Annotated in this window: 211 protein-coding genes and 6 pseudogenes (2 of these 217 running past the window's edge); 100 read left to right on the top strand and 117 right to left on the bottom strand. The window is 68.4% G+C overall.

The features are described 5' to 3' along the window. The 3 genes in view from OG241_RS06725 to OG241_RS06715 are tightly spaced (at most 28 nt apart) and all read right to left on the bottom strand, a layout consistent with a single transcriptional unit that may run on beyond the window. Positions 1-697: the 5' portion of an amidohydrolase family protein gene (locus OG241_RS06725; protein ID WP_405814264.1), read on the bottom strand. Its footprint begins 503 nt before the window's first position; the window shows 697 of its 1,200 coding nt (coding positions 1-697); its start codon is at positions 695-697; the stop codon falls past the left edge of the window. Positions 698-725: 28 nt separating this feature from the next. Beyond that, positions 726-1,841: an MAB_1171c family putative transporter gene (locus tag OG241_RS06720; RefSeq protein ID WP_405814263.1), complete on the bottom strand. Its 1,116-nt coding sequence runs from the start codon at positions 1,839-1,841 to the stop codon at positions 726-728. 2 nt (positions 1,842-1,843) lie between these two features. Next, a complete protein-coding gene (locus OG241_RS06715) occupies positions 1,844-2,383 on the bottom strand; it encodes a hypothetical protein (protein ID WP_405814262.1) in 540 nt (179 codons plus the stop codon). A gap of 693 nt (positions 2,384-3,076) precedes the next feature. Here OG241_RS06715 and OG241_RS06710 point away from each other — a divergent pair. After that, the gene (locus OG241_RS06710) at positions 3,077-3,505 is read left to right on the top strand and encodes a pyridoxamine 5'-phosphate oxidase family protein (RefSeq protein WP_405814261.1); all 429 of its coding nucleotides are present in this window, start codon (positions 3,077-3,079) and stop codon (positions 3,503-3,505) included. Positions 3,506-3,804: 299 nt separating this feature from the next. On the opposite strand, the gene OG241_RS06705 is transcribed toward OG241_RS06710, so the two are convergent. Both OG241_RS06705 and OG241_RS06700 read right to left on the bottom strand, forming a co-directional pair. Next, positions 3,805-4,476, bottom strand: a complete 672-nt coding sequence (locus OG241_RS06705) for a TSUP family transporter (RefSeq protein ID WP_405826080.1) — start codon at positions 4,474-4,476, stop codon at positions 3,805-3,807. 52 nt (positions 4,477-4,528) lie between these two features. Next, positions 4,529-4,675, bottom strand: a complete 147-nt coding sequence (locus OG241_RS06700; protein ID WP_405814260.1) for a hypothetical protein — start codon at positions 4,673-4,675, stop codon at positions 4,529-4,531. Between the two features lie 44 nt (positions 4,676-4,719). On the opposite strand from OG241_RS06700, the gene OG241_RS06695 reads away from it, so the two are divergent. The 3 genes from OG241_RS06695 to OG241_RS06685 all read left to right on the top strand — a co-directional run bounded on the left by OG241_RS06695 (position 4,720) and on the right by OG241_RS06685 (position 5,993). Continuing rightward, positions 4,720-4,989: a hypothetical protein gene (locus tag OG241_RS06695; protein WP_405814259.1), complete on the top strand. Its 270-nt coding sequence runs from the start codon at positions 4,720-4,722 to the stop codon at positions 4,987-4,989. Between the two features lie 213 nt (positions 4,990-5,202). Continuing rightward, positions 5,203-5,664, top strand: a complete 462-nt coding sequence (locus OG241_RS06690) for an NUDIX domain-containing protein (protein ID WP_405814258.1) — start codon at positions 5,203-5,205, stop codon at positions 5,662-5,664. 5 nt (positions 5,665-5,669) lie between these two features. Continuing rightward, the gene (locus tag OG241_RS06685; RefSeq protein ID WP_405814257.1) at positions 5,670-5,993 is read left to right on the top strand and encodes a hypothetical protein; all 324 of its coding nucleotides are present in this window, start codon (positions 5,670-5,672) and stop codon (positions 5,991-5,993) included. Between the two features lie 226 nt (positions 5,994-6,219). Here OG241_RS06685 and OG241_RS06680 read toward each other — a convergent pair whose 3' ends face one another. After that, on the bottom strand, positions 6,220-6,411 hold the full coding sequence (locus OG241_RS06680) for a hypothetical protein (RefSeq protein WP_405814256.1): 192 nt from the start codon (positions 6,409-6,411) through the stop codon (positions 6,220-6,222). A gap of 129 nt (positions 6,412-6,540) precedes the next feature. Between OG241_RS06680 and OG241_RS06675 the strand changes: the two genes are divergently transcribed. The 5 genes from OG241_RS06675 (at position 6,541) to OG241_RS06655 (ending at position 9,268) form a co-directional block, all read left to right on the top strand. Then, positions 6,541-6,879 carry a helix-turn-helix transcriptional regulator gene (locus tag OG241_RS06675; protein ID WP_405814255.1) on the top strand — a complete coding sequence of 113 codons (339 nt, stop codon included), beginning with the start codon at positions 6,541-6,543 and terminating at the stop codon, positions 6,877-6,879. A 103-nt stretch (positions 6,880-6,982) separates the two neighbouring features. Next, positions 6,983-7,342 carry a hypothetical protein gene (locus tag OG241_RS06670; protein ID WP_405814253.1) on the top strand — a complete coding sequence of 120 codons (360 nt, stop codon included), beginning with the start codon at positions 6,983-6,985 and terminating at the stop codon, positions 7,340-7,342. Between the two features lie 17 nt (positions 7,343-7,359). Next, the gene (locus OG241_RS06665; protein WP_405814251.1) at positions 7,360-7,809 is read left to right on the top strand and encodes a hypothetical protein; all 450 of its coding nucleotides are present in this window, start codon (positions 7,360-7,362) and stop codon (positions 7,807-7,809) included. Positions 7,810-7,814: 5 nt separating this feature from the next. After that, the gene (locus OG241_RS06660; protein ID WP_405814250.1) at positions 7,815-8,003 is read left to right on the top strand and encodes a transposase; all 189 of its coding nucleotides are present in this window, start codon (positions 7,815-7,817) and stop codon (positions 8,001-8,003) included. An 80-nt stretch (positions 8,004-8,083) separates the two neighbouring features. Continuing rightward, positions 8,084-9,268: a hypothetical protein gene (locus OG241_RS06655; protein WP_405814249.1), complete on the top strand. Its 1,185-nt coding sequence runs from the start codon at positions 8,084-8,086 to the stop codon at positions 9,266-9,268. Between the two features lie 618 nt (positions 9,269-9,886). Here the strand turns inward: OG241_RS06655 and OG241_RS06650 are convergent. After that, on the bottom strand, positions 9,887-11,065 hold the full coding sequence (locus OG241_RS06650; protein ID WP_405814248.1) for a hypothetical protein: 1,179 nt from the start codon (positions 11,063-11,065) through the stop codon (positions 9,887-9,889). A gap of 322 nt (positions 11,066-11,387) precedes the next feature. On the opposite strand from OG241_RS06650, the gene OG241_RS06645 reads away from it, so the two are divergent. Together OG241_RS06645 and OG241_RS06640 are read left to right on the top strand one after the other, a co-directional pair. Further along, complete coding sequence (locus OG241_RS06645) at positions 11,388-13,103, top strand: hypothetical protein (protein WP_405814247.1); 1,716 nt, start codon at positions 11,388-11,390, stop codon at positions 13,101-13,103. A gap of 324 nt (positions 13,104-13,427) precedes the next feature. Beyond that, positions 13,428-14,063, top strand: coding sequence for a DUF6417 family protein (locus tag OG241_RS06640; protein ID WP_405814246.1), 636 nt, complete (start codon positions 13,428-13,430; stop codon positions 14,061-14,063). A gap of 97 nt (positions 14,064-14,160) precedes the next feature. Here OG241_RS06640 and OG241_RS06635 read toward each other — a convergent pair whose 3' ends face one another. Next, the gene (locus tag OG241_RS06635; protein ID WP_405814245.1) at positions 14,161-15,039 is read right to left on the bottom strand and encodes a 6-carboxytetrahydropterin synthase; all 879 of its coding nucleotides are present in this window, start codon (positions 15,037-15,039) and stop codon (positions 14,161-14,163) included. 359 nt (positions 15,040-15,398) lie between these two features. Between OG241_RS06635 and OG241_RS06630 the strand changes: the two genes are divergently transcribed. From OG241_RS06630 to OG241_RS06615, 4 genes are all read left to right on the top strand, one after another. Continuing rightward, the gene (locus tag OG241_RS06630) at positions 15,399-15,812 is read left to right on the top strand and encodes a hypothetical protein (protein ID WP_405814244.1); all 414 of its coding nucleotides are present in this window, start codon (positions 15,399-15,401) and stop codon (positions 15,810-15,812) included. Positions 15,813-16,064: 252 nt separating this feature from the next. Continuing rightward, positions 16,065-16,616 (top strand): HNH endonuclease, encoded by a 552-nt coding sequence (locus OG241_RS06625; protein ID WP_405814243.1) that lies wholly within the window; start codon positions 16,065-16,067, stop codon positions 16,614-16,616. A gap of 71 nt (positions 16,617-16,687) precedes the next feature. Continuing rightward, entirely contained in the window at positions 16,688-17,398 is a 711-nt protein-coding gene (locus OG241_RS06620; RefSeq protein ID WP_405814242.1) for a hypothetical protein, read from the top strand. A gap of 832 nt (positions 17,399-18,230) precedes the next feature. Continuing rightward, positions 18,231-19,061 (top strand): hypothetical protein, encoded by an 831-nt coding sequence (locus OG241_RS06615; RefSeq protein WP_405814241.1) that lies wholly within the window; start codon positions 18,231-18,233, stop codon positions 19,059-19,061. 283 nt (positions 19,062-19,344) lie between these two features. On the opposite strand, the gene OG241_RS06610 is transcribed toward OG241_RS06615, so the two are convergent. Then, complete coding sequence (locus OG241_RS06610) at positions 19,345-20,217, bottom strand: hypothetical protein (RefSeq protein WP_405814240.1); 873 nt, start codon at positions 20,215-20,217, stop codon at positions 19,345-19,347. A gap of 212 nt (positions 20,218-20,429) precedes the next feature. Then, positions 20,430-21,830 carry a restriction endonuclease gene (locus tag OG241_RS06605; protein WP_405814239.1) on the bottom strand — a complete coding sequence of 467 codons (1,401 nt, stop codon included), beginning with the start codon at positions 21,828-21,830 and terminating at the stop codon, positions 20,430-20,432. A 229-nt stretch (positions 21,831-22,059) separates the two neighbouring features. Between OG241_RS06605 and OG241_RS06600 the strand changes: the two genes are divergently transcribed. Beyond that, the gene (locus OG241_RS06600; protein WP_405814238.1) at positions 22,060-22,542 is read left to right on the top strand and encodes a hypothetical protein; all 483 of its coding nucleotides are present in this window, start codon (positions 22,060-22,062) and stop codon (positions 22,540-22,542) included. A gap of 42 nt (positions 22,543-22,584) precedes the next feature. Here OG241_RS06600 and OG241_RS06595 read toward each other — a convergent pair whose 3' ends face one another. Next, positions 22,585-23,214 carry a hypothetical protein gene (locus OG241_RS06595; RefSeq protein ID WP_405814237.1) on the bottom strand — a complete coding sequence of 210 codons (630 nt, stop codon included), beginning with the start codon at positions 23,212-23,214 and terminating at the stop codon, positions 22,585-22,587. A gap of 348 nt (positions 23,215-23,562) precedes the next feature. Here OG241_RS06595 and OG241_RS06590 point away from each other — a divergent pair, with 348 nt between their 5' ends. Beyond that, positions 23,563-24,195: a hypothetical protein gene (locus tag OG241_RS06590; protein WP_405814236.1), complete on the top strand. Its 633-nt coding sequence runs from the start codon at positions 23,563-23,565 to the stop codon at positions 24,193-24,195. 301 nt (positions 24,196-24,496) lie between these two features. Here OG241_RS06590 and OG241_RS06585 read toward each other — a convergent pair whose 3' ends face one another. The 5 genes from OG241_RS06585 to OG241_RS06565 form a co-directional block, all read right to left on the bottom strand. Then, positions 24,497-25,510, bottom strand: a complete 1,014-nt coding sequence (locus tag OG241_RS06585) for an EcsC family protein (RefSeq protein ID WP_405814235.1) — start codon at positions 25,508-25,510, stop codon at positions 24,497-24,499. 192 nt (positions 25,511-25,702) lie between these two features. Further along, positions 25,703-26,665 carry an HAD family hydrolase gene (locus tag OG241_RS06580; protein WP_405814234.1) on the bottom strand — a complete coding sequence of 321 codons (963 nt, stop codon included), beginning with the start codon at positions 26,663-26,665 and terminating at the stop codon, positions 25,703-25,705. A 303-nt stretch (positions 26,666-26,968) separates the two neighbouring features. Continuing rightward, positions 26,969-27,508, bottom strand: a complete 540-nt coding sequence (locus OG241_RS06575) for a 2'-5' RNA ligase family protein (RefSeq protein ID WP_405814233.1) — start codon at positions 27,506-27,508, stop codon at positions 26,969-26,971. Positions 27,509-27,730: 222 nt separating this feature from the next. Beyond that, a complete protein-coding gene (locus tag OG241_RS06570; protein ID WP_405814232.1) occupies positions 27,731-28,420 on the bottom strand; it encodes a haloacid dehalogenase type II in 690 nt (229 codons plus the stop codon). A gap of 227 nt (positions 28,421-28,647) precedes the next feature. Next, positions 28,648-30,099, bottom strand: coding sequence for an NB-ARC domain-containing protein (locus OG241_RS06565; protein WP_405814231.1), 1,452 nt, complete (start codon positions 30,097-30,099; stop codon positions 28,648-28,650). Positions 30,100-30,401: 302 nt separating this feature from the next. Between OG241_RS06565 and OG241_RS06560 the strand changes: the two genes are divergently transcribed. The 5 genes from OG241_RS06560 to mctP all read left to right on the top strand — a co-directional run bounded on the left by OG241_RS06560 (position 30,402) and on the right by mctP (position 37,669). Beyond that, positions 30,402-30,812 (top strand): OsmC family protein, encoded by a 411-nt coding sequence (locus OG241_RS06560; protein WP_405814230.1) that lies wholly within the window; start codon positions 30,402-30,404, stop codon positions 30,810-30,812. Positions 30,813-30,839: 27 nt separating this feature from the next. After that, positions 30,840-32,909, top strand: a complete 2,070-nt coding sequence (locus OG241_RS06555) for an FAD/NAD(P)-binding protein (protein ID WP_405814229.1) — start codon at positions 30,840-30,842, stop codon at positions 32,907-32,909. Continuing rightward, positions 32,909-34,576 carry a histidine phosphatase family protein gene (locus OG241_RS06550; protein WP_405814227.1) on the top strand — a complete coding sequence of 556 codons (1,668 nt, stop codon included), beginning with the start codon at positions 32,909-32,911 and terminating at the stop codon, positions 34,574-34,576. Before OG241_RS06555 ends, OG241_RS06550 begins: the two co-directional genes overlap by 1 nt. A gap of 17 nt (positions 34,577-34,593) precedes the next feature. Next, positions 34,594-35,943: a cation:proton antiporter gene (locus OG241_RS06545; protein WP_405814226.1), complete on the top strand. Its 1,350-nt coding sequence runs from the start codon at positions 34,594-34,596 to the stop codon at positions 35,941-35,943. 88 nt (positions 35,944-36,031) lie between these two features. Next, entirely contained in the window at positions 36,032-37,669 is a 1,638-nt protein-coding gene (gene mctP, locus OG241_RS06540) for a monocarboxylate uptake permease MctP (RefSeq protein WP_405814225.1), read from the top strand. Positions 37,670-37,744: 75 nt separating this feature from the next. On the opposite strand, the gene OG241_RS06535 is transcribed toward mctP, so the two are convergent. Next, positions 37,745-38,344 (bottom strand): TetR/AcrR family transcriptional regulator, encoded by a 600-nt coding sequence (locus OG241_RS06535; RefSeq protein WP_405814223.1) that lies wholly within the window; start codon positions 38,342-38,344, stop codon positions 37,745-37,747. Positions 38,345-38,509: 165 nt separating this feature from the next. Between OG241_RS06535 and OG241_RS06530 the strand changes: the two genes are divergently transcribed. Both OG241_RS06530 and OG241_RS06525 read left to right on the top strand, forming a co-directional pair. Beyond that, positions 38,510-38,656 (top strand): hypothetical protein, encoded by a 147-nt coding sequence (locus OG241_RS06530; protein ID WP_405814221.1) that lies wholly within the window; start codon positions 38,510-38,512, stop codon positions 38,654-38,656. A 143-nt stretch (positions 38,657-38,799) separates the two neighbouring features. Then, entirely contained in the window at positions 38,800-39,450 is a 651-nt protein-coding gene (locus OG241_RS06525; RefSeq protein WP_405814220.1) for a peroxiredoxin-like family protein, read from the top strand. Between the two features lie 4 nt (positions 39,451-39,454). Here the strand turns inward: OG241_RS06525 and OG241_RS06520 are convergent, their stop codons facing one another. The 8 genes from OG241_RS06520 to OG241_RS06485 all read right to left on the bottom strand — a co-directional run bounded on the left by OG241_RS06520 (position 39,455) and on the right by OG241_RS06485 (position 50,763). Next, complete coding sequence (locus OG241_RS06520) at positions 39,455-40,027, bottom strand: DM13 domain-containing protein (RefSeq protein ID WP_405814219.1); 573 nt, start codon at positions 40,025-40,027, stop codon at positions 39,455-39,457. 133 nt (positions 40,028-40,160) lie between these two features. Continuing rightward, positions 40,161-40,379: a LysR family transcriptional regulator gene (locus OG241_RS06515; RefSeq protein WP_405814218.1), complete on the bottom strand. Its 219-nt coding sequence runs from the start codon at positions 40,377-40,379 to the stop codon at positions 40,161-40,163. Between the two features lie 155 nt (positions 40,380-40,534). Beyond that, on the bottom strand, positions 40,535-43,657 hold the full coding sequence (locus tag OG241_RS06510) for a TniQ family protein (protein ID WP_405814217.1): 3,123 nt from the start codon (positions 43,655-43,657) through the stop codon (positions 40,535-40,537). Next, a complete protein-coding gene (locus OG241_RS06505) occupies positions 43,654-44,781 on the bottom strand; it encodes a TniB family NTP-binding protein (RefSeq protein ID WP_405814216.1) in 1,128 nt (375 codons plus the stop codon). Before OG241_RS06505 ends, OG241_RS06510 begins: the two co-directional genes overlap by 4 nt. Then, complete coding sequence (locus OG241_RS06500; RefSeq protein ID WP_405814215.1) at positions 44,778-47,837, bottom strand: TnsA-like heteromeric transposase endonuclease subunit; 3,060 nt, start codon at positions 47,835-47,837, stop codon at positions 44,778-44,780. The genes OG241_RS06505 and OG241_RS06500 overlap by 4 nt, the downstream gene beginning before the upstream one ends. 714 nt (positions 47,838-48,551) lie before the next feature. Beyond that, positions 48,552-49,394: a tetratricopeptide repeat protein gene (locus tag OG241_RS06495; RefSeq protein WP_405814214.1), complete on the bottom strand. Its 843-nt coding sequence runs from the start codon at positions 49,392-49,394 to the stop codon at positions 48,552-48,554. Between the two features lie 56 nt (positions 49,395-49,450). Next, complete coding sequence (locus OG241_RS06490; RefSeq protein WP_405814212.1) at positions 49,451-50,287, bottom strand: hypothetical protein; 837 nt, start codon at positions 50,285-50,287, stop codon at positions 49,451-49,453. Between the two features lie 143 nt (positions 50,288-50,430). After that, positions 50,431-50,763 (bottom strand): hypothetical protein, encoded by a 333-nt coding sequence (locus tag OG241_RS06485; protein WP_405814211.1) that lies wholly within the window; start codon positions 50,761-50,763, stop codon positions 50,431-50,433. A 102-nt stretch (positions 50,764-50,865) separates the two neighbouring features. Between OG241_RS06485 and OG241_RS06480 the strand changes: the two genes are divergently transcribed. From OG241_RS06480 to OG241_RS06470, 3 genes are all read left to right on the top strand, one after another. After that, the gene (locus tag OG241_RS06480; RefSeq protein ID WP_405814210.1) at positions 50,866-52,821 is read left to right on the top strand and encodes an ATP-dependent nuclease; all 1,956 of its coding nucleotides are present in this window, start codon (positions 50,866-50,868) and stop codon (positions 52,819-52,821) included. After that, positions 52,818-54,476, top strand: a complete 1,659-nt coding sequence (locus OG241_RS06475; protein WP_405814209.1) for a UvrD-helicase domain-containing protein — start codon at positions 52,818-52,820, stop codon at positions 54,474-54,476. The genes OG241_RS06480 and OG241_RS06475 overlap by 4 nt, the downstream gene beginning before the upstream one ends. Before the next feature lie 111 nt (positions 54,477-54,587). Then, complete coding sequence (locus OG241_RS06470; protein WP_405814208.1) at positions 54,588-55,052, top strand: hypothetical protein; 465 nt, start codon at positions 54,588-54,590, stop codon at positions 55,050-55,052. Between the two features lie 308 nt (positions 55,053-55,360). On the opposite strand, the gene OG241_RS06465 is transcribed toward OG241_RS06470, so the two are convergent. Together OG241_RS06465 and OG241_RS06460 are read right to left on the bottom strand one after the other, a co-directional pair. Continuing rightward, positions 55,361-55,486, bottom strand: coding sequence for a PEP-CTERM sorting domain-containing protein (locus tag OG241_RS06465; RefSeq protein ID WP_405826078.1), 126 nt, complete (start codon positions 55,484-55,486; stop codon positions 55,361-55,363). Positions 55,487-55,510: 24 nt separating this feature from the next. Beyond that, positions 55,511-55,639, bottom strand: coding sequence for a hypothetical protein (locus OG241_RS06460; protein ID WP_405814206.1), 129 nt, complete (start codon positions 55,637-55,639; stop codon positions 55,511-55,513). Positions 55,640-56,335: 696 nt separating this feature from the next. Between OG241_RS06460 and OG241_RS06455 the strand changes: the two genes are divergently transcribed. Then, a complete protein-coding gene (locus tag OG241_RS06455; protein ID WP_405814205.1) occupies positions 56,336-58,156 on the top strand; it encodes an NACHT domain-containing protein in 1,821 nt (606 codons plus the stop codon). Positions 58,157-58,287: 131 nt separating this feature from the next. Here OG241_RS06455 and OG241_RS06450 read toward each other — a convergent pair whose 3' ends face one another. The 3 genes from OG241_RS06450 to OG241_RS06440 all read right to left on the bottom strand — a co-directional run bounded on the left by OG241_RS06450 (position 58,288) and on the right by OG241_RS06440 (position 61,776). Beyond that, a complete protein-coding gene (locus OG241_RS06450) occupies positions 58,288-58,416 on the bottom strand; it encodes a hypothetical protein (protein ID WP_405814204.1) in 129 nt (42 codons plus the stop codon). Between the two features lie 664 nt (positions 58,417-59,080). Next, positions 59,081-61,378 (bottom strand): hypothetical protein, encoded by a 2,298-nt coding sequence (locus tag OG241_RS06445; protein WP_405814203.1) that lies wholly within the window; start codon positions 61,376-61,378, stop codon positions 59,081-59,083. Beyond that, positions 61,375-61,776 (bottom strand): hypothetical protein, encoded by a 402-nt coding sequence (locus tag OG241_RS06440; protein ID WP_405814202.1) that lies wholly within the window; start codon positions 61,774-61,776, stop codon positions 61,375-61,377. Before OG241_RS06440 ends, OG241_RS06445 begins: the two co-directional genes overlap by 4 nt. A gap of 294 nt (positions 61,777-62,070) precedes the next feature. On the opposite strand from OG241_RS06440, the gene OG241_RS06435 reads away from it, so the two are divergent. Beyond that, positions 62,071-62,676: a 2'-5' RNA ligase family protein gene (locus OG241_RS06435; protein ID WP_405814201.1), complete on the top strand. Its 606-nt coding sequence runs from the start codon at positions 62,071-62,073 to the stop codon at positions 62,674-62,676. Here the strand turns inward: OG241_RS06435 and OG241_RS06430 are convergent. From OG241_RS06430 to OG241_RS06330, 21 genes are all read right to left on the bottom strand, one after another. Next, positions 62,673-65,129 (bottom strand): site-specific integrase, encoded by a 2,457-nt coding sequence (locus tag OG241_RS06430; protein WP_405814199.1) that lies wholly within the window; start codon positions 65,127-65,129, stop codon positions 62,673-62,675. The genes OG241_RS06435 and OG241_RS06430 overlap by 4 nt on opposite strands. Then, positions 65,126-65,479, bottom strand: coding sequence for a helix-turn-helix domain-containing protein (locus OG241_RS06425; RefSeq protein WP_405814198.1), 354 nt, complete (start codon positions 65,477-65,479; stop codon positions 65,126-65,128). The genes OG241_RS06430 and OG241_RS06425 overlap by 4 nt, the downstream gene beginning before the upstream one ends. A gap of 22 nt (positions 65,480-65,501) precedes the next feature. Next, positions 65,502-66,602, bottom strand: a complete 1,101-nt coding sequence (locus tag OG241_RS06420) for a tyrosine-type recombinase/integrase (RefSeq protein WP_405826076.1) — start codon at positions 66,600-66,602, stop codon at positions 65,502-65,504. Between the two features lie 116 nt (positions 66,603-66,718). Continuing rightward, positions 66,719-67,243: a hypothetical protein gene (locus OG241_RS06415; RefSeq protein ID WP_405814197.1), complete on the bottom strand. Its 525-nt coding sequence runs from the start codon at positions 67,241-67,243 to the stop codon at positions 66,719-66,721. After that, positions 67,240-67,680 (bottom strand): hypothetical protein, encoded by a 441-nt coding sequence (locus OG241_RS06410; RefSeq protein WP_405814195.1) that lies wholly within the window; start codon positions 67,678-67,680, stop codon positions 67,240-67,242. The genes OG241_RS06415 and OG241_RS06410 overlap by 4 nt, the downstream gene beginning before the upstream one ends. Further along, positions 67,677-68,933: a protein-L-isoaspartate O-methyltransferase family protein gene (locus tag OG241_RS06405; RefSeq protein ID WP_405814194.1), complete on the bottom strand. Its 1,257-nt coding sequence runs from the start codon at positions 68,931-68,933 to the stop codon at positions 67,677-67,679. Before OG241_RS06405 ends, OG241_RS06410 begins: the two co-directional genes overlap by 4 nt. Before the next feature lie 362 nt (positions 68,934-69,295). Further along, complete coding sequence (locus OG241_RS06400; protein WP_405814193.1) at positions 69,296-70,537, bottom strand: hypothetical protein; 1,242 nt, start codon at positions 70,535-70,537, stop codon at positions 69,296-69,298. Further along, positions 70,534-71,394, bottom strand: coding sequence for a methyltransferase (locus OG241_RS06395; RefSeq protein WP_405814192.1), 861 nt, complete (start codon positions 71,392-71,394; stop codon positions 70,534-70,536). The genes OG241_RS06400 and OG241_RS06395 overlap by 4 nt, the downstream gene beginning before the upstream one ends. A gap of 209 nt (positions 71,395-71,603) precedes the next feature. Then, positions 71,604-72,689 (bottom strand): hypothetical protein, encoded by a 1,086-nt coding sequence (locus tag OG241_RS06390; protein WP_405814191.1) that lies wholly within the window; start codon positions 72,687-72,689, stop codon positions 71,604-71,606. 81 nt (positions 72,690-72,770) lie between these two features. Next, complete coding sequence (locus OG241_RS06385) at positions 72,771-73,238, bottom strand: DUF6082 family protein (protein ID WP_405814189.1); 468 nt, start codon at positions 73,236-73,238, stop codon at positions 72,771-72,773. Between the two features lie 30 nt (positions 73,239-73,268). Then, on the bottom strand, positions 73,269-73,820 hold the full coding sequence (locus OG241_RS06380; RefSeq protein WP_405814188.1) for a Scr1 family TA system antitoxin-like transcriptional regulator: 552 nt from the start codon (positions 73,818-73,820) through the stop codon (positions 73,269-73,271). 274 nt (positions 73,821-74,094) lie between these two features. Further along, entirely contained in the window at positions 74,095-75,141 is a 1,047-nt protein-coding gene (locus OG241_RS06375; protein WP_405814187.1) for a phosphotransferase enzyme family protein, read from the bottom strand. Between the two features lie 5 nt (positions 75,142-75,146). Continuing rightward, positions 75,147-75,803, bottom strand: coding sequence for a LuxR C-terminal-related transcriptional regulator (locus tag OG241_RS06370; protein ID WP_405814186.1), 657 nt, complete (start codon positions 75,801-75,803; stop codon positions 75,147-75,149). Between the two features lie 45 nt (positions 75,804-75,848). Beyond that, positions 75,849-77,087, bottom strand: coding sequence for a cytochrome P450 (locus tag OG241_RS06365; RefSeq protein ID WP_405814185.1), 1,239 nt, complete (start codon positions 77,085-77,087; stop codon positions 75,849-75,851). Beyond that, on the bottom strand, positions 77,018-78,304 hold the full coding sequence (locus OG241_RS06360; protein WP_405814183.1) for a cytochrome P450: 1,287 nt from the start codon (positions 78,302-78,304) through the stop codon (positions 77,018-77,020). Before OG241_RS06360 ends, OG241_RS06365 begins: the two co-directional genes overlap by 70 nt. Next, positions 78,301-78,879, bottom strand: coding sequence for a GTP-binding protein (locus OG241_RS06355; protein WP_405814182.1), 579 nt, complete (start codon positions 78,877-78,879; stop codon positions 78,301-78,303). Before OG241_RS06355 ends, OG241_RS06360 begins: the two co-directional genes overlap by 4 nt. Positions 78,880-78,883: 4 nt before the next feature. Further along, entirely contained in the window at positions 78,884-79,237 is a 354-nt protein-coding gene (locus OG241_RS06350) for a DUF742 domain-containing protein (RefSeq protein WP_405814181.1), read from the bottom strand. Further along, the gene (locus OG241_RS06345) at positions 79,234-79,659 is read right to left on the bottom strand and encodes a roadblock/LC7 domain-containing protein (RefSeq protein ID WP_405814179.1); all 426 of its coding nucleotides are present in this window, start codon (positions 79,657-79,659) and stop codon (positions 79,234-79,236) included. The genes OG241_RS06350 and OG241_RS06345 overlap by 4 nt, the downstream gene beginning before the upstream one ends. Beyond that, positions 79,656-80,963 (bottom strand): ATP-binding protein, encoded by a 1,308-nt coding sequence (locus OG241_RS06340; RefSeq protein ID WP_405814178.1) that lies wholly within the window; start codon positions 80,961-80,963, stop codon positions 79,656-79,658. The genes OG241_RS06345 and OG241_RS06340 overlap by 4 nt, the downstream gene beginning before the upstream one ends. A gap of 99 nt (positions 80,964-81,062) precedes the next feature. Further along, positions 81,063-81,257 (bottom strand): hypothetical protein, encoded by a 195-nt coding sequence (locus tag OG241_RS06335; RefSeq protein WP_405814177.1) that lies wholly within the window; start codon positions 81,255-81,257, stop codon positions 81,063-81,065. After that, positions 81,247-81,672, bottom strand: a complete 426-nt coding sequence (locus OG241_RS06330) for a hypothetical protein (RefSeq protein WP_405814176.1) — start codon at positions 81,670-81,672, stop codon at positions 81,247-81,249. Before OG241_RS06330 ends, OG241_RS06335 begins: the two co-directional genes overlap by 11 nt. A 321-nt stretch (positions 81,673-81,993) precedes the next feature. Between OG241_RS06330 and OG241_RS06325 the strand changes: the two are divergent. From OG241_RS06325 to OG241_RS06305, 5 genes and pseudogenes are all read left to right on the top strand, one after another. Beyond that, positions 81,994-82,341: pseudogene (locus OG241_RS06325) on the top strand (helix-turn-helix domain-containing protein); the annotation flags it as partial. A 147-nt stretch (positions 82,342-82,488) separates the two neighbouring features. Next, entirely contained in the window at positions 82,489-83,505 is a 1,017-nt protein-coding gene (locus tag OG241_RS06320; protein ID WP_405826891.1) for an XRE family transcriptional regulator, read from the top strand. Positions 83,506-83,507: 2 nt separating this feature from the next. Next, entirely contained in the window at positions 83,508-84,236 is a 729-nt protein-coding gene (locus tag OG241_RS06315) for an HAD family hydrolase (protein WP_405814174.1), read from the top strand. 337 nt (positions 84,237-84,573) lie between these two features. After that, positions 84,574-85,824 (top strand): XRE family transcriptional regulator, encoded by a 1,251-nt coding sequence (locus tag OG241_RS06310; protein WP_405814173.1) that lies wholly within the window; start codon positions 84,574-84,576, stop codon positions 85,822-85,824. Continuing rightward, complete coding sequence (locus tag OG241_RS06305; RefSeq protein WP_405814172.1) at positions 85,821-86,696, top strand: phosphotransferase; 876 nt, start codon at positions 85,821-85,823, stop codon at positions 86,694-86,696. The genes OG241_RS06310 and OG241_RS06305 overlap by 4 nt, the downstream gene beginning before the upstream one ends. A gap of 28 nt (positions 86,697-86,724) precedes the next feature. Here the strand turns inward: OG241_RS06305 and OG241_RS06300 are convergent, their stop codons facing one another. Next, complete coding sequence (locus tag OG241_RS06300) at positions 86,725-87,390, bottom strand: YdcF family protein (RefSeq protein WP_405814170.1); 666 nt, start codon at positions 87,388-87,390, stop codon at positions 86,725-86,727. A gap of 161 nt (positions 87,391-87,551) precedes the next feature. Here OG241_RS06300 and OG241_RS06295 point away from each other — a divergent pair, with 161 nt between their 5' ends. The 3 genes from OG241_RS06295 (at position 87,552) to OG241_RS06285 (ending at position 89,904) form a co-directional block, all read left to right on the top strand. Beyond that, on the top strand, positions 87,552-88,763 hold the full coding sequence (locus OG241_RS06295) for a helix-turn-helix domain-containing protein (protein WP_405814169.1): 1,212 nt from the start codon (positions 87,552-87,554) through the stop codon (positions 88,761-88,763). A gap of 111 nt (positions 88,764-88,874) precedes the next feature. Beyond that, positions 88,875-89,333 carry an ATP-binding protein gene (locus tag OG241_RS06290; protein WP_405814168.1) on the top strand — a complete coding sequence of 153 codons (459 nt, stop codon included), beginning with the start codon at positions 88,875-88,877 and terminating at the stop codon, positions 89,331-89,333. Then, entirely contained in the window at positions 89,323-89,904 is a 582-nt protein-coding gene (locus OG241_RS06285; RefSeq protein WP_405814167.1) for a helix-turn-helix domain-containing protein, read from the top strand. Before OG241_RS06290 ends, OG241_RS06285 begins: the two co-directional genes overlap by 11 nt. Before the next feature lie 189 nt (positions 89,905-90,093). Here OG241_RS06285 and add read toward each other — a convergent pair whose 3' ends face one another. The 7 genes from add to OG241_RS06250 all read right to left on the bottom strand — a co-directional run bounded on the left by add (position 90,094) and on the right by OG241_RS06250 (position 98,156). After that, on the bottom strand, positions 90,094-91,056 hold the full coding sequence (add, locus tag OG241_RS06280; RefSeq protein ID WP_405814166.1) for an adenosine deaminase: 963 nt from the start codon (positions 91,054-91,056) through the stop codon (positions 90,094-90,096). A 305-nt stretch (positions 91,057-91,361) separates the two neighbouring features. Beyond that, entirely contained in the window at positions 91,362-91,826 is a 465-nt protein-coding gene (locus OG241_RS06275) for an NUDIX pyrophosphatase (protein WP_405814165.1), read from the bottom strand. A 25-nt stretch (positions 91,827-91,851) separates the two neighbouring features. After that, the gene (locus OG241_RS06270) at positions 91,852-93,126 is read right to left on the bottom strand and encodes a DegT/DnrJ/EryC1/StrS family aminotransferase (protein ID WP_405814164.1); all 1,275 of its coding nucleotides are present in this window, start codon (positions 93,124-93,126) and stop codon (positions 91,852-91,854) included. Beyond that, on the bottom strand, positions 93,123-94,076 hold the full coding sequence (locus OG241_RS06265; RefSeq protein WP_405814162.1) for a phosphotransferase: 954 nt from the start codon (positions 94,074-94,076) through the stop codon (positions 93,123-93,125). The genes OG241_RS06270 and OG241_RS06265 overlap by 4 nt, the downstream gene beginning before the upstream one ends. A gap of 8 nt (positions 94,077-94,084) precedes the next feature. Further along, positions 94,085-95,779: a carbamoyltransferase gene (locus OG241_RS06260; RefSeq protein ID WP_405814161.1), complete on the bottom strand. Its 1,695-nt coding sequence runs from the start codon at positions 95,777-95,779 to the stop codon at positions 94,085-94,087. A 5-nt stretch (positions 95,780-95,784) separates the two neighbouring features. Further along, the gene (locus OG241_RS06255) at positions 95,785-96,861 is read right to left on the bottom strand and encodes a hypothetical protein (protein WP_405814160.1); all 1,077 of its coding nucleotides are present in this window, start codon (positions 96,859-96,861) and stop codon (positions 95,785-95,787) included. Between the two features lie 5 nt (positions 96,862-96,866). Continuing rightward, positions 96,867-98,156: an SPASM domain-containing protein gene (locus OG241_RS06250; protein WP_405814159.1), complete on the bottom strand. Its 1,290-nt coding sequence runs from the start codon at positions 98,154-98,156 to the stop codon at positions 96,867-96,869. Between the two features lie 699 nt (positions 98,157-98,855). On the opposite strand from OG241_RS06250, the gene OG241_RS06245 reads away from it, so the two are divergent. From OG241_RS06245 to OG241_RS06230, 4 genes are read left to right on the top strand one after another with little or no spacing between them, the layout of a single operon-like run. Further along, the gene (locus tag OG241_RS06245) at positions 98,856-99,047 is read left to right on the top strand and encodes a hypothetical protein (RefSeq protein WP_405814158.1); all 192 of its coding nucleotides are present in this window, start codon (positions 98,856-98,858) and stop codon (positions 99,045-99,047) included. An 8-nt stretch (positions 99,048-99,055) separates the two neighbouring features. Then, positions 99,056-100,246, top strand: a complete 1,191-nt coding sequence (locus tag OG241_RS06240; protein WP_405814157.1) for a JmjC domain-containing protein — start codon at positions 99,056-99,058, stop codon at positions 100,244-100,246. Then, entirely contained in the window at positions 100,180-101,013 is an 834-nt protein-coding gene (locus OG241_RS06235; RefSeq protein ID WP_405814156.1) for an aldo/keto reductase, read from the top strand. The genes OG241_RS06240 and OG241_RS06235 overlap by 67 nt, the downstream gene beginning before the upstream one ends. Continuing rightward, positions 101,013-101,846 (top strand): aminoglycoside phosphotransferase, encoded by an 834-nt coding sequence (locus OG241_RS06230; protein ID WP_405814155.1) that lies wholly within the window; start codon positions 101,013-101,015, stop codon positions 101,844-101,846. The genes OG241_RS06235 and OG241_RS06230 overlap by 1 nt, the downstream gene beginning before the upstream one ends. Before the next feature lie 158 nt (positions 101,847-102,004). On the opposite strand, the gene OG241_RS06225 is transcribed toward OG241_RS06230, so the two are convergent. Both OG241_RS06225 and OG241_RS06220 read right to left on the bottom strand, forming a co-directional pair. Next, entirely contained in the window at positions 102,005-102,322 is a 318-nt protein-coding gene (locus OG241_RS06225) for a helix-turn-helix domain-containing protein (RefSeq protein WP_405814154.1), read from the bottom strand. A gap of 303 nt (positions 102,323-102,625) precedes the next feature. Continuing rightward, positions 102,626-103,228, bottom strand: coding sequence for a DUF6415 family natural product biosynthesis protein (locus OG241_RS06220; RefSeq protein ID WP_405814153.1), 603 nt, complete (start codon positions 103,226-103,228; stop codon positions 102,626-102,628). 1,009 nt (positions 103,229-104,237) lie between these two features. Here OG241_RS06220 and OG241_RS06215 point away from each other — a divergent pair. Together OG241_RS06215 and OG241_RS06210 are read left to right on the top strand one after the other, a co-directional pair. Next, positions 104,238-105,632 (top strand): B12-binding domain-containing radical SAM protein, encoded by a 1,395-nt coding sequence (locus OG241_RS06215; protein ID WP_405814152.1) that lies wholly within the window; start codon positions 104,238-104,240, stop codon positions 105,630-105,632. A 205-nt stretch (positions 105,633-105,837) separates the two neighbouring features. Continuing rightward, on the top strand, positions 105,838-106,365 hold the full coding sequence (locus OG241_RS06210) for a ribonucleoside-diphosphate reductase (RefSeq protein ID WP_199791709.1): 528 nt from the start codon (positions 105,838-105,840) through the stop codon (positions 106,363-106,365). 83 nt (positions 106,366-106,448) lie between these two features. Here OG241_RS06210 and OG241_RS06205 read toward each other — a convergent pair whose 3' ends face one another. From OG241_RS06205 to OG241_RS06185, 5 genes are read right to left on the bottom strand one after another with little or no spacing between them, the layout of a single operon-like run. Then, positions 106,449-109,199, bottom strand: coding sequence for an AMP-binding protein (locus OG241_RS06205; protein WP_405814151.1), 2,751 nt, complete (start codon positions 109,197-109,199; stop codon positions 106,449-106,451). Further along, entirely contained in the window at positions 109,196-109,876 is a 681-nt protein-coding gene (locus OG241_RS06200; RefSeq protein WP_405814150.1) for an HIT family protein, read from the bottom strand. The genes OG241_RS06205 and OG241_RS06200 overlap by 4 nt, the downstream gene beginning before the upstream one ends. Beyond that, complete coding sequence (locus OG241_RS06195) at positions 109,863-111,203, bottom strand: AMP-binding protein (RefSeq protein WP_405814149.1); 1,341 nt, start codon at positions 111,201-111,203, stop codon at positions 109,863-109,865. The genes OG241_RS06200 and OG241_RS06195 overlap by 14 nt, the downstream gene beginning before the upstream one ends. After that, entirely contained in the window at positions 111,200-112,288 is a 1,089-nt protein-coding gene (locus OG241_RS06190; protein WP_405814147.1) for a TauD/TfdA family dioxygenase, read from the bottom strand. Before OG241_RS06190 ends, OG241_RS06195 begins: the two co-directional genes overlap by 4 nt. Positions 112,289-112,314: 26 nt before the next feature. Further along, positions 112,315-113,739 carry an FAD-dependent protein gene (locus tag OG241_RS06185; RefSeq protein WP_405814146.1) on the bottom strand — a complete coding sequence of 475 codons (1,425 nt, stop codon included), beginning with the start codon at positions 113,737-113,739 and terminating at the stop codon, positions 112,315-112,317. Between the two features lie 396 nt (positions 113,740-114,135). On the opposite strand from OG241_RS06185, the gene OG241_RS06180 reads away from it, so the two are divergent. Genes OG241_RS06180 through OG241_RS06160 form a run of 5 tightly spaced genes read left to right on the top strand, consistent with a single transcriptional unit; the run spans position 114,136 to position 117,903 of the window. Next, the gene (locus OG241_RS06180; RefSeq protein ID WP_405814145.1) at positions 114,136-114,591 is read left to right on the top strand and encodes an ATP-binding protein; all 456 of its coding nucleotides are present in this window, start codon (positions 114,136-114,138) and stop codon (positions 114,589-114,591) included. After that, a complete protein-coding gene (locus OG241_RS06175) occupies positions 114,588-115,670 on the top strand; it encodes an aldo/keto reductase (protein WP_405814143.1) in 1,083 nt (360 codons plus the stop codon). Before OG241_RS06180 ends, OG241_RS06175 begins: the two co-directional genes overlap by 4 nt. Continuing rightward, on the top strand, positions 115,667-115,819 hold the full coding sequence (locus OG241_RS06170; protein WP_405814142.1) for a hypothetical protein: 153 nt from the start codon (positions 115,667-115,669) through the stop codon (positions 115,817-115,819). Before OG241_RS06175 ends, OG241_RS06170 begins: the two co-directional genes overlap by 4 nt. A 40-nt stretch (positions 115,820-115,859) precedes the next feature. Beyond that, on the top strand, positions 115,860-116,696 hold the full coding sequence (locus OG241_RS06165; protein WP_405814141.1) for a hypothetical protein: 837 nt from the start codon (positions 115,860-115,862) through the stop codon (positions 116,694-116,696). Continuing rightward, positions 116,686-117,903, top strand: coding sequence for a chorismate-binding protein (locus OG241_RS06160; protein WP_405814139.1), 1,218 nt, complete (start codon positions 116,686-116,688; stop codon positions 117,901-117,903). Before OG241_RS06165 ends, OG241_RS06160 begins: the two co-directional genes overlap by 11 nt. 65 nt (positions 117,904-117,968) lie before the next feature. Here OG241_RS06160 and OG241_RS06155 read toward each other — a convergent pair whose 3' ends face one another. The 4 genes from OG241_RS06155 to OG241_RS06140 form a co-directional block, all read right to left on the bottom strand. Further along, the gene (locus tag OG241_RS06155; RefSeq protein WP_405814138.1) at positions 117,969-118,691 is read right to left on the bottom strand and encodes a 2'-5' RNA ligase family protein; all 723 of its coding nucleotides are present in this window, start codon (positions 118,689-118,691) and stop codon (positions 117,969-117,971) included. Positions 118,692-118,725: 34 nt separating this feature from the next. Then, positions 118,726-120,051 carry a hypothetical protein gene (locus tag OG241_RS06150; RefSeq protein WP_405814137.1) on the bottom strand — a complete coding sequence of 442 codons (1,326 nt, stop codon included), beginning with the start codon at positions 120,049-120,051 and terminating at the stop codon, positions 118,726-118,728. Positions 120,052-120,169: 118 nt separating this feature from the next. Beyond that, positions 120,170-120,640, bottom strand: a complete 471-nt coding sequence (locus OG241_RS06145; RefSeq protein ID WP_405814136.1) for a GNAT family N-acetyltransferase — start codon at positions 120,638-120,640, stop codon at positions 120,170-120,172. After that, on the bottom strand, positions 120,637-121,932 hold the full coding sequence (locus tag OG241_RS06140; protein ID WP_405814134.1) for an XRE family transcriptional regulator: 1,296 nt from the start codon (positions 121,930-121,932) through the stop codon (positions 120,637-120,639). Before OG241_RS06140 ends, OG241_RS06145 begins: the two co-directional genes overlap by 4 nt. A gap of 393 nt (positions 121,933-122,325) precedes the next feature. Between OG241_RS06140 and OG241_RS06135 the strand changes: the two genes are divergently transcribed. Further along, positions 122,326-123,567 carry a helix-turn-helix transcriptional regulator gene (locus OG241_RS06135; RefSeq protein ID WP_405814133.1) on the top strand — a complete coding sequence of 414 codons (1,242 nt, stop codon included), beginning with the start codon at positions 122,326-122,328 and terminating at the stop codon, positions 123,565-123,567. Positions 123,568-123,612: 45 nt separating this feature from the next. Here OG241_RS06135 and cutA read toward each other — a convergent pair whose 3' ends face one another. Then, positions 123,613-123,936, bottom strand: coding sequence for a divalent-cation tolerance protein CutA (gene cutA, locus OG241_RS06130; protein ID WP_405814132.1), 324 nt, complete (start codon positions 123,934-123,936; stop codon positions 123,613-123,615). Positions 123,937-124,444: 508 nt separating this feature from the next. Here cutA and OG241_RS06125 point away from each other — a divergent pair. From OG241_RS06125 to OG241_RS06090, 8 genes are all read left to right on the top strand, one after another. Continuing rightward, positions 124,445-125,026: an NUDIX domain-containing protein gene (locus tag OG241_RS06125; RefSeq protein ID WP_405826075.1), complete on the top strand. Its 582-nt coding sequence runs from the start codon at positions 124,445-124,447 to the stop codon at positions 125,024-125,026. Next, a complete protein-coding gene (locus OG241_RS06120) occupies positions 125,016-126,146 on the top strand; it encodes an NUDIX domain-containing protein (protein ID WP_405814130.1) in 1,131 nt (376 codons plus the stop codon). Before OG241_RS06125 ends, OG241_RS06120 begins: the two co-directional genes overlap by 11 nt. An 86-nt stretch (positions 126,147-126,232) precedes the next feature. Continuing rightward, on the top strand, positions 126,233-126,802 hold the full coding sequence (locus OG241_RS06115; RefSeq protein ID WP_405814128.1) for an NUDIX domain-containing protein: 570 nt from the start codon (positions 126,233-126,235) through the stop codon (positions 126,800-126,802). Beyond that, positions 126,799-128,793, top strand: a complete 1,995-nt coding sequence (locus OG241_RS06110) for an ATP-binding cassette domain-containing protein (protein ID WP_405814127.1) — start codon at positions 126,799-126,801, stop codon at positions 128,791-128,793. The genes OG241_RS06115 and OG241_RS06110 overlap by 4 nt, the downstream gene beginning before the upstream one ends. Next, the gene (locus OG241_RS06105; protein ID WP_166663474.1) at positions 128,771-128,980 is read left to right on the top strand and encodes a hypothetical protein; all 210 of its coding nucleotides are present in this window, start codon (positions 128,771-128,773) and stop codon (positions 128,978-128,980) included. The genes OG241_RS06110 and OG241_RS06105 overlap by 23 nt, the downstream gene beginning before the upstream one ends. Next, entirely contained in the window at positions 128,977-129,930 is a 954-nt protein-coding gene (gene hemC / locus OG241_RS06100; RefSeq protein WP_405814126.1) for a hydroxymethylbilane synthase, read from the top strand. Before OG241_RS06105 ends, hemC begins: the two co-directional genes overlap by 4 nt. A 97-nt stretch (positions 129,931-130,027) precedes the next feature. Beyond that, the gene (locus OG241_RS06095; protein WP_405814125.1) at positions 130,028-131,317 is read left to right on the top strand and encodes an MFS transporter; all 1,290 of its coding nucleotides are present in this window, start codon (positions 130,028-130,030) and stop codon (positions 131,315-131,317) included. After that, positions 131,314-131,883, top strand: coding sequence for a class I SAM-dependent methyltransferase (locus OG241_RS06090; RefSeq protein WP_405814124.1), 570 nt, complete (start codon positions 131,314-131,316; stop codon positions 131,881-131,883). Before OG241_RS06095 ends, OG241_RS06090 begins: the two co-directional genes overlap by 4 nt. Positions 131,884-131,942: 59 nt before the next feature. Here OG241_RS06090 and OG241_RS06085 read toward each other — a convergent pair whose 3' ends face one another. Continuing rightward, positions 131,943-132,632, bottom strand: a complete 690-nt coding sequence (locus OG241_RS06085; protein WP_405814123.1) for an HAD family hydrolase — start codon at positions 132,630-132,632, stop codon at positions 131,943-131,945. A gap of 108 nt (positions 132,633-132,740) precedes the next feature. Here OG241_RS06085 and OG241_RS06080 point away from each other — a divergent pair, with 108 nt between their 5' ends. Next, complete coding sequence (locus OG241_RS06080) at positions 132,741-133,490, top strand: XRE family transcriptional regulator (RefSeq protein WP_405814122.1); 750 nt, start codon at positions 132,741-132,743, stop codon at positions 133,488-133,490. Positions 133,491-133,505: 15 nt separating this feature from the next. Further along, the gene (locus OG241_RS06075) at positions 133,506-133,976 is read left to right on the top strand and encodes an NUDIX hydrolase (protein WP_405814121.1); all 471 of its coding nucleotides are present in this window, start codon (positions 133,506-133,508) and stop codon (positions 133,974-133,976) included. Positions 133,977-133,990: 14 nt separating this feature from the next. On the opposite strand, the gene OG241_RS06070 is transcribed toward OG241_RS06075, so the two are convergent. Beyond that, positions 133,991-134,548, bottom strand: a complete 558-nt coding sequence (locus tag OG241_RS06070) for an HD domain-containing protein (protein ID WP_405814120.1) — start codon at positions 134,546-134,548, stop codon at positions 133,991-133,993. Positions 134,549-135,344: 796 nt separating this feature from the next. Here OG241_RS06070 and OG241_RS06065 point away from each other — a divergent pair. Further along, complete coding sequence (locus OG241_RS06065) at positions 135,345-136,097, top strand: hypothetical protein (protein ID WP_405814119.1); 753 nt, start codon at positions 135,345-135,347, stop codon at positions 136,095-136,097. 261 nt (positions 136,098-136,358) lie between these two features. Here the strand turns inward: OG241_RS06065 and OG241_RS06060 are convergent, their stop codons facing one another. From OG241_RS06060 to OG241_RS06050, 3 genes and pseudogenes are all read right to left on the bottom strand, one after another. Beyond that, positions 136,359-138,071 carry a recombinase family protein gene (locus OG241_RS06060; protein WP_405814117.1) on the bottom strand — a complete coding sequence of 571 codons (1,713 nt, stop codon included), beginning with the start codon at positions 138,069-138,071 and terminating at the stop codon, positions 136,359-136,361. A 65-nt stretch (positions 138,072-138,136) separates the two neighbouring features. Further along, a pseudogene (locus tag OG241_RS06055) lies at positions 138,137-138,337 on the bottom strand (GNAT family N-acetyltransferase); the annotation flags it as partial. A 93-nt stretch (positions 138,338-138,430) separates the two neighbouring features. Further along, positions 138,431-140,092: an FAD-dependent oxidoreductase gene (locus OG241_RS06050; RefSeq protein WP_405814115.1), complete on the bottom strand. Its 1,662-nt coding sequence runs from the start codon at positions 140,090-140,092 to the stop codon at positions 138,431-138,433. Positions 140,093-140,364: 272 nt separating this feature from the next. Between OG241_RS06050 and OG241_RS06045 the strand changes: the two genes are divergently transcribed. The 7 genes from OG241_RS06045 to OG241_RS06015 all read left to right on the top strand — a co-directional run bounded on the left by OG241_RS06045 (position 140,365) and on the right by OG241_RS06015 (position 145,716). Beyond that, positions 140,365-141,489 (top strand): SchA/CurD-like domain-containing protein, encoded by a 1,125-nt coding sequence (locus tag OG241_RS06045; protein ID WP_405814113.1) that lies wholly within the window; start codon positions 140,365-140,367, stop codon positions 141,487-141,489. Between the two features lie 76 nt (positions 141,490-141,565). Beyond that, positions 141,566-142,048: a cupin domain-containing protein gene (locus OG241_RS06040; RefSeq protein WP_405814111.1), complete on the top strand. Its 483-nt coding sequence runs from the start codon at positions 141,566-141,568 to the stop codon at positions 142,046-142,048. Beyond that, positions 142,045-143,313, top strand: coding sequence for a beta-ketoacyl-[acyl-carrier-protein] synthase family protein (locus OG241_RS06035; RefSeq protein ID WP_405814109.1), 1,269 nt, complete (start codon positions 142,045-142,047; stop codon positions 143,311-143,313). Before OG241_RS06040 ends, OG241_RS06035 begins: the two co-directional genes overlap by 4 nt. Next, positions 143,310-144,593: a ketosynthase chain-length factor gene (locus OG241_RS06030; protein WP_405814107.1), complete on the top strand. Its 1,284-nt coding sequence runs from the start codon at positions 143,310-143,312 to the stop codon at positions 144,591-144,593. The genes OG241_RS06035 and OG241_RS06030 overlap by 4 nt, the downstream gene beginning before the upstream one ends. 25 nt (positions 144,594-144,618) lie before the next feature. Beyond that, a complete protein-coding gene (locus OG241_RS06025) occupies positions 144,619-144,879 on the top strand; it encodes a phosphopantetheine-binding protein (RefSeq protein ID WP_405814106.1) in 261 nt (86 codons plus the stop codon). Between the two features lies 1 nt (position 144,880). Continuing rightward, a complete protein-coding gene (locus tag OG241_RS06020; protein ID WP_006380470.1) occupies positions 144,881-145,357 on the top strand; it encodes an SRPBCC family protein in 477 nt (158 codons plus the stop codon). Between the two features lie 26 nt (positions 145,358-145,383). Then, positions 145,384-145,716: a TcmI family type II polyketide cyclase gene (locus OG241_RS06015; protein WP_405814105.1), complete on the top strand. Its 333-nt coding sequence runs from the start codon at positions 145,384-145,386 to the stop codon at positions 145,714-145,716. An 82-nt stretch (positions 145,717-145,798) separates the two neighbouring features. On the opposite strand, the gene OG241_RS06010 is transcribed toward OG241_RS06015, so the two are convergent. The 6 genes from OG241_RS06010 to OG241_RS05985 form a co-directional block, all read right to left on the bottom strand. Beyond that, complete coding sequence (locus OG241_RS06010; protein ID WP_405814104.1) at positions 145,799-146,854, bottom strand: methyltransferase; 1,056 nt, start codon at positions 146,852-146,854, stop codon at positions 145,799-145,801. Between the two features lie 78 nt (positions 146,855-146,932). Then, positions 146,933-148,012: a nitrous oxide reductase family maturation protein NosD gene (locus tag OG241_RS06005; protein ID WP_405814103.1), complete on the bottom strand. Its 1,080-nt coding sequence runs from the start codon at positions 148,010-148,012 to the stop codon at positions 146,933-146,935. A 76-nt stretch (positions 148,013-148,088) separates the two neighbouring features. After that, positions 148,089-148,772 carry a class F sortase gene (locus tag OG241_RS06000; protein WP_405814101.1) on the bottom strand — a complete coding sequence of 228 codons (684 nt, stop codon included), beginning with the start codon at positions 148,770-148,772 and terminating at the stop codon, positions 148,089-148,091. 182 nt (positions 148,773-148,954) lie between these two features. After that, positions 148,955-149,449, bottom strand: coding sequence for a hypothetical protein (locus OG241_RS05995; RefSeq protein ID WP_405814099.1), 495 nt, complete (start codon positions 149,447-149,449; stop codon positions 148,955-148,957). 388 nt (positions 149,450-149,837) lie between these two features. Then, a complete protein-coding gene (locus OG241_RS05990) occupies positions 149,838-152,405 on the bottom strand; it encodes an ABC transporter permease (protein WP_405814098.1) in 2,568 nt (855 codons plus the stop codon). 6 nt (positions 152,406-152,411) lie between these two features. Continuing rightward, a complete protein-coding gene (locus OG241_RS05985) occupies positions 152,412-153,269 on the bottom strand; it encodes an ABC transporter ATP-binding protein (RefSeq protein ID WP_405814097.1) in 858 nt (285 codons plus the stop codon). A gap of 166 nt (positions 153,270-153,435) precedes the next feature. On the opposite strand from OG241_RS05985, the gene OG241_RS05980 reads away from it, so the two are divergent. Next, on the top strand, positions 153,436-153,675 hold the full coding sequence (locus OG241_RS05980) for a toxin-antitoxin system HicB family antitoxin (RefSeq protein WP_405814095.1): 240 nt from the start codon (positions 153,436-153,438) through the stop codon (positions 153,673-153,675). 49 nt (positions 153,676-153,724) lie between these two features. Beyond that, on the top strand, positions 153,725-154,063 hold the full coding sequence (locus tag OG241_RS05975; RefSeq protein ID WP_319098392.1) for a fic family toxin-antitoxin system, toxin component: 339 nt from the start codon (positions 153,725-153,727) through the stop codon (positions 154,061-154,063). A gap of 10 nt (positions 154,064-154,073) precedes the next feature. Here OG241_RS05975 and OG241_RS05970 read toward each other — a convergent pair whose 3' ends face one another. Together OG241_RS05970 and OG241_RS05965 are read right to left on the bottom strand one after the other, a co-directional pair. Continuing rightward, positions 154,074-154,793, bottom strand: a complete 720-nt coding sequence (locus OG241_RS05970; RefSeq protein ID WP_405814094.1) for a class I SAM-dependent methyltransferase — start codon at positions 154,791-154,793, stop codon at positions 154,074-154,076. Positions 154,794-154,891: 98 nt separating this feature from the next. Continuing rightward, positions 154,892-155,578, bottom strand: a complete 687-nt coding sequence (locus OG241_RS05965; protein ID WP_405814092.1) for an esterase/lipase family protein — start codon at positions 155,576-155,578, stop codon at positions 154,892-154,894. 115 nt (positions 155,579-155,693) lie between these two features. Here OG241_RS05965 and OG241_RS05960 point away from each other — a divergent pair, with 115 nt between their 5' ends. Further along, complete coding sequence (locus OG241_RS05960; RefSeq protein WP_405814091.1) at positions 155,694-158,063, top strand: LuxR C-terminal-related transcriptional regulator; 2,370 nt, start codon at positions 155,694-155,696, stop codon at positions 158,061-158,063. A 46-nt stretch (positions 158,064-158,109) separates the two neighbouring features. Here OG241_RS05960 and bioD read toward each other — a convergent pair whose 3' ends face one another. The 3 genes from bioD to bioB are packed head-to-tail and all read right to left on the bottom strand — an operon-like array spanning position 158,110 to position 161,312. After that, positions 158,110-158,829 (bottom strand): dethiobiotin synthase, encoded by a 720-nt coding sequence (bioD, locus tag OG241_RS05955; RefSeq protein WP_405814089.1) that lies wholly within the window; start codon positions 158,827-158,829, stop codon positions 158,110-158,112. Between the two features lie 16 nt (positions 158,830-158,845). Continuing rightward, positions 158,846-160,135 carry an adenosylmethionine--8-amino-7-oxononanoate transaminase gene (locus OG241_RS05950; RefSeq protein WP_405814087.1) on the bottom strand — a complete coding sequence of 430 codons (1,290 nt, stop codon included), beginning with the start codon at positions 160,133-160,135 and terminating at the stop codon, positions 158,846-158,848. Continuing rightward, entirely contained in the window at positions 160,128-161,312 is a 1,185-nt protein-coding gene (bioB, locus tag OG241_RS05945; protein ID WP_405814086.1) for a biotin synthase BioB, read from the bottom strand. Before bioB ends, OG241_RS05950 begins: the two co-directional genes overlap by 8 nt. A 788-nt stretch (positions 161,313-162,100) precedes the next feature. Here bioB and OG241_RS05940 point away from each other — a divergent pair. Then, positions 162,101-162,778 (top strand): transposase, encoded by a 678-nt coding sequence (locus OG241_RS05940; protein ID WP_405814085.1) that lies wholly within the window; start codon positions 162,101-162,103, stop codon positions 162,776-162,778. Then, a complete protein-coding gene (locus OG241_RS05935) occupies positions 162,685-163,440 on the top strand; it encodes a hypothetical protein (protein ID WP_405814084.1) in 756 nt (251 codons plus the stop codon). Before OG241_RS05940 ends, OG241_RS05935 begins: the two co-directional genes overlap by 94 nt. A gap of 87 nt (positions 163,441-163,527) precedes the next feature. Here the strand turns inward: OG241_RS05935 and OG241_RS05930 are convergent, their stop codons facing one another. From OG241_RS05930 to OG241_RS05920, 3 genes are all read right to left on the bottom strand, one after another. Continuing rightward, a complete protein-coding gene (locus tag OG241_RS05930) occupies positions 163,528-166,095 on the bottom strand; it encodes a hypothetical protein (protein WP_405814083.1) in 2,568 nt (855 codons plus the stop codon). A 375-nt stretch (positions 166,096-166,470) separates the two neighbouring features. Continuing rightward, positions 166,471-168,369, bottom strand: coding sequence for a diguanylate cyclase domain-containing protein (locus OG241_RS05925; RefSeq protein ID WP_405814081.1), 1,899 nt, complete (start codon positions 168,367-168,369; stop codon positions 166,471-166,473). Then, complete coding sequence (locus OG241_RS05920) at positions 168,366-168,923, bottom strand: RNA polymerase sigma factor (protein WP_405814080.1); 558 nt, start codon at positions 168,921-168,923, stop codon at positions 168,366-168,368. The genes OG241_RS05925 and OG241_RS05920 overlap by 4 nt, the downstream gene beginning before the upstream one ends. 648 nt (positions 168,924-169,571) lie before the next feature. Here OG241_RS05920 and OG241_RS05915 point away from each other — a divergent pair. After that, positions 169,572-169,877, top strand: a complete 306-nt coding sequence (locus tag OG241_RS05915; protein ID WP_405814079.1) for a putative quinol monooxygenase — start codon at positions 169,572-169,574, stop codon at positions 169,875-169,877. Positions 169,878-169,964: 87 nt separating this feature from the next. Here the strand turns inward: OG241_RS05915 and OG241_RS05910 are convergent, their stop codons facing one another. Further along, positions 169,965-170,189, bottom strand: coding sequence for an integrase (locus OG241_RS05910; RefSeq protein WP_405814077.1), 225 nt, complete (start codon positions 170,187-170,189; stop codon positions 169,965-169,967). A gap of 870 nt (positions 170,190-171,059) precedes the next feature. On the opposite strand from OG241_RS05910, the gene OG241_RS05905 reads away from it, so the two are divergent. The 6 genes from OG241_RS05905 (at position 171,060) to OG241_RS05880 (ending at position 178,166) form a co-directional block, all read left to right on the top strand. Further along, positions 171,060-172,868, top strand: a complete 1,809-nt coding sequence (locus OG241_RS05905; RefSeq protein ID WP_405814076.1) for an alpha/beta hydrolase family protein — start codon at positions 171,060-171,062, stop codon at positions 172,866-172,868. Beyond that, complete coding sequence (locus OG241_RS05900; protein WP_405814075.1) at positions 172,865-173,011, top strand: hypothetical protein; 147 nt, start codon at positions 172,865-172,867, stop codon at positions 173,009-173,011. The genes OG241_RS05905 and OG241_RS05900 overlap by 4 nt, the downstream gene beginning before the upstream one ends. A gap of 110 nt (positions 173,012-173,121) precedes the next feature. Further along, complete coding sequence (locus OG241_RS05895) at positions 173,122-175,065, top strand: RiPP maturation radical SAM C-methyltransferase (RefSeq protein WP_405814074.1); 1,944 nt, start codon at positions 173,122-173,124, stop codon at positions 175,063-175,065. Then, the gene (locus OG241_RS05890) at positions 175,046-175,714 is read left to right on the top strand and encodes a DUF5825 family protein (RefSeq protein WP_405814073.1); all 669 of its coding nucleotides are present in this window, start codon (positions 175,046-175,048) and stop codon (positions 175,712-175,714) included. Before OG241_RS05895 ends, OG241_RS05890 begins: the two co-directional genes overlap by 20 nt. Before the next feature lie 9 nt (positions 175,715-175,723). Next, complete coding sequence (locus OG241_RS05885; RefSeq protein ID WP_405814072.1) at positions 175,724-176,923, top strand: cytochrome P450; 1,200 nt, start codon at positions 175,724-175,726, stop codon at positions 176,921-176,923. Next, positions 176,916-178,166 carry an MFS transporter gene (locus OG241_RS05880; RefSeq protein ID WP_405814071.1) on the top strand — a complete coding sequence of 417 codons (1,251 nt, stop codon included), beginning with the start codon at positions 176,916-176,918 and terminating at the stop codon, positions 178,164-178,166. Before OG241_RS05885 ends, OG241_RS05880 begins: the two co-directional genes overlap by 8 nt. A gap of 410 nt (positions 178,167-178,576) precedes the next feature. Here OG241_RS05880 and OG241_RS05875 read toward each other — a convergent pair. Continuing rightward, a pseudogene (locus OG241_RS05875) lies at positions 178,577-178,714 on the bottom strand (IS481 family transposase); the annotation flags it as partial. A 141-nt stretch (positions 178,715-178,855) separates the two neighbouring features. Between OG241_RS05875 and OG241_RS05870 the strand changes: the two are divergent. Together OG241_RS05870 and OG241_RS05865 are read left to right on the top strand one after the other, a co-directional pair. Beyond that, the gene (locus tag OG241_RS05870; protein ID WP_405814070.1) at positions 178,856-179,254 is read left to right on the top strand and encodes an integrase core domain-containing protein; all 399 of its coding nucleotides are present in this window, start codon (positions 178,856-178,858) and stop codon (positions 179,252-179,254) included. 98 nt (positions 179,255-179,352) lie between these two features. Next, the gene (locus OG241_RS05865; protein WP_405812607.1) at positions 179,353-180,642 is read left to right on the top strand and encodes an IS256 family transposase; all 1,290 of its coding nucleotides are present in this window, start codon (positions 179,353-179,355) and stop codon (positions 180,640-180,642) included. 42 nt (positions 180,643-180,684) lie between these two features. On the opposite strand, the gene OG241_RS05860 is transcribed toward OG241_RS05865, so the two are convergent. The 4 genes from OG241_RS05860 to OG241_RS05845 are packed head-to-tail and all read right to left on the bottom strand — an operon-like array spanning position 180,685 to position 187,171. Continuing rightward, positions 180,685-182,259, bottom strand: a complete 1,575-nt coding sequence (locus OG241_RS05860; protein ID WP_405814069.1) for a hypothetical protein — start codon at positions 182,257-182,259, stop codon at positions 180,685-180,687. A gap of 1 nt (position 182,260) precedes the next feature. After that, positions 182,261-183,889, bottom strand: coding sequence for a hypothetical protein (locus OG241_RS05855; protein ID WP_405814068.1), 1,629 nt, complete (start codon positions 183,887-183,889; stop codon positions 182,261-182,263). A gap of 49 nt (positions 183,890-183,938) precedes the next feature. Continuing rightward, on the bottom strand, positions 183,939-184,514 hold the full coding sequence (locus tag OG241_RS05850) for a hypothetical protein (RefSeq protein ID WP_405814067.1): 576 nt from the start codon (positions 184,512-184,514) through the stop codon (positions 183,939-183,941). Further along, entirely contained in the window at positions 184,511-187,171 is a 2,661-nt protein-coding gene (locus OG241_RS05845) for a TIR domain-containing protein (RefSeq protein WP_405814065.1), read from the bottom strand. The genes OG241_RS05850 and OG241_RS05845 overlap by 4 nt, the downstream gene beginning before the upstream one ends. A gap of 158 nt (positions 187,172-187,329) precedes the next feature. On the opposite strand from OG241_RS05845, the gene OG241_RS05840 reads away from it, so the two are divergent. The 5 genes and pseudogenes from OG241_RS05840 to OG241_RS05820 form a co-directional block, all read left to right on the top strand. After that, positions 187,330-187,512, top strand: a complete 183-nt coding sequence (locus OG241_RS05840; protein WP_405814064.1) for a hypothetical protein — start codon at positions 187,330-187,332, stop codon at positions 187,510-187,512. Between the two features lie 140 nt (positions 187,513-187,652). Then, positions 187,653-189,026 carry a helix-turn-helix domain-containing protein gene (locus OG241_RS05835; protein WP_405814062.1) on the top strand — a complete coding sequence of 458 codons (1,374 nt, stop codon included), beginning with the start codon at positions 187,653-187,655 and terminating at the stop codon, positions 189,024-189,026. Beyond that, a complete protein-coding gene (locus OG241_RS05830) occupies positions 189,023-190,729 on the top strand; it encodes a hypothetical protein (protein WP_405814060.1) in 1,707 nt (568 codons plus the stop codon). The genes OG241_RS05835 and OG241_RS05830 overlap by 4 nt, the downstream gene beginning before the upstream one ends. Before the next feature lie 135 nt (positions 190,730-190,864). After that, a complete protein-coding gene (locus OG241_RS05825) occupies positions 190,865-190,999 on the top strand; it encodes a hypothetical protein (protein ID WP_405814059.1) in 135 nt (44 codons plus the stop codon). 27 nt (positions 191,000-191,026) lie between these two features. Next, positions 191,027-191,209 (top strand): annotated as a pseudogene (locus OG241_RS05820) (transposase); the annotation flags it as partial. 186 nt (positions 191,210-191,395) lie between these two features. Here OG241_RS05820 and OG241_RS05815 read toward each other — a convergent pair. Then, positions 191,396-191,677: a hypothetical protein gene (locus OG241_RS05815; protein WP_405826889.1), complete on the bottom strand. Its 282-nt coding sequence runs from the start codon at positions 191,675-191,677 to the stop codon at positions 191,396-191,398. Positions 191,678-192,031: 354 nt separating this feature from the next. Between OG241_RS05815 and OG241_RS05810 the strand changes: the two genes are divergently transcribed. After that, positions 192,032-193,447, top strand: coding sequence for a non-reducing end alpha-L-arabinofuranosidase family hydrolase (locus tag OG241_RS05810; RefSeq protein WP_405814058.1), 1,416 nt, complete (start codon positions 192,032-192,034; stop codon positions 193,445-193,447). Positions 193,448-193,698: 251 nt separating this feature from the next. Here the strand turns inward: OG241_RS05810 and OG241_RS05805 are convergent. From OG241_RS05805 to OG241_RS05795, 3 genes and pseudogenes are all read right to left on the bottom strand, one after another. After that, a pseudogene (locus OG241_RS05805) lies at positions 193,699-194,059 on the bottom strand (DDE-type integrase/transposase/recombinase); the annotation flags it as partial. Between the two features lie 11 nt (positions 194,060-194,070). Continuing rightward, the gene (locus tag OG241_RS05800; protein ID WP_405826887.1) at positions 194,071-194,226 is read right to left on the bottom strand and encodes a hypothetical protein; all 156 of its coding nucleotides are present in this window, start codon (positions 194,224-194,226) and stop codon (positions 194,071-194,073) included. A 45-nt stretch (positions 194,227-194,271) separates the two neighbouring features. After that, positions 194,272-195,101, bottom strand: a protein-coding gene (locus tag OG241_RS05795; protein WP_405814057.1) for an IS5 family transposase whose coding sequence is annotated in 2 segments (ribosomal slippage) — positions 194,272-194,726 and positions 194,726-195,101 — 831 coding nt in all. Because the reading frame shifts where the segments join, the coding sequence is not laid out codon by codon here. 37 nt (positions 195,102-195,138) lie between these two features. Between OG241_RS05795 and OG241_RS05790 the strand changes: the two are divergent. Next, positions 195,139-195,363 (top strand): annotated as a pseudogene (locus OG241_RS05790) (sugar ABC transporter ATP-binding protein); the annotation flags it as partial. A 194-nt stretch (positions 195,364-195,557) separates the two neighbouring features. Here OG241_RS05790 and OG241_RS05785 read toward each other — a convergent pair. Then, a complete protein-coding gene (locus tag OG241_RS05785; RefSeq protein ID WP_405826073.1) occupies positions 195,558-196,559 on the bottom strand; it encodes a LacI family DNA-binding transcriptional regulator in 1,002 nt (333 codons plus the stop codon). Positions 196,560-196,768: 209 nt separating this feature from the next. Here OG241_RS05785 and iolC point away from each other — a divergent pair, with 209 nt between their 5' ends. From iolC to OG241_RS05740, 9 genes are all read left to right on the top strand, one after another. Then, complete coding sequence (gene iolC / locus OG241_RS05780; protein WP_405826071.1) at positions 196,769-197,761, top strand: 5-dehydro-2-deoxygluconokinase; 993 nt, start codon at positions 196,769-196,771, stop codon at positions 197,759-197,761. A gap of 4 nt (positions 197,762-197,765) precedes the next feature. Then, positions 197,766-198,638 carry an aldolase gene (locus OG241_RS05775; protein WP_405814056.1) on the top strand — a complete coding sequence of 291 codons (873 nt, stop codon included), beginning with the start codon at positions 197,766-197,768 and terminating at the stop codon, positions 198,636-198,638. A gap of 53 nt (positions 198,639-198,691) precedes the next feature. Further along, positions 198,692-199,303, top strand: coding sequence for a 5-deoxy-glucuronate isomerase (locus OG241_RS05770; protein ID WP_405826069.1), 612 nt, complete (start codon positions 198,692-198,694; stop codon positions 199,301-199,303). Further along, a complete protein-coding gene (gene iolD / locus OG241_RS05765; RefSeq protein ID WP_405814055.1) occupies positions 199,303-201,180 on the top strand; it encodes a 3D-(3,5/4)-trihydroxycyclohexane-1,2-dione acylhydrolase (decyclizing) in 1,878 nt (625 codons plus the stop codon). Before OG241_RS05770 ends, iolD begins: the two co-directional genes overlap by 1 nt. Before the next feature lie 29 nt (positions 201,181-201,209). Beyond that, on the top strand, positions 201,210-202,706 hold the full coding sequence (locus OG241_RS05760) for a CoA-acylating methylmalonate-semialdehyde dehydrogenase (protein ID WP_405814054.1): 1,497 nt from the start codon (positions 201,210-201,212) through the stop codon (positions 202,704-202,706). Between the two features lie 30 nt (positions 202,707-202,736). Continuing rightward, the gene (locus OG241_RS05755; RefSeq protein ID WP_405814052.1) at positions 202,737-203,687 is read left to right on the top strand and encodes a TIM barrel protein; all 951 of its coding nucleotides are present in this window, start codon (positions 202,737-202,739) and stop codon (positions 203,685-203,687) included. A 106-nt stretch (positions 203,688-203,793) separates the two neighbouring features. Then, the gene (locus tag OG241_RS05750; RefSeq protein WP_405814050.1) at positions 203,794-204,810 is read left to right on the top strand and encodes a Gfo/Idh/MocA family protein; all 1,017 of its coding nucleotides are present in this window, start codon (positions 203,794-203,796) and stop codon (positions 204,808-204,810) included. Next, positions 204,807-205,673, top strand: coding sequence for a sugar phosphate isomerase/epimerase family protein (locus OG241_RS05745; protein ID WP_405814049.1), 867 nt, complete (start codon positions 204,807-204,809; stop codon positions 205,671-205,673). Before OG241_RS05750 ends, OG241_RS05745 begins: the two co-directional genes overlap by 4 nt. A 416-nt stretch (positions 205,674-206,089) precedes the next feature. Then, a complete protein-coding gene (locus tag OG241_RS05740) occupies positions 206,090-206,407 on the top strand; it encodes a substrate-binding domain-containing protein (RefSeq protein WP_405814048.1) in 318 nt (105 codons plus the stop codon). Between the two features lie 115 nt (positions 206,408-206,522). On the opposite strand, the gene OG241_RS05735 is transcribed toward OG241_RS05740, so the two are convergent. Genes OG241_RS05735 through OG241_RS05715 form a run of 5 tightly spaced genes read right to left on the bottom strand, consistent with a single transcriptional unit; the run spans position 206,523 to position 211,617 of the window. Further along, the gene (locus OG241_RS05735) at positions 206,523-207,593 is read right to left on the bottom strand and encodes a Gfo/Idh/MocA family protein (RefSeq protein ID WP_405814047.1); all 1,071 of its coding nucleotides are present in this window, start codon (positions 207,591-207,593) and stop codon (positions 206,523-206,525) included. A gap of 2 nt (positions 207,594-207,595) precedes the next feature. Further along, positions 207,596-208,594 (bottom strand): Gfo/Idh/MocA family oxidoreductase, encoded by a 999-nt coding sequence (locus tag OG241_RS05730; RefSeq protein WP_405814046.1) that lies wholly within the window; start codon positions 208,592-208,594, stop codon positions 207,596-207,598. Continuing rightward, positions 208,591-209,529 (bottom strand): ATP-binding cassette domain-containing protein, encoded by a 939-nt coding sequence (locus tag OG241_RS05725; protein ID WP_405814045.1) that lies wholly within the window; start codon positions 209,527-209,529, stop codon positions 208,591-208,593. Before OG241_RS05725 ends, OG241_RS05730 begins: the two co-directional genes overlap by 4 nt. A 4-nt stretch (positions 209,530-209,533) precedes the next feature. Further along, on the bottom strand, positions 209,534-210,607 hold the full coding sequence (locus tag OG241_RS05720; RefSeq protein ID WP_405814043.1) for an ABC transporter permease: 1,074 nt from the start codon (positions 210,605-210,607) through the stop codon (positions 209,534-209,536). 5 nt (positions 210,608-210,612) lie between these two features. Then, positions 210,613-211,617, bottom strand: coding sequence for a sugar ABC transporter substrate-binding protein (locus OG241_RS05715; protein ID WP_405814042.1), 1,005 nt, complete (start codon positions 211,615-211,617; stop codon positions 210,613-210,615). Positions 211,618-212,476: 859 nt separating this feature from the next. Here OG241_RS05715 and OG241_RS05710 point away from each other — a divergent pair. Continuing rightward, the gene (locus tag OG241_RS05710; RefSeq protein ID WP_405814041.1) at positions 212,477-213,049 is read left to right on the top strand and encodes a dihydrofolate reductase family protein; all 573 of its coding nucleotides are present in this window, start codon (positions 212,477-212,479) and stop codon (positions 213,047-213,049) included. Positions 213,050-213,335: 286 nt separating this feature from the next. Here OG241_RS05710 and OG241_RS05705 read toward each other — a convergent pair whose 3' ends face one another. Genes OG241_RS05705 through OG241_RS05690 form a run of 4 tightly spaced genes read right to left on the bottom strand, consistent with a single transcriptional unit; the run spans position 213,336 to position 218,458 of the window. Then, a complete protein-coding gene (locus tag OG241_RS05705) occupies positions 213,336-214,157 on the bottom strand; it encodes an ATP-binding cassette domain-containing protein (protein ID WP_405814040.1) in 822 nt (273 codons plus the stop codon). Continuing rightward, the gene (locus OG241_RS05700) at positions 214,154-215,914 is read right to left on the bottom strand and encodes an ATP-binding cassette domain-containing protein (protein WP_405814039.1); all 1,761 of its coding nucleotides are present in this window, start codon (positions 215,912-215,914) and stop codon (positions 214,154-214,156) included. The genes OG241_RS05705 and OG241_RS05700 overlap by 4 nt, the downstream gene beginning before the upstream one ends. Next, positions 215,911-216,855, bottom strand: coding sequence for an ABC transporter permease (locus OG241_RS05695; RefSeq protein ID WP_405814038.1), 945 nt, complete (start codon positions 216,853-216,855; stop codon positions 215,911-215,913). The genes OG241_RS05700 and OG241_RS05695 overlap by 4 nt, the downstream gene beginning before the upstream one ends. A 10-nt stretch (positions 216,856-216,865) precedes the next feature. Next, positions 216,866-218,458: an ABC transporter substrate-binding protein gene (locus tag OG241_RS05690; RefSeq protein ID WP_405814037.1), complete on the bottom strand. Its 1,593-nt coding sequence runs from the start codon at positions 218,456-218,458 to the stop codon at positions 216,866-216,868. A gap of 426 nt (positions 218,459-218,884) precedes the next feature. On the opposite strand from OG241_RS05690, the gene OG241_RS05685 reads away from it, so the two are divergent. Both OG241_RS05685 and OG241_RS05680 read left to right on the top strand, forming a co-directional pair. Then, positions 218,885-219,511, top strand: coding sequence for a TetR/AcrR family transcriptional regulator (locus OG241_RS05685; RefSeq protein ID WP_405814036.1), 627 nt, complete (start codon positions 218,885-218,887; stop codon positions 219,509-219,511). After that, positions 219,508-220,305, top strand: coding sequence for a sugar phosphate isomerase/epimerase family protein (locus OG241_RS05680; RefSeq protein WP_405814035.1), 798 nt, complete (start codon positions 219,508-219,510; stop codon positions 220,303-220,305). The genes OG241_RS05685 and OG241_RS05680 overlap by 4 nt, the downstream gene beginning before the upstream one ends. A gap of 441 nt (positions 220,306-220,746) precedes the next feature. Here OG241_RS05680 and OG241_RS05675 read toward each other — a convergent pair whose 3' ends face one another. From OG241_RS05675 to OG241_RS05645, 7 genes are all read right to left on the bottom strand, one after another. After that, positions 220,747-223,410 (bottom strand): family 78 glycoside hydrolase catalytic domain, encoded by a 2,664-nt coding sequence (locus OG241_RS05675; RefSeq protein WP_405814034.1) that lies wholly within the window; start codon positions 223,408-223,410, stop codon positions 220,747-220,749. A 54-nt stretch (positions 223,411-223,464) separates the two neighbouring features. Then, a complete protein-coding gene (locus OG241_RS05670) occupies positions 223,465-224,805 on the bottom strand; it encodes an MFS transporter (protein ID WP_405814033.1) in 1,341 nt (446 codons plus the stop codon). A gap of 646 nt (positions 224,806-225,451) precedes the next feature. Continuing rightward, positions 225,452-227,263 (bottom strand): beta-glucuronidase, encoded by a 1,812-nt coding sequence (gene uidA, locus OG241_RS05665; protein WP_405814031.1) that lies wholly within the window; start codon positions 227,261-227,263, stop codon positions 225,452-225,454. Between the two features lie 53 nt (positions 227,264-227,316). Then, positions 227,317-228,132 (bottom strand): SDR family NAD(P)-dependent oxidoreductase, encoded by an 816-nt coding sequence (locus OG241_RS05660; RefSeq protein WP_405814029.1) that lies wholly within the window; start codon positions 228,130-228,132, stop codon positions 227,317-227,319. Between the two features lie 26 nt (positions 228,133-228,158). Continuing rightward, positions 228,159-229,361, bottom strand: coding sequence for a family 1 glycosylhydrolase (locus tag OG241_RS05655; RefSeq protein WP_405814028.1), 1,203 nt, complete (start codon positions 229,359-229,361; stop codon positions 228,159-228,161). A 403-nt stretch (positions 229,362-229,764) separates the two neighbouring features. Then, positions 229,765-230,379, bottom strand: a complete 615-nt coding sequence (locus OG241_RS05650) for a TetR/AcrR family transcriptional regulator (RefSeq protein ID WP_405814027.1) — start codon at positions 230,377-230,379, stop codon at positions 229,765-229,767. 71 nt (positions 230,380-230,450) lie between these two features. Beyond that, a protein-coding gene (locus OG241_RS05645; RefSeq protein ID WP_405814026.1) for a TetR/AcrR family transcriptional regulator crosses the window boundary here: on the bottom strand, positions 230,451-230,686 show its end. The gene runs 358 nt beyond the window's last position; the window shows 236 of its 594 coding nt (coding positions 359-594); the start codon falls outside the window, past its right edge; the stop codon is at positions 230,451-230,453.

Genomic DNA, 230,686 nt, shown 5'->3' with positions numbered 1-230,686 from the left:
CCACACCGGCGTCCACGACCGCAGCGATGCCGTCCGCCCCGTGCGCGTGCGCGGCCACCGGCACGCCGGCCTGATGTGCCTCGTCCACCAGGGCACGCAGCTCGTCCGCGGAGAACTGACTCTGCCAGCTCTTCGGTCCGTCCTTGGTCAGGCCACCTCCGGACGCCATGACCTTGATCACGCCAGCGCCCTGCGCCAGGTTGCGTCGTACCAGGTCACGGACCTGGGCCTCGCCGGACACCTCACCGCCCAGGAAATGGCAGTGGCCTCCGGGCGAGGTCAACGGAATGCCCGCCGACACGATCCGGGGCCCGGGCGCGCCGCCCTGTCCGATATCCGCGCCCAGGCGCAGCGCCAGGTGGTCGCGGTCGCCCAGGTCCCGGACGGTCGTCACACCGCTGGAGACGAGCTGGTCCGCGCGTCGGCGCATGTCCGCCAGCAGTTGCTCGTCGTCCGAAGCACGCAGCGAGGCCACGGGATCGCTGCCGCCGTCGAACACCAGGTGGACGTGGGCGTCGATGAGCCCGGGCATGACCGTCGCATCGGGGAAAGCGAGATGTGTTTGGTCCCGGCCCGCAGGGTCGGCGAGCTGCGCGCGGGGTCCGACGGCGGTGATCGTGTCGCCTTCGACGAGGACGGCGCCGTCCTCCAGGTATGTCCCGGATGCGGTCAGGATCCGGCCGGCAGTGATCAGCATGGTGTCTCGTCTCCTCGTTTGTGCCCGGTCACGCGGTCAGCCGGAGTGCTTCCGACACTGCGATCAGCTGACGGACATCCTCGTCCCGGTCGTCCCCCTCCGGCACTGCCAGGGCGACCGCCTGCCGCGGCGCTGGAACATGGTTCTTGATCATGTCGGCGGCGGCGTGCAGACGCTGGGCCAACTGGGCCGGCTCAAGATCCAGCAGGGTCATGCGGTCCTCCTTGCCCACCAGGTAGGGGCTGATGTCGACCAGTCCGTCCCGGCATTCCACTATCCGCCGGTGGTAGCGGCGATGGACACCACGAGCCCGCCACCGGTCCCAGAACCCCAACGAAGCGGGACGCAGTTCGTTCTGCGGGTAGACCTCGATCAGAAGGTGCCACAGCGGGGCCAGTCGGCGGTGGTCCCGGCGTCGGCGCAGCCACAGCCGGGTGGCGGTGATCCGGGCACGGGCCACCGAGTAGGAGATGCCTGCGGCGAAGAGCAGACTCGACGCTGTCAGCAGGAGCGACACGGAGGTATTGACCGGCCGCGGCACAGCGCCGCCGCTCCACCGGACGGCGACGAACACCGCGCGGATCGCGCAGGCCACAGCCATCGCGCCCAGGCTGATCGCGGTCATCCACAAGCCCGTCGCGTAGGGCCGGCGGGACATGCGCGCATAGCGTGCGGACCACCATCCCGCGGCGGCGATTGCGTACATCAGGTACAGGCCCGCGACGGTGTAGAAGAGGAAGACCTGGGGAAGCGTCATGTCCACCGTGACATACGGTTTGCCGAGCTCTTGCCCCGGCACGGTCACGGCCGCCACGGTGATTGCCGCCGAGACCAGGGCCATGACGGCGGCCTCGCGACGGGCACGGCGCCGTGCGGTCGGCCCGTCGGCCGAGTACAGGTAGAAGCACATCAGGAAGTAGACCGCCAGCAGCAGCAACAGGTTCTGAACGAGCCGTGCCATGCCGTGTCCGGCCAGGGTCTCGATGCCGTGGGCGCCGCCCGGCATGGCTGCCGGATACGACAGCCCCACGCTCAGCAGGGCGAGGGCCACCGAACGGGTGGGTGCGTCGTGCGGGGCGCGCGACCACAGGTAGAGCCGCCACACGACGACGGCCGCAATGACCATCAACAGGTACGTGCCCATGTCTACACCCACCCTCGCCGGTCGCCCAGCGCGGATTGAACCCGACGTACCTCCGGGTCGTCCGACAGCGGCGGGAGCTCGTCGAGCACCGAGGACCACTCCAGGATGATGGTCGCCGCGAGTTCGACTGAGCATTCCTCCGCTTCCTCGTACGAGCAGCGCTGGGCGACCCGCCGGATCAGCTTGGGATCCAGGACCGGAAGGAGAGCCGACCAGCCCTCCACGAAGTCGTCCGGGGACACCTCCGCGGTCTCCTCCTGGTCGTCCTCCCACTCGGCGACGAGGATGTGGAGGACCTCGTGGAGGATGATCTGCCGCTGGTGCAGCCGGGTCGTCTCCTGCTGGTAGAGGATCACGTCCATCTGCGGCGTATCGACCCACAGACCCGACGGCCCTGGCTTCTCCAGCGGAAAGGGACGCAGGACGATCGGGCGTCCGCGCCTCTCGCTGAGCGCCCCGACCAGATCCTCCACGTCCAGGGGACGGCGGACGCCGAGGTCGCGCAGCTCCTGCCGCAGACGACGGCGGAGGTCGCGCTCCACTGTCCGCCCCCCAGCACCACGCCACCGCCCCAACCTCCGGCGGCCCACCTGTTCCCGCGCGGGCACCGGAGCGCCGCGTCTTTCTCCCGGAGACATTGAGCAATCCCTTCGTACCGGCCGGCCGGTAGCTCTCATCTCGGAGCCGGGCGACAGCCACCACGTGTCAACGATGTTCGAGTCCCCGGACGGCGCGCATGAAGGTGACCACGGACGCCGAGACCAGCACCGACCGAAGAGCACACGCCGATCCAGCGATCGAGCCGCGAGAACGTGCTCAATCCCTGCGAACGTATGTGGTCGCTAGCGCGAACGAACGGTCGGGCCCGGTTGAAGCTCGTCGGTGAGACTCACGGGAACAGTCTGGGACCTTACGTGAGACCCGTATGTGATCAAGGCCGGAAAGTGACACATCGAAGATCAGTAATAGATGTCGATGAGTGCCAATAAAACCTACCAAATCACCTATTTCTTATTTTTGATCATGGCCCTGAGCTGCTGATTCACTTGTGGTCGTTTTGGTCGCACCTCACGAGAGGCGGGTGCTTCTGTTATCGTTTTGAGATCTTTGGCGGGAAGTTAATCCGGGCATTTAGTTGCTAAGGTCACATAAATTCGAACCTGTTGGGTGGATGCTTGTGTGGAAGTGGTCACTTCCGTTTCGATCCACTCGGTGCTTCGGATTACGATCCGGGCATGCCTAGCGATAAATTCAGCCAGACGCCTGACAACTCAGCGTTCTGGAATGAATACCATTTGTGCACGCTGACTACTCTGCGCCCCGATGGACGCCCGCACGTCGTGCCGGTCGGGGTCACCGTTGATGCCGACGCTGGAGTCGCACGGGTTATCACACGCAAATCAAGCAAGAAGGTTGCCAACATCCTGGCGGTCCGGCCGGGCAAGGCCCGCGTGGCCGTCTGCCAGGTCGACGGAGGACGCTGGGCCACCCTGGAAGGAACGGCCGAGGTGCTCACCGACGCGGCAGCGGTCGACGATGCCGTGGCTCGCTACGCCGACCGGTACAAACGGAGGCCGGCCCCGGACCCCGAGCGTGTGGTGATCGAAATACGCATCGAGCGAACCATGGGACTGGCCGCAACTCCCCGCCCTGCCGCCGACTGAACCGTGCAGCGCGAGCTGAAAACCGGGCTCCAGCCGAGGCTGTCCGCTCTCGCTGACGCGCCGCACCCTCACTGCCTGGTCAGACGGCGGCACGGTTGCCCAGCGATTGGACGCCGGCGAGCATGCCGCAAGAACAGCCTCGGACGTTCTTGGTGCGACGGCATACGGGACGACCGCCGTCGGCCAGGACGAGGACAGGGCCGCGGCTGCCCAGCCTGCCGGGGTCGTTCGGTGGGTACGCAGACGCAGGTCACCTGCCTGCTCGCGCCCAGCGACCGCTGCCGGCGTGAGGGGTGCCCTTACCCACCAGTGGCGACGAGCAGGATGCCGGAGACGGCCAAGCCTGTCTCCACCAGGGCAACGAAGATAGCGACGGGGAGCCGGTCAACGATCTTCTTGCCCGCCCAGGCGCCCGCAGTGGAGGCCGGGGCCAGTGCCAGACCGGTGGCAAGATTGCTGACGGTCAGGACGGCGGCGGCGCCGAAGACGACGAGTTTGACCAGGTGCATCACCACCGCGGCGGCGGCCTCGGTACCGATGTAGGCGCCACGGAAAAGGCCACGGGCTAGGAAGAACGGGGCGACCATCGGCCCGACCGAGCCGACGAGGGCCGAGCCGAACCCCGAGGCGGCTCCGACGGCGACGAAGGAGAGGGCATCCACGCGGGCGGCCTGCGGCTTCCACCGCCGCCAGACGACCATGGCCAGCAGGAAGACGCCGATGACGCGGGTCAGGGCGGGCAGAGGCGCAGTGGCGAACAGCAGGGCGCCGGCCGCGGCGGCCGGGACGGCGCCGAGAGCGAAGACGCCCACCAGGCTCCGGTCGACCTCCGTGCGGTTGAACCACACGCGGCTGCCGTTGCTTGCCAACTGGGCAACGGTCAGGATCGCGACCGCATCCCGGGCGCTGAAGACGGAGATGAACACCGGCAGCAGCAGCACCCCGCCGCCGAACCCGGCGACGGCGGACAGCGCGCGGTGCCGAACGCGGCCACGATCATCAGCGCGATCACGCCTATCTCACTCAGCCCCACACCGCCTCCGACACGGCCACCCTGACGAACACCATGCCCAGGCCAGCCACCGCGCCGGCGACGACGTTGGCCTCGGCGGAAGGACCGTGCCCCGGATTCCGCCAGGCGCAGTAGTGCCCAGGAGACCGCAAAGTCATCCGCCGTCCGGGCTCTTCCGACGTGTTAGTTCAGAGAAGCCTGCGTGCGATGCTCGCTCCTGCGGCCGGATCCGGCCCAACATGCACGGCTGGTCGAGATCCGCGACAACCTCCACGCCCGCATCGCAGAGGCCGAACGCGAAGGCTGGCTCGGTGAAGTCGAGGGCCTGCAGGTCAGTCTCGCCGGGGCGCGGGACAAGCTCGCCCAGCTCGGTGCAGACCAGACACGCACCCGCCTGGCCCTCGACCTGGGCATACCCACCTTCCGCCACGTCGCCGGCCGCGAGGGCACCTCACCAAGTAGCCTCGGCTGACTGCCGCCCGTCGTCGGCAGGTTCGGCGGACCACGTGGTGCGGAGTCCGACCAGAGCGCCCAGGGGGTAGCTCCTCTTGAGGACCTGGGACGATTCAGCTGGCACAGCGATCACCGGACGAGGGCCTCGGGAGGGGCGGCGATCATGGGATGGCAAGAGATATCAAGCGAGGTGGTCCATCGGGGGCCGTATATCTCCTTGCTCCGTGATTCGGTGCTCCGCCCGGATGGGAGCCTCGGCACATACGAGCACGTCGCAGCCGATGACGGAGTCCGCATCGTCGCTCTCGATGAGCAAGGACGCGTCATTCTGGTGGAGGACGACTTCTACCTCCAGCGACGCCGCGTCCTTCACGTGCCCGGCGGCGGCTGCGGCGGCCAACGCCCGCGTGACGCCGCGTTGCGGGAGCTAGAGGAGGAAACAGGGCTCGTCGCGGGCAACGTTCATCCGCTCGGGGTCATCGACCCGCTGCCAGCGGTCACCGCCGCGCGCACGCACTTGTTCCTCGCCACCGATCTGCGCACCGGCACACAGCGCCGGGACGGCACGGAGGCCGGGATGACCGTGCAGCGGCGGACGCTGCAGGAGGCGATCAAGGCGGTACGCGCGGGCGCGATCACAGAGGCCGGAAGCGTGGCCGCGCTCCTCCTGGTCGGGCACCCACGGATAGGGTGACAGCCATGGACGAGGAAACTCGGCGCGCGGCGTGGGCTGTCTACGTCTCGCTGCACAACCTCGCTGCCAGTCACGTCCTCGGCCCGGTCCCCACCATCGCACGCGACGACGGCGCGGACCTGGGCGACATCGATGACGCACTCCACCAACTGAACCGGCACGAAGAAGTGCTGTTCCGCGCCGATCCCGGAATCGTCGAGCAGATTCGGGACGCCGTCGCCGGCTGGGACAGCCGTCCCGCCACCCGACTCGTCACACTCTTGCCCCTGTTGGACAGCCTGGCAGAGATCGCAGGGGCAGCCCTGCCACCCGTCTTGCCCCCCACGTGACACCTTCGTAGCGCAGAGAGACGCGCTGTTCGTTCGAAGCCTGTCCTCAAGCCGATCAACGAGTTCCTCCGGCCCGGCCAGCACGTGTCCATCCCGAACGCTGCTTCAACCGACACAAAGGCTTCCGCGCCATCGCCACCCGATACGAGAAGACCGCCACCTCCTACGAAGCAACGGTCACCCTCGCATCATTCCTGCTCTGGGCAAGATCTGTTTGAAGACGGACCTAGAGCACGATCGGCCCCCAGTACGGGCTCGACACCACCCCGGCCATGGTCAGTAGCCACCAGATCATCGCCAGAGACACGGACAGCTGTAGATGCCGACCCGCCCTCACTACCAGTCCTGCGCGGTCCAACCGCAGGTCCCAGTCCCGCTTGTCACCCATGCCGCCACTCTTCGTCTCGTGCCCGTCCATGCATCCGTCCTCTCCGATGCCTTCCACGGAGAGTACACCAGAGAACAACCTAGGTAGAGAAAGAGTGATGCTGCTGAGAGGTGTCAAGTTAGGTAGAGCTCTAATGTCGAACCCAGGTACAGTGCAGGTATGAGCGGACTTCGGATGACACTGCAGACGCAGTTGGTGATGCGAGAGCTGCTCCAGCACCCGACACGAGCCCAGTACGGACTCGAAGTAGGGCAGGCGGTGGGCCTGCCGAGCGGCACGATCCACCCGATCCTGGCGCGGCTGGAGCGCGCGGGCATCGTGGAGAGCTTCTGGGAGGCAGCCGACGAGCACGCCGAGGCGGACCCGCCTCGGCCGCGTCGGCGCTACTACCGGTTCACCGAGGATGGTGCGGAGGCAGCTCGGCTAGCTCTGGCGGCCGCGTACAAGGGCGGCCAGACTTCTGCTCGCCTGACCGGGAAACCGGCTACCGACTCCTGAAAGATCGACAGGTCTTCTCCATGGACGTTGTATTCACAGCTGCTGCCGCCACGCTAGCCGGGGCTACGGTGACGGCTTGCGTAGCGGAAGGGCCCTCAAGCGAGTGACTAAGAGCCGCCAGCTCGACGAGAAGCGTCAGGACGCATCTTCCCTGTGGCAGGAGTTTCGCACGCTGCTGTCCATGCTCCGGGGCACCCCTCCTCCGAGTTTCCAGGAAGTATCTGAACAGCTGGCGGCCTTGCGCAAGAACCCCGAATCCCGGGTTGGCGTGAAGCTGAGAGTGATCGGTCTGGTGCTGCCGGCTGGGGAGCGGGAGCGGTACGTGGAGCAGTGGATGGACGAGCGGAATGCCATCCGCCGCGGTGAGTTTCCCAAGCAACGCTTCCACGGCTTCCGTCTCCTGTGCGGGGCCGTGGTGCAGTCGTACGAGACTCGCGTCCACGCCCGCCGAAGCGTCGACTGAACTTGGACGGGGACGGCATGATCGAACGGCAGTGGACAGGTTGGACGGAGGACGAACGTCGTCGGAAGACGATCGAAGCCACGAGGAACCAGCTGTTGGCGGGCCTCCCCCTTAATGCAGCCCTCGAAAAGGCCAGAGCGATCGTAGATCGTGAAGAAGTTGGGGAGCTCGTAGACCGTGGACTGGACATCCCCGATGCAGTAACGATGACTCTGAGGCTACGCCCGCAACGGATCCTGCCGCTGAGTAGGCAAGCTGAGTCCCGGGTTGGCGTGAAGCTGAGAGTGATCGGTCTGGTGCTGCCGGCTGGGGAGCGGGAGCGGTACGTGGAGCAGTGGATGGACGAGCGGAATGCCATCCGCCGCGGTGAGTTTCCCAAGCAACGCTTCCACGGCTTCCGTCTCTTGTGCGGGGCCGTGGTGCAGTCGTTCGAGACTCGCGTCCACGCCCGCCGAAGCGTCGAATAAGGCAGATGGCGACAGCATCTGTGCCCGACCTCTTGTTCGACCGGCAGATCTACCGTCAACGCAACATCGTCGAACGCTGCTTCACCCGGCTCAAAGGCTTCCGCGGCATCGCCACCCGATACGAGAAGACCGCCACCTCCTACGAAGCAACGGTCACCCTCGCATCATTTCTGCTCTGGGCAAGATCCGTTTGAAGACGGACTCTAGAGATCTTTAACGGTGCGGGTGACGAAATGCTATCCCCAGGTTCGGGAGAGTCACTACAGTATGAGCCGTGACCGATCTCACCGGCGGGCGTGCCCTGTCCAGAACCTTTAAAACTGCCAAGTGGGGCCTGAGAACTTGGACTCAGCGCCAATGGTTTAAGTATCTGATTCAGAAGTCTGTCCTCTGGGCTCTTCTGATGGCGAATTCCGAAGCGCATCCTCAGCAGGTAAGGGAGGCCGCCTCGATAATGCGCAGGGTCTTAATGAAGACCCCGATATCACGGGATCCTGAGGGGTTCAGTAAGAAATTAGGCCAGCTGGCGCGACGATGGATCACGCGTGGCGTAAGGTATCCCGATTTCCGAGGACCGGAACGAGACTCCTTCCAAGATCGCTTGCGGGAGTGGGCACTTGATGCCGCTAAAACCGAGCGAGGAAAAGTGGCGCTCGATTATGCGCAATTTCCTGCGAGCGAGAATCGCGCGGAAGCCTTCGCAAGGAATTTCCAATTGGCCACGGGTCACATATTGAACGACCCGACGGGGCCTCCAACTGATGCACAAAATTATGCCCGCGATGCAATGCTGCGAGAAATTGAAATCGGCCTCACTGCACAGCAAATTCAAGGGAAGTCGCATAATAGAAATGCCGTCCTGAGGAGTATTGCCGCTGGCGCCACAGGCGCTGCTTTCAGCGGCATCGGTCTGCATGGCGAGTGGTATGAAACTGCGAGTTTTGCAATAATTGGCGCTACCGCCTCAGCTACTGTGGACTATACGCTCGTCGGGACCCGGAATGTCACCCAGAGGATGGTGGCAGCTCGCAGGAAGGCTCTGGCGTGGCTCCTATTCCTGATGAAGACTCTACTGAATTGGCGAGAATCTGAGCTACCCTCTTGGGGCATCGAGGAAGGCTGGAGGGAATACCTTCCTCGCGCTCTCGAATTCATGGTCACTGAAGAAAATGAGACCCTTCAGGGCATGCTTCAAGAAATGGAAACGACGGGGCGCCTAAATAAACTAATCGAGACGGCAGAGAGAGCCGCTGATGAAGACTTGAGTAGGCTTCTGACTGAAGTCGAGACGGCGCTAGAATATAACGACCTCCATGATTTTCCAGATGCTGTCGGAAATCTTATCTACCTACTCAAGGGGGTTTCTCCGAAGAGCGGCGGATATTCACGCCCTGAGATTGCTCCTGGGGAACGACCTCCTCAGCTCCCCCGCATTCCGGATGAGCTGGAAGGGAGTTAGAGATCTTCAATGCATGGGTTTATGGCGGTTCGAGGTCGAGTCCGGTCTTGGCGACGAGCCCTTCGAAGAGGTGAGGTCGGTACTGCATTCGTTTCAGTCGGGTCTTCACCAGTGCGGTGAGCTGGTCGAGACTGTGTTCGGCGAGGTTCGCCAGGGACCGTTTCAGGTGTGACCAGACGCCCCCGCCTCGATCAAGTCAGCCGCCGCAAGCCGGACCCGCTCACCCCGATCCCGCTCCTCGGCCGTCAGCCCACCGCCATCCGGGTACCTCATCCCTCCGGCATAGCGCAGCCCACATCAACCGTCACGGCCCCACGTAACCCACGCCGTTAAAGATCTCTAGTTCAGAGAAGTCCGGGGGCGGCGACATGCGGATAATCCACCGTGGCACCGTGGCACCGTGGCACCGTGGCACCGTGGCACCGTGGCACCGTCGGGCCGTACGGCCTCATCCACGGTCAGGCGGATGCGATCCTGCGGGCCGCCCGCGTGTAGGACCCGGCTGCCGTGTTTGTGCCATCGTCCGTCACCGCTCATCCGATGGACTCTACGTGCGGCCGGTGATCACTGTGTCGCTCGGTGCGCAGTTCGTGGTGCGGGGAGCGTCGCCTAGCGGTGTCACAGCTTCAGTCCGGTGTGATGCTCGGCGAGCGCCTTCGCCGCCTGTTCGTTCGTGGCCAGGAGGCGGGTCGGTGCTTCGTCCCGCAGATGTTCCGTCAGCACCACTTCCCACAACTCCGCACGGCCGTCCGGACCGTCTACGTAGCGGTCGGTCAACTGGTACCAGTGGAGGAGGAGTTGGGCGGTAGCGCGGTGGGGGCGCGGTCTGGCGAGGCGCCGTATGTCGAGGTGGTGGTGGCTGTGCGCGTCTCGGATGCTCTGCCGGAGTTCCTCCGGTACGGCGTCGGGGTTGCCGGCCCGGCCCAGGAGTTCCTCCAGGTCCTCGCCGCATGAGGGGCTCGGGGGCAGCGGAGTGCCCCAGCCTGGGAGTGACCCGTCCTTGAGGGTGCCCGCAGGGCGCCGTGCCCATCGGTCGTCGCGTATTGCCTTCAGGTCCTCGGCGTCGATCGGCGTGGTGCCTTCGGTGCCGTCCAGGTCGACGATGTATCCCGCCGGGCCGGTCAGCTGCTGTTCTTCGTCGTCGATGATCCAGCCGAGGTCCTGGACGTAGCCGCGCCGGCCGGCGAAGTCGCCGGCCATGACGTGGACGCGCTGGTAGATGGCGAAGCCATTGCACTCCGCGCTGAGGACGGAGGCGACCGCGCCCGCGGCCCAGTGTGTGCAGACTTCGAGTGCGGGGTCCGGGACGCCGCCCGCGATTGCTCGGCTCAAACCGTCCCAACGGGGCTCCGCCACGGCCACGGGGCTGCCGAACCGGTCGTGCCCGGTCTGCCGGAGCGTGCCCCCGGTGGAGGACGGCCGGTTGAGGCGCCGGACGGGTGCGTCGGGATCCCAGGTGCGGTTCAACCACCGCCACCGGTCCAGTACCGCTTCCTCTGTTCCTGCCGTGGTCTCGGCCAGGGCCTGGGCGGCGCCGGGCACGGTGTCCTCGACCAGGGAGACGACGCGTTCGTCATCGTGCAGCCACCACAGCACCGATGACCATGGCACCGTGTCGGCCTCGGTGCCGGTGCGCAGGTGCAGGGCGTAGAGAACCGTGGCGATGATGTCGCGGATGGCGACGTCATCCCAGCAGTCCTCGTCCATCCCGCCGGGCCGTTCGCTGTTGGCCACGGCCGTGGCGCGGCGCACGGCGTCGTCCCAGGCCCTGGTCGCCGTCGTGGTCTGCGCGGTCACCGTCAACTCCGTTCTCGGGATGTCGTCCTGTTCGCGTGCCGAGCTGGTGGTTGGCGCGGCAGAGTTCCTCGGTCAGCAACTTTGCCATCGCTGTGGGCGGGGTGTCACCGCGAGCGGTGAAGCGGGAGTGCTTCTGCCTGCGACTCCCATCGCGGTTGTCTTCCCGACCGGCCCAACGAGTTGGTGGCGCGCTGGTATGTGCCGTCGTCAGTCGTAGGCCGCGGGTGAGAGAGGTCGCCCCACCCGAGGCAACTGCGACTCAACTCGACGGGCCCGGGAACGAATTGTCTGACCGCGCGGGGTGGAGCTCTACAGTTCGTTCATGCCTGTGCATCCGCTTGCCGACCAGGCCGCAACTCTGCGGCGCGAGACGCTGACCTTCCTGCGCGCCCCGTTCGGCCAGGAGGTCTGGAGCTGGCTCATGGCCCAGGGGCACAGCTTCACCATGCCTGCCTCCTGGTCGGCGCGCGCCCGCTCGCACCAGGCAGAGTCCCTGGTCGCGGCGGAGAGCAAGCGGGTCGCCGACGGCGTGACGTTCGCGATGGACAGTGACCTGATACAGGCGGCCCGCACCGTCGGGCAGGACCAGTCGATTCCCCTGCCGTTCACCGCGGACGTGCTGCCCGCCCCCTCCGGCATGCTGGCCTTCTCCCGGCAGGATCCGCTGATGACGATCGGGCCGCATCCCGTGATCGCGGCCACCTGGGGGCCGCCGATGGACGGCTTCGGCCCCGGAGTACATCTGACCTGGTGGACGGCGCTGCCGGACGAAGCCCAGGAGCCGGACGCCGCGGCCCGGGGCCGGCTGATCCCGATGAACCCCGACTTCGACCTGCACCTGTCCTTCCTGCCCCGCCTCGACACGCGCCTGCTCCAGCCGAAGGAGGAACTGTCGTCCGGCCTGCTCTACTCGGCCGTCCCACTGCGCACCGTGGTCGCCGCCTGGTACGCCCTGACCGCGGACACCACGACGCTGTCCGAACAGCGGCCCCAAGCCGCCGTCACCCAGGCATTGAAGGAACTCAAGGCGAAGAAGCGCGGGGTCCAGGTTGCCACCACGCCTGACGCCGACACCACACGCCGCGACATCACCGAGCGCGCCGCCCAGAAGATGAGCGCGGTGGGCGCGCCCGACGACTGGTCCAAGCCGTCACCAGAGTTCGCCGCTACCTCCAAGAAGGTCTCGCACGGTGTCTTCGACCCTGCGCTCGACCACCAGCTCGACGCCGGCCAACGGCGCATCGCCCACATCTACCGGGAGGCGGCAGCACACTGGCACCGGCTGGAGACCCAGGCCAACCAGAAGTATCCCGGCATCTTCGCGCACCTGGAGGAACTACGTGCCCGGGAACACAAGGACTGGCAGCCGTGGTGCTGGGTACCGAGGCGGCTCGTCTCCGCCTATCTGAAAGCGAAGTACGACACCCCGCCGCGGACGGCCCTGTGGGACGGCGCCCGCATCGCCGCTCTGGGAGCCTGGCGCAACGGCGGTCGCCACAGCATCCTGACCACGATGCCGCTCCAGGAAACCGCCGGCGACCGCGCCCCCGTCAACCTCCCCACGACGATGCCCGCCCCCGGCCTCGGCATGGTCATCGACGACAACGGCACCATCCACCTGCTCCTGGCCTGCCTCGACGATGTCAGCGACCACGGCCCCGCGGACGCCGAGCTGCTGCTCACCTCCAACTACGGCGATCCCGCCGGCATGCTGGAGGACATCACCAAGCTCACCCTGTTCCTCACCGGGGACGACCTGCTCGACGCGGTGAAGACAACCCAGGCGTACTACGACGACGCTGCCGCTGTGAACAGCGGTAAGCGGCCCCGCTCCGCCACCGACGCCGAGACGGCTCAACACACCTACAGCATGCAACTGTTCACCGGACTGCTCGCTGCCATCTGCGCTCCCGGTGCCGACCTGCTGGATGCAGGCGCCCCGACCGGACGCAAACTGCCGGCGACCTGGCCTCCCCAGCCGAACATTCTGTCCGAGATGACACTCTGGCTCCTGGCCACTCCGCCCGAGACTCCCTGACAGCATGGAGACGAAGCGCGAGCCGAGGACGACGCCGATCCAGCGAAGAGCCCCGGCCCAGGCTGCGTGAAAACGAGCGGTGAGGACGAACGGGCTGCCGTGACCCTCCGCGCGTCCCGCTCGACGGGGACGACAGGGATCCGCGATCGGTATCGGAGCAGTGCCGGCCAGTCGTGGTCAACCGCCGTGGCCAAGGTGGCCGTGCCGACGACACCCGTCCCTCACAGGTATGAAGGCGAAGGGGACACGGCGCACTTCGGTCTGCGATCAAGGACGATGGGTTCCCGGCGGCGAGGTATCGAGGCTCGAGGAGGCGAGGCGGGGATGAGGGGCTCGGAGAAGAAGATCGCAGTGCTGGACGCGCTGCGTGAGCACGCGCGAAGCGCGCAGGATGCGTGGGTGCTGGACGATGCAGTGCCCGTGTCCCTCCAGCGGAGTGCGGAGGCGGCGATGCGCGAAGGACTGGTCGAATTGGCGGACAGGGGGATCCGCGCCGAACTCTCCGTCCTCACCTCCCGGCCGGTGCGCTGGGCGGCGCGATTAACCCCTCATGGCCGCGACGCTCTCGCGTACGCTCACGCCTGCCCGCTGGAAGTGTCCGATGGGCCTCAACCCGGCCCGGGTGAACGGCTGGTGGAACTGCGCCCGGCCCAGATGCGTGCGGTGCGCGTCTTCGTCGGCCTCGCCCGCGCACTGGCTACCGCTTCGGCCGACGGGCTCGTCGAGCGCGTGCACGCCGCGTCCTTCAGCCGGGCGGACAACCGCTGGCGGCTGTACCTGAACGACACGCAGATCGCCTCGGTCGCCTACGGGCTCTACCTGCACCGGCTCAGCGGTTCCGAGGCCGAGGCCAACCGCTTCGCCCGCGACTACGGCGTCGCCTACCGGCCCTCCCCGGACGGCGGCACGCCGGTTCTGGTCGTCCTCGGGCAACGCACCAGCCGCTCGGAGGACGCGTAAGCCGAGGCCAGAGCTTGACGACTGAAACCCTGTCAATTGCCGGGCTCGCGTACGCTGGGCCGTTGCTCGGAATCGTCCCTGACGATGCACACCGTGTTCAGGAGCGAGCAGCCGAGGGCGGCGGAGGTGGCACCTCCTCTGCTGCGGGGCGGTGGGCCCGCTCCAGCGACCGCACCCACCCGGGAACCCCCTCGCCCATGCCCATGGTGGCCAGTGATCGCTCGCGACGGGGCTCGATGACCTGGCCGCTCTCGTTGGCGTACAGAGTCTCCGCGTCTGCGATACCGGACCACCACACCGGCGCGGGCCACGTCGTGTGCCGGTACTCGAAAGAGACCGACTCCACGCGCAGCAACTGGGCGTCGGGGGCGGCGAAGTCGGTCAGGACGTTCCCGCCGTGCCAACGGGCGTAAGGCTGGTGGCCTTCGACGAAGCGCACCGTGACGTTTCTGACCGTCTCCACCGTGCGGGCTCCTTCGGGGCCCATCCACACCTCACCCCAGGACGCCACGACCTCGGCGACCTCGATGGCGTCGTTGTGCAGCGGGTACCGCCCGTAGCGAGGGTCGTCCTCAGGGCGGTAGGTGACCTCGTACCGCTCGCCGCCCGGGACTGATCCGCGCGACCGACCGTCCTTGAGCGGGCCCTGTACGTGCACCGCGGCAAGGTGAGGCACGCGATCGGACCAGGTGGCGAAGACCCACCGGCCCAGCTCCCAAGGGCCGCAGTTTCCCGTCAGGGAGTCGTCCAGCTCGTTCAGGTACTGGTGGGCCAGCTCAGTGTCGACCCAGGTGTCGAACTCGGCCAGAGCGGTGTGCACCGCGACCGATTCGTCCTCGGTGAGGTCGTCCTTCGCCACGACCTCCAGCCGTACCGTCCACAGGTGCCCGTGGGGATGGCGGCATTCGTGCCAGGACGGCAGGACCTGCTGGCTGTGAACCGCGGTGAACTCGCCTTCGCGGGTCAACGTCATCATCGGCTTCTCCCAAGGGACTTCAACCAGGCACGGCCCGAACGAGTCTGTAGGACTGGCGCGTTGTGGGCCTCTCGGAGCAGTTCGTCGGCACCCCTCTCACAGACGGTAGACGATCAGCACGCCGCCGCGGGGACCAAGTGGCGAACGTGGCCGGAAGGCGGAGCGCCGCCTGGGGCCCTGTACCTGCAAGCTCTCATGAGGTGGAGGACTGCTGGTCCCTGCCTGCGGCTGCCGTGGTGTCGCTCAGCAGGCCAACGGCTGACGACCGTGGACGGCGGCGAGGGCCGAGAAGCGGGAGGGCAGGCTTTTGCGGATCAGGCGCCGGCCAACCGGCAGGAATGCGCTTCGCAGACTGAAGCGTGAGCACCGCGGCGATCCAGCCTCTGAGCTTCGCCTTCGGGCTGAACGCCTCGGCAAGGGCCCGCGCCGGCGGGATCGGGCAGACTGTCCCCATGGGGGCTCTCATCCAGCAGCTGGAGACGGCAGCACACATCTTGGGATCGGCCGGCAACCTCGTTCAGGTTCATGTCGTGTGTGAACTCGGCGAGCAGCCCTTCGTCCGTCTGCACACCCCGCATCAGCTGACCGTGGCCGATCAGCGTTCCGCCGTCGACCGCGTTGCCGCCGTGCTGGGTGAGGTCCCCTTGCTCCAGCCGGTCTTCACCGGCCGTCACGGCACTTCGGTGCGCGGTGTCCGCGACGGTGTGGAGATCGTGGCGGTGACGAATGCCGCGATCCCCGACGGGTGTAGTTCCTTTCGAGGGACAGGCTGAGCTGGGCATTTGCCAGGTTGGCCCGGCTGGCGGCCACGGAGATGGTTTCGGAACCAGCAGGTCACGCGCGAGTGCTGGTCGTGATCGACACGACGGGTGCTGCGGGTCCCGGCGATGCCCTTCCCGGCACCCAAGCTGATCTTTTGGGTACGCGCCAATCCGCAGTTCGCACAGGTGAGGCCGTCCCTCGAAAGGAGCCACACTCTTCGAGATTCCGCACGAGAGCCTGAACTCCCCCGATAGGGTGCCTGGATGGCCGAGGACCGCACCAAGATCCCTACCCCTCTGCGGCGCGAGGTGCTGGAGGAAGCCGGATACGCGTGCGCCATTCCGGTCTGCCGGATAGCCACGGTGGAGATTGCCCACATCGAGCCCTGGTCGAAGGTGAAGGAACACACCTTCGACAACCTGATCGCCCTCTGCCCGAACCACCACACGCTGTACGACGTGGAGAAGAAGATCCCGAAGGCGTCGGTCCTGCGCTACAAGGCCAACCTCGCCGTACTCAACGGTCGTTACAGCGACCTGGAGCGCCGGGTGCTGGAGGACGCGGTGGCCCAGCGGTACGGCATGGCCAACGGCATGCCCGTCCCGCCGGACCCTGGCATGCGGCAATGGACGGTCCACAGGGGGATGGGCCTGCTCCTCTCTCATCTACTCAAGGATGGTCTCATTCGCAAGGGTCTCGGACCGAGCGGTGGCCTCAGGGTCGGTCACCAAGAGATGGAGCACACGTACGTCCTGACGCCGAAGGGCATCGAGTTCGTGCGGCAGTGGCAGGATGCGGAGCCACTGTTGGAGTGAGAGTCCGCTGATCCGAGCAGAGATTGTCCAACTGGAGCCCCGGAGCCCCTGTTCGGTGGCAGCATCGGGCTGTGCTGAACACCCAGATCGCGGCTGACGCTGTCCTCGGCTTCCCGCGCGAGCAGATCGACCACGCCTTCTACGAGGCAGTGGTCCGCACGCCCTCTCGCGTCGTCGATGACGCCCGGTGGGAAGCGACTTCCGCCCTGTACGCAGCGGTGTACCGGCACCGGAACGCACGCGAGGCAGCCGAGGCCCTCGTTCCTCTCACGGGCCGCTCAGCGCAGGGGAAGCCGCTGTGGCGGTACCAGATACAGACGCTGCTGTTCGATCTCGTCGTCGGCCTGAACTCGGCCGTGGAGAGTTCGGCCTACGGCCTGTACTTCATCGGGTCGGCTATCGCTCCCGCTGGTCATGAGTTCACGCTAGCCGCCTCTGACAAGCGCAAGAAGATCACGCTGGAGTCCACAGCCAAGGCGTACGCGAGCGCATGGCCTGCTGAGGACCTGGCGAAGGCCCTCACCGAGTTGCCGCTGGATCCGGGCTACAAGGTGCTGCTGGAACGCCGGAACATCCTCGCCCACCGGGTCGCTCCGGGCCTTGAATTCCGGCAGACCCTGACGGTCGGCAGTCCCGGCGACGAGTACATCGTGGCCGTGTTCGGCGAACCCTTGACGGAACTCGTGGACCAGATGCTCGCTCATGCCGAGCGGCTGCTGGACGGCCTGTGGACCGCCGCTGAGGACTTCGCGGTGCTGCATTCCTCGGAATTCCGTCTTTAGGCCGGCGCTCTGCACCGGTCGAGGCGCTCTGGCGTGATTCTCGGAAGGGTGTAGTTCCTTTCGAGGGACAGGCTGAGCTGGGCATTTGCCAGGTTGGCCCGGCTGGCGGCCACGGAGATGGTTTCGGAACCAGCAGGTCACGCGCGAGTGCTGGTCGTGATCGACACGACGCGTGCTGCGGGTCCCGGCGATGCCCTTCCCGGCACCCAAGCTGATCTTCTGGGTACGCGCCAATCCGCAGTTCGCACAGGTGAGGCCATCCCTCGAAAGGAGCCACACCCATCCCCGACAGCGTTCTTCCACAGCGGACCACCACCACGCGCGGGACCATCGCTGTCCTGAGGGCCGTTGTCCCATGGGCCCGCAACGTCGAAGCGCATGTGCACACGCTGGCCGTCCATGACCTGTCCACCCGGTACAGCGTTGCCGTCGACGTGACGGACGGCGAGGCGGCGGAGGCGGTCTTGGCCGGGCTGGTGCGGGACGAGCCCCGGGGGCGTGCCCGAAGGGCACTGCTTCCGACCGGCCACTCCCTCACGGTGAGGGTGATCAGCCTATGACGGCCCTGGACAGACGGACCGCGCACGGCCTCAGCACCGGTGCCGACTGCACGGGCCGGCCGGTCCGGCAAGGGGTAACTGCTGTGACCGGCTCTTGTGATGGTCCTCCGTGGGGGCCGGGTGTCAGGGAGGTGTCGCAGGGCATCGTGCTGGGCACGAGTCTGGCCATGGAACGCAGTGCGGGCGCGAGTGCGCGCTGTAACCTGAGCCGGTTGAACTCGCCGAGCTCGGCGCCTCGTTGACATTTCATCCGACCCGCTTGGAGTCACCGTATGACGGTTGTCCTGCCCCATCGGACGCTGCCGGACGAGATGGCCTACCTGCTGCCCACCACGGCGCCGGACGTGTGGCGGGCCGCCGTGGCGCGCGCCGCCCAACTTCTCGCACCGAGCTGGGATGAGCGCCCCAACGGCCTCAAGGCGCTCGCCTTCATCCTGCTCACGCTGTCGGTCGAGCGTGAGCAGCCCCCGGAGTCCATCCCTCCGGCGGCCGTGGCCGAGGCCCTGAGCGACCAGGGCGAAGAACCGCACGAGCTGAGCCGGCGGATCGAAGCGGCCGGAACGACCGCCGGCGTCCTGGGCAACGGCTACGGTCCCGACACGCTGGACACCTTGTGGACGGACCTGAAGAGCTGGCAGGAGGCGCCGGGCGACCCGATGGGCGACGCAGAGGGATGGCCCCCAGCGTTGTGGGCGGCCGTGGGCCGGCTGCACGAAAGGATCAGCGGTCTGGATGAGGCCGTCATCCGGCGAACGCCGGTACCGGTTCCTTCCCCCGGAGCGCTGACCATCTCGGTTGGCCGCTACGTCAGTGTGGTCTCCACCGACGCCATCAGGCCGATCAAGTGCGACACCTGCGATGGTTGCGAAGGTGGGTCGCTGCGCGTGGACGGCCCGGCGGTCACCTTCGTGTGCGCCGAGGGGCACACCACGGCCAACCCCCGGCTGGACGTCTGGCGCGTACGCAACGCGCTCGCGTACGCCGGCCTGCCCATCGGCGCTGATGTAGCAGTCGAGCGCGACTTCCTCGTCACCAGCAGGCCCTACGGCGCACAGTCCGATCCCCGGTACCTGTCCCGCTTCACCGCCGCTCTGCTTGCGTAACCCCTCCCGAGCGACGATCGGAGGCGCTGGCGTTACTGCCGGTGACGCCGACTGGGCTGAGCCCCCGTCCGGCGGCAGGGCGCTGCACGACTTCAACTGAACGGTGAAGCCAGGGTGTTGGATGACGTACATGCGCCTTCGGGGTGCTGGCCTGGCGAGTTGCGATCCGACCGGCCCACAGGCGAATCCCGATTGTTCGCGTCAGGCCGCACCGGGCAGCGAACGTGCGCGTCCTGACGTGGGGGAGAAGCCGTTGGCGCCAGCGGTGGTTCTGCCCCTTCGGCTACGAGGCACGGTCGATCGAGGCTGCGACACCGGTCACGTCGTGGATTCTCCACCCGTTCTCGCGGTCCCACTGGTACACGGTGTCGACGGAGGTGAAGCCTGACAGCCACACCACCCGAATTTCCGTCGGGACGCCGGGGTCTCTCGGCGGAATGAACCTGTTGTCCAGTGCGACGCTGATGTTCAGGTGCGTGCTGTCGGCCCACAGGAACAGGTGCGGCTCCCTGTCCTTGATCCCACCCAGTTTCTTGATCTTGTTGGCTCCGGCCTTTCCCGCAAGGAACTCCTCAACGTAGGGCGGCACATCCTCCGCTGAGGCTCGCCCCACGCCGGCCGCGAGACTCCCGTAGAAGATCCGCCCGGCCACGTCGGGGCTCTCCCCGATCTGTGCGACGGCGTTGATGCCAAGGCTCCTGATGGCCGTGACGTCGCTGACAGGCTGGACGCCCGGTGTTCCTGAAGACCAGTCGTGCGGGCTCTCCCATTCCCGGACGCTCACTCGGTCGACGCCCCGGGCTTCGAAATCCGCCAGGAGATCGGCGAGCCGACGCGCCGCCTCGCCTTTCACACGAGAGTCGGCGGTGAACTCGACGAACCAGCCCTTGGACAGATTCGGGAGCACCTGCCCGCGGTACTGCTTGTCCAGGCTGCTCCAGACCGCCAGCAGCTTGCTGTCGCGGTGCGAGGAGACCTCCAGCGCGATGGTCGCCGCTCCTTTGCCTCGCGGGGCGAGGTCGAAGTCGACCTTCCCATCTTCGGTGTTGTCGTCGCAGCCGACGGTGTGCGTGTCGAGCACTGTGTTCACTATGACGGCGGCGAGGAGTTCGTCAGGGCGGGAAGCTACCGGATTTCTGACCTTCTTCGGCTGCATCCGCTCAACCTACGAGACCGCGCGCTTTGCCCGTACTCCCCTGGCGTGTGGAGGCGTTGGCCGTCAACGAACCACCCCATGCCGCAGCCCCTGTACCGACGGACTCCTCCCGGACTCCGCGAGTGGGAGAGAACGAGAGACCGTGTGTACCCTGCGGCACACCGGCCGGCTGGATCTTGGGGGTGCTCCCTCGGGTTGGTCTGTGCAATCGATCACCAGTCGGCTTCGGGGCGGAGGACGCGCGCGTCCGTCGTACGGGCCTGCTCCCATGCGTACAGGTGGTAGCCGTTGGGCAGGTCGTGCAGCGGGTGGTGACTGCGCAGGCTGCACACGATGATGCCGCTGGACTGGAGCTGGCCCGGCCAGCCGTTCGGGGCGGTCGCCGCGTCCGTGTCCCGGAAGGGGTTCTTGGCCAGGATTCCGATCACCCATTCGTCGGGAGGCTTGGGCAGGTCGGCGCCTTCGTCGTCGGCCGGGTCCGGCTCGTCGAAGGGGAACGGGTCGTGGGAGACGAGATAGCCGACGACTTCCAGCGGCAGCGGCTCCTGGAGCCAGTCGCGCGTGACCGCCTTCGCTGTCATAGGGCGGAAGTAGCCGGTGCCGACGGCGTCGAACTGCTCGAAGACGTGACGGAGCGGCTGGGTGTCCAGCGGGATGCTGGTGAGCTGGAACGACACGTTGCAGTGCTGGACCACGCGGGAGGGGTGGCTGGAGACGTCGGCGGCCAGTGTGTAGAAACCTCCGTCCGGGAAGGTGTCGACGTAGGTCACCTTCTCCGTGTGGTGCACATCGTCCTCGTCCAGGCTGTCGTAGCGCTCCTTCCAGGCGCGCAGCGTGTCGAGGAATTCACGGGCGCCCACGCCGTGCCAGTTGCGGGTGGCCTGCTGGATCGCCCACTGGGGCCGGGAGGTGGTCCAGCCCAGCGAGGCCAGGGCGTACAGGAGGTCGGCGAGCCCGTTCTCGTCGAAAGCGCCGATCGGCAGATCGAGACACACTCCGCTCCCGCCGGCCGGCACCCAGTCCACGTCCGGCAGCTCCTGGACGAACACCAGGTCGGTGAATCCTCCGTCGCCCGCCACGAACGGGAGCGGTGCGAGGTCGGTGCCCAGCAGCCTGAGATCGGAAGCGGCCAGGTCGGTGGAGGGGCGCCGTCTGCGCCGTCGGGGTTTGGCGCCGGCGGCCAGGTGTACGCGGCCGTGGGTGACGAGGTGCTCCCGTTTACGGTGCAGCAGACCCGCCACGGACGCGGGCGCGGCAAGCACCTCGGCCAGCTCCTCCTCACCGAGAAGGAGTACCAGCTCCTGCCCGCGGCACTTCACTGCCTCCTCGATCACCGTGCCGGTGAACCCCGACATGCTCACGATCACACCGACGACCTGGGACGATGCGGCCCGCTGCAACCGCCGCAGGACGGCGTCGAAAACCTCCACGTCGGCTGGAGCGTTCTGCCACTTCGCCTCGATCAAGTACCACACGTCGCCGTAGCGGGCCACGAGGTCTGTCTGCCGTGGCGCCGCGATGCCCGCATCGCGGTCGACACGGAAGTGCGCCTGTTGGAAGAGCCGCTCCAGCAACTGCTCCAACTTCAGGCCCCGTTGGTGTGCGTTCGTCACGGCCCGCAGGCGCTCGAAGTCTGCTAACAGAGATCCCTGCGGCATCGCCACCCCCTGTGTGTGGCCATGCACTTCATGGCCACGGCAGCAGGGTGACACAGGAGCAGGTCCCGCACCGATCTGACGCGATCGTTGCGTCCGGGCGTCCGTCTCGGCGAACAGCGCCTGCCCGGCGCGAGATCTGCTGGTCAACCTGTTGGAGTGGTCGTCGAATCGCTACCGTGCTGCCATGGGATCGAACCTGCACACGGCAGCGGAAGAGGTTTCGGCGATCGGCCGGGACGAGCCTGGATGGGATGCCGCTGTGGCCCGGGCCGCGCGGCTCATCGAGCCGCAGTGGCTGACGAAGGAGTGGGAGTACAGGCGCCATCTCGCACTGCAGAGCCTGGCACTGATCCTGTTTGCGCTCGACCGCGATGAGCAGCTGGACGACCCGGCGACGCTCACCGCCCTCGCGCCGTATACGCACACGCCGGACGCCGAGTATCTGCGCACAGCGGACGCGGTGTCGGCTACGCGCGCATTGTTTACCGAGCGCCTCCCCGACGACGGCGGACCACTCAGCCGCCTGGTCACCTCCCTGACGACACCTCAACAGGTATGGGTGACGGTGGACCTGCCGTCGATGGAGACCCCCGACTTCCGCATGCTGCTGGCCCCCGCCCTGGAGTGGCTCGACCGCGGGCTACCAGCAAGGCCGCAGGCAGCCTAGAAGAGGAGAACCCGGAGGGACGAGCACACAGCGCCAGGCGGGTCAGCGCCACTCCGTGGGATCGTGCGGGTGGACGGAGGAGGTGGACGCGTCGGCCGGGGTGATGGCGAGCCGGTAGGTGTCGGAGAGCACGGTGGCGTCGATGCGGCCCGGCGGACGGGGCTGCAGCAGGCCGGCGGGAAAGCCTTCCGGGATGTCGGTCTGCTGGTCTGCCCACCACCTGATCCAGCCATAGATCACCGACGGGTACAGGCCCACCGGCCCAGGTTCGTCGCTGCGGACCATGACCGTATAGCCGGCCGGTTCCCACACGGCGGGCGGCTGGACGCGCACCCACACCAGCGCTGAACGGCTGCTTGTCACCGCGGCCACGACCCGGGCGACGGGAAGCGACCGCACCCTCTCCCGCAGCCCCTCCTGCGCGGCCTGCCAGCTGGGGTGCTCGCGGGCATCAGCAACGACGACGGACGCGCTCTGGACAACCGGCTCCGGAACAATCAGTGACCGGCCGGCCGGTGCCACCAGATGCCACGTCCCCTCCGCCGTCGGCGGATGCGCGCCTGCCGGCGCCTGCCAGTCCACACGGACCCGCACGACCGAGTCCGCCCCGGTATCCACCTGCGTTTCCACATGCCCCGCAGCCACAGCCTCGTCCGTCGGCAGATCGAGCACGCCGGGCCCCTCTCCTTGACACCCATGGATCACCCGCCCGGTACGGCAGATGTACTCCTCCTATCCTCCCTGCGGTGCGCAAGTCCAGTAGCCCCACGGTGATTTGCTCATCCCGGCACTCAGCGGGGCGTGGTCTGTGGCCATGACCTGACTGCCTCCCAGAGGGGCCGAGGCGGCCGGATCACACCTCGAACTTGCTTGTGAGCGTCCGGAGTGCTGAGGTGTGGCGGCTGACCGGGCCGATCTGTTGCGCAACGGGCGGCGGCGACCGGATTGCATCCGACTGCTGGGCCGGGGCCCGACCGTGATGCCCAGGCCGTTGTCAGTGCATGGGCGGAGAATCGGTGGATGGCCTTCGACCCGACGCCGGCTGGCGAGTCCGAGAATCTCGCCGCTGCCTTACGCGCGCACCTGTCCGAGACCCGCTTCACCTTCACCGGCCTGACCGGCACGGAGGCGACCGGGTACATCACCCGCGCGGTAGAGGAATGGGGGGAGTCGTCAGGCTGGCGGAGCAGACGGGAGGCGCCGATGCGCTACATCGACCCGCCTCGCATGCTGAACGGGGGCTGCCGCACCTACTGGTCGCCGCCCTGGTCGTCCTACCTGGATCTCCGCCTGGTTCGCAACGACGGTACTCCCGTCGCCGTGGAGATCGACCGCGTGGACGACAGTACTGCCGTGGACAAGCTCCGCGACGAGGCCCTCCGCGGGCACCCAGCACTGTGGATCCGCTGGCACGGAGCGCTGCGTGCCGAACTCCCGGCTGGTGTAGCCCGCTTGCACCTGCCGACGCAGTCCAGCCGTTCTCCCGTCCGGTACGCGCTGACCCCGCTCACCGGAACGGCAGCGATCACCCTCGGCCAGCCCGTTACCCCCGAGGCTCGAGCGGATGCCCAGCGCAGGGACCAGCAGCGGAAGGCGAAAGAGAAGCACGCTGCCGCCTTACCCCGGGATCCGGGCCCCATCCGGTGCTTCTAGGGGGTGTCGGCGACGGGTGATCCGAAGGAAACGCCGTGGACGTCCCAGGGGTCAACACCCACCGGCTAGGCTCCTTCGCGGTCACCGGCCCGGACGCCGCCGAAGCTGAACCGCACCCAAATGTAGGGTCCGTGAGTCGATGAGCATCGGTTCCTGCGGAAACCCGAATCCGGGTCTGACGAGCAATGCTGTTGTCGGTTGGGAGCAAGCAGTCCAGGTCCGCCGAGGTGTCCAACGGTCACGATCTGCAGCCGTCGTGCCGGCGACAAGTTCGCCGGTGAAGTCACGACCGTATGCCGGGTCAGGTGATTCTCAACGACGCTTCGCCCTCGTCGTCGCCGGGCTCATCATCCAAGTCGGCGAACTTCGTGAGGTTCGGGGGCAACTCGAGGTCGTATTTTTCTGCGAGGAAGAGCGTCTGCGCGTAGAGGCGCGCCTGCTTCGCAACATCCCCGATCACGTAGGCGTTGGCGCTAGTCGATACCACGACGGCGACGACGGGGAGGCCCTTGGCGGCTTTGCCCACGGATACGTTGGGCACGCCGTTCCACTGCTTCATCAGTTTCTCTAGCGCGGCGAGGATCCGATGGTCGTGGCGAAGCTTCTTGCTCCAGTTCTTCCGACCCTTCGCCGCAGCAGCAGCGAGATTAGCTTTTCGCGCTGTCGTGGCCTTAGTGGCCTGCATACCGAAGGAGCGGGTGGCCATCCGGCGAACGACGTGTTGGAGTTCAGGGTCCTTGGCATCGAATCCGTAGGCGTAGCAGACTCTGGTCGCAATCGCGTTCATCAAGATCTGCATCACCAGAAGATCGGCGGCAATCGCCAACGCGCCGCCAGCGAAGGGAACCATCGCCAATGCACCCAGAGCGGCTCCCTCTGCCGCGCCGAAGGACCGCCACTGCAACACGAGCCGACTCACGACCTCGTCCAAATCGGCAAGGTCGAGCTCGCGAAGGTCCGCCAGCGATGCGACGTCCCGGCCCTTTCTGCGATGGAAGTCAATCACCTTCTGCGGGTCGGTGAGCTCGACGACCCAGTCGTTGACGAGCTCGATCGTTCGCACGATTCCGCCGACCGCCGGCGCGAGGGCCGCATCGGTGGCCTGCATGCCGAACTCCTTGAGCGACTCCGGCGTGACCTCAGCAACAGCAGTAGCAGCGCGGGTGGCAAGCCCCTTCGTCCTCTCGCCACCTGCGCCCAAGGCGGCACGAGCCTTGGGCGGTACCAACTCGCGGCGCTGCGCCTTCTTGGCCCAGTGCGCGTTGAGTTCGCGCCACCGGCGTGATTCGTACGGCGAGATCGACGGGCTCATCATGGGTTTGAGATTAATACTCCATCGGATCATGATGGGAATTCACGAGGAAATGAGGGTTTCCGGGTCTGGTGGTGGGGGCGTGCAGGCTCGTTCTTCCCCGACTGCGGGATGTGCCTGGCCGCGGAATCGCTGCATGGTGCAGCCGGGAAACGGACTCCAGTAATCTGCCGCGTGCTACGGCGCTGGCCGCAGTCAGTTGCTGGCGGAACTGGGCCCGAGAGCGGCCGTCAGTACCGGCTGCCATCGTTCGTCCCCGCTCGGCGCCGACGGCAGGATGATCGTGCGCATTCCCAACGCCTCACCTCCACGGTCGGCTTCGGGGTTGTCGCCCACCATCAGCGTGTGGTGCGGCTGCACCCCCAGCCGCTGGCACGCCGTTTGGAAAATGACCGGGCTTGGCTTCCTTGCGGCAACGTCGTAGGACATTACGCAGTCGGAGACCCATCGCAGCAGGTCATGCTGACGCAAGATGGGCCGTAGGTCCCAGCCGATGTTGCTGACCACCCCGATCCGGATACCGGCCCTGCACAGTCTGACTATCGCGCGGCGCGCGGCCGGGTCGATGCGCCATCCCTCGGCGCTCATCGTCCTGCGGTACAGCGCCCCGGCGGCATCCGGCCAGGGCAGCCCGGCCTCGTCCAGGAGACGGTGATAGACGTCCCGGTGGGCCTTGGGGTCCAGTTGCTGCCGCCACCACGCCGCAAGACTGTGCGGGGACAGATCCGCCGGCCGGCGACCGCCCGGCAGACCCGCCGCCTCCGCCTGCCGCGCCCAGGCACGGCGATCTTGTGCCGGGACAGGGATGCCCGCCGCGTCCAGGGCGCCCGAGAGCCATTCCTCAGCACTCTCCAGGTGTGCCATCGTTCCTGCCCAGTCCAGCAATACGGCCTCAACAGGGCCCGGCCGCGCTGGGGCGAAGGCCGACTCCGCCGTGATCTCGCGGGCCGCCAGCGCGTGGACGTACGCGTAGCGCGCGGTCACCTGGGCCACATCGGTCCCGGTTGGCGAACACCGGAGTAGCGTCATATCCGCCTCAGCGTCCTGCCGTTCGGTGTCAAGGCGCTGCATGGCGGCACCATCGACATCATTCTCACGGAACAGGCGGTGCAGGCGGACGGGTCCTACGCCTGAACGTGCGCGGTCAATGAGGATCATTGCCTCAGCTATCTCATGCTTTTCGGGCACGCGTCCCCCTGGTATGTGAACGACTGGTCGGCCCTGCATCAGAGAGAAGAACCCGGTGCAATGGCACCGAGGTGTTCCACGTGATCGTTTTCTCGCTGCTGTCGGGCGTGAGGTCTTCGAGGCCGAAAGCCGAGATGGGCAGCGGCGCGTGCCGTGGCCCCACCCGACATAGCAGCCGCTGTACTTGATCGGAGTCGGCCCCACTGTGGGCGTAGGTGATCGTGACGTGCTCGACGAAGAGCTGGACGTGTCTCTCGCCGACCGTTCCGGTGCTCACCGGACGCCACCCAGTGGGATCTCCGCCAGAGTCTGCCAGGTGATGGTCTTCTCAGTGTCGTTGGCGACGACGTCGACCAGGGTGATGCACTCGATGTGGAGGGGGGCGTGGCTGGGGCGGACACGTCGGACGCGTCGGTGGATCTGGTGGAAGTGATCCAGGCTGACCTCGGCGGTGGCGTACGACTCGGTCAGGTGGAGCACGCCGGTGTCGTAGGCGGTGGCCTCGGGTCCGAGCGCGATCTCGAAGGCGCTTGTGGCGGCGGCCCGGAGTTCATTCAGCGGCTCGTCCGGACCGAGATCGAAAATTAGGCCCGAGGCGTACGGGAGAGGGCTGCCGACCGTGATGGTGAAGGGAGCGAGGGTCTTCATCTGCTCGGTCAGCGCGGCGACAATGGCCTGCCGTTCGTCCTCCGGGATTTCGGAAGCGGGCTTCTGGCTCAGTTGGTAGAGCGTGATGTGAAACCACTCGTCGCTGACGTGGGCGAGTGGGTCGTCCTTGGTCGCGGCACGGACGTCACGGATGTAGGCCCGCATTTGGAATGTCCCATTCCGTTGTGGTGACCTGCGCTTTCCCGACTGTCTCATTTGAGGGACACGGCAGTTCTGTCTCACGATCTTGTCCCAGGTGATGGTCTTGGCCTCGCTGTCAGCGGTGACGCCGACGAGGTGTGCGCTGCCGACGTACAGATACGCCGATGGGTTCGCGGAACCTCGGTGTGGTCGGTCGAGCAGCAGTTCCTCAATCAGACGCGGACATCATGATCGGGCAGCGGCCAGCATGTTGGCGAGCTCTCGCAGGTCCTGTGCGCGGTGGGTGGGCACGGACATCGTCTGCGGGTAGACGGAGGCTCCGCGCTGCAGCCAGGCGCCGCCCAGCCCGGCCCGCCGCGCTCCGGCGATGTCCCAGGGATGTACGGCGACGAGCAGGGTCTGGTCTGGCCGGACTCCGGCCTGCTCGACGGCGTACTGGTAGGCGGCGGGTGCGGGCTTCCAACAGCGCGGACCGCGCACGTCCAACAGGGTCTCGAAGCGGTCCAGCAGTCCCGCCTTGGCCAGCAGCCGTTCGGTCAGGGCGGCGCTGCCGTTGGTCATGGCCACCAGTCGATACCCGGCGTCGCCCAACTTCCTCACGCCGTCCGGCACATCGGGGTGCACGTCCAGGTGAGCGAAGCCGTCCAGGACGTGCTGGGCTGCGGCTTCCGCGTCCCCCGTCCAGCCCTCCAGCCCGGACAGCACCGCCCACACGCCGTCGCGGGCGACGGACGCGAAGTCCGCGTACGCCCCGGCCGCCGTCAGCGCGAATCCGTCCCGCAGCACTCCGGCGAACCATGTCGGCATCAGATGCCCGGGGGCTCCGACGTCCTCGAAGCGGACGCGCAGCGGGGTGAGGTCACTGAGCGTCTCGTTGACGTCGAAGATGAGGACCTGGTGACCGTCGGCGGGCATTGATCTCCTCCGCTCCACTCTGCTCACACGCACTGCGTCAGGCTTAAGAACGGTGCGGTGAAGATGTCCAGCCGGGCAGACGTCCTCTCCGCCAGGGCGACCGACCCTGCCGATGTTCTCGGGGCTCTTGCAGGCCGGTGAACGACCTCATCCGCTCCATCCGTACACGCTGGCCCTGGCAGTCCAGCCAGGGAACTTCCCCGGCCCACGGCCGTATTCGACGCGCTCTAGGCTGCGAGCACGCGCCGCCCTCCAAGCGCCCGCGGGAGCGATAGCTCTCCGCTTGCTTCCGCGTGCTCCAAGGGAGTGGACGGCCGGAGCGCGCGGGCGGTCCCAGACTCGTCGCGCACGGCGGTTTCCCGGCCGTGCGCGAGCATGCGCCCCAGGGCCTGCCGGATGCGGGTCGCCGGCTCGTCGATGCAGATACGTTCCTCCGCGTAGGCGTGGGTCAGATTGTGCAGTCGGAGGCGGCCTGGTGCCGTGCGCCGGATCAGGTGCGTTGCCGCAAGGGTGTCGAGGTGGTGCTCGGCGGCGGAGACCGGTTCATCCATGAGTGCGGCAGCCGTGGCGGCGTCCACATCCTGGGGTGGATGGAGCGCCAGGAGGCGCAGCAGCCGCCGCGCGCCCATGGGCAGTCGCGCGTCGGAGGCGGCGAACGCGGCCCGTACGCCGTCCTCTAGGACCAGGGTGCTCAGGGACTCCTGATAGTAGTCACCCAGCGCCCACGCGGGATGGTCCCGCATGTGGCGGCCGATGATGGACAGTGCCAGCGGGAGGTGCTCCAGGATGTGGGCGATCCGCCGGACGGCCTGGCGATCCGGGTCGACGCGTTCGGCTCCCGCCGTTTCCCGCAGCAGTTCCAGGGAGTCGTCCGGGTCGAGCACTGGTACCGGCAGGCGGGCTGTGGCGTCCAGGCCGGTCAGGGCCTGACGGCTGGTGATCAGAGTGCGGCAGTCACGGGCCCCGGGCAGGAGCGTACGTAGCTGTTCCGCATCCGCCGCGTCGTCCAGGACGACCAGCGCGCCCGTGCCCGCCAGCAGCTGACGGTAGAGGACGGCCCGGCCGTCGAGGCCGTACGGAATACGGTCCCCGGTGACACCGAGCAGGCGCAGAAAGGTCTCCAGTAACGCTGCTGGGTCGGCGGGCGGGCCCTCGGGCGCGAACCCTCGCAGGTTCGCGAAGAGCACCGGCACGTCGGCCCCTTCCTCGGCGAGCAGTTGGTGCGCGACGTGCAAGGCAAGTGACGTCTTGCCCACTCCCGCCATGCCCTCCAGCGCCACCGTCGGCGCTTCCTCACCGGTACTCAGCAGGGCTTGTGTCTTGGCCGCCAAGCCGGACCTGCCGGCGAACGAGGGCAGCGCGGCGGGAAGCCTGTCGTACGCGCTGACTCGCGTGGCGGCCTCGGCCTCGCCGAGCACCGTGCGCAGCGACTGTCGCCAGGCCGAGACGACCGCTTCATCGCCGCCGACGAGGGCGTGCACCACGGCCAGCAGCAGGTCGGAGTTCGGGCGGCGGCGGCCCACCTGGAAGCAGTTGCCCACCGTAGAGCGGGCCGGCCACTCGCTGCGCGGCCGTCTGGCCCGCTGCCAGTCCTGGTGGACGCGCCGCGTGATCTCGGTGATCGACGGGTTGCCCGCCCATGCCTTCAACAACCTCAGTTCCGCGATGAATTCATGCATTGTGCGGGCTTTTCCCGGATCCAGCACCTGCGGCACGAACATCCTCCCCCATGGGACACCTGGGCCACGAACAACTCGGAACGACTGTTTCAAGTTAGACGAAGTGGGGCCGTAACTGTCAAGCGGTTTCTGTCTGTTGAGATCCAGCCACGGAGCGCATCCAGGATCATCCACGATCTGTCCGGAAGCCCTTATTCCGTCCTGATGCTGAAGGCCGTCTCGACCACTGGCACCCCGGGAATCCCGGGAATCCCGGCCTAGCCCTATGTGCCCCGTTCCAGGACAGGAGTCCGTGTACAGCCATGTCTGGCATTGGTGTGTCCCTTCGGCCCGTCGGCGGCAGCGTCGTCGTGGGCCAGGCCCGCGACCACACGGTCACCATCGACCGCCCCAAGGAGAAGGAGGGGACTGACGCCGGTCCCATGGGCGGGGAGCTGCTCCTTCTCGCCCTCGGCGGCTGCTACGTGAGTTCCTTCCTGGCGGCCCTGGGGGCCGAGGATCCGGAGGCCGATGCCTCCGAGGTCCGCTTCCGGGTCGACGGAACGCTCGTGAGCGCGCCGACCCGCTTCTCCGAGATCACCGTGACGGTGTCCGTGCCCGCCGCGCTTCGGGACCTGATCGCCAAGCCCCTGCTCAAGGCCGAGCGGGGCTGCATCGTCCACAACTCGATCCGCGACGCCCTGACGGTCCACTTCACCCACGAGTGGCTCTGACTCTTCCGCCCCGAAGGAGACAAGACCGTGGAAACGCAGCACAGCACGATGCAGGTCGGCCGCGTCCAGGACAGCGGCATGCAGGACCACGCGATGCAGAGCAAAGAGATGCACGACGCCGCCATGCAGCACGGCTCCATGGACAGCGCGGCTGCCGTCACGAAGCGCGTCACCATCGTCGGCGCCGGCTTCTCCGGCACGCTCACCGCCATCCGGCTGCTCCACTTCGCCGATTCGCCCGTGGAGATATGCCTCATAGAGCGTGAGGAGGGTTACCGGTACGGTGGTCTGGCTTTCGGCCAGGCGTCCACCATCTGGGAGCACATGCTCAACATCCAGGCCGGCCGCATCACCCTGCGCCGTGAACGCCCCGAGGACTTCCTGGAGTGGGCCAACGAGCAGGCGGACCGTTCCGCCTGGCCGCAGAAGTGGCAGTACCACGCCTTCGGCGTCGCCTGCGTCGTACCGCGCCGGATCTTCAGCCAGTACCTGGCCGAGCGACTGCGGGACGCCGTCGCCGATGCCGATCCCGGTGTCACCCTGCGCGAGGTGAGCGGCGAGACGATCGACGTGCGCGCCGAAGGTGCCGGCTATGCGGTGAAGTACGCCGACGCCAGTCCGCAGGGCGGTGTGCACCACCTGCATTGCGACCAGGTGATTCTGGCGACCGGTCACCTCTCACCGGTGCAGGCGCCCTTCTACCACCGCATCAAGGACTCCGACCGCTTCCTCGCCGACCCGTACGCCCCCGGCGCCCAGGACCGGTTCCGAGCCGTCGGCCCCGACGAGACGGTCCTCGTCACGGGATCCGCGCTCTCCTCCTTCGACGCCGTGGTCTCCCTCATTCACGCGGGTCACCAGGGGCAGATCCTGATCTGCTCGCGGGGCGGCCACATGCACGGCACCTACCCCGTCGACCACGAGCACGACATCTGGCAGGCCCGCCGCCCGCCCTTCCTCGACGCCGAGAAGCTCACCGCGGAGGTGGTCGTCGAAGGGATCGCGGCGGAGTACGCCCACCTGCGCGACCAGCACGGCGTGGAGCAGGGCAGCGCGCTCGACGCTGTCTTCCCCGAGCGCGTCATGAAGGCGTGGGAGCCGTACGTCATCGAGCTGATCTCCCGCATGGACCCGCGCGACGTCCGGATGCTGCTCGACAGGTACAAGAGCCTGGTCGTCACCAACCGCACCAGTACGGTGAGGGAGATCGGCGGCGTCGTCCGCAGCCGGATGCAGGGTTTCAACGGCGCCCCGAAAACCGTCAGCGCCCTGTCCGCCGGCATCCAGGACATGCGCCTCGTCGAGGACGGCACGAAGATCCGGGTGGTGTTCGAGGACCAGCCGGACATGCTCGTCGACCGGGTCGTCAACTGCCTGGGCAACAACACCGATTACGAGCGCCCCGACCACCCCCTGTGGAACGGCCTCGTCAACGGTCACAAGTACGCGCAGCCGCAGACGAGGACCCACCGCGGCATCGAGGTCGGCGCGCACGGGCAGCTCGTCGCCGCCAACGGCGAGATTGCGCGGAGCCTCTTCTGCGTCGGCCCGATGCGCCAGGGCGACGAGACCACCCGCCGCGGCCGGCTCGGCGCGTTCGTGTTCAGCATCGGCACCCTGCGCAACCAGTGCTTCGACACGGCGACGGAGGTGCTGCGCCGCCTCAGGTCCGCGAGCGACGAGGAGCAGATGGACATTCCCGACGGGATCCACCACTGCCTCGTGCGCAGCTGCGACTGGATCGTCGGCGACCTCGCTCTCCCGGCCAAAGAGCGGGACGTGACCCGGCTGCGGGAGCGGCTGCTCGGCTACGCCCGCCAAAGTGCCTACCCCAACGCCGTCGACTACCTGCAGGCCCAGGACCGCACCGAGCGCCGCAAGTACCGCGGCATCCTCAACGACGACCTGGCGGACTTCGGCGCCGCGGTGGCCCGCGAGTTCGGCCTCACCGCGCAGCAGGCGCAGCGGACCGTCTCGATGCTGACGACGCTGGTGGAGAAGCACGCGGTGCACAACCTGTGCGACATCACCAAGCTGGCGGGCTGGGACGCTCAGTACGGCGACCAGGTCAAGCACGCGCCGAAGAAGGACGCGTGATGGCACCTCACGAGGACGGCGAGCCGCTGAGCCGCCTGTTCATGGTCCGGCACGGCGAGTCCACCTGTAATTCCGTGCACCGCATCGCCGGGCAGCGCGACGCCCCGCTGACGATCCTGGGCCGGATCCAGGCCGAGAAGGTCGCCAAGGGGCACCGGGACCAGCAGTTCGACCGCGTCTATGTCTCCCCGCTGACCCGCGCGCACGAGACCGCCGGCATCATCTTCGACCTCGACGAGCGGGGCGAGGACGCCCCAGAGGTGGTGGTCGACGAGCGCCTCATGGAGCGCGACTTCGGCAGCTACACGCTGGAGAGCAAGTCCATCCTCCAGCGCCGGCACGGCATCGCCGAGTACGAGCGGGCCATGAACGCCGACAGCCCGACCATGCACGGCGGCGAGACGTTCGCACAGTTCAAGGACCGCGTGCACGCCTTCTACGAACAGGAGTTGCTTCCCGCACTCCGTCGCGGCGAAGTGGTCTGCGTGGTCTCGCATAAGTACGTCGTCGAGCTGATCTGCCGCTTCATCCTGGACCGCCCGGCCGACGAGTCCTACGACCTGCGCCTGCCCAACTCCCAGATGCTGCAGGGCGATCGGATCCACAGCTACGTGAAGAACGAGAACAAGACCCTGAACATGGTCTACGACTGGGTCGTCGTCAACCATCCCGTGGTCTTCTGCGCGGGCCTCGCCGCGGGCCTTCTCGCGAACCTTGCCGGGCTGCGGGTGTCCGCCTCGCCATACCTGCTGCTCCTGCTCCTGGTGCTGGCCAGCGTCATCACCATGTGCCGCATCGAACTGGAGAACGCGCGCAGTTTCGTGACCGACCGCGGCACACTCCGCTCCGTCGCACTCCGCTACCTCGCCCTTCCGGTCGCCTTCGCGGCCCTGCTGCGCTGGTGGGACGTAGGCAGTACAAGTACCGCGGCGATCGCCGCGGTCTTCCTCGCGACACCGAGCTCCGTGGTGGCGATGACCGTCAGCCGGTGCCTCGGCGGGATGATCATGCCGACGTTCGCGCAGGTCCTGCTCTCCTCGCTGGCCGCGACCGTCTCGTTCTCGACCGTCCTTGCCCTGACCCTGCACGAGGACGTCGCACCGGCCGTCGCCATCAGCGCCGCCACCTCGACCGGCGTTGTCACGGCGGTGTACCTCCTGGTCAGGCGGCTGCGGGAGCGCTCCCCGATACGCACCGCCAAGTACGGCGAGCGCAACGGATACGTGGCGGTACTGCTGCTCACCGCGTTCATCGTGCTGGTCTGCCTCAAGCTCGACCTGGACGGCTTCACCACGTACGCCCCGACCGCCGCGGGCATCGCCGTCGGCCTGCGGCTCGTCGCCGCGCTCCTCAAGCGCCGACGCCATGTTCAGACGCTCGACGACTACACCGCCATGACCTACCCGAACGTCTTCGTGGTGGTCATCATCGCGGCGCTCACCGGCAATGCGCCGCTGGAACAGGTGGCGATCTGGACCCTGCTGCCGATGTTCGTCCTGTCGTTCTTCGACAGCTGGTACTCAAGGTTCCTCGTCGTCGCACCCGACGACGCGCGCTGGCCCACCGTGCTCGGACTCCCCGCGCACCGTCCCGTACGCGACCGCCCGGCCACCGAGGGACCAGCCGCCGAAGGCCCGGCCCACCCCTCCGTCCCCGCACATTCCTGATGACCACGGGAGCTGTTGTGCACCACACGACCTTTCTGGCCGCCACCACGGACAAGAACCTCGAACTGGTCCTGCGGGTCCTGCCCGCGATCGTGGTCATCCTGGCCGCCTCGGCCCTCTGCGGACGGCTCGCCCTGCTGGTGAAGCAGCCACGGGTGCTCGGCGAGATGGTCGCTGGCGTCCTGCTCGGCCCCACTCTGTTCGGCGCCCTCTTCCCCGCAGCGCAGAAGGCGGTCTTCACCCCCGAGGTGAAGCCCATCCTCTACGTGTTGAGCACCATCGGCCTGACCCTCTTCATGTTCCTGGTCGGCGCCGGCCTCGAACACGGCGGCGGCAACGGCAAGAAGGACACCAAGAACGCCGCCGTCCTGGCCGTCTCGGGCATCGTCCCGTCCCTGCTGCTCGGCGCCGGAGCCGCCTACCTCCTCTACGACCGGCTCTCCCGCCCCGACGTCACCCCCTTCGAGTTCGCGCTCTTCATCGGCGGCGCCCTGTCGATCACGGCCTTCCCGATGCTCGCCCGCATCCTCTACGAGCGGGGGCTGCAGAACTCGCCGCTCGGCCGCATGACCCTGCTCGGCGCCTCCATCGACGACGCCGCCGCGTGGTGCTTCCTGGCCGTACTGTCGGCGATGCACACCGGAGCCGGCGCCCTGCATGTCCTGCGCACCATCGGGCTCACGGCGCTGTTCGCCCTCGTCATGCTCACCGTCGTGGCCCGCCTGCTGCGGCCGCTCGGCACACGGGTCGAGCGCACGGGCCACTTCGGCTTCGACCAGATGTACCTCGTCGTCGGCCTCGTCCTGCTCTCCGGGCTGTTCACCGACTACGTCGGCATCTACTCGGTCTTCGGCGGCTTCATCGCCGGGCTCGCGATGCCGCGCAACCCCGCCTTCCGTGAGGCGCTGCACAGCCGCATGATGGACCTCGTCTGCGTCCTTCTCCTGCCGATCTTCTTCGCCTTCTCCGGGCTCAACACGGAACTCGGCGGAATCGCCGGCTGGGCCATGATCGGACCGTTCCTGCTGATCCTGGCGGCAGGCTTCATCGGCAAGTACGTCGGCTGCGCGACCGCCATGCACACGGTCGGCTTCTCCTGGCGCGAGTCCTGGGCGGTCGGCGGCCTGATGAACGCCCGCGGCCTGATGATCCTCATCTTCATCAACGTCGGCCTCGCCCAGGGAATGATCACCAAGGACGTCTTCTCCATGCTGGTCCTGGTCGCGGTGATCACCACCGCCGGGGCCATGCCGCTGTACCGCTGGGCGCTGCCCAAGCGGTTCGAACAGCAGATGTCCCCGCCGGCACCGGAGCCCGAGGCCGCCTCCGGAACGGCCTCGCCCGAGGCAGAACCCGTTCACGCCTGACCCACCGGCCGGCCGGACGCTTCCGCGTCCGGCCGGCCCTCACGTGATTCCTCCGCCAGATGTCCTTCGTCCCTGCACGGGAGCAGCCATGCCCAACGGCGTGAACCGCGTCGCACTCGCCGTCTTCGTCCTCTTCTTCCTGGCAGTCACGGTCATCGGCTTCCTGGCGGCGCGCTGGCGCAAGGCCGACAACGACAGCCTCGACGAATGGGGCCTGGGCGGCCGGTCCTTCGGCACCTGGATCACCTGGTTCCTGCTCGGCGGCGACGTCTACACGGCGTACACGTTCGTGGCGGTCCCGGCGGCGATCTACGCGGCGGGCGCGGCCGGCTTCTTCGCCGTGCCCTACACGATCCTGGTCTACCCGCTGATCTTCACCTTCCTGCCCCGGTTGTGGTCCGTGTGCCACCGGCACGGGTACGTCACCACGGCGGACTTCGTCCGAGGGCGCTTCGGCTCCAAGGGTCTGTCGCTGGCCGTGGCTTTCACCGGCATCCTCGCGACGATGCCCTACATCGCGCTCCAACTGGTCGGTATCCAGGCGGTGCTGGACGTGATGGGTGTCGGCGGTGGCGAGGACACCAATTGGTTCGTCAAGGACCTGCCGCTGCTCATCGCGTTCGGCGTGCTGGCCGCGTACACCTACTCGTCGGGCCTGCGGGCGCCCGCGATGATCGCGTTCGTGAAGGACGCGCTGATCTACATCGTCATCGTGGTCGCGATCATCTACATCCCGATCAAGCTGGGCGGGTTCGACGACATCTTCGCCAGGGCAAGCGAGGCGTTCAGCCAGACCAACCCGACGACGGGCAATCCGCGCGGCGCGCTGGTCAGCGGCCCTGATGCGCAATGGACATACGCGACGCTGGCGCTCGGCTCCGCGATGGCCATGTTCATGTACCCGCACTCGATCACGGCGACGCTGTCGTCCCGCAGCCGTGAGGTGATTCGGCGCAGTACGACGGTGATGCCCCTCTACACCCTGATGCTCGGCCTGCTGGCGCTGCTCGGCTTCATGGCCATCGCAGCCGGAGTCAAGGTCACCAACGGCCAGTTGGCGATCCCGCAGCTCTTCGAGACGATGTTCCCGGACTGGTTCGCGGGGGTCGCCTTCGCGGCGATCGGCATCGGCGCGCTGGTTCCGGCGGCCATCATGTCGATCGCGGCCGCGAACCTCTTCACCCGCAACATCTACAAGGACTTCATCAAGCCCGACGCGACCCCGGCCCAGGAGACCAAGGTCTCCAAGCTGGTCTCACTCCTGGTGAAGGTCGGTGCGCTGGTCTTCGTCCTGACCATGGACAAGACCGTGGCCATCAACTTCCAGCTGCTCGGCGGCATCTGGATCCTGCAGACCTTCCCGGTCCTGGTCGGCGGCCTGTTCACCCGCTGGTTCCACCGCTGGGCCCTGCTCGCCGGCTGGGCGGTCGGCATGCTGTACGGCACCCTCGCCGCGTACGGGGTGGCCTCGCCGACCCAGAAGCACTTCGGCGGCTCGGCCAGGGAGATCCCCGGCATCGGGGAGATCGGCTACATCGGTCTGACGGCGTTCGTGCTGAACGTGGTCGTGACGGTGGTCCTCACCTTCGTCCTGAAGGCGGCCAAGGCTCCGGAGGGCATCGACATCACGTCCCCGGGGGACTACACGACGGACGCGGCACAAGCGGAAGCCAAGGCGGCGCCCGCCCCTCGGCCTGGCACTTCGCCTGCTCCCAACCCCAGTTGAGAGCAGGATCCACACTGAGGTGCCCTGTGGTCCGGCGCCGAACCAGACCACAGGGCACCTCATGCCACCTCGTGTCTATGCGGCCGTTCGGTCGGTGATCGAGTCCAGAGCAGCGGTTACCGTCTTCCGCAGCGTCGTAGCATCGGCGCCGGCGCGGGAGCGCAGGTTCACACCGTAGGCGAGCAACGCCAGCAGGTCGGCGGAAGCGCCCGGATCGGCGCCGGGGGCGAGATGCCCCTGGGCCTCGGCGGTGACGAGTGCCGTGTACATCGCGTCCCGCAGCTCCTGGTGGTGCTGGTCCAGGACGGCGCGTACCTCGGGATCGCTGTTCTCGGCCCCGGCGTGCGCGTTGGAGACCATGCAGCCCCAGCGGGCGTACTCGCCCGAGCAGCGCGCCACGATCAGGCCGGCGAAGAAGTCGGAGATGGCGGGCAGCCCCCGCGCATCCTCTGCCAGACGCTGGAACATCGGCTGAGACCGCTGCTCCAGGTAGCGGCGCAGCGCGGTGAGGTAGAGCTCCTGCTTGCCGCCGAACGTGGCGTACAGGCTGGAGCGGTTGAGCCCGGTCGCGGTCACGACGTCCTGGATCCCGGTCGAGGCTACGCCCTGCCGCCAGAACAGCCGCACCACGGTCTCCAGGGTCGTGTCCGGATCGAAGTGCTTGATGTCCGGCATGTTTCACCCCGCCATCTTGAAATAAGGATTCCAAGATACTCCCCGTTCACCGCGCCGCAAAGGCACCGACGGATACAGAGCGGGGCAGGCCGCCCACCTGCGCAACGGCGTCCAGCTTCGTCCACGATCCGCCGGAGGGCCGCCATGCGCCGCGATCATGCCCTCATGAATCGCATACCAGCCCTTTGGGCGGCGGCCTACGGGTCGCACACGCCCCGCCTCCGCCGCTTCCTCGCCCGCCGCGCGGTCCACCTCGCCGCCTTCATCCGGACCCTCGCCCTGACCGACCACCGCCCGTTCACCAGCCTCTGACCCACCGGCACGTCCGCACAGCTGGCGCGGGGCCACGCATACCCGTATCTTGGAACAATCATTTCAAGATTTGGTGGGTGCCGGGCCAGGTACGAAGTACGTCCGGCCCCGCCCCAGTCACCAGCCAGGAGGAACGAGCCGCCATGACCACCCTCAACGCCGAACTGAGCACCTTCTACGAAGCCCGCCAGCAGCAGATCCCCGCCGAGATTCGGGAGATCATGCACCGGGCCAGTCAGGAACTTGCCGAAGCCGGCCAGGCCGACCGCGCTCTCGCCGTAGGCGCGCAGGCCCCACGCTTCAGCCTCCCCTCCGCGACGGGACAGACCCTGGCCCTGAACGACCTGCTCGCCGACGGACCCGTCGTCCTGACCTTCTACCGCGGCGCCTGGTGCCCGTACTGCAACATCGCCCTGCGCTCCCTCCAGCAGCACCATGACGCCATCACCGCACGCGGCGCCCGTCTGGTGGCCGTCTCCCCGCAGATTCCCGACGAGTCCCTCTCCCTGGCAGAGAAGCACCAGCTCGCCTTCGAAGTGCTCAGCGACATCGGCTCCGACACCGCCAAGCAGTACGGCCTCGCCTTCGACCTGCCCGACGACCTCGCCGCCGTCTACGACAAGCTCGGCTTCGACCTTCAGCGCGTCAACGACGGCCACCCGCGCACCCTCCCGCTGCCCGCCACATACGTCATCGACCAGCAGGGCATGATCCGCTGGGCCTTCGTCGACACCGACTACACCACCCGCGCCGAACCGGCCGACATCCTCGCAGCCCTCGACGCGCTGGGCTGACTCGTCAGGCGCGGGCCAGTTCGGCCGCGCCGAACGAGACGTCGAAGCGGTCGCACCAGATACTTACGCTTGTAAACGCGGCCGGGTCGACATCGGCGGACAGGCGGTAGTTCTGGTCGCCCTTGTTCCCCTTGAGCTTGCCGAGACTGACGTACTTCCCGTCGTCGAAGACGCCCCAGCCGGCCCGGCCCTCCTTCACCGGCGCGTCGGTCAGCCAGACATGCAGGTCCGGGCCGTTGCTGGTGTCGAGATCCTCCAGCCGCAGGACATGCGATCCGTCGGCCAGCCGCAGCAGTCGCACCTCGCCGGATGTGGCGTGCTCGTGACTGATCAAGTCACCGCTTGCCAGCGTCGCCGGATCGCCCGCCGGTGCGGCCGGCGCGGAAGCGGACTTCGAAGGTGCCGCCGAGGGCGTAGGCATATCCGTCGCCGCGGGCAGAGCTTCCCGCACGGTCTCGTCCTGCCACAGCTTCCACGGCTGGAACCAGTACAGCCCCGCGCCGACCATCACGACAGCCATCGTCAGGCATCCCACGACTACCGGCCTGCTCAGCACATTGCGCACGCGCCGCCCCATCCCGCCTCCTCCAATCCCGTCGACATACATTTAACGCAATCGACGGCATCACCGTCCCAGTTGGGAGATGACGAAACCCTTACGACTCCCCAAGCGCGTCGACGGGCAGCGCGGGTCTCATCTGAGCTGCTGCTCACTCGCCCGTTGCTGACCGTGCCTCCCGATCCTCGTCCTTGCGCTCTTGGCCGTCACCGGGGCCGAGTTGGTCGGCGTACGGTCGGGCAGCGGCCAGGACCTTCTCGCCGAGGTCGGTGAGCCGCATAGGGTGCCCGTGCTGGCAGCGGATCAGGAGCTGTCCCTGGAGATCTCGTTCCAGGTGCTGAATCTGCGGAGTCAGCGCGGATGGGGACATGCTGGTGCTGTGGTGTGGACGTTCACGTATTTCCCCGGGGCTGAGTTCACGTAATTCCCCAGCCCCGGGCGCCGATGGCGGCTACTTGACCGACGGCTTGGCGGGCTTGTCGGTGGGGTTCTTGGGGCGCTTGTTCGGACGGTAGCTGGGGCCGTTCATGATGACCTGGTGGCTGGTGTTGATGACCCGGTCGAGGAGGGACTCGGCGACGACGGGGTCTTCGGCTTGTGCCGCGGCCCGTGGAGATCACCGAGTTGGTCGGCGTACGGCTGCGCGGCGGCCACGACCTTCTTGCCCAGGCCCGTGAGCTGCATCGCGTGTTTGACTCCTCCGCGGACCAGGAGCTGGCCGTCCAGGTCGCGTTCCAGCTTGCGGATCTGCAGGGTCACCGAGCCCGGATCGAGGTTCGCGTCGCGGGCGAACGCCGTCAGGGTGGGATAGCGGACTGCTTCCAGGAAGCGGCGCAGACGCCGCTGTCCGCCTTTGGTTCCTGCCCCCGGCCGCAGCAGAGCAGGGAGGCCAGCCAGCCTCGCTGCCGCAGCGGCGGTTGTCCGGGGCCTTCGCCGGTGATTCGTCCGTACGGGAGACCGTGCCGCTTGAGCCATAGCGGCGGGCAGTCCGAGTTGCCTGGCCAGGGGCAGGGCGGCAGCAAGGACCTTGTGTCCGAGGTCGGTGGGTTCCATCGGCCGGTTCTTCGTGGGCCGCACCAGTAGCGGGCCGCCGATCTCCTCCTCCAGACGCAGCAGATGCATGGTGACGCTGTGCGTGGGCAGGCCGCGTGCCGCGCACGCCTCGGACAAGGAGCGGTATCCGGCGACCTGAAGGAACGTATGGAGCCGGCGCAGCTGGTAGTTGTTGCTGAGCACCGGGCGCAAGAGCGCGGGGATCGTCTCGACGTCGAGGTCGGGGCGGCTGAGGTGCCGGTTGTTCTGCCGGGGGATGTTGTGATGCTTGGCCCAGCGCGACACGGTCGCCGCCGTGACGCCCAGCTCTTTGCCGATGTCCTTGAAGGACCGGTTCTGCTCGACATACTGCCCGTGAAGCCAGGCGCGGTCGAGCAGTTCCTTGGGGCCGCGGGTGCCGTCGGCCTGGCGGGGAAGGTTCAGGTGGCGGGGCAGGCCGTACTCGTCGACGAGCCGGGCCACCTGCTTGCGGTCGAGCCCCCGCTGCTCGGCGATCTCCAGGAAGGTCCCGTGCCGGTTGACGTAGAGCTCCTCGAGAACGTCCCGGGGCAGCTGCTTCCGGGCGATCTGCAGGGCGGTGGGAAGCCGCCGGCTCGATGTTCCCTTGCGTGGCTGCCGTGGTTTCGGGCGGCCGGACCGTGGCTTCGGGGCACGTGGACCGGGCGCCGGGTGCTCGGTGAGGACGAAACGCAGAGTGCGCGGATCGGCGCCGAGGTGTCGGGCGATGTGCTGCGGAGCTTGCCCGGCCCGGACCCGGTGGTGCAGGTCAGCGAGATCAAGGCGTTCAGGATCGGCGCGTGGAAGGTCGAGGCCGTCCAGCAGTTCGGCGGGCGGCTCCCAGACCAGCGGCTCCTCGTCGATTCCCCGGCGGGCGAGGAACGCCCTTCCGGTCTGGTCGAGTTCGGCGAGGAGCTCCGGGGTCAGCAGGTAGGGAAAACGATTGCGGGCACTTCTGAAGGACACGGTCTGAGGCGGGAGTTGAGGCATGCGGCTGCCGGGCAGCCCGCTGACCCGCTCGAACAGCAGGCACTTGGCGACGGGATAGCGCCCGCCGTTCCCCGGCGATTGGACGGCCCGCTCGCACGCCCTCACCCACTCGTCCTGGGATAGCAGGTCCGTGTAGTCGAGGCGGCGGCGCCTCGCGTAGTCGATCGGGACGTCGTGGCCGTCGAGGTACTCGGCCAGGCGGATCAGTGCCACCTGGATGTCGCGCCACTGCGGGGCCGCCCGCAGGGCCTGCAACGCTTGCGTGGCGATGGGCTGGTCGATCAGACCGCCCAGCTGCCGGGAGATCACGGGGGCGAGTTCGGCCCGGCTGTCCACCAGCATCAACGCGGCCGACAATGCGGTGCCCAGGTGTTTGCGTACCTGGGCGGGTGGATCAAGACGGGCCTCCCAGCGAGGCCACAGCACTGCCGGGGTCTTGGCCGCCCGGCGGGCCACCGTCTCCGCACTGGCCGACGGGCTGCCGGGCCGGGCGGCGGCCGAGCGGTAACGCAGCTGGTCCACCGAACGAAGCGTTGGCCCGACCGCCGCCACGTGCACGGTCTGCAGCCACGGGCTGGCGTACCGCGCCCAGACGCGGGACACCGTGGGGCTGATGAAGTTGCCGCGTTCCACCGCGGCGTCCAGCAGGAGCCGCATTGGTGGCGCCGCCCGCTCAACGTCGGCCTGCCCCAGGATGCTCCATGCCGCGGTGACGGTCGCGGCCGTGGCACCAGCACTCCCCGGGACCGCACGCCCCACGGCGTCGATGCCGGCTGCCGTGGACGCGTAAGGCAGGAGATCGGCAGGGAGGAGCAGGGCGAGCCGGTCGCCGGACACGACGAACAGCACGCGCCGTCCCAGGCCCTTCACGTCAGCCAGGACATCGAGGGCGGGCTGGGGTGCGTGCCGGTAGACGCCGAACGAGCCGACGCCGGTGGTGACGGTATCGACGAGGTCCTGTTGGGCGCGCAGAGCCGGATGGTCCGCCTCGAAGAGGAGAGTCTTGGTCGAGTGCAGCGGATACCTGCAGCGAGGCCGAGGGCCGCTCTCCGGCCTGGGGCCGGGACGGTCGCACAAGCCCGGGGCGGGGATCTCGGTGTCGGGGTGCCGGCGGTGGCGCTGAGGTCCCGCGCACTGCGGGCAGGCGTCGGCCAGCAGTCGGCGGTGCGTCAGGCAGGCGTAGGACCAGCCGAACCTCCAGGACAGCTGCCACCGGCCGCCGCTCTCGGCGAGGCAGTCGGGGCAATACCGTGAGCCGCTTCCCGCGCTGCGTCGCCAGTTGCGGGTGCGGTGCAGTGCTTGCTTGTCGCGGTCGACGACCAGGGCCCGCTGGTCGTAGTTCTCCAGCGTCATCGCGCGAAGCGTTTCCGGGGCGAGGCCGGTCGTGACGCTCAAGCGGCCGGCTGCGAGCGGAGGCAACAGGACGAGCCAGGGGGCACGAATGGGCAGCTGGTGCCCCGGTGGCCTGTGCTCCTCGATCAGGCCCACCTCGGTCAGCAGTTCCCCCATGGGCGTGCGTAGTCTCCCGGCGAGGGCCTCGAGCCAGGAATCGAGTGCCTCGCCGGGCACCGGGGCGAGCCGCAGCGGCAGCGACCGGACTCCTCTCACGCCGCCTTCTTCGCCGCACGGGAGCGAGGCTTGGTCGTCATCCGCCCGCGGTCGAACTTCTTCGCGAGCGCCTTGCGCGCCCGCTCCGCCGCCGCGTCCAGCTTGACCTGGTCGAGGAGTTCCTCGTCCAGGAGCTCGACGCCGGTGCGGGCAGCACGCTGACATCCACGGTTGATCAGCGTCATCAGTGAGCCGATGTGTCCGGTGGTGCGGATGTAGAGGTAGTCGGACAGCTCGTCGGCGAGCATGCCGGGGAACTTCCGGCACAGCACGATCCGCTTCTCCAGGGCGAGCAGCATGCGGCGCCATTCACGGCGGTGCTTGTCGTTGGTGACGACGAACGGCTCCATGGTCAGCGGCGTGGTGCGGCGCGCGGTCTGGGCGAGGGTGATGTTGCCGTGGGAGTTGGCCTCGGAGTACAGGCCGCGGTTGCCCAGCTCGACACCGATGAAGATGATCGTGACGGGGAACTCGTTCGCGATGTATTTGAAGTGGTTGCTGACCTCGGTCCCGTTGCGGTCATGCCACTTCAGGAAGTGCAGATCGTCGATTACCAAGATGCGCGTCTCACATTGCAAGACGCAGTCCAGGGCGCGCTGAGCGAACAGCGCGGCCGTGCCGGTCGTCCGGCCGGGGTGCGCGTAGTACTCCAGCAGCGACCGGTTGAACTCCTTCATGCCGATGTTGCTGGTCAGGCCGACCCTGCAGACCGGCCACCGCTCGTGTCCGGCGGCGGTGAACGCTCCCTCCCGCTCGATCACCTGACGGTGGTACTTCAGCGCGAAGTCCAGCACCGCGGTGGTCTTGCCGAGCCCAGGGAAGGCGTCCACCGCCACGGCGCCCTTGGCCTTGTCGCCGTCCTGCTGATTGCTCGCGAGGATGTCCCACAAGTCCTCGTGCAACGCCTTGAGTTGAGGCGTGCCGATCGGGCCCAGGTTGGCGTGCCAGACACTGCGGCCCTGCTCGTACTCCAGCAACGCCGCCTCGCCCAGGAGCGCCTTCTGCTTGAGCGTGAGCAGCTCCGGAGGCTGCCGCTTCGGCGCCTCGGCCAGGGCCCGCAGCCCCTCCTTACGCGAGAGCGTGAGGTTGTCCAGCGGCGGGGTCTCGGGACGGGGCGGCATCATGCGTCCTCCAGAGCATCGGCGTAGAAGTCCCCGTCGTCCTCGGGACCGTCGGGTTCGTCGAGGTCGTCGTCTTCGTCGTCATCACCAGGCAGCAGGCCCTCATACGGCTCGGCCTCCGGCTCCTCTGCGTCGTCCTCCTCGACGTCGGCGTTGGTGGCGAGGTTCCGCGCGACGGACGGCAGTATGCGCACGTCGTCCTCGACGGTTCCCGGGAGGTCGAAGGCGGACTCCTCGCGGGCCTGGCGCAGCGCCAACCGGCGCTCGGTCATCGTCAGCCCGAGGCCCAGGTGCCAGCGGTCGAGCAGTTCGGCGACCGCGGTCTCGTCGTCGGGGTACGGGTATTTCTCGCCCGCGATCTTCCGGGCGATCTCGATGGCTCCCTGGCTGATCGGGAACTTCTGCGCCGGGGCGTGCTCCCACTCCAGGGTGTGCCAGCGGCGTGTTTCCGGGCGGCGGAAGTAGATGTGGTTGATGTTGTCGGGGTCGACCTGGACGGGCCACAGCCCGTTGGCTTTCGGCCCGGTGTACGGGCTCGTCTCGCCCCGGTAGCCGTCCAGCCCGTCGCCGTTGTAGCGGCACTTGCGGATCTCGACCCCGTAGTGGTGCAGCGGCTTCCACTCGGTCTTCAGGAACTCGAAGCCGAGCGCCGGATCACGGGGCACCTCGATGTAGCCGGCCCGGGCGATGCCGTGCTCGAACATGGCCGCCGGCGACAGGTTCAGCCCCGGTACATGGGCGTCGACAAGCCCCCTATGCGGCTTGTGGTGATACGTGCAGGCCACCCATTCCCGGATGATCGCTTCCAACTCGTGGAGGAAGAAGAACGCCTGGTCCTCAGGCCGTTCGCCCCGCGAGAACAGGTCCGGGCCCTTGTAGCCGGGCAGCGACTCCAGCAGCCCCTCGCGCACGGTCCTAAAAAATCTTTCAATCGGCCCCTTATCCCGGCCCGTTCGCAGACGGGCCGGCTGAATGGACAGGCCCAGACGCTGGCAGACGGAGGTGATGTGCTCCGAGATGAAGGGCTTGCCGTGGTCGACGACGATCGTCTCCGGCACCAGAGCCGGAGAGGCGACACCGCCCTTCTTGGCTTCCTCCGGCTCCTTCTCATCCGGGTCGAGTGCCTTCCGCTCGACGAACACGGTGCGGGGAATGCCGTGGTCGGGCCACACGGCGTGCGCCGGCCAGTCCTTGCCGGCCGGGCGGGGGCGGAAGGTCTGGAACATCACGGCCGCGACGTCGATGGACGACGTGGACACCGGTGTAACCCTGATCCCGCACACGCACCGGTCGTACCAGTCCATCGCGACCGTCAGTTCGGCCTGGACCCACTTCATCGTGATCGGGTCCATGGCGAAGACGTCCAGGCGCGTGGTGTCCATCAGCAGATACTCGCCCGGCCTTGTGGGCCTTAGCTTCCCGTACGCGCCCGGCGGCCGGGTGGCGATGTCCCGGTTGCGCTTCGTACTCAGCCGGAAGGTCGGCAGCCGCCGCTCCAGTTCCTCGAGCCACCGGTATGCCGTCGCGCGACCGGGCAGCTTCACCTCGCCTTCGCCGTAACGGGCCTCCAGGCGCGGGCCGACGGAGCGGATCACCTTCCCACGGGTCGGCTTTGAGTCCTTCCCGTGCTCGGCCATGATCTCCAGGGCCATCTCCACCCACCGCACGTCGGCCCGGCCCAGCCCGCCCATGTCGCCGCTCCCACGGTCCGGGCCGCCGCGTACGAGCCCGGCTTCCCGGTCGGTGAGGAAGGCTCGCACCCACCGCTTGATGGTGCGTACGCTCACGCCCAACTCGGTGGCCTTCGCCTCGTATCGCTGCAGTTTGGGCACTGTGGTCGCGTACTGCGACCGGGGCTCTCCAGGCTCCGCGAGTTCGTCGCTGCCCGACCGGAAGCCGGTCAGGACCTCGTTGATATGGGCAGCCCGCTCCCGAACCTCGGCAAGTTCCTCTTCGCCGAGCAGAGCGAACAGCACCGAAGCTGTCTCGCGGTCGTCCTCCGATTCCGGCCCCGGTCCGGTCGCGATGACCTGGGCCCGGCCAGAGGCGAGCACCTCGCGCAGCGACAGACGGAACCTGCGGCCCGGCCCGTCACGGACCAGCACCTCGTTGCCGGCCGCCGAGCCGAACATCTCCTCCACCACGACGACTTCGCCGTCGTACTTCAGCCTCGTGCCCACCCCGACACGTACAGCAGCTCCGGTCACATGTCCTCCTCCACGAGACCCCGACCTCGTGATCCGACAGATCTGCTCGTCGTCGAGTGCGGATTCGTCCTCAGGCTCCTCGACGGGGCGGGGCAGGTCGCGCCTGCCAGCGCCAACCACCGTGACCGGGCCCTGGCACAGCATGTGGCCCTCGGACAACGGCTCCGACAGGTCCGTCACGAAGTGCTGGCACCACAACAGCCGCAGCACCGCGGCCCTCACCCGCCAGTCCAGGCGACGGGGGAAGGCACGAAACGCCTCTCCCAACGTCGCCCCGTACAGATCTGCCGCCCGGATCTCCGCGAGCAGGTCCTCGTCGAAGAGCCACTCGCGGCGATAGCCCGCGAGGAACCGCAGGTTCGCCAGTTCAGCTTCGGGCGGCTCGGACCACACCTGGAAATCCCAGCCGCGCGACAGAACGACCTCGCGGGCCCAGCCGAGCGCGAAATTCACCTTGGGGCGGGTGAGCAGGTGCCGCGGTTTGACGTCCACGACCAGCGGAACGTCCTTCTCGCGCATCACCAGGAAGTCGGGTACATGGCGGCGCCGGCGACCGTCGACGGTGGTGGACAGCAAGAACGGCTGGGCGAAGACGGCCGTCACGTCCTGGTCGAAGTCGGCGTAGAGCAGTCGTGTCAGCTCAAGCCGGGACTCGTAGACGACGTGGTCGCGCATGGTGGACGACCAATACAGCCCCGAATAGTGCTTCTGGCCCTCTCTCCAGCGGAACGTACGCCACGGGATCGAGGGCTCGAAGACGTCGATGCCCGTCGTCGACCAGACCAGGTCCTCGTCGATCTTCCCGTCCGTACGACGGAGACTCATCGAGACTTCGCCGACCACACGCGACATGCCCCACCCCCCGAGCAGCAAGAGCGGGGCGCGGAGCTCCCGGTCTCGATCAGCTGCGACATCTCCACGATCAAGCGGGAGGGGGCCGCTGCATAGAACGAGACCGGGAACAGCACTACGACGAGTGAACGATCAGACAGGAGTTCGTCTCATCGCATTGTCCCTTGGGCCGGACGAAGGCCATCGTTAATGAGAAAGGGACACACGAAATGCGAACCTACAACGGATGAGTTCGGCGAGTTCCGGATGGCGGCCGAGATCAATGGTGACGTAGGCGTGCAGAAGGGTTGGCGAGTTCCCTGCTTCCCATAAGTCTTGCCCCTGCTGAAAGGTGAACGGCTTCATGGCGAGGCACCTTCCTTTCTGCATAGTGAGGTTGGATGGCCGGAAGGGAAGTATTCCTGTTGGACTTGCCACACAATTGATCGCCGGTGACGCGGCCTGACGTGTTCAGGCAGTCCGCACTCTTCCGCGTGCCCGGCCAGCACCGGGCTGTCAGGCGCCCGCTCAACTTCCGTGCGGTTGAGCCGTCTTTTCGAGTCTGTCGGTCACGGTTGAGTTGGCGTCGTCGAGGACGGAGTCGCTGCCGAGACCTCGCTGATACGTCCGGGGTGTCCAAGTTGTCTCCCCGACGGTCAAGATCACTATGCCGGTCTATGCGAAGGCGTCCCCGCCCGTCCAGACGGGCTGAGAGCGGTGTGGCCTGTATGGCACTCAGGATGATCGTCCGGTGATGACCGCGCGGGCGGCCCGGAGACGTTCCGCACACGGATGTTCGGTACCCAGGGTGTGTTCGCCAGTTGTGCAGGTGTCCGTGATGAGTTCGGCGGCTTCCTCTTGGCGTCCTGCGGCATGCAGGACAAGTGCGAGGTCACGGCGCAGAAGCAGAGTGTGCGGGTGTGAGGGGCCCTGGCGGGCGATCCGCAGGTCGAGCAGGTTCCGAGCTTCGATTTCGGCTTCCTCGTACGCGCCCGTCTCGCGCAGGGCCTGGACGAAGAGATGCCTGGCGGCCCAGCAGTCCGGGTGGGCCTCTCCCAGGACGTAATGGACGTCTGTCACGAGGGTGCGCACCTGCTGTAGGGCGTCGTCGGCCCAGGTGCGGACGAGGATCCAGGGCAGGGCCAGACGAATGGTCAACTGTGCCGCGGGCGTGATGTCCGGCGCGGTCTGGGCGCGGCGCTCGGCCTCGCGGGCCAGGGCCTCCGCGTCGGTCCAGCGGCCTTGCTCGCCGACGGCTTCCGCGAGACGGGCCAGCGTAGTGAGTGTGGCCGGTGCCATTGGTCCGTCGGCCGTCACCCGTCGCTCCAGCGCGTCTCGCAGTTGTGTTTCGGCGTCCCTGTAGCGGGCGAGACCGTACAGGGCCAGGGCGTGGCCCTCCAGCAGGGCCGGCAGGTCGCGGGGCGCGTCGTCCCGCCTGCGCTGTTTGTCGGCCGGGACGCCTTCCGCGGAGAGGGTGTCTATGAGTGCTGCGTAGAGCTGCTCGGCTTGGGCGAACCGGCCTTCACTCAGGGCGATTTGAGCCTGCGCGAGGGCGTCGCTGTAGTCGGTGGTCAGCATGGTGTACCTCCGTAGGTTGCTGGGCGGCCTCAGATGGTCATGTCCGGGGAAGGGATTTATGGGTGGACGTGCGTCTTTGAGAAGTCGGTGCGTGCGAGGTCGAGGGTGCAGACGGTGCCCCAGTGGTCGGTGCAGCCGCCGGGGTCCACCAGTTGGTAGTCCTGGATCGCGGGGACGAGGGCGGGGGTCACGTGTGTCTGGTCGGTGCGGATCTGCCCGAACTCGCCGGTCACGCGCAGGAGTTCGGGGTTGTTATCGCGGGCGGCCAGGTGGGCGGCGATGTCGGTCATGTCACCGTTGAGGAAGGTCTGGCCGACGATGCGGTTGCCGAGCCACGGGTCATCAGGGCGTTCACGTGGCAGACAGCGGGCGACGCGGTCGTACGGCGGGACCTGCTCCCAGTCCGGTTCCGGGTCGCCGAGGGGCAGGTGGTTGATGTCGCCGCCGATCAGCCCGATGCCGCCGTACCGGTAGGCGCGGTGGATGACCACCTTTGCCTCGGCTGCGGCGGTTTCCGCAGCGAACGGGGTGAGGTGTGTGCTGATCGCCACCAGCGGCACTGGCCATTCCTGGTCCGTGCGCGGCTTGAAGCGGGGCGCGCAGTAGCCGTGGTGCAGATCGGTCGTGCTGTACCGGGTGTCGGTGTCCAGCCAGTCCAGGGCCTTGGGGTTCCAGGCCACCGCGGTGTTGAGCTGGCGGCTGGGGGCGACCGTGAGCTTGAGACCGAGGGCGCGTTTGGTTTTCTCCGCGTCGTCCGGATCGGCGAGGAGGTCGGCCTCCTGGAGCTGGAGCAGGTCAGGGCGGACGTTGTTGACGAGGTCGAGCACGGCCGGCCAGCGCCCTTCCGCCAGGGCGTGCAACTTGATGTTCAGGGACATCGCGGTCAGTTTCATGTCGTCAACTCCATGGGTTCACAAGACGTGTTCGCGGGGACCGGGTGCGCCGACGGGAGGCGTCCGGGGCCCGGTTCGGGTGGTCGGGCGCGGCGGTGGGCCTGGACGAGTTCGTCGACGACCGGGGCGTTGTCGTCGCGGCGCTAGTTGGGCGCGGCGGCAGCGCCCAGATGCAGTTCGTGGAGGCGGGTGAAGGTGTAGGCGTCGCGGCTCGGGTCCTGGCGCTCCCACACGAGCCACACGCTCGTCACGGTGGCGTGGGTACGGATCGCGGGCCTGATGCCCCGGCCGATCTGGGAGGCGAACCGGTCCGAGCGTTCGGCCAGTTGCGCGGTGGCGCTGTCCTGGGCTAATGGTGCAGTCGGGTATCGGAAGCCCCCGAATAGCTCGGACCACATCGAGCCGATCTTGTCCGGTCCCGACGAGGTGCGTTGGATGGCTGAGGGTTCGGCGGGGTGGGTGTGTTTCCTAGACACGGCACGATGCCACCGCATGCTGCCTGCGCAAAGTCAGCGGACGCTGAGTGCGATCGCCGATACCCTACGGCTGGGTCGATGCAGCGAGTGCGGGGAGCGCGAGTGAAGATCACGACGTTGCGGCTGAGCAACTTCCAGTCCTTCGGCGCGAATCCGACGGCAATTGATCTAAATGATCTGACGTACGTACTCGGTCCGAACGGCTCAGGTAAGACCACCCTCCTTGAGGCGCTGTCGCGGCTGTTCAGTCCGCTGGAAGTTCAGCGCAAGATCCGCGTCGAGGACTTCCACGTACGCGTTGACCAATCCACAGGCGAATTGCAGGCAGGGGAGCCGACGCTGTGGCTGGAGGTGGACATCGAGTTCCCGGAAGCAGGAGCCGACGGGCAGCATGCGTCGGTGCCGCCGAGCTTCTCGCACATGGCGATCGACAGCGCAGACGGTGTCCCGAGGATCCGTGTCCGGCTGACAGCGTCGCTGGCCCCGGACGGTGTCATCGACGAGAAGATCGAGTACGTGCTGGAGGCAGATGCGGCGGGGGAACCCATGCGCCATGCCGACATGTCGCGGTATGACCGTGGGCACATTGAGGTGCATTACCTTCCGGCCCGTCGGGACCCCGCCGACCATCTCTCGTTCACGACGGCGTCGCTCATCGGTCGCGCTCTTCGAGCAGCCGACTGGACGACGGAACGCGAGACCCTGAGCGGCCTCGCTGCTCAGATCACCGCATCGCTCGTCGCGAACACCACCGTGGCAAGCCTTGGCCTTCGGCTGACCGAGGAATGGCACAGTCTCCACCGCGGCGCCTACTTCAAGGATCCCTCGATCGCCTTCGGCCGAGGCGAACTGGAGGGCGTACTGCGGCTGCTCACCGTGACCTTCTCGCCCACGCACGACGGTGCACCCCTTCCCTACGAACGGCTGAGCGACGGACAGAAGTCCCTGCTCTACATCTCGCTTGTGCTTGCATGGCAGTCCCTGGCCCGGCGAGTCCTCACCGGCGAGGAGACCTCGCTCGACGCGGACCGCCTGCGCCCGCCCGTGCACACCGTCATTGCGCTTGAGGAGCCCGAGAACAGCCTCGCGCCGCAGTACCTCGGCCGGATCATCCGCCAACTGCACGATGCCTGTGCACACGGCGATGTACAGTCCCTTATCGCCACGCATGCGCCCACCCTCCTGCGCCGTGTCGACCCCCATGCAATCCGCTTCCTGCGACTGAACACCGCCCGGGAGACGACCGTCCACCGCATCGTCCTGCCTGAGGACGAAGAATTGGCCGCCAAGTATGTGCGGGAAGCGGTGCAGGCATACCCCGAGCTGTACTTCTCGCGGCTCGTCGTACTCGGGGAGGGGGACAGCGAACAGGTCGTCCTGCCCCGTGTCCTGGCGGCAGTCGGCATCACCGTGGACGATGCATCCGTATCGGTGGTCCCCCTGGGCGGCCGGCACGTCAACCACTTCTGGCGTCTTCTCAACGAACTGCAGATTCCGCACGCGACACTGCTCGACCTCGACGCCGGCCGCTACCACGGCGGTTGGGGGCGTGTGCGGAACGCCTTGCAGCAGATCAACGCAGTCCGCCCGAAGACCTACTCCGACGAGCAATTCAGCAAAGTCCCCAAGTGGAACGACGACTGCGACTTCCCAAAGCTTGTGGACCCCGGCTTCAAGGATGGCCACGGCCCTGTCGAAGACCTGGAGCGCCGTGGGGTCTTCTTCTCCCATCCGGTCGATCTCGACCTCATGTTGCTGGCGGCGTATCCCGACGCTTACGGCGTCAGTCCTGCCGAGCAGGGCGAGCCGACCGAGCCGGACCAGAAGGCCGTTGTGGCTGTGCTCGGCAAGAGTCACGTGCACGAGGAACGCCTCCCCGAGGATGTCCGCACGCTCTTCGATGACTACCACGCAAAGTTCGACCTAGGTAGCAAGCCTGCTGCACACCTGGCCGCTCTCGCTGACCTGAACGACCAGCAGTTGCTGGAAGACCTTCCCGAGGTGCTCACCAGACTGGTCGAGTACGTCCGCACGAACCTGGCGGAGCTTCCGGAATGATCCACCCCGGCCAATGGCACCCGGTCGACGGCCTCGTCCTCGAACCGAACGCGATGTCAGCCGTCACCATGGCGGACGAGAACGTGGTCGTCGCCGCTGGACCCGGAGCCGGGAAGACCGAGCTACTCGCCCAACGGGCAGACTTCCTGCTGCGCACCGGACAGTGCCCCTACCCGCGCAGAATTCTGGCGGTCTCGTTCAAGGTCGACGCGGCGCGCAACTTGCGGGAGCGAGTTCGTCGACGTTCTGGTTCGCGGTTCGCGTCCCGGTTCGACAGCTTCACCTTTCACGCCTTCGCCAAGCGCGTGATCGACAATTACCGGCCAGCGCTGACCGGATCCAACGCCCTGAACCCGGACTACCGGATCGATCCCAACGACCGGATCCAGGGCGAGCAAATCACCTTCAAAGACCTCGTGCCCCTGGCGCTGGAGATCATCGAGACCAACGCCTACGCCCGAGGAGGCATCCGCCAGACATATAGCCATGTCTTCCTCGACGAGGTCCAGGACTGCACCGAGCAGCAGTACCGGCTGATCAAGGCGGCATTCAGTCGTACGCCGGCTGTCCTGACCGCGGTCGGCGACACCAAACAGCGCATCATGGCCTGGGCAGGCGCCCTCGACGGGGTCATGCGCACCTTCGCCAACGACTTCTCGGCCCGGCCGCTCCCCCTCTACCAGAACTTCCGCTCCGCACCCCGGCTGCGGAGGATGCAGAACCGGATGATCGCTCGGATGGACCCTGCGGCGGTCAGCCCCGACAGGGAGCTGATGGGCGACGACGGTGTCATCGAGGTGCTCGGCTTCGACACCGAACACGACGAAGCGAAGGCCCTGGCGGAACTCATCGACGGCTGGCTCCGCGAGGGAATGCCACCGAGCGAGATCGCCGTCCTCGTACGCCGGCAGCCGCATCTGGTCGCGGCGGCGCTCGGTAGCGCACTCGCGCGCTGCGGCATCGCCTTCCGTAACGAACAAGACAGTCAGGACCTGACCGCGGAGCCAGCAGCGGCGCTCGTATTCAACTTCATCCGTGTGATTGCCGACGACAGGCAACCCGAGGCGTACGCCGATCTCATGAGGGCCGCCGCTCGTCCGAGTGCGCCCGAGGACGAGGCGACACGCTTCGATAGCCGGTTGAAGAGGATGGTCGGCAACGCCCGAGCGGGCGTACGCGGCCCAGGGTTCCAGGCAGAAGATTCCATCGCGTGGAGGACCCTCGTCCACGAGTTCCTGAATCTCGTGTCGCGGCCAGTGCTGACCGCACTGTCAGCCGGATACCAGCAGGGCACCTGGCTCGATGACGTGATCGAACATGCACTGGACGCCTTCAGTGGGGAACTCAGCTTGGACGGGGACCCGGTCCAAGCGCTCCGGCGTCTGTCTGAGGCGGACGCTGTCCGCTTCCTGACCATTCACAAGTGCAAGGGTCTGGAGTTCGAGAAGGTCGTGGTCCTCGGGGTCGAGGAAGAGCTCTTCTGGGGCAACCCCACCGCAGCGATCTCCGAGTTCTTCGTCGCGGTATCCCGCGCGAAGCACCATCTTGTGCTGACCCACACCAAGCATCGCAATCGGCCAGAAGGGATCACGACGAGGTGGGACGAGCGGCGCACGCCCCACCAACGGTTCTTGGACTTCGCCCACGAAGACTAGGTTCCGGCAGATGCAATCCTCACGCAGGCTACTGCTCACCGGATAGGACACCAACTCATGGGAAAATCGGCGCGAGTGCTGGGACGGGAATTTAGCCTAACGGTTCGCCAAATGAACGAGCTTCTCAAGGAGTACGGCTACCTGGACGGAAAACCCGGCGCTTATGGGCTCACCGAGAAGGGGCAGCAGTACGCAGAGGAGCAGTATCACTCTCGCGGCAAAGGCGGTTCCGCCCAATACAACCCAAGCTGGGAGACTCGCACCTGGAGCGACGGGACAGGGGCGGCGCTTAAGGCTGACATGGAGGCCAACCCTGGAGGCTTTGGCTCAGGAGACTCTACCGTTGAAGAGGAGGACGCTCGCGAGCGCGAGCCTTTCGTGGACTACGGCGGTAGTGGCGATGACGATTTCTCTCAGCCCAGTTGGAAAGGGTTGGTAATCGGCGGAGTCGTAGTAGGGGCTCTTCTCGTCGCTCCTCATGTTAAGCCATTCTGGAACAACAAGATGAAGCCTGCTGCGAGGAACTTGCGGGACAGGTTGACGAAACAGGATTCAGTCGAATCCACTGACTCCTGACGCCGTGGAGGGTTTAATGGTGCAGCCGGGTATTCGAACTCTCCGAATAGCACCGGCAGTACGGCCTCCGGTTTGATGACTCTATCCACCAGGTTTGGTCGGTCAGGATGTCGAGTACCGCAGTCAGGTCACCGATGTCGAGCGTGAACGGGGTCAGGCACGCTTCGGCCCGGGAAAGTCCTAGCCCGCCATCGAGGTTCCGCCGGTGTGCGGGAGGTGCTGATCAGCTGCCCGTGGAAGAAGACGTCTTCGCCGGGCGTCAGCGGCCACTCGTGCGAGGCCAGCCGGTCAGCGCCGCCGGCTCTCACTCACTCCGACAGAGCCTCGGCGGAGGTGCCGTCCAGGCGGCGGCTGGAATCGCGTTTGTCGAAGTACTGCGCGGCAAGACCCATGAGTAAGAACGTAGCGGGCTCGGGGACGGGCCCGGAGCGAATCTGGGCCCGTCCGCCCCAGTGTGGCTACCGGTTCTGCACCCACCACACAAGGCATGTCACGCATTCCGAACCCGCTCCCCAGGCGGCTCCGTTGACGAGACTGAAGAGCGCGGCGCGGGCGAGCCTGCGGGTGATGGGCATGGGCTTGTCCATGTGTTCCCCTCCTGGGTGATCGCCTGGCCCTCGTGGCCGGGCAGGACGACCGTGCCGGGTGCGGGCGGAGGTTGTCCGAAAGGGCGGGCACTGCGGGCAAGCTCCCTCTACCCTCCTGGTCATCGGGGTGCCCGCCGCGCCCGGAGCGGGCAGCCGGGCACAGCGGGCACCGGGAAACAGGGGGAGCTGATGGAGAATTCTGCGGGAGCCCGTGCCCTGTACGAAGAACTACGCACGCTGGCAGGAAGGGCGAAATCCGCCCGTGCCAAGGAGGCGCTCCCGCATTCGCCGGGCGAGGCCGTCCGGCAGCTCAAGGAGCGGCATCCCAAGCTTCTGCAGGTCGGGGGCGACAGGTCGTTGAGCAAGCGCATCGGTGAGTGGCTCGATGACGACCGGAGCAAGGCGACGACACCAAGCCTCGGGAGCGAAGCCCAGCTGTTGGCTGTGGTCGAGGTGTGGTGCAAGTGGTCCAAGGAACCCTTCACCAAGGACACCAGAAACAGGTGGAAGAGCCTGCTGGAGGAGGCTCAGCCCCGTCGCGCCGGTGCTCATTCCAATCGGGCTCGGGCATCAGCCTCCACCGGAATCGTGACGGATCCATTCGATCAGGTCATCAGGGACCTGGCTGGGCTCGTCCGTAGCGAACTGCGCGATGAACTGGACGGGCTGCAGGTATATCGCCCATACCCTCTTCCCGTGTGCGGGCAAGCCGCACCCAAGGACGACGTCCGTGGGATGTACCGTCGTACGCCAGCTGGACGGCTCGTCATCCTCGGTGAGCCCGGCAGCGGCAAATCCGTCCTGGCCCTGCGCCTGGCTCGGGAGCTGATCGACAACCACACCGCTGGCGCCCCGGTTCCGGTGGTGTTTGCACTGCGCACCTGGAGTGAGCCGACCACCGGCTGGCGTCAATGGCTGGCCGACTCACTCGCCGAGCGATACCCGCAATACCCTCAGCTGCGGGAGCAGAGGAACGGGCACATCACCCTGGCCCGTGAGCTGGTGAATCACGATCGGATCCTGCCGGTCCTCGACGGACTTGACGAACTGCCCGCGCAACTACGAGCTGCTGCCATCAGGCAGTTGCCCAGCGACGGGCCCGTGATCGTGACGAGCACGGCAGAGGGCTACACCGCGGCCGTGGAGGCCGCTGGGCCCGTGCCCGGCGCCACGGAGATCACCCTCGGCGAAATCGACAGCCGTGAACTCGCGCGGTACTTACCGCAATCGAGTCCCGCCGACTGGACGCCTGTCGTCGAGCCGCCCGACAGCCAGAGTCCGGCCGCGACCGCAGTCCGTGAGGCTCTGCGCACCCCGCTCATGATCACGCTCGCACGCGAGGTCTACCGTGCCAACCCCTCCGAACTGCTGGATGTGGCCGCTGACGGCGGCTGCGCCGCAGTGGAGCGCAATCTCCTCAATGAGTTCATTCCCGCCGTCTACTCCGAAGAGCTGCGCGAGCCGCAGAGGAAGCGTCGCCGCAGTTCACGGGAGTGGCACACCAAGGACGAGGAAGATCGCGAGACAACGCTCCGGTACGTCCGGGCTCTTGCCAAGCTTGCTGCAGACGAACGGTCGGGCGGCATCCTCGCGTGGTGGCGGCTGTACGCCACCGTCCCGCGCGGCTTCCGCGCGCTGGCCATCGGCACGTTCTACCTGATCGCCGGGCTGGTCGCAGCGGCACTCGCGCAGGGCGCGTACTCCTGGACCGGCGGCTCCGGCACAAACGTGCTGCTCTGGAGCCTCCCCGCTGTCGCCGCGGGTGCTGCGATCTGCGCAGTCCAGGGTCTCCGGGATAAAACCCTGCCCGCGCCGGTGTACGTCCGCCTGCGGTTCCGCGGCCGGACCCTGAAGGTCCTCATGGAGTCTGTGCTGGTCTTGCTCATCGCCAAGTCGTCCCTGGTTTTCGTGAAGGCCACCGCGACTGTCACGGGGCAACGAGACGTACTGGTGCTGGCCATAGCAATCTCATGGGGGCTTGGCTTGGCCATCGCCAGCACCTACATGCTGCGGCGGTTCCTCGAAGGCCCGCTTGAGCTCGACGCGGTACCAAGCACGCCGGCAACACTCGCGGCAGCACGACACAGCCTGCTCCTGGCCTCGGCCATCGCGCTCGTCTCGACCGCACTCGGTCTCGGAGGGGTTGCCATGGCAGCCTTCCACTACACACCGTGGGCACTGATGGTTGTCGCCGTCGCCGCCCCGGTGCGCGTGGCAACCGCTGTCCTGTCGACCGCCTACGGCAGGTTCTGCTTCGTGACGCGACCGTACTTCGCTCTGACCGGCCGACTGCCCTGGCCGGTGGTCGACTTCCTCGATGACGCAGCATGCCGTGGTGTGCTGCGCCAAGTCGGCCCCGTATACGTCTTCCACCACGGCCTACTGCTCCAAGCCCTCCTCGACGGCTCTTCCTCGTCCCAGCAGGACGCCGTCGGTCGTGAGGACGGTCCCGGCGACGGGCAGACCCCAGGAGCCGGAGTCCGTGAGGGCGGCATCCAACGGCCGTCCGCAAACTGACCTGATATATGTCATTTCATCATGGTTCATCCCGGCGTAGTGCGAGGCTGCTTCACTCGCTGGGCAGAAAGTGCTGGTGGGCCGGGTGCTGGCCCCGTAAATCGGGGCCAGCACCCGGGCCTCGTGGATGGCTACAAGGTGTGCACCCACCACGCGATGGCCCCCGCGAGGCCGGATCCGACCGCCCACGCGATGCCGCGGACCAGGCTGAAGAGCGCGGCGCGGGCGAGCCTGCGGGTGATGAACGCGGTCTTGTCCATGATGTGTGACCTCCCCTGTGATCGCCTGGCCCTCGTGGCCGGGCAGGACGACCGTGCCGGGTGGGGGCGGGTGTTGTCCGAGAGAGCGGGCACTGCGGGCAAATCCCCTCTACCCTCCTGGTCATCGGGGTGCCCGTCGCGTCCGGAGCGGGCAGCCGGGCACAGCGGGCGCTGGGAATTGGCTCTGCCGGTGAGTCGTGATGTCGTTTGTCGTTGAGCGCGGGTGGAGAAGTCGGCCAAGGCCCGTGCCCTGCACTACGTACTGTGGTGCGTTGGGAGACGGCCTCAGTCGACATCGGTATAGCCGTTGCCGCTGAGAAGAATCATGATCCTGGTGGCACGAGTGTGCTGACCCGGTTCTCGTACTTGCGCCTGGCCTTGCGCTGCGCCGGGACTGCGGGGAGGCCCGGGTCGCCGTCAAGCGGCTGGCATTGGGCAAGGAGTTGACGGTGGACCGCTGGCACGGCCGTGACACGGAGGTGTAGCCCTGTCCTCGCCGTACGGTCACCCCCTGGTCGAGCGCGGCCCGCTCGGCGGGCTCCAAATCGGCGACGGGCCGTGAGGGGAGCAGGAGGCGTCGAACACCTCCCTCAATGGCGCGGGAGCCCTGTCCGTTGCGGACGCCTACCTCGTCACCCAATCAGTGGCACCGCTGAAGGCTCACTCATCTGGCAGAGGAGGCGACGCTTGAGACGAGTGCTGCAGCGACACGTTCTGGTGTCGGGTCTCCGAGGACGGGGCCATCGTCGCGGACTGCGCCTACATGGCTGGACAGGATGAAGGATCCGTACAGGACAATCACTGCGCGTGCTTCGGAATGATAGGGATGAGGTACGACGTAGGCGAGGTGGCCGGCGATCTTTGTCTGCTTGACGTTCGGAACTTGGAGCTCGCTGAAGGATTCGGCGGCGCATTGGGCGATCTGATCGGGAATCTTAGAGAAATAGGACGAGGCGGTCGCGTCGTCCACGTACATGCTCACTTCCTGTGAGAAGTAGGTGTTGCCTTCAATGTTTTCGCCTGTGCGAGAGGCGTAGGAATTGGTATTCCACGAAAAAAGCTGGAGGTTCGGGGTACAAATGTAGTCTTTGAAAGCGAGGCTTCCTACGCTCACGCCATGAAAGTCCGACGGGGATTCATCTGGGTCACCAGCGGTTGTTCCGGCCGTGAACATCGATGGCGGCAACAGAAATGCGGTGAGCTGAGAACCGTTCAGTCGAGGAAACCGTACGGTGGGGAGAGTCGCAGAAGTTGCAGTCGGTTGGGAGCGTGTGACTTGCGGTTGTGGGTCTCCCGAAGTCAGGGCGTTGATACCGAAGCCGGCGCCGACCAGGACGCTGGTCACGACGGCGACGGCCGCCACAGTCTTGGCACCGCGCCCGGCGTTCAGCAGACGCCTCATGTTGTGTGTGCCTGTGCTGCGCGCTCCTGGCACGGTCACCAGTCGGGTGGTTCGCTGGTCGAGGAGCAGACCACCGACGAGTAGCGCCGCGGTTGCCGCCCGCTGGTCGCCAGTGAGAACGGTCTGGAGAGGTTCGCCTGTACGCACCCAATACTGGACCTCGGTGGTCAGGTCACCCTTCACAGCTGCTCTGCGGCCCAGGACGGACAGTTCCAGCGCGGTCTGCTTGCGGCCGACGCGCAGGGCAATCGGGAGCACGGTTCTGTCGAACCGGGCAGCTAACGCCCAGTGGCGGTCCTTGTCCAGCGCTCGGGCGAGGGACAGGAGCAGGTCAGTATCCGGATCCACCGCGCCAGAAGGCGTTGCGAGCGCGGACAGCACACCCTCGGCTGCGGTAGCCGAATCAGCTGGCGGCCAGCCAAGGGAACGCACGGCGGTCGCAGCATCTTCCGTCACCGCGATGTATTTGCCGCGACGGGTCACCAATCGTCGGTCGTGGAGTTCCCGTCCTGCCGCAGTGGCCTGCGAGATGCCGGTCAGCGGGCCGAACCAGTCGGACCTGAGCGGCACGTCGAATGTGGCAAGGGAGACCAGCAGCTGCCGCGCAGGTTCCCCGAGCCGTATCGCCAGACTCTCGGCCTGGTAAAGCGGGTGGACTCGCAGGGCGTCGGTGGGTGGCGGCCCGTGTCCCGGGGAGTCTTCCAGTTCCGCGTGCGCTTCGAGCGGCACGGCTGCAGCGCGTTCATGCCAGTCGTCCGAGCCCTTGATGAACTCCGCGTACTGCTTCAGCCGTTGCGGGCTGCCCTCCGTCTTTTCCAACGCGTGGTCGAATTGCAGTTCCCGTAGGCCCACAGGGCCTAATTCCAGTCCCAGTTCAGCGCTGAACAGTTCGACCGCCGCCTGGCGTGTCAGTGGCTGGATGTGATGGACGGCCGCTGAGTCAGGCAGCGTCCGGTAGGGAGAGGTGAGGAGGAACGTGCATCCTTCGAAGGTTCGCAGCAGGTGGGTGACGTCTTCCCGGCTGAGGGCGCAGTCGTAGATCGCGATAAACACGTCCTGGACGCGGGAGACCGCCTCGCGCAGCTCCGACTCCTTGATATCACGCAGGAAATGCCGCTGGAAGAAGAGCCCTGCCAGGCTCCGATAGACCGCCTGTAGACTCGCGGTTTCTCCCATGGCTGGCAACAGCAGATGCCCGCGACGGCGCTCGGCCGCGAGCCGGGATCGGACGGCGTCGGAGATCGCCTTCTTCCCCACGCCCGCACGGCCGTACAACTGCACACTGTTGCCATCCAACATCTGCCCGCACACTTGATCGACGATGGCGTCCCGCCCAAACAGGCGGACTGGCTCGGACGCCATCTCAGGTGCCTCGTGCAAGGGCAGTTGGCGCAGGCTGGGTGTCTGCTCGAAGCCGCTGGTGCCGAGAATGATGTTCGTGGCCCAGTTGCCCGTGCTGATGATGCCGTGATTGTCTCCGTAGACGACAGGCGGGTGCTCGGGTGCTGCGGGTAACGGAACCTGCGGCATCGGCTTGTCCGGCTCAAGTTCGTGGTTCATCGATGCTGGATGTTCGTCGCGCCGTCGCCGGTGGACACGATGCCGTAGTTTCCGCCGACATCCACGCTGCGGGTGTGGCTGGTAGGCGGCGGCATCATTTGGACGAGTTCCGCCATCAGTTGCGGGTCCTGGGCCAATACCTGTCGCAATTGCAGGCGCAGCGCTGCGAGACTGTCCGGATCACCACCTGTCTCGGCCAGGTCTGCCACCGCCGCTTCCACTCGGGCCTGGCGGTCCCCGCTGCGATTGAACAGCCGCGTCAGCAATTGACGTCCCCACTGAACGGTCGCATCCATAGCCTGGCCCTCGGCCCGAGTGAGCACTCCCACCCCGTACGCGCTAACGGCGGCGCTGATTGCCGGCAGCGCTTGCGCGACGAATACATCAATGTCAGGCACCCGAGATCCCCCCGTGAGGCATATATCCCGATAGCTACTCTAGTGCCGCAGCCTCCAGCAGGGCAGAGATTTGCTGAACTACGCGGACCGAGAAAAGTGGCTCTGTCGATCGGTAGATCGCGAGGCGGCGGCAGCTGGACCAGACCGGTCCCTTGGACGGCGCCTCCGGAGCCTGACTCAACAGCGAATGACCGCCTGCCGTTCCGGTCCCGGATGTTTCGTGAACTATCCGCGGGTCATGGGCCCGGCCGCTACCGTCCAGAACGGCATCCCCGAGACGGCAGGAGCACGGCGTTGGAGAACTTCTTCGTCCCCAGCAAGATCTGGCAGGGCGGAGGCCCCTACCCTCACGTCCTCGTCCTGCTCAGCGAGTACCCGCAGTTCCGCGAGTACGCCCGTGCCCACCACAAGCTGCTCACCGAGTACGGCGACCAGCTCGGCGTGATCCCCGAGGAGTGGCTGCACTCCACGGTCCAGGGCATCCACCACGCCCTCGACGCCGAACAGTTGGCTCAGCTCTGTGGCGCCCTGCGCGAAGAACTCGCCGGTATGCAGCCGTTCCAGGTCCAGCTCGGACCGGTGTGGCCCGGCATCACCGCCGTGACGGTCGCGGTCTACCCGGAGCATGGGATGGCCGCACTCAACGATCGGGTCCGGACTGCGGCCGAGAAGGTGCCAGGCATCTCTCTGCGAGGAAAGGAGGCCAGATTCTGGGCTCACGCATCCTTGACTTATGCCCGTGCGGACTTCTCCAGCAGGGACCTGAACCGGGCACTGCGGGCGCTACGGCCCCCACGAGTGAACATCACGATCGACCGCGTCCACCTCGTCAACCAATACCAGCACCCTGACCGGGGCTACTACACCTGGGACGTCGTCGAAGAGGTCCAGCTCGGCTAAGCACTCGGGGCGTCCGTCGTCCGGGAGCCGGCACGGATGGCGGACCGGGCGGCGACGTCAGCGGCGTATCCCATCCAGTCACCGCCGCTCGCGCGCTGCCAGGCGACGGCCACGCTGATATGTACCCCGAGCATCTTGGACAGGAGGCCGGCGGGCACCTGCTCGGCGAGGGCGAACAACGCGGTGCTGCGGCTCCGACCCGGCTTGACACCGATCGCATTCAACCGTCGATGCAGCCGGCTCTCGTGGATGGGCTGGCCCACACTGCGGCCGGGGAAGAGCCAGTCGCTCTCGTGCCGAATCAGGGTGTCGGTGCCCCGGGACGCGACGAGTTCCTGCATGAGAGCGTCCAGGGGTGCCGGCAACTGGATGGGCCGGTCGCCGAGGCGGAGCAGGACGTGGTCGCCGTCCTGGGTGACGCGATCGGTGGTCAGGCGGTGGATGCTGCTGGTCGTCTGGGCATACAGCAGCACGAGGAGTCCGGCGACGCGGTCCGCCGTCGGGAGCGTCTCGTCGTGCAGGAGGACGCGGGCCACCGCCCAGCGTGCGTCCTGATCATGCGGGCCAGCCGGACCCGTCCACCGAGTTGCGGGTGCTTTGATCTCGGTTGGGGCATAGCGCCGCCGTACGGCCCATCGGACGAATCCGGAGCACTGCCTCGGGTACGAGGGCTTGGTGTTCAGGTACCTCTCGACGTCAGCCTGCGCGCATCCGCTCAGCGTCTTGCCGCGGCCTTCCAGCCAGCGCAGAAAGGCATCGGCCGACACCAGGTGGCTCTTGACGTTGCGGAGCTGCTGAACGCTGGCGGGCTTGTCCTTCAGCCGTCCGCGCAGCCGCCGCAGGAGGTGCCAGTCGATGAAGCCGCGCAGGGCCCGCTGGTGCTCGCCCGGGGCGTATCGGGTGATCGTCTCGTTCACTTCCCGTTCGAGCCGCATCAAGCCTTCGTCGCGAAACTCCAGGGCGCCGACGGAGATCAGCATGGAGCGGAAGTGATCGAGCGTCTTGCTCGGTGGCATGGCGTCGAGTGCGGCGTGGGTGATCTTCGGGTGCTCGCGCACCAGCGCGGTGATGGTCGACTGGACGTTCGTCTTCCGCAGCCAGGTGATCGCGTAGTTCGGGTGGTCGACCTGGACGAGTCGTTCGCGAAGGCGGTCCAGCTCGGAGGCCGTGGCGCCGTCGGCGGCCGTGAAGACCTGGCGCAGGCGGGCGTCGAGACTGCACCGGGTGCAGGGCGCGGTGGTCAGCTGCCAGGTGGTGCTGCACACCCGGCACCGTTTCCAGAAGTCGGGGTCGGGGTTGACGCAGCGGGCGCACAGCGGCTCCTGGAGCGTCCCGCCGCGAACGATCCCGCTCTCGCCGCATCCCGAGCAGACGATCCAATGGCCTTTACACAGGTCACACAGCGGTTCTCCGGTTGCCCGGGAGATGGTTCCCCGCCCCGTGCGTCCGCAGATGGAGCACGTGCGCTCGGGCCGGGGACGGCACTGCAGGCAGACAGGGCCGGCGTCGGTGCGTCCGTACACGCGGCGCAGGTTGCCGCACCCGACGCAGACCTGCCGGTTCCGCGGATCGCCGGACCAGCACGGCTCGCACAGAACCTCACCATTCTCGTCGCGGTGGTTGACCGGCTTCGTCTTCTCACAGCGCGAGCAGATGGAACTCCGTGCCTTCGCGGCGCAGTAGCTGCACACGCGTACCGCGCCAAGGGGCTGCCTCAACAGCTTGTGCCGCCCGCAGCCGGGGCACGGCGGAACCACAACGGCCTGGGCGCCGACCGCGTGCAGCTCCTCGATGAAGCGCAGGACTCCCGGAACCGGCGCCGAAGCACCCGCGCCGGTGAGCAGCTCGGGACGTTCGACGACGGCGGCGGTGATCTGGCGACGTCCAGAGGCACGTTTGTCGGCACGTTCCAGCGCACCGGCGACCGCTTCGGGTGTGAGGGACGCGTCGATCCCGGCTACGATCTCGACCAGCGGCGCCGTCACGTCGTCCGCGACGTAGCAGCGGCTGCAGTATGGGCGTCCCAGAAGATCGCGACCGCGTACCTCCTGCTCCTGGCCGCACTTGGCGCAGGACGCCCGCGTGCTCGGGGTACCCACGCAGCCATGACATCCCCAATCGCGTCTGGCGTAGGTAGGAGTGCGGAGCTGGCGCCCGCACTGCCGACAGACCGGTGCGGCGAGTTGCTGGGCCCCGGCCTGTTTCAGGGCGAGCAGCAGTTTGCCGACGATGATGGGTGCGGGCGACTTCCCGGTGCTCAGCACGTCGGGGGCCTTTGCCAGCTCGTCGGCGAGCCGTCGTTGCCGAGCGCGCTGCTGGACGACGCTGGCTGTCACCGCGCGGATGACGGCGCGAGCGAGCGAGGTCTCCACCCGGCACAGGATGTCGACGAGCTCGTCGAGCGGTTCGGGTCGTACTTGCGCACCTTGATCGTGCGAGGCGACTGCGGTCACGTATCCCCTCCGGTGATCCTGGCACGCTTGGGCCGCAGGCTGCCCAGCCCTGGCGGCGGCGGTTCAGCCGAACTGCCGCCCGCTGCCGCCTTCTTCGGACGGGCGCCGGCTTCCGCTGCCCTGATCGGCTCGATGAGGTCGTCCATGCGGCAGTCCAAGATGTCGAGCAGGGCCATGAGGATCTTCAGGCTGAGACGCTCCGGCCGCTCGACGACCAGCCGGTATACCTGGCTCGACGAGAGCGTGATCCCACGCTCCTCCAGGAGTGGCATCAGGTCGGTCGTAGAGAACATCCCGCGCTCGGCCATGACCTTGCGCAGGTGCCACTGGTAGTCGAGCTTGGCGGTCATCGCGTCGTCCCTCTTCTCCTCGTCACACTCCGGCGAACGCCGGAGCCAGTGCATTCTTCAGAGAAGTGTTCATGAAGTCGTCGCTGACGTGGGTGTAGATGGCCAGGGAGCTGTCGCACTCGTGGCCGACCTGCTGCTGAATGAACCGCCGGTCAACCCCGTCCTCGGTCAGATGCGTGACGTAGGAATGCCGCAGGGAATGGGGCGTGAGCGCCTTCGGCAGCTTGAGGGCGTCGCGGTACTCCTCGAACCGATCATTGATCGAGCCGGGCCGCAGCCGGCCCCCGCGTTCGGTGACCCATAGGGCCGGGTGGTCCGGGAAGCCGAACTGTGGCCGGACGTTCTCGATGTAGTCCTGGGCCGCTTCGGCCGCCCAGTCCATCACCGTCAAGACGTTCCGCCGACGCGGGGGCTGGCCCTTTTTGGCCTTGCCGTAGCGGACGTTGAGTGTGCCGTACTTCCCGAACTGGCGTGCCTTGGGGTTCTTGCCGAAGTCGACCAGGTCCAGCTTCGATGTCTCGGTCCGGCGTAGGCCCCACCCGTAGATGACCTTGAACAGGGTGGCGTCCCGATACGCGGCGAGGGCGCCCTTGCGCCTGCTGCGAATTGCCCGCTCCACCTGGTCGTCCGCGTAGTCGAGGAACCGCTGGAGTTCCTCCCGCGTGAACGGCCGGGCCTCCGGGTCGCCCTCGTAGTCCTGGAGGTGCGGGATGGTGTTCCACTCGTGACAGATTGCCACGGGATACGTCCCGAACTCCCTCTCGCACACCGGCGCCCAGCCGTAGCGAGGGTCGATGACGTACTCGGAGAAGAGCCGCAAGGTCCCCTGGTAGCCACGCACCGTCGAGGGCGCCAGGTGTTTCTCGGTGGTCAGTGTGGCCGACCACTCGTCCATGTGCGCCGGGGTCCACAGCCACGGGTACTCGTTCGTGTGCGAGTGGAAGGCGCGAACCTGCTTCTCCCGCGGCTCGTACGTACCCCTCTTCAGGTTGCGGGCCTGCTGCTGCGCCTGCCAGCCGCGCAGCATGGCCTCCCACGTGGCGTCCTCCGGCCGGAGGTGGACCACGCCGGAGACGAGTTCCAGGTTGGCCGATCCGGCCAACTCCACACTCGGCTGACGCATCATGTGCGATCCCTTCCGACGCGCTAATCATGCATCAGAAGGGATCGACCCACAAGGCGTGCAGGTGAGGAGGGTGTTCCGTGGTGTCTAGGGGTAAGGTCGGAGGAGCTTGCTGATCAGGCAACCAGGGCGAACGCGCCCATCTGATGCAATTCCCGAGGGTTGCCGTAGCCGCAGGACATGTGCGGCCAGAAGTGTTCTTCTGGCGGGGGAAGCGTCAGGCCCGCGGCGAGCAGTCCGGCACGGACGCGCCGGTTGAGTTCGGCCGGGCCGCTCTCGGGCCAGATCTCGACGATCCCGGCCGACCCGGACGCGCGGGCCGGGCCGATGTCAATGGCGAAGGGAGCCAGCGCGTCGAGCTCGCGCTGGAGGGTGATCGCCGCGTGGGCGAGCTGGCCGTCGTCCACACGGATGCCGTCGCTGTTGTGCGCGTTCACTTTCTGGACCGTCATGTGCAGGTCCTCGTCCGCGATCGGCGTGATCACGTCCGGATACTGTTCGACAATTTCACGGAGACGGGCGAAGTAGCTGATGACCTGCGGTTCGTGCTGCGGGAGCCACAGCACGTGCGGCCTGGCCCAGTCCTCGTCCGGCGCGCCCTCACTTCCCCACAGCCGCTGGGGTCCCATGAACCTTCTCATCGCCCCTCCTTCCCGGTACGGATCCGCGTGAGGCCGAGGCCGCTCCGGGGCATGTGATGTTCCGATCCGGCCAGTGCGGCCTTGCTGGTGTGGACTGCTCCGTCGTCGGCACCGGGGGCGATGGGCGGTGAGGTCGATGTGGTGCTTGTGGCGGCGGCTTCGCGGAGCATGAACCGGCTCGGGCCGACCAGATCTACGTGCACTGGACGCTCAAGTGCCGGCAGGCGAGCGGTGGCGACCTGTCCGCTGCCCGCGCCGAGGGCCAGCAGCGTCACGGCGGGCATACCCGTCATGGCGTCGGCCAGCAGCCACGCGACCTCCTCGGGCGCACCCGGCCGGAACCGCGCGTACGCCTCGCCCCTGTCCCGGGCCGACAGATCCTCCTCGTCCGGGTCCGGACTCGGGGTGGCAGCGGGATGATCGGCGGTCTGGTTCACCGCGCCTCCCCGCCCGGCAGCGGACCCTCGTCCCACAACGTCCAGGACAGACTGGAGTGGCCGTCTCCGGCGACGGCTCGCTGGCTGCGGTCCGGGTCGAACTCGATCCGGTAGGTGGCGGGTTCGCCGGCCGCCCGCCACCGGGCCGCGATCTCCTCGATCTCGGGCCAGATGGCGCGTGGTCCGAACTCGGTGACCGTGCAGGTACCTTCGCCGTCCGGGCTGACGCGGATCCAGGAGTCGTCCTCGGGGGCGCCGATCTCCATGCGGGCGGCGCCGAAGTTGCGCACGAGGCCGGGCCGCAGGTGGCCCAGGGCCAGCCAGAATCCCCGGGCCGTGTCGGGCGGCGGCGGGCGGCGGCCGTCCGCGGTCACTCCCTCATGTGTGGCCATCCGCTCGCGGAACGCCGCGGATAGGACGAGACGGCGTGAGCCCCAGCCAGAGCGGTGCCCGAACTCGACCGCCCGCAAGACGCCCTGGACGCGCCCCCGGGCAGTCTTGGTGATCATGGCGAGTCCCGGCCACGACGGCGTGCCGCTGCTGACGGTCGCCAGCAGTCGTCCGTGCGGCGCGAGCTGCTCGGCCAGCGCGGGCGGCATGCGGGGCATGGCGAAGGAGACGAACACCCGGTCGTACGGGGCTCGCTGCGGCCACCCCGCCTCGCCGTCCCCCGTCACCACGGCGGGCCGGTAGCTGAGCTCGGCCAAGCGCTTGGCGGCGGCTGCGGTGACATGGCCGTCGCGGTCGATCGTGGCCACGCCCGCGTCGCCGCTGATCCGGCAGGCCACAGCAGCGGTTACCGCGGCGCCGGTCCCGACGTCCAGCACCCGCTGGCCGGGCCGCAGATCCAGCTCCTGCAGCAGTTGGGCGGTCATCCCCATCACGCTGGACATCGACGTCATCGCCCCGCCCGAGCGCACCCCGCGCGCTCGCCCGAGGAGGGGTTCGCCGTCGTGCTGGACGGCGACGCTGTCCCCGCTGTGCAGGACGCGCAGTAGCTCCTCCCGGTCCTGGGGCACCGACCAGTCCAGCAGCTGCCAGCACGGCGGCGTCTGGTCCGGGGCGCTGCGCCGTACGTACGCCTGCGGCATCAACACCTGTCGCGGCAGCGCCAGCAACGCCTCTGCCACCGGGCCGGGGGCGAGGTCGCCGGCCTCGCCCAGACGGGCGACCATCGCCGCCCGGGCAGCCACGGCGATGCCGTCGTCCATGGCTGTACCAGTGAGGGACGCGGGCGGTGCGGGCTCGGGCATGGTGGTGAACCTTCTGAGACGGGGCGGGGAAAGGAACATGGGTCAGGTCCAGCCGAGTGCGGTGGAGAGGCGCCCGTGGCGGATAGCGTCGATGGCGTGCTGACATTCCGGACAGTCCGACACGGAAGTGGGTCTCCGTCTCGGTGGGGGCTCGTACCTCGCGGTTGGTGGCCGAGGCGGCAGCGAGACGGTGGTCGACGAGCCTGCCCACCGCGATGCCGCGGGAGAACGGGACGGTTGTGCAGAGGGTCCGTAGATCTTCGGATCGTCCGAACCGGCGCCCGTGTCACCTGTGATCAGCGGGGGCGCGGTCAGATGGGCCCCGCCGGATGTCCGCGGGGCGGACCTCGACGGTGCGACGGTCATAGCAGCTCTCCCGGTCGTGCCGTCGCCGGTGGCAGCAGAATCTCCAAGGGCAGCAGATTCGACAGCAGTCTCAGGTCGTGCCGGACGGCGGGTGCCACCTCGTTGTACAGGCACGGGGTCTGGCCGGTGCTGAGGAAGTCACGCAGGGCGATGTCCCCGCCGCGCGCCATGGTGTACGGCGGCACCGAGTGCCGTGAAAGGACCAGCGCACCGGGGCTTGCCGACTGCGTCAGCGGTGAAAACAGGCGTCGTGCGTCGTAGAAGTGGCGCTCTTGCAGACCGCCGATGTCGATGACGACAGCGTTCTGCGGCACGGGAGTTCCCCGGTCCAGGGCGAGCGCAATGGACTCGCGGTCGTGCACCAGGACGTGTGAGGCCGCGTACAGGAGGGTCTGTTCGTCGGTGGTGGCACCGCCCTTGCCGGCGAGCCGCTCGATGACGCGGGCTTGCTGGGTGGATGTCAGGCCGGCTATCAGCTGGTGGAGCGCGCCGAGGACATCGGAGGTGTCGGATGGCGTGCGGCAGATTCCGTAGCGGCCGGGGGCCAGGACCGAGAGGACCTGGTCGAGAGATCGTGCGAGGACAGCGGTCTCCTCGGCGACGTCGTCTTGGGCGAGGGAGTTGATCTGGCAGCCCAGGGAGGAGGCCAGGACCACCTGGATATAGGGAGTGCGGCAACCGACCGCCGTGAGGCGGGCCGCCATCTGGATGGCCGGCAGGATGTAGCTGAGGGCCCGCAGCGGGATGGTGGTGCTGGCGCCGTAGACGATGCGCAGGACGAGCGGGGCCTGAGCCGCCCTTGTCACGGCCTGCAGCAGGGGCTCGACACCGTGGTGGGGCAGACCGTAGACGTAGCCGGTGCGTCGAGCGGCGGGGCCGATTACCGCAGTCAGCAGACGGGGGCGCATACGGTTGGCCCGGCCCGCCTCCACCGCGTCGGTGCTGTGGGGAAGGGATCGGAGCGCTGTCATGGCGTCGTCGGTGGTCACGACGTCGGGGTCGTGGGTGCGTCCCAGAAGCGGTAGGCCCCGCAGCGCGGCTGTCAACAGGTTGGCCTGCCTCCTTCCCAACGGTGGTGTCCAGTCGGTCTCGTCCGGGGGAGTGCCGGGCAAGCCGCTTTCGGCGAAGTGCACCGGGTACGTGCCGTCCTCGGTACAGCCGCGGATCGCGGCGGCGACCCGGTCGGGCGTGAGTTCCTTGCCCTGCGCGGGCACGGGCTTGAGATCCGTTGCGCTCATGACGCACCGCCGGGACGCCGGGCGGGCTGGAACGTGAACACTGCGTCCTCCACCAGCGGTCCTTTACCCGCACGAGCATCCAGCAGTGCCCGGGCGTCGGCTTCCAGGGCGGAGTGACGCTCTGCGAAGAGGTCCGGGCCCGCGAAGGATGTCGTCCGCAGGAAGCCGAGCACGCCTGCCGGCGTCCGGATAGGGGGCACAGGGAAGCGGCGGTGGGTGGTGTCGTTCCACGCGGATGCGGCGAGGGATTCCTCGAACGAGCGGCGAGGTTCGGGGAAGTCGTCCTGGTCGACTTCCCGGCGGCGGGGGCCCAGGCAGCGCTGGACCGGCTTGCCCAATGGTCGGGTCCGGCCCGCCTGGTATGTCCACGGGCTTACGTCGCCCATGGTCGCCGTCGTGGCGTCGGGGGCAGCGCCCCGGTCCGCCATCGCCGGGACGTGCGGACCGCTCATCCAGGGGTACGACGGGCAGCCCGTGGCCAAGTCCGGGGTCGGCACGGCTTCTCCGGGCAGCGGGGCGGACACGTCAGCTGTCGAGTGGACGAGGGTGAACGTGCCGTGCCCGAGCGCCGAGGTGAAGACGGCGCGGGCCTGGTCGTGCATCGGCCGACTGACTTCGACGGCCTCGATGGGTGCGAGGCCGGGCACGGCACCCAGGAGAGCGAGGGAGACGTTCCGGCTGCTGGTGCCCACATCCGGGAGCGTGGGAGCGGGACGCCTCCCGAGAGTGCCGGCCGGCAGGCGGACCACCTTGTCCGGCAGACCGGGCCGGTAGTGCGCGTAGTCGGCGGCCGGCGAGAACAGCGCTACTTCCTTCGGAGAGGGGCCGGGGAAGGGCTGGTCGGGGTAGGTCTTCACGAGGTTGCTCTCTCGTCGGACAGGCGGGGTGCGGGTAGGGGCCAGGACAGACGGTCACAGGACGATGTCGCCCGTTCGGTGCCGTCGTTCGCATCCGAGGGGCATGCACGGCAGTGAGTCGCCTGAGACGATCGGGCGTCTGGCACGCGGGTACTGCGCGCCGGACGATGCGCTCGCGGCCGGCAGAGTCCTTACGCTGCGGGGGCGCCCTAGGTCAGTGCGCTCGTCATTTCGGCACGGGACGGGGTGATCACCCTCGGCAGGAGGGGCTGTTGGCGCCATCCGGGCAGCGGCTCGACCGTGCGCCGCAGGAGGGTCTCGACCAACTTGCGCTTCGACAGGTCGACCACCACGAGGTCGTGATCGCTGAGTCCGTCCATGGGGAAGACGTGTACCTCTTCCACCGCCTGGATGGAGAAGGCATCCAGGCGGGTGTTGTCGATCCGGCAGGGGCCGCCCTGGTCCGGCCGGGCCCGGCCGGCCGTCGGGGCCAGCGCCTCCAGCTGCCCGTGGTGAGCCGCCCAGCGGGCCGCGTCGTACATGCGGACGATGTGCATGATCTTGTCCACGTTCGTGTAGCTGCGCCAGGTGCCATCCGGCAGTAGCTCGGCGCGGTGCGCTCGGTGCGTGTCGTCGGTGACAGAGGGCCAGTCGGGATGCGGAACCAACTCACCCTCTGCTTCCGGGAGTTCGTTCGTGTCTGAGAGAAGCCAGCACGCGGACCAGCCCGGATCAGAGGACTCGTCCGGTGCGGAGGCGGGCTCTTCCTCCTCGGCCGGCGGCCTGCGGTCGATTTTCACCTTGTCCACGAGCCGGGTGAAGCCGAATGCCTCGCGGTGCCGGTCGGGAGGCGAGTTGAACGAATAGTGGCCGACGCCGACGTGGATCGGTGTCGGCGCCCCGGGCACGCGGAGGGTCAGGACGGTCGGCGGGGTGTTGTGTCCCAGGACGGTGCGCTGGGCGTCCGGTCCGAAAAGGAAAGGACCACGGCGTACGAAGCAACCCGTCGGGTTGTTGCCGACGCCCATCTCCGCACGGAAGCCTTCCATCCCGAGGATGGACTGCTGGGTCTTGAACCTCCTGTCGGCCGCTTCCACTTCCTCGGGACTGGCACCCGGCCGGGTCTGTGCGTGCGTCAGCTCGGTCATGGCGAGCAGGTCCATCTCCAGCGGGACGAACACCTCGCGGTTCACCTTGTGGAAGGTCTCCGGCAGGACGCCCGGCTCCGGCTCAGGGCCACCAAAGTGCTCAAAGTTCGCGTTCACGAGCCGGAGCCGGTCATCGCTCTTCTTCACATTGCTCCTTGAGCCTGAGAAGTACAGGTACTTCAGGCATTGCACGGGTCGGTCAAGTACGTGCGGTACAGGGCAGGTTGGTCAGTGCAGGGCGGTGGGGGCGGTCAGCACGGCTCCCGTTTCGTCCTGGTAGGCGGTGTCCACCAGGGTGTGGAAGCGACGGGCGCAGGTGTCGTCGGCCGCTTGGGCGCGCGCGTCCCGTACGCGGTCCCACCACTTCTGGCCGCCGGGGGTGGCGAACAGGGAGAGTGCCGCGCCGTGGACGCCGTCGGCGGAGAGAGCACCGACGCGGTACATCGCTTCCCAGGCCGAGACCCAGGCGTTGCGGTGCAGGTGGAGGCGCCGTTCAGCCGGATCCAGCGGGTCCAGGCTTCCCCAGATCGCGCGCAGGCCAGGGCGTTCGATCTGTGCGGCGAGGAGGTGCTGGTGGAGATGGGCGGTCTCCAGGACGGTTCGGTCGCGGTGCCGGCGGTGGCTGAGGACCGTATGGGCGAGGGCGGTGCCGGCGAGGGTGAGCAGCGCGGCGCTCGTCAATCGACTGCGGTGCATAGGGGTTGGTGTCCTTCCGCGTGGTGGAGGTCAGGCGGGTGCCGGGGTGTGCACGAGGCGGGAGAGGTACTGGTGGGCCGGGGCTCCGGTGAGGGCGAGGCGCTGCAGCCGGGCGAAGGCGGCCTTGTAGCGGAAGGTCCGGGCGGGGTGTCCGAGAACAATGGGGATCGGAGTGAGGGGCAGGACGACCGTATGGGCGTCGAGGATCACGAAGGGTTCCAGCGGGAGTTCGGCAGGTGCGCGGGTGGCGCCGAGGGGGATCAGCCCGAGCACCAGGTCCGTGTCTGCGTTCAGGAGGGTCATCAGGTGGGTGATCTGGTCGGACATGACATCGGGGGAACCGACCTGGCGGTGGAGAGCGCTCTCTTCGAGGAGGACCGTGGCTTTCACAGCGTCTGGCAGGTCGGCTTCCTCGTGGCCGCCGTTCCGGGCCCACGGACAGCTGCGGAGCGCTTCCCGGTATCCGCGGACCTGTAGCGGGCCGGGGACGAAGGTGGAGGCGTAGGCCCGGATACGGTGCGCTGCCTGCCATGGGGCAGCCGGTGCGGTGCGCGGGTGGCGGGGCCTGTATGTCCTGGTCATGCGTGCAGACACAGAGGTGTCGGTTGGTTCCGGGACGCAGAAGTGACGTCGGCGGTGCCGGACGGGGGCTGGGCCATGTGAGTTCTCCGGGAGGGAACGGGTGTTGGCGGGGTGGCGGGGCCCGTCCCGTCCGCGACCGGGGCACGGGCGGGACGGGCCGGCTGAGGAGCGCCTCGTCGGCCATGGCGTGGAAGAGGAGGGCGCAGGTGTCCGGAGCGAGGTCGTCCTGGAGGTGCGCGGAGCCCCGGCGGGGACGGGGGTGCGGGCGGGCTGCTCATGGTCGGCCGGTGTCTGGTCCGAGGGCCGCGAACGTGTCGTCGAGGTCGTCGAGGTCGGTCAGCAGATGTCGGATGGTTGTCTGCCGCTCGCTCCAGTGGATTTGGGCGTTGGCCTGGGCCGCTGCGGGGAGTTCGCTTTCTGCGGTGGTGGCGCCGTGGAGGTTGAACAGGAGGTCCAGGAGGGTGATCCGGGCGCATGCCTGTATGTCGGCGAAGGGGAGGGTGGGATTTTCTTCGCGGTAGGCGGCCAGCATCGCGAGGGCGCAGGCGGCCCAGCCGGGGCCGGCTGCGACCGTGCGCGGTTGGAACGCGGCGCGGCCCAGTTCCCAGGCCGCGATGCCCGTCGCTCCGTGGAAGCCGATGATGCCGGTGACATGGTCGCCGGCCGCGATCAGGTGGGTGCGGGATATCTGGGCGTGCAGGGCGTGGTCCACGAGGTGCTCGGGCAGTTGGCTCCGCAACCGGTGGGCATGGAGGTGGAGGTCCTCGCGCCGGTGGTCGAGGTCGGAGATCAGGTGTCCGCCGTGCACACGCCGGTGTCTGAAGGCCCGGTGCAGGACGGCATCACATTGCGCGAGTGCTTGCTCGACCGGTTCGGTGCGCCAGCGGCTGGGCTGTACGCGTTCGGGCAGTGGGTAGGCGGCCAGGACCCGGTGCATGCGCCCCAGGACGGTGCCGACGTGTTCGGCCAGGGTGAGCGTCATTGCCGAGGTGGAGGCCAGGCCGGGTGCCTCGTCGGCCACGGACCAGGCGTTGCCCTGCGCGATCGTGACGAGATAGCTGTCCACGTCGGGATGTACCCGGGGAACGGGAAGCCGGGCTGCCCGGCAGTACTCCGACATGTCCAAGGCGATCCGCAGGGTGTCCTGCCTGGCGGTTGCCCGGTATTTCTTCACGACCAGCCGTCGCCCGTCGTCCGTCAGGACGCGCCGGACGGTCGTTTCCGTACTCGTGGGAACGGGCTCGACCGCCGATGCCGTTAATCCGTACCGGTCTTCCAGGACGTCGGCCGTCAGTTCGGCCTCCCAGTCCGTGCTGTCCACTCAGATCACCAGGCTCTCGGGTATGAGAGGACGCCGAGCGCGGAAAGCTGAGGATGGCGTACAGGCCGCCATCCGGTGCCTGACGGCGCCGGGCGTCGCGGCCTGCGGACCGTGGCCCGCTTCCGCGCGGGCACGCAGATCTCTGCCGAGCCGCCGTCCTTGTCCGGCGTGTGTCGGGGGACGGAGAACATGACCGGTGGCCATCTCGGTGAGGGACTCGTCGAGCAGGCCGTACATCCAGCCGAGGGTGACGAGGTGGGGTCGTTGGCGGCGCCGGTGAACTCGCGCACGTCGGTGACCCGCCGCAGGGCTTCGCGGCGGCTGGTGCGAGCCCGCTTCGCGTAGATCTTGGAGGTGGCGCCGATGGCGACCATGTGCCACGCCTCGATGTGCTGGGCCGAGATATCCCTGGGGGCGGGGGCTCGTTCGGGGCGCGGTAGCTGCTGGGTGGCGAACGTGGCGTGGACGACGGCGGCCCGGCCGCTCGCGCCGAGCTTGCGCCCGCACAGGGTCACCTGCACGTTGACCGAGCTGATGGCGAGCGACAGGTCGGAGGCGATCGCGTTCGTGGATTCGCCGTACGCGATCTTCGCCACGATCACCAGCTGTACGGGGGTCAGGGGCAGAAGCGACGCGGGCGGGCGGGCCAGCCGGGCACTCACGGGCTAAATCCTTTCGACAGACAGTTGCCGACGGCGGGGCGCGTGTCAGCTGGGCGATGTGACGGAACCCAGTCGGACGGGCAGGGACTGGAAGCCGTGGGAGATGAACGACTCCACGCGCGCCAGGTCGCTGGCTTCCGGTGCGAGGGCGAGGCCGGGGAAGCGGGCGAAGAGGGCGGGCAGGGCGATCTTGGCTTCGAGGCGGGCCAGGGGGGCGCCGATGCAGTGGTGGACGCCGTGGCCGAAGGCCAGATGGTCGGTGGCAGCGCGGCCGGGGTCGAACTCGGCAGCGGTGGCGCCGTGTTGGTCGGGGTCGTGGCCTGCGGCGGCGTAGGTGGTGAGGATCGCCTCGCCGGCGCGGATCGTGGCTCCGTCGGGGAGAGGGATGTCGGTGACGGCGAAGCGCAGGGGGAGGCTGGCGATGCTGGGGGCCCAGCGCAGGGTCTCCTCGATGACGTCGTCCCACGAGACAGCGCCCGCGCGGACACGCTCCAGTTGCCCGGGATGGGTGAGCAGGGCGTGGACGGCGTTGCCGATCAGGTTGACGGTGGTTTCGTGGCCGGCGCCGATGATCAGGAGGAGGGTGTCGATGAGTTCCTCCTCGCTCAAGCGGGAGCCGTCCTCGTCACGCACGTCGACCAGGACGCTGGTCAGATCGTCACCGGGGTTCGCGCGCTTCAAGGCCACCAGCCCGGCGAGGACGGCGCGGACCTCCTTCTGCGTGGTCTCCGCCTCCTGCGCGGTGATGGTGGTGTCCATGATCCGGGAGATGAGCCGGGCCACGTCTGTGCGTGCGGCTTCGGGCAGGCCGAACAGCTCGCAGATCACCCGCATCGGCAGCGGATGCGCGAACGCCGTCCGCAGGTCCGCCACCCCGCCCGGGCCGCTCTGGGCCAGGGAGTCGAGGAGGGTGTGGGTGATCCGTTCGATCTGCGGGACCATCGCCTGGGTGCGGCGGGCGGTGAAGGCCGGGGCGATGAGCTTGCGCAGCCTGCGGTGCGCGGGCCCGTACGCGGTGAGCATGTTGCTCACCCCCACCCAGTTGATGATCCAGGTGTCCCGGAAGGCGCCCTCGCGCCAGGCGGGCCAGTGCCGGCCGGGGTCCTTGCTCACCCGGTCGTCCAGCAGCAGGGACTTCAGCAACTGGTGGCGGGTGATGTACCAGGCGGGGATCTCGCCGGGCAGGACGACACGGACGGCGGGGCCGGTCTCCCTCAGCCGACGTGCTTCGCCGAGGAGGTCGCGGCCTGCGGGGTCGAGGAGAAGGGGCTGCTGCTGGTCCATGGGGTGACTCCTGCCTGGTCGGGGGTGAGCGGGGTGAAGCGGGCCGGGAGGTGGGCGAGGGCGCGGTGGAACGGGCCGGGCCGCCAGCTGAGCTGCTCGCGCGCCGTGGTGAGTTCCAGGTCGCACAGGTGGCTGGTCAGCCGCTCGATGGCGGTGGTCGCGATCAGCAGGGCGGGCTGCTTGACCGGGCAGGCGTGCGGACCCGCAGCCCACGCCAGATGCGCGCCCCCGCCGGTCGGGACGGCGCCGGCTGGCAGACCGTCGGGGGCAGCGTTGGCGGCGGCGTAGGAGACCAGGACGAGCTGGTTGGCCATGATCCACGTGCCGTGGAAGTGGACGTTCTGGCGCGGGAAGTGCGCCGAGTAGTTCGCCATCGGCGGCTCGTGCCGCAGCACGTCCTCGATGGCGTCCTTCGCGGTGAGCGCGCCGCTGGACAGGGTGCTGTAGTAGGCGTGGTTGGACAGCATCCGCGACAGCGCGTTGGAGATCAGGTTGGTGGTCGGCTCGTGCCCCGCGCCCATGGTGAGCACGATCTGGTGCAGGACCTCCTCCGTGCTCAGGCCGGCCGGGTGGTCCATGAACCAGGACGTCAGATCGGGTCCGCGCTGCTTCGTCTTGAGGGCGATCAGCTCCGCGATGTATTGCTCGAAGTCCGCGTTCGCCCGGGTCGCCTCCTGCGGGCTGGTGGCCTCCATCAGCCCGGCGAGCGCGGTGACGAGGCGGTCGCTGTAGGAGTCGGGCATCCCGAACAGGTTGTTGAACAGCACCAGTGGCAGCGGGCGGGCGTACTGCGTGACCAGGTCGACGTCGCCGGTGGCCGCGAAGGAGCGGATCAGGGTGTCCGCGGCGTGGGCGACCTGGGCGCGCAGCCGGTGCGGTTCGACGCGGGAGAAGCTGTCGGTGATCACGGACCGGTAGCGGGCGTGGTCCGGGCCGTCGTTGAACAGCGGGTTGGGGCGCCACTTCATCATCGGCAGGACCTGGCTGTCCGGCGGCAGCGTCTTCTGCCACTCGCTCGGGTTCTTCGACCAGGTCGTGGTGTCTTTGAGCAGGTCCAGGGCGACGCGGTAGTCCGTGACGAGGTAGGCCGGGACACCGGGGGCGATCGCGACAGGGGCCAGCGGCCCGTACTGGCGCAGCCGGGCGTAGACGGCGTGAGGGTCCTGGGCGAAGTCCGGCCCGTACAACGGGACCGGGTGAGGGAGGTAGTAGTTCATGAGGCAGCGGCATCCAGGGCGGGGTGAGCGATCAGGTGGGTGACCAAAGCGATGAGCGCGTCGATGGACGAGGTGTGGTCGCGGGCGTCGCAGGTCAGCAGCGGGGTGTCCGGGTCCAGGTCGAGCGCCTCCCGCAGCGTTTGAAGCGGGTAGGCGGGAGCGTCGTCGAAGGTGTTGACGACGACGGCGTGACGCAGGCCCAGTTGCTCGATCAGGTCGAGGACCTCGAAGGAGTCGTTCAGGCGCCGGGTGTCGGCCAGCACCAGCGCGCCGAGCGCACCCTGGGCGATGTCCTCCCACAATGACCGGAAGCGTTTCTGGCCGGGCGTGCCGAACAGGTAGAGGACGAGAGCGTCGGACAGGGTGCGGCGGCCGAAGTCGATCGCGACGGTCGTCTTGGTCTTGTCCCGCACGCCCGCCAGGTCGTCGACGCTGGCGCCGGCCTGGGTCATGGTTTCTTCGGTGTACAGCGGCACGGTTTCCGACAGGGTGTTGATCATGGTGGTCTTCCCGACGCCGAACGGGCCGGCGATCAGGATCTTCACCAGCACCGGCGCGGTACCTGGCAGCGGCATGGCGTCATCGGACGGCGCGAAGTCCACTGAGCACCCTTTCTAGTAGCTGCGGTTCGTGTTGCAGGGCGGCGGGGACGGGCGCTCGCATCTTGAGATGCCCGCGGTCCATGAGGTCGGACACCAGGACCCGGACGATGCTCACCGGCAAGCGCAGATGCGCGGCGGCCTCGGCCAGGACCACCGCCTCCAGGGCGATTTCGACCAGCCGCCGCTCGGGCGGCTCCAGGCCGTCAGGAACCGTTTCACCGGTGGCGTACAGGACCGTGAGCCGGTCCAGGGTGTTGCGGGTCGGCCGGGCCCGGCCTGCGGTCGCCAGGAACTCGGGCACCAGACGCCGGCTGTCACGGCGGGCCGTCATGCCGGATTGCCACTGTCCCGGGCCTGCGTGCTCATGACCTTCGTGCCGAGGGTGGCGACCTGGATCTGCATGTGATGGGTGACCATCCCCATGTCGACCTCTGGCTCGGTGAACACCGCTAGGACGGTGTTCTCCCCGGCCGGGATGGCGAACACGAACCCGCAGTCCGTGTCGATGACGACCTGACGCAGTCGGGTCTTCTTGCCGGACAGGGCACGAGCCACCGCGCGCGCCGAGCCCTGGAGCGCGGACATCATCCCGGCGGCGCCTTCTGCGGCCTCCCGTGCCAGGGACGGGTCATACCCCTGGATGAGGCCGTCCGTGGACAGCACCAGCGCGTGCACCACGTGGGGCAGGTCCAGCAGCGGGTTCAGTACCCAGGACATGTCCTTGGCTGCGGGAGAAGACTGGGGGGCACTCACGTCAGGTTCCCTTCATCATGATCAGTGGTCACGGCAGCGCGACCCGAGGCGGTGCCGGCCTGGAACGCGCTGTAGGTCGAGGCGACCTCATCCGGCGTACGGGCATCCGCCGGCGCCGCAACCGGAGCCTGGGACGCGGGAGCGGGCTGCGGAGGCTGGCTCCGGACCCTCCTGCGGCGGGGCAGCCCGGCATCGCTGCCGGAGTCCGGTGCCTCGCCGTGGCCGGGCGATGAGGCGCGGCGCTGGGTTGGCGCCATGGCCGAGGGCGGATGTGCCTTCTCGTCCAGCAGCGTCAGCAGATGACCGGGGATGAACAGCACCGCCCGCACCCCGCCGTAGGGGGACGGCTTGTCGACGGAGACGGAGAACCCGTACTGCTTCACCAGACGGCCGATGGTCGCGAACCCGGCCCGCGGCGGATCACCCAGCTCGGTCAGCATGACCGGCCACGTCCCGGACAGCAGCCGGGTGGCGAACGCCACCTCCTCGGCGTTCATGCCCACCCCGGCATCGTCGATCACGACGCACGCCCCGGACTCAACCTGATGGCAGCTCGCCTCGACCGGCAGCGTGCCGTGCGTGTTGTGCACCGCGTTGGCCATCAGCTCCGCCACCGTGACAGCGACCGGCTCCACCGCCCGCGCCACCACCCCCAGGGGCTGTACCAGATGGTCGCTGACCGTGATCCGCTGGTACTCGCGCACCCGGGACTGCGCCCCCTTCAGCACGTCACCCAGCGACGAGTCGGCACGAGTCAGCCCCGGCGACGCCCCGCACAGCACTCCGGTCGCCTGAATACGGCGCAGGTTCTGTTCGTTGAGCTGGTCCAGCCCCATCGCGGTCTCGGCGATCAGCGGATCGTCGAAGCGGTACTGCATCTCCCGGATCTCGCTTTGCAGCCGGTAGCTCTTGGCCTGGATGACCGTCGTCGCACCGCGCATCACCGCCTGCGCGGCCTCATCCACCCGCTCCCGCTCCGCCGCCACCGCCCGGCTGACCAGGTCAAGAACCTGTCGGTGGGCGACATCCACGGAGCTACCGACCAGGGCGCGATCCCGCAGGCCGGGGACGGGGACGTGCGGATGCGTGAGGTGGGTGACCAGCGCTGGCAGGCGGGCGGTCGCCAGATGCTCGTTCTCCGCCGCCCACCCTCTGAGCCGGGCGTTCTCCTGGTCAGCGGCATCCCGCTCGGCCCGCAGCCGCCTGAAACGACCCCGGGCACGGATGTAGAGCGGCGTACCGACCAGCGTGGCGGCGGCCGTACCGGCGGCCACGGCCACCGGCAACGTCTCCGAAATCGACATGATGAAGGAACCTCGAAGAGAGAACGAGAAAAGGGAAAGGGGAGCGCAGGAGGGGAGATGAAGCGGCGGGGCCTGCTCGCCTATGTGTCCGGTGCAGGTCTAGAAGCTGAGCTTGCCGATCATTCCGGCCAGGCTCGTCACGGCATCGCTGATCGTCGGGGCGACCGAGGAACTGGCGAGGTAGAAGCCGAGGAGGACGCACACGATCGCGTGTCCCGCCTTCAGGCCGCCCTTCTTGATGAGCAGGAACGTGATGATCGCCAGGAGGACGACGGCGGAGACGCTAACTGCCATGGCGCACACCCCAGTTACGTGCGCCGGCGGAACGGGTCATGGAGAGCCGGTGGAAGAGGGCGTCGCTGTCGGTGGACCCGTGGTTCATGTCGGCGGGAAGCAGCCAGACCCCCGCACAACGGGAGTACCGCGAGCGCTGCTTGTCGGTCGAGCACTCCCACGCACCGGGACGGCAGAGGGTCTGGGGAGCGTGCCACCGGTACGCCGTGTCCGCCTCCACCGGGATATGGACGAGGGAGTGCACCAGACAGCAGAGGACAGGGCCGGTACGAAGCCCCTGTTCACGTACGCCCTCAACCGCTCGCAGCCCCACCCGCAGCCCCGCCTGCACGACGTCGACAGCGCCGAGCGGCGGAAGCGGACGCGCCGCGAATTGAATCCTCCACGACAGCTCAGTCTGTGCAGGGGACAGCAACGGTGGCTCCGGAGAGAGAGGTTGGCGACGCGACCACGACCTGTCATACCGCAGCGCGGCAGACGGAGTCGGCCACTGGGGCAGGGGTGGATCAGGGGCGACTTCCACTCGCCCTCGGGAGGCAATCACCGGGATCTCCTGTACGTCCGGACGCACTGATTCAGTTGCCGGCCCACGCGACGGCTGTCACAAGGACGTTGACTGATGCCCAAGACTGTTCACCGAAAGGCGATTACGCACATTCCGCAGGTGATATCACTAAGGTGATTCCGGTTGAGAAAGAGCTGGCAGGCCGCACGCGAGTCCTCAGAGGAGGAGAGAGTGCTTCAGCAGGCACAGCGATGCTGTGATCGGTGCGGCTGCTCCCTGAACCGGTACAACAAGGACACGCTTTGCGCCGTCTGCGCCCGTTCGCAGATACGGGAGAAGCACTCCCCTTCCGTCCCCGAACATGTCTGGGCTGACCCGGAACTCCAAAGCGTGCTCTCGGCTTGGGACTTCGGCCGCGCCAGCCGTCTGATCCGCCTCCGCAGCGGCCTACGCCAGGACGACATGGCCCGGCTCACCGGTCTGAGTCAATCGTTCCTGTCGATGCTGGAGTCAGGCGCCCGCCGCCTCACCAACATCGACAAAATCGTTGAATACCTGACGGGCTTGGGTGTACCTGGCAACTTGGTTGCCCTGCCTCTTCCGGGTTCTTCCACTCCGGCGTCGAAGGAACCGCCGGCCTCGTTCGCCGGGGACGCAGACCCGACCCTGCCGTGGACAACGGCTCGTATGGTGGCAGCACTTGGTACAGCGGTAGGAGGCAGCGAGATGGACCGCCGACGATTCCTCACTGCCAGTGGCGTCGCGCTCACCTCATTCGTCAACGGGTGGGACGCCGCCGATGCAGAGCCCCTCCACCATGCGGTGGGGGGAAGCCGTCTCACCAACGACTTGCTGGACGGCCTCCAGCACACCACCGACAGCCTGCGGACCATGGACGCGTCCGACGGCAGCGGCACCCTGGCAAGTCTCGGAAACCGCCACCTCCAGTTCCTCAAGCACCTCCTGGAGGAAACCTCGTACGACGAGGCGACAGGACGACGGCTGGCGGCGATCACCGCCGACACCGCCACCCAGACAGGATGGTTCGTCTTCGACGCCGGCGACCGCGAACGTCCCCTCGCATACCTGTACGCAGCGCTCCGCGCCGCGAAGGCGTCGCAGGACCTGCGGCTCGGCGCTGGCGCTCTGTCTTACATCGCCATCCACGGGTACTCCACGGGAGCCCCTCACCATGCTGTCGCCGCAGCACAACGAGCCCGCGCCAGGATCAAGAAGCTCGGCACTCCCGCGCTCGAAGCAATGCTCCTGACCCGGCAGGCCCGCGGGCACGCGAAACTCGGAGAGCGCCAGGCGGCACTTGCCGCGCTGGGGAAGGCTGCTGAACTCTGCGCCCAGGGCCGCTCGGAGCACGACCCGCACTGGCTCTACTGGATCAACGAGGGCGAGATCCACGGGCAGGCCGGCAGTTGCTATCTCGACCTCGGTGACCCCAGCAGCGCCGTCGTCAGTTTCGCGAAGGCCCGGGAGGCGCTCAACCCTACGGACCATCGCACCAGAGGGCTGTTCCTCTCCCGCGCCGCAACCGCCCACATCGAGCAGGGCGACCTCGAAGTCGGCTGTGCCACGGCCCACGAGGTTCTCGACCTCGCCGAGAAGCTTCAGTCGGCACGGTTCGACAGCCACGTCACAAGCATGATCCAACAGCTCCGCCCCGTCGCCCACAGCCCGTACGCTCACGACGTACTGGCGCGACGCGCCGCCGTGACGGCAACAGGGAGCTGAACTTGACCGACGCCAGGCAGATCCTCGTGCTGTGGGACATCGACCGCACCCTGCTGTACGTCGGTGACATCGACCGGCAGGTATACCGCGAGACCTTCGCCGAGATCGTCGGCCGCCCCGCAGAACGCCTTCCGGCCCGCGGCACCGGCGTCACCATGCCCCTCGCCATTCGATCCCTGCTCCTGGACAACGGCGTCCCCGAAGCAGACGTCCCCGGCCTGCTGCCGCGCATGGTCGAACTCCTGCCGCAGCGACTCGCCGCGCACGCCGACGACCTTCGCGAGCAAGGCATACTCCTGCCTGGCGCCGTGGCCGCACTCAAGGCGGTGCACGCACAACCGGGCTACGTTCCGACCGTCGCCACGGGAAACCTCAAGCCCAACGCACTGCTGAAGCTCGAAACGTTCCACCTCGACGAGTTCCTGGACACCGAGGTCGGCGGATACTCCTCGGACAACGACCACCGCCCAGCTCTCGTCGCCGTCGCACAGAAAAGAGCCCGAGCCAAGTACGGGACCGTGTTCACCCGCTCCAACACAGTCATCATCGGAGACTCCCTCGAAGACGTCCGTACCGGGCTTGAAGGCGGCGCTCCTGTGATCGGAGTCGCGTCCGGCAAGACCACTGCCGACGAACTCTCCATGGCCGGCGCCGACATAGTCCTCGACAGTCTCGAAGGCGCTCCGCGGCTCCTGGACGCGATCGCTACAACGACCCGCAAACACACCTGACGATGGCTGCTCAGGAGAAGCCCCCAGCTGCCCGGATTACATGAGTGATGCCAGCACGCGCGTACCCCGCTTACGCTGTCGAGCGCAGACAGGAAACGGGGGTGTGATGCCAAGGCACACTCGCGTATGCGTTGACTGCAGATGCCTCTTAAGCCAGTACAACGACCAAGACCGGTGCGCTACATGCGCACGCAACCGATGTCTCGACGCCCGCCTTCAACACCGCGTTCCGGACACCGTCTGGCATGATCCCGAAGTCCAAGCTGCCCTCGCTGCCTGGGACTTCGGGCGGGCGAGCCGTCTCATCCGCGAGCGGGCGAAACTCCGCCAGGAGGACATGGCCCACCTGACGGGGCTTAGCCAGGGTTTCCTGTCCATGCTCGAAGCGGGAACCCGTCGGCTGACGAACCTCGACAAGGTCGCAAGGTTTCTCAACGGCATCGAGACACCCGACGCACTGCTCCCCCCGCCGTTCCGCGAGCATCATGCCGCAGCCCTCACACCCCTGCCCTTGCCGCGTTCAGGACCGCTAACCGTCGATCTCCAAGTATCGACCGGCGAGCAGGCAACGGACCTCTACCAGCTCGCGACGCAAGCTGCGGCCCAGTCGCTGCGGTTCGCGGAAGCGGTCACACACAGCAATGTGAGCGACGTCGAGCTTGAGGTGCTGGAGTCCACGATCACGCGGATCGCGACGGACTACGTCCACGCTCCGCTATACCCACTCTTCCACGACCTGCTGTCGACGAGAAACCAACTCTTCTCGCTGCTGAGCGGCCACCAACCGCCGGGTCAAACTCGCGAGTTGTACCTCCTCGCCGGCACGAGCTGCCTGCTTCTCGCCCACGCGTCACAGAATCTCGGCGACCAGGACTCCGCTGTCGCCCAACTCCAGACGGCCGGAACCCTCGCCGAGCACGCTGACCACGACGATCTCCGGGCATGGGTCAAGGGCACAGCCGCACTGATCGCGGAATGGTCGACCCACCGGCACACAGCCCTTGAGTACACGCAACAGGCGATCCGGTTCGCCCCCGTCGGTGAGACCCGGGTCAGAATCGCGGCGATCGGGGCCAGGGCCGCGGCACGCGTCGGAGACCGGAACACGGCCCTGACAGCGCTCAAGGAACTTGAGCAGGCCCGCGAACAGCGAACAGACCCCAACGGGCTCACCAGGTTCGGAGGGTTGCTCTCTTTCCCGGAAGCCAAGCAGGAGTACTACATCGGCGGAACGTACGCCCTTCTCGGCGAACACGAGAGGGCCGAGCAGCACGCCGCCGCCGCGATCGATCTGTACGAGATGGGCCCGAAGGAGCAGCGGTCGTACGGCGACGAAGCCCTGGCACGCCTTGACATCGTCACGGCGCGCATCGCCACTGGGGAGATCGAGGGAGCCGGCGAGCAGCTCCAGCCCATCCTGGAGCTGCCGGTGGAGCGCCGTATCCGACAGCTCGGCGACTCGGTGCAGGGAGTGGCTAGGCTTCTCGAAGAACCGCAGTTCGCCCGCAACCGAACCGCCCGCGAACTTGCGGACGCGACCCGCGGCTACCAGGTGATCGACACGAGAGCGAAGGCCCTCACCTCATGACAAAGACGGTCTCTCCCGAGTCCGCCGCCCTCAAAGCCTGCCGAGCGGCGGGGCTGGCAGACCGTTCCCTCACCCAACTTCACCACCACGCCACTTCTGTGTTCCTTCTTGCCGCAGAAGGCGTTGTCGTACGTGTCAGTCCAATCTCGCAGCAGCGGCGCCTCGAAACCGCCGTGTCACTGGCACGTTGGCTCGTCGCGAACGACTTCCCCGCGACAGAGCCTGCGAACGTCCCCCAGCCGGTGGCGTACGGCCCGTACGTTGTCACCTTCTGGCAGCACTACCCGCAGCCTGACCACGGCGCGCCACCGGCTGGGCGCTTGGGTGATCTCCTACGGGCCCTGCACGACCTGCCGCCCCCGCCCCTGGCACTGCCGACGTATCGACCGCTTACGTCGTTCAAGAATGCCGTGGACCACAGTACGTACCTGGCACCGGGACAGCGAGAGTGGCTGACGGCCAGGAGGAAGGAACTCCTGGCCGTTTACGGGAAGCTCGACTTCCCCTTGGGCCACGGCCATATCCACGGTGACGCATATCCAGGTAACACCCTCTGGGACGGTCAGGGCGTCAGACTTGGCGACTGGGACGAAGCAGCATTCGGCCCACGCGAGATCGACCTGGCAAATACGTTCCAAGGGGTCCGCTTCGGGCGTAGCGCCGGAGAACTGGACAACTTCAGTGAGCAGTACGGCCAGGACATCCGACAGTGGTCCGGCCTTTCGGTTGTCTGCGAAATCCGAGACCTTCACACACTTGGATCCTTCGTTCGGCGTGCGGATCGAGGAGATACTGCCGCAGCCCAGCAGTTGTCGTATCGCATAGAGACTCTCAGGAACATGGACGCCCAAGCCCGATGGGGCGCCGCCTGAAAGAGCACAGACCGGGATGGACCGAAGCTCAGGCCCGTTCCACGTCTTCCGGTACGAGTCGGCTCGTGAACCCGTCGCTACGCAACCGTTCGAAAGCCGCCGCCACGTCGTCGGGAATCTCCTGCGCGATCATGAACCCTTGCCGCGGGTACACCATGAGCCGCTGCTGGGCCCCCACCAGCATGTCGATGACCAGGCGGGCATCCTGGATCGAATCGACGTATTCGGAGAGTGTCATGGGCGTGGAGGCGCTCACCCACTCGACGTCCGGCCAGAGCTTTCGCGCCGTCGCATAGGCTCGCCGCTCCTCGTACGGCTTGCTGACCAGCAGGACCGACGAGACAGGAACGCGCTGCTCTTCCAGAAGAGCGCGGGAGAAGCGGATGTTCTCGCCCGTGTTCCGGGCTTTCGGCTCGACGATGATGGCGCTCTCAGGGACCCCCAGCGCCACCGCACGGTCCCGATAGTGTTCCGCCTCACCGCGGGGCATCCGTTCACGCGTTGTACGACTGGTCGCTCCGGTGAAGACGACGAGCGGCGCCACGCCACGGTGGTAGAGGTCTGCGGTGGTATCCGCCACCCCCAGGTCGTGGCTGCCGAGTCCGATAGCCACGGAGCAAGGACGCAGCTCGTGACCCATCTGCTGGAAGTCCCACAGCCGCCGAGCATCCGCCCATGCCTGCGTTGAGATCACTTGCTCTCGTCCTCCATGTTCGCCGAGGACAGCTCCCCGCCGTTGCCCTCCGATGGGGTCAGCCTACGTTCCAGATCACGGACGCCCTCAGACGATGGTTCTCCTGCCCCGCACACTCACGCCGTGTGACACTCGATCGACCAGGCTGAGGGGGTGTGCCAATGCGGGGAATGACAGACCATCTGCCGTTCGGCAAACGAGTCCGGTTCTACCGGAAACGCCGGGGCCTTAGTCAGCGCCAACTCGGCGAACTTCTTGGCCGTTCCGAGGACTGGGTGTACCGGGTCGAGTCCGAACGCATACCGGTGAACAACGTGAAGATGCTCGCGGACCTGGCACACGCTCTGCGAGTACATGTTGAGGACCTTCAGGGCACGCCGACGCTCTTGGACGACCACGGTCGTCACACGGCCAGCATCCCGGCGATCCGTACCGCGCTCATGCAGTCGCGACGGCTGGCGGGCTCGCTGTACGACGGCCGTGAAACCGTGCGCCTCGAACGTCTCTCCTTCGCAGTCGACGAAGCCTGGAGGCTCTATCAGAACTGCCAGTTCGCGCGCCTTGGAGAGTGCCTGCCTGGGCTACTCGCGGACGCCCGGCTGGCGACACAGGAACGCACAGGTGGCGCCGAACACGTCGAGGCACTCCGGTTGTTCGCACTGACCTGCCACGTGGCAGCGGTACTTCTACGAAAGTTGGGCGAGACTAACCTGGCCTGGACGGCTGTGGACCAGGGCGACATGGCGGCCTCGCAGTCCGAGGACCCCGCCACGATGCTCGCTCTGCGCCGAGGTGTCGCGCACGTCCAACTCGGCGCCGGCATGCCGGCGGAGGCGGTGAACGTCACCCTTGACGCGGCGGACGACCTCGCACCCGGTTGGTGGCGCTCCACGCCGGCTTCTCTCTCCCTGTACGGGACCCTGTTCCTCAACGGGGCCGTGGCAGCGGCCCGGATGCGGAACCGGGCGCTGGCCGATCACATGATGGGTAAGGCCCAAGAGGCAGCGCACCTGCTCGGTGGCGACTCCAACGCGATGTGGACATCCTTCGGTCCCGGCAACGTAGAGATCCACCGGCTGGCGCTCGCCCTGGAATTCGAGGACGTTCAACTGGCCGTGGACGTAGCGCCGCGAGTCAGAGCGGCAGGATTGCCGGTAGAGCGACGGGGGCGGGCGCGACTGGATGTTGCCCGTGCCTATGCTGAGGCCGGGCGGACAGATGAGTCGATAGACCATCTCAAGCGTGCCTACCGAACCGCTCCGGAGCAGATCAAGGCACATGAGTTCGCTCGGGACCTAGCGCGTCGGCTCCACAAGCGCTCCCGCCGTCAAGATGTCCAGGACCTGGCCATGCGGCTCGGCGCCATCAAGTAGAGCCTGCTGTAGAGAGGTTCGTTGGCGGACCCGGAAAATTCCTCCGGGTCCGCCTCCCCATCGGCTCCTACGGTCGTTGCGACCAAGCCACTTGCACGGGGAGACATCGGAGTGCCTGTGACCTATCGGCCGGATGATGGCATCGGTCCCGAGAGCGGCAGTGCGGTGGTGCTCCGCTGGAGTTGTCATCCGCGCTGCGTCGGCCTTGCGCGTCGTGAACTCCGTAAGGCGCTTGGTGATTGGGGCCTCTCAAGCATTGAAGACTTAGCTGTCCTCGTTCTCTCGGAGCTCTTAACCGACGCGGTACGCTACGGTAATGTGCGGCCGGGTGCGGAGATCGAGACGCGGTATCTGCGAGTACGACGTGGTCTGCGAATCGAAGTGTCGGACACGGTCCACGAATTCCGCCAATTGATGGCAAGTTCCTCGGAGCCAGATAGAGATCCCCGGCTGAGGATCGTAGACGCACTGGCCGACCGGTGGAAGATGAACGACTATTTCGGGCTTGGTACATCGGCATGGGCAGAACTCGACTTCCCGTCACAGACCGGTGCCCCCGATGTCGACTGATGCCCGCCATGGCTTTCCGCTCGCCTTAGCAGTTGACGAGGACACCCGCAGGATCCCTACACGCGCAGGCGTAGCGACGGTTGAGACGGGGACCCGGGAACGCAGTCCCTCGCCCTCGTCTGAGACGGATGCTGCTGAGCGGCGTGGACGCCAGTGTCGATGGTGTCGACGCCCCCTGAGCCGATACAACAGTGAACCGTACTGCAGCGCTTGTTCGCGACACGTACCTTCCGCCTCTTCGCCGCCCCAGGTGGTGGCAGAGGTTTGGAAGCGAGTAGACGTCCGGGAAGCTCTCTGGGCTCGTGACTTTGGCCGAGTATGCCACCTTGTACGAATCGGAAGCTCGCTACGCCAGAGTGATATGGCGGAACTCACGGGTCTGAGTCAAGCTTTCCTGTCCATGTTGGAGTCAGGGGTGCGAAGGCTCACCAACATCGACAAGATCGTCGAACTGCTTGCGGGACTCAATACTCCGGCGGAACTCATCGGTCCCATGCTCCAACCGCCGACAGCGGAAGGCCGTCCCTGTATCCCGTCACGCACAGGGAGGAAAGAGGGATGGCCGGCGTGACCCTCGGCCCCGCATACCACTCCAGCCGCATCGAGAGGCCGCTGTTCGCGTAGCAGCGAATGGGGGCCTTTGGGCCAATTCCGGGGCCCGAACCGTCGGGAGACCCGCGCAGTTGGCTAGCGCGCCACCCCTAGGATTCGGAGAGATCGTCGCAGATAGCTGATAGCCCGTCCGCCGGATCGCATTGCCTTACGATTCTCCGAGCCAGGCGTCGATGCCGTGCAAGGCCCGTGTGAGGATGTGGTCGGGTGCCCCGGACGACTGGATCGACGTGCGGGCCAGAGCGGCCAATTGCGAATCCACCAGCTCCAGTTGTGAACGAGCGAGGCGATACTCCGCAAGGAGGCTGGTCCCAAGGAGCAGCGGATCATCGGACCCCAGGGAGCAGCGCACTCCGGACTCCAGGATGCGCGGGAGCGGGTGCTCTTTGGTGTCCCTCACGACTCCCAGCGCACGATTGGACGTCAGGCATATGTCCAAGGTGATCTGTGCGTCGGCGAGGTGCTCCAGAAGCATCTGGTCCTCAATGGCCCGGATCCCATGGCCGATTCTGTCAGGGACCAGCGCGTCGAGCGCGTTGCGCAGAGTCGCTCCGCCCACGAGTTCTCCTGAGTGGGGCGCGATGATGACGCCTGCGTCCCGGGCGATCGTGAAAGCGTCCTTGAAGGCTTCTGCAGAGCCAGCCGTCTCGTCTCCGGCGAGTCCGAAGGTCACCACGCCACGGCCGGCGTACGCGGCGGCCAGTCGTGCAAGGTCTGTGGCGTGGCGTGGGTCGCGGTTGCGGCTGGCACTGAGAGTGAGTCCGAAGCCGACGCCGAGGGGCTCTCCTGCGGCGAGCCCGGTCTCCAGGACGAGGTCGAGCACTTCGTCGACTGAGCCGAGTGCGGGGGCATATGTAGCCGGGTTGAAGTGCGGCTCGATCCATACGGTCCCCGAGACCGCCGCGTCCTCGACGACCTCGCGTACGAGTCGACGAAGGTCGGCTCTCGTGCGAATCATCTTGACGACCGCCCGGTAGCAGTGCTGGAACTGGTCGAAGGAGCTGTAGTTGGCGACCTGCGGAGTCGGCTCTCCGTGGGCGTCTGACAGGTCCGCGAGGGTCTCGGGTCGCATGGCGCCCTCAAGATGAAGGTGGAGATCGGCCTTGGGCAACCGTGCCAGGCAACGGTCGCCCTCGGGGATATTCCGAGGTACTGAGGGACTCTGGTGGATGGCTTGTCCTCGTGGGGAGCGCGGGCGGTGGCCGGTCATAGGCGCTCTATGTTCTTGCCGCTCAGGCAGGCCCGACAGTCCAGGGCGTAGAACCCGTGCCACTCAACGAGCCGGAAGTCGTCGGTATCGAACCCGATGAACCGGTGGCCGACCTGTGCTGCCTGGATGGCCAGCGGAAGACCCACATAGCCCTGGCCGAGTATGACCGTGCGGCGAGGTTGGGGGCTTGCGCCAACCACCGGCGATCACTCGGTCGGCAGAGGCAGGTCGCCGGCCAGTAGACGTTCGTGAAGTTCGCCGAGAGCTGTGCGATTGCTGTCGAACCGCAGTGCATCGAGGGCCGCTTTGTAGTCCAGCCACTGGACATCGGTGTGCTCGTGGGAGATCTTGATCTCCACGTCGGTCAGGTCGGTGGCGAACGAGTGCTCTGGTACGACGTAGGTTCCGGCAGGCCAGCTGCCGCGATCAGCGAAGAACCGGGCCGGGATGCTGGCCCTGGTCTGTAGTGGGTACAGCGGGACCGGCCGGTCGAGGCCGAGTTCTTCACGGGCCTCGCGTACGGCGGCCTGTTGCGGAGTTTCGCCGGCCTCGCCGCCACCAGCCACGGCCTGCCAGACGTTCATGTCCTCGCGTCGCAGCACAGCGAATTCGACGTGGTCGCCAACTCGGCGGAATGGAACGACAAGGACTTGAAAGGGGGCTCGGGGCATCGTGGCTCCTTGACTAGTGATGTGATCAGATGTGGATCCGGCTGAGCTGACGCTGCTCGCGGCGCAGATGGTGACGATTCTCGTGGATCTTTTCTACTGCGCGTACGACATCGGCGAGTTCCGCCGATTCGTTGAGCAGCAACCCTGATCCAGCTGCCTGCCCGAGAAGTACCAGCCTGGCGCAGGCCGCCCGAGCCTGCGCGGCCGAGGCTGTCCGTGAGCTGGAGTAGTCACGGCTGGTGGCGTTGGCGTAGATCGGTTCATCAGGGCAGGCGACGAGGTCGCGGAGTGAGACAGGTATGCCCTCTGCCCGCAGCGCGGCGCGGAAGACGCTGACCGAGGGGCCACTGGTGCCTTCACCGCCGAATGTCTCGCTGTCGAAGGTGAAAGCGAAGGAGAACCGGCCGTGCGCGGTCACCCGCGGGTCGAGATCAGTGGGCATGGGTACGGGGCTCAAGCCAGGCAGGTTGGCCAGCTTCGAAGCCAGATATGCCGCACCTGTGGCCTTCGCGGCCAGGTGATCATTCAGACGTGCCAGCTGGGCACGCAGGATGGCGGATTGGAATTCACTGAGGCGCAAGTTCCAGCCGAGTTCGGGGTGGTCGCCGGCGACCCCGAGAGGTCGGCCGTGATCGCGTAGGGAGGCGATACGTGCGGCGAGTTCGTCATCGTGGGTGACGATTGCCCCACCTTCACCAGCGGTGATGTTCTTGGTGCTGGCGAAGCTGAACACCCCGATCGCACCCAAGGATCCTGTCTGGCAACCGTTGTAGGCCGCTCCGAGAGACTGGGCACAGTCCTCAATGATCGGAATGCCGTACCTGTCGGCGACGGCGCTCAGGCTATCCATGTCGGCAGGGTGCCCGCCCAGGTGAACGGCGATGACGGCCTTCGTCTTCTCGCTGATTGCGGCCTTCATCGATGAGCCGGTGATCGTGTGGGTGGCGGAATCGATGTCGGCGAAGACCGGTACGCCGCTGAGCAGGGAGACCGCCGTTGCCGTCGCCACGTACGTCATGGCGGGGACGACGACCTCGTCACCCGGTCGGATACCCAGGGCCCTCAGAGCGATCATCAAACCGGCGGTACCGCTGGAAACCACGGCCGCATGGGGCACCTGGAGGTATGCGGCAAGCTGGGTTTCGAAAGATTCTCCTTGTGATCCGCTGTGGACGCCGCCCCAACGGCGGCTGTTGAGGACATCGGCCAGCACGTCGACTTCCGTCTGATCGAACTGCGGCCACGTCTGGAAGGGGCGTGTGCGCAGGGGCGGTCCGCCGAGGAGCGCGAGAGCGGTCATGGCTGTACCTCCTCCGCGACCCTGCGCAGAAGGTCGCGATGCTCGATGATCCAGGTCAACTGCCGGTGGCGGGCTTCGGCGAAGGCGTGCATGCCGCGGACCTCACCCTCAGGCGTGGTGAAGGTCCGGGTCTCGGCCGCCTGCACGGTGATGTACAGGTCGACCATGAGTGCGCGGTCCGCCGCGGAGATCGGCGTGATGGCGTGATAGGCACTCAGATAGGACCGGAATGTCACCTCCAACAGATGGGCGGGCAACTCAGGGCCGATGGAGGCGACGTAGCCGCGGACGACTTCGTACGGCCGCGGGAAACGTGAGACCTGGTCGAAGTCGATGAACAGGTGCCGGCCCGCGGTACACGTGGTGGTGAGCAGATTGTCCGGACGCGCGTCGCCGTGGATCCAGCTGTGGTGCGTGGTCGCCACTGTCTGTGATCCGAGCCCGTAATCTGCAAGGATGCGCAGGCGCCACTCAATAACCTCACGGCAGACTTTGTCCTGTGTCCGCTGCAGAACCCGCTCCAGGCCCAGCGCGGGAGGGTCGGACAGCTCAAGGAAGTCCGTGCAGCGACCGCCGGGACGGAAACCTTCGAGTCGGGCGTGGAGCGCGGCGAGCGCGACAGCGAAGTCGGTGGGTTCGGGCGGACTCGCTGGATCGATGTACTCGGTAATCATGTAGGTGGCATCGTTGATCTTGGTTGTCAACTGGCCGTTCAGCGTCAGCCGTACGGGCGGGGCCAGTCCGGCGATCGCCGCGAACTGGTGTGCCTCCGCCGCGAGTCGAGTGCGCGCAGCGTCGAATCGTCCGCCGAACCGTTTGACAGCCAGTCGCCCTTGGCCGGTCGGGACTACGACGGTGCTTCCGACGTGCCCACCCGGCAGGGGCCGTGCCGCTCGGCGCGCCTGTAGTCCGTATTGGCGCAAGCACGCGGACAACTCCTCCGCATCCATGATCGTAGTCACTTGGTGAGCACTCGATTCCCCAGGACGAGCAGGTCAAGGCCCGAGGAGTAGAAAGTGCGGATGGCATCTTGGGGGGCACACACGATCGGTTCCTCGGCGAGGTTGAACGAGGTGTTGAGGACCGCACCGACGCCCGTGAGATCGCGGAATCTACTGATCAGCTGGTGGAAGAGCGGGTTGGTGTCCGCAGTCACAGTCTGCGGCCGTGCGGTGCCGTCGACGTGGACCGCGGCTGGAATGAGATTCTGTGCTTCGGGCTGTACAGACAGCGTTCGCTCCATGAACGGAACCGCTGGTTCCGAGCCGAAGTAGGCGGCGAAGTCCTCGGCGAGCACGGCCGGCGCGAACGGCCGCCACGGTTCGCGGAACTTGACCGCGTTGTTCACCTGGTCCCGCATGCGCGCGTTCCGAGGGTCAGCGAGGATTGATCGGTTACCCAGCGCACGTTGACCGAATTCCATACGGCCTTGGAACCAGCCGACAATCTTCCCCTCTGCCAGCGCGTGGGCCGCAGCGGCGGCCGGATCTTCCACTGCCGGCGCCCGCAGCTTGGCGCGCGACAGCACCTCGTCGATCGATGCTTGATCGAAGGAGGGACCGTAATAGTTGTGGATCATCGCCGAACCGCGATCCGCGCCGAGCAGGGCGCAGTGCGTGTAGAGCGCAGCTCCGATCGACGTACCGCTGTCGTCCGGGCAACTTGAGATGAAGATCTCATCGAAGGGAGTCGAAGACGTGATCTTCCCGTTGAAGACGGAGTTCATGAAGCTCCCTCCGCCCAAGACGGCTCTCCTCACCCCGGTCTGCCGGTGCAGGTTCGTGAGCAAGTACCGCAGTGCGTCCTCGAGCACACGCTGCACAGCCGCTGCCACGTCATGATGCCGACTGGTGATCGCCTCACCCGGCTGCCGTGCCGGACCGAACCGGTCGATGAACGCATCACTGACCGCGCCACGCGAGGGGCGAAGGTAGTAGCCGAAGTAATTGAGGTCGATGCGGACGGTGCCGTCCTTGAGGTCTACGAGATCACGGAGCGACTTGTAGGCGCCGGAGTCGGGATCCCCGTAGGCGGCCAGTCCCATGACCTTCCACTCGTCGCGGTCAATCCGGAAACCTAGGTACTGGGTGACAGCGCCGTACAGCAGCCCCACCGAGTGGGGGTAAGGAATAGTGTCGACCGTGGTGAAGGTGGTCCCGTTCCCGATCGCGCTCAGCGCGGTGCAGTCCTCACCTCGCCCGTCGACTGTCAGGATCGCGGCAGACTCGAAGGGGGAGAGGAAGAAGGCGTTCGCCGCGTGGGCGTCGTGGTGGTAGACGTAGTCGATCTGTAGGGGCTTGTCCGCAGTCTGGAGGACTTGGGCTGCATGCCCCTGATATGGCCCATCCACCAGGGTGGCGAGATTGTTCGGAATCGAGTAAAGGCCCTCTGGGTGCCAGCGGGCACGTCCGGCGTAGCGGCCGTCGGGCACGCTCAGATCGATCGCCGGGTTCGTACTGACCGCGACCCGGTCGACTCCGCGCAGACCATCGGGGACAGATGACAGGCAATAGTCGATGGCGCGGGCGGGGAAGGCCCGAGTGTGCTTGCTCCGGATGAATCGCTCTTCGGCCGCAGCGGCCACGACCTGGCCGTCCTCGATCAGCGCGGCGGAGGAAATGTGCAGATCACTGGCGATACCGAGGATGCGCATCTCTCTCACTCTCCTATCGGCGTGCGGCACATGAGATCTTCGATTAGTCGGACGGTCAGCGGGCCCGCGGCGGGCGGTTGGATCAGGCGGTATGCGGGAACTCGCGGAATCCGCAGCGCGGTCCGGATCGCCGGGTCGGCAACGACAGCCTGTTCGGGGAAGACCGCGGCAGGGTCGCGCAGCAGGTGTCGAGCCCAAAGCGCATGGCACTCAGCATCGTTGAGCCTCTGCAGGCGCGGTGTGGCCACTTGCGGATCAAGGTGTGGCTCGATGGCCATGCCAAGACGGCAGCGGGGAATCACCTTGCTGCCGGCGGCTGCGGTCAGTTCCTGCGGCCGGACCTGGAGACGGGTTTCCTGGTCGCTCCGGGCGTCGATGTCACCGAACCGCTGCGACCATCTGCGCTCTAGGAACGCTCGCAGGGGGCCTTCTGTAAGCGCGAGCACACTGCCCGCACGGATCCCGACCTGTATGGGGAAGCCAAGCGCCACGATGGGGTCGGAGTCCGTGCCGGGCGCCAGGGCGATCTTGTCGTTGCCGAGCAGTGCCGCCTCTGGGTGGTCCAGGGCATGTAGAAGAGTTGTTGTCTTGCCGGCCGTACGAACTCCGATCAACGCCACGCCTGTTCCCCGCAGCGCGAAGCAAGCCGCATGGAAGAACGAGTAGCGCATAGCTAGCAGTTCCCGCAGAACGAGCGCGCGCAGGATCCGTACCACCAGCAGCACGGACTGGTCCGAACCGGCCGGCGGGACGAGATGGACCGCTCGGCGCCGGTCATCCACCAGGCAGATCGTTTCCGAAGTCGAAGGGAGAACGACTCGCCGCAGCGGTGGAGCGAGCCGCGCGTGATGGACCGAGCGCCACAGGTTCGGAGGCAGATCATGGACGAAGAGCCGCGCCTGGGCCGGTGACTGAAGACTTCCGAAGTAGCCCTCCGTGTACCAGGTGACGTAGTCGACGATCGCCGATGGCGCGTTGATCTGAACGACGGCATCCGGAACACCGAGGTGTTCCCGTCGCCACCCTGTGGCGCCATTGTCCGCCCAGGTGTCGAGTTCGGCGCTCGACAAACTGCCCCGCACGGAGGTCACTCCTCGATCGCGTAAGCGCCGCCCTCAACGAGGTTGGCGACGTGTTCCTCCAGTCGATCGATGCCGCTGGCCGTGACGACGCTCTTGGCCTCTGCCAGGAGTCGGTTGGACCGGTTCTTGAACGGGTCACATACCTTCGGGCAGATCACGGGAAGCCTGCCGCGCAGTTGCCGACGCAGCTCGCCCTCCCAGACGGCGGCGAACGACTGGTCCAGCGCGCTGCCGTAGCTGAATCCACCGGGGCGCGGGTGGTAGTTGCACGGGTACAGACAACCGTCTGAGCCCACGGCGGCCATCAAGTCGGTGATCGAGCAGGTCGAACACGACCGGGCCATCTCGCCTGTCTGGCCGACCCGGTGAATCTCGAGCAGCCGGAAGCTGTCGGTCTCCAACTCCGCACGGATCCGCCCGATCAACTGGGCCGCGTGACGTGCCTGGTCAGCGCTCAGAGGGCGCTGCCCGGAATTGTCCTGCTTCAAGCGCAAGCTGTCTGCACCTGCCGCACGGATGAGTTCAGCGGCCATATAGACCTCGTGGAAGTTCTCCGGATACATGACGAAGGAGGTGTTGATCTCCACGTCGGATCCTGTTTCAGCTCGCCGCTGGACAAGCCGCGCTAGGTTTGCGAGGGCTCGCTCGAACATGGCCTTGCCGGCCGAACGGCCGCCGTACTTCAGCTGGGCGTAGGTCTCCGGTGTTCCCGCGTCGATACTGATGTGCACGTACCCGGCTGGAAGCAAAGCCTCGATGCACATGTCGTCCATCAGCACCGCGTTGGTGAAGATCCCATAGCGGATGCCGCGCTCGGCCAGGAGACCGAATGCTGGTATCAGGGCCTTGCGGGCGATGAGCGGTTCGCCGATCAACCCGGAGAACGACACGGCCTCCACCTTGAAGACTCCCGAGCAGTCCTCGCCGCTCTTCCGGTAGGGCGCCTCGACCTCGTAGTCGGCGATGTCGCCTATGAGCTTGAGCATGTTCGCCGGAGTCGTCAGATGGTCCGGAAGCCGATCCACAGCGTCCTTGGCCGCGTCGAGCATGACCAGTTGCTCGCGCTGTTCATCCCATAATTCAAGAGGGACATGGTCTCCGATGCACCAAGCACATCGCAGGTTGCACCCGCTGGAGGGGTGGATGAGGACCTCGTACGGCGGCACGACCGCACCCTGCGACACCGCCGCGAAACGCGCCCAGTGCCGTCGGAGCACGTCGAGCTCGTTGAAGCGGCCGGGTAGATCATTGCGAACGTACGGGGCGAGAGGATTTGTCTCCAGAGCACTTGCCATGCGTAAACCCCTGACCGTTGTGGGCTGCTTGCTGGCGGATGATCGCAGTGGTGTCAGAGCAGGCTGGTGAGCCACGACAAGCTACCGGTCTGCTGACGGCCGCGCATATCACCGGGGAAATATGGCTCGCGGGGACGGCGCCATCCCGTCGGTGATCCGCGCGCTCAACCCACGGTTGTCAACTGGGGCTCCAAGACGGCGAGGATCTCTAACGCAGTCGCCCGAACTCAAGGGTGTCCAAGGCATCTAGGGACCGGAGGCGTAGCCGTGCGCCCTGCCGCCCGGTCTAGGCCCTGGGTCTCCGCGTTCCGAGGTCGACGCGCCAACGAGTCTTGGGGCGCTGCTGGCAGGACAGATGACGTTTCTCCCAGATCACGGGAGAGATATCACGACCGTGATGTGTGAAATTCTCCCACTGGAAGCAGGGTTGAGCCGGGAAGGCCAGCAGCCCACAAGCAGTTGGCTCTCGTCCCGAAGCACGTCGTTCCAATGCCACGCGTCGGCCAGTACCGCCCGACAGAGGCGCACTGCGCCGCCGACGAGCACCGCCCTTAAGTACCAGTCGATGCGCCTTGGACACGGGGCGGTTTCTGGCGTCTACCGCCAGTTTGCATAACCACTCAGCGGCTGCGTCCCTCTGTAGCCGCAGGATCCCCAGGCCACTCGCTTGCCGAGAGGTCCCGATGAGAGGAGTGCCGAGTGACCACGACCGCGAAGAGCATGAAGGCCAAGAAGGAGGGCGGCGGGACCAGTGTCGGTCTGCTGGTCGCCGTCGAGCAGCTCGCCGTGGCCCACGATCGCAGCGAGGCGGAGCGGTCCGACATCACCAGCTCGCAGAACAGCGCGGGCGATGACGGCGACAACCGCGACCTGAACCTTCCCAAGGAGTAGGAGAAACCATGGAGCACCGGCTCGTCACAGGTATCGAGAAGGCGCTCGGCTGGGGCGGGCCGGGGCCCGTGGGCACCGCGTTCGCTCGCGGGCACCTCGCCGACCCGGACCTCATCACCCGGCTGATGACCCCGAACCGGCTGCTGGAAACCATCCGGCACCGCCAACTCGCCAACCCCCAACTGCGCTGCTACGCAGAGGGAGACGAGGTACACCCCTCACTCTTCCTGTCTACGAACGTCAACCGGCGTAGGCAGGCCGTCAGCCAGGCCGACATGGCGGCCATCGGCCGGATCCTCAACGGCGGCGGAACCGTGGTCCTGGACCACGTCGACTCCTTCGACCCGACCCTGGAAGTCGCCTGCCGCGCGCTGGGCTGGTGGTCAGGCGAGCTCACCTCCGCCAACGCCTACCTGGCCGTCGGCGACACAGACGGCTTCAACCTTCATTGGGACGACCACGACGTGATCGCCGTCCAGCTCTCCGGCGAGAAGTCTTGGGAGGTCCGAGGACCCTCCCGCCCAGCACCGATGTACCGCGACGCTGAACGCAACCTCACTCCGTCGGAGGAGGTGCTCTGGAAGGGCACCATGCAGGCCGGCGACGTCATGCACATACCCCGCGGCTTCTGGCACACCGCAACGAGGATCGGCTCCGGCGGTGACGGCCACTCCCTCCACGTGACCTTCGGACTCACCAAGCGCACCGGGGTGACCTGGGCCAACTTCCTGTCCGACGCCGCACGCGCCGACGAGGACTTCCGTACGGACCTGGAGCGCAGCCAAGACACCGTCGACGGCAACGTGCTCGCCACGAAGCTGACCGCCCTCGCCCGCGAGTACGACCCCAAGCGATACCTCACGGAACTGCGCGCGAACACGCCGCCCGCTCGGCACATGCCCCACATCCCGGTGTTCGGCCCGCTCCAGTACACCGCGGCTGTCACCGAGTTCGAACCCGTCATTACACCTTCTGGTGACACGGTCCAGGTGGTGGGCGGCGGCAAGCGCCTCACCTTCCACAGCCGCGCCGAACCCGCCCTCCGCAGCCTCCTGTCCGGGCACCCAGTGCGCCTCACCGACGACGACCAAGACCTCACCACGCTCGCCGAGCACCTGATCCAGGAGGGGCTGTGCGCACCGCTGACCGCCGAATCGCTCTCGGCCTACACCGAACTCGTCACACCCGACACCTTCTAGAGGGCGCCCTGGAGCAGGGTGTCACTGACCTCGACACCGCGTTCAACTACCACCACTTCACCTCCCACCGGACCCTCGCGGCGATCGCTGACGACCTGCTCGCCGCCTTCACCATCTCCACGAAGGTCGGCTACTTCCCCGACGGCCACGACCTCGCCCCGGCGCGGCTTCGCGCTGCCGTCGAGCAGTCGGCCCAGGAACTCGGCCGTACGCCGGACACGGTGCTTCTGCACAACCCCGAGTCCTCGGTCGCCGGCTTCGCCGACGCGTGCGCCGCACTTCTGGAGATGCGCGAGGCGGGTCTCTGCAAGAGCTGGGGGCTCTCCAGCTGGGACCCTCGGTCTCTTGTCGATGCCGGCTGGGAGATTCCACGCCCGGACGTAGCGATGGTCCGCGCCGGCCTCACCGTCTCCGCCGGGATCCTCAACGCGGTGGACGAACTCGTCGACCGCGCAGGGATCACAGAGCTGTGGGGAATGGCTCCCTTCGCGGGAAACGCGGACGACCCGATCTGGCAGACCGTGGACACCTCCACGTTTCTCGTCCCGGGCCAACAATGCAGCACGCTTCAGGCAGGCGTCGCCGCAGCGTTCGCGATACCCGAAGTCACCCGTCTCGCGGTCGGCACCTCCCACGTCGATCACCTCGCCGAAGCTGTCGGTGGCTTGCGACTTGAGGTCAACACCGAGACGGTGACGGTGTATCGGGCGCTGCTGCGCGAGAGGGCTACCGTGAGCGCAGGAGCCCAGTCCAGGAAGGACCAATAGTGCAAGCCACCTTGGATGACCTCTCGACCGTTCCGCTCGACGACGTCCTCGACGACATCGAGCGCCGGCTCGGACGGCAGCTCAAGCGCGAGGACGGCCACTTCAGCAAGTACAACGGCACCGCCGGATTCCGAACCGCCGAAGCCACATGGGTCCGGCTCGCCTGGCGACGTACAGAGAAGATCGACACCCAAGTCTGGACCGGCTTCGAGGCCGCAGCTGCCATCCAGGGCGTGCCTCGCCCCGAATGGTCGGCAGCAGCCGTCTGGACAGACCAGGCACGCGGCGTGGTCTGGCGGGCGGACGAGATGACACTCGTGGAAGACGGAGCCCTTTCCACCATGGGCGACATCACGTCGGACCCTGGCCTGCCCGAGCAGTGGTGGATCGACCTGCGAACCGCGCTCATCAACCTCTCGGAGCACTCCACGGACCGCGTGTCCATGGGCCAGGCCCACCTGACCCGGCGAATCCACGAGGTCTACGGAGAGGACATCGACACCACGATCACTGACTGGGCCTGCGCCCACGGCGATCTTGGATACGCCAACCTCTGCGGCCCCGGCCTGTCGATCATCGACTGGGAGAGCTGGGGCATGGGCCCGGTCGGATGGGATGCGGCCTGTCTGTGGTCCGCCTCCCTGACCGTGCCGGCGCTCGCAGACCGAGTACAGACCCTGCTCTCCGACGTCCTGTCGACTCGCAGCGGCGTGCTGTCCCGCCTGCTGTTGTGCGCCAACGTCGAGCGCGCCTTCCGACGGACGGGCAGGAAAGCGCCATTGACCGACACCATGGCCGAAGTCGCTGCTTCCCTGCTTTGCGAACTGCGCTAGAGAGAGCGCCCCGGACTACAGACCCTGTCGGCGGAAAACGTTCCTCGTCTCGCCGGTGGTGGTTGTCGCCATGCTGTATCGGTGCAGTAGGAGCGCCTTCCTCGGCAACCGTCCTTGACGCCCGCGCACTGTTCGTGGCGAGCATCGGCGCTCCCTATTCATGCCGGCCATCTGCTGACTGCGGAGGATGGCGGACTCTCGGTTGAGGCAGCGTCGGTGTCGCTGACCAGCATTATTCCCCTGAGATCTGCCGGTACTCCAAGGCCGTCAACGAGTTGGATGATTTTGTCGATGTTCGTGAGCCTGCGTGCGCCCGATTCCAGCATCGATAAGAATGCCTGACTCAGACCCGTCAGCGAGGCGACGTCTTCTTGGCGGAGGGAGACGCGTTCGCGAACGAGTCGGCACAGCCTGCCGAAGTCCCGGACCGCCAGCGCCTGTTGGAGGTCCTCGTCGGCCCACACCGTATCGGGCACGTGCACGCCTCGACTGATCTGCCGTGGGATACCTCGTGCACAACTTCCGCATCGGAGTTCGTTGTTGTACCGGCTCAGGGGGCATCCGCATCGGGCGCAGCGTCGCGCGAGCCTGACCACTGCGGCTGGCGTGACATTGTGGAATGACGACATGCTTTCTCCTGGTCGGCACGCGTCCCACGCCCCCAGACCATCGGCGGTCGTTGCATCAGCTGACGCCTGGCCGTCTCGCATGCGGCGATACACCTCCCGCCTCAGTGAGGCACTGAGCGAGGCTCGCCCCAGCCGTGCTGACAGCCCGCATCATCGTGGACAGCACTGATTCCGCCAGGGTGCCCCCGCCTTGAGCCCCTCTCCCGGAGCGACGTCGCGGGCCTCCTGCGAGCGCTCGATCGCCTCACCGCATGCGGACCACCCGCGACTCCCGGCGGAGAGCGATTCCCAATGAATCGAAACGTAGGGGATGAGCGTCGTGACGTAGCCGCTGAGCGCTTGTGTGACCGCTGCGAGGGTGTGCGGATGCGGGTACACCCCCGCCTGTTCCCAGGACTTCGCCGCACGAATGGCTTCGCGGATACGCGTCGAATCGAGCCAGGCGCACACCGTCCTGCCCCAGCCGTCGACCACGTCGGCAGAGGCGTCGACAGCAGGAAGGACGGCGAACAGCTCCCGCCCGGCCTCGGACATCCGCTGGTGCAGGGACACCGCGCGCACGGCGTCGCCGGGAATCTCCTCGTCGAGAAGGGCACGCACGCCTGCGACCAGTTGATCCTCTTCCCGAGGAGGCTCGTCGGCATCGACAGGAACGACTGCTCCGAGCAGTCGCATCAAGTGGCCGCGCATGAGCAGCAGTTGAACGTGTCGCTCGTCCGGGTCTTCGCTGACGGAGGCAGCCTCGGCGAACACCAGTCTGGTCCTTTCACGGTAAAGGGGGTCCTGCACCGCCAGAGGCGACGGTCCGGGTGCGAGGGTCGACACAACAGTCCTCAGGTCACGGCCCAGTTCCCTCAACGAGCCCTCCAACCAGGACACTCCGTCCACCTGCCCACCGCCGACGGTGGGAGCCGAGGTCGTGGTGCGAGGCATACGGGCAACTCCACTAGTGAGATCCGAAGTTGGCGACCGGGATGTCACCTCGGCGGCCCCCCAAGAGGAGCCGCCGAGGCATTTCGAGCCGCCACTCGCCGACAAGGGCGGTTCGTTCAGGGAAAACACGGTGCGGCGAGCTACACGGGCATCGTTCAGGGAGCGCAGAGACACCGGTACCGCCCCGTAGGACCTGGCCAGGACGTCCTGGGACGTCCCGCTGGCCGGATCGAGATGGGAGCCGAACGTTCCAACGGCGCAGTGCTGTTGAGGCTGGCTTGCCCAGTCGAGCTCGCTAGAGGAATCCGGCGCCGCGGCGGTGCGCGGAGCGGACGGGTTTGACGTCCCGGCGAGCGCGGCCGGACATCGGGGCGTGGGTACGCCGACATCTTGGTCATGGGGCAGCACGAGGATCCGGCCCTGCTCAGTGACGGTGCCGGTGATGCGGGGGAGCGTCTGTGTCCTCATGGCCAACAGTTCCGAATCTCACGGGTCGGGGCGGCGTAGTGGTACGGCAGCGAGTACGTGCTTCATGTGTGGCCGCCGGTATCAGCGTTTCGCCTGGCGTGTGGCGTCGGTACGCCATTCGTCTGCCACTTCACTGCCATTTGCGTCGATCCACGGTTGCTTTACGGCTATATGGAATGGATTGAGCAGCCTGAAGGGCGTGGTGCAGGAGAGCGCGACTCGGGCTCGTACTGCGGTCCGGCGGGGAAGTGGCAGTGGAGTGGCAGGCCCGTGGCGTACCGATGCCATCGCGGCGAGCCGAGGCTGGTTACGGCCGCTGTCGAGCGGCGACTGACATCTACGGCCTGGGAGTGTGACTTTCGTGGGGAAGATCGTCTTGTTCGCCGGTGTGGACCCGCTTGCCACCGGCGAGTCCGACTACCCCTGGCACCCGCTGTCCGTGCTGACGGTCGGCACCGCCTTGCGGGCTGCCGGGCACGAACCGGTAATCATCGACTGCCAGATCGAACCGGACTGGCGCAAGAAGCTGTCGGACGAGGCCAAGGACGCCCTGTACGTCGGGGTTTCGTGCATGACGGGTCCCAGCATCGGCAACGTGCTGGACGCGATCGGCGCGGTGCGCGAGCACGCGCCGGGCGTACCTGTGGTGTGGGGCGGCTACCACGCCTCGCTCGCCTACCGGGGGATCCTGCGGGAGCGGTGGGTGGACGTGGTCGTCCTGGGACCGGGCGAAGCCGCGGCCGTGGCCCTGGCCGAGCTGGCCGAGCGGAAAGGCGGCCTGGCTGACACCGCTTCGCTCGCGGCCATCCCGAACCTGGCCTACCGGGACGGGAGGCGCGAGATCTCGCTGCGCGGCGCGGTGGCGGACCGGATTCTGGAGACCCCGTACGGCGCCCTGGTGGACATGAACACGGTTCCGCCCCTGGACTACACCCTCATCCCGGTGACCGCGTACTACACCGACAGGGTCCGGGATCTGAGCTACCTAACGTCCTGGGGCTGCCCGCATCCCTGCGGGTTCTGCAGCGAGCCCAAGACCAGCCTGCGCCGCTGGAAGGGGCTGCCGCCGAAGCGAGTCGTCGACGAGGTCGAGGAGCTGTGGAAAACCTACGCGCCGGACCAGATCAGCCTGATGGACCCGAACTTCTCCACGAACACCCAGCGGGTGATCGGCATCGTCGAGGAGATGGAGCGCCGCGGTCTGTGCATCCAGTTGCGGGCCAACATGAGGGCCAAGGACATCGTGAACCTCGCGGGGCACATCGACCTCGAACGGCTCCGGAAGGTCGGCTTCAGCGCGATCTTCGTCGGCTGCGAATCGGGCTCCGACCGAATGCTGGAGTTGATGACGAAGAACGCGACGGTCCAGCACACGATCGACGGCTGCCGGATTCTGTCGGCAGCCGGCATCGTCCAGCTCACCAGCTGGATCCACGACCTTCCGCACGAGACCGACGAAGACAGCGACCTCACCTTCCGTCTCGTCCAGGACCTGGCCCTGCTCCCGTACAACGAGCAGAAGCATCACTTCTTCACGCCGTTCCCGGCCACCGACATGTACGACGCGCTCTTCGGCGCCAGCGAGGACGACGGACGCAGCCAGCGCGACTGGGCGCGCAGCGACACCTACTCCGGAAGCGCGATCTGGTCCGGCCGGCCCGACTTCCGCCGCCGGGTACTGGGGCGGCTCCTGGAGCTCAGGGAACAGCACCCGGACGTCCTCGTCAGGACGCTTCCACGGCTCGTGGACGCCTGAGCACCACAACCACCGAACGACCGGGCTGGGGGCGTGTGTTCGGCGCGCCGCGATTGGTGCCGACCGCTCCTCACCTCTACGGTAGGAATCCCACATCTTGTGGTCACCGAACGCAAGATGCCCATAGGTTGTGGGCGTCAGACCTGTTATGCCCATTTCGACCACCCAGAGGACACATTCGATGGCGGACCGAACCGTTGACGGCATGGCGCGTAAGCACAGGGGCGGGGAGCACCCCCTCGTCCAGGTGCCCCCGCGGTCCCCGAGGCGTCTGAAGTCGACGACCCGGTCGTTCAACGTCGGCGAGGGGAAGGGCTACCTCACGGTCGCCTGCACCGAGGACGGTCGCCCTGCTGCGGTCACGATCTTCATGGCCAAGCAGGGCTCGACCATGGCGGGGCTGATGGACGGCTTCAGTACGACCATCACCCAGGGGTTGCGGCACCAGGTCCCGCTGGAGGTGTTCGTCCGCGAGTACGTCAGCATGCGCTTCGAGCCCGCGGGCATGACCAATGACCCTGAGATCAAGCAGGCCACCTCCGTACTGGATTACGTCGGTCGGCGCTTGGCGCTCGACTTCCTGCCGTACGACACTCGGGTGGAGTTCGGCGTGTTGACGGCCGACGAGCGCGCGGCCAAGGAGCTCCAGGACAACGTGGGCGACGCGGCCTGGGCCGACATGATCGGCCTGGCGATGTCCGCGCCCACCGTCACGAGCCCTCGCCAAGGCTGAGGACCACGACACGAAGGGGGGCCGGCGCCGCGATTCGTTTGCGGCGCCGGCCCCCCTTCAGTTTCAGGGTGTACACGCCGGGCTCAGTCGTCAGTCCAAGTGAGGGCGGTCTGGATCGCAGCGTCCACGTCGGGCACGAGTGTGACCTCGGGGAGCATGTCGAAGGAACAACTCGGCTCGCCCACGTAGATGACCGGGATGCCGGCGGCCAGCGCGCATCCGATCTCCACGCTCAGCCCCGCGCTGCGCCTGCTGAACCCCATGGCGATCAGCACCTTGGAGCGGCGGACGTCGTCCAGGCACAGCCGGGCGGCGAGCCGGTTGAGCGCTATCCCCGCGTCGAACTGGCAGCTGGGCCGGGTGAGCGGGTCCAGGTCGAGCCACCGCGAGGTGGAGTGCAGCGGGGCGGGCAGGCTGTCGCGGAGCCGGCGGATTTCGTTGCGATGGCGGAGCGTGGCCGCGAGGTACACCGGAACGGCGTCCGGCGGGACGCTCTCGCTGCGCAGGATCCGGCTCGGGTCCCCCGTGTGCAAGCGGGCTGGTCCAGGCCGGGGCGAGAAGCGGTTGCCTGCGGTGGTCCGTCCGGCGCCGTAGGGCGTGATCGGACTGTAGGCGTGGCTGAGGTCCTCGTGCAGCAGGGGCATCCCGATGAGCCTGCGCCTTTCGTCGACCTTCCCGTAGGCGCCGTCGAGCGGGTAGAGGAAGCGGGGTTCCTCGTCGCGGACGAGCACGAAGGTGCCGTAGCGCTGGGGTTGTCCGTGCAAGGACTGGACCCGGTCGTCCAGCAGCGCCAGGTGCCGGCCGTCGATGAGCCGCGTGGTGACGTTGCGGGTGGCTTCGTAGAGCAGTTCGTCTCTGCGCTCGCCCGCGAGATCCGCGTGCTGCATCAGCAGCCAGACCGCGTCCACGGCGGCGGGATCGTGCCGGTCGAGCCGCGGCCAGTGACACCGGGCGACCGCGTCGATCACTTCTGCGGTGGCGTCGGCGGACGCCTGAAGGTAGAGCGCGAGGTCCTCGGTGGCGCCTGCCAGCTCGGGGGCGAGGACCGGCAGGAGGGTGAGCGGCTGGGGCCAGTCGGGGTAGCCGAGGGCTTTGCCGATCTTGTCGTCCAGGGCCGGGTCGACGAACAGGGAGGCCAGAGCACTCTCCAGGAGGAGTTGCTCGCGCTCGGCGACCTGGGTGAGGTGCTGCCAGATACCGGGACTGGTGGCAGGGGCTCGGGGGGCGATGACGAGTTCCTCGCTGACGGGAGCGGCAGCGCGTCGTGCCTGCTCAAGTTGGGTACGGGCGGCGGTGGTGTCCAGCTTGCCCGCCTCGGTGCGCGGGATGGAGGCGACCCGCACGATCGTGCGCGGAACCTTGAAGTCCGCGAGCTGGCCGCGGGCGTAGCGGCGTACGTCCTCCACCTCGCCACCGACCGCCAGGTGCAGGAGAGCGCCCAGGGTGTGTCCGCGTACGGGGTGGGCCAGGGGTATGACGGCGGCGTCCTGGACGTCGGGGTGGGCCAGCAGCACGCGGGTGATCTCGGGGAGGTAGACCTTCTCCCCGCCGAGGTTGACGCATTCGCTGTCCCGGCCGAGCAGGAGGATGCGGCGTCCCGCGGCCAGACGGGCGTGGTCTCCGGAGAGCAGGTACGTGATGCCGTCGCTGACGCGAAAGCGGTTCGCTGCGAGGCCGCCCGTGGGGTGGAGGCCGAGGGGGTGGGGCTGGGCGACGGCCAGGAGGCCGTCTTGCCCGACGCAAGCGCGAGTCCCGTCGGGCCGTAGTACGACGGCGTGGGCGCCGAGATCGAAGGTCCCGGTGGCCGGCACGAAGTCGGCTGTGGCGGTGGAGGAGCCGATGCCGGTGGCTTCGGTGGCGCCGAGCGTCTCGATGAGCCGTGCGTGGGGCAGGGCGTCGAGGAGACTGCGCTTGGCCTGTTGGCTCCACGCGGCACCGGATGAGGTGATGGTGGCCAGGCGGGAGAGGTCCCAGCGGCCGGGTCGGCGGTGCAGGGCGGTGGCGAGGGGGCGGGCGAGGGGGTCGCCCACGATGGCGAGGGTGTCGGCGCGGTGCTGGGCGACGGTGTCCCAGATGGCGGAGGGGCCGGGCTCGGGCACGGTGATCACCGTGCCGCCGGCGCACAGGGCGCCCAGGGCGCGAGTCTGCCCGGAGCCGTGCATGAGGGGGCTCGCGACGACCAGTCGGGCATCGGCGACGGCGATCAGCCCCGCGGTCTCCATGGTGCTGCGGCGCAGCCACGGATTGTGGGCGTTGAGATTGCGGGCAAGATCACCCACCCGCCAGCGGATCGCGGCGGGCTCCCCGGTGGTGCCGCCGGTGCACTTGATGAAGGTGTCGTCCGGGGAGGACGCCCAGGGATCGTCCGGGCCGTCGGACCCCTGAGCGTTCAGGATCCGTTCCAGCGATTGCGTCCAGGCGGGCAGGTCCTGCGGGCCTGTGGCGATCCATGTCCGGCAGCCGGGCAGCCCGGCGCGGGCGGCGGACATCTCGGTGAGCTGTTCGGGTGCCAGGAAGACGGCGTTCGGCGTGAGCAGGGTGAGCATGCCGTCCAGTTCGCGGGCTCGGTAGCGGTAGTTGATGTTGGCGGGCACGACGCCGATGCGCAGGCATGCGGCGAGGCAGACCAGATGCTCCGGGCGATTGGGCAGAGCGAGTGCGGCGACGTCCCCGCGGCCGAGGCCGCAGCTGCGCAGATGCGCGGCCAACGTCGCGGCCTGCTTGTCGAACTGTCGCCAGGTCACTGTGCTGTTGCCGTGGATGAAGGCGAGGCGCTCCGGATGGTCTGCGGCGATACGCCGCCACAGGCTCGCGAAGTCGAGCTCACCGCTCACCTGGGTGCTCCGGTCCGGGACGCTGGTACCCGGCGTGCTGTTGGCGCGACGGTGGTGAGGTCGTCGACGGTGGCGCGCATCTGTTCGGGGAACGGGTGGGTCTGCCAGTCCCATGCCGCGTCCTCTATCTGCGGATCGAGCCGGGCCACGACCTCGCGCAGCCGGATCCGGGGGAAGGCGTCGTTGGGAACGGGGTAGCACGTCAGGGTGCCGGTCTGGTCCCGCACGGTGATGTAGGAGGTGTCCGGGCTGCGGGGGACTTGGGCGTAGCTGGCGATCTCGTATCCCGGGGCCCGTGCGGCGAGCCATTCGCTGAGGTCGGCGGTGCTGGGCAGCATGTGCAGATGGCCATGGCAGATGCGCCGCCCGGCGGGGAGGTTGAGGCCGTACTCGAAGGTGAGGATCGGGCGCCGGTAGACCTGGTGCAGCTGGTTGGCGAGGTCGTGGGCCAGGTCCTCCACCCCCGCCAGCTCGTCGTCGTTCAGTTGTCCGAGCGAGAGCACGTGGGTGGTGGGCACCACGAGCAGGTAGCCGGGGACGAAGGCGCCGATGGTTGGCACCGCCGCCGCGTACTCGGACGCGGCGACGATGCGTTGCTGACCGGCATGGAGATGGCGTTGCAGAGTGCAGTCGCCGACGTCCGGGTTGATGGCCTGGCACAGGTCACAGTCGGGCATGTCCTTCTCGCAGGGTCGTGTGATCGAGAGCTGCGGTCCGACGCAGCTCGATGGCGTGGGGGCGCTGAGGCGGTGTCAGCCGCTGGGCGCACCAAGTGCGCAGGACCGATGGGGTGAGGGCCGGGTCCTCGGTGTGTACGACGGCGGACAGAACGGATCCGAACCGGTCGTGGGGGCTGACGCGGATTTCGCAGTTCCGTACGGCGGGGTGGGCGGACAGGGTGTCGTGGGTCTCGGCCACGGCGATCTTGACGCCCGCCACGATGGCGCGGCCGGGGACGGCCACGTCGGTGACTTCGATGCGGTCGGTGTCCTTGATGCGCCTGCCGAGGTCGCCGACGCTCTGCCATTGCGGCCGGCCGGCGCACGGCTGGTCGGTGCGGTGGGAGATGAGTCCGGTCCGGCTGCGGCCCTCGATGGTTCCCTGGATGCCGGCCGCTACGGGCCAGCGGCTGGGGTCGACGATCCGCAGCTCGGTATCGGGCAGCGGAGATCCGCCGGGGCCGCGAGAGGTGTAGGGGCTGAAGGTCCCGTCGTACAGGGTGGTCCCGTAGTACTCCGCGAGGCGCTCGGGCCCCAGGACGTCGGCCAGGCGCTGGCGCAGCGGGGGCGGGCACGGGGCCGAGGAGTGCAGGAGCAGACACAGCGAGGAGCAGTCGCCGCGGAGTTCGCGGGGTGGACGTGCGTCCCAGATCTGCTGGATCTGCGTCGGAACCAAGAACGCCCAGTCCGGCTTGTGGCCGCGGACGCTCTCCAGCCACTGCTCGGCCTCGAAGCGGGGGGCGAGGATGATGCAGCCGCCGAGGAGGAGCTGACGCAGTGCGAACTCGAACGGCCCGTTCAGGTGCATGGGGGCGGCGAAGAGGGCACGCCCGCCGGGCCGCATGCCCAGAGCGCGGGCCTTGCGCGGGGCGGCGGGCGATTCGCCGTGTGTCAGGACCGGAACCTGCTGGCGGCCCGATACGGCCAGGACCGCCTTCCACGGGCGGCAGCCCGCTTTTCGTGCCGCCTGGACGTCGCGCAGTGCCTCCGCCTCGGGCACGCGGGCGGGCAGGACCAAGGGCGTGCGGCTCACCATGAGAGCGGCGCACACCTGGATGAAGAACGCGGCGGTGGGTGTGGCGCGCAGTACCGCGACGCCCGCGCCGTGATCGGGACGGGACTCCAGGTCCTGGGCCTGTTGGGCGGCGGCTAGGTAGAGGGAGCGGAAGCTCGTCGTGCCGTGGCGGTCGATCACGGCGGGGTGGTCGGGCCGCCGGCGGGCGGTGCGGTGGAGTTTGCTGACGACGTCCGCAGTCCACGTCGGCCCCGGCGGGTGCACGGTCATGCGGCGGGGGCCGGGTCGGGAGCGGTCGGGGGCGCCCAAGTGGTGGCGAGCTGCTGCTGCTGGTCGTCGGTGAGCCATCCGAAGCGCAGGTACTCGTCGGCCTCTGCGGCTCGCCGGCTGCGGTAGTGGGGGAAGGTGATCCACGACCGGAGCAGGTGACGGGGCTCGGCTGGGGGCCGCGGGTCGCGGTAGGCGGTGCGGGAGTGGAGCACCGTGTGGTTGTTGACCAACTGGAGGTCGCCCGCGCGCAGTTCCATGTCGATGCTGTTCTCGTCGGCGAGCTCCTCCAGCAGGTCGAAGGCGGCCATGGCGTCCCGGTGGAGGGGGACCGCTGTGACGGTGGGGGTCTCCAGCAGCGTGTGCCGGACGTAGCGGGTGGAGAAGTGGCCTCGGTGGAGGGAGAAGATCGGCGATATGAAGGTGGGGGGTAGACCGGGTACGTTGCCGCCGGCCATGTGGAAGTGGAACGGCTGGTACAGCTCGGCGGTCCGCGTCGGGGAGGCGTTCAACATTTGGTTGTGGACTGTGGCGGCCGAGGCGAGACGGGAAAGCCCTCCGGTCTCGGAGGCGGTCAGGCACAGCAGGGCTGCGGCGTCGGCGCCGTCAGTGTGGAACCAAAGGCGGTTGGCGGTCTGATGACCTCGCACGGTCGCGTCGCCCAGCGCTCGGCCGGTCGCGCGGACGTGCCGGATGAGCTGTCCGTCCCGGCTTTGGGTGGCGATGGGGCCCAGGTAGGTGGCCAGTCCGCGCAGGAGCAGTGCGTTCTGGCGTTCGTCGAGCCGGTCGACGGGCAGTCCGCGCAGCACGGCGAAGCCGCGGCCGTCGGACACCTCGCTGGAGATCGCTTCCAGGATCGAGCCGACGTGGCCCAGGGGGAAGTCTCTGCGGTTAGTGTCGCGGTCGGTGAGCATGTCGCGTCCGGTTAGCCGGTTCTGCGCGACGGTGAGCGCGTCGATGATCTCGATGGTCTCCTCGCGCGAGAGCGTGTACGTCCAGGCTTCGGGCGAGAAGGTGCTTCGGTCCCACAGCGGGGCCTCGTCGGAGGTGAGCCACCTGGGGCGGGGTGTGCGGGCGGAGGTCAGCATGCTGGAGTCCTTGGGGGCCGGGGGAGTCAGGCGTTGACGCTGCGGCGGGCGGCGATCGCGTCGCCGGCGAGCCAGCCGGAGTCGGCGGCGCCGATGATTCCGCCGGTGAGCCCGGGGCCGTCACCGACCAGGTAGAGGCCGGGGTGCCCGGGGGCCTGCATGTCATCGCCGACCTCGAAGCGGTCGGCCCAGCGCTCGACGGCCGGCCCGTACAGCATGTTGCCGGGGTTCAGGACCTGCGGGCACAGCCGGGCGAGGCGGTGAAGGTAGTCGCGCAGCAGGGCGACGGTCGGCTGGGGAAAGAGCGCGGTGAGGTTCCCGGTGACGGCGTCGGGGATGCTGGGGACGAACCCGTGCGCGGCGTCGGGAACGGTTCCGGTGGTGGGGACGCCGGCCAGGAAGTCGCCGAGCGTCTGGGCCATGACCCGGCCCCTGGTGGCGTTGTTCATCCGGGCGACGAGGTCGCGCACGTACTCCGTGCTCAGGGGGAACGCGTCTCCGGCGGTGGCCAGCACCGCGGTGTTGCTGCGGTCGTGCCCGTGATCGCTGGTGGAGTGTCCGCCTACCAGGGTGAGGTCTTGGTACTGAGCCGGGACGACATCCCCGCCGAAGCAGACGCAGTGCGTGCGGACCTCGGCTCCTGCGCCCGGTTTCCAGATGACCTTGGGGTCGGTGGCGACCTTCAGCAGGAGGTCCAGGAACTCGCGCGGCCCTTCCAGGCGGAAGCCGAGCTTGGGCTGGGCGCTCTTGCGGGACAGCCCCAGGGTGTTCCCGAGCGCGCGCAGCCAGGCGGCGCCGATCTTCCCCGGTGCGAGCACGACGTTGTCCGCGTACAGGGGCATCGGCTCTGCCCAGCCGTTGCCGGTGACCCAGACCTCCCAGCGGTGGCTGGTGACAGGCGAGTGCCGAACCTCGGTGCAGCGGATTCCGCAGAGCACGGGAGCAACGGCTGCAACTCGCTGGCGAAGGGCGGACGTCATGCGCATGAGCTGGTCACTGCCGATGTGGCGGACGGGGTAGTGCAGGTATTCGAGGCCCTCGGCTCCCGCCCGGTCGGCCAGCTCGGCGGCCCTTGTGTCGTCGGCACCGTGCAGCGGGGCGTCCTCGCCAGCACGGAAGATCTCGTCGATGGCGTACTGCCGTGCTTCGACCTCGTGCGGGGGGAAACGGTGGGAGATGGTGGAGCCGATGCGGTGCGACAGGCACAGCTTGCCGTCGCTGAACATCCCGGCGCCGCCGAACCCCGAGGTGATGGTGCGCTTCTCGTCCTGGCCCAGCTCGCGGGCCCGGATACGCCCGTCGATGTCGTCGCCCTGCTCCAGGACGACGATGCCGCCAGCCGGGGCTCCCGCGCGGATCGTCGCGAGCAGCCCCGCCGGGCCGGCGCCGATGACGAGGGTGTCGTAATGGGTGGGAAGGCCCCACAACGCGGACGTGGAAGGTAAGGGCACGGCAGCCTCCGGCTGAGGAATGGGATCGGCACGCGGTCCGCCCGCCCGGACGTCCGCTGGATGCCGCCCCCGGCGAACTACCCGTACGTCAGCTCGCCGAGGGCCGCTGGCGTCCACGTTCGCCCGGTCTGCATGGCGTCGGTACGCCATTCGTCTGCCACTTCTCTGCCACTTGGCGGTCGAGCGCCCAACGCATCTCAATCCCAGCAAAGTGCGCTATTCGCCTCAAGTGGGCTGCTTCCTCTGCCTCTGTCGCCGGAGGAAATGGCAGTGGAGTGGCAACTCAATGGCGTACCGACGCCACCGCGATTCGCCCACCGTTGAAGCGGGCCTTCAGCAGGCCCTCCGCTGACGGGCTCAGCCCACCAGCGGTCACCGCACGTGCACAGGGAGACGATGGTGCCACCCCCACTGGCTGCACTGAAACCGTCCGGCTGCCTCAACCACGCCCCCGAACAGCACCGCCTCGACCTCAGCGTCAGCGAGTGGCCCACCAGGGCCGCCCGCTCCCAAATCCGCACGGTACTGGGGGGAAGGGTTGACGAGGCCACGGTCGACGACATGGTCCTGGTCGTGGACGAGTTGGTCGCCAACGCCCTCCGGCACACCCCCGGCGTCGGGACATTCCTGCTGGAGGTGGACCAGGACCGGGCCACGGTAAGGGTGTTCGACGCTGGTGCGAACTGCGCTGCGGTGGCCGTCAGGTCTGCGGAGAAGTCCGACGAGAACGGCCGCGGGCTCAGCATTGTCGCGCGACTGACCGAGGAGTGGTTCGCCGAGCCGACCGCGGACGGCGGCAAGGCGGTGGTCGCGGTGTTCGCCATTGCGCTCCAGGAGAACAGCTCACGATGACCGCTCTCGATCTCAAGCCGCGACACATCGCGCCCGGACTGACCGTCAATCCGCTCGGAGTGGGCTGCTGGGCGATCGGAGGCCCGACCGTCAACGCCGGCCATCCGGTCGGCTGGGGCTCCGTTGAGGATGCGCAGTCGCTCGATGGTCTGCGGACCGCGGTGGAGCACGGCGCCAACTTCTTCGACACGGCAGACGTGTTCGGGCACGGCCACTCCGAGAGGCTGCTGGGACAGCTCCTCAAAGAGGTCGACCGGGAATCCGTGCACATCGCCAGCAAGATCGGATGGGTGCGAGGCACAGCGCCTCACCCCTACGCGGGCCCAAAGCTCCGCCACCAGTTCGAACAGAGTATGGAGAACCTGGGGGTCGAGTATCTGGATGCCTACTTCCTCCACACCCTCGACTTCGGGGACGACGACGACTATCTGCATGTCGCCATCAATCAGATGCGCGCCCTGCGGGATGCCGAGTACATCAGGGCCATCGGCATGCGCGGGCCTCACCCTCTTGCCTCGGACCGTAAGGACGCGGCGGACGTGCGCAGTGCCCGGTTCGCCAAGATCTTCCGTTTGCTGCGGCCCGATGTGCTCTGGACCCGGTGCAACCCGCTGAGCCCGCCGACCTTGGTCGACGGCGAGGACCTTTTCAGCTTCACCGCGCGCCACGGCGTCTCGCTCGTGCTCACTGAGCCCCTCGCTCAAGGGCTGTTGACCGGGAAGTACCAGCCGGGTGCCCCCGCCGTCTTCGGCCCCGGCGACCACCGACGGCACAAGCGGTGGTTCTCCAACCCTGGACTCGAAATCATCGACCGCGGCCTGGAGACGCTGCGCGAGCACTTTGGCCGCCACCCGCAGGCACTGGTCCGCGTCGCCCTGCGATACAGCCTGCAGCAGGCCGACCACACGGCAGTGATCGTCGGCTTCACCACGCCCGAGCAGGTCCGCGAGAACTACTCCTGCCTCGGAGAGCCGCTGACGAATGAGGAACTCGCGTTCGTCGACGGCACCTACGGCCGGATACGCAACGAACTCCATGCCACTGGCGATGCCTACCGCCGCATGGAAGTGCCGGTGTGACCGCGCAATCCGCATACCGTCGGCCGGTCTACGGCGTGCCCCGGCACGTCGCTGAGTCACATCTGCCTCTCGCGGAACTGCTCGACGCCGCCGACCACGCCTTCGGCCATCTCCTGCCCGAGCGCATCCCCGAACGCGCCGCCTCCTAGCCAGGCAGCGACTCTCCCCGCACACAATCACGGAGGTCCCATGGGAACGATCCAGCAGGCGCTGCGCATGAGCGCCCCGTACTGGGCTGCGGAACACGAGATTGCCCTGCGCTACTTCGGTTCGAGCGTCAGGAACACCGGCTCCGACAAGGTCTGGGTCGGGCACCAGATGTTCAAGGAGTGGACCGGCAGCGGGGTCTACGGCCCCCGGCACACGACCGTGGCCAGCATGATCGCCGAAGTGGCCGAAGAAGTCGCGCCGCTGGGCCACGGAGCGGTCGCACCCTCCCCGCTGAAGAGCACCTACACCAAGCTGAGCTTCGCCTCCGACGAGCTGCGCCACTACGCCCAGTTGCATGACCTGTTCCTGCTCATCGAATCTGCCACGCCCCCGCCGGCGATCGCCGAACTCGGAAAGCTGAAGGAGGGAGCCGCGCTCACCGAACTGCGACTGGGCTACCGAGACGACAAGCTCGGCGCCATCGCGGTCGACCTGTCCGAGGGCGGCGGCCTGGGGCTCTACTTCGGGATCCGCTCCGCGAAGAACCTGCTGGACTACTCCAGCGAGGTGGACCGTGAGGTGCTCGCGGTCGCTGATCGAACGATCGAGGACGAGACCCGGCACCTGATCGGCCGCTTCACGGCCGCTGATGACGCGGGGCTGGACGAGGATCAGTGGGTCCGCGTCTCCGAGATCCTGGTGGAGATCTCGCACCAGAAGCTCCTGGAGCGCAACGAGCAGTTCGGCGGCATGCTGACGATCCAGGAGGTAGCGACCGTCTGCGCGAGCGAGAACCACGCCCGGATGGCAGCCTTCCTCACGGACCACCTCGGCTTCCTCCTGGACTACCTGGGAATGAGCCCAGTTGATCTCTGACGCCCGCAGGTACGCCCGACCGGTGCTTGCCGGGCATCGCCTCGAAGCCCCGTTGAACACCGTCTTCAGCTACGGCTCGCGCCGGCGCGTCGTCGTCGGACTGGGCAGCACGGGGCATCTGGAGGTCACCCGAGGGGTGTGCTCGTTGTCGCTTCCCGGCCTGGCAGGCCGGGAAGCGACAACGCCGGAGTCCCTGCTCGCTGGACTCCAATCCTTCTTCGAGGCGACCGACGGCCGATGGATCATGGGGTACATCGGGTTCGGGGCACACCACAACCGGTACAGCACGCTGGCCGTCGGGCCGGATCCGGAGGTACTCCTGTTCACTCCGGAGTCCGTCCTGGTGATCAAGGACGACGGCAGCGCCTCGTCCGCATCCGGTCCGATGCGACTGCCGCGAGGGCGGCGTGCGACCAAAGCCGGTTCACCGCCTCCACTTGCCGACGAAACCGTTGATCGCTTCCGCGTGATGGTCGACGACGCCTTGGGATGGGTGGGGCAGGAGCCGGGCCGTCGGCTGACGGTCGCAACGCGGCACGGCTGGAGCGGACCGGTGGACCTGGTCTCCACCATGGCGGCGGGGCAGGACGACTCCCATGGGGTGTCCCGCTCGTTCTACTGTCACCACGGTGGGCTGGAGTTCGCGGGGACCAGTCCAGAACTCCTCATCGACGGGTCGCTGGAACGGTTCACCTGTCACAAGCTGTCCGGTACCTCCGGGCACACCCGTGACAGTCGACGACCGGCGCCCTGGGACCTTCGTCTCGTCGAAGAGCACCGGTCATCCATCGACTCGCTGCTGACCGCGTACAGCCACTTCGCCAGCGTGAGCGCGGGACCCCCGGAGTTCCTGAGACTCCAGGAACTAGTCCACGGAATGACCCGGTTGACGGTGGAGCCCAAGCCCGGAAGCAATCCGGCCAGCGTTCTGTTGGGAGCGTTGCCCACCGGGGCCTCGCCCGCCGAGGGATTGTCCGAGATCGCGAAGCTGGAGCAGTTCCCGCGAGGGCCGTACTACGGCCTGGTCGGGTGTGCAGCACCGGACGGCAGACTCCAGTGGTCACAGCTCCTGCGCAGCGTCTTCCAGCGGGACGGCCGGGTTTGGCTGCCGGTCGGGGCGGCGGTCACGGCCAGATCCAGCCCGGACGTGGAGGCGGCCGAGATCGCCCTCAAGGCCCGGAGCGTGCGGGTGGCGTGGCACAGCTGAGCCGAAGGATTGGGCGCCGGAACGTCCCGGTCCCCAATCCCCCCGTACCAGCTGCGCCGCTGGAGTCAGAGGGCGGGCGACCGGCCCGGCAGGGCCAGGCTGTGCAGGACATGCCATCGGTACGTACGCACTTCCCGGCGCAGTTCGACCAGGTGGACCCGCTCGATCGGGAGCGTGACGGAGGGGCGGTTCCTCAGAAGGGCCACAGCGTCGATCACCGGTGAGGCGGTCCGGGCCCGGTTGTTGTAGAGAATCCCGAGATGAGGGCGGAAGCGACTGCTCGGCTTTCCGCCTGGGACGCCGACGCGTTGCCCCGCGCGGTGAAGGGCGGCGTGCAGCTCCACCAGCGGTGTCCAGGGCGTAACGCTGAACCGGATCGCCCCCGTGGACCCCGCCATGGGCTCCGCGCGGATCTCGAACCCACCGCCAAGCGTGCCGACCGCCAGCTGGGCGAGCGCGTCCACCGTGCCGGGCTCGACGTCCGCGCAGCTACCGATCTTGTTCATGGTGATGTGCAGACCGTCGTGGGGAACCTCGTCCATGTCCAGATCGGCCAGGGCCTGCTGGCACGAACGTGCCTGGGCGATCAGCTCCGGCTCCTCGGGGAAGGCCAGCATCCAGTAGTAGGCCCGGTGACCCGGGGGCCACCCAGGCCGGTCCCAGTGGTCGGTCATCCTCTCGACGGCACGAAAGGCGTCCCAGTCGTTCGAGATGATTTTCCGGGGATCGTCCAGATCGGGAGGCGGCGCCGCGGGGAAGGCCCTGCTGTCCTCGATCAGCGGGCTCATCACCAGAAGTCTCCTTGGTAGCTCGGGCCGTCGGTCACGGTGGCGGGTCGGGTTGCGCCTGGCCGGCCGGCTGGTAGTTCAGTGCCGCCACTTCACTGGCATAGTCGCGCACGACAGGCTCGGCTTGCCACTTTCCCGTGTGCTGGAGGAGTTCGGTAGCGCGCTGCCACACCGAATGGATGGGCGTGCTGCCGCTGGTGTGAAGGGCCCGGGTGCCCAGAGACAACGCCTGCTCCAGGTCGGGGCGACCCTGCCGCAGCAACGCGGTAGCGACGTCCAGGGACACAAGTGTCCGGGTCCACTGGGAAGGCGACTGCTCGACCAAGTCCTCAATCTGCCCGGCGTACTCAAGGACCTTCGCGACATCGCCGGTCGACAGATGGGCCGTGACGGCGTTGGCGAGCGTACGAGCGGGGCTGTACGCCTCGAAGGAGATGCAGGAGGTGACACCGCCGGGAAGGTGTTGCTGCTGGTCGCTCAGGTCGAGTGCTCGCCCGATCGCTCGCACAGTTCCGCGGGCGTCCCCCTGCCTGGCGAGGGAGCGGGCGCGGCCGTTCACCCAGAGCCTGATCGCCTGCGGACTCTGCGGTGACAGCGCGATCCCCTGAGCAGCCGCTGCGTCGGAGGCGGCGTACTCACCGACGTAGTAGAGGTTCAGGGCCCGGGTGCCCAGAACCCACATCTTCGCCCCCACGTCGCCGACCTGGCCGGCGAACGCTTCGGCCTCCACGCAGTACGCCTCAGCCACGTCGGCGTGGCCAGCGTTGACGGCCATGTACGCCAGCAGGCCGGACGACCGGGCTGCCAGACCGAAGAGCTCCTGTCGTTGTCCGGAGCTCTGCCGACCGAGAAGGAGGGTGCGCACCATCCTACGGAGCAGCCGCGCCTCACCAGCGAGCTGCTGGGGACCCTGGTCCTCGTACCGCTGCACGATGCTCTCGATCGACTCCGCCGCCAGACTCAGCAGGGCAGGATCGGTGTTGCTGGTCGTCAACTCCTGCGCCTGGAGGAGGATCTCACCGGGGCTTCCCCATCCGCCACTGGTGAGAACGGGAGGGGAAACATCAGTTGGCTGCCGGGCGATGTTGCGGTCCGGGGGCGGTCCGAAAAGGACCGCGGTGGTCATGCCGAAAAGATGCTCCAGGACACGGGCGGAGTCCGGGCGCGGGCCTCTCTCGCTGAGCTCGCCCTTCATCCACCGGTCGAAGGTTCGGCGGGGAAGATCGACGCCGGCCAGGCGCGGGTCGCAGTCCTTCTCCGCCAGCTCCGCGCGCGCCCTCTTCCACTGGATGCACAAGGCTTCGTAGGTCCAGCGGCGCTCCTGGACGAGTACACGGAAGTAGTTGGTGCGCACGGTCACCTGTGAATTCCCTCCCGGGCCTGTGGCCGGTGGAGCAAGCGCGCCCGGCTGCTACCTCTTAGTCGGTCCCCACGCCATGGTCAAGTGCTGGCCCGGAGGCAACTTCAGGCTTAAGCACCTATGCCGGAGTGACGGTCTGACGATAGAAGATCTTGGTGTCCTGCGGGACCGCACCAAGTGCTTCGTAGAACTTCTGGGCATCGGGATTGTCGCGGTCGGTGGTCCACTCTATCCGGCTGCATCCGAGCTGGGCGGCGACCTCTTGAAGCTGTGCCATCAGGGCCTTTGCCACCCCGCTGCGGCGGTGGGCTTCCCGCACAAACAGTTCCTTGAGGTACAGCGAGCGGCTGTCACCTGCGGCAGGCCAGAGCAGCGAGAAGGTGGCCATACCGACCACGTCGACGCCGATCCGCGCCAGAAGGATGGAGGCGGCCGGATGATCTCCGAAGAGCATGTCCCGCAGTCGGCCGACGCGGTCGGGCAGCTCGCCTTCGACTGCGCCGCCGTAGTACTGCTCGATGTCCGCTACGAGTTCCGCGATGCACGGCACATCGGTTGACTCGGCACGAGTCACGGTGAGTTCGCTCACGGCGCCTTTCCTTCGTGTTCGGAGGCTATTCCTTGCTCGAGTGGGGCGAGTACGTCGCGGAGTACCCGGACGGAACGGGGTCCGCTGGGGATCGTGGAGAGCAGTCCTTCGAGTTGGCAGGCCCTGGTCAAGATAATCCCGGAACGGTGCTGCGCCGGGAGTTTTCGAAGGATCTCCGCCGTACTGTCGGCGGCCCCGGCCGGCTCGCCGTCCAGGAATAGACACATGGCAGCGTCCAGCTCGATCAGGGCCCTGTCGAGATGTTCATCTGCCGGATAGAGCTGGAGAGCTCGCTGCTGTGCTTCCCGGGCACGGTCCGTCTGACCGAGGTGGGTGAGGGCGTTGCCTTGGTGGAAGCGCAGCTGGGCCTCGTTGTAGCCGAACGCCGACTCTGCGGTGTCGTCTCCGTGCAGGTGCGCCAGCGTATCCTCCGCCCGGCCGAGAGCGGCCTCGGCTTCCCGGCGGTCTCCCATGACGGCGTGGGCCCGAGCTTCCAGCGGAGCGGCCAAGGCTGCGCCGACGGTGGGCTGGACGCTGGAGACTTGCGCGCGGCGCGCGGAGCGGGCCGCTCCGGTGAGATCGCCGCAGTAGAACAGCGCGTATGCGTCTTCGGCAAGGATCCAGGCTCGGACGTCGCTGTCGCCGACCTCCTCCGCCGCGATCTTGGCGACGCGCAGCCAGGCGTTCGCGTGGTGATCATCGCCCTGGCGGACCAGGACCAAGCTCATGAGGCCGGCCATCTGGGCGGAGAACCTCGTAAGGCGGCGCATGGCGCCAAGGGACTGCCGCTGGTCGAGCGCCCTGCTGAGCGCGTCGACATCGCGGCGTAAGTCCCGCAGGAGGTCGCTCTCGGGACGAAACCGGGTGGCCCGGCCGTGCCACGCCAGGGTCTCTTCCCACGAGGCGAGCCCGGCTTCGCTTATATGGCCACTGGTCAGAACTCCTTCGAGCCTTCGGCGGACGGCCTCGGCCTGGTCCGGCTCCTCGACGGGGAGCTGGCCGGCCGGAAGCCCAGCGAGGCCCTCATCGGACTCGGCGAAGACCTGTCCCACGGCCATACCGAAGAGGTACTCAAGAACTCGCGCGGTGTCCGGGCGCGGTCCCCGCTCGGTGAGATCGCCCTTCATCCACCGGTCGAAGGTCCGGCGCGACATCGGAACGGTGGCGAGTCGGGGATCTCGATCGCGCTCAGCCAGCTCCTCACAGGCACGCTTCCACTGGATGCAGAAAGCCTCGAACGTCCAGCGCCGCTCTTGCACGGTGGTGCGGAAGTTGGTGGTGCGCGCCGGCATCGTAGGTCCTTCCTTACTGGCTTGCGGCTGAGCTCGAGGACTGGCTGAACTACAAGGTGGGCACCTTGTAGTGCCCGAGCCTGGGCCTGGTCATGAGCGGATCGGCGACTTCGACAACGAACAGTTCCGATATGACCTGCACACGCCCTCCGGGGAGATGGCTCGTCGTCCCCTCCGCCGCCTGGCCCTTGAGCCCGACCGCGACGTGGATATGAGGGGCCAGGGCGTTGCCCTCTTCGTCCCCGGCGATCGTCCCTCGTCATGGGCCCATCGCATCGCGTGTCCGAGCCCCGGACCAGGGGAAATCGGAGGGGGAAAAATCTGTCAAGGGGGGAAACTGGAGGGGGAATTGAAGCCATGATTGGATTCCGCCCCCGGACAGAGGTCACACTCATGGCAGATCCGTTCGCCGAAATGCTCCTCCGGCTCCGGAAGGACGCAGGCCGGACGCAGGAGCAGCAGGCAGCCGCCATCAACGCTGTCTCCGGCCGGGACACCATGACCCGTCGAGAGATCAGCCGTTACGAACAGTTCGAGAACGTCCCGACCAACCACACGCTTGAACAGATCGCGGCGGCCTGCGGCGTCTCATTCGAAGACTTGAGGCGGGAGGCCAAGGCCGCTCGCGCCAGGAAGAGAAAGGAATACGCCCGTGAAGAGGAGGACCAGGAGGACGTGAAGCGCCGCACGTTGCTGGGGGGCGCCGCCATCGGAGTGAGCGCGGCTGCCGAGCCATGGGGACGGCTGGCCCTCGCCCTCAGCAAGGGTTCCAAGGCCGACGCGCCTTCCGTGGCTGCTCTCGTCGACCGAGCCGCTGAGTTGCACATCCAAGAACTCGGAATCAGCGCACGCAGGTTGCAGCGCACGGTCGAGTCTCACCTTGACGCGATCACGGCTGCTTTGCCCCGTGCTGGCGAGCACGAACGGGCTCTTACTATCGCCGCCGGAGAAACCGCAGCCCTGGCCGGGTGGGTGGCGTGGGACCTGGGTGAGGCCAACAAGGCTGATGCCTATTACCAGGTCACGTCGGAGTGTGCGTCGGCTGCCGGACACCCTCCGCTCCGAGCCCTGGCCCTGACCTACGCCAGCTACGGAGCTTCGACGCCCAAGGAGAGGCTGAGGCTCCTTTCCCAGGCATCCCAGGACGTTCGAGGCCACGGCAACGCCACGGCCGCCGCCTGGGTGCTCGGCAGGCACGCGGAGGAGGCTGCGGCGCTCGGCGACGACACAGAGGCACTGCGTGCATTGGAGCAAGCAGTCTTCGCCTACGATTTTGCGGATCACACAAGCGAGCAGGCGTGGGTCCGATTCGTGACCCCTTACCGCATGGACTCACTGGCACTCTCCGTGTACGGACAGCTGGGACGATCCGAGCTGACGGCCACGGCCGACACCGCCATCGAACGCCTCGGGGATGGCCTATCGGATGGAGGCGTTGTCGTGCTCGGCGACCTCGCTTCCGCGCTGCTCCGCGGCGGAGATATTGAGCAAGGTGTCTACGTGACACGTCAGTTTGCGGCTGCGAGTCAGGCCAAGCCCAACACGATGGGCAAGGAGCGTGCCCGAGCCATCGCGACCTGGCTTCCCGACAACGAGCGAGAACTTGCCGATCACCTCAGGAAGTTCGCGTCTTGAGGCTGTGCCACACCCAACGCGGAACTCGCCGAAAACGCGAGCGCGTCAGCGCTTGGTTGCCTCCTCAACGACCCAGGACAGGTAAGCGCTCGATCCGCCTGTCACGGGAAGGGTGACCCACTGCGGCACCTCGTACGAGTGCCTTTCGGACACCCACGCCTCCAGCTCCGGCAGTTGGCCCACGGTCGTCATGTACGAGATCCGCCACTCGCGCGCCGTCTCGATCTCGCTCTTCCACCAGTAGACGGCGGTGAACGGCGCGTCGATGTGAGCGCCGGCTGCCAGCTTGCTCTCAACCGCGCCCCGAGCCAGTGCCTTCGCCTGGTCCTCGTCATCGATGGTCGTCTGCGCAATCACGATGTCGGTCATGCCACTACCTCTCAAGCCGGGAGTAGCCGACCCTATCCAGCGGCTTCCCATGGGTGCGCAGGTACCAGACCACGAGCTGACCAGAATACGCACGGGCCCGATGCTGCACTCATTCGGAGAGTTGGAGACTCGGGGCGGGGATGGGTGCCGGTGACCTCCGGCGCCCGTTGCCCGTAACCGCTGGGATCGACACGCGAGGACGCGCAGGCGACATCCCTTAGCCGCGGCTCGGCTGCCCGGTCGTCGTCGTACGCAGCGACGCGCCCGAGGCTCCGGAGAACTACCGCAACGAGTGGAAGCGTCGCCAACACCCATTTGCCCAACGACCTTAGGGCTCACGCTAGATAGACTCGGCGGAGTCCGGCAACGGGCACCCGAGTCGCTGCGGTCACAGGCGGCGTACGCATTGTTTTCCTCATACTCGGGAGGCCCCGCTGTGCCGTGTGTGCTGCCTGCTAGGCGCCGTCGATATCACCCCGACGCCCTTGCCGAGGCGTTGACCGCAACCATGCCACTACCTGGCACGAGGCCGTGTGCGCATGTGCCGCGTTCCCAGAACGGATCGTCCTGCACCCAGGAGCCTGCCTGGCGGCCCGCGTGGTCAACTGCCCATCGCCATGGGCATGTCGAGAAGGAGAAGGCGTTGCCACACCGTTCTGTGATCGGACTTCACTTAGTCCTGGTTCAGGGTGACCGGGTGCTGCTCGGTCTCCGTTCGGGCACTGCTTGGTGTGACGGATGGTGGCATGTTCCGGCCGGCCATCTTGAGGAGGGGGAGTCCTTCCTCGCCGGCATGGCCCGTGAAGCTCGGGAGGAGCTGGGCATCGCTCTGGAAGAGACGGACTTGGTGGTCGCGCACACGGTCCACGACTACGACCCCAAGACTCGCGAGAGTCGGCTCCAACTCTTCTTCACCGCCAACCAGTACGCCGGGCGGCCTCATGTCGCAGAACCGGACAAGTGTGCGGAGCTGCAGTGGTGGCCGCTCTCGGCTCTGCCGGAGAAGCTCGTGCGCTACACCCGCCAGGCCCTGATCTGTATTCAGCGGGGCCAGAGCGCGAGCACGGTGGGGTGGCCCGATGCCTGCTGACGACGTGCGCGAGCCGGTGGGTTTGATGGCGCCGGAGGACTATGCGCGCTCACGCGCGGTCTTCTGGGGCGGGGCCGCGGTGCTGTTCACCGACGCAGAGGGCAGGGTTTTGACCCTGGATCCCGCGTACCGGCCTGGAAGGCTGCTGTTGCCCGGTGGAGGTGTGGACCAGGCGGAGCGGCCCTCGGCCGCGGCGGTGCGCGAGGTGGCCGAGGAACTCGGGCTGTCCGTCGGTGTACGCCAGCTGCTGGCGGTCGACTGGGTCAGCAGGGGCAATCTGGAGTTCGGGAAGGTGTACGGCTTTCCCGGTGAAACCGTCTCCATCTGGGACGGTGGCGTCCTGGAGGACAGCGACATCGCCCGGATTCGCCTGCCCGAGCACGAGATCACCTCGTTCCACTTCCTTTCGCCGACGCAGGCCGCATCCCGGATGTTCCCGATCGAGGGGCGACGGATGCTCGCTGCCTTGCGCGCCCGGATCGACCGTGCCGGACCCGCCGTGCTGGAGGACAGTGAGACCGTCGGGCTCGGACAGGCACTGCAGCGATTGGACGTCGTCCCGCGTATTGCGATCGGCTACCAGGACATCGCCTGGCACCCGGCCATGGAGCCCGCTGCCGGCCTTCCCGTGAAGCAAGCGTGGGTGTGGGCCTTCGACCCGCTCGGCAGGGTCGTCGTCCTCGTGGATCCGCGCGACGGCCATGTCGTCCTGCCCGGCGGAACGGTCGAAATGGACGACGACGGGCCGAAGGCGGCGGCACTGCGTGAAGCCGCCGAAGAGGCGGCTCTGCGCCTGCACGATGCCGCCTACCTCGGCTACCTCCTCGATCCGGACGGTGCGGTCTACGGCCCAGGCACCGGGGCGAACGCCCGGGCACGTTACATCGCCCGCATCGACTCCCTGGGGCCGGCGGCACCGGATGTCGCGACCGGCATCACCTACGGCAGGCTGCTGGTCAGCCCGGTGCAGGCGAGCGAGCTGCTCGGCCTTGGACGCGCCGGAGCCGAACAGGCCGAGTACGCGGCCCGAACGGCGGCAGCCCGCTGGGGAATTCCGCTGAGCCCGCCGCAGGCCGCGATCGAGATCCCCCACACGGGCATGGCGGCCCTCCTGCCCTGACGTCCGCACGTGACGCGCACTCTCGTGCCGGAGTCCTGCCGGCGCGACGCCCTGCACTGACTCTCTGGCCTTGGAGGAGGACTCTCATGTCCGGCGAACCTGACACCACCGAACATACTGTCGGCAGCCCTGACCGCGTGGTCACCGACGAGCAACGGGCGTACTGGGCCCAGGTCGAGGCGCCCATGGCCTCCTGCACCGCCTTTATCACCGATGCCGACGGCCGGATTCTCGTGGTCGACCCGACCTACAAGGACGGCTTGGACCTGCCCGGCGGCATGGTGGAGGCCGGCGAAACGCAGATCGAGGGCCTGGAACGTGAACTGGCCGAGGAACTCGACCTGACTGGCGTGCCGATCGGCCGGTTCCTCGTCCTGGACCAGGTCCCCGCTGCCCGGTACGGGCGGGCCATGGTCGTCACGGTGTTCCACGTGGGTCCCCTCACTGACCAGCAGACACAGTCCCTGCGATTCGCGGACGGGGAGATCGGCGCCGCCGAGTTCCTCCCCGTCGAGGAGGCCCTCGCGCGGCTGCCGCACCGCCTCGCCCGCCGCATCAAGGCGGCGCACGCCGCGCTGCTTGCTGGTGTGCCGGCTGTGCTGATCGACGGCACGTCCCACGTCCTGTCCAGCTCGGCCGTGCCGGAGGCGCGATGAAACGGCTCCTGAAACGGGTCTGGAAGACGGAACAGACCGTCTCCGAGTCCGAGGTCGCGCTCTTCGGCGGGGCGCTGCGCTACGACTTCGGCTGGGTGCGCCACGAGTACGCGCGACTGGACACCAAATTCGGGCAGGCCGCCCGGATGGTGCCGGCGCTGGTGGGCAGCACCCTGCGCCTGGCCTGGCAGGCGGACCGCCGCGCCCTGTTGACCATCGGGATCGCCGAGGTGGGCCAGAGCATCACCCAAGCCGCCGGGCTGCTGGTCACCAACCAGGTGATCCAAGCCCTGCTCAAGGACGGCGACAACGTCTCCCGGCTGCACGCCGCACTGCCGGCCCTGATCGTCGGCTGCATCATCGCCGTGGTCGGCACCATCCTGGCCTGCCTATCGACGGCGGGCACCGGGCGGCTGGAACCGAAAGTCGAGAGGCTGGCCACCGAACAGTTTCTGGAGGGCGCCGCCCGCGCGGAACTCGAGGCCATCGAAGACGGCGAGTTCCGCACCCTGCTGGACTCGGCGTACTTCGGCGCCCAGTCCTCCCGCACCATGATCGGCGTCTGCGTTGCCGTGGTGAACGGCGTGTTCTCCCTCGTCGCCGCAGCCGGCGTGGTCACGGTCCTCAGCCCCGTACTGCTGCCCCTGCTGCTGCTCATCGCGCTGCCCCGTGGCTGGGGCGCCATGCATGTGGCCCGGCGCCGCTACGCCTCCCGGATGCAGTGGATCGAGCACGAGCGGGCCAAGCGCCTGGTCAACAACCTCATCACCGCCCGGGAATCTGCCACGGAGATCCGCGTTCACCAGGTCGGCCCCTTCCTGCTCGATCACTTCCACGAGATGGGCCAGACCGCAGAGGCCGAACAGACCCGCCTCGCCGACGGCCGCGCGGTCACCGAACTGATTGCTGCCGCCATGGCCGGCCTCGCGTCGGCGGCCACGTTTGCCGGCCTGGGCGCGCTGTGGCTGACCGGCCACATGAGCCCCGCCACCGTTGCCACGGCCGCGCTCGCGATCCGAACCGGCTCAGCAAGCCTCGGCGCCCTCGTCGACAACGTCCTGCGGCTGCACGAGGAGTCTCTCTACGTCCGCGACCTCGACCGCTTCCGTGACGAAGCCGAACGCCGGGCCATCCCCACGGGCGGACAGCCCGTGAGCGACTTTCCCGACCACGTCACCTTCGAGAACGTGTCGTTCACCTACCCCGACCGCGACACTCCCGCTCTGCAGGAGGTGACCCTGACTTTCCCGCGCGGGGCCGTCATCGCCCTGGTCGGCGCGAACGGCAGCGGCAAGACCACTGCGGTGAAGCTCCTCGCCGGGCTGCACCGGCCCACAGCTGGCCGCGTCCTGTGGGGGCAGACCGACCTTGTCGAGGCCGACCGGGTGGACATCTTCCGGCACGTGGCCGCACTCGATCAGGGCTTCCAGCGCTGGCCCTTCACCCTGCGAACCAACATCCAGATCGGCCAGCCGGAACGCAACGCGGACGACGACATCGCCCGCGCCGCCGCTTACTCGGGCGCCGACAAGCTCGCCGACACTCTTCCCCGCGGTCTCGGCACCCTGCTGGCCCGGCAGTTCCGCGGAGGCCAGGAACTGTCCGGCGGGCAGTGGCAGACGGTCGGGCAAGCCCGGCTGCGGCACCGGCAGGCGAGCCTCGTCATCGCCGATGAGCCCACCTCCGCCCTCGACCCCGAGGCCGAGATCGAATCCTTCGAACGCATCCGCCGCCTGGCCGACGAAGGCAAGACCGTCGTGCTGGTCAGCCACCGCATGGCCGGCGTCCAGCACGCCGACATCATCTATGTCCTGGACGAGGGACACCTCGTGGAGAGCGGTTCCCACCAGGAACTCATGGCGCGGCCTGATTCCCCCTACCGGCGCATGTACCTCATGCAGGCCAACCAGTACGGCAGCGCCGCCGCACCGTTGGTGCTGCCGACTCCCTCGGCCAACGGCGAATCACATGCCACCAGCACCCCCGACTGACACCCACCACCCGCCACGCACCGCCCGGCCCGGTGCGCGGCGGCCCAGCAAGTGGGCCGCCGACCCGCTGTGGAGCACGCTGCGCGACCTGCTGGGCTGCCTCGGCGTGATCGCGGCCGGCCTCGCCATCACCACGATCGTCACCCTCCTGACCTCCCACTTCCCCGACCCCAGGATCCGTCCGTGACCCACCTCCCGCCCCGACTCGTCCTCGGAACCCGCGACTCCGACCTGGCCCCGATCCAAGCAGCCCACGTCGCCGGACTACTCGAACACGCCTTCCCCCAAGTCGCCGTCCACGTGACCCCGATGAAAGCCGCCGGCGACCTGCACCAGGGACCTCTCGCGCAGATCGGCGGCAAGGCCGCCTGGGTACGCGAGCTGGACCGGGCGCTGGCCGCCGCACGCGTCGATGTCACCGTCTCGTGCGCCAAAGACCTCCCAGGCCCGCACGAGCGCGGCACCGACACCACCATCGGCGCCGTCCTGCCCCGCGAAGACGCCCGGGACGCCCTCGTCCTCCCCGCCGGACAACCCGACGCCACCCTGGACGACCTCCCCGCCGGAAGCGTCCTCGGCACCAGCGCGCCGCGCCGAATCGCCCAACTCCGCACCCGCTACCCCCACCTCACCATCCAACCCGTGCGCGGCAACCTGCTTCCCCGCCTCGCCCGCCTCGACGCCGGCGAAAGCGACAACCCACTCGACGCCCTCGTGGTCTCCTATGCCGGACTGTGCCGGGTGTCCCAGGCGGACCGTGCCACACAGCTCATCCCGGCCTTGGTGCTGGCCCCGGCCACCGGCGCGGGCATGCTCGTCGTCGAGCAGCGCAGCGGCGACACCATCGCCGCCCACCTCCTCGACGCCATCAACGACCCCGCCACCGCCAGGCTGCTGGCCGTCGAGCGTGGCGTCCTCGCCCAGCTCAAAGGCAACTGCCAGACCGCCTGCTCAGTCCACGCCCACTACACCGAAAAACCCCACCGGATCAGAGTCGACGCCGCCGTCTTCCACCCCTTGGGCTGCGACGCGATCCACGTCGCGGCCACCGGACCGGCCGACGACCCCGGCGGCCTCGTGGAGAACATCACCCAGCTGCTGCACGGCGAAGGAGTCGAACGACTCCTGCCGCGCTGACCGCGTGCGGCCCCGGTCGGCAGCGGGAGCCCACCACGGGACGCGACACCGAACGGCGGGGCCGTAACAGCCTTACTTACGAGGGGAGTTCAACGACGTGCCGCACCGATCCGAACCCGACGCCGAAGGAAGCCTGTGGCGAGACAGAGACTTCCGGAACTACGCCCTCGCGCAGGGCATCAGCGTCACCGGAAGCGGCGTGACCACGATCGCGCTGTCCGTCCTGGCCGTCGTCGAACTGCACGCCTCCACCTTCAACGTCGCGCTGATCGCCTTCGCCTCCAAACTCCCACCCTTGCTGCTGTCCCTCCACGCCGGCGTCCTGGCCGACCGCCGCCGCAAACGCCCCGTGATCATCACCTGCGACCTGCTCTGCGCCGCCGTCCTGCTCACCCTCCCCACCGCACAGCTCCTCGCCCGCATCACCTTGATCCACCTGTACGCGGTCGCCTTCACGGTGGCCGCCCTGCAGGTGGTCGGCAGCAACGCGTCCATCAGCTACCTGCCCTCCCTCCTCGGCCCAGGCCGGATCAGGGACGGCAACTCCAAGATGGGCGCCAACAACTCCCTGGCCGACCTGATCGGCACCAACTCCGGCGGCGTCCTCGTCACGGCGCTCGGCGCGGCCCGCGCCGTCACCGTCGATGCCGCCTCCTACCTGGCCAGCGCCCTGCTCCTGTGGCGCATCAAGCACCGGGAAGACCCGCCTCCCACCCGCACGGCGGGCACGAGCCACTGGGCGGAAATCCGAGAGGGCCTCACCTACACCCTGCACACCCCCGTCGTGCGCTCGATCGTGCTGTCGAATACGGTCACCTCCTTCGTCCTGGCCGCCAGCAGCGCCCTGTGGTCGCTGTACCTGCTGCGCGAACTGCACTGGACCCCGACCGCCCTCGGGATCGTCATGGGCGCCGGCGGAATCGGCGGCATCCTCGGAGCCCTCGTCTGGCAGCCCCTGGAACGACGCTGGGGCCCAGGCAAGGTGATGGTCGGCGCACTCGCCCTCAACCCACTCGCCCAGATCCCCCTGGTCCTTGCCGGCCCCGGGCTCGGCGGACAGATCGCCATCGGTTCCGGCATGGTCATCCAAACCGGCGCCGCGGTGTGCCACGGCGGACTCCAGCGCGCCGTCCGCCAGGAACTCGCCCCCGACCATCTCCAAGGACGAGCCCAGGCCACCGGAGCCTGGCTCGCCTTCAGCCTGCGCCCGTTCGCCGCGCTCGCCGCCGGCGCACTGGGCACCCTGCTCGGCCTGCGCCCCACCCTCACGCTCATCACCGCGGCCCTGGTCGTCCCGTTCCTCGTGCTGTGGAACTCGCCCGTCCGCGCGCTCGGCCCCGCCGCCCCCGTCTCCCTGACCCCGACAGAGGAGCCCGCCAACCCATGACGAACACCACCCCGGCCGACTACTGGGACCCGCTCTGGGCATCGGGACGCCGCTACCGCAGCCTCGGCCCCGAGGAACAGCAGCTGACCCGCCGCTTCCTCGGCGCCGGCCGCGGCCGGCCCGCGCTCGACATCGGCTGCGGCACCGGCGCTCTCGCCCGCTACCTGCACGCCGACCTGGGATACCGCACCACGGCGATCGACTGCTCCTCCGCCGCTCTGAAGATCGCGCAGGCCGAGCAAAACGCGAACGACGGCCCGGGCTTTTATCAGCTGGACATCGAGACCGACGACACCAGCGTGCTTCCCGACGCTGGCTACGCCCTCGTCACCTGCCGACTGGTATTCGCCTTCATCAAGGACAAGCCCGCCTTCCTCGACCACATCCGATGCCTCCTCCCGCCCGGCGGAACGTTCTGGCTGGTGACCCCTCTTGTCGAACGCCTCCCGGAGGAACGGAAATCGATCGGAATCACCATGCAGCAGGCGGAATTGCTGACCGCGCCCTGGTCATCGGTCCGAAGCGAAGACCTGGACTCGATGCGCTGCTACGCCCTGCGCCCCTGACCCGTCACGATCCAAATCCTGACCTCTACGAGGCCCCCCGGTGGCAGGGACAGGCCGGCTCAGGCCGCTGCTGCCCGCAGGTGGGCCAACAGGCCCTCCGTATCCGTCAGATCCGGAACGACGAAGTCGGCGCCGACGGCACGGAGTTCCGCCACCGAGTGGATGCCCGAGGCGACAGCAATACAGCGCGCCCCGGTGTCATGCGCGGCCCGCACGTCGCGAGGCGTATCACCGATGAGTACGGTCGGCGTCGTCATCGCCACGCCATAGGCGGCGTGAATCCGGGCCCGGGCAGCATCGACGAGACGGGCCCGGTCCTCGCTGTCCTCGCCGTACCCACCCACCGACATGTCGAGCAGGCCGTCGAGACCGAAAGCCCTCAGCTTGACGCGCGCATTCGCTGAGATGTTGCCCGTGAGGACTGACGAACAGTTCTCGAAGTCTGTCGCGAGCGCCTTCAACACCTCCTGGACACCGGGCAGTACCCGGCCCCGTTGTCGCAGATCTTCCTCGCGGCCCCGCCCTGCTTCTTCCAGCGCCCGCTGCGCCGTGGCCCATCCGGGAACCGGCAGACCGTGCCGGACGAACATCTCACGCATGATCGCTCGGTCCGTACGCCCTTCCGTCGGCGCGGGCAACTCGGCGTCCCGCCCAGCGAGGGCCTTGAAGGCGCTGGCGTAGATCTCTTTGCTGACGCCGGCGTTGTCTACGAGGGTATGGTCCACGTCCCAGAGCACGATGAGCTGCACGTGCCCAGGGTAAGCAGCGTGAACTGCCTGTTAATAGTGCCCTCTTGGGACGTCCTGGCGTCCCGCAAGATCTTGCCGCGTCCCGGGACGTCCTGCGAGGATGTGAATGTGAACGAGCGGCTGCGTACGGTGATGATCCAACGAAAGGTGACCCCGGAGGATCTTGCGGCGTCCTGCGAAGTCGACGTCAAGACGGTGGAGCGCTGGATCAGCCTGGGCCGACAGCCACTCCGCAGGCACCGCTGGGCGGTCGGGCGGAGACTCGGCGTGGACGAATCGTATTTGTGGCCGCCGGAGGAGGACGACACCCCGGGCCAGCCGACGGAACAGACGGAACTGGTCGCCGCCTTTCCCAATCGCGCGAGCGTCCCGCAGAAGACCTGGGTCCGCCTCTTGAAGTCCGCGCAGGAGCAGATCGATGTCCTGGTGTTCAGCGGAACGTTCTTCGCCCAGACCAACCCGCGCGTGGCGGCGATGCTCGCCGAGCGCGCCGACGCCGGCGTCCGGGTCCGCCTCTGTTTCGGCGATCCGTCCGGCAAGGCGGTCGCCGTCCGGGACGAGGAAGAAGGGATCGGCGGCACCCTCTCCGCGAAAATCAGGGCATCGCTCACCTACTACCGCAAGCTGATCGGCACCCCCGGCTGCGAGGTACGCCTCCACGACACGACCCTGTACAACAGCCTCTTCCGTTTCGACGACGCACTCCTCGTCAACCCGCACGTCTGGGGGCAGCCCGCCAGCGCCAACCCCCTGTTCGAACTGCGACGATTGGGGGACGACGGCTGGTTCGACCACTACACGGGCAGCTTCGACGCGGTCTGGGAGACTGCAAAGCCCTGGTCACCCGAGTCCATGTGAGGAGCACGGCCCGCGATGGGACGTACGGAGTACTGGTACGACGAGAACGCACCCAAGCCCAACACATTGATCCCGGCGTGCAACATGCTCGTCGCCCGAGAGACCGACGGGGCGATCCTCCTACAGCGACGCCGGGACACGGGGCAGTGGGCCCTGCCCGGGGGAGCTATGGACATTGGGGAATCCCCGGCGCAGTGCGCGGTCCGGGAATGCAAGGAGGAGACCGGAATCGATGCCGAACCCACCGGGCTCCTCGGCGTGTACTCGCCCCCTGAACATGTCGTGGCCTATACGGACGGGGAGATCCGGCAGGCGTACGAGGTGACCGTGATCGGCCGGCCGGTCGGTGGTGAGCCCACCATCAACGACGAGGCCGATGGGGTCCGCTGGGTCGTACCCAGCGAACTGGAGTCCTACAACATCCACCCCTCCATGAGGAAGCAGATCGCCCACTTCCTCAACGGGACGTACCCGCACGTGGACTGAAATCCGCGCGCCCCCTACTTGCCGACCCTAGCGAGCCGGACTTCGACCCTGTGCACAGCGGCGCACAGCTCGGGTTCCGCTCGACGGATGAACCGGCCGACGATGCTGTCGAGACCATACCGACCGAGGATCTCCGCCAAGCGGGCATCCACCGTAGTCGGCTCACCGTCCGGCGTCGTGGTCATGTCGCAGTAAACCAGCGCGTCGACCAGCGCGGGATGACCAAGAAGGGGGAACTCGTCCACAAGCTGCTCCCTCAGCCCGCGCTCCTCCGCTTCCAGCACGGCACACGAGTGGTTGGCCACCAACCGCACCAGCCTCTCGTCCGCAGCTGTTTGATCCCGCAGGTAACGAGCGCCGTCGAGCGGATGGAACCCTGTCACGGCAAGTGTCGGAGCGTAGCCGATGTCGTGCAACATCGCCGCAGCCCACAGCAGTTCGGCATCGTCGCCCAGGATCTCTGCTAGAAACCCCGCCTTCGCGGCGACGCCCTGGGAGTGCGTCCAGCGGCGCGGCAGGGGTTCCGCGAGGCGAGACTTGGCCAGGTCGCGGGCCCAGACGCTGAGATCCATGCTGGAAGACTAAGCCGGAACGCCCGGTGGGTAGCTGGTATCGGCTGGACGTCCCAGGACGTCCTCGTAGCTGTCCCCAGCAGCGACTTCCTGTCCGATGAGCGACTGGCTCCGAGCCCCTGCTCGACCAGAGCGCCGAGGAACTGATCCAAGGGAAAGTTCGGCGCAGCCACCCGGGTTCATCAGCTGTGTGGAGATCGATCCATTCGCTCACGGCAGACGAGAATGATCCGCGAAAGGGAACTCGGTCTGGGGCTATGAGAACGTACAACACCCCAGGTAGACAGGGCCCATGAGTGGCTCGACGGTGGCTTTGGCGAGGTGCTCGGTTTATTGCGACTGGCCCGTTCAACTTCGAAACTTCAGCCCTGGTTGCCGGGCGTAGGCTGCTGCCAACCTTTGGACCACGTGCGAGGCGCATGTTCGTCAGGCTGAGCCTGAGTCTCGATGGGCTGACGCCAAGGGCATGACTTCGAGCTCTCGGTCCTGGGCGGGCGATGGCGCAACATAGCCGACGATCGCCGGTTAGCCAAACCGGCGATCGTCCGGATCCTTGATGCTGTTCGCATACGGCTGTACTTGGCGGTGGAGCCGTGCGGACTCAGTGGATGGGCCGCAGCAAGTTGCAGGGAGGTCATCACGCGGCCAGCACTACTGTCCCGTAGTTCACAGCACTGTTTCTGGAGAAGCTGCGATCCCTCGTCGAGCCGACGCGGGAATCGGACTGCTGCAGTCCCGCTTTGCTCCCCAAGGTGCCGCCGCGCAAGGAAGCAAGATTTCATTGATACGAACCGTCGTGATCTCCGACACCAAGATTCCCTATCAGGATGAGCGGGCAGTGCAGAGCTTGCTTACATTCCTTCGAGACTTTCAGCCGGACGAGGTTATACAGATCGGGGATCTGATGGACTACCCTGCCTCCTGTCGATGGTCGGCAGGGACGAGAGCCGAACTTGCCCTCAAAGTACGCAAAGATGGCGAGAGCGCAAAACGTATATTCCTTGCGCCGCTTCGCAAGGTTTACACGGGATCCGTGAAAGTCCTCGAAGGGAAATGCCTGGATACCCAAGTGTCGGCACTCGCGGCCGACGGCGAAGCCTTGCATTATCGGAATCTCCTGGACTTTGATGGTTTTGGTATTGAGCCAGTCAAGCCGATCTATCGGTTCGCGCCCGGATGGGGGGCAACTCACGGGCACGAGATGAAGGGTCTGAACCAGATCGCCGACCACGTTATAGCAGTCAAGGCGAGGAACGTTGGAATCTCCATCGTTACAGGGCATACACGCCGGCTTGCGCTCTCTCCGGAAACCACTGGCCTGACTGGAGATTTTCGCACTCTCTACAATTTTGAGGTAGGTCACCTCATGGACCCGCGCAAGGCTGGCTTCCTCATGGGCCGCCGCCCCGCCAGTGGAGCGCTCGGATTCGGGCTCTTTTACATAGAAGGGCTATCCGTCACCCCCCAGGCAGTTTCCATCCAGCCGAACGGCTCCTTCGTGGTCGAAGGAAATACCTACGGGGCCCGCTCTTGGGTCAAGGCGGCGTGACGAATGAAGCTGCCCTAAAGTGAAGGTTGTTCAGTTGCTGCTGCCGGGATACTGCGGTCCGCTCGTGGATGGAACGGATATGCGTGCGGCAATCTGGGAAGTTCAAATCGGCGGACACCAGCGGTTGTGCCAAGGACCTGGTGTGCCCACCAGTTGGTGCAGGCACTGCCGTCGTCCGGCACGCGCGCGGTGAGGCTCGAACACCGGCACCGAGCCGCGAGGGCCGCGCATCCCGATCGCGTCGCGCATTGGGTTTTGGGGTCACGCGGGCCAAGGATATGCGCTGTAGGGCTTGAGTGGCGGAAGCATGGCCCGATTGCCGGACGCAACAACCTTGCCGGTTTGTGTGTCGATCAATGGCCTGGCCCACTCTTCGGCAAATTTGCGATGCATATCAGTTGCCAGGTCATCGAAACTTTGAAGCGGCGTGAATTCAGCCTTACCTGCGGCGATGTTGGTCGCGTGCTCGACGTACCCCTCCCCGTAGGCAGAGATGAAGTGGTTCATCGGTCCGCTACGATCACCCCCCAAGTAGAGGCGGATGCCTAGTTTGTGCAGCAGGTCGAATCGGCTGTCCCACCGGTGGTCCGCGGCCCACCTCTGGCCGAAGGTGAGTCCAGTACCCGTGACTTCCCAGCGGTCGGCCACGAGGGGCTCCGCCTCGAGCTGAACCAACTGCGCCTCATACTCCCGCATGGTCGTGAGGATGGAGTTTGCTGCGGTGCCCCCCGGGGGGAGGTCAACCAAATGTTGGGCGAGGTTGTCAATACCCTGTCGTAGATTGGCGATCTCGTCTGTGTGATCCTTTCCGGGAATGAATGTTTTCTCTTCGATCTCTACGTTCTCGAGCTGCTCGAGGAAAACAGCTTCAAGCCGTTGAGTAATGAATCCCAATGGCCAGGTCGTGCGGTGCTCGCAGGGATTGTTGCGGGCAATGGAGCGGCACCTCATGTAGTAATAAGTGTGCTCGCGAATGGCGCCGTCCTTGAGTCTCCTCTTGTTACGTGCCGTTGAAGAGTGCATGGGCTCCCCGCACCAGCAGTACACGAGGCCCGTCATCGGGTTGGCTGTCTCGGGAAGCTTGTCGAATCCGTTGGTCGCAATCACGGCTTGCAGCTTGTCGAACTCGGACTTCGAGACGATGGGCTTGGCCCACTGGACTGGCAATCCGTTACGCTGTCGCACTTTCCCGTCTTGTATCGAAAGCCCCATGATCGTTGGCCGTGTGAGGATGGCCTTCAGCATGGTGTGCTGCCACTTGAGGCGCGGATTCACCTTGGTGGAGACGCCTTCTCTGCCAAGCGCGAGATTGGTTCGAATCTGGTGATTGCGGGGGGTGTCGATGCCTCGTTTGTTCCAGTCGCGTGCGATCTGGTTGAGCCTCCACCCCTTGTTGACCATGCGATCATAAGCCTCGCGCACCAACGGGGCAGTCACGGGATCCTGGATCAGTCGAAAACGCGGCTTACCCTCCTTCTCGTCTATGAGCCGCTCAGCGCGATACCCGAAGGGCCACTGTCCACCTGGCCAGAAGTCGTGTGCTCGATAATGCTCGAGCTGCTTGTGCTTTTTGGTGATCACGTCATTGCGGTAGTTGGCCGCCTGAGCAGCCTTGAAGCCAGCTATGACGCGTCCGTTGGGCGTCGTGAGGTCGAGGCCGGGATCGTCGAGAACGATCACATTCTTCTTGTTTGACTGCAGGAAGGCAACAAACCCCCACCAATGCAGGTCATCCCGGGTGATTCGGTCTTGGGTGGTGAACATCAGTGCGTCCCATGTGGCGAGCAGCGGTTCTCTGAGCCACTCGCCGAGGCTGGGGCGTTTGTCTAGGTTCACGGCACCGGAGACGCAGGAGTCCTCCACGTCGCCAACGACTTCGTATCTCGCCTTGGCTGCGGCATCCGAGAGGGCCTCGTCCTGGGCAGCCAATGCCGACGACTGCTCTGTGTCGCGGCTGATGCGCCGCACTTTCACGACCCGCATGATGCCTTGTTCCCGATCCTTGATTCGCGCAGTATTTGTGAGTTTAGCAGATTCGACCCGTCGAACCCGGCTATCACCGTGCCCGACAGAACTCCGTCGCGCTCTGCCAGGAGCAGGGCCTCGGGGTCCCGGTCGACGAGGCGGGACACGCCGGCGCGGTCGTCGCTGATGCTCGTTCCCTCGGCGGCCTCACGCCAGAACCGCAGCACGGAGTCGATGTCCGCGTGGGTGGCGGGGCGGATGTGTAGATCACTCATGGGACGAGCCAAGCAGAGCGCCGGCCCCTCTGGCGAACCCGTTTCCGTGCACGGCGGACACCCCGTCGCCGTGCACGGACGTGAGTCAGCCGGTCAGCGCCGGTCCAGCAGCGCCGAAAGAGCCTCCCGCAACACCGCCTCGGGAGCCGCCGACGGCCCTTCCGAGCGCCAGGCGACGAAGCCGTCGGGGCGGACCAGCACCGCTCCGTCCGTGCCGACGCCGTGGGCGTCCGCCCAGTCCAGGTCGCTCGCGGGTGACAGTTCGGCGTCGGGCCCGCTGCCGATCCGGTACGAGTCGAGCGGCATCGACAGCCGACGCGCGACCTCCGTCGCCGCGTCGTGCCATCCGCCGGCGGCGCCCGCGGAGCTGAGGAGCACCACCGAGTTCTCGTACAGGTCGAGCGTGGACATCCGGGTGCCCGCGCGGTTCAGCCACAGATGGGGAGCCCTGCTCCCGGGCTCACCGGTCAGCCGTACGCCCTCGGGTACGACCGGCACGGCCGGATCGGCGCCCAGCACCGCGCCCCGCGGATAGCGGTAGCCGAGCGCCACATTGAGGATGCCGCCCTTCCTGCCGCCCGGGCCGCCGGCACCGGGAGCGGGGGTGTACCCGGGGTGGCTGTGCTCGACCGACCGCGCGGAGGCACGGGCGCTCGTCGCCTCCGCGACCGGCCGGCGCTCGAGGTCGTACGACCCGAGCAGACCGGGACCCGCCCAGCCGCCCAGCACGGCTGCCAGCTTCCAGGCGAGGTTGTGGGCGTCCTGGATACCGGTGTTGGAGCCGAACGCCCCGGTGGGGGACATCTCGTGGGCCGAGTCACCGGCGAGGAACACCCTGCGGTCCGCGTACCGTTCGGCGACCCGCTCGGCGGCGTGCCAGGGGGCCCGCCCGGTGATCTCCACATCCAGGTCCGGTACGCCGACGGCGCGCCGGATGTGCTCCCGGCACCGCTCGTCGGTGAACTCCTCCAGCGTCTCGCCCTGTTCGGGGTGCCAGGGCGCGTGGAACACCCAGCGCTCCCGGTTGTCGACCGGCAGCAGCGCTCCGTCGGCGTCCGGGCTGGTCAGGTAGCAGACGATGAAGCGCCGGTCGCCGACCACGTCGGCGAGGCCGCGCGAGGTGAAGGTGATGCTCACGTTGTGGAACAGGTCGCCCGGGCCGTTCTGCCCGATGCCCAACTGCTCCCGGATGGGGCTGCGGGGACCGTCCGCCGCGACGAGGTAGTTGGCCCGGATGGTGGTGTGCTCACCCGTGTCCCGGCTCTTGACCTGCGCGGTCACCCCCTCGGGGTCCTGCTCGAACGACATCAGCTCGGTCGAGAACCGCAGATCCCCGGCCAGCGCCCGCGCGCTCTCCAGCAGGACCGGCTCCAGGTCGTTCTGGCTGCACAGGCACCACCCGCTGGGGCTGAACCGGGCGAGCCCGCCGCCGGGGTCGATCTCCTTGAACAGCCACTCGCCGACATCGCCCACCAGGCTCGGCGTCTGCAGGATGCCGTGATTCTCCGCCAGGACCGACGCCGCCTCCTCGATGCGACGCTCCACCCCGGCCACCCGGAACAACTCCATGGTGCGCACGTTGTTCCCGCGCCCCCGTGGATGGATCGAGGTGCCCGAGTGGCGCTCCACAAGCGTGTGCGGCACCCCCAGACGACCGAGGAACAGGGAGGTGGACAGGCCCACCAGGGAGCCGCCGACGATCAGGACGGGGGTGTGGTGGACGCCATTGCCGTCGGCCTCTTCCGCACGGTTCATTGAATGCCTCCAGGGTCTGCCGGTCGTGGCCGGGACGCGGGTCAGCGAGCAGATGCCCCTGCACAGTGCATCCCCGGGGGCCGTTTCGCCCGCCGGAGGCACCCGGATGGCGCACGGTTCACTCGCCCGACCCCGCGGGAGTCGCGCACTCGGCGAGTCGCGTCAACGATCGGCTCATGGCGGCCCCGGCAATCGGACCGGGATGCCGCTGCCCGCCTTCCACGACCAACCTTCACGACGAGCTTCCACAACGAAGAGGAGAGGTGCGCCGGATGACCATCTCGGGACGCATATCGCAGTCGGCGTTCGACGGCTCCAGGCTGCGGGTGATCCTGCTGCTCGACCTGTACGAAGGAGCCCAGCAGCAGTTCCTGGACGCGTACGAACACATGCGGACCAATGTCGCGTCCGTGCCCGGTCACCTCAGTGACCAGCTCTGCCAGTCGATCGAGAACCCCTCGCAGTGGCTCATCACCAGCGAGTGGGAGAGCGCCCCGCCCTTCCTCGCCTGGGTGAACAGCGAGGAGCACGTCGAGACCGTACGGCCGATGCACAGCTGCGTCCGGGACACCCGGTCGATGCGCTACAGCATCCTCCGGGAGACGACCCCCAACGCCCCGCTCACCCCGGAGTCGGCCAAGGCCGGCATGCAGGTGGCGGCCCGCGTGGGCGACGGTGTCGCCCGCCACGCCCTCACCTTCACCGTCAAGCCGGGCTCCGAGTCCAAGGTCGCCGAGCTCCTGGCCGGCTACACCTCGCCCGAGGCCCAGGTCGACGACACCACCCGGCTGCGCCGCACCTCCCTCTTCATGCACGGTAACCGGGTCGTACGGGCCGTGGAGGTCGAGGGCGACCTTCTCGCGGCGCTGCGCCACGTCGCCCGCCAGCCCGAGGTGCGGGCGGTCGAGGAGGCCATCAACCCGTACCTGGAACAGGACCGGAACCTCAGCGACCCCGACTCGGCGCGCGTCTTCTTCACCCGGGCCGCGCTCCCGGCCGTCCACCACGTGGTCGCCGGCGAGAAGGCACCCGCGGGACTGCGCCGGCACGCGCTGTACTACCCGGCGAAGGAAGGCCGGGGCATGGACCTGGCCCGGCTGCTCGCCCACCAGGACGAGGCCGCGGCGGACGACCCGGCCAGTCCCGTGTACGGAAGCACCGTCTTCCAGCGCGATGACATCGTTGTCCGGCTCGTGGACCTCACCGGCGAGCTCGACGCCGACCCGATGTCCTCCCTCGGCCTCAAGGGCCCCGGGAAGGCGGCGGAGCTGGAGCGGCTGCTCGACGGCGCGGCGATCGGTGTCGAGGGCTCCCTGGAGTCGGACCGCAACCTCAACCGCCTCCTGTCGCACGCCGACATGATGCCCGTCACCGACCGCAGCTCGGCGCGTTCCTGACGGACCGCCACGGCGCTGTCCGCGCCGCTCCCGCCCTGCCCGGACGACGTCCCTGCCCCACCCGGAGGTGTCAACCATGAACAAGCAGCACCCATGCATCGTGGACCTGAGCGAGACAGAACCCAACCGCAGACGCGGCGGTGACCTGCGGGCCATGCTGACGCCCGCCACGGTGGGTTCCACCAGCGGCTTCATGGGCCTGGCGATCGTCCAGCCCGGCGAGCGCATCGGCGAGCACTACCACCCGTACTCCGAGGAGTTCGTGTACGTCGTCGCGGGCGCCCTCGAAGTGGACCTGAACGGCGAGACACACGCCCTCAGGCCCGACCAGGGCCTCCTGATCCCGATCGACGTACGCCACCGCTTCCGCAACGTCGGTGACGTGGAGGCCCGCATGGTCTTCCACCTGGGCCCGCTCGCCCCCCGCCCCAGCCTCGGCCACGTCGACACGGAGTCGACGGAAACCGCCGACCCCGGCACGGAGTTCGCCGTCGGCGGCCCGGACCGGCTCGCCCCGGACCACGGACAGCGGTCCGCACGAAGCGAGGCCATACGGTGACCCGGCGGGTGGCTGTCACCGGCATCGGTGTGGTCGCTCCCGGAGGCACCGGCGCCACGGCGTTCTGGGACCTCCTCTCGGGCGGCCGTACCGCGACCCGGGGTATCACGCTGTTCGATCCGGCGGGCCTGCGTTCGCGCATCGCCGCCGAATGCGACTTCGACCCGTTCGCGCACGGCCTGGACCCGGCGTTGAGCCGGCACGCCGACCGCTACATCCAGTTCGCCATGGTCGCCGCCGCCGAAGCCGTGGGCGACTCCGGCCTCGACAGAGGCACGCAGGATCCCTGGCGCGTCGCGGTCTCCCTGGGCAGCGCCGTCGGCGGCACCACCCGTCTGGAACACGACTACGTGCAGGTCAGCGAGGGCGGACGGCGGTGGGACGTGGACCCCCGCGGCGCCGACCCGCAACTGCACCGGGCGTTCTCGCCGAGCACCCTCGCCTCCGTCGTCGCCGAGCAGTTCGGCGCACAGGGCCCGGTGCAGACCGTCTCCACCGGCTGCACCTCCGGGATCGACGCGGTCGGCTACGCCTTCCACACCATCGAGGAGGGCCGCGCCGACATCTGCATCGCCGGCGCGGCGGACTCGCCGATCTCGCCGATCACCATGGCGTGCTTCGACGCCATCAAGGCGACGTCGGACAACAACGACGACCCCGAACACGCCTCCCGGCCCTTCGACGCCCGTCGCAACGGCTTCGTGATGGGCGAGGGCGCGGCGGTGCTCGTCCTGGAGGAGTACGAGCACGCCCGGGCCCGCGGCGCGCACGTGTACTGCGAGATCGGCGGCTACGCCACCTTCGGCAACGCCTACCACATGACCGGTCTGACCAGCGAGGGACTGGAGATGGCCCGGGCGATCGACTCCACGCTCGACCAGGCCCGCCTCGACCCCACGATGATCGACTACGTCAACGCGCACGGCTCCGGCACCAAACAGAACGACCGGCACGAGACCGCCGCGGTGAAGCGGTCCCTGGGCGCGCACGCCTACGACACACCCATGAGTTCCATCAAGTCCATGGTGGGCCACTCACTCGGCGCGATCGGCGCGATCGAGGTCGTCGCCTGCGTCCTGGCGCTCAAGCACCAGGTGGTGCCGCCGACGGCGAACTACGAGACACCCGACCCCGAGTGCGACCTGGACTACGTACCGCGCACCGCGCGTCAGCGAAAGCTCAGGAACGTGCTCTCCGTCGGCAGCGGATTCGGCGGCTTCCAGTCGGCCGTGCTGCTGACCGGTCCGGGAGGGAGATCCCGATGACAGCTCAGTCAGCTCAGTCAGCTCGGAACAGTCGGCGCACTCGGCGCGCCTCGCGCGCGGCCATCACCGGGATCGGTGTGATCGCGCCCAACGGCCTGCGGGCCGACTCCTACTGGAAGGCCGTCGGCGAAGGCCTCGTCGTCCTGGACGGGATCACCCGCGAGGGGTGCGGGCATCTGCCGCTCCGTGTCGCGGGTGAGGTCCGGGGCTTCGACGCCGCGGGCCTCATCGAGGAACGGTTCCTCGTCCAGACCGACCGGTTCAGCCACTTCGCCATGGCCGCCGCCGCACTGGCCCTCGACGACGCCGGAATCGCCCGGGGCGAACCCCCGGACGCGTTCGACATCGGGGTGATCACCGCCGCCGGATCCGGTGGCGGCGAGTTCGGGCAGCGCGAGCTCCAGAAGCTGTGGGGCCAGGGCTCCCGGTATGTCGGCCCGTACCAGTCCATCGCCTGGTTCTACGCCGCCAGCACCGGCCAGATCTCCATCCGCGGCGGCTTCAAGGGACCGTGTGGAGTGGTCGCCAGCGACGAGGCCGGCGGTCTGGACGCCGTCGCGCACGCCGCCCGGACCGTGGGACGCGGAACAGGTGCCGTCCTCGTCGGCGGCGCCGAGGCGCCCCTCGCCCCGTACTCGATGGTCTGCCAGCTCGGATACGCGGAGCTCAGCACCGTCGAGGACCCGGCCCGGGCCTACCGCCCCTTCACCAAGGGCGCCTGCGGGTTCGTGCCCGCGGAGGGCGGCGCCATGCTCGTCGTCGAGGACGAGAACCGCGCCCGGGAGCGGGGGGCCGCCGTCCGCGCCACCGTCGCCGGCCACGCCGCCACCTTCACCGGGGCCTCCCGCTGGGAGCGGTCCAGAGAGGGGCTCGCCCATGCGATCAGGGGCGCCCTCGACGAGGCCGGATGCGCCCCGGAGGAGATCGACGTCGTGTTCGCCGACGCCCTGGGTGTGCCGGAGGCGGACCGCGCGGAAGCGCTGGCCATCACCGACGCCCTCGGCGCGCACGGCACCAAGGTTCCCGTCACGGCGCCCAAGACCGGCATCGGGCGCGCCTACTGCGGGGCGCCCGTGCTGGACATCGCGGCCGCGGTGCTCGCCATGGAGCACCGCCTGATCCCGCCCACCCCCAACGTGTTCGACATCTGCCACGACCTCGACCTGGTGATGTCCCGCGCTCGCCCCGCCGAGCCGCGCACGGCCCTGGTTCTCAGCCGGGGACTGATGGGTTCCAACGCGGCGCTGGTAGTGCGCCGCTCGGACGACTCCGCCCGATAGCAACGGGCGGGAAGGAGAACACCGCATGCTCACCACCCAACTGACCTACGACGACCTGGCCACCCTCATCAAGAAGGGCGCCGGAGTCACCGTCGACCCCGGGGAACTGGAGCGGGCCTCCGACACCCCCTTCGGGATCCTCGGCCTCGACTCCCTCGGCCTGCTCGGCATCGTCGGCGAACTGGAGAACCAGTACGGCCGCTCGCTGCCCCCGGACTCGGAGCGCTGCAGGACGCCCCAGGAGTTCCTCGACCTCGTCAACATCACCCTCAAGGCTGGAGCCTGAAGTGGCCGGACACACCGAGAACAGCATCACCGTCGACGCCCCGCTCGACCTCGTCTGGGACATCACCAACGACATCGAGAACTGGCCGCGGCTCTTCACCGAGTACTCGTCCCTCGAAGTGCTCTCCCGCGAGGGCGACACGACGGCCTTCCGCCTCACCATGTACCCGGACGACAACGGCAAGGTCTGGAGCTGGGTCTCGGAACGCACCGTGGACCGCGCCAACCGCACCGTACGGGCCCGCCGGGTGGAGACGGGACCCTTCGCCCACATGAACATCCTCTGGGAGTACACGGAGCTGCCCGGCGGCACCCAGATGCGCTGGACGCAGGACTTCGCGATGAAGCCCGACGCACCGGTCGACGACGACTGGATGACGGACAACATCAACCGCAACTCCCGTACGCAGATGGCGCTCATCCGGGACCGGATCGAGCAGGTCGCCCGCGACCGCCAGAACGCCCCCCTGCCCCGCTGAGCCACCGGCTCAGGAAGGACACCCCGATGCACCACGCCCTGATCGTCGCCCGTATGGCACCCGGCTCGGCACCGGCGATCGCCGACCTGTTCGCCGCCTCCGACAGCGGGGAACTCCCGCACCTCGTCGGTGTCACCCGCCGCAGTCTCTTCCAGTACGGCGACGTGTACCTGCACTTCATCGAGGCCGACCAGGACCCGGCGCCCGCCATCGCGAAGGTGGCCGGCCACCCCGAGTTCCGCAACGTCAGCGACAAGCTGTCGGCGTACGTCTCCGCGTACGACCCGCAGACGTGGCGCAGCCCCAAGGACGCCATGGCGCGCTGCTTCTACCAGTGGGAGCGGAACGCCGGTTCCTGAGCGCCGATCCCCGAGGAAAACCCCGAGGCCGGTACCGCGACATTCGCGGTACCGGCCTCGGGGTTTCGGCTGTGACGGGAGGTCAGCCCGGGACGGTGCACTCGAAGGCGTGCAGATACGCGTTGACGGGGCGGATCTCACCGATGACCAGACCCGCGTCGGTCAGCCGGTCGACCATGCTCTGCCGGGTGTGCTTCGCACCGCCGACGTTGAGGAGCAGCAGCAGGTCCATGGCGGTCGTGAACTTCATCGACGGGGTGTCGTCCACGAGGTTCTCGATCACGATGACCCTGGCCCCGGGCCGCGCCGCCTTGCGGACGTTCGCCAGCGCCCGGCGGGTGCTCTCGTCGTCCCACTCCAGGATGTTCTTGATGATGTAGACGTCCGCCTGTACGGGGATGTCCTCCCGGCAGTCTCCGGCCACGACGCTCACCCGCGCGGACAGTGAACCTCCGTCGCGCAGCCGCGGGTCGGCGTTCTCCACCACTCCGGGCAGGTCTAGCAGCGTGCCGTGCATCCCGGGGTGCTTATCCAGGAGACTGGCCACGACCTGGCCCTGACCGCCGCCGATGTCGGCGACCGAGGACACCCCGCTCAGGTCCAGCAGGTCGGCGACGTCCCGCGCGGACTGCTCGCTGGACGTCGTCATGGCCCGGTTGAAGACGTACGCCGACTCGGGGGCCTCCTCGTTGAGATACGCGAAGAACTCCCTGTCGTACATGTCCTCGAAGACGTTGCGGCCGGAGCGCACCGCCTCGTCCAGCTTCGGCCAGACGTTCCACGTCCACGGCTCGGTGCACCACAGCGCGATGTACCGCAGGCTGTGCGGGTCGTCCTCGCGCAGCAGCCGGGACATCTCCGTGTGGACGAACGTGCCGTCGGGACGCTCCGCGAAGACGCCCTGGCAGGACAGCGCGCGCAGGAGCCGCCTGAGGGTGCGGGGCTGGGTCTTCACCGCCGCCGCCAGGTCCTCGACGGTGGTTGGCGTGTCGCCGAGGGCGTCGGCGACGCCCAGCCGGGCGGCGGCGCGTACGGCGGCGGCGCAGGCCGCCCCGAACACGAGCTCCCGCAGCCGCATGGGTGGTGGGGGAGCGGGGAGGGCCGGGGGAGCGGGGGGAGCCGGATCAACGGTCGTCATGTGGTGTCTCGCCTCTCTGTTGGTGCCGTGTGGGGGTGGGGCGGGTGAGGTGGATGGGCCGGCCGGCGCGCCGGCCGGTCAGCACATTCCGGCGGGCTCGGAGACCCCGCAGGTGTTGCCCCGGAAGGTGTTGTTCCTGCCGGGATCCCCGTCGACGAGATCTGCCGCGCCGTTGCGCAGCACCACGTTGTCGCGGATCTCGTTGTTCTCGTTGAGGGCGCCCACGAAGCTCTTGAACAGCACGATGCCGCCCGACAGCGGGGAGGTGCCCACGTTGTCCTCGACCCTGTTCTTCGTCACCAGGGTCTTCTCGGAGCCCGTGAGGACGATGCCCGAGCCCTGCAGGAAGGGCAGTCGGGGGGTCTTCGGGCACAGCTTGTTGTTGGCCAGGACGCGGTTGTGGCTCAGGGTCATCGCCCCGGCGCGAGGGGTGCCCTCGTCGCCGACGACGAACACCCCGGTGCAGTTCCCGGTCGCCTCGTTGTGGTCGACGGTCAGGTTCCGCAGGCGGCGCACCGTGAGGCCGATGCGGTTGCCGAGCAGCCGGTTGTGGTCGATCTCGGTGCCCTTGCTGTCCTGGGCGCCGTCCTCCCGGTCGACGGTGTTGGCGACGAAGAGTCCGGCGTCGCCGTTCTGCTCGGCGACGTTGTGGCTGAACACGCCGCGTACGGACCTCTCCTGGGCGATGCCCCACTGGCCGTTCTTCTCGGAGGTCAGGTTCTTGACCTTCAGCTGATCGGTCCACGACGCCCACAGGCCGTTCTTGGCGAAGCCCCGGATCGTCAGTGAGCGCAGGGTGACGCCCTTGAGGGGAGCGCTCTTCGTGCCGGTCACGCAGATGCCGTTGCCCGCGGTGGCACAGGTGTTGTCGGCGGAGGCCGGGCCGGGCACGATGACGGCGGGTCCGGCGACGGAGCCCCGCAGCGTCAGGTCCGACACCGTGATGCGGACGCTCTCGTGATAGGTGCCGGGGGAGAGGACAACGGTGTCCCCCGGCCGGGCGGCGTTCACCGCCTGCTGGATCGATTCGCCGGGCTGTACCCGGTGGATTCGGAGTACCTGATGCGCCGAGCGGTGGTCCGTCGGCGCCGCGGCACCCAGCCCCGATGCCACGACAGCGGCGGTGCATACGAGGTGGGTGATATGTCGTCTGGTCATATGCCGAAGCTAGGAGCGGGTGTTCCGGTTCGCCACCGCTGATCCCCCAGGTGGGCCCCAGCCGGACGCCTACGGGTCAGACGAGGTGGGCGAAGACCACGAGGTTGTCGGTGTAGTCCCGCACCGTGTGGTCGTAGTCGCCGGCGCAGGTGATCAGCCGGACCTGGGCCTGCGGGGTGTCCGCGTACACGCGCTGGTCGGGGAAGTCGTCCTTGGCGAACTCCTCGACACTGTCGACCACGAACACGGCGGTGCGCCCGTCGGACCGGTTGACGGAGAAGCGGTTCCCCTTCTTCAGCTCGCTGAGCCCCGCGAAGACCGCGGCGGAGGTCGCGGTGTCGACGTGCCCGGCGATGATCGCCGTCCCGGCCTCTCCCGGGGACACGCCGTCCGCCTGCCAGCCGACCAGGTTGGTGTCGTCGGCCGGCGGGGGGTTGAGCCGGCCCGAGTCGCCGATGGCGAGGCCGACGAAGGGGGCGTTCACGCCGATGGCCGGAATGAGCAGCCGCGTCGGACGGGCCCGCGGCAGATGCTTTCCGGCCGGCACGGTGGCCGAGGACTTCGGCGCGACCGACGAGGAGGGAGCGTGGGCCGCGGCGGCGCGGGGCGCGCGGGAGTCGTCGGCCGACTCGTTGTTTCCGGAGAAGAGGAAGAACACCGGGATCAGCAGTACGACGGCCCACGCGACCAGACGCACCAGGGACCGTCGGCCGGACGACACGGACTCGGCCCCAACAGGGGAAGGCAACCGGGTTGCCATTGGGAACCACCTCACGGGAACACAGCTGAACGGAATCAGCGCAGACGGAAGACAGGGCAGGGGGAGCGGGGGCGGCAACGGGAGCGGCTGAAGAAGGACCGGAGGAAAACCGGCCGGGCCGCCGCAGTGCGCACAGGTGGATGTGCGCACGCGACGGCCCCGGCTGCTATGTCAGGCATCGGTCAGGACACCCCGTCGGCCGCGTTCCTGCGGCGCATCGCGAACGCACCGGCGCCGACGACCGCCAGGGCCGCCATCCCGCCGGCCGTGACACCCGGGGACGCGAGCGCGCCGCCACCCGTGTGCATGCCACCGCTGGGCTTCTCGTGCTTGGAGCCCCAGTCGCCCTTGCTGCTCTCGTCCGAGCTGTCTTCCTTGCTCCAGTCGTCCTTGCTGCTGTCGTCGGCGCTGTCGTCCTTGCTCCAGTCCTCCTTCTTGCTGTCGTCCGAGCTGTCGCCCTTGCTCCAGTCGCCGTCGTTCACCGCGGTGAGCGCACCGCCACCCGTGTGCATTCCACCGTTCGGCTTGTCGTGCTTGCTGTCCTTGTCGTGCTCCTTGCTGTAGGAAGAGTCACCGTTGTCCCAGTCGCCTCCGTCGGCGGCGAACGCGCCGGGCGCGGCGATCGCGAGAGCGGCCGTGGCCGTCGCGGTAGCGAGGAGCAGGCGGGCAGAGCGCATGGTCGAAGTCCTTCCGCCGTGACCAGGGCGCTGACGTGTTGTCAGCTGACGAGACCCGGCCCCGACGTGATCCACCGTCAGTCAGATGCGCCCGCCCCACCACTCGAGCCACCCACCCGACTGACCCGCACGGCGGCCCCCGACCCGCCGTCAGATCGCCGCCCCGGAGCGAACACCAGCACACTGACCAGGTATTTGACCGTCTGATCAGCAGTCACTTCCCGCTCTGCACAGCGCCATAGGCACAACCCGATCGGCGGCACACGACTGCACGCACCACGGGCCTGTTCGCGCCCTTTGGTGGGGCCGCAGGCCCCTACCAAAGGGGCGCGGGGAACTGCGAGCCCAGCCACATGGCACCCGCCCCCGAGCCCAGGCGCGCCGCCCTTCACTCGTGCGCGATAGCCGCCAGCACGTTCATCCGGGACGCGCGCAACGCGGGCAGCAGCGCGGCCACGATGCCGACCACCGCCGAGCCCACGACCACCAGGACGATCGTTCCCCAGGGAATCGCCAGCGCCTCCATGCCCTGGAGGGCCAGCACCCGGTGGATGCACACGCCCCACACCAGCCCGAGTCCGAGCCCGAGCACCGCGCCGAACACGGCGATCACGACCGACTCCAGCCGGATCATCCGGCGCAGCTGCCGCCGGGACAGTCCGATGGCCCGCAGCAGCCCGATCTCACGCGTCCGCTCCACCACCGACAGGGCGAGCGTGTTGACCACGCCGAGCACCGCGATGACGATCGCGAGCCCCAGCAGCGCGTACACGAGGTAGAGCAGTACCGAGATCTGGTTGCGGATCAGTTCCTTGTAGTCGGCCTGGTCACGCACCTTGATCTGCGGATACGGGTCAAGGGTTCGCTCCAGCGCGGGCCGCAGCTTGTCGGCGCTCGTGCCGGCCGCGGCGTTGACGTACAGCGCGGACTCCTGGCCACCGGGTACGTACCGCTCGGCGACGGCGATCCCGAAGTAGATCCCGCCCTGCGGTCCGAATCCTTCGGCGCTGTCCTGTTCGGTGAGGGCGCCGACCGTCAGCTCGGTCCGGCCGCCGTCCGGGAACTCCACCGGCAGCACCGTGCCGACGCGCACGTCGTGGTCCTTCGCGTAGTCGGCGGACATCGCCAGGTGGCCGTCCGCGAGTGCGGCGGCCGTGTCGCCCTGCGCGTAGGCGACATGGGCGACGTCGTCGAGCCGAGTGTCGTACCCGGCGGCCGTCGTCTCCAGGCGCTTGCCGTCCGGGAGCCGCACCGCGACCGGTACGAACCGCTGCCGTACGACGAGACCGACCCCGTCCGTGGCCCGTACCTTGTCGGTGACCTCCCGGGGGAACGGCACGAGGTTGTCGTTCTGGAGGACGAAGTCGGCGCCCAGCGTCCTGTCGATCTGCTCGTCGAAGGACTTGCTCATCGAGGCGCTGGCCACGGACATCCCGCCGACCAGGGCAAGGCCCACCATCAGCGCGGCGGCCGTGGCCCCCGTACGACGGGGATTGCGCAGGGCGTTGCGCTGGCTCATCATGCCGACCGGCCCGAAGAGCGCCGGGAACGCACCGCCCAGGACCCGGACGACCGGCCGGACCAGCAGGGGGCCCGCGATCACCGTGGCTACGAGGGTGAGCAGGACCCCGAGGCCCAGGAGGGAGGCGGAGGTCGACGTCTCATCGGCCGTGGCGCAGCCCACGAGTGCGGCGGCCCCGAGTGCCCCGACGATCGCGCCGATCACCGCCCGTACCCGCAACGGCCGCCCCACGCCCGCGATCTCGGCGTCCTGGAGCGCGGCCATGGGCGAGACCACCGAGGCACGGCGAGCGGGCAGATAGGCCGCCACGAAGGTGACCCCGAGGCCGACGGCGTACGACGACACGGGAGTCGGCCAGCCCACCACCATGTCGGCCGACCTGAGGTCCATGCCGATCGCGCTCAACAGCTGGATCAGCCCGGCCGCCAGCCCGATCCCGGCGGCGAGGCCGAGCGTCGAGCCGACCAGACCGAGCAGCACCGCCTCGGTGAGCACGGACCGGCGCACTTGCCGGCGGTCGGCGCCCAGGGCTCTCAACAGGCCGAGTTCGCGAGTGCGTTGGGCGATCAGCATCGAGAAGGTGTTGACGATCAGGAAGACCCCGACGAGCACCGCGACGCCGGCGAAGCCCAGCATCACGTACTTGATGACGTCGAGGAATCCGCCGAGTCCGGCCGCGGCCGACTTGGCCTGTTCGGCGGATGTCTTCAACTCGTAGTCGGTGGCGCCGATCTGCCGCGCGATACGGCTCTTCAGCTCGGCGTCGCTCACCCCGCTCGCGGCGGTCACCGAGATGCTCGTGGCCCGGTCCGGCGCACCCAGGAGCCGGGTCTGCGCGGTCCTCGTGTCCAGGAACAGCAGCGCCGCACCCGGGTTGGTGGTGGTGAAGGTGGCGATGCCGACGATCCTCACCTTGAACGACCCCGGCTGCGCGTGGACGGTGAGCGTGTCACCGATGCCCACGTCCTTGCTGTCGGCGGTGTCCGCGTCCAGCAGGGCCTCGCCGTCCCCCTTGGGGAGGCGGCCGGAGGTGAGTTCGACGGGGCTGCGGTCGGTGCGGTACCAGTCGGTGGCGATCGTGGGGGCGCCCGTGGTCGGTGACACCGACTTGTTGTGGTTGTCGACGACCGTGATGTTCTCGACGGACACGTCCGCGTGGGCGTCCGCCACGCCGGCGACACCGGCGACCCGCCGCGCCAGCGAGGCGGGCACGGTCAGGGTCTCCCCGGACGGGACCGACGACTCGAAGTCCTTGCGGGGATTCACCGTGACATCGGCGGAGGTGGAGGCGAAGAGCCGGTCGAAGGTACGGGTGACCGTGTCCGAGAAGATCAGGCTGCCCGCGACGAACGCCACGGACAGGACGACGGCCAGCGCGGAGAGCAGAAGTCTGCCCTTGTGCGCGAGGAAACTCCTGAGCGTTGCCTTCAGCACGGGGTGTCAGTCCTCGTCGGTGGGCTTGGTGAGGGAAGGGGCCTCGGCGTCGCCGTCGGCAGGGCTGCCGGGGGAGGTTGCCTGGGGCTGTCCTCCGCCGGAGAAGAGGCGCATACGCTCCAGGACCGCTTCCGCCGTGGGCCGGGCCATCTCGTCCACGATCCGTCCGTCGGCGAGGAAGAGCACCAGGTCGGAATGGGCGGCGGCGCCCGGGTCATGGGTCACCATGACGACCGTCTGGCCGAGGTTGTCGACGGCCTCGCGCAGGAACCCGAGCACCTCCAGCCCGGCGCGCGAGTCGAGGTTCCCGGTCGGTTCGTCCGCGAAGATCAGCTCGGGGCGCGAGGCGAGCGCCCGGGCACAGGCCACGCGCTGCTGCTGCCCGCCGGACAACTGGGCCGGCCGGTGCTTCAGCCGGTCCCGCAGTCCCAGGGTGTCGATGACCTGGTCCAGCCATTTCTGGTCGGGCTTCTGGCCCGCGATGTCCATCGGCAGGGTGATGTTCTCGACGGCGTTCAGGGTCGGGATCAGGTTGAACGACTGGAACATGAACCCGATCCGGTCCCGGCGCAGCCTGGTCAGGTCGCGCTCCTTCAGCCCCGTGATCTCCGTGTCGCCGAGCCACACCTGCCCCGCCGACACGGTGTCGAGCCCTGCCAGACAGTGCATCAGCGTGGACTTGCCCGACCCGGAGGGACCCATGACCGCGGTGAAGCGCCCGCGCGCGATGTCCACGTCGACCGAGTCGAGGGCGAGCACGGTCGTCTCGCCGGTGCCGTACGCCTTGGTCAGCGCGCGGGTGCGGGCCGCGGTCCCGTCGGCCTCCGGGTGCCCGGGGGCGTGCTCCGCAGCAGGTGTGGACAAGGCTGCCTCCTTCGATGGCTTGCTGGTCGTGGACGGCCCGATGTCGTACCGACGTCCCTCGTTCCTTGTCCCGGCCGAGCGTAGTGTGACGGGGCGCACACCCGGTATCCCTTTTCACTCCTCGGCACCCTTGCCGGTGCTAGCACATACGCGCTAGCGTCTAGGTATGGCGAAGACTCAGCTGAACGTCCGGGTGGACGAGGGCACCGCCCAGGCGGCGCGCGAAAAGGCCCTGGCCCGCGGGATGAGCGTCAACCGGTATATCGAAGAGCTGGTCAGACACGACACCGGCGAGGCGGGCCACACGTTCGTGGAGGCCGCCGCCGACTTCATGAAGCAGTACGAGTCGGTCTTCGCCGAAGAGTTCGGCGCGGACCGTGAGGGCAAGCGCGAAGGTCGTCACTGACCCCTTGGACAACTTCGGCAACCTCAGGATCGACCTCGCCTGGCTGCTCATGATCGCCGAACGGAAGACGCCCGGAGACCCCCAGGTATCCGACTGGGGCGCCCTGGTCGCCGCCGTCGCCCGCCACGAGGCCGAGATATTCGACATCCCCGTCTACGACAACCCGCACGCCCGGGCCGCCGCCCTGCTCCAACTCCTGCTGCATGTACCGGCGTTGGAGCGCTCCAACGCGTTGTTCGCCTCAGCGGTCGCCTACGCCTACCTCATCGCCAGCGGGGTCAAGGTCGTCACCTCGCCCGAGCAGGTGCGCGACCTGGCCCGGCTGGTGAAGACCGGCGACGCCTCGGTGCACGACATCGCGCACGAACTGCGCCAGTGGAGCCTGTGAGGCGTGCAGCCTATGAGGCGTCGAGCCCGGGCTTCGACTCCGATCCCGGCCGCGCGGGACGCCACGCGCTGCCCATCACGCAGTACGAGATGGGCAGCCGCGGTCCCTGCTCGGAGAGCAACAGCCGCCGGTACGGGCCGAGTTCGAACCCGGCGTCCCGCAGTGCGGCCACCGGGTCCCGGGACAGATGGCAGCCTCCGGCGAGCGCGGGCCACACCGTGCGGTCGAGGGCGCGCTGGGCGAAGCGCATCGTGGGGCCGCCCCCGATGCCGTGCTCGAAGAACCGCACCTCACCGCCGGGCCGCAGTACCCGCCGTACCTCGCTGAGTGCCCGGGAGACGTCCCGGACACCGCACAGCACCAGCGAGAGCACCACCGCGTCGAACGCCTCGCTCTTCACCGGCAGAGCCTCCGCGACGCCCGGGACGACATCGACCGGTACCTCGCAGCGCATCGCCGCCTCCAGGGCCAACTGCCGCAGCAGGCGCTCGGGTTCGATCGCGACGACCTCCGAGACGGTGCCCGGATAGTGCGCGAAGTTCAGCCCGTTGCCGGCGCCGATCTCGATCACCCGCCCGGAGAGCCCGGCGAGCAGCCGGCCCCGTACGGCACCCAGACCCATCCGGGTCTCGGCGGCCACGCTGAGCCGGGCGTAGTAACGGGCGAACAGCGGATGGTGCACGGGATCCCGCGGCACCTTGCCGGAGCCCGCGGCGGACCGTAGCGGCATGGGGACCTCCCGGGGAGGACTGGCCTTACCGTGATTGTCCTCCTGACGGGACCCGCGCACCCTCGCTGTCGACAGAAAGCAGCCGGAATCGGCCGGAATCAGGCGATGAAGTCGCGGACCTGGGTGTAGACGCCGTGGTCGTTGTTCATCTCGTCGTGCGAGATGCAGCCGACCTCGACGTTCGTGGCGCCGCTCAGCAGCGCCGTGCTGTCCGGGTTGAGCGCCTCGTCGCAGTTGGACCAGTAACTGGCGTACGACACACTGCCCGGGGTCTCGTCGCCCGAGTTCAGCGATGTCAGGAACGAACTTCCGGTGTTCATCTCGGCGCACGAGGTGTACAGCCAGGCGCACAACGAGGCGATCGTCGTGCCGTGATTGGTGCCGGCCGTGGAGACGAAGTCGTCGACGTAGGCGGTTCCGCCGAGGTTCTTGAGGTAGTAGCGAGCGCTCAGCGTGCCCATCGAGTGGACGACGAGATCCACCTTCGAGGCACCCGTCGCGGCCAGAACTCGTCTGACCTCGGTGGCCAGTTGCTGGGCCGTGGTGACGTTCGACTGGGACCAGGAGTACGTCCAGGCGTCCAGCTCGGAGGCCGTGTAGCCGTCGGCCTTGAAGTCGGCGACCCAGTCGTTCCAACTGCTCGACGAACTGCTGATGCCGTGCACGAAGACGATCGGATTGTGGGTCGCGGCCTGGGCGGGGGTGGCGGTGAGGGAGAGGGACAGGAGCATCGAGGACACGACGGCCGAGACGGCTGCCGTGATGCGTCGCGTGCGGCGCTGCATGGTGCCTCCTGATATACGTGGGGTTGGCTGGAGTGTCAGGCCGCGTCTACGCGCGCCGCATCGGTGAAATCGCCGGTCTTTACGCGCCTTGTAACTCGCCAGTAACGTGAGTTGTGTGGTGACCTCGGTGAATCCCCCGCCTCAGCCGCGCACTTCGCCACCGCAGCCCACGGACGCGTGGCAGCAGCTCGGCCCCCCGCTTCCCGAAGGCGTCCGCGTGCGCGTCCTGCGTGCCGCGTACGGAAATCCGCGCGCCGCCGCCGAACTCGTACCGCTCCTCACCGAACGACAGGCGGCGGGCCTCGACCCGCTCCCGGCGGAACCCGCCGCGCTCGCCCCCCAACTGCTGCGGGCGCACCGCCTGCACATCCGTGCCCTGCCCGACGACACCCGGCTGCTCCTCCTCCTGGCCGCCGCCGACCAGTACCCGGTGGCGACCAACGCCTTCCTGCGCGCGGTCGCCGCGGCGCACCTCGACACCCGGGCCCTCGAAGCCGCCGAGGCCGCCGGGATCGCGCACGCGACGGCGAGCGGAGTCGTCTTCCGCGACGCCTGGACACGCGTCGCGGCCTACGAGTCCGGGTCCTCGGCGGACCGGCGGGACGTGCACCGACTGCTGGCCCGCGTTCTGCACGGCGACGGTGAGGCGCCCCGGCGGTCCTGGCACCGCGGCGCCGGCGCCCTCGGCCCCAGCGCACGGCTCACCGCCGAGTTGGGGGCCGCCGCGCACGAGGCCCGCGAGCTGGGCGACCACCTCCTGGCCGGCGCCCTCGGCGAGCGCGCCGCCGCTCTCTCGCCCGACCCGCGCGAACGGTCCCGGCTGTTCTCCAGGGCCGCCGCCGACGCCTGGCACCGCGGCGACGGGGACCGGGCCCGCGGTCTGGTCTCGGCCTCGGCCTCGGAGGAGAGCGCGCTGGGCGGCATGCTCGCCCTGCGGTCGGGCAACGCGACCGAGGCCTTCGACGGGCTGCTGACGGCAGCGGTCCGGCACGCGAGGGCCGCGCTGGAGCAGGGGAGCGTGCTGAATCGTTCCGCCGGGGATCAAGGGTCTCGCTCCGCCCAGCCGGAACGATTCAGCACGCCGGACGACCCGTACCCGTACCCGTATTCGTCCCACCCCTACGGGTCCTGGGACTCGCACCCCGACGCGCAGTCGTCGTACAGCGTCCCGAACCCCGCCCTGGACACCGCTGTGCACTTATTGGCACGTGCCACCGAGGCCGCCGTCTACACCGGCGACCTCCGCCGCTGCCGGGAGGCGGCCACCGTGGCCGCACGGCTCGGCGTCATCCCGCCCGGCACCCTCGCGGGACTCGCGGCGGCCGTCGAGGGACGGTACGAGGACGCCCGCAACCTCCTCAAGGCCGCCGCCGGGCGCTGTGGACCCGGTGGCGACCCCACCCTGCTCATCCACTCCGGCATCGCCGCCCTGCTTCTCGGCGACCACTCCGGCGCCGAACGCGCCACCGTACGGGCCGCCGCCTCCGCCCGCGCCAGGGGCGAGGCGGTGACCGTTCCGCAGGCCATGGAGTTCCGGGCCTACGCCGACTTCTGGACCGGACGCCCACGCGCCGCCGAGGCCGCCGCGGCCGACGCCCTCTGGCAGGCGTACGCCACCGGTCAGGACAACGGCGCCTGCCATCTGCAGGCCGCCCTCGCCATGTTCGCGGCGGTGACCGGCGACGGCGAGGTCTGCCGGGAACGCGCCGAGGCCGCCCGCACCCACGCCCGGGCCCACGGTCTGGGCCTGCCCGCCGCGCTCGCCCTGTGGGCGCTCGCCTTCCTCGACCTGTCCACCGGCCGCTTCGAGAGCGCCGCCGCCCGGCTGCGCGCACTCGCCGGATTCGGCCCCGGCCACGGTCACCGCGCCATCCGGCACCTCGCCACCCCGCACTATGTCGAGGCCGCCGTCCGCACCGGCGACACCCGCGTCGCACGGGCCGCCCACGCCGACTACGACCGCTGGGCCGTCGCCGTCCGCAGCGCGGATGATCTGGCCCTCAGTGCGCGCTGCCGCGCCCTGCTCGCCCCCGGTGCCGAAGCGGTCGACCACTACCGCACGGCCCTCGACCTGCACGCGCATGGCACCCGGGACTTCGAACGCGCCCGTACGGAGCTGCTGTTCGGCAGTGCGTTGCGTCGGCTGCGGCATCGGACCGAGGCGCGCGACAGGCTGCACAGTGCGCTGGAGGCGTTCGAGACGTTCGGGGCGCCGCACTGTGCGACGCAGGCGCGGGCGGAGTTGCGGGCACTTGGTGCGCCGGCCACGCTCACGTCCCGCCCGACGGACCTCACGACACGGCTGACCGCACAGCAGTTGATGGTCGCGCGGATGGCTGCGGAGGGGGCGACGAATCGGGAGATCGCTGTGCGGCTGGCGTTGAGTCCGCGCACGATCGATCATCATTTGCGGGGGGTGTTCTCGCGGTTGGGGATTCGGTCGCGGATTGAGTTGGTGCGGTTGCTTGGGGATGTGGGGTTGTGAGTTGGCTTTCCGCTGGATTGGGCTGGTCGCGCAGTTCCCCGCGCCCCTATAGGGGCGCTTCTCGTGCCCCGAATTTCGACGCGTCCCATGTGCCGCCCAGGCTCGGCGCCAGCCAAGTGCCGGCCATCGTGCGGAAGTTGGCCGGGGGTAGCGCGCCCGCCCCTGCAGGCAGTGCTCCCAATAGCGGTGCTTCGGCGACATCCGGCAGGTCGGTCAGGTTGCAACGGGTTGCCAGGTCGGGAGAGTTCGGCCAGCTGCCGAGGACGATGCCCGTCAAGTGGAGGTTTCTGCGGGACAGTTCACGGGCCGTCAGTTCAGTCGCGTTGAGGGTGCCCAGGCCCGCCGACGTGACGACGAGTACCGGCGCGGCCAGCAACTCGGCCGCGTCCGCCAGGGTGCCGCCCTCGTCGTCGAAGCGTACGAGCAGCCCGCCGGCGCCCTCCACCAGCACCACGTCGTACTCGGCAGCGAGTTTGGCGGCTGCCTCCGCCACCTCGGCCGGCCGCACCGGTGGCAGCGCGGCTCGTCGGGCGGCCGTCGCCGGGGCCAACGGGTCCGGATAGCGGGCGAGTTCGAGGGTCCGTACGTCACCCGCGAGCCGCGCGACCTCGTCGGCGTCACCGTGCTCGTCCGGTCGTACCCCTGTCTGCGCGGGCTTGAGCACGGCCACCGTGCGGCCCGCCGCGAGTGCCGTGGCGGCGACGGCGGCAGTGGTGACGGTCTTGCCGATCTCCGTGCCCGTCCCCGTGATCACCAGGATCGGCATGTTCGTCCCTCCTGTTTCACGCACTCTGTGCCGCCGCGCACACCGCGCGCGCGATCCGGGCCACGTCCGCGTCGCCGGTGACGTACGGCGGCATGGTGTAGACGAGGTCGCGGAACGGCCGCAGCCACACGCCCTCGCGCACGGCCGCCGCCGTGGCCGCCGCCATGTCCACCTCGTGGTCGAGCTGCACCACCCCGATCGCGCCCAGCACACGCACGTCCCGGACCCCGGGTAGTTCCGCCGCCCCCGCGAGCCCGTCCCGGAGTCCGGCCTCGATCCGCTTGACCTCCGCCTGCCAGTCCTGGTCGAGCAGCAGGCCGATCGAGGCACAGGCCACGGCCGCCGCCAGCGGGTTGCCCATGAAGGTCGGGCCGTGGGCGAGCACCGGGACCTCGCCGCGCGAGATGCCGTCGGCCACCCGGGCCGTGCACAGCGTCGCCGCCATCGTCAGATAGCCGCCGGTCAGCGCCTTGCCCACGCACATCACATCAGGGGTCACCGCCGCGTGTTCCGCCGCGAACAGCGTGCCCGTGCGCCCGAACCCGGTCGCGATCTCGTCGAACACGAGCAGCACGCCGTACGCGTCGCACGCCTCGCGCAGCACCCGCAGATAGGCGGGGGAGTGGAAGCGCATCCCGCCCGCGCCCTGCACCACCGGTTCGACGATCACGGCGGCCAGTTCGTCGGCGTGCCGCTCGATCGTCGAGCGGAGGTGATCGGCGTACGACTCGTCGTACTCCGTGGGCGGCGCGTCCGCGAAGACCTGGCGGGGCAGGACGCCCTGCCACAGCTCGTGCATCCCGCCCTCGGGGTCGCACACGGACATCGGCTGCCAGGTGTCGCCGTGGTAGCCGCCACGCCAGGTCAGCAGGCGCTGCTTCGCCGGCCGGCCCACCGAACGCCAGTACTGCAGACACATCTTGACCGCGACCTCGACCGACACCGACCCCGAGTCGGCGAGGAAGACATGCTCAAGTCCGTCCGGCGACAAGTCGACAAGGAGCTTCGCCAGCCGTACGGCGGGCTCGTGGGTGAGTCCGCCGAACATCACGTGGCTCATCCGCGAAAGCTGCTCGCGCGCCGCCTCGTTGAGCACCGGGTGGTTGTAGCCGTGGATCGCCGACCACCAGGACGACATCCCGTCGACCAGTTCGCCCGAACCGTCCGCGAGCCGCAGCCGCACCCCGCTCGCCGACTCCACGACGAGCGGTTCGACCCGGCCCGGCATGGGCCCGTACGGATGCCATACGTGCCGCCGGTCCAGGTCGAGCAGCTGGGACAGAGGCAGATCAGCCAGGTCAGGCATTGGGCGCGAGGTCCGTTCCGGCACCTCGGCGGCGTACGGTCACCAGATCGGTACGGGGTTCGTTGGCCAGGTCCGTACGGGGTTCGGGCGTCGCCGCGTCCGAGGCGCAGGCGCCCGCCTCCGTGCCGCACGCCCCCGACGATGACGATGACGCGCCACAGCCGCCCCCGGCCACCCGGTGCTCGGGAAGGGTCACCTGGTCGGAGCTCTCCACCTCGAAACCGGCGTCGGCGATCATGCCGAGGTCGGCCTGGCCGGCCTGGCCCTCGGTGGTGAGGTAGTCGCCGAGGAAGATCGAGTTGGCCAGGTTCAGGGCGAGTGGCTGCATCGACCGCAGATGGACCTCACGGCCGCCCGCGATCCGCACCTCCGCGTCCGGGCACACGAACCGGACCATCGCCAGGATGCGCAGACAGCGCTGCGGAGTGAGGTTCCACTCCTTGGCCAGCGGGGTGCCCTCGACCGGGATCAGGAAGTTGACCGGAACCGAGTCCGGGTCGAGGTCACGGAGGGAGAAGACGACGTCGACGAGGTCCGCGTCGCTCTCGCCCATGCCCGCGATCAGGCCCGAGCAGGCGGACAGTCCGGCCGCGTGGGCCTTCTGGACGGTGTCGACCCGGTCCTCGTAGGTGTGGGTGGTGGTGATGTCGCCGTAGGTGGCCTCGGACGTGTTCAGGTTGTGGTTGTAGGCGTCGGCGCCCGCCTCACGCAGCCGCTCCGCCTGGCCGTCGGAGAGCAGGCCCAGGCAGGCGCACACCTCGACGCCCTCGTTCTGGTCCTTGATCGCCTTGATGGTGCCGGCGACCCGGTCCACGTCCCGGTCCGTCGGGCCACGCCCGGACGCCACCAGACAGACCCGCTTGGCGCCCCCGGCCAGCCCGGCCGCCGCCGCCTTCGAGGCCTCGTCCGGCTTGAGCCAGGTGTACTTGAGGATGCCCGTGGTGGAGCCCAGGCGCTGCGAACAGTAGGAACAGTCCTCCGGGCACAGGCCCGACTTCAGGTTCACCAGATAGTTGAGCTTCACCCGCCGCCCGAACCAGTGCCGGCGCACCTTCCCGGCCGCGGCCACCACATCGAGGAGATCGTCGTCGGAGGTGGCCAGTACGGCCAGCGCCTCTTCGCGGGTCGGCAGCTCGCGCCGCAGCCCCTTGTCCACCAGCGTCGTCAGCAGGTCCATGGGAGCCGATCCTGACGTATCGAGCGGGCTGAGGGAAAGGAGGGTTCGTACAAGAGAGGTGCTTCGACGTGTGGGGTATGTAACACGACCGCCCCAGTACGTAGGGCCAGCAGAGAGCATGGAAGACCGGGTCAGAGGCCCAAAGTCCGCATCTCACCGCCGATTTGGTGAGAGACATGTGTGAGACGAGAGGGCCAGTGGATCAGTATGGAGGGTTCCTACAACACCCCGAAGGGGCTGTTCACTCAAGCGCCGTGCGTGACTTGCTGCGGGCTGTCCTGGAAGCTCTCGACATCCCCACCCTGCGACCGTAGGGGACCGCGAGGCGCACGACCGGATCTTGAGCGAACGGGTCATGCACGCGGCAATTGCGCTCCGCGGCGTACTGGACGGGTGCCCCCTCGAAATCGAGTGGACAACCGACTATCTGCGGGAACGGCTCCCTGAGTATCCCGCTACCGGCTGTGGCCAGCGGGCCGGCGGGCCAGCCGGAAGCCACAGGGCCTCTGTACAGCTCTCTGAGACGCACAGGAACCCCCCAAGTGCCGTCCGCTCGGGTCCTGTCTGTGTGAAGCCCCTTCAGGGGCTGTCTACCGGTAGTTCGTCAAATCCGGTGTTGGTTTGGATTGACGGCAGGGCGGGTTGGTGGGGGCTGAAGATGACCGTTCGCCGTCCCTGTCCGCCCGCGCCGGGACCGTTGGAGGAGTACGTGGCCCGGTTCGACGACCTCTTCTTCAGCCTGGCCCAGCGGCGAGGGCGGAGTCGGTGGCGGGTGCGGGGATGCCGGGGTGCAGCGGCTGCAGTTCTTTCTGTCCGAGTCGCCCTGGGAGGTCGAGCAGGTCAACGACCGGCGGCTTGAGCTGCTGCGCGAGAAGTCGGCCACGGCTCCGCACGAGAGTGGGGTCATCGTGATCGACGATTCCGGGGACCGCAAGGACAGCACGGCGACCGCGCATGTGGGCCGGCAGTGGCTGGGCCGGCTTGGCAAGACGGACAACGGCATCGTCACGGTGACCACGGTGTGGACCGACGGCCGCGTGTACTACCCGCTGCACGCGACTCCCCACACCCCCGCTCACCACCTCGCCCGCGGCCGGGCCGACCTGTCCTTCCGTGCGAAACCGCAGCCGGCCGCTGCCCTCGCGGCACGGGGCAAGGAGGCGGGCTTCGGCTGCCGGGCGGTGGTCGCCGACTGCGCCTACTCCGTCAGCGACACTTGGCACCTCGCATTGCGCGAGGCCGGCCTGGCCTACGTGGTCGCGCTCAAGCCGCCTGCGGCACCTGGGCCCCAGCCAACCAGCCGCACACCGCCATCGAAGCCGCTCAGGCTCCGGCCTGGCGCGATGCCAAGCGGCCCGGCGACTGGACACCCGTGGAGCGGCACTTCCGCGACGGACACACCGAGACCTGGTGGGCCGCCGACGCCCGCCTGGGCGGCTACGGACCCGACTCCCCCTGCCGGCTGATCGTGTCCACCACCGACCCAGCCACGTTGCCGGAGAAGGCCACCTGGTACCTGGCCACCAACCTGCCCCACCCCGACGCACCCCACGCCGCCACCAGCCCGCACCCGCCGGCCGACCTCGCCGAGATCGTCCGGTTGTACGGCCTGCGGCCATGGATCGAGCAGAGCTACAAGCAGATCAAGGACGAACTCGGCTGGGCCGACTTCCAAGTCCGCTCCGCCCGCGCCATCCGCCGCCACCAGACCCTGGTCGACTGCGCCTTCTCCTTCTGCTGGGACCAGACACGGGGCCCAGCCACACCCCACCGGCCCCAAAAGCCCTGCTGGCCCAGGGCATTACGGTCCATCCGTTCCTGGCTCACCCCCGCCACCACCCTCAGCCGATGGTGGCGGGCATGGACGGACAAGGACCCACTCCCCGACCTCCAGGCCCTGATCGACGCAGTCACCACCGGACACGGCATTGACCTCTACCGCCGGATTCAACGAACTACCGGTAATTCGGGGGATGGAGGAGCGCACGGCAGGCCTTCAGTCTGCCGCCGCTGGGGTTCGGGTGACTGGGCCTCGTCGAGCAGGTCGACTTGGTCGACACACCGCAAGGTGACGGCACACGCAACGACCTCTCCTGGCATATCTCTGACCACTACCCGCTCCGGGTAGCGGAACGGCTGTTGGGGGCGGGCGCCCGAACGAACGGGCGCCCGCCCCCAACGTCATTCCGTCCCCTGGACGTCGGGAGCAGCGGCGTTACCGCAGTGCCTGCGCCGACCAGAGTCCGCGTCCGTGGGTCGCCACCAGGAGGTGCCCGCCGTCGGGCGAGACGTCCAGGGAGACGACCCCGGCGTGGGGCAGTGTGCCGCCGAGCCGGTACCAGGTGTACGAGCCGGTTGCGGTGGGCGCGGCGGCGAAGACGCCGACGTCCGTGCCGACGACCACGTGGCCGTGCCACAGGGCGAGCGCCCCGGCCGGCGCGTCCGGCAGGTCGCCGGTGCGGTCGGTCCAGGTGGTGCCACCGTCGGAGCTCTCGAATACGTGGCCCTCGCCCGCGCCGGAGACGTAGGAGCGGGTGAAGCCGCCGTACGTGGCCCAGACATGGAGGGCGTCGTGCGGGTCGACGGTGAGCGAGGTGACGTACCGGGTGGGCAGCGGCGCGGTGAGCCGGTGCCAGGTGCCGCCGGCATTGGTGTCGATGCCGCTGGCGTACTGGTCGCCGCTCCAGTCCTCCCAACCGGTGTACGTGACCGTGCCGTTCACACCGAGGGCGGTGACGGAGTGGTCCTCACCGGTGTCGTGGACGGCGGTCCAGTCGCAGGAGTCGGCGGTGCAGCGGGTGTTCCAGCCCTTGCCGGCGTTGTCCCACACGTAACGTCCGCCCGCGACCCAGTGGTTCACGTCGGCGGTGTCGGAGGTGTAGGGGGCGATGAACTCGGGTCCGGGGTCGCAGCCCTTGAGATCGGCGTTCCAGTCGCAGGCGGGCGAGATGGTGGTGAAGGAGGGCGTGGTGCCGTCGGAGCGGCCGCCGTTGGTGGTCAGCGACATGTCCAGGTCGACGTACTCGTTGACGGCGCGGTCGGCGTTGTGCGGGTCGACGAGGACGAAGCCGCCGTCGCCGCCCGAGGGCTGGTACAGCTCCCGCGCGCCGGGCAGGCTCAGTACGTTGCCGTTGTCCTGGGTGCCGCCCCAGGTGGACAGGGCGCCGGTCTTCGGGTCGGTGCCGTACGCGGCGTCGTAGTACTGGAGGGTGTGCAGGTCCTGGTTGAGGTTGGTCCAGCCCTTCGAGGGCAGCTCGGGGTCCGGGCGCAGGGTCGCCTGGCGCTCGTAGACGCCGCCGTCGTTGCCGAAGTAGACGCGGTTGCCGGGGCCGAAGGCGATGGCGTGCTGGTCGGCGTGGGTGGTCATCGGGCAGCCGCCGGCTATCAGGCCGTTGGTGTAGCACTTCAGGCCGTAGTTCCAGTACGGGCCTATGGTCGCCCAGGTTATTCCGGCGTCCCAGCTCTCGAACACCTCGGAGAAGCCCGCGTACACGTGGTCGGGGTCGGCGGGGTCCACGGCGACGTACTGGTTGTACCAGGCGGCGCCGGCCGCGTCGCTGTTCTGCGCGCCCGACGCCTTGAGGATGTCCTCGTCGGCGACCGTCGTCCAGGGCCCGGCCGCGTCACCGGTGGCCGAGCGGAAGACGTCGCCGTCGCTGCTGCCGTTCGTGGCATCGCCGACGAGGGCGAACAGTTCACGGCCGTCGGCCGAGTACGACAGGGTCGACCGGCCGGGGGTGACGCTCGCCAGGTCACCGGTCGGGGTGACCTTGTGCCAGGTGCCGGGCCTGCCGTGGTCGTCGGACTCGTAGACGCCGTTGGCGTCCCCGGGCCCGGTGAACTGGCGCGCGATCACGGCGGTCACCTGCTGTCCGCCGGTACCGGGGCGTACGGCGACGTCGGTGGCGGCCGAGGACCAGCTGGTGTCCGGGTCGCCGGGGGCGAGGGCCACCGTCCAGTCGGCGGTGATGTCGTCGGCGGCGCGGCGCAGGACGCCCTCGTTGGTGGCGGCGTAGACGTGTCCCCGGCCGTCGAAGGTGATGCGGGGGACGATGCTGCCGTCGATGCGCCTGCCCACCTGCTTCCAGGTGCGGCCCCGGTCGGTGGAGCGGTAGATGCCGAGGCCGGTGTAGGAGTCGCCGGAGTTGCTGGGTTCGCCGGTGCCGATCCACAGGGAGTGGTCGGCGGGGTTCACGGCCAGGGCGCCCATGGCGAGGGTCTGCTGCTGGTCGGACAGGGGCTTCCAGTGCCGGCCGTCGTCGTCCGAACGCCACAGGCCGCCGTCGGCGGCGCCCTCGTACACGGTGTGCCCGTCGACGGCGAGCGAGGAGACCCGGCCGCTGACAAGACCGAACCCCGAACCGAAGTTCGAGGCGACGGGGTCGGCGTACTCCTTGTCCTCCTGCTGGAGCGGGACGTCCGTGACCTCCGACCACCGGGTCGGCACGGTCGGCAGTTTCCCTGCCTGTGCGTAGGCGTGGGTCAGCGCGCCGGGTCCGATGGAGTCGCCGGGGGCCGTCTTCATGCGGTTCTGCTGGGCAAACCCGGCGGTCGGGTCGTCGCGGTCGGTGCCGTCACCGTCGTCATCGCCGTCGTCACCCTTGTCGTCCTGGGCGGTCAGGGCGGTGACGGCGGTGGTCGTCGTGGGGTCGACCGGGCCCGATCTGAGGTGATCGTGGGGGTGGACGGGCGACGCGGCGTCAGCGCGGCCCGCGACCAGGAGCAGGGCACACGCGGCAACGACAGCCGCCCGTACGCCCGTTGGGGGGTGGCTCAGGTTCATGACAGTGATCACACAGCAGCTGTTTGAACTCTGGAGTACACAGGCAGCAATTATCTGGCAAAGCAACCCCCTCAACCGCCCAGGAGAACCAGGGGGTTGAGGGGGATCGGGTGCTACGAGGGGAGCGGCGATCCGAAGGTCCCGGTGCTCGGTGGGACGTCGTGGCGGCCAGTACAGGAACCGCACCTCCCGACGCTGGGTGACCAGCAGAATCCACGGCCACCGCGGCGGTCGCGGACCGGCGCGGTGACTTCCGCTTCGCTTCCCGACCCTCTTCAGGCGGGTGCCGCCGCTCCCCCGCAGCGGCGGCACCCGCGGCACGAGGAGAACTGGCTCCCCTCCGGGGTTCTCCTCGTGGTCTACTCCGGCGGCGGCTCAGCTGGTGTATGACAGCCGTACCGTCTTGCGGAGGATTTTGGCGAAGTGCATGTCCTGGTCGGCTGTGTCGAGGAGCTGTTCCGCTGTCATGCCGTCCCGGGCCCAGCCGCGCCCCACGCTCGCGGACAGCTGCACGGCGACGTCGCCGACGTGCACCGGGTGGGCGAGCGCGGCCAGGACGCGTGGCTCCAATTCCTCGACCTGTTGGAATGTCCGTCCTGGCGCCAGCAGCACGAACTCGTCCCCGCCCACCCGGGCTACTACGTCCCCGGGGAGCGTGAGCCCGGTCAGCCGCTGGACGACTTCCACCAGCACAGCGTCGCCCGTCTCGGGTCCGTGCGCAGCGTTGAGCTGGGTGAAGTCGTCGAGGCCGAACGACAGCAGGGCGAGGCTCATGGCGGGGCCGTCCGTCCCGGTCGTTGCGCGCAGCCGTCGCAGCTCGGAGCGGAGTGCCGACCCGGTCACGGCCCCGGTGAGCGGATCACGGGCCAGTGCGGGACGACCGTCGGGCCGGTCGGGGCGGCGCAGGTCTAGGGTGATCAGCAGGCGGGGGAGCGGGGCCCGCGTGCCCGGTCCGCCGGGGGGAGTCCTGCCGTCGCCTGTGGTGACGGGAACGGCGCTGACCGATGTCGTCACGTAGGAACCGTCGCGCCGGGCCAGCCGAATGCGGCCGGTGTCCCGGCTCAGCGACATCCGCAGCCAGGTGGCGAGGTCGTCCGGGTGGACCAGGTCTTCCACAGAGAATTCACGCAGGGCGGCTGGTGCGCGGTCCAGCATCCGGCACAGGGCGGCGTTGGCGTAAAGGAGTCGGCTCGACTGTTCGGGCGGCAGTTCCGCCAGCGCCATCGGCCGGGGAGAGTGCTCCATGGCCCGGTGCACCCGCGCCTCGCTCACCGGTAGCGGGCCGTTCTCCTGTTCCGAGCGGACTCGAGCCCGCTCGGCGGCGGCGCGCAGCCGCGCGGCGGCCAGAGCCAGACCTGCCTCGCGGGCGTACAGCGCCAGCGCCTCGCGTTCCCAGGGGCCCGGCAGGAGGCCGTTGCGGGGCAGGTCCACCGACAGCACACCGAGCAGAGCGCCGGTGTCGGCGCGTACCTCGGCGAAGAGGCGGTCCTCGTAGTGCCAGGCGCCTGGTGCCGGATCTCCGCCCGCCCCAGCCCGCCACGCCGGCACCCCGTCCCCGTCGGCGGTCCAGCCGATCTGGTGCGAGACGAACACGACGTCACCCCAGCGCTCGCCCATCGACAGCCGCGCGTCCCACGCCGCCCGCGGTCCCACCCGGCCGGTCAGGAACGCCTCGGCTGTCTCGTCGCCGGCCACCGACACCACGACCAGGTCCCCGTCGGGACGCACCAGGTTGAAACAGGCCACGCGGTAATCGAGGTCCTGCACCGCCCCGTCCGAGATCGACTTCAGAGTGTGTGCCAGGCTCTCGGCGTTGTGGAGCCGTACGAAGCCGCGGCGTAGCCGGGCCAGCCGGGAGGCGGGCTCTTCCCACCTCTTGTCAGGGGCGTGCGCCGGGCCGATGACGTTGCTGGTGGCGCGTCGGCGGCGGAAGGTCTGCAGTTCGTAGGAGGCGTCGGCGACCCCTGAGCGGGCAGCCAACTGCAGCCAGCGGGTGGCCCGCTCCCAGTCCTTGCGTGCCGAGTACTCCATTCCGAGCGCGTAGGCGTCGGCCCCGATCTCCGCCCGCCGCGTGTCCAGGTCGTCGCGCGATTCATCCGGACCGTCACGGGTGTCGAGCTGCTCGGTCACCGCATGGAAGCCGGCAAGGAGTTCGCCGTCGCTGAACGCCGGACGGGGAGCGTCCAGTTGGGTGAGGAGCTCCTCGATCCGGGCCTCTGCCGACCGGGCGTCGCCGACGGGTACGGGGCCTGGCGTGGTGGGGTCGTGCGTCATCGGGATGCCCCTTGTTCGAGGGAAGCGGCTGCTCCTGGGCCGGGGGAGTGGAGGTAATCCTGGAGTTCGGGCATGGACCTCAGTTCGCGTACGGCTGCCGAGGTCAGCTTCTTCAGGCCGTCCACGCCGATGCCCATCAGCGCGGCCGCGGTGCCCCGGTCCAGTCCGTCGATGTAGCGCAGGGTTACCGCCTGGCGCTGCCGTTCGGTCAGCCGGGTCAGGGCCTGCTGGAGGTCGACGCGGATGTTCGCGCGGTCGCTCTCCGCCTGCTCGTCGTCACGGCCCCGGTCGAGGGTCTCGTACAAAAACGCGTCCCCTGGCAGGTCCGCGGCGCGTCCAGCCTCCTCGTACCAGTCGGCGATCCGGCGCCGGGCGATCACGAAGAGAGGCGCCACCTCGTCCGTGTATCCCTGCCAGGAGCGGCGAAAGTACGCCACCCACACCTGTTGGCAGATGTCCGCCACGGCCGCCTCGTTGCGGACCCGCCGGCCGACGTACCCGGCCAGCCGGGGATGCTGGGCGCGGTAGACAGACAGCCTCGGATCCCCCGTCACCGGGTACTGTCCCTCTGCTCTCGGTCCCGCCCTGCGGGCCGCGTTTCCATGAGCCCGGTCTCCCCTCCGTCGGATGCCGTCACCCAACAGGTCACTCGGCGACCTGCGAACGGGTACCTCCGTCCCAACATTCACCCAGAAACGGCGGGGCATCGAGCGGGATGCGGAGTTCTCGGTCAAGTACGTGTACCAATACCCGTCGAGCCTCATGCGTCGGCGTTGAGCGGAAACAGGCGGCTCGGCCTTGGCAGCCTGCGGGCCGCTTCGTCTTCATCCCGAACGTTCCAGCGTTCCCGGCCAGGGCTTGGCTGACCGCGTGCGCACCCCGTCGCGTCTCCACCCCTACGGCTACACCGTCCAGTACGAAGACCAGTACATCCCCGACCGCCTCCAACTACGCGACCGCTCCTACGTAGCCACGGCATAACACCGCTTCACCACACAGGACCCGGTCCCGGCGTCCGCCGACAACCCCAACCAGTCTCCGTACGACTACGCAGACAACGACCCCACCGACTTCTCCTATCCATCCGGCAACTGCCCGATGTGCATGGGCGCGGCTATCGGAGCAGTGGTCAGCGGTGGCGTCTACTGAAGGGCGGTCATGATGGTGCCGCGTAGAAGCAACTCCGACGAAGGCGGCATGACATGGCCTATGGCTACATCGGTTCGATGAAGACCCAGCCCGGCATGCGCGACGACGTGGTTGCGATCCTGCTCTCCGGAGCCGACAGTCTCCGCGAGCTTGGCTGCAGAAGCTACGTGGTGGGCCTGGCCAACGATGACCCGGACACGATCGTGGTCACGGAGGTCTGGGAATCGAAGGACCACCACGACGCATCCCTGCGATTGCCCGAGGCCAGGGAAGCGATCGCTGCCGCTATGCCCATGCTCACCGGCGAGTTCACCAGTCGCGAACTGGTTGTCGCCGGAGGCCTCGGCGCCGGCGACTGACGCATCGTGGCTTGAGCCGGAGGAGGATGGCTGCGACAACACGCTCTCAGCCGACCTTGCACTCGCCGAGAACTCCGTCCGTGCAGTTCAGGCCGCATGCCGGTACTCGTGGAGGGTGCCACCAAGGTGGTCACGTCGGCGTATGCCGAGGTGGGTGAGCTGCTCCGAATCGGTGATCGGTGGGGGCAGGGCGTCCAGTGGTCGGGCGCCTGCGATGCCCTGGTGGGGCCGGTGGGAGTTGTGGTGCTGCTCGAACTCGCGCGAGGCCTGGAGCAGATGGTGCTGGTTCCAGAACAGGGTGCGGTCCAGCAACTCGTGCGGTGATGACGAACCGCACTCTCCGGCCGTCGAGTTGGCGCTCCAGTACCCCGATGAAGGCGAAGAGCGAGGATCTGGGCGTCCTTGCCATGGCGGCTCATCGGCAGCAACCGCAGCAGGGCGAACACCTTCGTCACACGCAGATGGGCCAGTCGCAGCAGCACGGCCGGCCATCATGCCGGGGCGACCACCAGCCGCGCGATACCGGCGACTCGATCGGCCTCGGTCAACGCCGAAACCCGATCCCACCTGCGTGGATGAGATATTCGGCAAGAGCAGGGTCAGGCCGCATGGCAGGTGTGGAGGCACTGGGGTTGAAGGTGCGTTGCTCGACAGCAGCGGAGGATCCGGCCATGCGGTGGCAAACTCAGCCGCGTATCCGTTTTCGCATCCGGAATCGCGCCTGGGCCTACCGTAGGCCGCAAGCCCGGTCATAGGGAGGGTTAGCGCCACCACCTGATGCCCGGAGCGGAATGAGGGCAGTGTGGCGCGGCGGCCCCTTAAGGAGCGCCATCTCGGCCATTTGTCCGTGGGCTACTTGATTGCTTAACGAGGTCACCCTAAATTGTTGTGCCGCTTAGCCGTTTCTGCTTCCTTCCTCATGTAAGCGTATCGATTGCATGACATGGGCGCGGCATGATACGCGCCCTATTGGCAAGCACGTCTTGAAGAGCACGACCCGAGATCCGTAAGAGCAGCATTCCGCCCTGTTCTGTCAACAGCGCACGCTCTCCCGGCTGATCGGTCGCCGTCACGCTCCCTTTCCAGTGTCTGCGCCATAGCGGAATCCGTCTTTCCACCGGTCTGCGGCCATCGCTGCACCCTGCGAATTCTGAATCCCGCGTCCCGACCGGAGGAAAGCTTGTGTCGAACGCCGTTCAGGCCCCCGGGTTTGCCACGCTGCACCCTGGCCGCGCGGTCGAGACACAGCTCGTCGATGGTCGGCTGCAGGCGGTCGCCTGGGACATCGCCGCGGACCGGCGGCGGGTCCTGACAACCCGTCCGGGCGGCGTGGACATGAGCGAGATCGAACCGGACGGCGGCCACATCTGGTGGTTCGACTCCGACGGCACGGGTGAGGGCATCTGGCGCCGCCAGCCGTTCGCAGGCGGCCCCGCGGTCCCGGCGCTCAGGGGCGTGCCGCGCGGCCGGGCCTACGGCATTGCCTTCGATCGCACGGGCTCGCTGGCCGCGGTCGGCGTGGGCGTCGACGGCACCTCGCGCTGCTACGTGGGAGCACCCGCCGGCCCGGCCCGCCTGGTGGGCTCCGTCCCCGGCTACCTGAGCCTGGTCGACATGACCACGGACGGTCGGTTGCTCGCGCTGGCCGGGGAGCCCGACGGTGCCGATGCGGTCCTCGTGTGGCCGTCCGACGGCGCCGTCGCCGCCCTCCGGCTGCCCGGGAGGCCGGAGGCGCGGCTTTGGCCCATGGAGTTCCGCCCGGACCCCGACGGCGAGGCCGACCTCCTCCTGGTCGTTGAACTCGCCAATGAATACATCGTGGCGACCTGGCGGCCGTCCGAGGGCTCTCACCCCCGCCTCGTCCCCGGGCTGTCGTTCGCCTCGGAGATCTCCGCCCGCTGGCATGGAGCCGGCCGGGGCGTCCTCGTCCAGCACGAGCACGCTGGACGCAGCCGCCTCGTCGTGGCGGACCTGGACCGCTCCCGGGTTACGGACGTACCCATGCCCGGCGGCTCCATCCACGACCTGTCGCCGGCGCCGGACGGCACCCTGCACTGTGTATGGAGCCGAGAGTCGATGCCGCCCCGCACCCTGGTCCTCAGGCCGGGCGCGCCCGGCACCGGGGCGGGCTCGGAACTCGATCCTCTGGACGGCGCGCACCGCACCGAGCGGTGGACGCCGCGGTCGTACGGGCGCATCCACAGCTTTGTCACCACACCCCCCGGTCCCGGCCCCTGGCCCACGCTGTTCCTGCTGCACGGCGGCCCTGCGACCCACGACCGTGACAGCTATGACCCGCGGATCGATCTCCTCACCCGCGCCGGCTACGCGGTGGTCCGTACCAACTACCGGGGCTCCACCGGATATGGGACGCGGTGGCAGCACGACTGGGGCCACCGGGTTGGCCTGGCGCAGATCGAGGACCTCGCCGCGGTGCGCGCCGCGCTCGTCGCCGAGGGCGTGGCGGTCGCGGACCGCACTGGTCTGTGCGGCTTCTCCTGGGGCGGCTATCTGGCCCTGCTCGCCCTCGGCGCGCAGCCGGAGCTGTGGTCGCTGGGAATGGCGGCGTACCCGATTGCCGACTATGTGGCGGCTCACCACGCCACGACCCCCGCCCTGCGCGCCGTCGACCGGGAGCTTTTCGGTGGCGGCCCGGCCGAGGTCCCCGAGCGGTACCGCGCCGCCTGCCCCATGACGTACGTGGCGCGGGTACGGGCCCCGGTGCTGCTCATCGCATCGCCCACCGACGACCGTTGTCCTCCCGCCCAGGTGGACCGGTACGCGAAGGAACTCCGGAGCCTCGCAGTGCCACACGATGTGGTCTGGGTCGACGGCGGCCACCGGAGCCGCCGGAGCGCTGACCACGCGCTGGTGCTCGACACCATGCTGCGATTCACCGAGAGCGCATGGCCGGTACCCACCCCCGACCATCCGGCTGCGTCCCGCGGTTGGATGACCGACGAGTCCCGGGAAGGAGGTGAAGAACGATGAAGCGACGCAGCGTTCAGAACGACCCGATCAGCACCCCGGAGCGCGACCGTGGCGCGGTGGTGACCGCGTTCACGATCGACGTCACGAAGGCCGTCCCGGTCAAGCCGTCCCAGGCTCAGCCGAAGGCCACCGAGAAGAAGTGAGCACCGCTGCTCCGGGGCCTACCGTGCCCCGGAGCAGCACCGGGCACCGGAAGGCGAGCAGCCCCGGTGCCCGCTGCTGTCCGGCAGCTCCACGACGGAAGTGACCACTCATGCGTATCGTTCTGGTGCAAATGCCGTGGGGGGCGCTCGACGTGCCGTCGCTGGCGCTCGGCATCCTGCACACGGCTGCCGCCGAGCGCGGCCATGACGTCGAGGTGCGCTACGCCAACCTGGACTTCGCCGACTGGGCGGCGGAGCGGGCCGGATTCGACCTCGACGCCTACAGCTACTTCTCCGAGAAGTCGTACTTCCAGGGCACGGGCGACTGGGCGTTCGCCGGGGCCCTGTACGGCGACGACCCGGCGGACGACGGGACGGGCCCCGAAGCGGCGGAGTTCGCCGACTACTTCCGGTTCCTCGCGGCCAACGGCGCCGGCGAGGAGCAGCGGGCGCTGGCCAGGGCCGCCCGTGCGATCGCCCCGGAGTTCATCACCCGCCTGGTCGGTGAACTCGCCACCGACCCGCCCGACCTCATCGGCTTCACCACCACCTTCCAGCAGAACACCGCGAGCCTCGCCGCCGCGCGGCTCCTCAAGGAGACCTGCCCCGGCGTCCGGGTCGTCTTCGGCGGGGCCAACTGCGACGGCTCTCAGGGGGCCGCCCTGCACCGCAACTTCCCGTTCCTCGACTTCGTCGTACGCGGCGAGGCTGAGGCAGCGTTTCCCGCGCTGCTCGACGCCCTTGACACTGCCGCCTCCAAGACCGCGCCGCCGGACCTGTCCGGCATCCCCGGACTGTGCATGCGCGATGCGTCAGGCGCCTCGGTGGCCAACGCCATGGCGACCCGTCCGCTGCCGCCCGCTGCCATCCGCACCCCACGCTTCGACGGTTTCTTCGAGCGGCTCGACGCCTCCACCGCGGCCCACTGGATCGACCCCAAGCTGGTACTCGAAGGCTCCCGGGGCTGCTGGTGGGGCGAGAAGCACCACTGCACCTTCTGCGGGCTCAACGGCTCCTCCATGGAGTTCCGCAGCAAGCACCCCGATGACTTCCTTGCCGAAGTGCTCAGCCTCACCGAGCGCCACCAGCTCCTGGACGTCTACGTCGTCGACAACATCCTCGACATGAGCTACTTCAACACCGTGCTGAAGACGCTCGCCGGCCTCCCTGTCGATCTACGGCTGCACTTCGAGGTCAAGGCCAACCTCCGCCGTGAGCAGTTCCAGCTCCTCGCCGACTCCGGCGCGGTGCAGGTCCAGCCCGGCATCGAGAGCCTGAGCACCCGGGTGCTGCGCGTCATGGACAAAGGCGTGACCGGCTGCCAGAACGTCCGCGCACTGCGCGACGCACAGAGCGCCGGGGTCTCGGTGTCCTGGAACTACCTCTACGGCTTTCCCGGCGAGGAGCCCGAGGACTACGAGTCGGTCATCCGGCAGATGCCCCTGCTGCACCACCTCGACCCGCCCGCCGCGGCCGGCCGGATCGTCATCGAGCGGTTCAGCCCCTACTTCGACCGGCCGGAGATGGGCTTCGACATCACCCGGCCCGCGTTCCAGTACCGCGAGACCTACCGGCTGCCCGAGGGCGAACTCGCGGACCTCGCCTATGTCTTCACCGCCCCGTTGCGCGGCATCGGCACCGATCTCGGCGACGCCCTCACCGAGGCGGTCGGCACCTGGCGCCAACGGTACCCGGACAGTCGGCTCACCTACCTGGACACCGGTGACCGCATCGTGCTCGTCAACACCAGGCCGGCCTACGACTGGCGGGTGATCGAGTTGACCGACCCGGTGGAGCTGGCGCTTTTCCGGCTCCTGGGCAGGCCCCGCTCGGCCGCGGCGCTCGCCGCGCGGATCCCCGGCGGCGCGGCGGTCGTCACCCCCCTGATCCGGCGCTGGTCGGACCTGGGCCTGCTCTTTCACGACCACGGAAGCTGCCTCCATGTCGCCGTCGAGTCCGACAACCAGCTGCTGATGCGGGTGGAGCACCGGCACGGACCCGCCGAGGAGGACTTCGACACACCGGAGGCTCACGATGCCGTCACAGCCGTCTGACAGGACCGCCCCGGCCACGGCCCCCGGCGTGGCCGCCGAGATGTGGCTCGACTACGACCCGGTCGCCCGACGGCTGCCTGGCATGCACCTGGGCACCCGGACCCTGGGCGCCCCGGCGGGCGCTGCCGTCACCGAACTCCACACCGCGGGCGTACGGTGCATCCGGCTGCCGGAGGCCGTCCGTCTCTGCGCCGACGCGCCCGCTCACTCGGCTCATGCCCTGATGCTGATCAGGGAGGCCACCGGCCGGGGACTCGCCGTGCTGTGGGACGCAGTCTGCGACGACGGCTGCGTCGCGCGACGTCTCTACCACCACCTGTATCCGCCCGAACACGTCATCGGCGCACCAGAGGGCATCGTGACCGACTGGCGCGCCACGTACTTCCCGAGCAAGTGCATCTTCCGGCGCGGCCCCGGATTCGTGGAGGTGCGGGACCGCCGGTCGGGGACTCTGGAGCTGATCACCGTCGACGAAGCGGGCCATCTCGATCGGCTGGAGGCGCTCACCGAGGACATCAACGCCGGGGAGCTGCCCGACGCCGTACGGCGGGACTTCGCCGGGGCCGGCCTGATCGCCGAGCACGCCGGGCGCGCCTGGTGGCTGCCGATGCGGGTGCGCCGCTGGCCCTTCCCGGCCTTCACTGTTTAGGAGATGCTCATGACGACTGCGATCGACGACGCCGACGCGCGCATATCAGCGTTCATCCGGGACCCCTACCCCACCCTCGCCAGGATCCGCGCCGCCTCCGCGGTCTCCGCACTGGAGTACGAGAACGGCCTCCCAGTGTGGATCTTGACGCGGTACCACGATGTCACCGCCGCTCTGAAGGATCCGCGATTCGGACAGGACGTACGCCGTACCCAGGCGATCGCCGACCGGCGGGCACAAGGCGTCACCCTCGGCTCCGACGTGGTGCACATGCTCAACAGCGACCCGCCCGACCACACCCGGCTGCGCCGGCTCATCCAGGGCGTCTTCACCCGCCGACGGGTCGAGACGATGCGCCCGATGGTACGACGAATCGCGGGCGGCCTCCTGGACGGATTACGCGAGAGGGAGCGGTTCGATGCCGTGATGGACTTCGCGTTTCCGCTGCCCATCATGATCATCTGTGAGCTGCTCGGCTTCCCTCCAGAGGACCTGCACTCCTACCGCACCTGGTCGACGGGGATCCTCACCCACGGCGGCGACACCTCCTTCGAGGAGGCCAAAACGGAGATGAGCGACTACCTCCGGGACCTGATGGCGGCCCGCAGGGCCGCGCCGAAGGACGACATCCTCACCGACCTGGTGCGCGCCTGCGACGGAGGTGAGCTCACCGAACAGGAGGTCTTCTCCATGGTCTTCCTGCTGCTGATCGGCGGGCACGAGACCACCGTCAACCTGCTCGGCACCGCGACCCTCGCCCTGCTGCACCACCCTGATCAGCTCGCCTGGCTGCGCGCCCACCCGGAGGCGATGCCCATGGCCGTGGACGAGTTCCTGCGCTACGAGTCGCCGGTGAGCATGGCCACCCTGCGGTTCACCAAGGAACCGGTGACCGTCGACGACGTGGAAATCCCTGCGGACGAGTTGGTTCTGGTGTCCCTCGGCGCAGCCAACCGCGACCCGGACCGCTTCACCGACCCCGACCGGCTGATCCTGGAGCGGAACGACCCCGGCCATCTGGCCTTCGGCCAGGGGCTGCACCGGTGCCTGGGCTCGTTCCTCGGCAAGCTGGAGAGCGAGGTCGCCCTCACCGGACTGCTCGATCGCTTCCCGCACATCGAGCTCGCTGCGGACGAGGCGACCCTGCCCTGGCGGAACACCATCATGCTGCGCGGCCTGGAGTCGCTGCCGGTGTCGGTGCATGGTTGACCCCGCCAGGACCCTTCGGCCGCCTGTCCGCTTCCGGCCCCGGATCAGCCTGCTCCCCCTGCGCTTCCGCGGCTACCGGCTGCTGATCATTGGGCAGGGCACCTCGGAGTTCGGCAACGCCTTCCAACTGGTCGCGCTCCCGCTGCTCGTCTACTCCTTCGCGGGCGGTGCTCGTGCGCTCAGCCTGGTGGTCGCCGCGTACGGGGCGTGCCGACTGGCCGCCACCCCGCTCGGCGGGGTGCTCGCCGACCGCTTCGGAGCCTGGCGGGTGATGATGGCCGCGGACATCGGCCGACTGCTCGCCACCGGAGCGCTGGCCGCAGTTGCCGCCTGCCAGGTCGAGAGCTTCTTCCTGATCGGTGTCCTCAGCGGCCTGGTCGGCCTGGGCGCAGGACTGTTCCTGCCGGCCGCCTGGGCCATCACACCGAGCCTGCTGCCCCAGGAGGAACTGCACGCGGGCAACTCCCTCAACCAGACGGTCAACTTCGCCGCCGGCCTGATCGGCCCGGGCATCGCCGGCGCCGTGGTCGCCTGGCTCAATCCGGCCATGGCGCTCACCGCCGACGCACTGACCTTCGCCGCCTCGGCGGTGACCCTGCTGATGATCGGCCGGGGCCAACTGGCAGCCCCGGCGAAGGACGTCGCCGAACGCGCCTCCGTGCCCAGAAACTTCACCGGTCTGCTTCGCGAGTCCCGGCTGCTGCGCATCGTGCTCACCGTCACCGTGGCCGCGAACCTCACCATGGGCGGCATGACACGGGTGGCCCTGCCGTCCCTGGCCACCGACGACCTCGGCACCGGCGCGATCGGCCTCGGCGGCCTGCTCGCCGCGTTCACCGGCGGCGCGCTGCTGGGCGGGCTGATCTCCGCGAGTCTCGGCGACCTGCGCTCCCGCGGCTACCCCGCCGTGTTCTGCGGCCTTCTGATGGGTGCGGCGGTCGGCCTGGTGCCGTTCACCGGGCTGTGGGGCGCGGTGCTGATGCTGTGTGTCGCAGGCGGCGCCAGCACAGTGCTCAATGTCCTGATCATCACCGGGATCCAGAAGAACACCCCGCCCGCGCTGCTCGCCCGGGTCATGGCGGCAGTCACCTTCTGCGGCCTCGCCGTCTTCCCTCTGTCGGTGATCGGGGTGGGCGCCGCGGTCAACGCCTTCGGCAGCCGGGTGGTCTTCGTCGCCACCGGCCTCTCCCTGCTCGGAGCCTTCGGATACGCGCTGACTCGGCGGGAACTGCGGGCGATGTAGTGCGGTGCTGGACGGCGGAGAGGCCGGCTGCGGGACGCAGGTACGGCTCATCGCCCCACCTGCACGACCGTTCCGCGCTGCCCGAACCGCACCCAGTCTCTGAAGCCGTTGAACGCCTCCACCTTGTCGGTCGCGGCCGTCACCCGGCCGCACAGCGGCGCGTCCGAGAGGTACCGCAGGATAGCTGGATGGTGCGGATCACCCGCGCGACCTCATACGGCTCCGCCTTTGCGTCCAGTCACTGCCCCTACGGCAGTCCCAGCAACGCACCTGGGTCCTGGGAACGCAGCGCCCTGCGTGAGCCTTCGAGATCCGGTATGTCGCAGCCCCTCTCCCCGGTCGCGGTGGTGATGAGCGGCTCTCAACTCCGCTTCTCGCCGCTGTCGTGCCCGGCGTCCGCCGTGCGCTCCCAGCAGGGCATCGGCCTGGGAGCGCAGGAAGTCCGCCCAGGTACTGGACGTTCGCTCGGGTGCCGGCGGGATCCCGGCGTCCTTGAGGATCTCCCAGACCGTGGACGCCGCCACTTTCACGCCGAGGACGAGCAGTTCACTTCATCGAAACCATCACCCTGACCGGGCAGCGGCAGTACGTCCTGGCCGTCATCGAGCACGCAACCCTCCGCATCCGCGTCCTGGGTACCACCGCGCACCCCACCGCGGGCTGAGTGACCCAGGCGCGAGCACCTCGTCATGGACCTTGAGGACGTGGGCGCGCACGCCGCCTACCTGATCCGCGAGCGCGACGCGAAGTACCCTGCCCTGATCGACGAGACCCTCGCCGATGTCGGCATCCAGAGTGTGTTCACCGGCGACCGCATGCCAAGGATGAACTCGATTGTGGAGAGATGGGTGCTCAGCCTCCGCTGCGAGCTCCTCGACCGCATCCTCATCTGGAACGCTCACGACCTGCGCCATGCCCTGAGCGAGCGGTTCTACAACGAGCACCGCACCCACCGCTCCCTGCAGGCAGCCGCGCCGCTGCGCGCACTCCCCGAAACCATCACCGGCCCCAGGGAGATCGCTCGCCTCGACATACGTCGACACGACCGCCTCGGCGGAGTGATCCACGAGTACCAACAGGCCGCTTGAGCTGCACGGACGTGATTCCAGGCACGCACAGGTCCCGCGCCTGTCCTACGGGGACTGTAAAACGTTCGGTGTAACTCCCGATCATGGAAGATGCATCGATGACCAGCAACAACGTGACTGAGCCCGAGGCCGTCGAGCCGTCTGAGGCGCCGGCGAAGTCTGTGGACAACCGACTGATTGACGAGCTGGTGGGCCGGGCTCAGGCCGAGGGCCTTCAGCTGACCGGCGAGGGCGGGCTGCTCCAGCAGCTGACCAAGCGGCTCCTGGAGTCCGCTCTCGAGGGTGAGATCACCGACCATCTCGGCTATGACAAACACGATCCGGCCGGGAAGAACGGCGGCAACTCACGGAACGGCACCCGGGCCAAGACCGTGTTGACCGATGTCGGCCCGGTGGAGATAGCCGTGCCCCGCGACCGGGAAGGCAGCTTCGAGCCGAAGATCGTCAAGAAGCGGCAGAAGCGTCTGTCCGGCGTGGACGAGATGGTCATCTCGCTCGCGGCGAAGGGCCTGACGACCGGTGAGGTCCAGGCCCACCTGGCCGAAGTCTATGGGGCCGAGGTGTCCCGGCAGACGATCTCAACGATCACCGACAAGGTTCTCGACGGGATGGCCGAATGGCAGAACCGGCCCCTCGACGCCGTCTATCCCGTGATCTTCATTGACGCCATCCACGTGAAGATCCGTGACGGGGCGGTTGCCAACAGGCCCATTTACGTGGCCCTGGCGGTCACTGTCGAGGGTCGGCGGGACATCCTCGGGCTGTGGGCGGGCGACGGCGGCGAGGGCGCCAAGCACTGGATGCACATCCTCACCGAGATCAAGAATCGCGGTGTGAACGACGTCCTCATGCTGGTCTGCGACGGGCTCAAGGGCCTGCCTGACGCGGTCGAGGCCGTCTGGCCCCGCACCACGGTCCAGACCTGCGTGGTGCACCTGCTGCGGAACTCATTCCGTTATGCCGCCCGCCAGGACTGGGACAAGATCGCCCGCGTCCTCAAGCCCGTCTACACCGCGGCGACCGAGGAGGCCGCACTCGAGCGGTTCGCCGAGTTCGCCGATGCCTGGGGCCGGAAGTATCCGGCGATCGTGCGGCTCTGGGAGAACGCGTGGGAGGAGTTCACCCCGTTCCTCCGCTTCGACACCGAGATCCGGCGCATCGTCTGCACCACCAACGCGATCGAGTCCGTCAACGCCAGGATCCGGCGGGCGGTCAAAGCCCGCGGACATTTCCCCACCGAGCAGGCCGCATTGAAGTGCGTCTACATGGCCATCACGTCCCTGGACCCCACCGGCAAGGGACAAGCCCGCTGGACCATGCGCTGGAAGACCGCACTCAACGCCTTCGACATCACCTTCGACGGCCGCCTCTCGGCAGCCCGTCAGTAACTCCAACAACCCCAGTTACACCGCTCGTTTGACAGACCCGTCCTACGGCTGGTCGTGCATCCGTGTCGTCGACGGGCCGAAACGGATTTCCTCTCCGGCGAGATGAGCGAGGCTGAGGTTCAGCAGTTCCTGGCGTTCGGCGAGGAAGTCGGCGTCCTCCACGAGTGCCGGGCTGTCGACGTACATCTCGGCGAACGCGGCCTTGTGCACCCGTACACCCGCGTGGGACAGCGGTCGGATCAGAAGGGCCGGGAGGCTCTCGTCGGGAGTCTTGACCGTGCCCACCAGGAAGGGGACCACGCGACCGAACGACTCGATCCGCAGGAACACGTGGTGGAAGCGGGCGTCGGGCCGGCTGAGCCACAGATCCAGGTGCGGGGCGAGCGGCACGTCGAGCAGGAGCGCGGTGGTGCGTGGCCAGGAGCCCTGTAGCCAGGGTGCCAGGTGGGGTTCGGCGAACAGGGACAGAGGAGCGACGGCGAACACCGGGAGCGCCGGGTCCGTGAGCGTTTCGGGGCCGGGGAGCTCCAGCAGTTCGACGACGTGTCCCGTCGGCTCGACCACCGTCCGCCGGGCCACCGTGGTGATGCCGGCGGCCCAGGGCGAAGAGTCCGGCGTCATCGTGTAGTTGGCGGCGAGAGCGGCGGTTCGGCGGTGGGTGAGGAACAGATGGGGGTCGGTCAGGTCGGCCACCATCAGTCCCGGATCCGTGCCGCGCGGCAACAGCCGCGCCAGGAGCGGCGGTGCCACAGTGAACGCCTCGCTCTCCGCGTTCCCCAGCACGACACTCGCGACCTCCGACTGCCGTCTGCGGTGGCCAGGTCGGAGGTCCAGCCGACCGCCGATGCGGTGGGCCGCGGCGAGCAGCGCGGGGGTCAGTTCGAGGTGCTCGTCGAGCGTCAGCGTCAGGAGCCCGGCTGTGCGCAGGGCGTCCGCGATGGTGTCGTACATGACCTGATTGACCCGCTGCCACACGTCCTCCAACGCGGGATCGAACAGCGCGGCGGAGAGAGATGCGGCGGTGATCAGTCCGTGCAGCCGCTCGTCCCGTTCCGCCTCGGCGGTCAGCAGGGCCACGGCCTGCTCCCAGTTGGGCGGGCGTCTGCGGAGGAACGCGAACCGGGAGTCGGGCAGGTCACGGTCACGGATGTCCGCGAGCGAGAAGCTGTGCAGACCGGCGCGGAGCGCGGTGGCGATGGCCGTCGTCTGCATGCAGGCGCGGCACAGCGTGTGCGCGGCGTGAAAACGGAGATAGGGGCTCTTGATCCCGCCGACCAGGCTCTCCAACGCGTCGTAGTGTGGCCCGTATTCGGGATAGCCGCGCACCAGGTCGGCGCGCGTCCACGCGAGCGCGGCGGCGGGCAGCCAGGACGCGAAGGCCTCCTGCACGTTCGTGCTCGCCCGGGTCAGCAGCTCGGCCGACTCCCCGTACCGCGCCTGCCCGGTGGCCTTGCCCAGCTCGTGGTAGACACGTGCGACAGCGCCGTAACTCGTCGAATCCTGCAGCTGCTTGTGGTGGGACTCGTGCGCCGACGCGAACTGCGTGCTCCTGGGATCGTCGCCGGGCTGGGAGATCCACCAGCCGTCGTGGTCGAAGGCGCCCGAGGAGGTACCCATGTCAGGCCGCCCAGAAGCCGATGACGGCTTCCTCACCGACGAGATGACCGACCACGACGGGGACCAGATGCTCCTCGTCGCGGCCGAGCACGGCGAGATCCGACCGCAGCCGCTCGCCCGAGGTGTAGTGGATCCAACTCGCAATCGCCTGGCCCGCAGCGAAGCCGCACGGCAGCAGCAGAAGCGGATCGTCGCCCAGCCGCACACATAGGACGAAAGACTCGTGCTCCTCGTCACGTACGGCGATCAGCGCGTACCGCAGCGGATGACCGGACTCCAGCAGGACCGGCACGGTACGCCGGGGGAGGGTGTCGAACAGCGCCGTCGTCTCGCCCAGCGTGCGCAGCCTCGGCAGCCACGCGGCGGCCCAGGATCCCCGAAGGCTGCACGCGAGCGAGTAGTTCACCACGACGCCCAGGTCGGTGCCCGCCGCCGGGATCTCGGCGAGCTGCCCCGGGTCGTCGACGACGAAGAGCTCCACCGGGCGCCCGGTGCGCTCGTCCGCCGGCACCAGGACGGCCACCACGGGAGTGAGGGGGGCGAGGTCCGTGAGATGGCCGGCGTCGAGGTCGAACTGCACCCGCAGGCGCTCCAGGGAGCGGACGCAGACGTACACATGCGTACGAGGGGACGCGCCCGATGTCAGCGCGGTGGCCCCGCGGTCGGCCCAGCGCCGGACCTTGGCCGGGCGGGGTGTGCGCAGCGTGAGATTCTCCAGCTCGAACAGGCTCAACGCGTCCGTGCGGAAACTACCGGGCGGCACGAAGATCCGCTCCGCCTCCGGGACGACCCCGCGCAGTGCCTTCAACGTCTCCTCACTGGCCGCCATCATCTCCTCGATCTTCGGTGTGGCGAAGCCCAGTTCGCGCAGCGCGCTGGACGCCGTGTTGAATGTGACCGCCTGGAGATGGTCCCAGACCTCGGTGCCGAAGGCGCCGACGCCCTCGATGTCGGCGGTGGCCGTGTGCCGCAACCGCTCCCACACTTCGGAGCCGAGGGTGTCGGCCAGCATCCGTTCCAACTCCGTCCACAGGCCGCTGTTCTGCCCGCGCAGGGCGCGGAAACGGGCGTCGGGACTGTCCGAGTCGCGCAGGACCCGTGCGGGCGGGGAGAATCCCGCAAAGCCGCACTCGGCCAGCCGGTCCAGGATTGGCGTCTGCATGCACGCCATCAGCGCGCTGTCGACCGCGACGCTGTGCCAGTAGGGGCGCGACTCCGGATCCGGGCCGGTCCGCTGGGCGAGTTCGTGGAAGCGGACGTACTCCGGATAGCCGGCGAGCAGCTCGTCCGGCATCAGCTCGGAACGTGAGCAGATCCCGAAGACCGAGGCGTGGGTGGCGTACGCCTCATGGGTGGTACGGCAGCGCTCGACCAGCTCTCTCAGCGTGTCCAGGTATGTCGGATCGCCGGTCTTGAGGTGGGCGACATGGAAGGCGAGCAGCGCCGTGCCCCAGGCGCTGGAGGCATTGAGCGCGGCATGCTCCGCCTCGTGCTGGGTGGGCATCATGGCGTGAAGGAGGCCGGTCCCGGCTATGTGGACCACGTTCCAGCCACTGTAGGTGTACGAGCCGGTCATGACATGGGCGTCCGGACTGGTCAGGCCCAGGACATGCGAGAGGTGGCCGTCCACCGGGGCTCCTTTCCGTACGAGACGATCGTCGACGAGTCGGCCCGACGCCTCAGTTCCGGTCTCGGGCGGCCGGCGGCGGCACCACGCTCAGCGTGGTGCCGCCGCTCGCGGCGAAGGGGGAGTGGAGCACGGAGGCTGCGAGTTCCTCGCCGAACTCCCTGAAGTCCTCGGCGTTGATCTGCGTCACGAGGTCGTCGGGGAGGACGAACGGCCCCGGGCGCAGCCGCAGTTCGAGCCGGAGTCCCGCCTCTCCCGCCGTGACGGGACTGGCCGGCAGGTACGCGACTGCGGGCAGGCAACGAGCCGCCAGCGTGACCGAGGTGGTGTCCGACACGGCGCCGGAGCCGACGATCGCCGCGGCCAACACCGCTTGCAGCAGCCGTTCTCGGTTGCCCGGTGTGCCGAGGTCGACCCAGCTCCGGTCGTCGGTCAGCTCCAGTCGCTCCTGCGTGTGTTCGCGTCCGCTCTCCCACGACAGTCCGCACACGCGGGTGACCGCGTGGATGAACTCACCGTCGTCCACGGTCGTCACCGTGGCCGCGATGCGCTCGAGTTCCGCGCGGTGCAGGCGGTCACCGTCCACCTGGGCGGCCTTCTTGAGGGCGTCGATCGAGTCGTCGGTCACTGTTCTGCGCTGCCTTTCGTCGGGTTCGGCCGGTCGAGCCACTGGCGTACGCGGGCCAACTCCTTCTCGAAGCGCCCGGGATGGCGTTCGGTGACCCGCTCGTAGTGGACGAGCGCCGCTGCCGCCAGCTCCCGGGCGTCCGTGGGACGCCCTGCCCGCGCCGACAGCAGGGCGAGGTTGTACGAGGTCGCCGCGAGCTGCGGCTCATAGGCGTCGGGGCGTGCGGTGGCCAGTTCCTCGCGCAGGGAAAGGGCCTGCGCGCCGACCTCCAGGGCCTCCTGCAGGTCGGTCGTCAGGGTGGCGAGGGTGTCCAACGCGTCGGCGCGCAGTGACAGATGGGCCGGACGGTTGGCCTCGACCAGCGTGCCGGTGAGCCGCACCGCCTGCCGCGCGTGTGCGAGCGCGGTCACCGGGTCGCCATGCTGGCCCGCCCGGATGGCCTGGTTGTTGAGGGCGGTGGCCAGTCCCGCCGTATGCCGTCGATCGGTGCTCGGCGGGAGAGCGCTGTACCGCTCCACGGCGGCGGCGCCCGCGGCGAGGGCTTCCGGGTGCCGGCCGGTGTCGCTCAGCAGCAGGGCCAGAACGGCCTGTGCCTCGGCGAGTTCGGGCAGGAGCGCCGGATCGGTGGTACTCAGCGAGGAGTAGAGGCCGACCGCCTCCTCGGCCGCCGCCAGCGCCTCCTCCAGGTGTGCGCCCAGAGAGCTGTGGCGCCCGGCGAACCGGCGGGCGAGCAGTGCGGCCTTGCGTGGGTCGCCATCGGCTCGGGCGCGGTGCGCGGTGCGTGCCCACCGGGTGATGTCCGCCGCGAGTTCGGCCAGCACCACGCTGCGCTGGGGCAGCGCCGCTAACGCCCGCTCCAGCACGGCCGGTTCGGCGTCCCGGAGCGTGGCGGCGATCTCCGTGACGAACGCGGCGGGTTCCTCCAGGGCGAGCGTGGCGTCCAGCGCCAGCGGCGCCAATCGGCCGGGCTCGGTGCGCAGGGCAGCCGCGATACAGCCCTCCACGCGGCGATCACGGGCGATCGCGCGCCCCAGGACGGTGAGGGCCCTGACGGCCTGGGTGTCGGACACCGACCGCAGACACTCCAGGAAGTCCGGGTACCGGATCACCACCTGCGCGGCTTGGACCTCGCCGAGCCGCCGCGGCCGCAGGGCGTTGAGCGCGGCCGGCCCTTGGTACATCGACTGGGCCCAGCCGATGTACTTCTCCACCGTCCACCCCTCGGCCCCACGGAACGCCGGCAGCGCGCCCAACGTTCTGACTGCCTCGGTGTGGTCGGCGGCGCCGAAGAGAGTGGCGGCGGCGGCCGTCTGGTCGAACCGGCCGGGATCCGCGGGCGCCAGCTGAAACGCCTCTGCCGTGCGCCGCCAGTAGCCGCGTTCGAGATCCAGCAGGCGGCCGAACACGTCGGGCCGCGCCCCTGACGAACCGTTCACCCGGCCCCCGTTCAGGTCCAACACGCTTTCCAGCGCGGCGCCGTGCAGATCCAGCGGGCTCTCGAAGGCCTGCGGTGCGGGGGCCGGCGGTGGGACCGCGGGCAGGACGATGTTCAGCCGGGTGGCGAAGGCGTCCATGGCCCGGGCGAACTCCCGCTTGCGTGCCGCCTGTTCCAAGTCCGGCGCGGACAGCGACACGGTCTTGACACGGCCGTGCAGATCCGCCGCCCGGTCGTCGTCGACCTGGATCCGGTTGAGCCAGTCCCCGCCCGAGCGCGCGAGCAGCAGCAGCCGTACCGGCGGCGCCGAACCGGGCCGCCGGGCCAGGGCGGTGAAGGCGGCGGACAGTTCCTCCTGGCGCGACTCGGCGGCGTCGAACACGAGGAGGGTGGGCCGGACTAGGCCGTGGATCCGCTCCAGGACCGACGGCGGGGCGCCCGGAGCGATGAGTCCCGCCGTCCACTTCTCGCTCCGCAGTCGCTCGCACACCTCGCGAGCCAGCCGGCTCTTGCCCTGCCCCGCGCCCCCGGTGAGTAGCAGCACAGAAGCCGACGCGGCCCCCTCGCTCCAATCCAGCAGGATCTTCAACCCCCGCCGACCCGTGGGTTCTTCGAAGGGGACGACCTGGTGCTCGGGGCGCAGAAGAGCGCTGGGCAGACCCAAGGGAGGCGCGGCGGGAGGGCGTTCCAGCAGTACGTCCAGCCGGAGGTCCGGAACCCACCGCTCCACTACGGCGGCCAGACGGTCCAGGTCCGTGTCGGCGGAGCGATGGTGCAGCCGTACGCCGTGTTGGTGAGCCAACTGCTCGATGTCCGGCGGGAGTTGCTCGGCCTGTGGGGCGGGCGCTCCGGTGACGTACACGGGGATGACGCGCAAGCCCTCAGTGAAGGCCAGTTGGATCTCCCGGCGTACCCAGTCCTCCGGCTGCCACAGGCGCCGCGCGCCCTCGGCGTCGCGGGTGTCCAGCCAGCTCTCGCCGATGACGGCGATCAGTACGGTGCACTCCTTGAGGCGGCCCAGGATCTGGTCCCGGAAGTCCCTGCCCGGAGTGTTGGAGCGACTGGCACGGAACACGTTGTCGGGGCCGAGCCGCTCCGCGAGGAGCCGGTCGATGAGGACGGCCACGTAGGGCTCGTCGGAGTTGCGGTAGTTGATGAAGACTCCGGTCACCCCGACGGCACCTCGCATCGAGTCGGATCGAGTTCGGCGAATGCTGCTCATAGTGGCAGATCACCTCCAATGATCTGCTGTTGCCGGAGGGTTGGAAGCCGTTGCCCGGTGTTGCCTGTTGCCAGTCCGGCCTGACGATTGGCAACCCCTTCAGCCGAGTGCGGAGGGCGTAGACGCTGAAGGCACTCACCAGGGGAGGTGGCAGCTCCGTGGAACGGATCCCGAGCGGAAACAAAGGCCTGATCGCTGCAGTGGCTTGGCTGGTCAACGCGCACCAGCTGGTCGCCCTGTTCACCTACGCGGGACAGTCGGGCCACGGCACCGAGGTGGTCCTCGGCGGGCTCGCCCTGTGGCTCCTGCTGCGCGGCGGATCGCGGTCCGACTCCCGATGAACCGGCTGTCGAGCGCGTCTTGTCGGGAGAGATCTCTTGTGTCACCGTTCAGTGACACCCTGTGTTCACGGCGGCGTGGTCCCAAGGGCCGCTTACCCGCCCTGGGTTCGGGGACGCCTCGTCGTGAGCCGGGAGCCGTCGTGGACGTCAGGGATTCCTTCGGACCAGCGCTTCGGCAGCGCCGGATGGCGGCCGGTCTGTCACTGACCGTGCTGGCCGGCCGAACCCACTACAGCAAGGGCTACTTGAGCCGCGTGGAGACCGGGGGCAGGCGGCCTACGGCAGCGCTGGCCCGCCGCTGCGACGCGGCCCTGGGCGCCGAGGGCGAACTGGCCGGCCTGGTTCCCCCGGACCGCGCCGACGCCGGACCGACGGCTCCGGCACTCGGCATCCAGAGCATCGTGGGCCTCGACATCCACGCGGGCCTCGAAGCCGACGCAGGCAACGACGACGAGATATGGATCATGGGCATGGGACGAGGCGGTTCGATCTGGTTTCAACCCGCCGACCGGCGGCAGGCGGTCGGCATCGGCGTGACCTCCCTGCTGTCGCTCGGCCTGGCGGTCCCCGGGGCGTCGGCACCGAAAGGGCTGGACGCGGAGACCACGGTGTCCACGTTCGCCGAACTCTTCCCACTCGTGCGGCGCCTGGGCCAGCGGGCGAGTCCCGCCGCCGTCCTGCCCTCACTCATCGCCCAGACCCACACCCTCCAGACGGTCGCCGAACACGCCGACGGCCGTTGGCGGTCGGAGAGTTACCTGCTCGCCTCCCGCTATGCCGAGTACGCGGGCTGGATGGCGCAGGAGGCCGGACGCGACGACATGGCGATATGGTGGACCGACCGGGCCGTAGTCCTCGCCAAACGGGGCGGCGACCTCGAACTCGCCGCCTACGGACTCGTCCGCCACGCCCTGATCAGGATGAACGCCGGCGACGCCCTCGCCACAATCGCCCTGGCGCAGCGGGCCCAGGCGGCACCCGCGGCAGGCACCCGGGTGCGGGGACTGGCCGCCCTGCGCGAGGCACAGGGACACGCACTGGCCGGCGCCTACGGGGAGTGCCGGCACGCGCTGGACCGGGCACGCTCCCTGCTCGACGACTCGCCGGGCGACGAACCCACTCGCGTCCTGGGCACGTCGAGCGGTGGGGATCCGGTGTCGCTGGCCACCGCCGGATGCCTGTACGACCTCGGCAGGCCCGCCGAGGCGGCCGAGATGTTCGACCGGGAACTGAGCGCCATACCCGACGAGTCCCGTCGGCTCAAGACCCGTTGGGCGACCCGGCAGACTCTCGCGCGGGCGGCCGCGGGGGACATCGACCACGCCTGCGCGCTGCTGCGTGAGCTGCTCCCCGGTTTCGCCGCCACCGCTTCCTGGAGCATACGGACCGATCTCCTGGCTCTCGCTCGCGTGTTGGCCCGCCGCTGCGACCAGCCCGCGGTACGGGACGTGTACCCCCTGCTCACCTCGATGCTGCACACCCCGCATCCCGACGACCGTGCGAGTGGATCATGACCGGTGAGGGCAGGCCCGACGGCAACGAGAACGATCCGTGGGACGAGGATCATCTCGCCTTCTTCCTCGACGGCTTGACGGGCAGTACGGGCGCGTACCGCCCCCGCCGCTTCGAGTTGCGCGGCGACGGCAAGGACGGGGTGCGCGACCGGGTGCTGCACGCGCACGAAGCGCACCACGCGATGCTGAACGACAGCACCACCTGGGGGATCGCGCTGCATCTGACCGCACGGCACAGGCCGTGGCAGGCGCTCGGTCTGCCACTGCGTGACGCCTGCCGGACCGTGCACGAGTCCTTCGCCACCTTTATGAGCGTCAGTGCGGTCTCCGGCCGATTCCCTCAGGCGGAACGCGTGTTGGAGCAATACCCGGACTACCAGCCCCTGTACGTACGTACGGCCGCCGCGGTGGCGCAGGTGGCCGGACCGCACCGACAGGCCCTGGCCGTCTCGGCGTTGGCCCGGGCCAGCATGCAGACGCCGGTCCTGCAACGGCTGTCGGAGACATGGCCGGACGGGTTCACGCTCAGCCTGTTGCGCGAGGTCGACCGGCCGGACGGGCGCTGGAACCGGCTGCTGCGCGGCGACCGTGGCGCGCTCATGGGGGCGGCCGCGAGGGCCGTCGACCAAGAGGTCGCCACTGCCTTCGGAGACGAGGCGCTGACGGCCGACAGGCCCGAAGCCGATCCGTCCGCCGCCGTGGCCGACGCCTTCGACGACGCCTGGGAACGGTGGGAGGACCTCATCTACCGCAGGGTGGCGGAGGAGTTGCGGGGCATGGGGGCCACCGTGCTGCCTTTCCTCGGCGGGCGTACGGAGGCCGTCGAACTGGCGGACCGCATCCAGGCGGACGACCCCGACGGTCCCCCCGTGCGCGTTCAGCCACCGGATGTCCCGCACGTCGACGACGCCACGTTCGAGGCCTCGCTCGTCCGCCAGGCACGCCACTGGATCGTGCCGGAGCCGAGGCCGGCCCAACTCATCACCTTGGGGCCCGACGTGGACCCCGAAGAGGTCGTCAGGGTCGTCGACGCGAGCGCGCGGATCGCGGGCCGTCCGTCCCTGGTGACTGCGGTCCGCCTCCCCGCGCGGCTCCTGGAGGGCTACGCCTTCGACGCCCGGGCCGAGGAGACGCTCGCCCGCCTTGAGGGACCCACCGTCGCCGTCCGTGCGGTGGCGGACGACGGGGCGGGAGGCGACGCCGTATGGCACACCCTGCTGCGGGAGCCGGCCGATCTCGACCGGCTGGCGGAGCTCTGGGCGGACCGCGGCCCGCTGCTGCACTGTGTCGCCGCCAGTTGTCTGTTCGACCGTGGCTGGCAGTCCGCCTGGCTGCCCGCGCTGGAGGAAACCGGCAGGCTCTTCGTGCTGTTGGACGTCGGGGTCGTGTCCGTCCTGCCGTCGTGGCCCGACGGCACTGTGCTCAGCGGCCTCTACCTCGACCTCGGCGGCTCGGACTGGAACCGGCGAGGTCTGCTCCTGGCCTCCGATCACCACACCGGGGTGTGGCTCGCGGTCGGCGACGAGACGGGCATAGAGACCCTGGTCAGCCAGCTGTCCCACACGGAGTCGCTGCACCTGCGCATGGAGGGAGCCGACTGGACGGACTGGGCCGAGTCGCTGCAACCGATGCTCGTCCATCTCTTCGCCACCGAGTCCTTCTTCGACGCCGCCGCGCTGGAGCCACCTCCCGACGGCATGTGACGGAGACGACAGCACGAGGAAGGGGGCCGGGGCGTGGTCACCCAGCAGCTCACGCAGGTCGAACCGCACGTAGTCCGAGTTGGACCTCGTGGGGATGCACGCGACGGATCAGTGAGCGGTTGGTAGCGTTCCGGCATGACCGAACGCGAGCATCGTGTCGTCGTTGAAGAAATTCGGATCACCACACCCCGGCTCGTCCTACGCTCCTGGACCGTCGAGGACGCGGCGGACGCCCTGCGAATCTACGGCGCCGCGGACGTCGCCCAGTAGCTGGCCCACGACCGGCTGCGTGGACGGGTGCGTGAGCGGGAGGGCCGTGAGGCGGAGCCGACGGCCGGGATCATCGATGCGCAGTCGGTGAAGGCCGCGGCTTCGGTGCCGTCCGTCTCACGCGGCTACGACGGCGGGAAGAAAGTGGGCGGCCGCAAGCGGCACATCGTGACCGGCTGCCTCGGCCTGCTCCTGGTCGTCGCGGTCACCGCCGCGAACATCGGCGACCGCGGCGCCGCGGCGGGCTTGCTTTCGAGCGCACCCCCTCGACCTTCGCCGACGTCGTCCCAAGGCCCTACGCCCTCGCGATCTCCTTGGCCTTCAGCGGCCCCTGGCCCGTCGGCTGCCGCTCGTCGAGCACGCCCAGGATCCGCTGGTAGTCCGGCGCAGGCACCGTCACCGGCAGTCCCTCGCGCCAAGGAGGCACGATCGAGCCCGGCACCGGCGCGGGCGGGGCACGGGTTTCCGCTCCGCCTCAGTCCCGGTCACGGCGGTGGTCTCGGCAGCCGAGGCTGCCAGGGCCTCGACCAGTTCTTCCCGCGCGATCACCCGCCGGTCCAGCCCGATCTCCGCAGCCTCCAACACCCCGGCCAACCGGGCGACTTCCTCCCGCAGTCCTTCCACCCGCACACGGACCGCGGCCTCCCGCTCCTCCAGCATTCCCAGCACCGACGCCATCGCGTACCCCTCGCTCACGGAGCGGAAACAAGACGCCGCGTGCCTCCCTCGCTACGAGCGAAACCATGCCTGACCAGCAGAGATCAAGCGATCATGTTCGGTCGAGATACGGCTTCTCGGTCAAACACCCGTACAAGCAAGGGACTTGAGGCCGCCCTGGTTCAGCCTGTGAATGTTCGCTTGCGAATCCTGTGAGAGGTGTTGACGCTGATCACTGGAACCCTAATCATCCAATTGCTCGACACTTCGACCCATGTTCGCTATGTCGAACAATTCAGGGTCGTACCACACCGCTTCCGGACAGCCCCTGACGGGCCGGACCGGAGTCGCTTGCTCAAGGATGACGAGGTCCTTATGCGCAGACGTAGTCCCAGTCTCAGACGCCCGTCGGCGGTGCTCGCCGCCGTGGTCGCGGCCCTGGCCGCGTTGGCGGCGCTGCTCGTCGCCGGCCCGGCTCAGGCGGCCACCACCAGCGACGTGCGCGGTGTTGATTCCGGCCGCTGTCTCGACGTGTCGGGCTTCAGCCAGACCGACGGCGCCAACGTGCAGATCTGGGACTGCCACGGTGGAGTCAACCAGCAGTGGACGTTGACGGACAGCGCCCAGCTGACCGTGTACGGCAACAAGTGCCTGGATGCCCGGGGCGGCGGCACCACGGCCGGGACCCCGGTGCAGATCTGGACGTGCACCGGCACTGAGAACCAGCAGTGGCGGGTGAACCCCGACGGCACGATCGTCGGCGTGCGGTCCGGGCTGTGCCTGGAAGTCTCGGGCTGGGGTAAGGCCAACGGCACGGAGGCGCGGCTCTGGTCGTGCACCGGCGGCGCCAACCAGAAGTGGACCGGCCTGTCCGGGGCGAGCAACGCGTGTGCTCTTCCGTCGACGTACCGGTGGACCTCGACCGGCCCGCTGGCGGAGCCGGCGAACGGGCAGCTCGCGGTGAAGGACTTCGCCACCACCACGTACAACGGCAAGCACCTGGTCTACGCGACCACCGCCAACGAAAGTGGTGCGTGGGGCTCGACGGGGTTCAGTCCCTTCACGAACTGGTCGGACATGGGGGCGGCCACCCAGACCAAGACGAACCGGGACGCGGTGGCGCCCGAACTGTTCTACCTCTCGACCAAGAACATCTGGGTGATGGCGTACCAGTGGCCGTCGTTCGTCTACAGCACGTCCAGCGACCCCACCAACCCCAACGGCTGGTCCGCCCCGCAGTCGCTGTTCACCGGCAGCCTCCCCGCCGGCGAAGACGGCGCCCCGCTCGACGCGACCATGATCGCCGACAATCAGAACATGTACCTGTTCTTCGCCGGTGACAACGGCAAGATCTACCGGGCGAGCATGCCGCTCGAGAACTTCCCCAGCAGCTTCGGCTCCTCGTACACGACGGTCATGAGCGACACCGAGGACAACCTGTTCGAGGCGCCGGAGGTCTACAAGGTCCAGGGCCGGGACCAGTACCTCATGATCGTTGAGGCGAAGGGTACGAACCGCTACTTCCGCTCGTTCACCGCCTCCAGCCTGAACGGTCCGTGGACCGTCCAGGCCGGCAGCGAGAGCAGCCCCTTCGCGGGCCAGGCCAACAGCGGTTCCACCTGGGCCCGGGGCGTCAGCCACGGTGACCTGGTCCGCAACAACCCCGACCAGACCATGACCATCGATCCCTGCAACCTGCAGTTCCTCTACCAGGGCCTCAAAGACTTCCCGGCGAACACCCCCTACCCGGCCCTGCCGTACCGGCCGGGCCTGCTCACCCTGCAGCGCTGACGCGCCTGATCCACGGTGATCGGATGGGGTGCGGTCCGCCGCCGCGTGGACGAGCTGTCTACGGCGTGGGCAACTCCACCCGCTGACCGATACTGATCGCCTTGAGGAACCCCAGCCGCGCGTCGGCCGGGGTTCCTCTCGTTCGTGGACTTTCATCGTGGGTACGGACCGAGGGGCGTTGTCACGTTGTTGGGTGTGTGACTGCTTGACGGTGCGTGGGGGCAGGGTGGGCTTGGGGGCCGGGCCTGTGTTCAGGCCGTGGCGGCGAGGGCGGCGACGCCGGTGATCTGGTCCCAGAGGGTGAAGCGGACGGTCATCTCGGCGCGGTAGTGGTGTGCGGGCATCAGGTGTCGGCGGGGGCGGAAATGGGGCGAGATGCCGCTGAACGCGGACAGGAAGCGCTGGGCTGCACCAACGCCACGGAAGCCTTTCATCGCGCGTTCGCGCTGCCTGGTGGGCTGGTGGCTGTTCTCCGCCTGGTTGTTCAGGCCCTTGTGGGAGCGCTGCTCGACGGGGGCATGACTTCGCGGTGGGCGGCGTCGTAGGAGCGGAGGTGACGACCACCCGCGTCACCATGCGCGTCTTCTTCGTCAGCCTGCGGAAGAAGCGCCTGGTCCGTTGGATTAACGTTCGATGTGGTACCGGCTTTGGGAGATGATGGCCTGGCGGAGTTTGGCGGTGAATGCAGGTGTGCGGGCGATGCGGTCGACGCCGCCGGCTTTGCTTTGGCGCAGGGTGCTCTTGAAGTCCTGTTCCAGCGTGCCCGTCATGCGCGTCATGAGGTCGTCGCTGAGATGGGCGAGGTCGATGTTGAGTTAGAGGTCCTAACGAAGGCGTTGGACGTGTCGGTGGGTGATGAGGCAGGTGGCGAGGCCGAGGAAGGCTTCGTGGATGTCGTCGCGTCGTTCCCAGCGGATGCGCAGGCGGCGGAAGCCGTGCAGCCAGGCGATCGTGCGCTCTACCACCCAACGGAAAACGCCCAGGCCAGAGCCGTTTTCAACGCCTCGTTCGGCGATGACTGGGCGGATGCCGCGCTGCCACAGCAAGCGACGGTACTTGTCGTGGTCGTAGCCGCGGTCGGCGAGGAGCGCGTCGGGCCGGCGTCTGGGCCGGCCTACGACACCTGCCACCGTCGGCACCTTGTCCAGCAGCTGCAGCAACTGCGTGACGTCGTTGCGGTTGCCGCCGGTCAGCGACACCGCGAGCGGGATCCCCTGCCCGTCGGTGAGGACGTGGTGCCTGCTGCCCGGACGTGCGCGATCGACCGGGCTGGGTCCGCTTTTGGGCCGTGCCGCGCCGCCCTGACGTGGGAGGAGTCGATCACCGCCCGCGACCAGTCCAGCTTCCCTGCGGCCCGCAGCTTCTTCAGCAGCACCAGATGCAGCTCGACGCCGGCCTCGTTCCACGCGGCCAGGCGCCGCCAGCATGTCATGCCCGAGCCGAAGCCCAACTCCTGCGGCAGGTACTCCCACTGGATGCCCGTATGCAGCACGAACAAGATCCCGCCCAGCGCCTGGCGGTCCGGGACCCGAAGGCGTCCCTCCATCAAATTCGGCCCCGGCGAGGGCAGTAACGGCTCGATGAGCGACCACAGTTCATCCGACACGATCCAGGGCCGCGACTGTCGTTTCCCCACGAACAGACCAACGGCCATCCCATCCGAAAGTCACATGATCAACAACTTCTGTTAGGACCTCTTAAGCGTCCTGCGCCCAGGCGCCATGGGACCCAACGCCTCCCGCGACGACGTCAGCCTGGAAGAACTCACCAATCACATGGCCGGCGGCGCCGAACTCACAGCGCTCAAACACGAGTTGTCCCAGGTAAGGCGGCGCCGACGTCGAGGAACTTCCCGAGCAGGAGGACCGGGCGGCCCTGTAGTGGCATATCCCGAAAGGACGTCCTCACGACCGTGAACGCGTCAGCTGTCCACTGAACGCAGGTCGTCCTGGCTCCTCGCCCACATCGTCAAGGGCTCGATCCCGACAGACGTGCGGTAGGTGCCACGCCCGGCGCGGCAAGGCCGAAAGCCCCAACTGCTGGGGGACGTACCGCGTGCGCCGCTCCGATCCCCCGAGGCCGCCTCCCTCTGCCCGCGGTCGCCGATGCCTCAGCGCGACGTCTGCGGTGCCGTGCCACTGGTGCCGCGGACCACCAGCTTCGGGTCCAGTACGACTTCCCGAGCTTCCAGATCCGGTTTCTCCAACCGCTCCAAGGCGAACCGCACGGCATGCTCCGCCATGAGAGCCGCGTCCTGGCGGACGGTGGTCAGACCGATCGGCATCAGATGGGAAAGATGACTGTCGTCGTAACCGACGACGGACATGTCGCGCGGGACTTCAACGCCCGCACGCGTCAAGGCCATCAGCAGACCCCATGCGCACCGGTCGTTGCCCGCGAGGACCGCGGTCGGCAGGGTCTGTCCCCGATCGCGCTCCGCCACGAGCAGGCGGCCCGCCTCGATGCCCGACTCCTCCGTGTGCTCGCCGGGGATCACCCGCGCCTCGGACTCCAGCCCGTGCCGGCGCATCGCGGCCCGGTAGGCGCGCCGCCGCTCGGCCGATCCGGGTCCCCGGCCACCGTCGATGTGCACGATCCGGCGGTGCCCCAGTTCGACGAGATGCTGCATGGCCTGCTGCACGCCCTTGCCTTCGGCACTGTGCACGAAGTCCACGCGGGCGCGGGGCACCCGGCGGCCGACCGAGACGGTCGCTGTCCGGTGTCCGAGTTCGTCGAGATACGCGGCCTCGGCCTCGGGGCCGAGCAGGATCAGTGCCTCGCAGCGGTGGCTGAGCAGCGCCTCGGCCGCCTTCGCCTCGCTACGGCCATGGGTGGCCGCGGAGAGCAGGACGTCGTAGCCGAGACGTTCGGCCTCGGGGTAGATCCCCTGGATGAGCTCCGCATGGAAGGTCTGGTGCACGGTGAACATCACACCGAGCGTGCGACTGCGGCCGCGGGCCAGCAACCGGGCCGCGCTGTCGGGGTGGTAGCCGATCTCGTCGGCGACCCGCAGCACCCGCTCCCGGGTCTCTTCGCTCGCCCCTGGCTGACCGCGGAAGATGATCGAGACGAGCGCCCGGGACACCCCCGCTTTCGCGGCGACGTCCGCCATCGTCGGCCGTCGCTTTCCCGACACATCCACCTGCGCACCCACCCTCCGACGCGGCCCACCCTACGGGCCTTCTCGAAATCTCCCGGCACCAAGGTATTGACATGACATTCGGACAGAGGTCATCGTACACAGACTAGAGCGCGCTAGTAGAGCGCATTAGCGAATCCGGTGAGAGCCCCCGTCTCTGGCACGAAAGGGAAACCAGCGTGATGCCGTTCGAAGTGCTGACCATGGGCCGTGTGGGGGTGGATGTGTATCCGCTCCAAACCGGCGTGGGGCTGGCGGAGGTCACGTCGTTCGGCAAGTACCTGGGCGGCAGCCCGACCAATGTGGCCGTGGCCGCCGCTCGTTACGGGCACTCCGCCGCCGTGATCACCAAGACGGGCCGCGACCCGTTCGGGGATTTCGTGCGCACGGCCCTGGACGGGTATGGCGTGGACAGCCGGTTTGTCGGCACGTCGGACATCGCGCCGACCCCGGTGACGTTCTGCGAGATCTTCCCTCCGGACGACTTCCCGCTGTACTTCTACCGGCTGCCCAAGGCCCCCGACCTGGACATCCAGCCGCAGGAGCTGGACCTGGACGCGATCCGCGACGCACGGATCTTCTGGGTCACCGGGACAGGGCTGTGCGAGGAGCCGAGCCGGTCGGCCACGCTGGCCGCGCTGGCACACCGCGCGAAGTCCGGGACGACGGTCTTCGACCTGGACTGGCGGCCGATGTTCTGGAAAGACACAGCCGGGGCCGACCCGTCGCAGGTACGGGCGTACTACGCCGAGGCGCTGCGGCACACCACCGTCGCCGTCGGCAATCTCGACGAGTGCGAGGTCGCCACCGGCGAGCGCGAGCCGTACGCCGCAGCGAGGGCCCTGCTCGCCGCCGGCGTCGAGCTGGCCGTGGTGAAGCAGGGCCCGAAGGGCGTGCTGGCCATGGACCGGGACGGTCGGGCGGCCGAGATCCCACCGGTCCCGGTGGACGTGGTCAACGGCTTGGGCGCCGGCGACGCCTTCGGCGGGGCCCTGTGCCACGGGCTGCTGTCCGGTTGGGACACCCGCCGCACGGTCGCCTTCGCCAACGCCGCCGGCGCCATCGTCGCGAGCCGCCTGTCCTGCTCCGACGCCATGCCGACCGAAGCCGAGGTGGAGGCGAAGCTTCACCCCTCGACTCCCGGCACCCCCGACGACTCTCAGCGAGAGGTGTGACGACGTGCTGTCCGACAACGTGATCCGGATCGTGAACGCCCGGGTCAACGACCCCGGCGCCATCGCAGCGGCCGCCGCACGCCGTGTGAAAGCCTCCTCGCTGCTCGGCACCCATGGCAAGGCGATGATCATCGCGGCGGACCATCCCGCGCGCGGCGCCAACGGCATCGGCAGTGACCCGATGGCCATGGCCGACCGCTTCGAGCTCCTTGACCGCCTCTGCGTCGCCTTGGAGCGACCCGGCGTCACGGGAGTCCTGAGCACGGCCGACATCCTGGAAGACCTGCTGCTGCTCGGCGTCCTGGACGGCAAGAGCGTCTTCGGCTCGATGAACCGCGCCGGACTCGCGGGCTCCACCTTCGAGGTCGACGACCGGTTCACGGGCTATGACGCCGAGACCATCGCCGCGATGGGCTTCGACGGCGGCAAGATGCTCACCCGGATCGCGCTGGAGGACCCGGCGACCCCGGCCGCCCTGTCCGAGACGGCTCGAGCAGTCAACGAGCTCAATGACCGTCACCTCATCGCCCTGGTCGAGCCGTTCCTCTCCGTGTGGCGGGACGGGAAAATCCGCAACGACCTGTCGACCGACGCCGTCATCAAGTCGATCTCCATCGCCTCGGGACTGGGCCGGCGCACCGCATACACCTGGCTCAAGCTCCCCGTCGTCCGGGACATGGAGCACGTCCTGGCCTCCTCCACCCTCCCCGCGTTGCTGCTCGGCGGCGAGGTCAAGGATCCAGAGGCTGCGTTCGCTTCCTGGGGCAAGGCCTTGAAGCAGCCCACTGCGCAGGGCCTGGTCGTCGGCCGCTCTCTGCTCTATCCCGCGGGCGGCGACGTCGCCGGCGCGGTCGACAAGGCGGTGAGCCTGCTGTGAGCGGCAAGTACCACCTGCCGAAGGCGACTTCGGCCGTCAGTTCCTACCACCTCGTGGTCACACCCGTGTCGGCCGACTGGGCAACCGACTTCGAATATCTGCCTCCCGAGTCGGAGGCCCTGATCAGCAGCGCGCAGGGAGGTCTGTTCGCGCTGCCCTCCGCCCGTACCGAGCGGAGCTCACTCTCCGCTCGGTACGGGCCCAAGGAGGACGTCCCCGTGGAACTACGCGGTGCGGGGGCGTGCTCACGGCAGGTCAACAACTCCTGCCTGCCCGGCACCTTCGAGGCCGAACAGCCGCTGGTCTGCGAGGTCCTCACACCCGGCGGCAACTGGTCGTCGTACCCCCCGCACAAGCACGACGAGGCACGGCCCGGCGTCGAGCCGGAACTGGAGGAGATCCACTGCTTCCAGGTCTACGGCAGCCCCGAGCGGCCCATCGACGTACTCGCCGAGATCCGCTCCGGCGACACCGTCCCGATCCCGCACGGCTGGCACGGTCCCTCGATCGCCGCCCCGGGCTACGACCTCTACCACCTCGACGTCATGGCCGGTCCCGGCCAGGACCGCGCCCGGCTGATCTGCGACGACCCCGCCCACGGCTGGGTGCGGGCCACCTGGGCCTCCCAGGACGTCGATGACCGGCCGCCCTTCGGAGAGAACTGATGACCACCGTCCGACTCACCACCGCCCAGGCACTGGTGCGCTTCCTCGCCAACCAGTACAGCGAGCGCGACGGCCAGGAACAGCGGCTCGTCCCCGGCGTGTGGGGCATCTTCGGACACGGCAACGTCGCCGGCATCGGGCAGGCCCTGCTTCAGGCCGCCACCACCGGCGAGGCCGACCTGCCGTACTACCTGGCCCGCAACGAGCAGGGCATGGTCCACGCCTCCGTCGCCTACGCGAAGATGCGCGACCGGCTGGCCACCTTCGCCTGCACCGCCTCCACCGGTCCCGGCTCCACCAACATGATCACCGGCGCGGCGCTCGCGACGACCAACCGCCTGCCGGTGCTGCTGCTGCCCTCCGACATGTTCGCCACCCGGGCCGCCGACCCCGTCCTGCAGCAGTTGGAGGACACCCGGGGCGGGGACGTCACCGTCAACGACACCTTTCGCGCCGTGTCCAAGTACTTCGACCGCGTCTCCCGCCCCGAGCAACTGATCCCGGCCGCGCTGGCAGCGATGCGGGTACTCACCGACCCGGTGGAGACCGGAGCGGTCACGCTGTCGCTGCCACAGGACGTGCAGGCCGAGGCATACGACTGGCCGGTCTCCTTGTTCCGGCGCCGGGTGTGGCATGTGGGCCGTCCGGTGCCGGAACCGGGCGCGATCGAGCGGGCCGCCCGTCTGCTGCGCGGGGCACGCAGGCCGCTGATGGTGGCGGGCGGCGGGGCCGTGTACTCCGGCGCGGAGACCGCCCTGCGGGCCTTCGCCGAGGCCACCGGCATCCCGGTCGCCGACACCCACGCGGGCAAAGGCGCGGTGCCGTGGGACCACCCGTACGCGGTGGGCGGCATCGGCTCGACCGGGTCGTACGCGGCGAACGAGCTGGCGAGGTCAGCCGACGTCGTCCTCGGCATCGGCACGCGCTACTCCGACTTCACGACGGCCAGCCACACCGTCTTCGGCAACCCGGACGTCGCGTTCGTCAACCTCAATCTCGCCCGCCTGGACGCCGTGAAGCACTCGGCGGAACCGCTGGTGGCTGACGCCCGGCTCGGCATCCAGGCTCTCGCAGGCGCTCTGACGGACTGGGAGGTCGACCCGGCGTACCGCGAGCGCACCCGTGAACTCATCGCCCGTACACGGGAGATCGAAGACCGGTGCTTCACCCTAGGCCACGGCCCGCTGCCCGCCCAGACGGAGATACTCGGCGCCCTCAACGACGTTTTGGACGACCGCGCGGTGGTCATCAACGCGGCCGGGTCCATGCCGGGCGATCTGCAACAGCTGTGGCGGGCCCGGGATCCGAAGGCCTACCACGTCGAGTACGCCTACTCCTGTATGGGCTACGAGGTGGCCGCCGGGGTCGGCGCGAAAATGGCCGACCCGTCGCGGGAGGTCGTCGTCCTCGTCGGTGACGGCTCCTATCTGATGATGGCCCAGGAGATCGTGACCATGGTCTCCGAGGGGCTCAAGGTCATCGTCGTCCTCGTGCAGAACCACGGCTTCGCCTCCATCGGCGCGCTGTCGGAGTCGTTGGGCTCCCAGCGGTTCGGCACCAAGTACCGCTATCGGGACGGCGATTCGGGACAGCTCGACGGGGACGTCCTGCCCGTCGACCTGGCGGCGAACGCCTCTTCGCTCGGCGCCGACGTCCTGCACGCCGCCACCGTCGACGAGTTCCGCACCGCGATGGAGAAGGCCAAGGCGGCGAGCCGCACCACCGTCGTGCACGTCGAGACCGACCTCTACGGCCCCAACCCGCCCGGCCACGGCTGGTGGGACGTCCCCGTCAGTCAGACATCCGCCCTGGACACCACCCGCAGCGCGTACGAGACGTACGCCGCGCGCAAGAGCGCCCAGCGGCACTACCTGTAAGTCCCGTCCCCGCAAAGGAAACCCGCACCGTGAAGACCATCGAGCACTGGATCAACGGCTCCTCCGCACCGGGCTCCGGCTCGGCCACGCAGCCGGTGTTCAACCCGGCCACCGGCGCCGAACAGGCCCGGGTCGTCCTCGGCACCACCGCCGACGTCGACACCGCGGTCCAGACCGCCACCCGCGCCTTCGAGGCCTGGTCGGAGTCCTCCCTCACCCAGCGCACCCAGGTGATGTTCGCCTTCCGCCAACTCCTCGTCGAACACGAGGAGGAGCTGGGCCGGATCATCTCCGCCGAGCACGGCAAGACCGTCGACGACGCCCGCGGGGAGATCGTGCGCGGCCGTGAGGTCGTCGAGTTCGCCTGCGGCCTCGGCGACGTGCTCAAGGGCTCCTTCTCCGACCAGGTCTCGCGCGGCGTGGACGTGCACGACTTCCGCCAGCCGCTCGGCGTCGTCGCCGGCATCACCCCGTTCAACTTCCCCGCCATGGTGCCCCTGTGGATGCACCCCATCGCCATCGCCACCGGCAACACCTTCATCCTCAAGCCGAGCGAGCGCGACCCCTCGGCCGCCAACTTCGTCGCCGAGCTCTACAGGCGCGCGGGTCTGCCCGACGGCGTATTCAACGTCGTGCACGGAGGCAAGGACGCCGTCGACGCCATCCTCACCCACCCCGGCATCGAAGCCGTCTCCTTCGTCGGTTCCACGCCGATCGCCAAGTACGTGCACGAGCAGGCGACTTCGCACGGAAAGCGGGTCCAGGCCCTCGGGGGCGCCAAGAACCACGCCGTCGTCCTCCCCGACGCCGACCTCGAATTCGCCGCCAACCACATCACCGCCGGCGCCTACGGCTCCGCGGGCGAGCGCTGCATGGCCGTCTCGGTGGCCGTGGCGGTGGGCGACGCCGCCGACGGACTGGTGGAGTTCCTCACCCGCAAGGCCGACGAGATCAAGGTCGGCCCCGGTGACACCCCCGGCACCGACATGGGCCCCCTTGTCACCAAGGCCGCCCAGGAGCGCGTGGAGAACGCGGTCGGAACCGCCCAGACGCAGGGCGCCACCGTGGTGGTCGACGGCCGTGGGCTGAAGGTGGACGGGTACGAGGACGGCTTCTTCACCGGCCCCTCTCTCCTGGACCACGTCACCACCGAGATGGACGCCTACAAGGAGGAGCTCTTCGGCCCGGTCCTCGCGATCGTCCGCGCCGAAAGCCTCGACCAGGCCATCGAGCTGATCAATGCCAACCCCTACGGCAACGGCACCGCCCTGTTCACCGCCTCCGGCGAAGCCGCCCGCACCTTCCAGCGCAAGATCAAGGTCGGCATGATCGGCATCAACGTCCCCGTGCCGGTCCCGATGTCGTACTACTCCTTCGGCGGCTGGAAGGACTCCCTCATCGGCGACTCCCCGATCCACGGCCCCGAGGGCATCCGCTTCTACACCCGCCCCAAGGTCGTCACCACCCGCTGGCCCGAGCCCAAGCAGCAGGTCACGGCCGGTTTCGACTTCCCCACCTCCAACTGATCTCTGTCCCCCTTTCCCGAAGGACACGCCATGGCAACGGTGCCATCTCGGCTCCGCACCACCGCGGGCAACCTCTGCCTGGGCTCCGCCCCCGACTCCTGGGGCGTCTGGTTCCCCGAAGACGAGCACCAGGTGTCGTACACCCGCTTTCTCGACGAGCTCGCGCAGGCCGGTTACAAGTGGCTGGAGCTCGGCCCGTACGGCTACCTCCCCATCGACCCCCAGCGGCTGAAGGAGGAGCTGGACGCTCGCGGGCTCCAGGTCTCCGGTGGTACCGCTTTCGGCGCGCTGCACCGCCCGGAGGCGTGGGACGAGATGGTCGCGCATGTCCGGCAGGTCGCCACGCTGACCGCTGCCGCGGGCGCCCACCACATCGTCTTCATCCCTCCCATGTACCGGGACGAGAAGACCGGCGCGTTCACCGAGCCGCCCGAGTTGACCGCCGACCAGTGGGCGGGCTTCGGCAAAGCCGCCGACCGGCTGGGCAAGCTGCTCCTCGACGAGTACGACGTCCGGCTGGTGATCCACCCGCACGCCGACAGCCACATCCAGACCCAGCCGGAGATCGAGCGGCTGCTGAACGAGTCGGACGGCCGCTACACCAACCTCTGCCTGGACACCGGGCACGTGGCCTACGGTGGCGGCGACAACCTGGACCTGATCCGCCGGTTCGGCGAGCGGGTGGGTTACGTCCACATCAAGCAGATGGACCCGGAGATCCTCGCCCAGGTGGCGGCGGAGGACCTCTCGTTCGGCGAGGCCGTCAAGCGCGGGGTGTGCGTGTCGCCGCCCGCCGGCGTGCCCAAGCCCGCCGATGTCGTGGCCGAACTCGCCCAGCTCGACGCCGAGTTGTTCGTGATCGTCGAGCAGGACCTGTACCCGTGCGCTCCCGAGGTGCCGCTGCCCATCGCGACCAGCACCCGTGAGCACCTGGCCGAGTGCGGCCTGACAGGTACCCGACGCCCGAACGACGACCGGTAGGAGGCGGCCGTGGACGTCGTCCCCGAGACCAGGGGCCACACCCTCGAAACCCTCGAAGCCGAACTCCGGGCGCGCTTCTCCTGACCCCCCTCTTGAAGGAATGACCATGCCTGTACGTGTAGGAGTCATCGGCGCCGGCTGGATCGGCCACGAGCACATCCGACGTCTCACCCACACCGTCACCGGTGCCCGGATCACCGCGGTCACCGATATCGACGCCGCCCGCGCCGAGGCGGCGGCGGCCCCCGTCGGCGCCCAGGTGTACGCGAACGGTGCCGAACTCATCGCGGCGGACGACGTGGACGCCGTCCTCGTGACGTCCTGGGGCCCGACCCACGCCGAGCACGTGCTGAACGCGATAGCCGCCGGGAAACCGGTGTTCTGTGAGAAGCCCCTCGCCACCACCGCCGAGGACTGCCTGAAGATCATCGAGGCGGAGACCGCCCAAGGCCGCCGTCTGGTCCAGGTCGGCTTCATGCGCCGCTACGACGTCGGCTACCGCCAGATGAAGCAGGTCATCGACTCCGGCCGCATCGGTGAGCCGCTGATCGTGCACTGTGCCCACCGCAACCCGACCGTGCCGGAGTCGTACACCTCCGCGATGGCGGCCCTGGACACGGCGGTGCATGAGGTGGACGTGCTGCGCTGGCTGCTGGACGACGAGATCGTCTCCACGCAGGTGGTCACCCCGCGCGCCACCAGCAAGCGGTTCGCGCACCTCAAGGACCCGCAGATCATGCTCTTCGAGACGGCGAAGGGTGTCCGGATCGATCTGGAGGTCTTCGTCAACTGCCAGTACGGCTACGACATCCAGTGCGAGGCGGTCGGCGAGGAGGGTCTCGTACGGCTGCCCGACCCGGCCACCGTGGGTGTCCGGACCGCCGCTCAGCACAGCACCGAAGTGCTCACGGACTGGGTGGGGCGTTTCCGGGACGCCTTCGACACCGAGTTCCGCGAGTGGATCACGGGCATCGCCGCCGGCGACGAGCCCACGGGCCCCTCCGCCTGGGACGGCTACGCCGCCACCGTCATCACCAGCGCGACCGTCGAGGCCCTGGAGTCGGGGCGCGTCGTCCCCACCGACCTCAAGCCCCGCCCGACCCTCTACGGAGGCACCGCATGAAGATCGCCCTCGACCCTTACATGTTCCGCTCCCTGCCCATCGACGACATGGTGCGCACCGTGGCCGAACTCGGCTACCAGTACATCGAGTTGTCGCCACGTGACGACTTCATGCCGTTCTTCCTGCACCCGCGGGCGGACGACGAGCGCATCGCGGAACTGAGGAACTCGCTGCGCGCGCACGGCGTGAAGCTGGCCTCGGTGCTGCCGCTGTACAAGTGGTCCTCGCCCGACGAGACCGAGCGGCAGTCCGCCGTCCGCTACTGGAAGCGGATGATCGAGATCACCGCGGACCTCGAATGTCCGTTGATGAACTCGGAGTTCAACGGCCGCCCCGATCGAGCCGCCGAGAGCGAGGCCGCGTTCTGGCGCTCACTGGAGGAGCTGCTGCCGGTCTTCGAGCGCGAAGGTATCGCTCTGAACCTGGAGGCCCACCCGGACGACTTCTGCGAGGAGAACACCCCGGCCGTCGACCTGGTCCGCGCGATCAACAAGCCCTGGGTGAACTACCTCTACTGCGCGCCCCATTCCTTCCACCTCTCGGGCGCGGACCCAACGGCCGACATCGCGGCGATGATGCGCTACGCCGGCGACAAGCTGCGGCACGTGCACATCGCCGACTCCTTCAATCACAAGGGCTCCTCGGGCCTGCGCTACATCCTCAACCCGCCCGGCACCACCGCCCGAATCCACCAGCACCTCGACGTCGGCCAGGGCGAGGTCGACTGGGACGTCTTCTTCGGCACCCTGCGCGAACTCGACTTCGACGGCGTCGCCACCGCCTGCGTCTTCGCCTGGGAGGAACGCGCCCGCGAGTCCTCGGCATTCATGCTCGACCAGATCACCAAGGAACTCGCGATGTAATCCATCCGCCGGAGTCCGGCAGCGCCCGGCGTCCACCTCCGGACGCCGGGCGCTGCAGCTGGTTTGTCGGCGTCCGAAGAGCTCGGCGCGGTGGCGGACGCCCTGGTGACGCGGTTGGACGACCAGCAAACAGAAGGGGACGTCGCACTGATGCGGGGCCTCTCCCACACGATCCGCCCTGTAGGACGGCGGTCAACTGCGGGCGATTACCGCGCTGTCCGGCGGTGACCAGCAGTGACAGCGGCCGTTGCCCTTGTTCGCACGCGAGGTGGATCTCGGTGGCGAAGCCTCCGCGGGAACGGTTCCCAGGCCGTGGCCCTCAGGCTCATCGCGGGACCCGCCCGGCGGCTCCTTCGAGATCGGACGTCGCAAGGTCGCCGTCTCTTCGCCGCGTCGCGCACGCCCACGTCGACTTCGTGCACTCCGCCGAGGGCAGGGCGTACGGCAGGCCATGGATCACCTCGTCGAACCGGGACGCCGCAGGATCGTGCACATCGAAGGCGGACGCCGTCCGGGCTCGGCTGAGCGTCGGCGTGCCTACCGGGCAGTCCGGCATCGAGACCGGCCGGCTGCTGGTGGTGGAGCGCGACGAGGGGCGGTCGTTGCCCACCGCGTTCCTCGCGGGCAACGACCGCAGCGCGACGGGCCTGTTGATGTCGCTGACCCGGGAGGGCATCGAGGCTCCGCGGGACCTGTCCGTGATCGATACGACGACAGCGATCTTTCCCACCTGATGCCGATCGGCCTGACCACCGTGCGCCAGGACGCGGGGCTCATGGCCGGGCACTCGGTGAGTTTCGTGGTGAAACGCCTGGAGGGCCAGAACGAGAGCCGCGGGCTCAGCGGTCGTCAGGCCGCATCGAGAGGTAGCCCCGCCCCGCTCCCCTCCTCTCCCTGGAATTGGATGTCGCCCTGTCGCCGGATTTCGTCCATCACCTTCAGGGTGGTCACGGAGTCGCGCAACGGGCGCAGTGGGGATTGGAGTCGGCCTTCGGCGATACGGCGGGCCACCTCCGCGGCCTCGAAGTGCAGTGCGTCATGGGAGGTGTGCGGTTCGGTGTACGTCAGTCGGGTGCCGCTTCCCGCGAGGGTCAGGACGACGTCGCCAGGCTGGTAGAAGGGGCCGGGCAGATGCAGCGTGGCGTGAGTTCCGGCGATGGTGGCTGTTGTGGGCGTGTCGCTGAAGAGGGTGGTGTGGAGGATGCCCTGAGCGCCGTCGGCGCCTTGGAGGAGGGCGGAGGTCTGGCCGTTGACACCCGCGGGGTGCGGCTGCGCGGAGGCCAGCACCTCCACCGGTGCGCCGAGCACCGAGACGGCGAAGGCGACGGGATAGGTGCCCAGATCGAGCAGGGGACCACCCGCCAAGTCGGGGCGGAGAATGCGATGCCCGGCGGCGAAGTGCTCGCCGTGGTCGGCCAGCACCGTGCGGATATCGCCGAGGGCGCCGGAGTCGAGGACCTGCCGGACGACATCGAACCTGGGAAGGAAGAAGCTCCACAGGGCCTCGGCGCAGAACAGGCCGCGTTCCGCTGCGAGGTGGGCGATCTCGGTGGCCTGGGCGGCGTCCAGGCCGAGCGGCTTCTCCACCAGTGTGTGCTTGCCGCCTTCGAGGGCGATGCGGGCGCAGGCCAGGTGGGCCGTGTGTTCGGTGGCGACGTAGACGACGTCGATGTCGGCCGCCGCGGCCAACTCCTCGTAGGAGCCGTAGAAGTGGGGGATGCCGTGGCGGTCCGCGAACTCCCGTGCGCGGGTGGCGTCGCGGGAGGCGACGGCCGTGAAGCGCTGGCGGGTGTGGCGCTGCACGGAACGTACGAAGCGTTCGGCGATCCAGCCGGTGCCCAGGACGCCCCAGCGCAGTGCGGGGGCGTCCTCCGGGGCCGGGGTACGCGGAGCGGGCAGGGCTCCCGGGAAGGTGGGCATGTTCAGACCTCCGGAACCTGGACGGCGATGGTCCGGCCCCCGTTCTTCATGGACATGATGACGGCCTCGGCCACCGCGCCGGCCAGCAGACCGTCGTGCGCCGTGGCGAGTGGTGGCGGACCGCCGCTCGCCACGGCGTCGGTCCAGGCCTGGAGTTCGAGGCGGTAGGCGTCGGCGAACCGGGGCCGCCAGTCGGCCGGGTAGCCCAGGGAACGGGTCCGGACCGAGTCGGCGACCAGCCGGGCGGGATTGGCCAGGGCCAACGTGCCTCGCTCGCCGACGATTTCGCAGCGGACGTCGTATCCGTACGTGGCGTTGAGGAACACCTCGACGGTCGTCAGCGCACCGTCTGCGGTGCGCAGCAGCATCAGGTGCGGGTCGCGCAGCCCGGTCGCCGCCGACGTGGAGCGAGGAGCGTGCCAGCTGACCTCCACGACAGTGGAGTCGAGTAGCCAGGGCACGGTGTCGAACTCATGGATCGCCGATCCGGTGACGCTCGACTCGTCAGTGGCCCCAGGCGCGGAGGAGACCCCTCGGCTGACGCAGTGCAGCAGCAGTGGCGCCCCGCAGACCCCGGCGGTCAGAGCCTCGCGCAGTTCCACGTAGGCCGGGTCGAAGCGGCGCATGAAACCCAGCGAGATCAGTGGTCGGCCAGTCCTTCGTTCCTCGCGCACAACACGGAGACATGCGTCGACGGTGGGGGCGAGAGGTTTCTCGCACAGTACGGGCTTCCCGGCCCGTACGGCCGCGATGGACAGGTCGGCGTGGGTGGAGTCGTGCGAGGCCACGACGACTGCGTCGACCTCCGGGTCGGCGATCACCGCGTACGGGTCGCCGGTGGCGCGGGCGCCCGGGAGGGCACCGGCGACGCCGGCGGCCCGTCCCTCGTCGAGGTCGGCGACCAAGGTGACCGTGGCGCCGGAGACATGACGATGCAGGGTCTTCGCGTGATCAGCGCCCATGTTGCCGGCACCGATCACTCCGATCCGCAGGGTGCTCATGCCTCGGACACGGCCTTGCTCGCAGAGGCCTTCAGGTCCGTCTCCTCGGGGAGTCCTTCGACGTCGACGCCGCGTACCTGTGCCAACTCGTGTTTGAGGGCTGCGAGTTCGGCGCCGCCGGCCATGTGGTTGGTGAGTTCTTCGAGACTGACGTCGCTGCGGGCGGCGGAGAGTTCCATGGTGCCCAGGCGCAGGACGCTGAAGTGGTCGCCGACCATGTAGGCGTGGTGCGGGTTGTGGGTGATGAAGATGACGCCCAGGCCCTTGTCGCGGGCTGCGGCGATGTACTTCAGCACGACACCGGACTGCTTGACGCCGAGGGCGGCGGTGGGCTCGTCGAGGATGAGGACGCGGGCGCCGAAGTAGACGGCGCGGGCGATGGCCACGGACTGGCGCTGGCCGCCGGAGAGGGTGCCGATGGGCTGGTCGAGGTCGTCCAGGACGATGCCCATGTTGCGCAGTTCCGCGTCCGCGGTCTGCTTCATCTTCTCGATGTCGAGGCGGCGTACGGGCCAGGGGCCCTTCGTCATCTCGGAACCGAGGAAGAAGTTGCGCCACACCGGCATCAGCGGGACGGTCGCCAGGTCCTGGTAGACGGTGGCGATACCGGCGTCCAGGGCTTCGCGGGGTGTGGCGAAGTGGACGGGGCTGCCGTCGATGAGGAGTTCGCCCTCGGTGTGCTGGTGCAGCCCGGAGATGATTTTGATCAGCGTCGACTTGCCGGCGCCGTTGTCGCCCAGCACGCAGGTGACCTGGCCGGAGCGGACCGCGAGGTTCACGCCGTGCAGGGCACGGACGTTGCCGTACGACTTGCCGGTGTCGCGCAGTTCGACGATCGGCCGCGCGTCCTTCGGCGCGTCGCTCTGCGGCGAACTCTCGTCGGTGAGGGTGTCGTTGGGCGAGACACCATTGGGGGAGGTTTCGTTGGTTGTCATCAGTTCACCTCCGGGTCGCCTGGCGGCGGACCCACAGATTGACGAGGGCGGCGACCAGGAGCATCACGCCGAGGAACGCCTTGAACCAGTCCGGGTTCCAGTTGGCGTAGACGATGCCCTGGGAGACCATGCCGAAGATGAAGGCCCCGATGACCGCGCCGACGGCCGAGCCGTAGCCGCCGGTCAGCAGACAGCCGCCGATGACGGCCGCGATGATGTACAGGAACTCGTTGCCCACGCCCTGGCCGGACTGCACCGTGTTGAACGAGAACAGCAGGTGCATGCCCACGAACCAGGCGCCCGCGCCCACGCCCATGAACAGGGCGATCTTCGTGAAGTTGACCGGGACGCCGACCGCGCGGGCGCTGTCGTTGCTGCCGCCGACCGCGAAGATCCAGTTGCCGAACTTGGTGCGCAGCAGGAGCCAGGTGGCGAGCGCGGCGAACACCAGCCAGTACACGATCGTGATCTTGAAGCTGACGTCACCGATGGTGAACTCGGAGGCGAAGACCTTCTTGGCCTGGTCGAATCCGTCCATGTCGGCGATCGAGTCGGACGCCACGTTCCCGGTGAAGATCTTCGTGACGGCGAGGTTGGCGCCCTGCAGGATCAGGAAGGACGCCAGTGTCACCAGGAAGCTCGGCAGTCCCGTCCTGATCAGCAGCCAGCCGTTGAACGCTCCCACGGCGAGGGAGACGATCAGGGCGACGAACACGCCGGTCCACACGTTCATGGACAGCTGGAAGCTGAGGATCGCGGCGGTCAGTGCCGAGGTGGTGACCGCGACGCCGGCGGACAGGTCGAACTCCCCGCCGATCATCAGCAGGGCCACCGGCAGCGCCATGATGCCCATCACGGACGCCTGGTAGAGCACCGTCGCCAGCGCGCTGGTCTCACGGAACGAAGGCGCCGCCGCGAAGAAGAACACGTACACGAGGATGGCGGCGATGAGAGCGCCGACCTCGGGGCGGCCGAGCAGCCGGCGTCCCAGGGAACGCTGGTTGGTGCGGCCGTCCTTCTGAATGGCCGGCGGAGCCGGCGGCGAGGAGCTCGCCGCCGGTGCCGTGGTCTGACTCATCGACATCACCGAGTACCCTTCGCCGCGAACGCGGCCACGCTGTCGACATTGGTCTTGTCGATGAAGGCCGGTCCGGTGAGGACGGGAGCGGTGCTGCCGCCGCTGAAGTTGCCGTTTGTCTTGTAGAGCCAGAGCGAGTCGACGGCCAGGTAGCCCTGGAGGTAGGGCTGCTGGTCGACCGCGAACTCCACGGACCCGTCCTGCACGGCCTTGACCAGGTCCTTGTTGAGGTCGAAGGTGGCGAGCTTGGCCTTGCTTCCGGCGTCGGACAGCGACTGGACGGCCGTCAGTGCGATCGGGGCGCCGAGTGTGACCACCTGGTCGATAGAAGGGTCCTGGTTGAGCTTCGCGGTGATCGTCGCCTTCACGGACGGCATGTCGGTGCCGTTGACATAGAGGTTGTCCGTCTTGCCGCTGAAGCCCTTCTTCAGCCCGGCGCAGCGAGCCTCCAGGGCGACCTGCCCCTGCTCCTGGACCACGCACAGGGCGTGCTTGGCGCCGAGCTGGTTGAGTCGCTCTCCGAAGGCCTGACCGGCGATGTTCTCGTCCTGGCCGAAGTACTCCAGCATGCCGAGCTGCTTCCAGGCGCCCACGCCGGAGTTGAAACCGACGACCGGGACGCCGGCCGCCGTCGCCTTGGCCACCACGTCCTTCATGGCGTCCGGCTTCGCTGCGGTGAGCGCGATGCCGTCGACCTTCTGGTCGATCGCGTTCTGCACCAGGTTGGCCTGGTTCCCGGCGTCGGGATCGCTGGAATAGATCAGCTTGATGTTGTCCTTGGCGGCCGCAGCCTGGGCGCCCTTGCGGACCAGGTCCCAGAAGGTGTCGCCGGGGGAGGCGTGAGTGACCATGGCGACCGTCATACGCGGGGTGCTGGCCTTGCCCGCCGAGGCGTCCGCACTCCCTTCCTCGGACTTCTTGCCGCCCGAGCTGCTGGAACAGCCGGCGGCGAGCAGGGTCCCGGCGAGGACGGTGGCGGTGAGAATGGCGGCTCGGTGGTTTCTGCGCATGTCCCTTGCACCTCGCTGTGCTTGTTGGGGTGGAGTCTCTGCGGTGAGCGGAGCCGCGTCCGGCTGCGGCTGATGGGTGATCACCGTGTGGCGACGCGGTGTGTGAATGGTGTGTCTGTGCCGTGTGTGGCGGCTCGTTCTTCCGTGGCGGCCGTAGGTGTGGACCGCCGGGTTGGCGACTGGAGCGCTTTAGTAGCGCGCTCTAGTTGGAGAGACTATGGAGCCGCCCCGCAGGGATGTCAACAGGTTTGTCAGGACGTACCAACAAAGTGTTCGGAATGAAATTGAGCAGCGGAACCGGTCATGAGGTGGGTGGTGCCGACCATGTGGGTGGTCGTCTCGGTGGGCCTGGCGCCTCCATGGTCGAGAGGGCCGGCGTTGTCGTGTTCGGGCGAGGGCTGCGGCGGCGGGATCTTGGCAGCGACGAGCGGTCGGGCGGCCGGGGCGGGGTTCGGCGCGCAGTCGGAGCCCATTTCGCCTTTACCCTGCGTGACCGGTTGGTCGAATTCTCCAGCGGTGAGTAGTCCAGCATGCTGGACTACGTTACCGACGGTAACGATGACGTGGGTGAGATCGAAGAGCGCGCCGATGACGATCTCGCAGTGTGGGGAACCGACGAGATGCGGTTCGTGGGGTGACGGAATGCCCAGGGCAGGTCAGTCAGCCGGGCGGTCGCCGCGTGTTCGACGGCGCTTGCGGGCAGCCGTCTGGATCTCGCCCCGCCTGGACGACGATGGCGGCTCAAGAGGCAATCAGGCTCACGTGAGCTGGTGTCGCTGCGATGCCTGATGAGTAATGTCGCCATGCCGGGTCTACAGCACAGTTGAACCAGTCTGGATCGAAACCACAGGAGGTCGAAGTGTCGGCATCAGTGCTCGACATGTCGATGTCACTCGACGGGTATATCGCCGATCCAAACGATTTTCTGGGCGGCGACGACGGTGAACGACTGCACAAGTGGGCCGGCCCGGAGGACGAGTCCGGCCCGCCGTCCGGGCCGGCCGCGCAATTCCAGCACGAATGGAACGCAGCTGGTGCGGTGCTCGTGGGGCGACGCACTGCCGAGCTCATGGATCACTGGGGCGGTGATCACGGTGGTCTCCCGATCTTCGTGCCCAGTCACCGCCCACCCGGCCCCGCCGCCCGTTGGGGCTATCCGTTGGTGACCTACGTGACCGACGGGATCGAAAGCGCGATGGCACAGGCCAAGGCCGCCGCCGGGGACAAGGACGTGCAGGTGCGTGGCGCGTACACGGCGCAACGGGCGCTAGAGGCCGGGGTTCTGGATGAGGTGCAGATCCATCAGATCCCGGTGCTGCTCGGTGATGGCCGTCGCCTGTTCGACGTCTTGCCGTCGCAGATCGAGTTGGAGATCATCCGGGTGATCGACACGCCGGAGGCCACTCACATCCGCTACCGCGTCCGTCGCTGAGCCGGTCGACCAGCACTTTCTTGGTTGTGGTGGGTCGAGGTGCGGTGTCGCATCGGGTCACGGGCAAGTCCTGATGCCCGAGCAATGCACCCTCATGCCGTGGTCCAGCTCCTACGCCTTGCGTCCAACCGTGAGGCTCAGTGTGGCCAACTGGCGTGCTCTGTCGCACGTCGGCGTACGGCGGTTCGCCGGGAATCTCCGCACGTCTACTCGGGATCACCAACCGGCGGCGGTCGCGTTTCAGCAGGTCAGCGCATTCCGTCGGTTGGCCAGTGTTCGTTGACGGTCACGGCCGGAGGAGTTGCCGGGCCGCGCGCCGTCGACGCTGTTCGGCTGGGTTCGCGACCGGGGCAGCCAGCAACAGCTTCTGCGTATAGGGGTGTTCGGGACTCGTGGTGATGTCGCCGGCCGGTCCGGTCTCGACGATGTCGCCTCGGTGGATGACGCTCACGCGGTGGCTGATGTGCCGGATGACCGCGAGGTCGTGCGAGATGAACAGATAGGCGACGCCGGTGCGCCGCTGGATGTCGATGAGCAGATCGAGAACGCGGGCCTGGGTGGTGAGGTCCAGCGCGGAGACCGGTTCGTCGCAGACGATGAGCCGTGGGGCGGGCGCGAGGGCGCGGGCGATCGCCACGCGCTGCCGTTGACCGCCGCTGAACTCCCGCGGCAGCCGCTGCGAGGCGTCCTTCGGCAGTCCCACCTGGTCGAGCAACTCCGTGACCCGGGTCCGGGCCTCACTCGCCGCGGCACCCTGCACGATCAGCGGTTCGCTGAGGATGTCACCGATGGTGAGGGCTGGGTTCAGGGAGGAGTGCGGGTCCTGGAAGACCACCTGGATGTCCCGGGCCAGGGCGCGGCGCCTCTTTCGCCCGGCGTGGGTGATGTCGTGACCCTGGAATCGGACCGTGCCTGCGCTGGGTGCCACCAGGCCGAGCACGGAGCGGCCGATGGTCGTCTTGCCGGAGCCCGACTCGCCTACGACGCCCAGGGTCTCGCCCTGCCCCACGGTGAGCGACACGGAGTGCAGGACTTCGTGGGGGCGGGCCCGCAAGCCCCGCCCGGGGTAGGTGACGCGCAGGTCGTTCACCTCCAGCAGTGTGGTCATCGGGTCTCCGTTTCGAGCACGTCCGCGGGGGCGGCCGGCGGGTCGGTGCGCAGTGCGGTCTCGTCGAGGATCGCGTCCAGGAGTGTGCGCGTGTAGGGGTGCTTCGGCGTGGCGAACAGGTCTTCTGCCGTGCCGGTCTCGACGACCGTGCCCTCCCGCATGACGGCCACGCGGCCGCAGATGTCCGCGACCACGCCGAAGTTGTGGGTCACGAGCAGCACAGCCATGTTCATTTCCTGTTGGAGATCGCGCAGCAGATCGAGAATCTCCGCCTGGACGGTCACGTCGAGAGCGGTGGTCGGTTCGTCGGCGATGAGCAGCAGCGGGCGGCTCGCGACGGCACCCGCGATGAGGGCGCGCTGTGCCATGCCGCCGGAGATCTGGTGCGGGTAGGAGCGGAAGGTGCGCTCGGGGTCGGGTATGCCGACCCGGGCGAGGAGCGCCAGGATCTGTTCGCGGGCCTCGCCCCTCGACGTGGGCGTCGCCGCGCGCAGGCCCTCCACGAGCTGAGCGCCCACCGTGCAGGACGGGTCCAGGTTGGACATGGGTTCCTGGGGAACGTAGGCGATGGATGTACCTCGTACCGCACGCAGTTCGCGCTCGCTCAGGCCGAGCAGCTCGCGGCCGTCGAGGCGGATCGAACCGCGCGTGACGACCGCCTCGGCGGGCAGCACCCCGAGCGCGGCGAACGCGGTCTGTGTCTTGCCGGAGCCGGACTCGCCGACCAGGCCGAGGGTCTCCCCGGCTGCCACGCTCAGGGTGACGCCGCTGACGACCTCCTTCAGTTCACCGTCGGGGGCCGGGTAGGCGATCGCCAGGTCGTCGACGGTGAGCAGTCCGGTGACGGCGGCCCTTTCCGTGCCTGGCGGCCGGTACCCGGTGGCGGTCACGATACGGACCGGCTTGGGGCGCCCGCCCTCCAAGGCGTCCCGCAGCGCGTTCCCCAGGAGCACCAGCGAAGCCGTGATGATCCCGAGGACGAGGCTCGGCCACAGGAACTGAAGTGGCTCCTCGTACAGGTTGGTGAAGCCCTCGGAGATCATCGCGCCGAAGCTCGGCACGGTGTTCGAGCCCACACCCAGGAAGGCCAGGCCCGACTGGACGGCGATGGACGAACCGGCGAGGAATGCCGTGGCGATGATCACCGGGCCGCGCACCACGGTGAACACGTGCCGCCGCAGGATGCGGCGATCAGGAAGCCCCGAGACCCGGGCGGCGTCGACGTAGAGATCGTTCTTCACGCCGAGGACGAGGTTGCGTACGAGCCGGTAGATGCCGGGGGAGAGCAGGACGCCGAAGACGAGCATGGTGGCCCGGTAGTCGCCCTTGGTGACCGGCATCAGAATGATGAGTACGAGCAGTCCGGGGAACGTCATGATCAGGCTGAAGAGCCATTCGGTGGCGCCGCGGACCCGCTTCCCGAAGTAGCCACCGACCAGCCCGGACATGATCCCGATCGCGAGGGCGATGCTCGCGCCGATGAGCGCCGAGACCACGCTCGTGTTGATGGAGAACAACAGCCTGGCGAAGATGTCGCGGCCGCTCTTGTCCCCGCCGAGCAGGTAACCGTGGTCGCCTAGGCCGGCGTTGACGGCGTCCAGGTTCGCCTCGTTCGCACTGTGCTCGGTGAGGACGGGGGCGAGGAGCCCCAGCAGGACGACGACGATCAGCAGGCTCGCGCTGACGACGGCCTGCGGGTCGGCGATCAGGTGCCGGAGCGCCGAGCGGCGCCGCGCTTCCTTGTGGGTGGTGGTCAACGAGCCGTCCTCGCCTTCGGGTTGAGCCAGCCGCCCAGCAGGTCGACGACGAGGTTGACGACCACGACGAGCAGCACGCCGAAGAGACTGATGCCCATGATGATCGGCACGTCGCCCTGCAGGGAGGCGTTGAACGCGTACTGGCCGAAGCCCGGCAGCGCGAAGATCTGCTCGATGATCAGGGCCCCGCCGAGCATCTGGATGAACTCCAGGGACAACACCGTCAGGGCCGGACCCGCGGCGTTGCGCAGTGCGTGCCGCAGAACGATGGAGCGAGTCGGAATGCCCCGGGTGCGCAGGGTGCGGACGTAGTCCTTGCGCAGTTCGCCGATCATGGCGCCGCGGATCTGCGAGGTCAGGCTGGCGATCCCGCCCATCATCAGGGCGACCACCGGGATGGCGATGGAGCCGGCCCACCGGCTCGGGTTCTCGCTGAAGTTGGTGTATCCGGTGGCCGGGAACACGTGCAGCTTGATGGCCAGCACGTAGACCAGTGCGATGGCGACGAGCAGGCTCGGGACGAGGTAGCCGACCATCGCGGCGCCTTGTGCGAACCGGTCGACGGCGCCGCCGCGGGCGGCGGCGGCCACGCCGAGGGCGACGCTGATGAGGGAGGTGGCGAGCAACGCGACGACGACGATCGACAGGGTGACGCCGAGCCGGGCGGTGATGGCCGAGCGGACCGGTTCACTCGTGAAGTACGAGGTGCCGAGGTCGCCGCGGACCGCGTGCGCGAGCCAGTCGCCGTACTGCGCCGCCAATGGCCGGTCGAGGCCCATCTGCGCCTTCTGGGCGGCGATCTGGTGCGGGGTGGCGCCGTTGCCGAGGACGCTGCTCGCGACATCGTCGAAGGACGTGCTGAGCAGCGCGAACGTGATCATGGTCACCAGGACCGCGAGCACGAGGCCCGCGGTCAGACGACGCAGCACATAGAGCGTCATGGTGGCCTGCTCACCCGCCGGACTGCGCGGAGCCGGCCACGCCGAACTGGCGGATGGTGGCCATGGTGGAGGAGCCGTCGCCGAGGTAGGTGATGCCCTTCTGGGTGGCCCAGTCGGTGCCGAGGTAGAAGACGGGCGCCAGCCATGCCTGCTCGACGCCGAACTGGTTGATCTCCCGGTAGATCCCGGCGGACTTGGCGGGGTCGAGTTCCCGCGAGGCCCGGCCGAGCAGGTCGGTCAGCTTCGGGTCGGTGGAGCGGAAGACGTTGCGGAAACCGGCCGGGGTGTAGAAGCTGCGGGTCATGACGGCGTCGGAGGCGAGGCCTTCCACGAGCAGGAACATCGGGTACTTGCCCGAGGCGACGGCGGTGGTGGTCTGCTGCGCGGGCACCGGCTCCCAGGTCACCTTGACGCCGATGTCGGCGAGCGCCTGGGTGAAGATCGGCTCGAAGCTCTTGGTGAAGACGAGGCTCGGCATGGTGACGGAGAATCCCTTGGGGTAGCCGGCCTCGGCGAGGAGCTTCTTGGCCCCGGCGACGTCATAGGGGTAGAGCTTGTTGAGCGTTTCGTCGTAGGCCCCGCTCTGCGGGTTGAACAACTGGTCGGTGGCCTTGCCGGAGCCCCGCAGCATCTGTGTGACGATCTTCTGCCGGTCGAAGGACATGTTGATGGCCTTGCGCACGCGCAGGTCGCCGAGCGGCTTCAGCTTGCTGCCGGCGCGGTCGCCGAGTACGAGGAAGGCGCCTGCGGTGGCCTGCACGTGCGAGATCTGGAAGCCGGCCGCCTTGATCGCGGAGATCTGCGAGACGTCGACGGTACCGGCGTTGGTCTCGCCCGCCTTGAGGGCGTTGGCCGACGCGGTCGGGTCGGTGATCACGCGGATCTTGACCGTCTTGAACGGATATGCCTTCTTGTTCCAGTAGTCGTCGCGCTTCTTGAGGACGTAGACGGAGCCGTTGACCGTGGCCTTGGTGTCCAGGGTGTAGGGACCAGAGCCGACCGGGTTCAGGATGGAGCTCTTGGCAGCCATCGTCTTCGGGTCGCCGATCACGCCGGGCGACGTCGACAGCGCGGCGAGCAGTGAGGCATCGGGCTGCTTGAGCTTGATGAGGACCGTCGAGGTGTCGGGGGTCTCGACCGAGGAGACGGAAGCCAGCGACAGCTGGCTCTGCCCGGGTGTCGACCGGATCCGCTCCAGGGTGGCTTTCACGGCGTTCGCGTCGACGGGATCGCCCGAGCTGAACTTCATGCCCTGGCGGATCTTCAGCGTGAGCGCGCGACCGTCCTTGGAGTACGACCAGCTCTGAGCCGCGCCGGGGTGGAGTACGCCCTTGTTGTCCTGGAGAAGCAGCGTGTCGAAGATCGAGTCCCAGACGTAGGTCTGCTGGCCCTCGATGAGCTGGGCGGGGTCGAACGAGTTGGGTGTGCCGAGGATGGACAGCGAGAGGGTCGCGTCGGCGCCGGAGCTCGGCGTGGCGGCCGGGGTGCTGTCGCACGCGGCAGTGGCTGTTGCCAGCAGAACGACGCTCACAGCGGCGGCCAGTGCCTGCGAGCGCTGTCGTGGCCGTGGCATGGGCCGGGAATGCGAGAAGCGGATACGCATGGGCGGATTCCTTCGTCCTGGAACCTGAAGAGCCGAGGCCTTCGTCAGTGCGTCGGTGTGTGGGCGCGGTCATGCATGGGTGCACGAGTCGGCCGATGCACGTGTGGGGGTGTGCGGCGGAGCCCCGTGAGGCCGGCATGCGTGTGGTGAACAGGGACGGTGAGGCGGTCGCGGATCCGCCGGTGGGCCCCGTCACGCGAACAGTTACCACGTGGTTGAATTTCACTCGGAAGGTAAGCCTCGACGGAAGGCGCGGGAAGACGGGAAGCCTCGTTCGTAACCAAAGCGTTACCTGGCGCGAATTCGGCGCGCCCCGCCCCTTGTGCTCGCGACGGTCGCCGCACACACTCCGAGCAGACAGTGAAAATCTAATGCTTGGAAGGTTTTTGAGGGTGTGATGCGGGATCCGGGAAGAGGAAGCGCACAGTGACCCAGGCCAAGGCCCGCGGCCCGTACACCAAGACCCCTGCCAGACGGGCCGAGATCGTCCGGGCGGCTCGCGAGAGCTTCGCGGAACACGGCTTCACCAAGGCTTCGTTGCGCGACATCGCCGAACGAGCCGGCATCACCCACGCCGGGTTGCTGCATCACTTCCGCAGCAAGGACGACCTGCTGGCCGCCGTGCTGGCCGAACGCGACGCCGAGGAACGGCGGTACGCCGAGTCGCAGGTGTCCGACATGGACCATCTCGCGCCCTACCTCGGAGACATGCTGCGCCACCACCAGAAGGCCCCCGAACTGATGCGCCTGTGGATCGAGCTCGCGGCGGCCGCCTCACGTCCGGAGCACCCCGCGCACGGCTACTTCGCGCAGCGTTACGCCTGGGGACGCGATCAATTCGCCCGGGGCATGCTCGGGAAGGACGAACGCGGCGAACTCCACGCGGCGCTCTGCCCCGACCATGCGGCCACCCTGCTTCAAGCGGTGCTCAACGGCCTTCAGTTGCAATGGCTGCTCGACCAGGATCTCGACATCGTCGGCCCGATCCGGTCCTTCATGCGTATGACCTTCCCGACGACCCGCAGACCCGCAGAAACTGAGGAGGAAGCATGAGACCCGGCATCCTCGCCGTCCAGCTGTACAGCGTGATCGAGGCTCTGGAGGCCGACCGCCCCGGCACCCTCGCACGCCTTGCCGCGCTCGGCTTCCGCCATGTCGAGCCGTTCGCCCTCGGCCTGTGGAACACCCCTCCTGACGAACTGGCGTCCTCCGCACGCGCGTTGCGGGCAGATCTGGACGAGGTGAATCTCGGCGTCAGCTCGGTGCACATCGCTGTCTCGGCCGACAGCCAGGCGTCTGCGATCGAGACCTGCCGCATCCTCGGCACGGACACCGCCTTCGTGCCCATTCCGTGGCTCGTGGACGGCTTCGACGAGCGGGCCCTGGAGAGCCACGACGGCATACGTGCCTTCGCCGGACGTCTCAACGCGGCTGCACGGGAACTGGCCGGAGCGGGGATCCGGCTCGGGTATCACAACCACCACTTCGAATGGGCCCGACTGCCGGACGGCGCTCGCGCCTTCGACGTGCTGTGGGATCTGCTCGACCCCGAGGTCCTCGCCGAGGTTGACGTCTACTGGGCGGCCGTGGCCGGCCAGGACCCGGCCGAGGTCCTGGAACATCTCGGAGAACGCGCCGTGACCGCCCACCTCAAGGACGGCCCTGCCGAGCTGGACAGACCGCAGACGCCCATCGGGACCGGCGACATCGACATCCCGGCCGCCCTGCGTGCGGGCACCCATCTGCGGTGGCACATCACGGAGATCGACCGGACCGAAGGCGACCGCTTCGAACTGCTCGCGGCCAACCGCCAAGCCCTCCTGGCGGGCGGCCTGACCATCCCCTGACGTACTTCCGACTCCGCTGAAGCAAGTGGTTGTCGGCCAGGCACGCCATCTGTCCCCCCGGCTGCCCGAGCGCCGAGAAGCCGGACGGCAGGATCTCAGGTCGCTACCGGCCCGGCCGCGCTCGTGCGTGACCGGCCGACGCCGTGGTACCCGGGGGACGGATGTGACCGCCCGCCCCCAGGCTGGTGTTGGCAGTGCGCCCGCGGTCGTACGGCACCGACGAAAGCGACGCGCGCGTCGGCGCGGACGGGTGTCGCGGGATGACGGCGCCCGGCGGCCGATCGGGACGGCTCCATGTCCGACGGCGGAGACGTCACCGCGCATCACGCGGGGCTGGGCGCCGACCGGGCCGATCAGCGCTCTCCAACGCGTTCCGCTGGACCGCGGTGGGTGCGAGGAGCCGTCAGATCCTGGCTGTGGGAGCCGGTCGGCTCAATCCTTTCAATCCTTCTCCCGCATACGCCGGGTGGCACTGAAACTGCCGCAGCCGAGGGGCCCCACATCGGTGCCGTCGGGGAAGACGATGCGCGCTGTGGTGGCCGGTGGGACGTCGACCGTGATGGTCAGCAGGTCTCCGTCCGTCCGCCACTCGACGGCGATCGTGCCCTGCGGGGACTCGTGGGTGCCCCGGGCCCAGGGAACGGACGGGTGCGGGACGGGCGCGACCTCGAAGGACTCCCAGGCGATCGATCCGGGTGGCTGACGCAGTCCGAGGGTGTGGGTGTGCAGGAAACGGATCACCGCGCCCTTGCTGTAGTGGTTGAGGGAGTCGTGGGCGGTGCCGGTCTCGTCGACGCCCTCCCAGTCCTCCCAGACGGTGGTCGCGCCCCGGTCGAGCATGTACAGCCAGGAGGGTGCGGTGCGCTGGAGGAGCAACTCGTAGGCGATGCCGGAGTGTCCGGTGTCGGCGAGGACCGGCAGCAGATCGCCGGTCGCGAGGAACCCGGTGGTGAGGTGGGTGCCGGCCGCGCGGATCAGGTCGACCAGACGCGCGGCTGCGGCTTCGCGCAGCGCGTCGGGAACCAGTCCGAGGTTCAGCGCGCGCACATAGCAGGCTTGGGTGTCGCCCGTGGTACGTCCGTCGGGTGAGAGGAACTCGGTGCGCCAGGCGTCGCGGATCCGCTCGGCGGTCGCGGCGTAGCGGTCCGCCTCCTCGATGCGGCCCAGCACCCGCGCGATGCGGGCGAGGGTCGCCGTCGAGCGGTACAGGAACGCCGTGCCGATCTCGCCCTTGTCCGCCATGAACCAGGCGACGGGGTCGCTCTGGACGGGGTCGATGCGCGTGCCGTCGGCCGCCTTCGTCTTCGGCTCGGTCCACTCGCCCCAGTGGAAGGAGCCGTCCCAGAGGTACTGTTCGTGCGGCAGCGGCTCGGGCGTGCGTTCGACGCGGGTGTGGTGGCGGGCGGTGCGGGCGGTGTCGAGCGCCCACTCCACCCAGCGGACCATCGCCGCCCAGTTCTCGGCGAGGGCCTCCCGGTCGCCGTACGACTCGTAGAGCTCCCACGGGACGGCGACGACGGCGTCTCCCCACCCGGCCGAGCCGGTCATCATGGCGAACTGGTCGTCGAGGTGGTGCTTGATACGGCGTCCGTCGGGCGAGAAGTTGGCGATCCGACCGTCGGGCAGCTGGTCGTCGCGGACGGAGCGCAGCCACTTGCGGCTGAAACCCAGGACGTCGTACAGGCGCGTCGCGGTGGGTGCGAAGACCTGGTAGTCGCCGGTCCAGGCGAGCCGTTCGCGGGTAGGGCAGTCGGTCGGCACGTCGACGGCGTTGCCGCGAAAGCTCCAGTCGGCGATGGCGTGGAGGCGCTCGAGGTCTTCGTGGCCGCAGACGAAGGTGCCGGTGCGGCGCAGGTCGGAGTGGACGACCCGCATGACGAGGCTCGCCGGGTCGAGTGGGGCGCCGTCACGGCGAACGCGGGCGTAGCGGAAGCCGTGCACGGTGTGGCGCGGCTCGAACGTCTCCCCGCCGCCCGCGGAAACGGCCTCGTCGCGTTGGACGAAGGGGATCGGCGCCTGGCCCGGCCGGTTCGCGTCCAGGTGATCGGTCGTCAGATCGCCGTCGGCTCCGACGTGTTCGCCGTAGTCGATGACGGTACGGGTCCCGGCCGGTCCGAGATCGCTGAGGCTGATCCAGCCGGAGGCGTTCTGGCCGAAGTCCGCGATCCACAGCCCGTCCTTGAGCTGCTGGACCGACCGGGCAGGGTGCGACTCCACGATCCGCACCGGCGGTGCCGGCGACCATGTGATCGCGGGTGCCTCCACCTGGTCCGCGAGGACGGGCTGTTCGGCGCCCGGTCCGACCCGGAAGTCGGTGGTCTGCCCGTCCATGAGGTCGGCCCGGGTGATGCCCGACTCCACGCTCGTCCACGTCCCGTCGGTGCGCACGACCTGCCGCGCGCCGTCCTCGTACACGAGGTGCAGCTCGGCCCGCGCGCCAGGCACCGTGCCCCAGCCGGCCGGCTGGCGGAAGGCGCCCACCTGGCCCCGGTACCAGCCGTCGGACAGCAGGATCTCGATCCGGTTGTCGCCCGTGACGACGGCGGCCGTCACGTCGTACGCCTGGGCGTGGAGCGTGCGGTCGTAGGAGGTGGACCCGGGCGAGAGTTCGGCGGTTCCGGCCCGCTCGCCGTTGACGTACGCCTCGTACACCCCGAGCGCTGTGGCGTACAGCCGTGCCGAGCGCACCCCGATCCGCACCGGGAACCGGGCCGACAGCACGTACGCGGGCCGTCTGCCGTATCCGCGATCCGCGGACTCGGTGGGACTGATCCAGTGCGCCCGCCAGTCGGCGTCCAGCAGACCGCTCTCGAAGGCGTGCCACTGCGACCAGGGCGGGTTGCCCTCGGTGGCGAGCGCCCGGACCCGCCAGGCGACCCGGCGACCGCTGTCCAGCGCCGCCCACGGCCAGGGGACGAGCCGGTGTCCGTCCACAGCGGTGGTCACGGTGGGCCGCGCTTCGCCGTCGACGGTGCACTGCACCTCGTAGGCCATCGGCTGCGCCGTGTCCGACGGCGGCTTCCACGACAGCCGGGGCGTGGGCCCGGACACGGGAAAGTCGTCCCCGCCGCTGTCGATTCCAAGGTCGTACGGTGCGTCGCGCATTCTGTGCCTTCTCGGAACTCGGTGGAATCTCGGAGGGGACGGCCGGGAGGCGGTCTATCGGACCGACCTGATCCTGAACCTGACGATGAGGCCACCGACCAGGGCCAGGACCGCGCCGAGCAGGTAGAGCTGGGTGTAGTTCTTCTCACCCTCGGCGCTGACACCCAGGGTGATGACAAGCGGGGCGATCAACGGGGCGACGGCGCTGGGGATCTTCTGTGCGAAGCCGACGACGGCGAGGTACCGGCCCGCCTGGGCCCGGTCCGGCAGGACCGCGAACACGATCGCCTGGTCGACGGCGCTGAACACGGCGATGGCGAACTGCATCAGCACCGCACCGACGACCAGTTGGGGCAGTGAGCGGGCGAACGCCTCGGTGACGGCGCCGGCGACGAACACCGTGGAGCCGATCAGGGCGAACAGCTTGCGCCTGCCGAGCTTGTCGGAGAGGAAGCCGCCCCCGATGGCGCCGCCCGCCGCGGCCGCCACGCCGATGGTGCCGATGACCGCCACGATCCCGGCGACCTCCTTGACCGGCAGGTCGAGCCGTTGCGCGTAGAAGAAGGTGCCGAAGGTGGTGTTGAAGTACAGGCCCATGAAGAAGACGAAGCGGCCGAGCCAGTTCCAGCCGAAGTCCGGGTACTTGCGTGGGTTGAAGCCGTAGCTGGCGACCATGCCCTTCAACGTCACACCGCTGCTGTGCACCAGCGCGCGGGAGTCGCCCTCGGGCTTCAGTACAGGGAAGAGCACCACCATGGCGGCACCCAGCACGCCCGGGACCAGGAACACCAGGAACGTGCTGGAGGCCACCGCGTACGCGAGGCCGATGCCGAGCACCGGGGCGATCTGGGTCATGACGCTGGTCAGGGCGGAGACCCGGCCCCGCTGCTCCTCAGGCACCCGGTCCGCCTGGATGTTCTGGATCGCCTGCCCGGCGGTCGCCCAGCCGATCATGCCGACCACCCAGGCCAGGCCCAGCAGAACGACCGACGGCGCGAAGGCGACCCCGACGAGCGCGGTGGTGCCGAGCAGGGCACCGCCGATCATGAAGGGGGTACGACGGCCGAGCCGGGAACGCGTGCGATCGCTCCACAGGCCGATGAGAGGGCTGAGGACCAGGTAGACGAACTGGGCGGACCCGGTGACGTAGCCGAGCCGCTCCTCGTGCCCGGGTGCGAGGTCGTCGATTCGCACGGCGAGGGAGTAGGCGAGGGGGACCATCAGGGCCAGGGAGCCACCGAAGCTGGCGATCATCAGCCAGACCAGGTAGCCCCGTGCGACCCGCTGCAGCGGCGGTGCCTCGACCTCGGGCGGGGCGGGAGCCTGGTCGGTTTCCTGCCGTGCGGCCGTGGATGGGGGATGCACCACCCTGACGTCCCGGTCGTCGTGAGGCATGAGGACTCCTTTGTCACATGGTCGCGGGGCGCGGCGGCAACCGACGCGGGGAGGGAGGGGCCGGAGGCTGGGCGCCTCGCCCGTGGCGGTTGCGCGAGAAGTGCCGGTCGGCGCCGGTGCGGAGAGATATGGAGGTGGGCCGGGAGGACTCGCCGAACGGGGCCCGCCCGTGCTCGGGGCGCACGCGAGTCGGCCGACCGGCCGCATGGTGGGGCGGTATTCAGCGGCAGTCGCCGTGGTGGAACGGCTGTTCGGTCAGGTTCGGCAATGAGCGGCGGGTGGGGAGAGCGAAGCGGTTCCGGCCGCAGGGCCGGCGGCGGTACGGTCGGCGCCCCACCGCCGACCGGTCCCGATACGGCGTGGTGCTGAGCCCTGCCGCTCATGGTGAGGGCGGATGGTGCCCGCCCGCACGCTCGTCGGGCCGTGTCAGCGTCGACGTGGCGAGGGTACGGACGGGGACGTCATGTCGGCAGAGCGGCGGCATACCCCGCGCCGCGGGGTCCGCGCAGTCGGCGGCCGGTTCGGTGCGGTGTGCCGGCGTGGATCGTCCGTGCACGGCGGGAAGCGGTGGGGTGGGGGACGGGCCGGCGGCTTCCCGGTCGTCGCGCCAGGGAGGAATCCGTGTCCTACGGGCGAGTGCGGTGTGTCAGTCGGTCGCGGGCAGTCCAGGCTTGCGGCCGTCCAGGCCCTGCCAGCGGCGGCGCAGGGCGAACGCGGCCGTTTTCGGCTTCCGGTCGCGGGAGAACACACCCTTCTTGTTGCCGTCGACACGGTGGATGCCGGGCGAGGTCTGGAAGTCGGCGAAGTTCCACACGTGCTCGCCGACGAACTCGGGGATGCGGTCGAAGACGCGGTGGTACATGGCGAGGAAGTCGCTCTGGTACTCCTCGCTCCACGGGGCGTCCCAGACGGAGTGCAGGCCGGGCTGGGTGTCGGCGCCGTACTCGGACATCATGACGGGCTTGCCGAAGCGCTGGACCCAGCCGCGCAGGTCCTGCTCCAGGTATCCCTCTGAGGTCGCGAGGTCGCCGGTGAACAGGTACCAGCCGTAGTAGCGGTTGATGCTCAGGACGTCGAACAGGTCGCCGATCTGGTCGTTCTGCGGTGTCGCGAACATGACCGCGGAGTAGGTGAGGGGGCGGGTCGGGTCGAGTTTGCGGGTCAGTTCGACCAGCGGCTCGAAGTACTCGCGGGCGCCGTCCTCGTTGGAGGCGGGTTCGTTGGCGAGCGACCACATCACCACGCTCGGGTGGTTCTTGTCCCGTTCGATCAGCTCTCGCAGGTGCTGGGCGTGGACGTCCCGGGTGGTCCCGCCGAAGTTCTCCGGCGCGAAGGTCGGGGTCGGGGGCACGCCGGTCAGTCCGCCCTGGACGCCCAGGTTGAGGCCGACGGCGGCGGTCTCGTCGATGACGACGATGCCCTGCCGGTCGGCGAAGTCCAGAACTTCTTCGGCGTAGGGGTAGTGGGAGGTGCGGAAGGAGTTGGCGCCGGTCCACTGCATGAGCTGGAAGTCGTGGACGAGATAGGCGTCGTCGTGGCCCTTGCCGCGGACCGGGGTGTCCTCGTGCTTGCCGAATCCGGTGAAGTAGAACGGCTCCCCGTTGATGAGGAAGTCGGTGCCGCGTACCTCGACGGTCCGCACACCGAAGGGCTGGCTGTAGCTGTCCACTGTCTCGCCGTTCACGGCCAGTTCCACGACGAGGTCGTAGAGGTAGGCCGCGCCCGGTTGCCAGAGGGTGACGTCCTCGATGCGCAGGACACCCTCGTGGCCCGATCCCTCCGCGACGGTCCGGCCGGCCTCGTCCAGCGCGCGCACCCGCACGGCGGCCGTCTCGGCGTGCACACCGGCGCTCTCCACGCGGTAGCCGACGGTGCCGGCCGAACCGTCCCGCCCGGTGACGACGGTGACATCCCCGACGAACGTCGTCGGCGTGCTGTAGAGGCGGACCGGGCGGGCGATGCCCGCGTAGTTGTAGAAGTCGTGCAGATATGACTGCCGCTCGCGGCCGTCGGAGCCGGTCGTGACGGTGCCGGGCGGGATGGTCAGGTTCGTCAGCCGGTTGTCGACGCCGACCGTCAGCCGGAACGCGGCGCCCGGCTCGACGATGCCGGTCAGGTCCGCCTCGAACGGTGTGTAGCCGCCGCTGTGCTCGGCCACGAGTAGTTCGCCGACGTAGACCTGCGCGGCATGGGTGACGGACCCGAAGCGCAGGAGCACGCGTTCGCCGGTCCAGCCGCGCGGCACGCGCACGTCGCGCTGGTACCAGACGACTCCGACGTGGTCACGGATCTCAGGGTCCGTGAACAGGTCGTTGTAGCTGGCGGGCACGGGGACTTCGAGCGGCGGGGCGAGGCGCGAAGCCCACGGGGCGGCGCCGGCCCGGGTGCCGAGAGCGAACCGCCACAGTCCGTCGAGGCCGACGAGATCGCGGGTAGGGGTGGTGCGGGTCGAGAGCATGGAGTTCCTGCCGGGTGCTCGGTGGGGTCGGGGTGGTCGGGGCGGCGCGCCGGTCACACGGTTTCTCCGGCGTCCGCGAGGAGAGTGCTGCCCGTCATGAAGGCCGAGAGGTCGCTGGCGCAGAACAGCACCACCCGAGCGACGTCGTCGGGCACGCCGAGCCGGCCGAGCGGGCCCGGCTGCATCACGGACATGATCGTCTCGGAGTCCACCCCGGCCGCGGCGGCTGCCGCCAGGTTGCCCTCGGTAGGCACGAACGTCGGTGCGACGCCCAGCACGCGGATGCCGAACGGGGCGAACTCCAGGGCGAGTTGCCGGGTGAGGCCGCGCGCCGCGTGCTTGGAGCCGACGTAGGCGGCGAGGCCGGGGGCCGTGCCACGGAACCCGGCCGTGGAGACGACGTTGACGATGACGCCCCCGCTCCCGGCCTCGCTCATCCGGCGTGCGGCTTCCCGGGAGCCGAGGAAGACCCCGCGGGTGTTGACGGCGAACACCTCGTCGAAGGCCTTGTCGGACATCTCCAGGGCGGGGACGCTGGGGAAGATCCCGGCGTTGTTCACCCAGATGTCGATCCCGCCGAGTTCCCGGACGGCGAAGTCAGCGGTGGCCACGACGCTGTCGGACTCGGTGACGTCCAGGTGGGCGGAGAGCGCACGGCCCGGGCCCCGGGCGCCGAGGTCCGCGGCGACGGCGGCGGCGAGCTCGCCTTGGATGTCGGCGACGAGCACATCCGCTCCCGCTTCGGCCAGCCGCTCGGCGACGGCCCGGCCGAGCCCCTGGCCCGCGCCGGTCACGACGGCACGCCGACCGGCCAGCGAGACGAGTTCGGCCAGGGATTTCGACGAGACGTCGGGTACGGATACCTGCATGGCGTGTCCTCCGTGCGTCGGTGTGGTCAGATCCGGCCGCGGCGGGCGGTCTCGCCCAGCCAGGCCAGCGAGGGCTTGGGGCGGCGCTCGAACGTCTCGCGGTCGACCGCGATCAGGCCGAATGTCGGTGCCCAGTGGCCCCACTCGTAGTTGTCGAGCAGGCTCCAGTGCAGATAGCCGCGGACGTCCACCCCGTCGGCGACCGCCTTGCCGAGATGCTCCAGGGCCTCGCCGGTGTAGGCGATGCGGCGGGTGTCGTCGCCGGTGGCGATGCCGTTCTCGGTGACGAGGATCGGCAGTCCGCCGGTGACCTCGGCGGTGTGCCGTACCGCGATCGCGAGGGCGTCGGGCCGGTAGGCGCTTCCCACCAGCGTGTTGTCCGGATGCGGCGGGTACGGCTCGATGCCGTCCGGGCCGACCCACTGACTGGAGTACGACTGCGCACCCACGAAGTCGTCACCGCGCGCTCCCTCGAGGTAGAGGTCCTCCCAGGTGTGCTCCAGTTCCCGCTTCTTGTCCTCCGCACCGGGACGGGCGACGAAGGCGCGGTTGGCGACCGTCCAGCCGACCCTGGCGCCGGTGTGCTCGCGCAGCACCGTTCGCGCGGCGTGGTGCGCCTCGACGAGCCGCGCGCCGATGGCCGGGTCGGGGGCAGGGAGAGGCGGACGTGGGCCCTCGTTGTCGAGAGTGGGACTCTGCCACTCCCCGTCGGCCTGCGGGTTCTGCATGGCCCGCGCCATGCCGACCATGATGGCCAGCATGTTCGGCTCGTTCATGGTCACGACCCACTCGACGCCGTCGAGGATCGGCGCGACCGTCTCGACGTAGTTCCGGAACCTGTCGACCGCGCGTTCGCCGAGCCAGCCGCCCTCCTGGGTGAACCAGAGCGGGCTGGTGAAGTGGTGCAGGGTCACTACCGGGGTCAGGCCGAGCTCGAAGGCCGTCTCGATCATCCGCCGGTAGTGGGCGAGTTCGGCGCGCGAGACCATGCCGGGGACGGGCTCGATGCGAGCCCATTCGATGCCGAAGCGGTAGGCGTTGAGCCCGGCGTCCTTGAGGAGCCGCATGTCCTCGCGGTACCGGTGGTAGCTGTCGCAGGCGTCGCCGCTGCGTTCCATGCCCGGGATGCGCCCCTCGTTCGCCCAGAAGTCGCTGTTGAGGTTGTTGCCCTCGATCTGGTGCGGTGCCGTGGATGCGCCCCAGAGGAATCCGGGAGCGAGTTCGGTCATCGTCGACTGCCTTCCTGCGTGGCGGGAGTGACGGCTCTGGCGGCGCTCGGGCCGCCGAGGATTTTCTGCATGCCCGGGTGACCGGGAGCGCGGGCGTGGGGTGTGGGCTCGGCAGTGGTCGCGTCCGAGCGCCAACTCTTACCATGCGGTTGGTTTTCGCTGGAACGTTAACCGGGATCCCGAGGGAGGCAAGGCTGCGGGACGGTTTCGTAACCTGAGCGTTACATACGCGGGCAGGCCTCGGCCCGTCGATCAGGAGGCCCGAGCCTGGTCAGGCGCTCGTTCGCGGGTCGATCGACGCTCGACCCGCCGGTGCGGGTCGCCTGGTCTCCGGCCGCGGCCGGGATCGTTCAGGGCCGCGTGATCGCCGTGGGCGTCGGGCCGGGTCTGACGTGCGCGCTGTTCAGCCGGCGTCCGAGGTGTCGTCCTGGTCGAACAGCAGCCTCGCGAAGTCCGTGACCGGTCCCACGATGTCGAGGTCCTGGTCGAGGACCCACTGCAACTGGAGCCCGTTGAGCACGGCTTGGAAGAGAACCGCGGCGCTCTCGGGACTGAGGCCCTCGCGGAGCCTGCTGCGGGCCGCCTCGTCGGGGAATCCGTCGACGAACTGCGCGCGGCTACGGTCGTACCGTTCCGCGAAGTAGCCGTGGGCGGGGTGATCCGGCCGGGAGGCCGCCGCCGCGAGCTCGATCCACAGGCGCATCAGCTCGGGGGCCTTCTGGTGGTGGCGGACGAGCCCAGCGAGGTAGGGGCCGAGCTGGTCGGGCCGTTCGACCGTGTCCAGGCCCTGCTGCCACTCCTCGGCGTCACGGTCGGCGAGCACCTCGGCGAGGAGTTCGTCCTTGTTGTGGAAGTGGTGCAGGAGTCCGGCGTGGGTGATGCCGGCCCGTTCGGCGATGTCGCGCAGGGATGCCTTGGCGTAACCGTGCTCGGCGAAGCTGTCGCGTGCCGCGCGGACGATCTCCGCCCGGCGGGCCGCTGTCTTGGCGTACGGTCCACGCGACTTTGCCTGATCCACGATGTGCTCACCCTCCTCGACGACGCGAACCCAAGATCTACCACTTGTCGGAACGCGATTCGCGCGCACCCTCAGGTGTCCGCAGCGCTGCCCTCGTAGCGCTGGAGGAACTGTTCCACGAAGGTGAGAGCCTCCGCGTGACGGGCCGTCATGCCCATGGTGTTCTCCAGCATGATGATCCGGCCCAGGGCGTTGGTCAGCATCAGCAGCACGGCCGGGGACATCTCGGGCGGCAGCTCGACGCCCGTCTCCGCGAGGCGGCGGGTGAGCGCCGCCAGCTGTGCCTCGCGGTAGCGTTCGGCGCGAG

Origin of the sequence: Streptomyces sp. NBC_01390 (assembly GCF_045040105.1) — a bacterium.
GTDB lineage: Bacteria > Actinomycetota > Actinomycetes > Streptomycetales > Streptomycetaceae > Streptomyces.
The sequence above is the reverse complement of the archived record's forward strand: the minus strand, read 5'-3'. Positions and strand labels throughout refer to the sequence as shown.

Bases quoted from the DNA above. Each gene is read 5' to 3' on its own strand.
- OG241_RS06720 (WP_405814263.1), bottom strand. From the start codon at position 1,841: ATGGGCACGTACCTGTTGATGGTCATTGCGGCCGTCGTCGTGTGGCGG.
- OG241_RS06710 (WP_405814261.1), top strand. From the start codon at position 3,077: ATGCCTAGCGATAAATTCAGCCAGACGCCTGACAACTCAGCGTTCTGG.
- OG241_RS06700 (WP_405814260.1), bottom strand. From the start codon at position 4,675: ATGACTTTGCGGTCTCCTGGGCACTACTGCGCCTGGCGGAATCCGGGG.
- OG241_RS06685 (WP_405814257.1), top strand. From the start codon at position 5,670: ATGGACGAGGAAACTCGGCGCGCGGCGTGGGCTGTCTACGTCTCGCTG.
- OG241_RS06680 (WP_405814256.1), bottom strand. From the start codon at position 6,411: ATGGACGGGCACGAGACGAAGAGTGGCGGCATGGGTGACAAGCGGGAC.
- OG241_RS06675 (WP_405814255.1), top strand. From the start codon at position 6,541: ATGAGCGGACTTCGGATGACACTGCAGACGCAGTTGGTGATGCGAGAG.
- OG241_RS06665 (WP_405814251.1), top strand. From the start codon at position 7,360: ATGATCGAACGGCAGTGGACAGGTTGGACGGAGGACGAACGTCGTCGG.
- OG241_RS06660 (WP_405814250.1), top strand. From the start codon at position 7,815: ATGGCGACAGCATCTGTGCCCGACCTCTTGTTCGACCGGCAGATCTAC.
- OG241_RS06645 (WP_405814247.1), top strand. From the start codon at position 11,388: ATGCCTGTGCATCCGCTTGCCGACCAGGCCGCAACTCTGCGGCGCGAG.
- OG241_RS06640 (WP_405814246.1), top strand. From the start codon at position 13,428: ATGAGGGGCTCGGAGAAGAAGATCGCAGTGCTGGACGCGCTGCGTGAG.
- OG241_RS06635 (WP_405814245.1), bottom strand. From the start codon at position 15,039: ATGATGACGTTGACCCGCGAAGGCGAGTTCACCGCGGTTCACAGCCAG.
- OG241_RS06625 (WP_405814243.1), top strand. From the start codon at position 16,065: ATGGCCGAGGACCGCACCAAGATCCCTACCCCTCTGCGGCGCGAGGTG.
- OG241_RS06615 (WP_405814241.1), top strand. From the start codon at position 18,231: ATGACGGTTGTCCTGCCCCATCGGACGCTGCCGGACGAGATGGCCTAC.
- OG241_RS06610 (WP_405814240.1), bottom strand. From the start codon at position 20,217: ATGCAGCCGAAGAAGGTCAGAAATCCGGTAGCTTCCCGCCCTGACGAA.
- OG241_RS06600 (WP_405814238.1), top strand. From the start codon at position 22,060: ATGGGATCGAACCTGCACACGGCAGCGGAAGAGGTTTCGGCGATCGGC.
- OG241_RS06590 (WP_405814236.1), top strand. From the start codon at position 23,563: ATGGCCTTCGACCCGACGCCGGCTGGCGAGTCCGAGAATCTCGCCGCT.
- OG241_RS06585 (WP_405814235.1), bottom strand. From the start codon at position 25,510: ATGATGAGCCCGTCGATCTCGCCGTACGAATCACGCCGGTGGCGCGAA.
- OG241_RS06580 (WP_405814234.1), bottom strand. From the start codon at position 26,665: ATGATCCTCATTGACCGCGCACGTTCAGGCGTAGGACCCGTCCGCCTG.
- OG241_RS06575 (WP_405814233.1), bottom strand. From the start codon at position 27,508: ATGCGGGCCTACATCCGTGACGTCCGTGCCGCGACCAAGGACGACCCA.
- OG241_RS06570 (WP_405814232.1), bottom strand. From the start codon at position 28,420: ATGCCCGCCGACGGTCACCAGGTCCTCATCTTCGACGTCAACGAGACG.
- OG241_RS06565 (WP_405814231.1), bottom strand. From the start codon at position 30,099: ATGCATGAATTCATCGCGGAACTGAGGTTGTTGAAGGCATGGGCGGGC.
- OG241_RS06560 (WP_405814230.1), top strand. From the start codon at position 30,402: ATGTCTGGCATTGGTGTGTCCCTTCGGCCCGTCGGCGGCAGCGTCGTC.
- OG241_RS06550 (WP_405814227.1), top strand. From the start codon at position 32,909: ATGGCACCTCACGAGGACGGCGAGCCGCTGAGCCGCCTGTTCATGGTC.
- mctP (WP_405814225.1), top strand. From the start codon at position 36,032: ATGCCCAACGGCGTGAACCGCGTCGCACTCGCCGTCTTCGTCCTCTTC.
- OG241_RS06535 (WP_405814223.1), bottom strand. From the start codon at position 38,344: ATGCCGGACATCAAGCACTTCGATCCGGACACGACCCTGGAGACCGTG.
- OG241_RS06530 (WP_405814221.1), top strand. From the start codon at position 38,510: ATGAATCGCATACCAGCCCTTTGGGCGGCGGCCTACGGGTCGCACACG.
- OG241_RS06525 (WP_405814220.1), top strand. From the start codon at position 38,800: ATGACCACCCTCAACGCCGAACTGAGCACCTTCTACGAAGCCCGCCAG.
- OG241_RS06520 (WP_405814219.1), bottom strand. From the start codon at position 40,027: ATGGGGCGGCGCGTGCGCAATGTGCTGAGCAGGCCGGTAGTCGTGGGA.
- OG241_RS06515 (WP_405814218.1), bottom strand. From the start codon at position 40,379: ATGTCCCCATCCGCGCTGACTCCGCAGATTCAGCACCTGGAACGAGAT.
- OG241_RS06505 (WP_405814216.1), bottom strand. From the start codon at position 44,781: ATGATGCCGCCCCGTCCCGAGACCCCGCCGCTGGACAACCTCACGCTC.
- OG241_RS06500 (WP_405814215.1), bottom strand. From the start codon at position 47,837: ATGTCGCGTGTGGTCGGCGAAGTCTCGATGAGTCTCCGTCGTACGGAC.
- OG241_RS06495 (WP_405814214.1), bottom strand. From the start codon at position 49,394: ATGCTGACCACCGACTACAGCGACGCCCTCGCGCAGGCTCAAATCGCC.
- OG241_RS06490 (WP_405814212.1), bottom strand. From the start codon at position 50,287: ATGAAACTGACCGCGATGTCCCTGAACATCAAGTTGCACGCCCTGGCG.
- OG241_RS06475 (WP_405814209.1), top strand. From the start codon at position 52,818: ATGATCCACCCCGGCCAATGGCACCCGGTCGACGGCCTCGTCCTCGAA.
- OG241_RS06470 (WP_405814208.1), top strand. From the start codon at position 54,588: ATGAACGAGCTTCTCAAGGAGTACGGCTACCTGGACGGAAAACCCGGC.
- OG241_RS06460 (WP_405814206.1), bottom strand. From the start codon at position 55,639: ATGGACAAGCCCATGCCCATCACCCGCAGGCTCGCCCGCGCCGCGCTC.
- OG241_RS06450 (WP_405814204.1), bottom strand. From the start codon at position 58,416: ATGGACAAGACCGCGTTCATCACCCGCAGGCTCGCCCGCGCCGCGCTC.
- OG241_RS06445 (WP_405814203.1), bottom strand. From the start codon at position 61,378: ATGAACCACGAACTTGAGCCGGACAAGCCGATGCCGCAGGTTCCGTTA.
- OG241_RS06425 (WP_405814198.1), bottom strand. From the start codon at position 65,479: ATGACCGCCAAGCTCGACTACCAGTGGCACCTGCGCAAGGTCATGGCC.
- OG241_RS06420 (WP_405826076.1), bottom strand. From the start codon at position 66,602: ATGCGTCAGCCGAGTGTGGAGTTGGCCGGATCGGCCAACCTGGAACTC.
- OG241_RS06415 (WP_405814197.1), bottom strand. From the start codon at position 67,243: ATGAGAAGGTTCATGGGACCCCAGCGGCTGTGGGGAAGTGAGGGCGCG.
- OG241_RS06405 (WP_405814194.1), bottom strand. From the start codon at position 68,933: ATGCCCGAGCCCGCACCGCCCGCGTCCCTCACTGGTACAGCCATGGAC.
- OG241_RS06400 (WP_405814193.1), bottom strand. From the start codon at position 70,537: ATGAGCGCAACGGATCTCAAGCCCGTGCCCGCGCAGGGCAAGGAACTC.
- OG241_RS06385 (WP_405814189.1), bottom strand. From the start codon at position 73,238: ATGCACCGCAGTCGATTGACGAGCGCCGCGCTGCTCACCCTCGCCGGC.
- OG241_RS06380 (WP_405814188.1), bottom strand. From the start codon at position 73,820: ATGACCAGGACATACAGGCCCCGCCACCCGCGCACCGCACCGGCTGCC.
- OG241_RS06365 (WP_405814185.1), bottom strand. From the start codon at position 77,087: ATGGACCAGCAGCAGCCCCTTCTCCTCGACCCCGCAGGCCGCGACCTC.
- OG241_RS06360 (WP_405814183.1), bottom strand. From the start codon at position 78,304: ATGAACTACTACCTCCCTCACCCGGTCCCGTTGTACGGGCCGGACTTC.
- OG241_RS06355 (WP_405814182.1), bottom strand. From the start codon at position 78,879: ATGCCGCTGCCAGGTACCGCGCCGGTGCTGGTGAAGATCCTGATCGCC.
- OG241_RS06350 (WP_405814181.1), bottom strand. From the start codon at position 79,237: ATGACGGCCCGCCGTGACAGCCGGCGTCTGGTGCCCGAGTTCCTGGCG.
- OG241_RS06340 (WP_405814178.1), bottom strand. From the start codon at position 80,963: ATGTCGATTTCGGAGACGTTGCCGGTGGCCGTGGCCGCCGGTACGGCC.
- OG241_RS06335 (WP_405814177.1), bottom strand. From the start codon at position 81,257: ATGGCAGTTAGCGTCTCCGCCGTCGTCCTCCTGGCGATCATCACGTTC.
- OG241_RS06320 (WP_405826891.1), top strand. From the start codon at position 82,489: ATGGACCGCCGACGATTCCTCACTGCCAGTGGCGTCGCGCTCACCTCA.
- OG241_RS06310 (WP_405814173.1), top strand. From the start codon at position 84,574: ATGGCCCACCTGACGGGGCTTAGCCAGGGTTTCCTGTCCATGCTCGAA.
- OG241_RS06305 (WP_405814172.1), top strand. From the start codon at position 85,821: ATGACAAAGACGGTCTCTCCCGAGTCCGCCGCCCTCAAAGCCTGCCGA.
- OG241_RS06295 (WP_405814169.1), top strand. From the start codon at position 87,552: ATGCGGGGAATGACAGACCATCTGCCGTTCGGCAAACGAGTCCGGTTC.
- OG241_RS06285 (WP_405814167.1), top strand. From the start codon at position 89,323: ATGTCGACTGATGCCCGCCATGGCTTTCCGCTCGCCTTAGCAGTTGAC.
- OG241_RS06275 (WP_405814165.1), bottom strand. From the start codon at position 91,826: ATGCCCCGAGCCCCCTTTCAAGTCCTTGTCGTTCCATTCCGCCGAGTT.
- OG241_RS06270 (WP_405814164.1), bottom strand. From the start codon at position 93,126: ATGACCGCTCTCGCGCTCCTCGGCGGACCGCCCCTGCGCACACGCCCC.
- OG241_RS06265 (WP_405814162.1), bottom strand. From the start codon at position 94,076: ATGGATGCGGAGGAGTTGTCCGCGTGCTTGCGCCAATACGGACTACAG.
- OG241_RS06260 (WP_405814161.1), bottom strand. From the start codon at position 95,779: ATGCGCATCCTCGGTATCGCCAGTGATCTGCACATTTCCTCCGCCGCG.
- OG241_RS06250 (WP_405814159.1), bottom strand. From the start codon at position 98,156: ATGGCAAGTGCTCTGGAGACAAATCCTCTCGCCCCGTACGTTCGCAAT.
- OG241_RS06240 (WP_405814157.1), top strand. From the start codon at position 99,056: ATGGAGCACCGGCTCGTCACAGGTATCGAGAAGGCGCTCGGCTGGGGC.
- OG241_RS06210 (WP_199791709.1), top strand. From the start codon at position 105,838: ATGGCGCGTAAGCACAGGGGCGGGGAGCACCCCCTCGTCCAGGTGCCC.
- OG241_RS06200 (WP_405814150.1), bottom strand. From the start codon at position 109,876: ATGCCCGACTGTGACCTGTGCCAGGCCATCAACCCGGACGTCGGCGAC.
- OG241_RS06195 (WP_405814149.1), bottom strand. From the start codon at position 111,203: ATGACCGTGCACCCGCCGGGGCCGACGTGGACTGCGGACGTCGTCAGC.
- OG241_RS06190 (WP_405814147.1), bottom strand. From the start codon at position 112,288: ATGCTGACCTCCGCCCGCACACCCCGCCCCAGGTGGCTCACCTCCGAC.
- OG241_RS06180 (WP_405814145.1), top strand. From the start codon at position 114,136: ATGGTGCCACCCCCACTGGCTGCACTGAAACCGTCCGGCTGCCTCAAC.
- OG241_RS06175 (WP_405814143.1), top strand. From the start codon at position 114,588: ATGACCGCTCTCGATCTCAAGCCGCGACACATCGCGCCCGGACTGACC.
- OG241_RS06165 (WP_405814141.1), top strand. From the start codon at position 115,860: ATGGGAACGATCCAGCAGGCGCTGCGCATGAGCGCCCCGTACTGGGCT.
- OG241_RS06155 (WP_405814138.1), bottom strand. From the start codon at position 118,691: ATGAGCCCGCTGATCGAGGACAGCAGGGCCTTCCCCGCGGCGCCGCCT.
- OG241_RS06140 (WP_405814134.1), bottom strand. From the start codon at position 121,932: ATGCCGGCGCGCACCACCAACTTCCGCACCACCGTGCAAGAGCGGCGC.
- OG241_RS06135 (WP_405814133.1), top strand. From the start codon at position 122,326: ATGGCAGATCCGTTCGCCGAAATGCTCCTCCGGCTCCGGAAGGACGCA.
- cutA (WP_405814132.1), bottom strand. From the start codon at position 123,936: ATGACCGACATCGTGATTGCGCAGACGACCATCGATGACGAGGACCAG.
- OG241_RS06125 (WP_405826075.1), top strand. From the start codon at position 124,445: ATGCCACTACCTGGCACGAGGCCGTGTGCGCATGTGCCGCGTTCCCAG.
- OG241_RS06120 (WP_405814130.1), top strand. From the start codon at position 125,016: ATGCCTGCTGACGACGTGCGCGAGCCGGTGGGTTTGATGGCGCCGGAG.
- OG241_RS06115 (WP_405814128.1), top strand. From the start codon at position 126,233: ATGTCCGGCGAACCTGACACCACCGAACATACTGTCGGCAGCCCTGAC.
- OG241_RS06110 (WP_405814127.1), top strand. From the start codon at position 126,799: ATGAAACGGCTCCTGAAACGGGTCTGGAAGACGGAACAGACCGTCTCC.
- OG241_RS06105 (WP_166663474.1), top strand. From the start codon at position 128,771: ATGCCACCAGCACCCCCGACTGACACCCACCACCCGCCACGCACCGCC.
- OG241_RS06090 (WP_405814124.1), top strand. From the start codon at position 131,314: ATGACGAACACCACCCCGGCCGACTACTGGGACCCGCTCTGGGCATCG.
- OG241_RS06075 (WP_405814121.1), top strand. From the start codon at position 133,506: ATGGGACGTACGGAGTACTGGTACGACGAGAACGCACCCAAGCCCAAC.
- OG241_RS06070 (WP_405814120.1), bottom strand. From the start codon at position 134,548: ATGGATCTCAGCGTCTGGGCCCGCGACCTGGCCAAGTCTCGCCTCGCG.
- OG241_RS06050 (WP_405814115.1), bottom strand. From the start codon at position 140,092: ATGAACCGTGCGGAAGAGGCCGACGGCAATGGCGTCCACCACACCCCC.
- OG241_RS06045 (WP_405814113.1), top strand. From the start codon at position 140,365: ATGACCATCTCGGGACGCATATCGCAGTCGGCGTTCGACGGCTCCAGG.
- OG241_RS06040 (WP_405814111.1), top strand. From the start codon at position 141,566: ATGAACAAGCAGCACCCATGCATCGTGGACCTGAGCGAGACAGAACCC.
- OG241_RS06030 (WP_405814107.1), top strand. From the start codon at position 143,310: ATGACAGCTCAGTCAGCTCAGTCAGCTCGGAACAGTCGGCGCACTCGG.
- OG241_RS06025 (WP_405814106.1), top strand. From the start codon at position 144,619: ATGCTCACCACCCAACTGACCTACGACGACCTGGCCACCCTCATCAAG.
- OG241_RS06015 (WP_405814105.1), top strand. From the start codon at position 145,384: ATGCACCACGCCCTGATCGTCGCCCGTATGGCACCCGGCTCGGCACCG.
- OG241_RS06010 (WP_405814104.1), bottom strand. From the start codon at position 146,854: ATGACGACCGTTGATCCGGCTCCCCCCGCTCCCCCGGCCCTCCCCGCT.
- OG241_RS06005 (WP_405814103.1), bottom strand. From the start codon at position 148,012: ATGACCAGACGACATATCACCCACCTCGTATGCACCGCCGCTGTCGTG.
- OG241_RS06000 (WP_405814101.1), bottom strand. From the start codon at position 148,772: ATGGCAACCCGGTTGCCTTCCCCTGTTGGGGCCGAGTCCGTGTCGTCC.
- OG241_RS05995 (WP_405814099.1), bottom strand. From the start codon at position 149,449: ATGCGCTCTGCCCGCCTGCTCCTCGCTACCGCGACGGCCACGGCCGCT.
- OG241_RS05980 (WP_405814095.1), top strand. From the start codon at position 153,436: ATGGCGAAGACTCAGCTGAACGTCCGGGTGGACGAGGGCACCGCCCAG.
- OG241_RS05975 (WP_319098392.1), top strand. From the start codon at position 153,725: ATGATCGCCGAACGGAAGACGCCCGGAGACCCCCAGGTATCCGACTGG.
- OG241_RS05970 (WP_405814094.1), bottom strand. From the start codon at position 154,793: ATGCCGCTACGGTCCGCCGCGGGCTCCGGCAAGGTGCCGCGGGATCCC.
- OG241_RS05965 (WP_405814092.1), bottom strand. From the start codon at position 155,578: ATGCAGCGCCGCACGCGACGCATCACGGCAGCCGTCTCGGCCGTCGTG.
- bioD (WP_405814089.1), bottom strand. From the start codon at position 158,829: ATGCCGATCCTGGTGATCACGGGGACGGGCACGGAGATCGGCAAGACC.
- OG241_RS05950 (WP_405814087.1), bottom strand. From the start codon at position 160,135: ATGCCTGACCTGGCTGATCTGCCTCTGTCCCAGCTGCTCGACCTGGAC.
- bioB (WP_405814086.1), bottom strand. From the start codon at position 161,312: ATGGACCTGCTGACGACGCTGGTGGACAAGGGGCTGCGGCGCGAGCTG.
- OG241_RS05930 (WP_405814083.1), bottom strand. From the start codon at position 166,095: ATGAACCTGAGCCACCCCCCAACGGGCGTACGGGCGGCTGTCGTTGCC.
- OG241_RS05925 (WP_405814081.1), bottom strand. From the start codon at position 168,369: ATGACGCACGACCCCACCACGCCAGGCCCCGTACCCGTCGGCGACGCC.
- OG241_RS05915 (WP_405814079.1), top strand. From the start codon at position 169,572: ATGGCCTATGGCTACATCGGTTCGATGAAGACCCAGCCCGGCATGCGC.
- OG241_RS05900 (WP_405814075.1), top strand. From the start codon at position 172,865: ATGAAGCGACGCAGCGTTCAGAACGACCCGATCAGCACCCCGGAGCGC.
- OG241_RS05895 (WP_405814074.1), top strand. From the start codon at position 173,122: ATGCGTATCGTTCTGGTGCAAATGCCGTGGGGGGCGCTCGACGTGCCG.
- OG241_RS05890 (WP_405814073.1), top strand. From the start codon at position 175,046: ATGCCGTCACAGCCGTCTGACAGGACCGCCCCGGCCACGGCCCCCGGC.
- OG241_RS05885 (WP_405814072.1), top strand. From the start codon at position 175,724: ATGACGACTGCGATCGACGACGCCGACGCGCGCATATCAGCGTTCATC.
- OG241_RS05880 (WP_405814071.1), top strand. From the start codon at position 176,916: ATGGTTGACCCCGCCAGGACCCTTCGGCCGCCTGTCCGCTTCCGGCCC.
- OG241_RS05870 (WP_405814070.1), top strand. From the start codon at position 178,856: ATGGACCTTGAGGACGTGGGCGCGCACGCCGCCTACCTGATCCGCGAG.
- OG241_RS05865 (WP_405812607.1), top strand. From the start codon at position 179,353: ATGACCAGCAACAACGTGACTGAGCCCGAGGCCGTCGAGCCGTCTGAG.
- OG241_RS05860 (WP_405814069.1), bottom strand. From the start codon at position 182,259: ATGGGTACCTCCTCGGGCGCCTTCGACCACGACGGCTGGTGGATCTCC.
- OG241_RS05845 (WP_405814065.1), bottom strand. From the start codon at position 187,171: ATGAGCAGCATTCGCCGAACTCGATCCGACTCGATGCGAGGTGCCGTC.
- OG241_RS05830 (WP_405814060.1), top strand. From the start codon at position 189,023: ATGACCGGTGAGGGCAGGCCCGACGGCAACGAGAACGATCCGTGGGAC.
- OG241_RS05825 (WP_405814059.1), top strand. From the start codon at position 190,865: ATGACCGAACGCGAGCATCGTGTCGTCGTTGAAGAAATTCGGATCACC.
- OG241_RS05815 (WP_405826889.1), bottom strand. From the start codon at position 191,677: ATGGCGTCGGTGCTGGGAATGCTGGAGGAGCGGGAGGCCGCGGTCCGT.
- OG241_RS05810 (WP_405814058.1), top strand. From the start codon at position 192,032: ATGCGCAGACGTAGTCCCAGTCTCAGACGCCCGTCGGCGGTGCTCGCC.
- OG241_RS05800 (WP_405826887.1), bottom strand. From the start codon at position 194,226: ATGACGCGCATGACGGGCACGCTGGAACAGGACTTCAAGAGCACCCTG.
- OG241_RS05785 (WP_405826073.1), bottom strand. From the start codon at position 196,559: ATGGCGGACGTCGCCGCGAAAGCGGGGGTGTCCCGGGCGCTCGTCTCG.
- iolC (WP_405826071.1), top strand. From the start codon at position 196,769: ATGCCGTTCGAAGTGCTGACCATGGGCCGTGTGGGGGTGGATGTGTAT.
- iolD (WP_405814055.1), top strand. From the start codon at position 199,303: ATGACCACCGTCCGACTCACCACCGCCCAGGCACTGGTGCGCTTCCTC.
- OG241_RS05755 (WP_405814052.1), top strand. From the start codon at position 202,737: ATGGCAACGGTGCCATCTCGGCTCCGCACCACCGCGGGCAACCTCTGC.
- OG241_RS05750 (WP_405814050.1), top strand. From the start codon at position 203,794: ATGCCTGTACGTGTAGGAGTCATCGGCGCCGGCTGGATCGGCCACGAG.
- OG241_RS05745 (WP_405814049.1), top strand. From the start codon at position 204,807: ATGAAGATCGCCCTCGACCCTTACATGTTCCGCTCCCTGCCCATCGAC.
- OG241_RS05735 (WP_405814047.1), bottom strand. From the start codon at position 207,593: ATGCCCACCTTCCCGGGAGCCCTGCCCGCTCCGCGTACCCCGGCCCCG.
- OG241_RS05730 (WP_405814046.1), bottom strand. From the start codon at position 208,594: ATGAGCACCCTGCGGATCGGAGTGATCGGTGCCGGCAACATGGGCGCT.
- OG241_RS05725 (WP_405814045.1), bottom strand. From the start codon at position 209,529: ATGACAACCAACGAAACCTCCCCCAATGGTGTCTCGCCCAACGACACC.
- OG241_RS05720 (WP_405814043.1), bottom strand. From the start codon at position 210,607: ATGAGTCAGACCACGGCACCGGCGGCGAGCTCCTCGCCGCCGGCTCCG.
- OG241_RS05715 (WP_405814042.1), bottom strand. From the start codon at position 211,617: ATGCGCAGAAACCACCGAGCCGCCATTCTCACCGCCACCGTCCTCGCC.
- OG241_RS05705 (WP_405814040.1), bottom strand. From the start codon at position 214,157: ATGACCACACTGCTGGAGGTGAACGACCTGCGCGTCACCTACCCCGGG.
- OG241_RS05695 (WP_405814038.1), bottom strand. From the start codon at position 216,855: ATGACGCTCTATGTGCTGCGTCGTCTGACCGCGGGCCTCGTGCTCGCG.
- OG241_RS05690 (WP_405814037.1), bottom strand. From the start codon at position 218,458: ATGCGTATCCGCTTCTCGCATTCCCGGCCCATGCCACGGCCACGACAG.
- OG241_RS05680 (WP_405814035.1), top strand. From the start codon at position 219,508: ATGAGACCCGGCATCCTCGCCGTCCAGCTGTACAGCGTGATCGAGGCT.
- OG241_RS05675 (WP_405814034.1), bottom strand. From the start codon at position 223,410: ATGCGCGACGCACCGTACGACCTTGGAATCGACAGCGGCGGGGACGAC.
- OG241_RS05670 (WP_405814033.1), bottom strand. From the start codon at position 224,805: ATGCCTCACGACGACCGGGACGTCAGGGTGGTGCATCCCCCATCCACG.
- uidA (WP_405814031.1), bottom strand. From the start codon at position 227,263: ATGCTCTCGACCCGCACCACCCCTACCCGCGATCTCGTCGGCCTCGAC.
- OG241_RS05660 (WP_405814029.1), bottom strand. From the start codon at position 228,132: ATGCAGGTATCCGTACCCGACGTCTCGTCGAAATCCCTGGCCGAACTC.
- OG241_RS05655 (WP_405814028.1), bottom strand. From the start codon at position 229,361: ATGACCGAACTCGCTCCCGGATTCCTCTGGGGCGCATCCACGGCACCG.